The 230,686-nt window shown below is 68.4% G+C and carries 205 protein-coding genes, 3 tRNA genes, 2 pseudogenes and 1 riboswitch (1 of these 211 cut by a window edge); of the genes and pseudogenes, 100 read left to right on the top strand and 110 right to left on the bottom strand.

Annotation, left to right across the window (positions count from 1 at the left end):
• Window positions 1-170 carry the final stretch of a carboxylic acid reductase gene (gene car, locus AWC03_RS05110; protein WP_085239415.1) on the top strand. The gene continues 3,412 nt to the left of window position 1, outside the view, so the window shows 170 of its 3,582 coding nt (coding positions 3,413-3,582); its start codon lies beyond the left edge, outside the window; its stop codon occupies window positions 168-170.
• 68 nt (window positions 171-238) lie between these two features.
• Window positions 239-1,183: an NADP-dependent oxidoreductase gene (locus AWC03_RS05105; RefSeq protein ID WP_085239414.1), complete on the top strand. Its 945-nt coding sequence runs from the start codon at window positions 239-241 to the stop codon at window positions 1,181-1,183.
• Here the strand turns inward: AWC03_RS05105 and AWC03_RS05100 are convergent.
• The gene (locus tag AWC03_RS05100) at window positions 1,175-2,920 is read right to left on the bottom strand and encodes an NRAMP family divalent metal transporter (RefSeq protein ID WP_142278323.1); all 1,746 of its coding nucleotides are present in this window, start codon (window positions 2,918-2,920) and stop codon (window positions 1,175-1,177) included. The two genes, AWC03_RS05105 and AWC03_RS05100, sit on opposite strands and share 9 nt — an antisense overlap.
• Window positions 2,917-3,126 carry a hypothetical protein gene (locus AWC03_RS05095; protein ID WP_085239413.1) on the bottom strand — a complete coding sequence of 70 codons (210 nt, stop codon included), beginning with the start codon at window positions 3,124-3,126 and terminating at the stop codon, window positions 2,917-2,919. The genes AWC03_RS05100 and AWC03_RS05095 overlap by 4 nt, the downstream gene beginning before the upstream one ends.
• 373 nt (window positions 3,127-3,499) lie before the next feature.
• A riboswitch (M-box (ykoK) riboswitch) is annotated at window positions 3,500-3,669 on the bottom strand.
• A gap of 124 nt (window positions 3,670-3,793) precedes the next feature.
• Here AWC03_RS05095 and AWC03_RS05085 point away from each other — a divergent pair.
• Complete coding sequence (locus tag AWC03_RS05085; protein WP_085239411.1) at window positions 3,794-4,453, top strand: O-methyltransferase; 660 nt, start codon at window positions 3,794-3,796, stop codon at window positions 4,451-4,453.
• A 3-nt stretch (window positions 4,454-4,456) separates the two neighbouring features.
• On the opposite strand, the gene AWC03_RS05080 is transcribed toward AWC03_RS05085, so the two are convergent.
• From AWC03_RS05080 to AWC03_RS05045, 7 genes are all read right to left on the bottom strand, one after another.
• On the bottom strand, window positions 4,457-6,460 hold the full coding sequence (locus tag AWC03_RS05080) for an acyltransferase family protein (protein ID WP_085239410.1): 2,004 nt from the start codon (window positions 6,458-6,460) through the stop codon (window positions 4,457-4,459).
• A gap of 234 nt (window positions 6,461-6,694) precedes the next feature.
• A complete protein-coding gene (locus AWC03_RS05070) occupies window positions 6,695-7,894 on the bottom strand; it encodes a CaiB/BaiF CoA transferase family protein (protein ID WP_085239409.1) in 1,200 nt (399 codons plus the stop codon).
• Entirely contained in the window at window positions 7,887-8,816 is a 930-nt protein-coding gene (locus AWC03_RS05065; protein ID WP_085239408.1) for an SDR family NAD(P)-dependent oxidoreductase, read from the bottom strand. Before AWC03_RS05065 ends, AWC03_RS05070 begins: the two co-directional genes overlap by 8 nt.
• A complete protein-coding gene (locus tag AWC03_RS05060) occupies window positions 8,816-10,657 on the bottom strand; it encodes a flavin-containing monooxygenase (RefSeq protein WP_085239407.1) in 1,842 nt (613 codons plus the stop codon). Before AWC03_RS05060 ends, AWC03_RS05065 begins: the two co-directional genes overlap by 1 nt.
• A complete protein-coding gene (locus AWC03_RS05055; RefSeq protein WP_085239406.1) occupies window positions 10,654-11,826 on the bottom strand; it encodes an LLM class flavin-dependent oxidoreductase in 1,173 nt (390 codons plus the stop codon). Before AWC03_RS05055 ends, AWC03_RS05060 begins: the two co-directional genes overlap by 4 nt.
• Complete coding sequence (locus AWC03_RS05050) at window positions 11,823-13,199, bottom strand: aromatic ring-hydroxylating oxygenase subunit alpha (RefSeq protein ID WP_085239405.1); 1,377 nt, start codon at window positions 13,197-13,199, stop codon at window positions 11,823-11,825. Before AWC03_RS05050 ends, AWC03_RS05055 begins: the two co-directional genes overlap by 4 nt.
• Before the next feature lie 14 nt (window positions 13,200-13,213).
• Entirely contained in the window at window positions 13,214-14,074 is an 861-nt protein-coding gene (locus AWC03_RS05045) for an SDR family NAD(P)-dependent oxidoreductase (RefSeq protein WP_085239528.1), read from the bottom strand.
• 147 nt (window positions 14,075-14,221) lie between these two features.
• Between AWC03_RS05045 and AWC03_RS05040 the strand changes: the two genes are divergently transcribed.
• Genes AWC03_RS05040 through AWC03_RS05025 form a run of 4 tightly spaced genes read left to right on the top strand, consistent with a single transcriptional unit; the run spans window position 14,222 to window position 18,968 of the window.
• Window positions 14,222-15,829 (top strand): Vgb family protein, encoded by a 1,608-nt coding sequence (locus AWC03_RS05040; protein WP_085239404.1) that lies wholly within the window; start codon window positions 14,222-14,224, stop codon window positions 15,827-15,829.
• A gap of 9 nt (window positions 15,830-15,838) precedes the next feature.
• A complete protein-coding gene (locus tag AWC03_RS05035; protein ID WP_085239403.1) occupies window positions 15,839-16,585 on the top strand; it encodes a GntR family transcriptional regulator in 747 nt (248 codons plus the stop codon).
• 9 nt (window positions 16,586-16,594) lie between these two features.
• Window positions 16,595-18,193, top strand: a complete 1,599-nt coding sequence (locus AWC03_RS05030) for an AMP-binding protein (RefSeq protein ID WP_085239402.1) — start codon at window positions 16,595-16,597, stop codon at window positions 18,191-18,193.
• Between the two features lies 1 nt (window position 18,194).
• Window positions 18,195-18,968 (top strand): SDR family NAD(P)-dependent oxidoreductase, encoded by a 774-nt coding sequence (locus AWC03_RS05025; protein WP_085239401.1) that lies wholly within the window; start codon window positions 18,195-18,197, stop codon window positions 18,966-18,968.
• On the opposite strand, the gene AWC03_RS05020 is transcribed toward AWC03_RS05025, so the two are convergent.
• Window positions 18,969-19,430 carry an SRPBCC family protein gene (locus tag AWC03_RS05020; RefSeq protein WP_085239400.1) on the bottom strand — a complete coding sequence of 154 codons (462 nt, stop codon included), beginning with the start codon at window positions 19,428-19,430 and terminating at the stop codon, window positions 18,969-18,971. It abuts the gene before it with no gap.
• Window positions 19,427-20,293 carry a rhomboid family intramembrane serine protease gene (locus tag AWC03_RS05015; RefSeq protein ID WP_085239399.1) on the bottom strand — a complete coding sequence of 289 codons (867 nt, stop codon included), beginning with the start codon at window positions 20,291-20,293 and terminating at the stop codon, window positions 19,427-19,429. The genes AWC03_RS05020 and AWC03_RS05015 overlap by 4 nt, the downstream gene beginning before the upstream one ends.
• 87 nt (window positions 20,294-20,380) lie before the next feature.
• On the opposite strand from AWC03_RS05015, the gene AWC03_RS05010 reads away from it, so the two are divergent.
• Window positions 20,381-20,755 carry a nuclear transport factor 2 family protein gene (locus tag AWC03_RS05010; protein ID WP_244275138.1) on the top strand — a complete coding sequence of 125 codons (375 nt, stop codon included), beginning with the start codon at window positions 20,381-20,383 and terminating at the stop codon, window positions 20,753-20,755.
• A 57-nt stretch (window positions 20,756-20,812) separates the two neighbouring features.
• Entirely contained in the window at window positions 20,813-21,037 is a 225-nt protein-coding gene (locus AWC03_RS05005; protein ID WP_085239398.1) for a hypothetical protein, read from the top strand.
• 99 nt (window positions 21,038-21,136) lie between these two features.
• On the opposite strand, the gene AWC03_RS05000 is transcribed toward AWC03_RS05005, so the two are convergent.
• Both AWC03_RS05000 and AWC03_RS04995 read right to left on the bottom strand, forming a co-directional pair.
• Window positions 21,137-21,874 carry a DUF899 domain-containing protein gene (locus tag AWC03_RS05000; protein WP_085239526.1) on the bottom strand — a complete coding sequence of 246 codons (738 nt, stop codon included), beginning with the start codon at window positions 21,872-21,874 and terminating at the stop codon, window positions 21,137-21,139.
• 31 nt (window positions 21,875-21,905) lie between these two features.
• The gene (locus tag AWC03_RS04995; RefSeq protein ID WP_085239397.1) at window positions 21,906-22,670 is read right to left on the bottom strand and encodes an SDR family oxidoreductase; all 765 of its coding nucleotides are present in this window, start codon (window positions 22,668-22,670) and stop codon (window positions 21,906-21,908) included.
• A 144-nt stretch (window positions 22,671-22,814) separates the two neighbouring features.
• Here AWC03_RS04995 and AWC03_RS04990 point away from each other — a divergent pair, with 144 nt between their 5' ends.
• A complete protein-coding gene (locus AWC03_RS04990; RefSeq protein WP_085239396.1) occupies window positions 22,815-23,768 on the top strand; it encodes a sigma-70 family RNA polymerase sigma factor in 954 nt (317 codons plus the stop codon).
• A 156-nt stretch (window positions 23,769-23,924) separates the two neighbouring features.
• The gene (locus AWC03_RS04985) at window positions 23,925-28,748 is read left to right on the top strand and encodes a cation-translocating P-type ATPase (protein ID WP_085239395.1); all 4,824 of its coding nucleotides are present in this window, start codon (window positions 23,925-23,927) and stop codon (window positions 28,746-28,748) included.
• Between the two features lie 15 nt (window positions 28,749-28,763).
• Here the strand turns inward: AWC03_RS04985 and AWC03_RS04980 are convergent, their stop codons facing one another.
• Window positions 28,764-30,329, bottom strand: coding sequence for an AMP-binding protein (locus tag AWC03_RS04980; RefSeq protein ID WP_085239394.1), 1,566 nt, complete (start codon window positions 30,327-30,329; stop codon window positions 28,764-28,766).
• Entirely contained in the window at window positions 30,326-31,234 is a 909-nt protein-coding gene (locus tag AWC03_RS04975; RefSeq protein WP_085239393.1) for an SDR family NAD(P)-dependent oxidoreductase, read from the bottom strand. The genes AWC03_RS04980 and AWC03_RS04975 overlap by 4 nt, the downstream gene beginning before the upstream one ends.
• Before the next feature lie 263 nt (window positions 31,235-31,497).
• On the opposite strand from AWC03_RS04975, the gene AWC03_RS04970 reads away from it, so the two are divergent.
• Entirely contained in the window at window positions 31,498-32,232 is a 735-nt protein-coding gene (locus tag AWC03_RS04970) for a cutinase family protein (protein WP_085239392.1), read from the top strand.
• A 55-nt stretch (window positions 32,233-32,287) separates the two neighbouring features.
• Here AWC03_RS04970 and AWC03_RS04965 read toward each other — a convergent pair whose 3' ends face one another.
• Entirely contained in the window at window positions 32,288-33,658 is a 1,371-nt protein-coding gene (locus AWC03_RS04965) for an aldehyde dehydrogenase family protein (RefSeq protein ID WP_085239525.1), read from the bottom strand.
• A 35-nt stretch (window positions 33,659-33,693) separates the two neighbouring features.
• Window positions 33,694-34,788, bottom strand: coding sequence for an AMP-binding protein (locus AWC03_RS04960; protein WP_085239391.1), 1,095 nt, complete (start codon window positions 34,786-34,788; stop codon window positions 33,694-33,696).
• 82 nt (window positions 34,789-34,870) lie between these two features.
• Between AWC03_RS04960 and AWC03_RS04955 the strand changes: the two genes are divergently transcribed.
• Window positions 34,871-35,452 (top strand): SRPBCC family protein, encoded by a 582-nt coding sequence (locus AWC03_RS04955; RefSeq protein ID WP_244275136.1) that lies wholly within the window; start codon window positions 34,871-34,873, stop codon window positions 35,450-35,452.
• Here AWC03_RS04955 and AWC03_RS04950 read toward each other — a convergent pair.
• The gene (locus tag AWC03_RS04950; protein WP_085239390.1) at window positions 35,449-36,423 is read right to left on the bottom strand and encodes an oxygenase MpaB family protein; all 975 of its coding nucleotides are present in this window, start codon (window positions 36,421-36,423) and stop codon (window positions 35,449-35,451) included. The genes AWC03_RS04955 and AWC03_RS04950 overlap by 4 nt on opposite strands.
• 115 nt (window positions 36,424-36,538) lie before the next feature.
• Between AWC03_RS04950 and AWC03_RS04945 the strand changes: the two genes are divergently transcribed.
• The 3 genes from AWC03_RS04945 (at window position 36,539) to AWC03_RS04935 (ending at window position 39,425) form a co-directional block, all read left to right on the top strand.
• Window positions 36,539-37,132, top strand: a complete 594-nt coding sequence (locus tag AWC03_RS04945; RefSeq protein ID WP_085239389.1) for a TetR/AcrR family transcriptional regulator — start codon at window positions 36,539-36,541, stop codon at window positions 37,130-37,132.
• Window positions 37,133-37,172: 40 nt separating this feature from the next.
• A complete protein-coding gene (locus AWC03_RS04940; RefSeq protein ID WP_085239388.1) occupies window positions 37,173-38,558 on the top strand; it encodes an adenylate/guanylate cyclase domain-containing protein in 1,386 nt (461 codons plus the stop codon).
• A gap of 120 nt (window positions 38,559-38,678) precedes the next feature.
• Window positions 38,679-39,425, top strand: coding sequence for a methyltransferase domain-containing protein (locus AWC03_RS04935; RefSeq protein ID WP_085239387.1), 747 nt, complete (start codon window positions 38,679-38,681; stop codon window positions 39,423-39,425).
• Window positions 39,426-39,437: 12 nt separating this feature from the next.
• Here AWC03_RS04935 and AWC03_RS04930 read toward each other — a convergent pair whose 3' ends face one another.
• Entirely contained in the window at window positions 39,438-39,911 is a 474-nt protein-coding gene (locus tag AWC03_RS04930; protein ID WP_085239386.1) for an SRPBCC family protein, read from the bottom strand.
• 241 nt (window positions 39,912-40,152) lie between these two features.
• Window positions 40,153-40,848: an SDR family oxidoreductase gene (locus AWC03_RS04925; protein ID WP_085239385.1), complete on the bottom strand. Its 696-nt coding sequence runs from the start codon at window positions 40,846-40,848 to the stop codon at window positions 40,153-40,155.
• Between the two features lie 86 nt (window positions 40,849-40,934).
• Here AWC03_RS04925 and AWC03_RS04920 point away from each other — a divergent pair, with 86 nt between their 5' ends.
• Window positions 40,935-41,531 carry a CGNR zinc finger domain-containing protein gene (locus AWC03_RS04920; protein WP_169716507.1) on the top strand — a complete coding sequence of 199 codons (597 nt, stop codon included), beginning with the start codon at window positions 40,935-40,937 and terminating at the stop codon, window positions 41,529-41,531.
• Here AWC03_RS04920 and AWC03_RS04915 read toward each other — a convergent pair.
• The 7 genes from AWC03_RS04915 to AWC03_RS04890 all read right to left on the bottom strand — a co-directional run bounded on the left by AWC03_RS04915 (window position 41,511) and on the right by AWC03_RS04890 (window position 47,442).
• Window positions 41,511-42,116: a class I SAM-dependent methyltransferase gene (locus tag AWC03_RS04915; protein WP_249025827.1), complete on the bottom strand. Its 606-nt coding sequence runs from the start codon at window positions 42,114-42,116 to the stop codon at window positions 41,511-41,513. The two genes, AWC03_RS04920 and AWC03_RS04915, sit on opposite strands and share 21 nt — an antisense overlap.
• Window positions 42,117-42,129: 13 nt before the next feature.
• Window positions 42,130-42,273 (bottom strand): hypothetical protein, encoded by a 144-nt coding sequence (locus AWC03_RS27395; protein ID WP_169716505.1) that lies wholly within the window; start codon window positions 42,271-42,273, stop codon window positions 42,130-42,132.
• A gap of 165 nt (window positions 42,274-42,438) precedes the next feature.
• On the bottom strand, window positions 42,439-43,290 hold the full coding sequence (locus AWC03_RS04910; RefSeq protein ID WP_085239383.1) for an SDR family oxidoreductase: 852 nt from the start codon (window positions 43,288-43,290) through the stop codon (window positions 42,439-42,441).
• A gap of 28 nt (window positions 43,291-43,318) precedes the next feature.
• Window positions 43,319-44,083, bottom strand: coding sequence for a DUF2127 domain-containing protein (locus AWC03_RS04905; RefSeq protein ID WP_085239382.1), 765 nt, complete (start codon window positions 44,081-44,083; stop codon window positions 43,319-43,321).
• Window positions 44,084-44,138: 55 nt separating this feature from the next.
• A complete protein-coding gene (locus AWC03_RS04900) occupies window positions 44,139-45,527 on the bottom strand; it encodes an MmgE/PrpD family protein (RefSeq protein ID WP_085239522.1) in 1,389 nt (462 codons plus the stop codon).
• A 112-nt stretch (window positions 45,528-45,639) separates the two neighbouring features.
• Complete coding sequence (locus AWC03_RS04895; protein WP_085239381.1) at window positions 45,640-46,569, bottom strand: LysR family transcriptional regulator; 930 nt, start codon at window positions 46,567-46,569, stop codon at window positions 45,640-45,642.
• A 9-nt stretch (window positions 46,570-46,578) separates the two neighbouring features.
• Window positions 46,579-47,442, bottom strand: a complete 864-nt coding sequence (locus tag AWC03_RS04890) for a helix-turn-helix domain-containing protein (protein ID WP_085239380.1) — start codon at window positions 47,440-47,442, stop codon at window positions 46,579-46,581.
• Window positions 47,443-47,581: 139 nt separating this feature from the next.
• On the opposite strand from AWC03_RS04890, the gene AWC03_RS04885 reads away from it, so the two are divergent.
• From AWC03_RS04885 to AWC03_RS04865, 5 genes are all read left to right on the top strand, one after another.
• Window positions 47,582-47,998, top strand: coding sequence for a nuclear transport factor 2 family protein (locus AWC03_RS04885; RefSeq protein WP_085239379.1), 417 nt, complete (start codon window positions 47,582-47,584; stop codon window positions 47,996-47,998).
• Window positions 47,995-48,813, top strand: a complete 819-nt coding sequence (locus AWC03_RS04880) for an SDR family NAD(P)-dependent oxidoreductase (protein ID WP_085239378.1) — start codon at window positions 47,995-47,997, stop codon at window positions 48,811-48,813. The genes AWC03_RS04885 and AWC03_RS04880 overlap by 4 nt, the downstream gene beginning before the upstream one ends.
• A 263-nt stretch (window positions 48,814-49,076) precedes the next feature.
• Window positions 49,077-50,366, top strand: a complete 1,290-nt coding sequence (locus tag AWC03_RS04875) for a sodium:proton exchanger (RefSeq protein ID WP_085239377.1) — start codon at window positions 49,077-49,079, stop codon at window positions 50,364-50,366.
• Between the two features lie 34 nt (window positions 50,367-50,400).
• Window positions 50,401-51,237, top strand: coding sequence for an SDR family oxidoreductase (locus AWC03_RS04870; protein ID WP_085239376.1), 837 nt, complete (start codon window positions 50,401-50,403; stop codon window positions 51,235-51,237).
• Window positions 51,238-51,266: 29 nt separating this feature from the next.
• Window positions 51,267-52,427, top strand: a complete 1,161-nt coding sequence (locus AWC03_RS04865) for a Zn-dependent alcohol dehydrogenase (RefSeq protein ID WP_085239375.1) — start codon at window positions 51,267-51,269, stop codon at window positions 52,425-52,427.
• On the opposite strand, the gene AWC03_RS04860 is transcribed toward AWC03_RS04865, so the two are convergent.
• The 3 genes from AWC03_RS04860 to AWC03_RS04850 are packed head-to-tail and all read right to left on the bottom strand — an operon-like array spanning window position 52,308 to window position 56,431.
• Complete coding sequence (locus AWC03_RS04860; RefSeq protein ID WP_085239374.1) at window positions 52,308-53,924, bottom strand: flavin-containing monooxygenase; 1,617 nt, start codon at window positions 53,922-53,924, stop codon at window positions 52,308-52,310. The genes AWC03_RS04865 and AWC03_RS04860 overlap by 120 nt on opposite strands.
• Window positions 53,921-55,720, bottom strand: coding sequence for a flavin-containing monooxygenase (locus AWC03_RS04855; protein ID WP_085239521.1), 1,800 nt, complete (start codon window positions 55,718-55,720; stop codon window positions 53,921-53,923). Before AWC03_RS04855 ends, AWC03_RS04860 begins: the two co-directional genes overlap by 4 nt.
• Window positions 55,721-55,771: 51 nt before the next feature.
• Window positions 55,772-56,431 carry a TetR/AcrR family transcriptional regulator gene (locus AWC03_RS04850; RefSeq protein WP_085239373.1) on the bottom strand — a complete coding sequence of 220 codons (660 nt, stop codon included), beginning with the start codon at window positions 56,429-56,431 and terminating at the stop codon, window positions 55,772-55,774.
• 144 nt (window positions 56,432-56,575) lie between these two features.
• Here AWC03_RS04850 and AWC03_RS04845 point away from each other — a divergent pair, with 144 nt between their 5' ends.
• Window positions 56,576-57,217: a TetR/AcrR family transcriptional regulator gene (locus tag AWC03_RS04845; protein ID WP_085239520.1), complete on the top strand. Its 642-nt coding sequence runs from the start codon at window positions 56,576-56,578 to the stop codon at window positions 57,215-57,217.
• Window positions 57,214-58,191 (top strand): LLM class flavin-dependent oxidoreductase, encoded by a 978-nt coding sequence (locus tag AWC03_RS04840; protein WP_085239372.1) that lies wholly within the window; start codon window positions 57,214-57,216, stop codon window positions 58,189-58,191. Before AWC03_RS04845 ends, AWC03_RS04840 begins: the two co-directional genes overlap by 4 nt.
• A gap of 138 nt (window positions 58,192-58,329) precedes the next feature.
• Here AWC03_RS04840 and AWC03_RS04835 read toward each other — a convergent pair whose 3' ends face one another.
• Window positions 58,330-59,007: a peroxiredoxin-like family protein gene (locus AWC03_RS04835; RefSeq protein ID WP_085239519.1), complete on the bottom strand. Its 678-nt coding sequence runs from the start codon at window positions 59,005-59,007 to the stop codon at window positions 58,330-58,332.
• Between the two features lie 153 nt (window positions 59,008-59,160).
• Between AWC03_RS04835 and AWC03_RS04830 the strand changes: the two genes are divergently transcribed.
• Window positions 59,161-59,778, top strand: a complete 618-nt coding sequence (locus tag AWC03_RS04830; protein WP_085239371.1) for a TetR/AcrR family transcriptional regulator — start codon at window positions 59,161-59,163, stop codon at window positions 59,776-59,778.
• Window positions 59,779-59,792: 14 nt separating this feature from the next.
• On the opposite strand, the gene AWC03_RS04825 is transcribed toward AWC03_RS04830, so the two are convergent.
• A complete protein-coding gene (locus AWC03_RS04825) occupies window positions 59,793-60,263 on the bottom strand; it encodes an SRPBCC family protein (RefSeq protein ID WP_085239518.1) in 471 nt (156 codons plus the stop codon).
• 80 nt (window positions 60,264-60,343) lie between these two features.
• Here AWC03_RS04825 and AWC03_RS04820 point away from each other — a divergent pair, with 80 nt between their 5' ends.
• The 5 genes from AWC03_RS04820 to AWC03_RS04800 all read left to right on the top strand — a co-directional run bounded on the left by AWC03_RS04820 (window position 60,344) and on the right by AWC03_RS04800 (window position 66,317).
• The gene (locus tag AWC03_RS04820; RefSeq protein ID WP_085239370.1) at window positions 60,344-61,165 is read left to right on the top strand and encodes a mycofactocin-coupled SDR family oxidoreductase; all 822 of its coding nucleotides are present in this window, start codon (window positions 60,344-60,346) and stop codon (window positions 61,163-61,165) included.
• A gap of 195 nt (window positions 61,166-61,360) precedes the next feature.
• Complete coding sequence (locus tag AWC03_RS04815) at window positions 61,361-61,573, top strand: heavy-metal-associated domain-containing protein (protein ID WP_085239369.1); 213 nt, start codon at window positions 61,361-61,363, stop codon at window positions 61,571-61,573.
• Complete coding sequence (locus tag AWC03_RS04810; protein WP_085239368.1) at window positions 61,570-63,810, top strand: heavy metal translocating P-type ATPase; 2,241 nt, start codon at window positions 61,570-61,572, stop codon at window positions 63,808-63,810. Before AWC03_RS04815 ends, AWC03_RS04810 begins: the two co-directional genes overlap by 4 nt.
• Window positions 63,811-63,942: 132 nt before the next feature.
• Window positions 63,943-65,331: an alpha/beta hydrolase gene (locus AWC03_RS04805; protein WP_085239367.1), complete on the top strand. Its 1,389-nt coding sequence runs from the start codon at window positions 63,943-63,945 to the stop codon at window positions 65,329-65,331.
• A gap of 176 nt (window positions 65,332-65,507) precedes the next feature.
• Window positions 65,508-66,317: a polysaccharide deacetylase family protein gene (locus AWC03_RS04800; protein ID WP_085239366.1), complete on the top strand. Its 810-nt coding sequence runs from the start codon at window positions 65,508-65,510 to the stop codon at window positions 66,315-66,317.
• Window positions 66,318-66,341: 24 nt separating this feature from the next.
• On the opposite strand, the gene AWC03_RS04795 is transcribed toward AWC03_RS04800, so the two are convergent.
• Window positions 66,342-67,202, bottom strand: a complete 861-nt coding sequence (locus AWC03_RS04795; RefSeq protein ID WP_085239365.1) for a pyridoxamine 5'-phosphate oxidase family protein — start codon at window positions 67,200-67,202, stop codon at window positions 66,342-66,344.
• Between the two features lie 137 nt (window positions 67,203-67,339).
• Between AWC03_RS04795 and AWC03_RS28080 the strand changes: the two genes are divergently transcribed.
• Window positions 67,340-70,249 (top strand): helix-turn-helix transcriptional regulator, encoded by a 2,910-nt coding sequence (locus tag AWC03_RS28080; RefSeq protein WP_085239364.1) that lies wholly within the window; start codon window positions 67,340-67,342, stop codon window positions 70,247-70,249.
• A gap of 7 nt (window positions 70,250-70,256) precedes the next feature.
• Here AWC03_RS28080 and AWC03_RS04785 read toward each other — a convergent pair whose 3' ends face one another.
• On the bottom strand, window positions 70,257-70,526 hold the full coding sequence (locus tag AWC03_RS04785) for a DUF4242 domain-containing protein (RefSeq protein ID WP_085239363.1): 270 nt from the start codon (window positions 70,524-70,526) through the stop codon (window positions 70,257-70,259).
• A gap of 76 nt (window positions 70,527-70,602) precedes the next feature.
• A complete protein-coding gene (locus AWC03_RS04780) occupies window positions 70,603-71,061 on the bottom strand; it encodes a MarR family winged helix-turn-helix transcriptional regulator (protein ID WP_085239362.1) in 459 nt (152 codons plus the stop codon).
• A 76-nt stretch (window positions 71,062-71,137) separates the two neighbouring features.
• On the opposite strand from AWC03_RS04780, the gene AWC03_RS04775 reads away from it, so the two are divergent.
• The 3 genes from AWC03_RS04775 to AWC03_RS04765 all read left to right on the top strand — a co-directional run bounded on the left by AWC03_RS04775 (window position 71,138) and on the right by AWC03_RS04765 (window position 74,087).
• Complete coding sequence (locus tag AWC03_RS04775) at window positions 71,138-72,082, top strand: extracellular catalytic domain type 1 short-chain-length polyhydroxyalkanoate depolymerase (protein WP_085239517.1); 945 nt, start codon at window positions 71,138-71,140, stop codon at window positions 72,080-72,082.
• Between the two features lie 70 nt (window positions 72,083-72,152).
• Window positions 72,153-73,451 (top strand): lipase family protein, encoded by a 1,299-nt coding sequence (locus AWC03_RS04770; protein ID WP_211279208.1) that lies wholly within the window; start codon window positions 72,153-72,155, stop codon window positions 73,449-73,451.
• Between the two features lie 75 nt (window positions 73,452-73,526).
• On the top strand, window positions 73,527-74,087 hold the full coding sequence (locus AWC03_RS04765) for a TetR/AcrR family transcriptional regulator (RefSeq protein ID WP_085239361.1): 561 nt from the start codon (window positions 73,527-73,529) through the stop codon (window positions 74,085-74,087).
• On the opposite strand, the gene AWC03_RS04760 is transcribed toward AWC03_RS04765, so the two are convergent.
• Window positions 74,053-74,745 carry a TetR/AcrR family transcriptional regulator gene (locus AWC03_RS04760; RefSeq protein ID WP_085239360.1) on the bottom strand — a complete coding sequence of 231 codons (693 nt, stop codon included), beginning with the start codon at window positions 74,743-74,745 and terminating at the stop codon, window positions 74,053-74,055. The two genes, AWC03_RS04765 and AWC03_RS04760, sit on opposite strands and share 35 nt — an antisense overlap.
• A 241-nt stretch (window positions 74,746-74,986) precedes the next feature.
• Between AWC03_RS04760 and AWC03_RS04755 the strand changes: the two genes are divergently transcribed.
• Complete coding sequence (locus AWC03_RS04755; RefSeq protein WP_249025828.1) at window positions 74,987-78,019, top strand: MMPL/RND family transporter; 3,033 nt, start codon at window positions 74,987-74,989, stop codon at window positions 78,017-78,019.
• On the opposite strand, the gene AWC03_RS04750 is transcribed toward AWC03_RS04755, so the two are convergent.
• The gene (locus AWC03_RS04750; protein ID WP_085239358.1) at window positions 77,984-78,589 is read right to left on the bottom strand and encodes a TetR/AcrR family transcriptional regulator; all 606 of its coding nucleotides are present in this window, start codon (window positions 78,587-78,589) and stop codon (window positions 77,984-77,986) included. The two genes, AWC03_RS04755 and AWC03_RS04750, sit on opposite strands and share 36 nt — an antisense overlap.
• 66 nt (window positions 78,590-78,655) lie before the next feature.
• Here AWC03_RS04750 and AWC03_RS04745 point away from each other — a divergent pair, with 66 nt between their 5' ends.
• The 4 genes from AWC03_RS04745 (at window position 78,656) to AWC03_RS28075 (ending at window position 81,764) form a co-directional block, all read left to right on the top strand.
• Window positions 78,656-79,486, top strand: a complete 831-nt coding sequence (locus AWC03_RS04745; RefSeq protein WP_085239357.1) for an alpha/beta fold hydrolase — start codon at window positions 78,656-78,658, stop codon at window positions 79,484-79,486.
• 33 nt (window positions 79,487-79,519) lie between these two features.
• On the top strand, window positions 79,520-80,290 hold the full coding sequence (locus AWC03_RS04740) for an SDR family NAD(P)-dependent oxidoreductase (protein WP_085239356.1): 771 nt from the start codon (window positions 79,520-79,522) through the stop codon (window positions 80,288-80,290).
• Window positions 80,291-80,673: 383 nt separating this feature from the next.
• Complete coding sequence (locus AWC03_RS04735; protein ID WP_158089948.1) at window positions 80,674-81,504, top strand: aspartyl/asparaginyl beta-hydroxylase domain-containing protein; 831 nt, start codon at window positions 80,674-80,676, stop codon at window positions 81,502-81,504.
• Between the two features lie 134 nt (window positions 81,505-81,638).
• Complete coding sequence (locus tag AWC03_RS28075) at window positions 81,639-81,764, top strand: hypothetical protein (RefSeq protein WP_276328771.1); 126 nt, start codon at window positions 81,639-81,641, stop codon at window positions 81,762-81,764.
• Window positions 81,765-81,902: 138 nt separating this feature from the next.
• Here the strand turns inward: AWC03_RS28075 and AWC03_RS04730 are convergent, their stop codons facing one another.
• Window positions 81,903-83,210: a hypothetical protein gene (locus AWC03_RS04730; protein WP_338067399.1), complete on the bottom strand. Its 1,308-nt coding sequence runs from the start codon at window positions 83,208-83,210 to the stop codon at window positions 81,903-81,905.
• 732 nt (window positions 83,211-83,942) lie between these two features.
• Here AWC03_RS04730 and fadD1 point away from each other — a divergent pair.
• Window positions 83,943-85,586, top strand: a complete 1,644-nt coding sequence (fadD1, locus tag AWC03_RS04725; RefSeq protein ID WP_085239353.1) for a fatty-acid--CoA ligase FadD1 — start codon at window positions 83,943-83,945, stop codon at window positions 85,584-85,586.
• Here fadD1 and AWC03_RS04720 read toward each other — a convergent pair.
• From AWC03_RS04720 to AWC03_RS04680, 9 genes are all read right to left on the bottom strand, one after another.
• Window positions 85,525-86,178 (bottom strand): PadR family transcriptional regulator, encoded by a 654-nt coding sequence (locus AWC03_RS04720; RefSeq protein WP_085239352.1) that lies wholly within the window; start codon window positions 86,176-86,178, stop codon window positions 85,525-85,527. The two genes, fadD1 and AWC03_RS04720, sit on opposite strands and share 62 nt — an antisense overlap.
• Window positions 86,179-86,185: 7 nt before the next feature.
• Window positions 86,186-86,608, bottom strand: coding sequence for a Zn-ribbon domain-containing OB-fold protein (locus AWC03_RS04715; RefSeq protein WP_085239351.1), 423 nt, complete (start codon window positions 86,606-86,608; stop codon window positions 86,186-86,188).
• Window positions 86,605-87,774 carry a thiolase family protein gene (locus AWC03_RS04710; RefSeq protein ID WP_085239350.1) on the bottom strand — a complete coding sequence of 390 codons (1,170 nt, stop codon included), beginning with the start codon at window positions 87,772-87,774 and terminating at the stop codon, window positions 86,605-86,607. The genes AWC03_RS04715 and AWC03_RS04710 overlap by 4 nt, the downstream gene beginning before the upstream one ends.
• A gap of 21 nt (window positions 87,775-87,795) precedes the next feature.
• Entirely contained in the window at window positions 87,796-88,137 is a 342-nt protein-coding gene (locus AWC03_RS04705) for a hypothetical protein (RefSeq protein ID WP_085239349.1), read from the bottom strand.
• A gap of 1 nt (window position 88,138) precedes the next feature.
• Window positions 88,139-90,466, bottom strand: a complete 2,328-nt coding sequence (locus AWC03_RS04700) for a CaiB/BaiF CoA-transferase family protein (RefSeq protein ID WP_085239348.1) — start codon at window positions 90,464-90,466, stop codon at window positions 88,139-88,141.
• A 2-nt stretch (window positions 90,467-90,468) separates the two neighbouring features.
• Window positions 90,469-91,806: an amidohydrolase family protein gene (locus tag AWC03_RS04695; protein WP_085239347.1), complete on the bottom strand. Its 1,338-nt coding sequence runs from the start codon at window positions 91,804-91,806 to the stop codon at window positions 90,469-90,471.
• Window positions 91,807-92,033: 227 nt separating this feature from the next.
• Entirely contained in the window at window positions 92,034-92,447 is a 414-nt protein-coding gene (locus tag AWC03_RS04690; protein ID WP_085239346.1) for a Zn-ribbon domain-containing OB-fold protein, read from the bottom strand.
• A 7-nt stretch (window positions 92,448-92,454) separates the two neighbouring features.
• On the bottom strand, window positions 92,455-93,663 hold the full coding sequence (locus tag AWC03_RS04685; protein WP_085239345.1) for a thiolase family protein: 1,209 nt from the start codon (window positions 93,661-93,663) through the stop codon (window positions 92,455-92,457).
• 8 nt (window positions 93,664-93,671) lie between these two features.
• Window positions 93,672-95,897, bottom strand: a complete 2,226-nt coding sequence (locus tag AWC03_RS04680; RefSeq protein ID WP_085239344.1) for an acyl-CoA dehydrogenase family protein — start codon at window positions 95,895-95,897, stop codon at window positions 93,672-93,674.
• Between the two features lie 143 nt (window positions 95,898-96,040).
• Here AWC03_RS04680 and AWC03_RS04675 point away from each other — a divergent pair, with 143 nt between their 5' ends.
• Window positions 96,041-96,622, top strand: coding sequence for a TetR/AcrR family transcriptional regulator (locus AWC03_RS04675; protein ID WP_085239343.1), 582 nt, complete (start codon window positions 96,041-96,043; stop codon window positions 96,620-96,622).
• Window positions 96,623-96,633: 11 nt separating this feature from the next.
• Here AWC03_RS04675 and AWC03_RS04670 read toward each other — a convergent pair whose 3' ends face one another.
• Window positions 96,634-97,218 carry a TetR family transcriptional regulator gene (locus tag AWC03_RS04670; RefSeq protein ID WP_085239342.1) on the bottom strand — a complete coding sequence of 195 codons (585 nt, stop codon included), beginning with the start codon at window positions 97,216-97,218 and terminating at the stop codon, window positions 96,634-96,636.
• Window positions 97,219-97,278: 60 nt separating this feature from the next.
• Here AWC03_RS04670 and AWC03_RS04665 point away from each other — a divergent pair, with 60 nt between their 5' ends.
• The 3 genes from AWC03_RS04665 to AWC03_RS04655 all read left to right on the top strand — a co-directional run bounded on the left by AWC03_RS04665 (window position 97,279) and on the right by AWC03_RS04655 (window position 100,772).
• Entirely contained in the window at window positions 97,279-98,376 is a 1,098-nt protein-coding gene (locus AWC03_RS04665) for a DUF1214 domain-containing protein (RefSeq protein ID WP_085239341.1), read from the top strand.
• A complete protein-coding gene (locus tag AWC03_RS04660) occupies window positions 98,373-99,545 on the top strand; it encodes a sulfotransferase family protein (protein ID WP_085239340.1) in 1,173 nt (390 codons plus the stop codon). Before AWC03_RS04665 ends, AWC03_RS04660 begins: the two co-directional genes overlap by 4 nt.
• Before the next feature lie 504 nt (window positions 99,546-100,049).
• Window positions 100,050-100,772, top strand: coding sequence for an LmeA family phospholipid-binding protein (locus tag AWC03_RS04655; RefSeq protein ID WP_085239339.1), 723 nt, complete (start codon window positions 100,050-100,052; stop codon window positions 100,770-100,772).
• Window positions 100,773-100,814: 42 nt separating this feature from the next.
• On the opposite strand, the gene AWC03_RS04650 is transcribed toward AWC03_RS04655, so the two are convergent.
• Window positions 100,815-102,215 (bottom strand): PPE family protein, encoded by a 1,401-nt coding sequence (locus AWC03_RS04650; protein WP_085239338.1) that lies wholly within the window; start codon window positions 102,213-102,215, stop codon window positions 100,815-100,817.
• Between the two features lie 61 nt (window positions 102,216-102,276).
• Complete coding sequence (locus tag AWC03_RS04645) at window positions 102,277-103,509, bottom strand: PPE family protein (protein WP_085239337.1); 1,233 nt, start codon at window positions 103,507-103,509, stop codon at window positions 102,277-102,279.
• Window positions 103,510-104,277: 768 nt separating this feature from the next.
• Between AWC03_RS04645 and AWC03_RS04640 the strand changes: the two genes are divergently transcribed.
• Window positions 104,278-105,357: a DUF190 domain-containing protein gene (locus AWC03_RS04640; protein WP_085239336.1), complete on the top strand. Its 1,080-nt coding sequence runs from the start codon at window positions 104,278-104,280 to the stop codon at window positions 105,355-105,357.
• 5 nt (window positions 105,358-105,362) lie between these two features.
• On the opposite strand, the gene AWC03_RS04635 is transcribed toward AWC03_RS04640, so the two are convergent.
• From AWC03_RS04635 to AWC03_RS04625, 3 genes are all read right to left on the bottom strand, one after another.
• Window positions 105,363-106,256 (bottom strand): fructose bisphosphate aldolase, encoded by an 894-nt coding sequence (locus AWC03_RS04635; RefSeq protein ID WP_085239515.1) that lies wholly within the window; start codon window positions 106,254-106,256, stop codon window positions 105,363-105,365.
• Window positions 106,257-106,373: 117 nt separating this feature from the next.
• Window positions 106,374-106,952, bottom strand: coding sequence for a cytochrome b (locus AWC03_RS04630; RefSeq protein ID WP_085239335.1), 579 nt, complete (start codon window positions 106,950-106,952; stop codon window positions 106,374-106,376).
• On the bottom strand, window positions 106,949-108,076 hold the full coding sequence (locus AWC03_RS04625) for a catalase family peroxidase (protein ID WP_276327156.1): 1,128 nt from the start codon (window positions 108,074-108,076) through the stop codon (window positions 106,949-106,951). The genes AWC03_RS04630 and AWC03_RS04625 overlap by 4 nt, the downstream gene beginning before the upstream one ends.
• Before the next feature lie 288 nt (window positions 108,077-108,364).
• Between AWC03_RS04625 and AWC03_RS04620 the strand changes: the two genes are divergently transcribed.
• From AWC03_RS04620 to AWC03_RS04590, 7 genes are all read left to right on the top strand, one after another.
• A complete protein-coding gene (locus AWC03_RS04620; protein ID WP_085239334.1) occupies window positions 108,365-108,742 on the top strand; it encodes an STAS domain-containing protein in 378 nt (125 codons plus the stop codon).
• A 59-nt stretch (window positions 108,743-108,801) separates the two neighbouring features.
• Complete coding sequence (locus tag AWC03_RS04615; protein WP_085239513.1) at window positions 108,802-109,236, top strand: ATP-binding protein; 435 nt, start codon at window positions 108,802-108,804, stop codon at window positions 109,234-109,236.
• 90 nt (window positions 109,237-109,326) lie between these two features.
• Entirely contained in the window at window positions 109,327-109,947 is a 621-nt protein-coding gene (locus AWC03_RS04610; protein ID WP_085239333.1) for a TetR/AcrR family transcriptional regulator, read from the top strand.
• A 110-nt stretch (window positions 109,948-110,057) separates the two neighbouring features.
• On the top strand, window positions 110,058-111,194 hold the full coding sequence (locus AWC03_RS04605) for a phosphotransferase (protein ID WP_085239332.1): 1,137 nt from the start codon (window positions 110,058-110,060) through the stop codon (window positions 111,192-111,194).
• 117 nt (window positions 111,195-111,311) lie between these two features.
• Window positions 111,312-113,072: an N-acyl-D-amino-acid deacylase family protein gene (locus AWC03_RS04600; protein ID WP_085239331.1), complete on the top strand. Its 1,761-nt coding sequence runs from the start codon at window positions 111,312-111,314 to the stop codon at window positions 113,070-113,072.
• 11 nt (window positions 113,073-113,083) lie between these two features.
• On the top strand, window positions 113,084-114,430 hold the full coding sequence (locus AWC03_RS04595; RefSeq protein WP_085239330.1) for an aromatic ring-hydroxylating oxygenase subunit alpha: 1,347 nt from the start codon (window positions 113,084-113,086) through the stop codon (window positions 114,428-114,430).
• A 148-nt stretch (window positions 114,431-114,578) separates the two neighbouring features.
• Window positions 114,579-114,860, top strand: coding sequence for a hypothetical protein (locus tag AWC03_RS04590; RefSeq protein WP_090419610.1), 282 nt, complete (start codon window positions 114,579-114,581; stop codon window positions 114,858-114,860).
• Between the two features lie 14 nt (window positions 114,861-114,874).
• Here the strand turns inward: AWC03_RS04590 and AWC03_RS04585 are convergent, their stop codons facing one another.
• On the bottom strand, window positions 114,875-115,537 hold the full coding sequence (locus tag AWC03_RS04585; RefSeq protein WP_085239510.1) for a response regulator transcription factor: 663 nt from the start codon (window positions 115,535-115,537) through the stop codon (window positions 114,875-114,877).
• A complete protein-coding gene (locus AWC03_RS04580; protein ID WP_085239511.1) occupies window positions 115,537-116,754 on the bottom strand; it encodes a sensor histidine kinase in 1,218 nt (405 codons plus the stop codon). Before AWC03_RS04580 ends, AWC03_RS04585 begins: the two co-directional genes overlap by 1 nt.
• 134 nt (window positions 116,755-116,888) lie before the next feature.
• On the opposite strand from AWC03_RS04580, the gene AWC03_RS04575 reads away from it, so the two are divergent.
• Both AWC03_RS04575 and AWC03_RS04570 read left to right on the top strand, forming a co-directional pair.
• A complete protein-coding gene (locus tag AWC03_RS04575) occupies window positions 116,889-117,269 on the top strand; it encodes a hypothetical protein (protein ID WP_085239329.1) in 381 nt (126 codons plus the stop codon).
• The gene (locus AWC03_RS04570; protein ID WP_085239328.1) at window positions 117,262-120,120 is read left to right on the top strand and encodes an MMPL/RND family transporter; all 2,859 of its coding nucleotides are present in this window, start codon (window positions 117,262-117,264) and stop codon (window positions 120,118-120,120) included. The genes AWC03_RS04575 and AWC03_RS04570 overlap by 8 nt, the downstream gene beginning before the upstream one ends.
• On the opposite strand, the gene eccCa is transcribed toward AWC03_RS04570, so the two are convergent.
• From eccCa to AWC03_RS04540, 7 genes and pseudogenes are all read right to left on the bottom strand, one after another.
• On the bottom strand, window positions 120,101-124,306 hold the full coding sequence (gene eccCa / locus AWC03_RS04565; protein WP_085239327.1) for a type VII secretion protein EccCa: 4,206 nt from the start codon (window positions 124,304-124,306) through the stop codon (window positions 120,101-120,103). The genes AWC03_RS04570 and eccCa overlap by 20 nt on opposite strands.
• 3 nt (window positions 124,307-124,309) lie before the next feature.
• On the bottom strand, window positions 124,310-125,797 hold the full coding sequence (gene eccB, locus AWC03_RS04560; RefSeq protein WP_085239326.1) for a type VII secretion protein EccB: 1,488 nt from the start codon (window positions 125,795-125,797) through the stop codon (window positions 124,310-124,312).
• A 1-nt stretch (window position 125,798) separates the two neighbouring features.
• Window positions 125,799-126,629 (bottom strand): transglycosylase SLT domain-containing protein, encoded by an 831-nt coding sequence (locus tag AWC03_RS04555; protein WP_085239325.1) that lies wholly within the window; start codon window positions 126,627-126,629, stop codon window positions 125,799-125,801.
• A 195-nt stretch (window positions 126,630-126,824) separates the two neighbouring features.
• Window positions 126,825-127,757: a hypothetical protein gene (locus AWC03_RS04550; protein ID WP_420845644.1), complete on the bottom strand. Its 933-nt coding sequence runs from the start codon at window positions 127,755-127,757 to the stop codon at window positions 126,825-126,827.
• Between the two features lie 137 nt (window positions 127,758-127,894).
• A complete protein-coding gene (locus AWC03_RS28190; RefSeq protein WP_338067398.1) occupies window positions 127,895-128,329 on the bottom strand; it encodes a DUF5631 domain-containing protein in 435 nt (144 codons plus the stop codon).
• 15 nt (window positions 128,330-128,344) lie between these two features.
• Window positions 128,345-128,746, bottom strand: a pseudogene (locus AWC03_RS28185) (DUF5632 domain-containing protein); the annotation flags it as partial.
• A gap of 1,300 nt (window positions 128,747-130,046) precedes the next feature.
• Complete coding sequence (locus tag AWC03_RS04540; protein WP_249025825.1) at window positions 130,047-130,514, bottom strand: hypothetical protein; 468 nt, start codon at window positions 130,512-130,514, stop codon at window positions 130,047-130,049.
• 462 nt (window positions 130,515-130,976) lie between these two features.
• Between AWC03_RS04540 and AWC03_RS04535 the strand changes: the two genes are divergently transcribed.
• On the top strand, window positions 130,977-132,446 hold the full coding sequence (locus tag AWC03_RS04535; protein ID WP_249025824.1) for a serine/threonine-protein kinase: 1,470 nt from the start codon (window positions 130,977-130,979) through the stop codon (window positions 132,444-132,446).
• Between the two features lie 530 nt (window positions 132,447-132,976).
• Here the strand turns inward: AWC03_RS04535 and AWC03_RS04525 are convergent.
• The 3 genes from AWC03_RS04525 to AWC03_RS04515 form a co-directional block, all read right to left on the bottom strand.
• Window positions 132,977-133,306: a DUF2563 family protein gene (locus tag AWC03_RS04525; protein ID WP_085239322.1), complete on the bottom strand. Its 330-nt coding sequence runs from the start codon at window positions 133,304-133,306 to the stop codon at window positions 132,977-132,979.
• A gap of 99 nt (window positions 133,307-133,405) precedes the next feature.
• Window positions 133,406-133,915: a pullulanase gene (locus AWC03_RS04520; RefSeq protein WP_085239321.1), complete on the bottom strand. Its 510-nt coding sequence runs from the start codon at window positions 133,913-133,915 to the stop codon at window positions 133,406-133,408.
• A gap of 24 nt (window positions 133,916-133,939) precedes the next feature.
• On the bottom strand, window positions 133,940-135,376 hold the full coding sequence (locus AWC03_RS04515; RefSeq protein WP_085239320.1) for a CCA tRNA nucleotidyltransferase: 1,437 nt from the start codon (window positions 135,374-135,376) through the stop codon (window positions 133,940-133,942).
• Between the two features lie 112 nt (window positions 135,377-135,488).
• Here AWC03_RS04515 and AWC03_RS04510 point away from each other — a divergent pair, with 112 nt between their 5' ends.
• The 8 genes from AWC03_RS04510 (at window position 135,489) to AWC03_RS04475 (ending at window position 146,434) form a co-directional block, all read left to right on the top strand.
• Window positions 135,489-136,223, top strand: coding sequence for an NUDIX hydrolase (locus AWC03_RS04510; RefSeq protein WP_085239319.1), 735 nt, complete (start codon window positions 135,489-135,491; stop codon window positions 136,221-136,223).
• A complete protein-coding gene (locus AWC03_RS04505; protein WP_211279207.1) occupies window positions 136,220-138,610 on the top strand; it encodes a hypothetical protein in 2,391 nt (796 codons plus the stop codon). Before AWC03_RS04510 ends, AWC03_RS04505 begins: the two co-directional genes overlap by 4 nt.
• A complete protein-coding gene (locus tag AWC03_RS04500) occupies window positions 138,607-142,233 on the top strand; it encodes a lipid II flippase MurJ (RefSeq protein WP_085239318.1) in 3,627 nt (1,208 codons plus the stop codon). The genes AWC03_RS04505 and AWC03_RS04500 overlap by 4 nt, the downstream gene beginning before the upstream one ends.
• A 64-nt stretch (window positions 142,234-142,297) precedes the next feature.
• Entirely contained in the window at window positions 142,298-142,909 is a 612-nt protein-coding gene (gene sigM, locus AWC03_RS04495) for an RNA polymerase sigma factor SigM (RefSeq protein WP_085239317.1), read from the top strand.
• Window positions 142,902-143,630, top strand: coding sequence for a hypothetical protein (locus AWC03_RS04490; protein WP_085239316.1), 729 nt, complete (start codon window positions 142,902-142,904; stop codon window positions 143,628-143,630). The genes sigM and AWC03_RS04490 overlap by 8 nt, the downstream gene beginning before the upstream one ends.
• A gap of 91 nt (window positions 143,631-143,721) precedes the next feature.
• Entirely contained in the window at window positions 143,722-144,729 is a 1,008-nt protein-coding gene (trxB, locus tag AWC03_RS04485; protein WP_085239315.1) for a thioredoxin-disulfide reductase, read from the top strand.
• Complete coding sequence (trxA, locus tag AWC03_RS04480; protein ID WP_085239314.1) at window positions 144,726-145,079, top strand: thioredoxin; 354 nt, start codon at window positions 144,726-144,728, stop codon at window positions 145,077-145,079. The genes trxB and trxA overlap by 4 nt, the downstream gene beginning before the upstream one ends.
• A 134-nt stretch (window positions 145,080-145,213) precedes the next feature.
• The gene (locus tag AWC03_RS04475; RefSeq protein WP_085239313.1) at window positions 145,214-146,434 is read left to right on the top strand and encodes an N-acetylmuramoyl-L-alanine amidase; all 1,221 of its coding nucleotides are present in this window, start codon (window positions 145,214-145,216) and stop codon (window positions 146,432-146,434) included.
• Here AWC03_RS04475 and AWC03_RS04470 read toward each other — a convergent pair.
• The 9 genes from AWC03_RS04470 to rpmH form a co-directional block, all read right to left on the bottom strand.
• Window positions 146,431-147,183, bottom strand: coding sequence for an acetyltransferase (locus tag AWC03_RS04470; protein WP_085239312.1), 753 nt, complete (start codon window positions 147,181-147,183; stop codon window positions 146,431-146,433). The two genes, AWC03_RS04475 and AWC03_RS04470, sit on opposite strands and share 4 nt — an antisense overlap.
• 265 nt (window positions 147,184-147,448) lie before the next feature.
• The gene (locus AWC03_RS04465; RefSeq protein ID WP_085239311.1) at window positions 147,449-148,432 is read right to left on the bottom strand and encodes a ParB/RepB/Spo0J family partition protein; all 984 of its coding nucleotides are present in this window, start codon (window positions 148,430-148,432) and stop codon (window positions 147,449-147,451) included.
• 23 nt (window positions 148,433-148,455) lie between these two features.
• A complete protein-coding gene (locus AWC03_RS04460) occupies window positions 148,456-149,478 on the bottom strand; it encodes a ParA family protein (RefSeq protein WP_085239310.1) in 1,023 nt (340 codons plus the stop codon).
• Window positions 149,475-150,164: a 16S rRNA (guanine(527)-N(7))-methyltransferase RsmG gene (gene rsmG / locus AWC03_RS04455; protein WP_249025823.1), complete on the bottom strand. Its 690-nt coding sequence runs from the start codon at window positions 150,162-150,164 to the stop codon at window positions 149,475-149,477. The genes AWC03_RS04460 and rsmG overlap by 4 nt, the downstream gene beginning before the upstream one ends.
• 102 nt (window positions 150,165-150,266) lie before the next feature.
• Window positions 150,267-150,833 (bottom strand): Jag family protein, encoded by a 567-nt coding sequence (locus AWC03_RS04450; protein WP_085239308.1) that lies wholly within the window; start codon window positions 150,831-150,833, stop codon window positions 150,267-150,269.
• 71 nt (window positions 150,834-150,904) lie between these two features.
• On the bottom strand, window positions 150,905-152,008 hold the full coding sequence (gene yidC, locus AWC03_RS04445) for a membrane protein insertase YidC (protein WP_142278320.1): 1,104 nt from the start codon (window positions 152,006-152,008) through the stop codon (window positions 150,905-150,907).
• Window positions 151,992-152,246, bottom strand: a complete 255-nt coding sequence (gene yidD / locus AWC03_RS04440; protein WP_208859382.1) for a membrane protein insertion efficiency factor YidD — start codon at window positions 152,244-152,246, stop codon at window positions 151,992-151,994. The genes yidC and yidD overlap by 17 nt, the downstream gene beginning before the upstream one ends.
• A 74-nt stretch (window positions 152,247-152,320) precedes the next feature.
• Complete coding sequence (gene rnpA, locus AWC03_RS04435) at window positions 152,321-152,683, bottom strand: ribonuclease P protein component (protein WP_085239305.1); 363 nt, start codon at window positions 152,681-152,683, stop codon at window positions 152,321-152,323.
• A gap of 23 nt (window positions 152,684-152,706) precedes the next feature.
• The gene (gene rpmH / locus AWC03_RS04430; RefSeq protein ID WP_073880743.1) at window positions 152,707-152,850 is read right to left on the bottom strand and encodes a 50S ribosomal protein L34; all 144 of its coding nucleotides are present in this window, start codon (window positions 152,848-152,850) and stop codon (window positions 152,707-152,709) included.
• A gap of 597 nt (window positions 152,851-153,447) precedes the next feature.
• Between rpmH and dnaA the strand changes: the two genes are divergently transcribed.
• The 9 genes from dnaA (at window position 153,448) to AWC03_RS04385 (ending at window position 165,863) form a co-directional block, all read left to right on the top strand.
• Window positions 153,448-154,977: a chromosomal replication initiator protein DnaA gene (gene dnaA, locus AWC03_RS04425; protein WP_085239506.1), complete on the top strand. Its 1,530-nt coding sequence runs from the start codon at window positions 153,448-153,450 to the stop codon at window positions 154,975-154,977.
• Window positions 154,978-155,514: 537 nt separating this feature from the next.
• Window positions 155,515-156,714 carry a DNA polymerase III subunit beta gene (gene dnaN / locus AWC03_RS04420; protein ID WP_085239304.1) on the top strand — a complete coding sequence of 400 codons (1,200 nt, stop codon included), beginning with the start codon at window positions 155,515-155,517 and terminating at the stop codon, window positions 156,712-156,714.
• Window positions 156,715-157,872 (top strand): DNA replication/repair protein RecF, encoded by a 1,158-nt coding sequence (gene recF, locus AWC03_RS04415; protein ID WP_085239303.1) that lies wholly within the window; start codon window positions 156,715-156,717, stop codon window positions 157,870-157,872.
• Between the two features lie 53 nt (window positions 157,873-157,925).
• On the top strand, window positions 157,926-158,426 hold the full coding sequence (locus tag AWC03_RS04410) for a DUF721 family protein (RefSeq protein WP_244275245.1): 501 nt from the start codon (window positions 157,926-157,928) through the stop codon (window positions 158,424-158,426).
• Window positions 158,427-158,682: 256 nt separating this feature from the next.
• On the top strand, window positions 158,683-160,716 hold the full coding sequence (gyrB, locus tag AWC03_RS04405; RefSeq protein ID WP_085239301.1) for a DNA topoisomerase (ATP-hydrolyzing) subunit B: 2,034 nt from the start codon (window positions 158,683-158,685) through the stop codon (window positions 160,714-160,716).
• A gap of 35 nt (window positions 160,717-160,751) precedes the next feature.
• The gene (gene gyrA, locus AWC03_RS04400; protein ID WP_085239300.1) at window positions 160,752-164,528 is read left to right on the top strand and encodes an intein-containing DNA gyrase subunit A; all 3,777 of its coding nucleotides are present in this window, start codon (window positions 160,752-160,754) and stop codon (window positions 164,526-164,528) included.
• Between the two features lie 114 nt (window positions 164,529-164,642).
• Window positions 164,643-165,506 carry a DUF3566 domain-containing protein gene (locus AWC03_RS04395; RefSeq protein WP_085239299.1) on the top strand — a complete coding sequence of 288 codons (864 nt, stop codon included), beginning with the start codon at window positions 164,643-164,645 and terminating at the stop codon, window positions 165,504-165,506.
• A 59-nt stretch (window positions 165,507-165,565) separates the two neighbouring features.
• Window positions 165,566-165,639 (top strand) — tRNA-Ile (locus tag AWC03_RS04390).
• Between the two features lie 151 nt (window positions 165,640-165,790).
• Window positions 165,791-165,863: transfer RNA gene (locus AWC03_RS04385), tRNA-Ala, on the top strand.
• Window positions 165,864-165,867: 4 nt separating this feature from the next.
• Here AWC03_RS04385 and cwsA read toward each other — a convergent pair.
• Window positions 165,868-166,302: a cell wall synthesis protein CwsA gene (gene cwsA, locus AWC03_RS04380; protein WP_085239298.1), complete on the bottom strand. Its 435-nt coding sequence runs from the start codon at window positions 166,300-166,302 to the stop codon at window positions 165,868-165,870.
• 128 nt (window positions 166,303-166,430) lie between these two features.
• Between cwsA and AWC03_RS04375 the strand changes: the two genes are divergently transcribed.
• Complete coding sequence (locus AWC03_RS04375; protein WP_085239297.1) at window positions 166,431-166,979, top strand: peptidylprolyl isomerase; 549 nt, start codon at window positions 166,431-166,433, stop codon at window positions 166,977-166,979.
• Window positions 166,980-166,995: 16 nt separating this feature from the next.
• On the opposite strand, the gene AWC03_RS04370 is transcribed toward AWC03_RS04375, so the two are convergent.
• Complete coding sequence (locus tag AWC03_RS04370; protein ID WP_085239505.1) at window positions 166,996-167,421, bottom strand: PH domain-containing protein; 426 nt, start codon at window positions 167,419-167,421, stop codon at window positions 166,996-166,998.
• 155 nt (window positions 167,422-167,576) lie between these two features.
• Window positions 167,577-167,858: a cell division protein CrgA gene (gene crgA / locus AWC03_RS04365; RefSeq protein ID WP_055404552.1), complete on the bottom strand. Its 282-nt coding sequence runs from the start codon at window positions 167,856-167,858 to the stop codon at window positions 167,577-167,579.
• A gap of 118 nt (window positions 167,859-167,976) precedes the next feature.
• Between crgA and AWC03_RS04360 the strand changes: the two genes are divergently transcribed.
• Together AWC03_RS04360 and AWC03_RS04355 are read left to right on the top strand one after the other, a co-directional pair.
• The gene (locus AWC03_RS04360; RefSeq protein WP_085239296.1) at window positions 167,977-168,720 is read left to right on the top strand and encodes a DUF881 domain-containing protein; all 744 of its coding nucleotides are present in this window, start codon (window positions 167,977-167,979) and stop codon (window positions 168,718-168,720) included.
• Between the two features lie 26 nt (window positions 168,721-168,746).
• The gene (locus AWC03_RS04355; protein WP_085239295.1) at window positions 168,747-169,430 is read left to right on the top strand and encodes an aminodeoxychorismate/anthranilate synthase component II; all 684 of its coding nucleotides are present in this window, start codon (window positions 168,747-168,749) and stop codon (window positions 169,428-169,430) included.
• On the opposite strand, the gene pknB is transcribed toward AWC03_RS04355, so the two are convergent.
• The 7 genes from pknB to AWC03_RS04320 all read right to left on the bottom strand — a co-directional run bounded on the left by pknB (window position 169,408) and on the right by AWC03_RS04320 (window position 179,257).
• Window positions 169,408-171,282, bottom strand: a complete 1,875-nt coding sequence (gene pknB, locus AWC03_RS04350) for a Stk1 family PASTA domain-containing Ser/Thr kinase (RefSeq protein WP_085239294.1) — start codon at window positions 171,280-171,282, stop codon at window positions 169,408-169,410. The two genes, AWC03_RS04355 and pknB, sit on opposite strands and share 23 nt — an antisense overlap.
• Window positions 171,279-172,610 (bottom strand): serine/threonine-protein kinase, encoded by a 1,332-nt coding sequence (locus AWC03_RS04345; protein ID WP_085239293.1) that lies wholly within the window; start codon window positions 172,608-172,610, stop codon window positions 171,279-171,281. Before AWC03_RS04345 ends, pknB begins: the two co-directional genes overlap by 4 nt.
• On the bottom strand, window positions 172,607-174,085 hold the full coding sequence (gene pbpA, locus AWC03_RS04340) for a D,D-transpeptidase PbpA (RefSeq protein WP_085239292.1): 1,479 nt from the start codon (window positions 174,083-174,085) through the stop codon (window positions 172,607-172,609). Before pbpA ends, AWC03_RS04345 begins: the two co-directional genes overlap by 4 nt.
• Window positions 174,082-175,491: an FtsW/RodA/SpoVE family cell cycle protein gene (locus AWC03_RS04335; protein WP_085239291.1), complete on the bottom strand. Its 1,410-nt coding sequence runs from the start codon at window positions 175,489-175,491 to the stop codon at window positions 174,082-174,084. The genes pbpA and AWC03_RS04335 overlap by 4 nt, the downstream gene beginning before the upstream one ends.
• Entirely contained in the window at window positions 175,488-177,005 is a 1,518-nt protein-coding gene (locus tag AWC03_RS04330; protein ID WP_085239290.1) for a protein phosphatase 2C domain-containing protein, read from the bottom strand. Before AWC03_RS04330 ends, AWC03_RS04335 begins: the two co-directional genes overlap by 4 nt.
• Entirely contained in the window at window positions 177,002-177,469 is a 468-nt protein-coding gene (locus tag AWC03_RS04325) for an FHA domain-containing protein FhaB/FipA (protein ID WP_046183038.1), read from the bottom strand. The genes AWC03_RS04330 and AWC03_RS04325 overlap by 4 nt, the downstream gene beginning before the upstream one ends.
• A gap of 123 nt (window positions 177,470-177,592) precedes the next feature.
• Window positions 177,593-179,257 carry a DUF3662 and FHA domain-containing protein gene (locus tag AWC03_RS04320; RefSeq protein WP_085239289.1) on the bottom strand — a complete coding sequence of 555 codons (1,665 nt, stop codon included), beginning with the start codon at window positions 179,255-179,257 and terminating at the stop codon, window positions 177,593-177,595.
• 242 nt (window positions 179,258-179,499) lie between these two features.
• Between AWC03_RS04320 and AWC03_RS04315 the strand changes: the two genes are divergently transcribed.
• The 3 genes from AWC03_RS04315 to AWC03_RS27760 all read left to right on the top strand — a co-directional run bounded on the left by AWC03_RS04315 (window position 179,500) and on the right by AWC03_RS27760 (window position 182,177).
• Window positions 179,500-179,582: transfer RNA gene (locus AWC03_RS04315), tRNA-Leu, on the top strand.
• A 184-nt stretch (window positions 179,583-179,766) separates the two neighbouring features.
• On the top strand, window positions 179,767-181,704 hold the full coding sequence (locus AWC03_RS04310; protein ID WP_085239288.1) for a TNT domain-containing protein: 1,938 nt from the start codon (window positions 179,767-179,769) through the stop codon (window positions 181,702-181,704).
• Window positions 181,704-182,177 carry a hypothetical protein gene (locus tag AWC03_RS27760; RefSeq protein WP_249025822.1) on the top strand — a complete coding sequence of 158 codons (474 nt, stop codon included), beginning with the start codon at window positions 181,704-181,706 and terminating at the stop codon, window positions 182,175-182,177. The genes AWC03_RS04310 and AWC03_RS27760 overlap by 1 nt, the downstream gene beginning before the upstream one ends.
• Window positions 182,178-182,258: 81 nt before the next feature.
• Here the strand turns inward: AWC03_RS27760 and AWC03_RS04300 are convergent, their stop codons facing one another.
• The 4 genes from AWC03_RS04300 to AWC03_RS04285 form a co-directional block, all read right to left on the bottom strand.
• Window positions 182,259-182,588, bottom strand: a complete 330-nt coding sequence (locus AWC03_RS04300; protein ID WP_085239286.1) for a GNAT family N-acetyltransferase — start codon at window positions 182,586-182,588, stop codon at window positions 182,259-182,261.
• Window positions 182,585-183,556 (bottom strand): pirin family protein, encoded by a 972-nt coding sequence (locus AWC03_RS04295; RefSeq protein ID WP_085239504.1) that lies wholly within the window; start codon window positions 183,554-183,556, stop codon window positions 182,585-182,587. The genes AWC03_RS04300 and AWC03_RS04295 overlap by 4 nt, the downstream gene beginning before the upstream one ends.
• Before the next feature lie 26 nt (window positions 183,557-183,582).
• Window positions 183,583-184,965: an acyl-CoA dehydrogenase family protein gene (locus AWC03_RS04290; RefSeq protein ID WP_085239285.1), complete on the bottom strand. Its 1,383-nt coding sequence runs from the start codon at window positions 184,963-184,965 to the stop codon at window positions 183,583-183,585.
• 90 nt (window positions 184,966-185,055) lie between these two features.
• A complete protein-coding gene (locus AWC03_RS04285; RefSeq protein ID WP_085239284.1) occupies window positions 185,056-185,472 on the bottom strand; it encodes a WhiB family transcriptional regulator in 417 nt (138 codons plus the stop codon).
• Window positions 185,473-185,615: 143 nt separating this feature from the next.
• On the opposite strand from AWC03_RS04285, the gene AWC03_RS04280 reads away from it, so the two are divergent.
• From AWC03_RS04280 to AWC03_RS04255, 6 genes are all read left to right on the top strand, one after another.
• Window positions 185,616-186,386: a helix-turn-helix domain-containing protein gene (locus AWC03_RS04280; RefSeq protein ID WP_085239283.1), complete on the top strand. Its 771-nt coding sequence runs from the start codon at window positions 185,616-185,618 to the stop codon at window positions 186,384-186,386.
• The gene (locus AWC03_RS04275; protein ID WP_085239282.1) at window positions 186,383-187,198 is read left to right on the top strand and encodes a C40 family peptidase; all 816 of its coding nucleotides are present in this window, start codon (window positions 186,383-186,385) and stop codon (window positions 187,196-187,198) included. Before AWC03_RS04280 ends, AWC03_RS04275 begins: the two co-directional genes overlap by 4 nt.
• A gap of 16 nt (window positions 187,199-187,214) precedes the next feature.
• Window positions 187,215-187,577 (top strand): DUF4226 domain-containing protein, encoded by a 363-nt coding sequence (locus AWC03_RS04270; RefSeq protein WP_085239281.1) that lies wholly within the window; start codon window positions 187,215-187,217, stop codon window positions 187,575-187,577.
• Window positions 187,578-187,722: 145 nt separating this feature from the next.
• The gene (locus AWC03_RS04265) at window positions 187,723-189,093 is read left to right on the top strand and encodes a DUF4226 domain-containing protein (protein ID WP_085239280.1); all 1,371 of its coding nucleotides are present in this window, start codon (window positions 187,723-187,725) and stop codon (window positions 189,091-189,093) included.
• Between the two features lie 50 nt (window positions 189,094-189,143).
• The gene (locus AWC03_RS04260) at window positions 189,144-189,461 is read left to right on the top strand and encodes an ESX-1 secretion-associated protein (RefSeq protein WP_085239503.1); all 318 of its coding nucleotides are present in this window, start codon (window positions 189,144-189,146) and stop codon (window positions 189,459-189,461) included.
• Complete coding sequence (locus AWC03_RS04255; protein ID WP_085239279.1) at window positions 189,458-189,769, top strand: DUF2694 family protein; 312 nt, start codon at window positions 189,458-189,460, stop codon at window positions 189,767-189,769. The genes AWC03_RS04260 and AWC03_RS04255 overlap by 4 nt, the downstream gene beginning before the upstream one ends.
• Before the next feature lie 13 nt (window positions 189,770-189,782).
• Here AWC03_RS04255 and AWC03_RS27390 read toward each other — a convergent pair whose 3' ends face one another.
• Window positions 189,783-189,926 (bottom strand): hypothetical protein, encoded by a 144-nt coding sequence (locus tag AWC03_RS27390; protein WP_167542651.1) that lies wholly within the window; start codon window positions 189,924-189,926, stop codon window positions 189,783-189,785.
• Window positions 189,927-190,008: 82 nt separating this feature from the next.
• Between AWC03_RS27390 and AWC03_RS04250 the strand changes: the two genes are divergently transcribed.
• A complete protein-coding gene (locus tag AWC03_RS04250; protein WP_249025821.1) occupies window positions 190,009-191,907 on the top strand; it encodes a DUF5631 domain-containing protein in 1,899 nt (632 codons plus the stop codon).
• Window positions 191,908-191,972: 65 nt separating this feature from the next.
• Complete coding sequence (locus AWC03_RS04245) at window positions 191,973-192,296, top strand: DUF2710 family protein (protein WP_211279206.1); 324 nt, start codon at window positions 191,973-191,975, stop codon at window positions 192,294-192,296.
• 128 nt (window positions 192,297-192,424) lie between these two features.
• Here the strand turns inward: AWC03_RS04245 and AWC03_RS04240 are convergent, their stop codons facing one another.
• Together AWC03_RS04240 and AWC03_RS04235 are read right to left on the bottom strand one after the other, a co-directional pair.
• Window positions 192,425-193,198 carry a TIGR03084 family metal-binding protein gene (locus tag AWC03_RS04240; RefSeq protein WP_085239500.1) on the bottom strand — a complete coding sequence of 258 codons (774 nt, stop codon included), beginning with the start codon at window positions 193,196-193,198 and terminating at the stop codon, window positions 192,425-192,427.
• A pseudogene (locus AWC03_RS04235) lies at window positions 193,198-194,546 on the bottom strand (MFS transporter). Before AWC03_RS04235 ends, AWC03_RS04240 begins: the two are co-directional and overlap by 1 nt.
• Before the next feature lie 111 nt (window positions 194,547-194,657).
• Between AWC03_RS04235 and AWC03_RS04230 the strand changes: the two are divergent.
• Window positions 194,658-195,263 (top strand): YqgE/AlgH family protein, encoded by a 606-nt coding sequence (locus AWC03_RS04230; protein ID WP_085239277.1) that lies wholly within the window; start codon window positions 194,658-194,660, stop codon window positions 195,261-195,263.
• Between the two features lie 34 nt (window positions 195,264-195,297).
• Here AWC03_RS04230 and AWC03_RS04225 read toward each other — a convergent pair whose 3' ends face one another.
• Entirely contained in the window at window positions 195,298-195,639 is a 342-nt protein-coding gene (locus tag AWC03_RS04225; protein WP_085239276.1) for a hypothetical protein, read from the bottom strand.
• Between the two features lie 65 nt (window positions 195,640-195,704).
• Window positions 195,705-196,853: an LpqN/LpqT family lipoprotein gene (locus AWC03_RS04220; protein WP_085239275.1), complete on the bottom strand. Its 1,149-nt coding sequence runs from the start codon at window positions 196,851-196,853 to the stop codon at window positions 195,705-195,707.
• A gap of 179 nt (window positions 196,854-197,032) precedes the next feature.
• Between AWC03_RS04220 and leuS the strand changes: the two genes are divergently transcribed.
• Window positions 197,033-199,945, top strand: a complete 2,913-nt coding sequence (gene leuS, locus AWC03_RS04215; protein WP_085239274.1) for a leucine--tRNA ligase — start codon at window positions 197,033-197,035, stop codon at window positions 199,943-199,945.
• 11 nt (window positions 199,946-199,956) lie between these two features.
• Here leuS and AWC03_RS04210 read toward each other — a convergent pair whose 3' ends face one another.
• From AWC03_RS04210 to AWC03_RS04145, 14 genes are all read right to left on the bottom strand, one after another.
• Entirely contained in the window at window positions 199,957-200,628 is a 672-nt protein-coding gene (locus AWC03_RS04210) for an SDR family oxidoreductase (protein WP_085239273.1), read from the bottom strand.
• A gap of 48 nt (window positions 200,629-200,676) precedes the next feature.
• Window positions 200,677-201,180, bottom strand: coding sequence for a MarR family winged helix-turn-helix transcriptional regulator (locus tag AWC03_RS04205; RefSeq protein ID WP_085239272.1), 504 nt, complete (start codon window positions 201,178-201,180; stop codon window positions 200,677-200,679).
• Between the two features lie 71 nt (window positions 201,181-201,251).
• On the bottom strand, window positions 201,252-202,001 hold the full coding sequence (locus AWC03_RS04200) for an amino acid ABC transporter ATP-binding protein (RefSeq protein WP_085239271.1): 750 nt from the start codon (window positions 201,999-202,001) through the stop codon (window positions 201,252-201,254).
• Window positions 201,998-203,815, bottom strand: a complete 1,818-nt coding sequence (locus tag AWC03_RS04195; protein WP_085239270.1) for an ABC transporter substrate-binding protein/permease — start codon at window positions 203,813-203,815, stop codon at window positions 201,998-202,000. The genes AWC03_RS04200 and AWC03_RS04195 overlap by 4 nt, the downstream gene beginning before the upstream one ends.
• A 50-nt stretch (window positions 203,816-203,865) precedes the next feature.
• The gene (locus AWC03_RS04190; RefSeq protein ID WP_085239269.1) at window positions 203,866-204,606 is read right to left on the bottom strand and encodes a GntR family transcriptional regulator; all 741 of its coding nucleotides are present in this window, start codon (window positions 204,604-204,606) and stop codon (window positions 203,866-203,868) included.
• A gap of 108 nt (window positions 204,607-204,714) precedes the next feature.
• A complete protein-coding gene (locus AWC03_RS04185; RefSeq protein WP_085239268.1) occupies window positions 204,715-205,500 on the bottom strand; it encodes an LLM class F420-dependent oxidoreductase in 786 nt (261 codons plus the stop codon).
• A 15-nt stretch (window positions 205,501-205,515) separates the two neighbouring features.
• On the bottom strand, window positions 205,516-206,430 hold the full coding sequence (locus AWC03_RS04180; protein WP_085239267.1) for an alpha/beta fold hydrolase: 915 nt from the start codon (window positions 206,428-206,430) through the stop codon (window positions 205,516-205,518).
• A gap of 79 nt (window positions 206,431-206,509) precedes the next feature.
• Window positions 206,510-207,718, bottom strand: coding sequence for a DUF1214 domain-containing protein (locus tag AWC03_RS04175; RefSeq protein WP_085239266.1), 1,209 nt, complete (start codon window positions 207,716-207,718; stop codon window positions 206,510-206,512).
• A gap of 2 nt (window positions 207,719-207,720) precedes the next feature.
• Entirely contained in the window at window positions 207,721-208,524 is an 804-nt protein-coding gene (locus AWC03_RS04170; protein WP_085239265.1) for a sugar phosphate isomerase/epimerase family protein, read from the bottom strand.
• Between the two features lies 1 nt (window position 208,525).
• Window positions 208,526-209,695, bottom strand: a complete 1,170-nt coding sequence (locus AWC03_RS04165; RefSeq protein WP_085239499.1) for a sulfotransferase family protein — start codon at window positions 209,693-209,695, stop codon at window positions 208,526-208,528.
• Entirely contained in the window at window positions 209,692-210,819 is a 1,128-nt protein-coding gene (locus AWC03_RS04160) for an LLM class flavin-dependent oxidoreductase (protein ID WP_085239264.1), read from the bottom strand. Before AWC03_RS04160 ends, AWC03_RS04165 begins: the two co-directional genes overlap by 4 nt.
• Before the next feature lie 136 nt (window positions 210,820-210,955).
• The gene (locus AWC03_RS04155; protein ID WP_085239263.1) at window positions 210,956-212,053 is read right to left on the bottom strand and encodes an inositol-3-phosphate synthase; all 1,098 of its coding nucleotides are present in this window, start codon (window positions 212,051-212,053) and stop codon (window positions 210,956-210,958) included.
• Window positions 212,054-212,113: 60 nt separating this feature from the next.
• On the bottom strand, window positions 212,114-212,656 hold the full coding sequence (locus AWC03_RS04150; RefSeq protein ID WP_055399552.1) for a PadR family transcriptional regulator: 543 nt from the start codon (window positions 212,654-212,656) through the stop codon (window positions 212,114-212,116).
• 158 nt (window positions 212,657-212,814) lie between these two features.
• Window positions 212,815-213,696, bottom strand: a complete 882-nt coding sequence (locus AWC03_RS04145; protein ID WP_085239262.1) for a DUF1707 SHOCT-like domain-containing protein — start codon at window positions 213,694-213,696, stop codon at window positions 212,815-212,817.
• 122 nt (window positions 213,697-213,818) lie between these two features.
• On the opposite strand from AWC03_RS04145, the gene AWC03_RS04140 reads away from it, so the two are divergent.
• The 9 genes from AWC03_RS04140 (at window position 213,819) to dnaB (ending at window position 223,817) form a co-directional block, all read left to right on the top strand.
• On the top strand, window positions 213,819-214,244 hold the full coding sequence (locus tag AWC03_RS04140; RefSeq protein ID WP_085239261.1) for a DUF5318 family protein: 426 nt from the start codon (window positions 213,819-213,821) through the stop codon (window positions 214,242-214,244).
• Between the two features lie 55 nt (window positions 214,245-214,299).
• Window positions 214,300-216,795, top strand: coding sequence for a transglycosylase domain-containing protein (locus AWC03_RS04135; protein ID WP_085239260.1), 2,496 nt, complete (start codon window positions 214,300-214,302; stop codon window positions 216,793-216,795).
• Window positions 216,792-218,420, top strand: a complete 1,629-nt coding sequence (locus AWC03_RS04130; protein WP_085239259.1) for a glycosyltransferase family 87 protein — start codon at window positions 216,792-216,794, stop codon at window positions 218,418-218,420. The genes AWC03_RS04135 and AWC03_RS04130 overlap by 4 nt, the downstream gene beginning before the upstream one ends.
• Window positions 218,417-219,058 carry a DJ-1/PfpI family protein gene (locus AWC03_RS04125; protein WP_085239498.1) on the top strand — a complete coding sequence of 214 codons (642 nt, stop codon included), beginning with the start codon at window positions 218,417-218,419 and terminating at the stop codon, window positions 219,056-219,058. Before AWC03_RS04130 ends, AWC03_RS04125 begins: the two co-directional genes overlap by 4 nt.
• 144 nt (window positions 219,059-219,202) lie before the next feature.
• On the top strand, window positions 219,203-219,493 hold the full coding sequence (rpsF, locus tag AWC03_RS04120) for a 30S ribosomal protein S6 (protein ID WP_067007424.1): 291 nt from the start codon (window positions 219,203-219,205) through the stop codon (window positions 219,491-219,493).
• 113 nt (window positions 219,494-219,606) lie between these two features.
• The gene (locus tag AWC03_RS04115; RefSeq protein ID WP_085239258.1) at window positions 219,607-220,128 is read left to right on the top strand and encodes a single-stranded DNA-binding protein; all 522 of its coding nucleotides are present in this window, start codon (window positions 219,607-219,609) and stop codon (window positions 220,126-220,128) included.
• A gap of 37 nt (window positions 220,129-220,165) precedes the next feature.
• Window positions 220,166-220,420 (top strand): 30S ribosomal protein S18, encoded by a 255-nt coding sequence (gene rpsR / locus AWC03_RS04110; RefSeq protein WP_085239257.1) that lies wholly within the window; start codon window positions 220,166-220,168, stop codon window positions 220,418-220,420.
• Between the two features lie 30 nt (window positions 220,421-220,450).
• On the top strand, window positions 220,451-220,909 hold the full coding sequence (rplI, locus tag AWC03_RS04105; protein ID WP_007166948.1) for a 50S ribosomal protein L9: 459 nt from the start codon (window positions 220,451-220,453) through the stop codon (window positions 220,907-220,909).
• A 529-nt stretch (window positions 220,910-221,438) separates the two neighbouring features.
• Complete coding sequence (gene dnaB, locus AWC03_RS04095) at window positions 221,439-223,817, top strand: replicative DNA helicase (protein WP_085239256.1); 2,379 nt, start codon at window positions 221,439-221,441, stop codon at window positions 223,815-223,817.
• A gap of 65 nt (window positions 223,818-223,882) precedes the next feature.
• On the opposite strand, the gene AWC03_RS04090 is transcribed toward dnaB, so the two are convergent.
• Window positions 223,883-224,458 carry a PaaI family thioesterase gene (locus tag AWC03_RS04090; protein WP_085239255.1) on the bottom strand — a complete coding sequence of 192 codons (576 nt, stop codon included), beginning with the start codon at window positions 224,456-224,458 and terminating at the stop codon, window positions 223,883-223,885.
• Between the two features lie 304 nt (window positions 224,459-224,762).
• On the opposite strand from AWC03_RS04090, the gene AWC03_RS04085 reads away from it, so the two are divergent.
• Window positions 224,763-225,437 carry a PadR family transcriptional regulator gene (locus AWC03_RS04085; RefSeq protein WP_085239254.1) on the top strand — a complete coding sequence of 225 codons (675 nt, stop codon included), beginning with the start codon at window positions 224,763-224,765 and terminating at the stop codon, window positions 225,435-225,437.
• On the opposite strand, the gene AWC03_RS04080 is transcribed toward AWC03_RS04085, so the two are convergent.
• Window positions 225,434-227,137: a 3-ketosteroid-delta-1-dehydrogenase gene (locus AWC03_RS04080; protein WP_211279205.1), complete on the bottom strand. Its 1,704-nt coding sequence runs from the start codon at window positions 227,135-227,137 to the stop codon at window positions 225,434-225,436. The two genes, AWC03_RS04085 and AWC03_RS04080, sit on opposite strands and share 4 nt — an antisense overlap.
• Window positions 227,138-227,240: 103 nt before the next feature.
• On the opposite strand from AWC03_RS04080, the gene AWC03_RS04075 reads away from it, so the two are divergent.
• Window positions 227,241-228,383 carry a 3-ketosteroid-9-alpha-monooxygenase, oxygenase component gene (locus AWC03_RS04075; RefSeq protein WP_085239252.1) on the top strand — a complete coding sequence of 381 codons (1,143 nt, stop codon included), beginning with the start codon at window positions 227,241-227,243 and terminating at the stop codon, window positions 228,381-228,383.
• 568 nt (window positions 228,384-228,951) lie between these two features.
• On the opposite strand, the gene AWC03_RS04065 is transcribed toward AWC03_RS04075, so the two are convergent.
• Complete coding sequence (locus AWC03_RS04065; RefSeq protein WP_085239251.1) at window positions 228,952-229,860, bottom strand: hypothetical protein; 909 nt, start codon at window positions 229,858-229,860, stop codon at window positions 228,952-228,954.
• 356 nt (window positions 229,861-230,216) lie between these two features.
• Between AWC03_RS04065 and AWC03_RS04060 the strand changes: the two genes are divergently transcribed.
• On the top strand, window positions 230,217-230,686 hold a 470-nt coding region (locus tag AWC03_RS04060; protein ID WP_142278319.1), incomplete at its 3' end, for a TetR/AcrR family transcriptional regulator.

The following is a 230,686-nucleotide window of genomic DNA, read 5'->3' as shown; positions in this document are numbered from 1 at the left end:
ACGCCTACCGGAAACCGGAGCGACCGCTGCGCGGCGCACCGGCCCCGACCGACGCCTTCCGCGGCGCGGTCCGGACCGCCAAACTCGGTGCGGACCACGACATCCCGCACCTGTCGGCGGACTTGATCGCCAAGTACGTTCTCGATCTGCGGTTGCTCGGTCTGTTGTAGCCGGGCACCCATTCGGGATGCCTATGCTGGCGGGGAGACTGCATGGTCGCGACGGGGAGGAGATCGACATGGCGGCTGCGGGGGCACGCGCCGTACGGTTCGACCGGTACGGGGGCCGCGAGGTGTTGTACGTGGCCGACGTCGACATGCCCGTCCCGGGGCCCGGCGAGGTGGTCGTCGAGGTCCGCGCAGCCGGAATCAACCCCGGCGAGGCCGCCATCCGCACCGGCGCCGTGCACGAGATGTTCCCCGCCACCTTTCCGTCCGGCGAGGGCAGCGACCTGGCCGGGATCGTGACCGCGGTGGGCCCCGGTGTGACCGAATTCTCGGTGGGCGACCAGGTTTTGGGGTTCAGCTTCCGCCGGTCCAGTCACGCCAGCCATGCCGCGGTCCCGGTCGGCCAGCTGATTCCCAAACCGGCTCAACTCAGCTGGGAGGTCGCCGGCTCCCTGTACGTCGTCGGTGTGACCGCGTACGCGGCCGTCCGGGCGGTGGCACCGCTACCCGGGGAGACGGTCGCCGTCTCGGCGGCGGCCGGCGGCGTGGGCAGCCTCGTCGTGCAACTCCTGGCGCTGCGGAAGGCACGGGTGCTCGGCATCGCCGGACCCGCCAACGCCGACTGGCTGCGCGCCCACGGCGTCACCCCGGTTCCCTATGGCGACGGGCTGGCCGACCGGCTGCGCGAGGCGGCGCCAACCGGGATCGACGCGTTCATCGACCTTTTCGGGCCCGACTACGTGCAGCTCGCCGTCGACCTGGGCGTCGCGCCCGACCGAATCGACACGATCATCTCGTTCCAGAAGGCCGGCGAAGTCGGCGCCAAGACCGAAGGCAGCGCCGAGGCGTCGACGCCGGAGGTGCTGGCCGAAATGGCCGGGCTCGTCGTCGACGGCACTCTCGATTTCGAGGTCGCGGCCACGTACCCGCTGGATCGGGTCGCCGATGCCTTCGCAGAATTGGAGAAGCGACACACCCGCGGCAAAATCGTTCTGCTGCCGAATGATTCAGAGTGATGAGGCCGGACCCACAACACCGGCCTGCACGATCTTGACGACCACCAGCGCGACCGCCAGCACCAGGTAAGCCCGCAGGGTGAAGAGCCCCGCCCGGCGAATCGGCGACATGGCCGGGCGGGCCAGGCCGTCAAGGCCCGGGGTCTGCCACTCCATCCGGTCCTGGCGGCGGATCGCGCGGCGTTCGGCGCGGGTGAGTGTCGGGGTGTCGTCGAGCTCATCGACCTGGTCGGGGTCCAGGCCGCCTCCGAGCGTCCGCACGACGGCTTCGGCGTCGCGCAGCGCGGAGTACCGGCGTCCGGCGATGATGACGGCGGCACCACCGACGACGCCGATGGCCGCGCCGACGGCCAGGCCCGCCTCGATGGTGGACGTCGGCAGGCCCGGGAAGAACGTCGTCGCCGTCAACGCCAGCGACAGCAGCACCAGCGCCCAGACGATGGTCCACGCAACGATGTTCTGCCGCGCGCTGTTTGCCCACGGGCCCAGCAACGCCCGGTCGTTGCACAGCAGCACGAGGAAGACGGTTGCCGAAGGCAGCAGGACACCGGCCAGCGCCTGCACACCCTGGGTCACCAGGCCCAGGATGTGGTCGGGGCTGAACGCGACCGCGGCCGACACCGCGAGCAGCAGGGCGTAGCCGCCGTAGAACAGCGGAGCCTCGCTGATCTTCCAGTGCAGGGAGTGCCTCCTGCCCATCGCGTCCCCGATGGCGTAGGTGGTGGCCAGCCCGATGGCGTTCGCCCCGATCAGCGAGGCGTCGAGCAGGATGATCGCGAACAGCGTCCCGACCGTGCCGCCGAGGTGCCGGGACAACTCCGCCGCCACCGCGCCCGCGTCGGTGAAGTGGCCCGCGCCGGCCAGACCGAAGGCCGTGACCGCCATCAGCGCCGTCGCGCCGACCATGACCACGACGATCCCGATCACCAGATCCGCTCGGGCGTAAGCCATCCAGCGGGTGGTGATGCGCTTGTCCACCACGTTGGACTGCTGGAAGAAGAGTTGCCAGGGCGCCACCGTGGTGCCCACGATCGCGATGACCAGCAGCAGCACGGTGGAGTTGACCCCGCCCGCGAAGCGCGGAATCAGGCCGCCGGCAATCCCTTTCGCCGTCGGATGCACCAGCAGCACCATCGGGATGACCAGCACGTTCACCGCGATCAGCAGGAACATCAGCCCCTCCCAGCGGCGAAACGACCCGCCGGCCACCACCGCGAACAGCAGCACGGCAGCGGCCGGGATCGCGATCGCCTTGGGACAGCCCAGGAACCCGAGCGCCAATGCGACACCGATGAATTCGGTGACGATCGTCAACGCATTCAGGATCAGCAGATCACCGACGCTGAACGCGCCCCAGAACCTGCCGAAGCGCTCGAAGATGAGCCGCGCGTGCCCGACTCGGGTCACCGCGCCGAGCCTGAGCACCATCTCCTGGTTCACGTACAGCACCGGAATCAGCAGCGCCAGCGTCCACAACAGCGCCATCCCGTAGTTCTGTCCGGCCTGAGCGTAGGTCGCGACGCCGCCGGCGTCGTTGTCCCCCACCATCACGATCAGCCCGGGACCGCTGACGACCAGCAGCGTGCGCAGGCGGCGCCAGCGGCCGCCGGATGCCCCGGCGCCGTCACGCCGGATGCGGCCGAACGCCCCGACGATGTCGCCGGGGTGGGCGACGCCGGCATGCGTTGGCGCGGCGGCGGTGACGACGCCGACGGCCTCGGATGAGACGGGGGTCACCGGTGGGGGCCGGCCGACGGGTGACCACCGAGCGACGCGGTGACCACCGCGATCGGCATGCGCGCCACGTACAGGTTGGCCCGCTCCTGGGGGGACAGGACGGTCCGCGCGTGCACCTTGTTGGCCCACAACCGCGCCGACCGCAGCCACGAACGTCCCCGACCCCCGGTCGAAGCGGTGAGACGGTGTGTGACAACAAAAGCCATGATCTTCTCCTTGCGGGAGGTCCGATCGGCTGAGCCCGTGGCACCCGGACAGGAGCGAACGCGCCGCTAGGGACCGGGGTGTCCGTGAAAGCTCAGGCGGCAGAAGGAAAGCCGGAACCGGATCGGAACAAGACGGATTTCGGATAGGGACTATCGCCCGGACTCATCTCGTCCTCACCCCCTCACGGCCGCGACACACGCGGGTGTCATCACTGGTCACCTGAACAGGAGGGAAACGAATGCCGACGACGTGCCGCCGACCGCACCCCTCTCGTCGGAGCTTCGGCACTGCACGGCGTATCCGGAACCTGACAGACGGTCGCGACCCGCTTCGCCCGGCTTCGCCGCGCTTGCGATCGCTCCCGACCGAGGGTCGCGACCCGCTTCGCCCGGCTTCGCCGCGCTTGCGATCGCTCCCCGTTCCGGAAGCCACTTGGGCTCAACCCTTGGGTCCGGGAAGAGCTGTCCTGACCCGGGGCGTCTCTCGACGTTCGGGGTCAGTGGCCTGTGTCCATGCAGACGCCTCACCTACCGAGGTGCTTGCGAAACCCTTTGTACACCGCGGCCCAGGGCCCGTCAAACTCATTCGCGTAACCGTTGCGGCAGGTGGACGGGGCTAGCGCCTGCCCGGGCCGGTCGCGCGGCGCCGGCGCCTACCCTCGACACCATGGCCAACACTCTGCAAGATCCGAAGGTCTCGACCGTTCTCGACCGGATGTACACCGAGGCGGAGAACCAGATGTCGCTGTTGCGCCAGCGGCACGGCGATTTCGACCGGCCGATGACCGCGCGGGAACGCGCCGACGCGATGAGCGAGTTCTACATCCCGGTCACACCGGAGGCCGGCCGGCTGCTCTACGCGCTGGTGCGGGCGGCCCGGCCGGCGACGGTCGTCGAGTTCGGAATGTCGTTCGGCATCTCCGCCGTGCATCTGGCATCGGCGGTGCGCGACAACGGCTCCGGCCGGGTGGTGACGACCGAGCTCAACGAGACGAAGATCGCCGCCGCGCGGCAGACCTTCGCGCTAACCGGTCTGGACGACGTGATCACCGTCCTCGAAGGAGATGCGCTGACCACGCTGGCCGGGCTGGACGGGCCCGTCGACTTCGTCTTGCTGGACGGCTGGAAGGACCTGTATCTGCCGGTGATCGAGCTGCTCGAACCCCGGCTTTCGACGGGGGCGTTGGTGGTAGCCGACAACACCAGCGCCGCCGACACGCAGCCGTACCTGGATCGGGTGCGCAATCCCGGCAACGGCTATGTGAGCTTCAACTTCGGAGTCCGGGAGGGCGACAGCATGGAGATCAGCTGCCGCACCGGCGATTAGGACCTAGCGCAGCGATTCCTCGAGCCACGGCGTCAACCATTTCACCCCTTCGGGCGTGAGGTGGACGCCGTCACTGCGGACCTTGATGCCGTCGACCTTGGCGGTGTAGACGCCGTCCGGACAGAGCTTTTTGTTGAGGTCGAGGATTTGCACGCCCGGGTGGTGGGCGACCGTCTTGCGCAGCATGGTGTTCCACAGGTTGACCCGGTCGGGCTGGTCTTCGGGATACAGGCGGCCGTCCGGCTTCTCACCGCCCCTGCTGTATGGCACCGTCGCGACCACCACTCGAACGCCGTTGGCGCTCACGATGTTCAGCGCACGCTCTAGCTCGCCGTTGAGGTACGCATCGAAGGTCGGGTCGCCGATGTGGGTCCACTGGCCCTCGTTCACGCGGTCGACGGTTTCCCAGCGGCCGATGATCAGCAGCGCGACGTCCGGCTGGTCCTGGCTGACCTGGGTCGACCAGCGGATCGGCCAGCCGTCGCACGCCGGTCGCTGCTCCAGGGTTTGACCGATGTACCGGTACGGCGTGCCGCGGACCAGGCTGCAGCCGATCACGGTGTGGTCGAGGAACGCGAATCCCGGCGTCGGCGGCAGGTAGTGCATCCACGTCCACCCGATCGAATCGCCGAACACCGAGACGGTGAAGGGCCGGTTGGGGTCGCGGGGGCCCGCCGGGCGGCTGCCGCCCGGCGGCGACGGCGACACCGCGGCGACCGCCGAGACCCCCGGCGGCAGACCGACCTCGCGCAGGCCGGGCCCGGCGCCTACCGGGACGACCATCAGTGTCACCGCGGCGGCGCTGGCCACCGTGGCGGCCGCCAGCGGCAATAGCGGCACCCGCGCCGGCCGCCAGCGCCGGATGGGTTGTTCGATCAGCCACCACGACGCGGCGGCCAGCGCCACCGTCGCGCCGCACCGGGCGGCGAACAGCGGCAGCCCCGTCCACCCGGTGCGCTCGCCGTTGAGCACCAGAAAGATTGGCCAGTGCCACAGATAGACGCCGTAGGAGATAGTGCCCAGCCACACCAGGGGCGGGGCCGCCAGGATGCGGGCGGCCGCGCCCCGCTGTTCCAAGGCCACGGGCGCCACCACCAGAACGGACGCGATCGCGACCCCGATGAACAGGCCGTGGCGGAACTCGCCGCTACTGCCGGTGGCGTAATGGGTCGCCGTCGCGAGACCCGCCAGGCCGGCGAGTGGCAGCACGCGGGCGACGCGCCGGGCCCAGCGGGTCCGGATCATGCACCAGCCCCGGTTCAGCGACGGCCAGTCGCGAACCAGCAGGGCCGCCGCCGCGGCGCCGGTCAGCAGCGCCTGGGCGCGGGTATCGGTCCCGAAGTAGACGCGGTCGCGGGTGTGGTCGGTCACCATCACCATCGCGAGCACGGCCGACGCCAGGGCCCCCACGGTGGCGATCACGAACGTCGCGAACCGGACGCCCCCCACCGTGGCCTGGGTGCGGCGGCGCCGCGCACGGGCGGCCAACAGCAGCGTCACCGCGATCAGCAGCACCGGCCACACGAAGTAGTACTGCTCTTCCACCCCGAGCGACCAGGTGTGCTGCAGCGGCGAGGGCGGGGCACCCTGCGTGAAATAGTCGGTCTTCTGGGCGACGAACCGCCAGTTCGCCATCCACACGAACGCCGCGATGGCGTCGTCGCGCAGCCCGGTCAGGGACCGCTCGGGCAGGAGCTGGCGGGCCGCCGCCACCGTGAGCACCATCAGCACCAGGGCCGGCAACAGCCGGCGCGCACGGCGAATCCAAAAGCCGGCCAGCTCGATACGGCCGGTGCGCCCCAGCTCGTCCAGGAGCAGCGAGGTGATCAGGAAGCCGCTGAGTACGAAGAAGACGTCGACGCCGATGAACCCGCCGCCCACGCCGGGGATGCCGCCGTGGCCGACCAGCACCAGCGCGACCGCTATCGCGCGTAACCCGTCGAGCGCGGGAATCCCGCTGCGCCGCTCCGGTTTATCCCAGATCGCCAGGCGGCCGACGCGCCGCACCGGCGCGACCCAGCGGGGCCGCCGAGCCCGACGAGCCGGTGCGGGATGAGTCCCGCCCGGCTCGGTGCTTGCTGTCAGCGCGCCGTAACTACCATCTCGCCCGGCGCCATGGTTGATGCCGATACGTCGCTGCCCCTCCTGTTGAGTTCAGCAAGCCAGCCTAGAGGCGAGGCGGCCGGATCGACCGGAGAGACACGCGAAGACCCGCTTCGCTTTTGGACGGCGCCGCGCGTGCTATACGGGCCCGGCCGGTTCCGCATCGGCGTTCGCCTCGGCGAGGGCCAGGCCGAGTTCCTCGAGCACGTCGGCGGTGTCGGCACCGAGCTCCGGGGCCGGACCGGCGACGCGTCCCGGTGTGCGGGAGAACCAGGTCGGCACGCCGGGGAACCGCACCGGGCCGTGCGGCGTGGGCACCGTCTCGAAGAACCCGAGGGCGTCGAGATGCTCGTCGTCGAAGAGTGTCGCCGGACTGGACAGCGCCGCGGCCGGTATCTGAAGTTCCCGGAACAGATCCAGCCACTCCTGCGTCGTCCGCTGCGCCATCGTCTCGGCCAGCAGCGCGTACACGGTGTCGATCTGCCGCGCGCGCCGCTCGAGAGTCGCGTACAGCTCGCTCTGCCACGGGGGCCGCACCGCCTCCATGAAGGCGGCCCAGTGCTTGTCGTTGTAGATCAGCGCGGCGATGTAGCCGTCACGGGTGCGGTACGGCCTCCGGTTCGGCGCCACCGTCCGCGGATACACCGCGGGCCCCAGGGGCGGGTCGAACATGGCGCCGTTGGCGTGTTCGACGAGCATGAACGACGCCATCGTCTCGAACATGCCGATTTCCACCTCTTGTCCCTCGCCGGTGCGCTCGCGGTGGAACAACGCCATCATGGTGGCGTAGAGCGCGGTCAGTCCGGCGACCTTGTCCGCCATGATGGTGCCGACGTAGCTGGGTTCGCCCGTTAACTGCTCCTGGACGTACGGCAACCCGCAGGCCGCCTGGATGGTGTCGTCGTAGGCGGGCAGGTCCCCGTTCGGGCCGCGCCGGCTGTAGCCGTAGCAGTTGGTGTAGACGATGCCCGGATTGATCGCCGCCACCTCGTCGTAGCTGAACCCCAGCCGGGCAACGGCTTTGGAGCGCATCGAGTGGATGAAGACGTCGGCCCGTTCGATCAGCGCCCGCACGACGGCCTTGCCCGACTCCGACCGCAGGTCGACCGTGATGCCGCGCTTGCCGCGGTTGACGTTGACGAAGACGCCGCCCATGCCCCGGACCGGCCCCACCGACACGTAGCGCGTGTCGTCGCCCTGCGGCGGCTCGACCTTGATCACGTCGGCGCCCATGTCGGCCATGATCTGCGTGCAGTAGGGACCCATCACCATGGCGGTGAGGTCGACGACGCGCACACCGGTCAGCGGGCCGCCGCGCCCGGCTGCGCGACTAGCCATGGCGCACGCCTTCCTTGCGGGCCGCGGTCTCGAAGCTGTAGCGGATGTGGTCGCCGTGGCCGTCCGGCACGACGGGAAAAACCAGCGGCGCGGCCAGGTAGCGGACCGCATCGATCTGCTCGGCCACGTCCTCGAGCGACCACGACGGGCGGTGCACGCCGGGGGTTTCGGCGATCACGGCGCGGGCCACCCGACCGGCGATGGCAATCAGCATTTCGCCGTTCACCGGGCACCTCTCGTGTGCCAGCAAGCCCACCACGGGCGCCACCAGGTCGGGGCCCATCGGCGGATAAGCCGAGATATCAAGACCCTCGGCCATTCTCGTCACCGCCGACGGCACGATCACGTTGCACAGCACCCCTTCCGCGGCGCCCTCGAGCGCGACGACGTTGGACAGGCCGAGCAGGCCCGCCTTGGCGGCGGCATAGTTGGCGACGCCGTGGTTGCCGTAGAGGCCGCCGATCGACGAGGTCAACACGACACGACCGTATCCGGCGTCGCACATGAGCGGGAACGCCGGCCGCACCACGTGGAAAGCGCCCCGCAGGTGGACGTCGATGACGGCGTCGAAGTCCTCGTAGCTCATCTCCTTCAAGGACCCCCGCCGGACATTGCCGGCGTTGTGGATCAGGATGTCGATGCGCCCGTAGTTGTCCAGTGCCGCTTGCACGATCGCCTGGCCGCCCCGCGGCGTCGCGACCGACTCGGTGCAGGCGACGGCATCGCCGCCCGCCGCCCTGATCTCGCGGACCACCTGATGGGCGGGACCGGCGTCGGCGCCGGCGCCGGTCAACGCGCCGCCGGTGTCGTTGACCACGACCTTGGCGCCCCGGGCGGCCAGGAGCAGCGCGTACTCCCGGCCCAGCCCCCTGCCGGCGCCGGTCACCACCGCCACCCGGTCGTCGAATCTCAGTTGCGCCATCACGATCCCAGTTCTAGACCGTCCAGGTCGCCCTTGTCGCGCCATTCGGTCAGCAGGTCGCTGAAGGCGTAGAACCCCGGCCCGTACGGCTCCCCCAGATGGGACCGGATGCCCTCGCCCCCGCCACCGCCTTCGTTGTTGTAATAGCCCGGCGTGCATTCGGAATCGAACGCGCTGTTGTCGATCGCGGTCTCCCGGATGGTTTGGCACCACCGGGACTGGGCGGCCTCGGTGGGCTCGACGGTGGTCGCGCCACGGGCCAGCGCCTCGGAGATGATGTAGGCGATGTGCTCGCCCTGCAGTTCGTAGTTGGCCGCGATGTTCGCCGAGATGCCGACCTGGGTGAAGCCGGTGAAGAACTGGTTGGGGAAACCCCGGCTGGTCATCCCGTGCAGCGTCTGGTAGCCGTCGCGCCAGTGGTCGAAGAGCGACACCCGATCGCGGCCGGTTATCGCGTCGATGGAATACCGCCGGCTGATCTCCGTGGTGATCTCGAAGCCGCTGGCGTAGATGATGCAGTCGACCTCGTACTCGATGCCGTTGGCTACCAGACCCTTTTCGGTCGCCCGCTCGACGCCCTTGCTCGCCGACACGTCGACCAGGGTCACGTTGGGACGGTTGAAGGTCTGCAGGTACTCGTCATTGGTGGTCGGCCTCTTGCACAGGAACCGGTAGTAGGGCTTGAGCGCCTCGGCGGTCTCCGGGTCCTCGACCAGGCTCTCGACCCTGCGCCGCAGCCGCTCCATCACCTTGAAGTCTTCCTCGTCGCGGATGGCCATGAACTGCTCCGGCGTCATGGCGGCCGGCTCCTCGAGCGCGAGCACCCGCGCGGCGGTGTTGCGGCCCAGCTCGGTCCAGAAGTCACAGACCAGGTCCGGTTGGCCCAGCGCCATCCCCTCGAAGGTCCAGGCATGGAAGTTGCGCTGCCGCTCCTTCTGCCAGCCCGGCTGGAGCGTCTTCACCCACTCCGGATCGGTCGGCGCGTTGTTGCGCGCGCCGACCGACGACGGCGTGCGCTGAAAGACGTACAGATGCTTGGCATGCCGGCCCAGGAACGGCACGATCTGGATGCCGGTCGCGCCGGTGCCCACCACCGCGACCCGTTTGTCGGCGAGCTTGTCCAGTCCGCCCGAGGTGTCGCCGCCGGTGTATTCGTAGTCCCAGCGCGACGAATGAAAGCTGTGCCCCTTGAAGTCCTTGATCCCCGGGATACCCGGCAGCTTGGGCCGGTGGAACGGGCCCGACGCCATCACCACGAAACGGGCCCGGATGTCGTCACCCCGGTCGGTGGCGATCCGCCAGCGTTTGCCGGGCTCGTCCCAGTGCAGCTCGCGAACCTGGGTGGAGAAGATCGCCGAGTCGTAGAGCCCGTAGTGTTTCCCGATGCGCCGGCAGTGGTCGTAGATTTCGGCGCCGTCGGCGAACTTCTTCGACGGAATGAAGTTCAGCTCTTCGAGAAGCGGCACATAGCAATAGGATTCGTTGTCGCACTGGATGCCCGGGTAGCGGTTCCAGTACCAGACCCCGCCGAAGTCGCCGCCCAGTTCGATGATCCGGACGTCCTCGACGCCCGCCTTCTTCAGGTGGGCGCCGCACAGCAGGCCGCCGAACCCGCCGCCGATCACGGCGACGTCGATGTCCGCCGAGATCGGATCGCGCACCAACGGCGGTGAGTGCGGGTCGGTTTCGTAGTACCCCGCGAAGTCGTCGACCAGTTCGACGTACTGTTTGGACCCCTCCGGGCGCAGCCGCTTCTCGCGTTCCCGGCGGTACTTGTCGCGCAGCGCCTCGACGTCGATGTCGTCCGGGGTCTGCGACGGGGGGCAATCCGGGTTGGTCATGCCAGGGCGTTCTCCGGTAGCGCCGCGGCGTGCAGGGGCGCCGCCATCTTCTGGACCGCGGGCAGCACCTCCCGGGCGAACAGCTCGGTGCTGGCCATCGCCCGGTCGTAGGGCATCGTGCCGAATTGCGGGACGATGGTCAGCTCGCAGAAGGAGCAGGCTTCCTGCGCGGCCTTGATGCGCGCGTAGATCTCCTCCGGCGTGCCGATCAGCAGGTTGGAGGCGTGGTAGCCCGGCGTCTTGGACGGGGCTTTGGCGTCACCGGTGACCGACGACGCGAGGACCGCGGTCGCGGTGGCCTCGCGGGCCGCGTAGGCCTCATAGCCCTTGACCCCCTTGAAGTTCGAGGCGTCGGCGAACCCGTAGTGCACGGTGACGTCGCGGTTGGCCGTCCAGATCCACTCCTCGGACTCGGCGGGGTCGCCGGTGGTGCAGTACATGAACATCACGTTCTTCGGCTGGCAGGGCGGCAGGCCCTCCTCCTTGCGGAACGTGTTGACCTTCTGCACCTCCCGCCCGGCGTCCTCGATCGGCTTGTTGCCGACGAACAGCGGGACCATGCCGCGGCGGGCCAGGATCTCCAGCGACTCGGCCGTCGACGACGAGCTGTAGATGCGCGAGAAGAGGTCTGCGCTGCGCGGTTCGGGGCGCAGCGACATCTCGGGGACGGTGAAGATCTCCCCCTCGTAGGAGAACCGCTCCCCGGACAGCGCCAGCTGGAGGATGTCGAGGGTTTCGTTGAACCGTTGCCGGCTCTCCTCGCGGGGGACGCCGACGGCGTCGAACTCTCCCTTCGAGACCCCGCGGCCGATCCCGATCGTCGTGTAGCGGCCGTTGGAGAGGATGTCGAGATAGGCGATCTGGTGCGCCAGCCGGACGGGGTGCCACCACGGCGCGACGACGACGAAGGTGCCCAGGCCGACGCGCTCGGTGCGCCCGGCGAAGTAGCTCAGCGTCTGAATCGGGTTGGGCGTCATGCCATATGGCGTCCCGCAGTGTTCCGGCATCCAGATGCCGTCGAACCCGAGCGGCTCGGCCAGGTCGGCGATGGCGAGCGTCGCCTGCACGCACTCCCAGTCCGGCGTCGCGGGCGGCCGGCTGAAATCCTGGGCGAGCACGCGGTCCCAGTCGTGGGAATTGTGGGCGCCGAAGCCAAGATTGACCTTCATCGTTGCATCTCCGTTGTTAATCTCTGCGGGGCACCGGTGCCCAGGTATCGGGCGAGATTGCGGTGCAGGTTGGCGGTGCTGCGTTCCATGTACGGGTTGGGCTTGGGGCCGCGGAAGCCGTACGACTTCATGCCCTGCTGGACGGCGGCCATGTTGGAGAAGTCCTGCGGCAGCACGCTGCGCCAGCTCGGGTCGTCCGGCGGTGCGTACACCCATTCGGTCTGCGGCTCTTCGCCTTTGGGGTAGAGCTCGTAGCACGAGGCCTCGAAGATGCAGCTGTCGGGGTTGTAGCCGTGCGGCCTGGCGCTGTAGCACAACGCGGTGGTCAGGCCCTGCCCGATCTGGAAGTTCGGGAAGATCTGCCACGCGGTGCCGCTCTTGGCCAGGTGTTCGGGATCGATGGTCGGCCACACCACGCCGCGCGCGGCGTCGTCGCGCCGCGCCGAGGACAGCCAGTGCTCGAGCACCCGTCCGGCCGGGGTGTCCGCGGGTAGCTCGTCGACCAACCGGCGCGCCGCCTCCACCAGGGTCGTGGTGGTGGTGGCATTGGTCTCCTCCAGCGTGTAGCTCTGCATCTCGGCCGTCGAAATGCGGGGATCCGCACCGGTTCCCAGCCGGATCTTCGACTTGGTCTCTTCCAGTCCGTCGGGCGCGTCGTAGCCGATGTTGCTGTGTTTGCCCTGCGCCATCGCCCAGCCACGGAAGTTGCCGAACTTGTTGAACTGCGGATGCGTGGTGGCGACGTGGTAGGTCTCGTTGAAGGCCTCCATGGCGACCTTCCAGTTGCAGTCGAAGTGCAGCCATTTGCGCCATTTGCAGCGCATGTCCTGCAGGCGGAACGGATCGAGCATGGTGGCGGCGGGTTCGAGGTAGTCCCGCAGCGGCTCGCACGCCGGGTCCATGTTGATCCAGATCCAGCCGCCCCACGTGTCGACGTTGACCGGCGCCAGGTGGGTGTTCTCCGGCGTCAGCGCGTCCCGCCAGTCTGGTCTTTCGGGCACGTGGGTGCAGGCGCCGTCGCGGTCATAGGTCCAGCCGTGAAACCCGCACACGAACGACTTCTTGTGGCCGCAAGCGTTTCTGGCGCCGGCCGGGGTGTCGACCAGCCGGCGGCCGCGGTGCATGCACACGTTGTGGTGGGCCTTCAGCGTGTCGGCCGCCGTGCGGATCACGACGACGGAGTCGTCGAGGATGTCGTAGGTCAGATAGCTGCCGACGCCGGGCAGCTCTTCCACGCGTCCGACTTGCTGCCACACCTTGCGCCACAACTTGTCGCGCTCGGCACGCACGTACTCCTCGGAGAGATACGCCTCCACCGGGATGATGACCGGCTCGGTCAGTTCCTCGGGCGCGGCCGCGCCGTTCTGTGTCATCGGCCCCTCGCTTTCTACCCGTCCCAGCGCGTGATCGCCGCGCGGAATGATTCGTCTTTGAGGAACAAGGAGGTGTTGTCGGCGCCCAGGTGCCCCCACCTCAGGTTCAATCCGCCGTCCACCAGCAGCGTCTGGCCGGTGATGTAGCTCGACAGGTCCGACAGCAGGAAGAGGACCGCGCCGGCCACCTCCGCGGGCCGCCCGCGGCGACCCATCGCGATGGCGCGGCGGTCGCGCTCGGCGTCGGAGTCGACGTAGGCGCCGGACGCCGGCGTCTCGGTCACCCCCGGCGCGACGGCGTTCACCCGGATCGGGGCCGGCCCGTCCGCCAGTTCGAGCGCCATCGTGCGGGTCGCCGCGACGATCGCGGCCTTGGCCGTGCCGTAGGCGATGTGGAAGGGCGCCGTGTTCATCCCGCTGATCGACGAGATCGACACGATCGAGCCGGGGCGGCCGCGGTGCTTCAGCTCGGCGGCCACGGCCTGGCTCATGAAGAACATCGTCTCCAGGTTGCGGGTGAACAGGTCTCGCCAGTCGCCGCGCGTGACCCGGGTCGACGGCATCCAGGTCGAGGGATCCGCACCGCCGGCGACGTTGACCAGTCCGTGCAGTTCGCCGTCCGCGCGCCGCACGGCGTCGATCGTGGTTCGCACGCCGTCGTCGGTGGCGGCGTCGGCCGCGACGGGCACCACCGAGAGGCCCGCCGCGCGCAGCGGCCCGAGGTGCCGGTCGAGGTTGTCGCGCCCGCGACTCACCGCGACCACCGTCGCCCCGGCCTCGGCGACCATCCGCGTGACTGTGGTGCCGATGCCGCCCCCGGCCGCGCCGGAGACCACGACGATGCGCCCGTCCAGGCTCAGTAGGTCCTCAGGCATCGTGTCGACGAATTGTCCGGAGAAGATAATGATGTGCACCCATTGGAGAGCATGATTCTCCGCGGTGTAGCGGTGCGTCAAGGGGTGCGGCGGATTTGTGGGCGGCTATTGTCTGGACCACGGTCGGATTGCTAACGTGCGAGCGTGATGGCCGGATTGTCGCCGCCGCAGTGCCGCTATACCGCCGAACGGGCCCCGAGCGTCGCCGACGGCTGGCGCCTCACCCACCTGACCCCCCCGAGCCGGCTGTTCGGCGCGAACGGCCTACGCACCGGCCCGGACGGCCGGATCTACATCGCCCAGGTGACCGGCAGCCAGATCAGCGCGCTCGACCCGGCGACCGGCCGGCTCGACGTCGTCAGCGCCAAGGGTGGCGACATCATCGCCCCCGACGACGTCGCGTTCGACCCGAACGGCAACCTGTTCGCCACCGAGGTCATGGACGGCCGGGTGAGCGTGCGCGATCCGGCGGGCCGCAGCCGGGTGCTACGCGACGACGTGCCATCGGCCAACGGCATCACCTTTCACGGGCACCGGCTGTTCGTCGGCGAATGCCGCGAGGGCGGCCGCCTGCTGGAGCTCGACCCGGCGCGCGGCGCGGCGCGCGTGCTGCTGGAGAACGCGCCGTCGCCCAACGCCATGGAGGTCGGCCCCGACGGCATGTTGTATTTCCCGCTGATGGGCGCCAACGAGATCTGGCGCATCGATCCCGACGGCGGGGAGCCGGAATGCGTCGCCGGTGACCTCGGCATCCCCGACGCGGTGAAGTTCGATTCCCACGGCCGCATCGTGTCGACCCAGGTGCACAGCGGCCAGGTGCTGCGCATCGATCCCCGCACCGGCGAACGCACCGTGCTGGCAGCGTTGAATCCCGGCCTGGACAACCTCGCCTTTGTCGGTGAGCGGCTGTTCGTCTCGAACTTCACCGGCGAGATCACCGAAATCCTCGACGGCGGCCGGACCCGGACCGTGCTGCCGGGCGGGCTGAATTGGCCGCTGGACCTGGCGGTCGGCGCCGACGGCAACCTGTATATCGCCGACGGGACGTACTTCTATGTGCTGGGCATCAAATCCGGCTCTGTACGCACCGCCGGGATGTTGTTCAGCCCGGGCTACCCGGGATTCCTGCGCGGGCTGGCCGCCGTCGCCGACGGCGAGTTCGTCGTCACCACCTCCAACGGCCAGGTGGCACGCTACCGGCCGGGCGACCACGAAAGCGTGGTGCTGGCAGGAGGTTTCGACCAGCTCTACGGGGTCGCGGTCGCGCCGGGGGGTGCGGTGATCGCCGCGGAGCTGGGAGCGGGCCGGGTGCTGTCCGTCGGCCCGGGCCGCGTCGAGGTGATCGCCGGCGGCCTCAGCGAACCGGTCGGCGTGGCCGTCGCCCCCGACGGGTCCTGCCTGGTCTCCGAGGCGGGCGCGGGACGGGTGAGCCGGCTCGGCGGCACCGGCAACGCCGTGTGGGACGGCCTGCAACGCCCCCAGGGCATCCTGGTGCGCGACGGTCAGCTGTATGTCGTCGACGCGGGCGCCAAAGAGGTGGTCGCCTTCGATCTGGACACCGGGGTCCGGCGGACCATCGCGTCGGGCCTGCCGGTAGGAGCGCCGCCGGGCGTGACGCCCAAGCCGCTGCGCGGCATGCCGCCCTTCTCCGGGCCGCAGGGGCCGTTCGCCGGCATCGCCGCCGGGCCCGACGGCACGCTGTACGTCTCGGCGGACGCCGACGGCAGCGTGCTGGCATTGCGGCGGGAAGCTTGAGGGGACGAGATGTCAGAAACCAGAGTCGCCGACCACCGGTACCTGCAGGTGGCCCGCACGTTGCGCAAGGAGATCGTGGAGGGCGTCTATCCGGTGGGGTCCCAGTTGCCGACCGAACACGAGCTGTGTGAGCGGTTTGCGGTCAGCCGGTACACCATTCGGGAGGCGCTGCGGCGCCTGCGCGAGGACAACCTGGTCTCGTCGCGCCCCCGAACCGGAACCCTCGTCGTGCCACGGCCGTCGTCGGACTCCTACGTCCAGCACGTCATGTCGATCAACGACCTGCTGGCGTTCGCGACGGACACCCGGTTCGCCATCGAGTCGGTCGCCATAATCACCATCGACGACGAGCTGGCCGCCCGCACCGGGCTGGCGGCCGGCGAGCAATGGTTGACCGTGCGCGGTTTCCGGCGCGCCACCGACGCGGCGCCGGGGGCCGCGCTCTGCCGCACCGAGTACTACATCAACCGCGCGTTCGCTGGGGTCGGCCGGTTGTTGCAGCGCCACGAAGGCCCCATCTTCCCGCTGATCGAGGACCTGTTCGGGCTGAGCATCGTCGAGGTCCAGCAGGAGATCGCCGCGGTGCTCATTGACCCCGGCCTGGCCCGCGGACTCGAGATCGATCCCGGGGCACCGGCATTGGAGGTGCGCCGGACCTACACGACCTCCGACGGGCAGGTCGCCCAGGTCACCATCAACACCCATCCCGCATCGCGCTTCCGGCACTCGATGACGATGCGCCGGGTCCGTGGCTAAGCTGCCGCAATGGCGCCCAGCCGGAAGCTGATCGGCGGGCGGTGGGTTCGGTGGGACGACGAACGCGCCGCCGAAGCCTACGCGCGCGGCTGGTGGGTCCGAACGACGCTGGCCGACGCGCTGCGCGAGGCCGCCGAGCGCACGCCGCGGCGGGTGGTGCTGGTCGACGGCGACCGACGGCTGGACTGCCTGACCCTGCACCGGCAGGCGACGACGCTGGCGCACGCGCTGCACGCCCGCATCCCCCCGGGCAGCGTGGTGTCCTTCATGCTGCCCAACTGGCACGAGGCGGCGGTGATCTATCTGGCCACCACCATGGCGGGGATGGTGGCCAACCCCATCCTGCCGTCGATGCGGGACCGGGAACTCCGGTTCGTCCTGGAAGACGCCGACAGCCGAATGATTTTCGCCCCGGCTCAGTTCGGCCGCCACGACTATGCGGCCATGCTGTCCCGGGTGACCGCGCAACTGGAGTCTCCGCCCGGGGTCGTGATCGTGCGCGGGGACACCGACGCGGGGCAGCTGACTTTCGGCTCGCTGCTCGAAGAAAGCACGCCGGCCCGGGCGCTGCCCGCGCTCGATCCCGACGCCGTGCGCATGATCCTCTATACGTCCGGCACCACCGGGCGTCCGAAAGGCGTTCTGCACAGCCATAACTCGATCCACGCCCTGATCCGCCAGCTCGGTCAGCACTGGCTCGTCGAGCCCGGCGACACGTTCCTGGTCGCGTCGCCGATCGCGCACATCGGCGGCTCCATCTACGCGTTCGAATGCCCGCTGCTGCTGGGCGCCACCGCGGTCCTGATGGACCGGTGGAGCGGCGACGACGCGGTGGCGCTGATGCAAGCCGAGCGGTGCACGCACATGGCCGGGGCCACCCCGTTCCTCGAGCACATCCTGGCCGCCGCCGAGCGCGCGGGCACCCGCCTGCCGGACCTGAAGGTGTTCATCTGCGGCGGCGCGTCGGTGTCGCCCGCGCTGATCCGCCGGGCCGCAGCCTTTTTCGAGTCCGCCACCGTCACCCGCGTCTACGGGTCGACGGAGGTCCCCGTCACCACGGTCGGGTCGCTGCGGAACGCCGCGCGCGCCGCCGACACCGACGGCCGCGTCGGCCTGGCGGAGGTGAAGCTGGTCGGCGGGGAGATCCACGCGCGCGGGCCGCAGATGTTGATCGGCTACCAGCACCCCGAAGACGAGGAAGACGCCTTCGACGACCAGGGCTACTTCCGCACCGGGGACCTGGCGCGCTGGCTCGACGACGACTATCTCGTCGTCACCGGCCGCGCCAAGGACATCATCATCCGCAACGGCGAGAACATCTCGCCGAAGGAGGTCGAGGACATCCTCGCCGGCCACCCCGGCATCGCCGAGATCGCCATCGTCGGACTGCCCGACGCCCGCACCGGGGAACGCGCCTGCGCCGTCGTGGTCCCCGCGGGCGGGCCCGACCTCGACGTGGCCGGCCTGCGCAGCTTCCTCGAAGACTCGGGCGTCGCACGGTTCAAAGCGCCCGAGCAGCTGGAACTTTGGGACGTGCTGCCCAAGAACGACGCGGGAAAGATATTGAAGCACCGGATCAAGGCGGCGCTGATGAAGGCGGAGCAGTGACATGCAGGTAGCGGTGGTGACGGGGGCCAGCGGCGGGATCGGCTTCGGCTGCGCGACCAAGCTCGCCGACGCGGGCATGGCGATCCTGGCGACCGGACGAAACGACGAGCGACTCGCCGAGCTGGCGCACCGCATCGGCGACCCCGACCGGGTGACCACGGTGGCCGTCGATCTCACCGACGACGATGCCCCGCAGCGGATTACCGATGCCGCGGTGCACAGGTGGGGACACATCGACTTCCTGGTCAACATCGCCGGCATCGGCAGCCCCCGGCCCGTTCACGAGACGGACGACGAATCGCTGGACCACTTCCTCGGTTTGATGCTGCGGGCCCCGTTCCGCCTCATCCGGCAGGTGCTGCCGCACATGCCGCCCGGGTCGGCGATCATCAACGTCACGTCGACCTTCGCCGTGGTCGGAGGCCTGCGCGGCGGGGCGTACTCGGCGGCCAAGGGCGGCCTCGCGGCGCTGACCACCCACATCGCCTGCCAATACGGGGCGCAGGGCATTCGCTGTAACGCGGTGGCCCCCGGCGTGATTCAGACGCCGATGACAGAGCAGCGCCTGCACGACGAGCGGTTCCGGCGCATCAACACCGAGATGACACCGCATCAGCGGCTGGGCACGGTCGACGACGTGGCGAGCACGGTGGCGTTCCTGTGCTCGCCCGGCGGCGCCTTCATCAACGGCCAGACGATCGTGGTCGACGGCGGGTGGAGTTCGACGAAATACCTGTCGGAGACGGCGCTCACGTCGGAGTGGAAGCCGCGCTGATCATCGGGTCTCGAAGTGGCGGCGGATGCCGGCCAGCATCGCGATGTGCGCCTTGACGGCTTCGCGCGCCGTGAACGGCGCGAGCGGCCGGGGCGCGGCGATCCGGATCCGTTCGGTCATCCGCGTGCCCGCCGGGACCGGCTCGAAGCTGACGGTTCCGCGCAGGTGTACCCCCGGCGACTGGTCGGCCTCGGTCAGCACGTCACCGGCCGCGGGCACCCGCAACGTCGCCCGGTAGGTGTTGGCTATGGTGAACGGCCCCAACGGGATCCGGTCCCGCACCCGGTAGCTGTGGACGACGCCGTCCGGGGTCTCGCTGCGCGACACCGTCTGCACCGACACGATCAGCGGGTGGACGATCTTGATGTTGTCCAGGTCGACGTAGAAGTCGCGGACCTCGCCGGGGGGTGCGGGCACGTCCTGCGTCAGCGTGTGCTCCGAGTGAGCGACCCACCAGCTCATGCGGAGAACTCCGCGAGCAGCTGCGCCGTGCGCCACCAGACCAACGCGGCGAACGCCACCAAAACGACGATCGTCACCGCGGCCTGGATCACGTTCCGGAGCTCCCTGGGCGGATACACGTAGGCGGCGGCGACCAGCGCACCGCTGACCAGCCCGCCCAGGTGCGCCTGCCAGCTGATGCGCTGCGAACTGATCAGCGGCACAAGGAAAGTGAAGACCAGGTTGAACGCGACCACCGCCACCACCCAGCGGACGTCGACGGCCAGCCGCTTGCCCACCACGAAGGTGGCACCGAACAGTCCGAAGATGGCCCCCGACGCGCCCGCGGTCGCCGTGTCCAGCGGCGAGACCAGGTAGACCAGCACCGAACCGCCCAACCCGCTCAGCGCGTACAGCGCACCGAAACGCATTCGGCCCAGCCATATCTCGAGGGGCGGGCCCACCACATACAGCGCCCACATGTTGAGCAGCAGGTGCGTCGCCCCGTAGTGCAGAAACGCCGAGGTCACCAACCGGTAGACCTGGCCGTCGGCGACCGCCGGCGGCCACAGCGCAAGATCCTTTTCCATGGTCCCCGACGCCATCTGCAGCACGAACGCCAGGACGTTGACCGCGATCAGGACGTAGGTGACCACCGGCGTGTCCGACCGCAGGCGTCCGCCGAAGCGGGTCCGCGGCTGCCGGATGGTCCGGGCGCCCGCCCGGACGCACTCCACGCACTGTTGGCCGACGGCAGCGCTGCGCATGCAGTCGCCGCAGATGTAGCGCTCGCATCGGTTGCAACGGACGTACGTCGGGCGGCCGGGATGCCGGTAGCAACTCGGGGCCGCGGACGGCGAGTCCGCTGGGCTGGGTGCGCTCATCGCCCCATTCTCCCCCGCGCCGGCGGGCCGGGCGGACGGCTTCAGCAAACCTGTTTTCCGGCCCGCCGGTCGCTTACTGTGGTGTGCGTGGGGGTGGACGTGAGCGAGCCGGGAACGGTCGAGCGCTACCTGGAGTGCCTGGCCGCACACGATTGGGACGGCCTCGCCGCGACGATCGCCGACGAAGGCCTGGTGCGCGAGGGTCCGTTCTGCGATGTGGTCGAGGGCAAGCAGCACTACGTCGCCTACCTGCGCAAGGTCCTGACCAACTTGGACGGGCATCGGCTGGAGGTGCAGCGGGTCTCCCACGTGAACGCTCGCCTGTCCTACGTCGAGTTGACCGAGGCGTTCGAGATCGACGGGGTCACCAGGCGATGGCCCGAATGCATCCTGTTCGAGCAAAGCGACGACGGGCGGATCCGCCACGTCAGCGTGTTCTTCAAGCAGCCCGGGACGCAGTGACCCCGGGTGCTCGGGAAAGTATTCCCTGACCCACGGAATTGACCTACCGTGTGATGGGTGGAATCAAACGGAAGCCCGGAATTGGTGCCCGTCGAAACATTGCACTCAGGTGATCCCATCATGGATTGCGGCCAGCGGTACATAGTGCTCGAGTCCAAGACCGTCGGCGACGGCTGCGTAGTGCTCGAACTCGAGTCCCGGGTGGACCACCAGCTGCAGGTCATCGAGAAGTCGTTCCCGGCCGGCTACCACGTCAACAGGGCGAACCACCGGATTTTATAACCCGAATTCACTCGGCCGAATATTGCGCGCGTAGCCGTTGAACGGCTACCGCGCATTCGTGTTATTCGGACCGGAAACGCCGAATGCGGATGGGCCGATTCATCGATTGATCGCCGGGCGCGGGTCATTGGGGTCGCCGGGATCGGGCTCACCGAACCACCGCGACGGCGCGCGCTCGCCGTAGGCGTCGTGCCAGTCCCACCACTCGTACGGCGCGGTTTGCGGATAGCCGTCCGGCGAGTCCTCCCAGCTCTCCTGGCGCCCGAGCGCGGTCATGTCGAGGTAACTCCAGGTGTTGCCCAGCGCTTCGTCGCCGCGGTTGTTGATGAAGTAGGTCCGGTACGCGCGGCCGCCGTCGCGAATGAATGCGTTGGTGCCGTGCCACTGGTCCACATTGAAGTCGGCATCGAACTCGTCGGTGATGGTGTACCAGGGCATCTGCCAACCCATTCGCGCCTTCAGCCGCGCGATGTCGGGTTGCGCCGCCCGCGAGGCGAACACCAGCGTGGTGTCGCGGGCGTTCAGGTGCGCGAGGTGCCCCACGTGGTCGGCGATCATCGAGCAGCCGCGACAGGCGTGGTCGGGCCAGCCGTCCACGCCCGGCTCGTAGAAGGCGCGGTACACGATCAGCTGACGCCGGCCCGCGAACAGCTGCGGCAGGTTGAGCCTGCCCTCGGGTCCCTCGAACGCGTACTCCTTGTCGACGGCCAGCCAGGGCATCCGGCGGCGCGCCGCCGCCAGCGCGTCGTGGGCGCGCATCACCTCCTTCTCCTTGATCAGCAGCTGTTCGCGCGCGGCCGCCCAGTCCCGCGCCGACACGATCGGGGGTGTGTTCATGGTGTTGTCCTCCTCGTGGTTTCGCCGGTCTTCAGGCAACCGCCGACAGGCCCGTCGACGTGAGCAGATACGCGTCCCCTTCGCCGGGCTCGCCGAGGGCGAGCGCCAGGACCGACCGGCCCACCTGCTGGGGACTGAGCGCGGGCCCCGCGGCGCGCACGAACGCCTCGACGTCGACCCCTTGGCGTTCGGCATACGCCGCGACGGCCTTGGCGCCGAGGTCGGTGGCCGGTGTCAGCCGCGGCAGGACGGACACGAAGCGGATCCCCAGCCCGGCCCGCTGCGATTCCCCGGCGGCGTAGCCGGCGATGAACCTGACCGTCGCCTTGGCCCCCGCGTAGCCGCCACTCAGCGGCGATCCGGCCACGGCGGCGCCGCTGGACATGACGATCACCGAGCTGCCCGGCGCCAGCGGACGCCGCAGCGCGTGGCGGGTCCAGTGAAAGGCCTGGGCGACATCGACATTCCAGTTCTGGCTGAAGCTGTGCCAGCTCTGATCCTGGATGGGGCTCATCTGTGGCGCCGCGCCGGCGCCCAACACGAGCGTCTGCGGCCGGTACGCGTCGATCAGCCGCTGCGCGGTCGCGGGGTCGGCGACGTCGGCGACCACCGGCAGGAAGGCGTCGCCCATTTCGTCGCGCGCTTCGTCGAGACCGGATCGGGTGCGCGCGACGCCGACCACCTCGGCGCCGGCCGCCGCCAGCGCGGCGGCGATCGCCCGGCCGAATCCACGGCTCGCCCCGGTCACGATTGCCGTGGTGCCGGCCAGGCCGGCGGTCCGCAGGGGCTCTGTCATGTTCGTCCTCGCTCTCACTAGGTGCGTTCACCAATTGAGAGCCGGCGCGGCGCGCGAATTCATCGCCCGCGCAGCGATGAATCTCGGCGGCCCACTGTCTCTGTACTTCAGTAGCGTTAGGTCGCGGCCCAGACAGGAGATGCCATGCCGGCGAGGGAGGATTTCATCGCGCAGGCGGCGCCGTTTCGCGCGGAGCTGATCGCGCACTGCTACCGCATGCTCGGGTCGGTGCACGACGCCGAGGACCTGGTGCAGGAGACCTACCTCAACGGCTGGCGCGGCTACCCGGCGTTCGAGGAACGCGCGGCGCTGCGAACGTGGCTGTATCGGATCGCGACGACCGCGTGCCTGCGGGCCCTGCAGAATCGCGCCCGCCGGGTGCTGCCGGCCGGGCTGGGCGACGGATCGATCGACCCCGACGCCAGCCTCGACGCGACCGGCGGCGCCCACGAGTGGCTCGAGCCGATCCCCGACTCGCTGATGCTCACACCGGAGGACAACGTCACCGCGCGGCAAAGCCTGCGGCTGGCCGTGATGACGGCCCTGCAGGAGCTGCCCGCCCGCCAGCGAGCGGTGCTCATCCTGCGCGACGTCGTGCAGTTCACCGCCGCCGAGGTCGCCGAGCTGCTCGAGACCACGCCGGCCGCGGTCAACAGCTCGCTGCAGCGGGCGCGGGCCCACCTCGCCGAGCTCTCGCCCACCGAGGACGACCTGGCCGAGCCCGACGATGCCGCGCGCCGCGAACTCATCGACCGCTACTGCGCCGCGTTCGAGAACGCCGACATGGCCGCGCTGACCGCGCTGCTGCAAGCGGATGTGAAACTCGAAATGCCGCCTCTGCCCGTGTGGTTCACCGGCCGCGACCCGGTGCTGCGGTTCCTCGCCGCGCGCGCTTTCGCCGAGCCCGGGGACATCGCGATGATGCCGACGGCCGCGAACGCGCAACCCGCGGTCGCCGAGTACCGGCGCGACGCCGGCGGGGCGATGCGGGCCCATTCCATCCACGTCCTCACCGCGGGCGCCGACGGGATCGCCACCATCACGGTCTTCCTGGACCCGGGCCTCTTCAGCACGTTTGGTTTCCCATCGAGCCGGTAACCTGTCCGCAGGGAAGCGACCCACCTCCGGTCACCGAAGGAAGGCCCGACCCACCGGAGTCATCGGTGCCGCCGCAAGGTCCACGTTGCATATGTGGACAGGCCCCATGCCCCCCAGGATCATTAGGCGCGGTAGACGTAATCGAAGGGTGACTGAGTGAGGATTCCCGGCGTTGCCAGCGTCGTCGCCGGCATGACCGACGGGGCCGCGCAGGTGGTGCGAGCCGGCATGTCCACCGCGGCCGGTGCCGCCGACGCCCTGCAGAATCTGGCCAGCCCGGTCGCCGAATTGGCGGTCCCGGTCGTGCAGTCGATGGCGCAGACGACCGGCCGCGCCATCGGAGTGATCGGTCCCAGCAACGGTTCCGGGCGCAGCGTCACCCCGCCGATCCGGTGGCAGAGCGGGCGGCGAGTGCATCTGGACCTGGATCCGTTGCTGCCGTTCCCCGGTTGGCACGATCACGCGCCCGTGGTGGAGGAGCCGGTCCGCCGAATTCCGGGTGTGGCCGCCGCCCACGTCGAGGGCGCCCTGGGCCGCTTGGTGGTCGAATTCGACAACGACGGCGACAACGACGTTGTGCTGGACCGGGTCCGGGACACGGTCTGCAGCGTCGCGGCGGACCTGACCCTGGTCGTCGGCAAGGATTCGACGCGCACGGCGCCGTTCGCCGACCCCGGAAACCCGTTGGCGATCCTGGTGCCGGCCACCGCCGCGGCGATGGACGTGGCGGCCATCGGTGCCGCGGTGACCGGCTGGCTGGGCCGGTTGCCCGTCGCACCGCGCAGCGCCCGCGCGGCCGCCGCCCTGCTGAACCATCAGCCGCGGGTGGTCGCCGTGCTGGAATCGCGGCTGGGCCGCGTCGGCACCGACATCGCCCTGAGCGCGTCGACCGCGCTGGCCAACGGGCTGACACAGGCGGTCGGCACGCCGCTGCTGGATCTGGCCCAACGAAGCTTGCAGGTCTCCGAGGCCGCGGCGCACCGGCAGCGCTGGCGCGACCGCGAGCCGGAGCTGGCCTCGCCCAACCGGCCGCAGGCGCCGGTGGTTCCGGTGATTTCCTCGGCCGGCCCCAAATCCCAAGCGCCGCGCCACAATTCGGCCGCCGCCGCCGCAGGGGAGGCGTCGCACGTGGTGGTGGGCGGGGCCATCGACGCCGCCATCGACACCGCCAAGGGATCGATGGCCGGGCCGGTCGAGGAGTACGCCGACCAGGCCGCCAACGCGTCGCTGGTGGCGGCGGCCGGTGCGCTGCTGGCCGGTGGGGGCACCGAGGATGCGGCCGGCGCGCTGCTCGCCGGCGTGCCCCGGGCGGCGCACACGGGCCGGCAGGCATTCGCGGCCGTGCTGGGCCGCGGACTGGCCAACGCCGGGCAGCTGTTCCTGGACCCGGGGGCGCTGCGGCGGCTGGACCGCGTCAAGGTGGTCGTCGTCGACGGGGCCGCGCTGCGGGGCGACAACCGCGCCGTGCTGAAGGCCCGGGGCGACGTACCCGGGTGGGACGAGGACCGCGTGTACGAGGTCGCCGACGCGTTGCTGCACGGCGAGGAGGCGCCCGAACCCGACCCCGACGAGCTGCCGGCCACCGGCGCCCGCCTGCGGTGGGTCCGCGCGCAGGGATCGTCCGCGACGCCGGCGCAGGGGCTCGAACATGCCGATCTGGTGGTCGACGGCGAGCGGGTGGGCAGCGTCGACGTCGGCTGGGAGGTCGACCCGTTCGCCATCCCGCTGCTGCAGATCGCGCACCGGACCGGCGCCCGGGTGGTGCTGCGCCACGTCGCCGGCACCGAGGACCTGACCGCCAGCGTCGCGGTGAGCCACCCGCCAGGCTCGCCGCTGCTGCAGTTGGTGCGCGACCTGCGCACGGACCGCGGGCCGGTGTTGCTCATCACCGCGCTGCACCGCGACTTCGCGTCGACCGACACGCTGGCCGCGCTGGCCATCGCCGACGTCGGGGTGGCGCTCGACGACCCCCAGGCCGCGACGCCCTGGACGGCGGACATCATCACGGGCACCGACCTGGCCGCGGCGGTGCGCATCCTCTCGGCGCTCCCGGTCGCCCGGGCGGCGACGGAGTCGGCGGTGCGCCTGGCCAAGGGCGGCAGCACGCTGGCCGGGCTGTTGCTGGTCACCGGCGATCCGCGGACCCTCAGCCCGTTCGCCGTGCAGCGCTGGCTCAACCCGGTCAACGCCGCCGCCGCGGCCGCCCTCATGCAGGGCACCTTCGCGGCGTCCCGGGTGCTCCGGCTGGCCGACCCCACACCGCAGCCGCTGACCGCCTGGCACGCCCTGGATCCGGAGATCGTCTATGCCCGGCTGGCCAGCCGCACGCGGCCGTTGGCCGTCGAGCCCGGCGTGGCGCCCTGGCGGCAGCTGCTCGACGACCTGTCCTACAACCCGATGGTCGCGCCGCTGCGCGGTCCGGCGAGCCAGGTGGGGCGGCTGCTGACCGCGACGCGGGCCGAGCTCGCCGATCCGCTGACCCCCATCCTGGCCGTCGGGGCGGCGGCCTCGGCGATCGTCGGCAGCAGCGTCGACGCGCTGTTGGTGGCGGGCGTGATGACGGCCAACGCGATCGCGGGCGGGGTGCAGCGGCTGCGCGCCGAGGCCGCGGTCGCCGAGTTGTTCGCCGAGCAGGACCAGCACGCGCGCCGCGTCGTCGTCCCCGCGGTCGCCACGGCGCACCGCCGGCTGGAGGCGGCCCGCACCGCCGAGCGGACGGTGTCGGTCAACGCCAAATCCTTGCGGCCCGGCGACATCATCGACCTGGCCGCGCCGGAAGTGGTCCCGGCCGACGCGCGCCTGCTGGTGGCCGAGGACCTCGAAGTCGACGAGTCCTTCCTCACCGGCGAATCGCTGCCGGTGGACAAGCAGGTCGAACCCGTGGCCGTCGCCGACTCCGACCGCGCCAGCATGCTGTTCGAGGGCAGCACCATCGTCGCCGGGCGGGCCCGCGCGATCGTCGTCGCGACCGGGGCGGGTACCGCCGCGCAGCGCGCGATCTCGGCCATCGCCGACGTCGAGTCGGCAGCCGGGGTGCAGGCCCGGTTGCGCGAGCTGACCAGCAAGGTCCTGCCGCTGACCCTGGCCGGCGGCGCCGCGGTGACCGCCTTGGCGCTGCTGCATCAGGGATCGTTGCGCCAAGCCGTCGCCGACGGGGTCGCCATCGCCGTGGCGGCCGTCCCCGAGGGCCTGCCGCTGGTGGCCACCCTGGCCCAACTCGCCGCCGCGCAGCGCTTGTCGCGGCGGGGGGTCCTGGTCCGGACGCCGCGTGCGGTCGAAGCCCTGGGCCGGGTCGAGACGATCTGTTTCGACAAGACCGGCACGCTCACCGAGAACCATCTGCGCGTCGTGCGCGGCGTCCCGCACGGAACCGACGCGCGCGGTGCGTTCCCCGACCTGGGCGACCCCGCGTCCGCCGCCGTATTGCGGGCCGCCGCGCGCAGCAGCACACAGCCGCACAACGGCGGCGGCCACGCGCACGCCACCGACGAGGCGATCCTCACCGCGGCCAATTCCGTTGATGCCCAATGGGCCTCGGATTGGACCGTGCTCGCGGAGGTGCCGTTCGAGTCCAGTCGCGGATACTCCGCCGCGATCGGCATCACGGGCGGCAACGGCGGCCCGATGCTGATGGTCAAGGGCGCGCCCGAAGAGGTGCTGCCGCGCTGCCGGTTCGCCGACTCCGACGCCGAGCAGGACCGCGCGGAGTCGCTGGTGTTGCGCCTGGCCGAGCAGGGCCTGCGGGTGCTGGCGGTGGCGCAGCGCCATTGGGAGGGTACGACCGGCGAGGAGGAGACCGACGCCGACGCCGTCGACGCCGCCGCCCACGACCTCGAGCTGCTGGGTTACGTCGGTCTGGCCGACACCGCGCGCCCGTCTGCGCGCCCACTCATCGAGGCGCTGGTGGAGGCCGGCCGGCGGGTGGTGCTGATCACCGGCGACCACCCGGTGACCGCGCGGGCGATCGCCCGGCAGTTGGGGCTGCCGCCGGACGCGCGCGAGATCACCGGCGCGGAGCTGGCGGACCTCGGCGAGGAGGACCGCGCCAAGGTCGCGGCCGACGTGCAGGTTTTCGCCCGCGTCAGCCCGGAGCAGAAGGTGCAGATCGTCGCGGCGCTGCAGGCCAGCGGGCAGGCGGTCGCGATGGTCGGCGACGGGGCCAACGACGCGGCGGCCATCCGGATGGCCGACGTGGGCATCGGCGTGAGCGGCCGCGGCTCGTCGGCCGCGCGCGGGGCCGCCGACATCGTGCTGACCGACAGCGATCTGGGTGTGCTGCTCGACGCGCTGGTCGAGGGCCGCGGGATGTGGGGCGGCGTCCGGGACGCGGTCAGCATCCTGGTCGGCGGCAACGTCGGCGAGGTGCTGTTCACCCTCATCGGCACCGCCCTGGGCACCGGCCGCGCCCCGGTGGGCACCCGTCAGCTGCTGCTGGTGAACCTGCTGACCGACATGTTCCCCGCGCTGGCGGTCGCCGTCACCCCGCAGTACCCCGAGCCCGAGGAGGCCGAGGACGGCGTTGACCGCGACGCCGAGGAGCTGCACCGCGCCTTCCAGCTGGCGACGCTGTCCGGGCCGTCGCCGTCCCTCGACGCGCCGCTGATGCGGCAGATCGTCACCCGCGGCGCCGTGACGGCGGCGGGCGCGACGGCGGCGTGGGCCATCGGGCGGTGGACACCGGGGACCGAGCGTCGCACGTCGACCATGGGACTGACCGCGCTGGTGACCACGCAGCTGGCGCAGACCCTGCTGACCCGCCGCCACAGCCCGCTCGTGCTGGGCACGGCGCTGGGCAGCGCGGGCGTGCTGGTGGCCATCGTCCAAACCCCCGGCGTCAGCCACTTCTTCGGCTGCACCCCGCTGGGCCCGGTCGCCTGGAGCGGCGTCATCAGCGCCACCGCGGGCGCGACCGTCGTCTCGGTGCTGGCGCCCAACTGGCTGACCAAGCAGGTCACCGCGCTGGAACCCAAGCACGACTGAGGCCGCACCCCGCGTCTAGCGGGACAGCTCCTTGCGCAGGACCTTGCCGGCCGGGTTGCGCGGGATGCTGGCGACGACGTTGATGTCGCGGGGCTGTTCGAACCGGGAGACCCTGTCCTTGAGGTATTCGCGCAGCGCTTCCGGGTCGGTGTCGCTGCCCGGCTGCAGGACCACGAACGCGGCCAGTCGGTGACCGAAGCGTTCGTCGGGAACGCCGATCACCGCGTTGTCGGCGACGGCCGGGTGCTCGGCGAGTGCGTTCTCGACCGCGCGGGGGTAGACGTTCTCGCCGCCGGAGATGATCATGTCGTCCTCGCGGCCGACGATGTACAGCCGGCCCGCGTTGTCGAGGTAGCCCATGTCGCCGGTGCTGGTCATGCCGTCGATCACGGTCTTCGCGCCCCCGCCGGTATAGCCCTCGCTCGCCAGTTCGCCGCCCACGAAGATGCGGCCGGTGACGCGCGGGCCGACGGTCCTGCCGTTGCGGTCCAGGATGCGCACCGGGCAGCCGGCGACCGGTTTGCCGACGGTTTCCGGTGCCTCGCGCAGGTCCGCCGGTGTGGCCAGGGCCCCGATCCCGACCTCGGTGGAACCGTAGCCGTTGTAGAGGATGTCGCCGTAGGCATCCATGAACCGCTGCCCGAGGGCGGGATCGAGCCGGTCCCCGCTCGACATCACGACCCGCAGGTAGGGCACCGGGTTGCGGGCCCGCACGCGCTCGGGCAGGTCGAGGATGCGCGCGAGCACGATCGGCACGGCGGTGAACGCGTCGGCGCGATGCAGCGACGCCTGCGCCAGCGCGGCCTCGGCGTCGAAGTGGCGATGCGTGAGCACGGTGCCGCCGAGGGCCACGGTCAGCATCAGCATGCCCAGCCCGAGCCCGTGGAACATGGGCATGGCCACCGAGATTCGCGACCCGGTGCGCAGGCCGGTCCGGTCCAGGATGGTCACCCACACGCCCACCGCGGAGCGCAGTTGCGGTGAGCGCGGCACCCCCTTGGGTGTGCCGGTGGTGCCCGACGTCAGCAGAACGATCCGGCCCGGGGCGGCCACGCCGGGCCGCGGATCACCCGCCCGGGCGGTGTCCGTCGCCGGGTCGATGAGGGCGACCGATCGGTCGGCCGCGCGCACGCGTTCGCCGAATTCGTCGTCGGCGATCATCGTGCCGATTCGGTGCGCGCTCATCGCCGACGCCAGGGCGTCGGTGCGGAAGTCCGTGTTGACCAGGACCACGTCGGCGCCCACCAGCGCGGCGGCGAAGAAGCCGGCGACGAAACCGCGCCCGTTGCGGCACATCACGCCCACCGCGTCGCCGGGCCCCACACCGTCGAGGGACAGCCGGTGCGCCAGCGCTTCGGCGGTCGATCGCAGCTCGCGGTAGTCGCAGACGCCGTCGTCGGCGGCGATCGCGGCCCGGTCGGGCCAGCGAGCCGCGGTCACCGCCAGCAGCGTGTAGGGGTTGGTGCCGCCGCGGCGCACCTCGAGGAGCAGCCGCAGGGTGGCGAGCGGCGACGGCGGGGCGAGCAGTCGCGAGCGCAGCAGCGCCCGGGCCGCGGTGCCGACCACCCCCTCGGTGGTCATCGGCGGGCCTCGCGGGCGCCGGACCCCGAGAAGAACCGCCGGTACCACAGCCGGGCCGCGCGTTCGGCCGGGCCGGCCAGCAGCACCGAGGCCAACTCGGCCGGCAACACCCACGGCGGTTCGCTGCTGCGGGGCCGATCGATGACGGCCTTGGCGATGGCGTCGGCGGCCTGGTCCGCCGACAGGCCGGGGAGCCGGCCCAGGATGGGGGTGGGCTCGATCATCCGGGTGCGGACCAGCGCGAAGTAGACGGTGCTGACGTCCACACCGTCGGCGTGCAGTTCCGGCGCCACGCTGCGCAGCCACCGGTCGAAGGCCCCCTTCGACGCCTGGTAGGCGCCCCATTGCGGCCCCGGCACCACCCGCACGCCGACACTGGACACGTTGACAATGTGTCCGCGCCCGTTCTCCCGCATGGCCGGCAGGAGCCCCAGCAGCAGCCAGATCGGCCCCAGATAGTTGATGTCGATGGTGCGCTGGAAGTCGTGGGGACGGTCGTACTGGTCGTGCAGCGAGCGGCGCAACGACTTGCCGGCGTTGCTGACCACGATGTCGAGCGCGCCGTGCCGCTCGGTGATCTCCTTGGTCAGCGCGGCGACGGCCGCCTCGTCGGTGAGGTCGGTCGGGTACGCGATCGCACGGCCGCCGGCGGCGTTGACGGACGCCGCCAGGTCGCCCAGCCGCTCCTGCGACCGGGCGACCGCCAGCACCGTGGCGCCCCCGGCGGCCAACCTGCGCGCGGTCGCCTCGCCGATTCCGTACGAGGCGCCGGTGATCAGGACCGTCTTACCGCTGACGGCGCGGCGCAGCCTGTCGGGATCCGACACCCGCGCCGGATTGGCCAAGTGGTCCGTGACCGTGTTGAGGACCTGCACTACTGGATTCAACTCTGCCGCTGCATTCATTCGCACCGCTTGTCGAGCATCGGCGGATGGCTTCACCGAGCGCTCGACTCGTCTAGTTAGCAGACCACATCGCGACCGGGCCGCGCGCCCCGCCCCGCCCCGTCGGCGGGACGCGCCGAACCCGCGGGCGCGCCGCGGCGACGGATCAGGCCCGCGCGCAAGCCATCTCAGCCGCATACCCCGCGGCGACCCCCGGCGTGAATTCGCAGTAATTTCCCCGGTTCGCTTGTTTAGGCGGTCTGCTCACTGGGCACCATTGCGGCATGATCGCACGTCAAATAGCCCGTTTTGTTGCTCCAGCAGTCGCCGCCGCGTCCGGCCTCGGCGCGTCGGCCCTCGTCGGCTCCGCCCTGCCCACCGCCGCCGCCCAATGCCCGGACGTCCAGGTGGTCTTCGCCCGCGGCACCGGCGAAGCCCCCGGCGTCGGCCCCACCGGCCAAGCCTTCGTCGACGCCCTGCACGCACGCATGGGAACCAAGTCCTTCGACGTCTACCCCGTCAACTACCCCGCCAGCGACCAATGGGACACCGGCATCGACGGCATCAGAGACGCCGCCGCCCATGTCAATTCGATGGCCCGCGACTGCCCCAACACCAAGATGGTGCTCGGCGGCTACTCCCAGGGCGCGGCCGTGATGGGCTTTGTCACCTCACCCGCGATCCCCGACGGCGTCGACCCCAACACCGTGCCCAAGCCCCTGGACCCCTCGGTCGCCAACCACGTCTCCTCGGTCGTGCTGTTCGGCACGCCCAACGTGCGCGCCATGAACTTCCTCGGCGAACCGCCGGTGGTCATCGGCCCGGCGTATCAGGACAAGACCATCAAGGTCTGCGCCACCGAAGACCCGGTGTGCTCCGACGGAATGAACTTCGCCGCCCACAACACCTACGCCGACGACGGCGCCATGATCGACAAAGGCGTCGCCTTCGCCTCCAGCCACCTGGGCACCGGCGGCGCCACGACGCTCGCGAGCGGCGGCGGCGGCTTCGGAAGCTGAGCCGGAACGGCTCGTTGGCTCCTCGTCATCAACGACGCCGGCCTGACTCCTCGGGTCAGCCGCTGTCGCGGATGAAGCCCTTGTTGCGCATCAGGGCATCGGCCAGGAACCCGTCGTGCGGAATGGCCGGTGCCGCGTACCAGGTCGGGTGCGGCCCGAAGTACACGTTGGCGATCGTCGGCTCGGCAAGCAGGGCGTCGATCAGCCGCTCGTCCTCGGTGAGCGCGGTGAGCACCAACGAATGCCGCAGCGGCTCGACGGCGGCGTCGACCGACCAGGGCGACACCCAGACGCACGGGAAGGGCAGCTCGATGTTGAGCCTGTCGGCGTCGGGAGCGGGCAACAGATGCACGGCGGGGCGCAGCGCCGCGTAGCCGTCACCGAGGTCGGCGACCACCTGCTCGGCGCCGAGCAGCGGCGTCGATCCGGCGGCCTTGGCCGCCAGGTAATCCGCCACGGCCCGGGCGTTTTCGACGGGCTGGGTGGGCAGGGTCGCGCGCTCGTCGTCCGTGGGCAGCGGCTCGATCTCCGCCAACCGCTGAGCGATCGCCCGCGCCAGCGGGACGGGGTCGCCCTCGTACAGCACGGCGGTGGTGTTGACGCAAGCCATGCCGCCGAGGTTGGCGATCGAATCGACGATGAGGTCGACGTGGTCGCGCCAATCCTGCTCGGCCGTGATCAGGATCTTGCTGCGCCCCGGCCCGTTGACGATCACCGCCGGGTCGTCGGCGTACTTGTCGACGACCTGCTGCCCGCCGTACACCATGGCGAGGTCGGCCGACCGGATGATCTCGTCGGCGCCGGCATGGTCGGTCGGCAGGTACACGGCGTCCTCGGGGCGAAATCCGCCCTGCCGCAGGGCATGCACCAGCCGGTGGGCCGTCAACGGCTCGCGGCGCGACGGCCGCACCGCAACCCGGTAGCCGAGCGCCAGGGCCTGCGGCCACAAGCCGTGCACGCCCGGACCGTTTCCCGCCGCGTGCACCGCGAACACCTCCCCGCGCCGCGCCCATACCGCACCTCCCCGGCGGGTGGCTTCCGCACGCCAATCCAGCGTCGCGCCCACCGGGCGGGCCGGCCGGATCGCGTCGAAGGCGCCGCCGACGGCGTCCGCCACCCCGCGCGCCCCGGCGCGGGTGACCGCGATCGGCAGCCCCGAAATCCGGCTGGCCAGCCGCACGTAGCCCTCGAAGTCCAATCCGGCGATGACGCCCTCGGTGAAGATCCCCGCGGCCGCCGACAGCGCCGCCGCGCGCTGCCCGACGGGCAGTGGCGCCGCCTTGCGTTGCGCGGCCAGGGCGCGCGAGACATACAGCGGCGGCACGATGCTCAGCTCGGCGACCGCGGCGCCGGCGGTGCTGAGCAGGACCTCGCGGCGGCGGGTCCGATATTGCTCGGCAGGGCCGAGCGCGTCGATCGGCACCAAATCGGCCGCGGCGCCGACGGATTCGCCCGCCATGATCAGTACACACCCTCGATGACGGCCTCGCCCTCGAACGTGGAGACCGGGCGGACCGCACTGACCGAGTCGCTGAGCTCGCCCGCCGGCCCCGGCACCCTGACCGCCAGGTCGCGCTCCAGATTGTTCGGGATGAACATGCCCTTGCTGACGTGGTGCATCACCACCTGACCGGTCTGGCCGTACGGCACCCGATCGCCGGTGTCGGGATCGACCACCCAGAACACCACGTACGGTGTCCGCGGGTCGAACACGAACGCGTCGCCGTCGTCCGTTCGCGTGACCGCCTGGGACAGCACCATGGTGCTGCCGAAGGCCATGGTGATCGTCGTCGCCGGGAAGAGGTCGCGGAGCAGGTCGAGGGTGTCGGCGTCCACGTGCGCGCCGCTGAGCAACAGGTAGCGGACCTTGTCGTTCATCAACTCGACCACCCGGTCGTCCCGGGCCATGGCCTCCAGCAGCGGCGGGGTGGTGTGCAGGTTCGCGACGCTCTGCGTCCGCAGCACGAAGACGGCCTGCTCGACGACGTGGTCGACGTAGGCGGCGACTTCGGCGGCGGCGTCGCGGGCGGCGAGCTTCTTCACCCAACGGGGATCGATGTCGATGGCGTGGAAAGTCGCGCCCAGCCGCTCGGAGACCAGCCGCGAGAAAAAGCCCACCCCGTGCGGTCCGCTGGGCATCAGGCACAGGAAGCCCTCGCCGCGGCGAAACCCGCCGCCGGCGAAGTCCTCGGTCTGCCAGCGCACCACCTGCGCGACCCAATCCGGTAGCTGCGCAGTCCGTTTCGGCGCGCCGGTGGTGCCGCCGGACTCGAATACCTGGGGCACCGGGCGCGGTTCGCCGTAGCCGCGCGGGATGAGGTCCTCCACCGGCACATCGCGCAGTTCGTTGACCAGGTTGGGGAAGAGGCGCAGATCGGCGAACGTCTGCACGTCGGTCAACGGATCGAAGTCCAGCGTCGCGGCGGTCCGGAGCCAGAACGCGGAGCCGGTGTCCTCGCCGAAGTGCCACGCGATCGCCGCGCGCAGATAGGCCTCGGGGTCCTCGACCGGGTCCGATCGCGGAACATCCAACAACGAGAAGTCGACATCGGCCATATCAACAGATACTGGCCCATCCCCATCCGCTCGCCAAGCGCCCGTCACCGTATTGGCTTACTTCGCATGGAATTTCGCCGCCATGAACCCGCTGTTCACTTCGGAGCGGGCGTGCCGCGGCACCCCGGCGAAACGCCGTTTCGGCTATGTTCTCTCTCAGCGAGAGGGGACGAACCATGACGGTGCACAACTGGATACCGGCGGCGCGTATCGGCAGGATGGGTTGCAGATGATCGAGTTCACCCTGACCCGAACCGCCGCGGCGCCGATCGAGACCGTGTTCGACGTCATGACCGACCACCGCCGGATCGCGGACTACATGTGGGCGATCCGGCGCAGCACGCTCGATCGCGAGGGGACCCCCGCACCGAATGGTGTCGGCGCGATCAGACGTCTGGCGGCGATCGGACCCCCATTCGTCGAGGAGATCATCGAATATGAGCGCCCCACCCGCTACGCGTACAAGATGCTCTCCGGCGCACCGACCCGGGATCACATCGGCACGGTACGGCTGCGCGCAACAGACACGGGGACCGAGGTCAGCTGGCACCTGCGGTCAACGCTGAAGATTCCCGGTGTGGACCGGCTGATGCTGCCGGTGTTCAAGAAGGTCATCGACGAGCTGCTCAAAGGCGGCATCGCCGCCGCCGAACGGAGCAGCTAAGCCGAGCGGTTGTGCAGCCGGCGCGGGTCGACGCCCGAGCGCCGCCACGCCCTGGCCGCCCACGGCGTGTAGATCGCCCCGACGGGCAGCCGGTTGATCAGCGGGTTCAGCGCCCGCATGGCGGCGGCGAACCGCTGGAATCGCTTCTCCCGCTTGGCGTCCCACTCCAGCCGGCAGACCGCGCGCATCTGCGGCGGCATGGTTCCGACCAGGACCAGGCGGGTGTAGGCGTTGAGGGGCGCCGACAGCACCTTCCACACCGGCCCGGGGACCCGGCGGGGGCCGGGAATTCCCTTCCGGATGTAGCCGGTGCCGTACAGGACGGTCTTGTGCGGGACGAACCGCTCGAGCATCTCGTCCCAGTAGGCGAGGAACTCGTCGTAGGTCTGCGGCTGGCCGCGGTCGCTGACCCCGTACAGGCGATACCACACCTTGCCCTCGTCGAAGATCTGCGCCTTCTCCGCGTGCGAGAGCCGGCGGATGAACGTGTCGGTGGTGTAGATGACCTGGTCGACGAAGGTGGCGTGCGCCCAGTAGAACAGTTCCGGGTTCAGCGCGTGATACCTCGAGCCGTCGCTGATCGTCCCCTTGATCGTCTTGTGGAAGTCCCGCACCTTGCGGCCCCACTCGCGGGGTTCGTCGGAGTACACGGTCTTCATCAGCGGCGGCGCGGTCCGCTTGGCCCGGCCCAACATGTCGCTGAAGATGACCGAGTGGTCGAGCACACCCTGGGCCAGCTGTTCGATGCAGTTCTCGACGCCGGCGGTGCGCTGGAAACCAAAGAACTGGGTGCGGTTGTCCCCGTAGAACTTCCAGATCAACGACTCGGGTCCCAACCGCGCGAGGTCGTCGGCCTCGCCGGCCGGCCCGTCGACCGGCATCGGCACCGCCTCCCGAACGCCGGTGTCGAATCGTGCGCCCGCCGTGGAACGGGCGGGGGCGCCGGTCACAACGTCTTCCTGGGCCGTCATGCTCCCCTCCTGCGGTTCGGACCTGCGATGCGCTTGCGAAGCGATGAAACAAAACCGTATCTTTGTGTCGCAGCTTAGCATTCTGCGGCGAGATTGCAGAAAGGGGTCGTGAGCCATGCCGAACCACAGCCCTGGTGGCAACCTCGTCGAGATCAGCGACCTCGACCGCACCATCCTGGACACCGCGCGCGCCGTATTCGAGACGTACGGCGTGCGCCGGGCCAACATCGAAGACGTCGCCGCCCGCGCGGGCGTCAGCCGCAGCACCATCTACCGGCGGTTTCCGACCAAGGACGACCTGTTCGGGCACGTGGTGCGGCGCGAGGCCGAACAGTTCTTCACCACGCTGGACCGGGCCACCACCGGCTGCGACCCGCAACAGGCCGTGATCGAGGCGTTCGCCCTCGGGGTGCGCCTGGTCCACGATTCCCCGCTGTACTCCCGGATCGCCGACAGCGAACCCGAGCTCCTGGGCATGTTCTCCCGATCGCAGGCCTTCCCCATCGGCCAGTTCGCCGACGGCATCGCCCACACCCTGCGCCGGTGCGGGGCCGACATCCCCGACCGCGACCTGACCAACATCGCCGACATCCTGCTTCGCGTCGCCCTGGGCATCATCGTCTTCCCCACCGACCGGCTCGACACCTCGGACCCCGCGGCCGTCCGCGAGTACGCCGCCCGCTACCTGGTCCCGATCATCCGCCGGTGACGCGCTATGGCATGTCGGTGACCTGCACTAGCCTGAAGACGTGGCTGGGGGTTTTGCGGCTCCACGGACCCGGTACGCCAGTTGCGGCGAGATCGACATCGCCTACCAGGTCTTCGGCGATGGCCCGATCGACCTGCTCGTGCTGCCGGGCCCGTTAATCCCGATCGACTGCGTCGACCTCGAGCCGTCGATGTACCGGTTCCACCGGCGGCTCGCGTCGTTCTGCCGGGTGATCCGCTTCGACCAGCGCGGGATCGGCCTGTCGTCACGGGTCGCGTCGCTGGACATGCTCGGCCCGGAATCCTGGGCCCAGGACGCGATCGCGGTCATGAACGCGGCGGGATGCGAGCGCGCAACGATCTTCGCCCCGGGTTTCACGTCGCTGGCCGGTGTGGTTCTCGCATCCGAGCATTCCGACCGGGTGAACAGCCTGGTGATTGCGAACGGCGCGGCGCGAACGCTGCGCAGTCCGGATTACCCCATCGGCACCGACCTCGACGACGCCGATCGCTTCACGACGGTCGGGATGGAACCGGACGCCGTCGAGCAGGGATTCGACATGCTCGGCATCATCGCCCCCTCCGTGGCGCGCGACGCCGCATTCCGCTCGTGGTGGGACATGGCCGGCAACCGGGCCGCATCACCGAGCATGGCCCGCGCCTTCATCAACAAGATCCGGGAGGGCGATGTCCGCGACCGACTCCCCCTCGTCGCCGTCCCGACGCTGATCCTGCACCGCGACAACCCCGACTTCAGCCCAGTCGGGCACGCACACTATCTGGCGGAACACATCCCCGGGTCGCGCCTCGTCGAACTGCCCGGCCGGGACGCCCTGTACTGGGTCGGCGACACCGCCCCCGTCCTCGACGAGATCGAGGAATTCATCACCGGCGTGCGTGGCGTCTCCGACGCCGAACGCCTGCTCACCACGATCGTGTTCACCGACATCGTCGGTTCCACCGAGCGGGCCGCGGTGCTCGGCGATCATCGCTGGCGCGACCTGCTCGACAACCACGACACCCTCGTGCGCCGCGAGCTCCAGCGGTTCGGCGGGCGTGAAGTCAACACCGCCGGCGACGGATTCGTCGCCACGTTCAGCAGCCCGAGCGCCGCCCTCGCCTGCGCCGACGCCATCGTCGACGTGGTCCGCGTGCTGGGCATCGAGGTGCGGGTGGGCATCCACGCTGGCGAGGTGGAGGTGCGCGGCGCCTCGAAAAGTGACGTCGCCGGGATGGCCGTGCACATCGGCGCGCGGGTGGCGGCACTGGCCGGGCCCAGCGAAGTGGTGGTGTCGTCGACGGTGCGCGACATCGTCACCGGCTCGCGGTACCGGTTCGGCGACCGCGGCGAGGCCGCCCTCAAGGGCGTGCCGGGCCAGTGGCGGCTGTACTCGCTGCAGCGCGAGCGCGCGATCGTCCCGCGATAGCCGCGCGCTTCTCGGCTAGCCTGTTTAATGGCTGCCACCGGGGCTCAACGGACTCGGGGCTCCCGTGCTTGCCGGCCGAGTTCCGCCGCGCAACTTGGTTTTTCACGCGAAGGAGTACGCATGACCGACGTGCACGTTTCGTTGCCTCCGGCGCTGCGCCGAGCGCTGGACCTGCTCGCTGATCCGCCGGCCGATCCCGATGTGAGCAAGGGTTACCTCGATCTGCTGGGCGACGGATCCGCCGACGGCGACGAGGTCGAGAAGAACACCGGGCCCATCCAGGCGGCGTGGGCATCACCGATCGGGTCGATGCTCTACGACAACGCGCAGGCCCTGTCGCGACGGTTGATCAGCGCGTGGCAGACCCCTCTCGAGTGGCTGAACATCCCGCCGGGCGGCGTCGCGCTGGACGTCGGCTCGGGCCCCGGCAACGTCACCGCATCGCTGGCGCGCGCGGCCGGCCCGGACGGGCTGGCCCTGGGGGTCGACATCTCCGAGGCCATGCTCGCGCGCGCCGTCCGCAACGAAGCGGGGCCGCAGGTGGGCTTCATCAAGGCCGACGCGCAGCGACTTCCGCTGCGCGACGACACGGTCGACGCCGTCATCTCGACGGCCGTACTGCAGCTGGTTCCCAACCCGGCGGCGGCCCTGGGCGAGATGGCGCGGGTGCTGCGGCCGGGCGGGCGGCTGGCCGTCATGGTGCCCACCGTCGGGCCGGCCGCCCGGTTCTTTCAGCGGCTGCCGCACGTGGGGGCGCACGTCTTCGGCGACGACGAGATCGGCGACACTCTGGAGGACCACGGGTTCGTCAGCGTGCGGGTGAAGAACTTCGGCACCGTGCAGTGGGTGCGCGCCAAGAACGGCTGAGTCAGCCGCTGTTCAGCCTTGCCCGCCCGAATCGGGCGCCTGGGCGGCCGTGGCGAGCCGGTCCATGGATTCGCGCAACATGTCCGGCGTCGTCGCACGGGCGCGCGGGAGGCGGGTTGGGTCGCTCAGCGCCGTCCAATCGTAGGTGTGGGTCACCGTGGTGAGTTCGGCGTTCACCGGGCTGAGCTCCCAGCGCCACAGGTGACCGGGCGGCTGCTTCCTGGGTTCGGCCGGGCACCAGGCGATCTTGCTGCCCTCGACGAATTCCACGACGTGGTTCTCCCGCACCACACCGGTGGTCAGCGTCGTCTTGAACACGTCACCGACCGCGCGGACGCGTTGCCCCGGAGCCGACGACGCGAGGTTGTTGTTGCCGTCCCAGCTCGGCTGGCGCGCGGGATCGGCGATCAGTTCGAAGATTCGTGCGGCGTTGGCCGCGATGACGCGCGTGGCGCTCACGATGCGTTCGGCTTCCGTGTCGGTCATGTCGCCTATCCAAACACGTCGACCGCCGGCCCCGCCCCGCCGCCGATGTGACCTTCGGCCGACGCATTGGGGACCTTCGGCCGTCGAGGCCGGCGCCGTGCGGTGCGACCGTAGGGATGCCGGGGCAACCCGGTGGTCTGCCCGAAGTGCAACAAGCCCATTCTTGGGCGAGGCCATCCGCAAGGGCCTGATTGACCCACCGTCTTAAGACGGGGACCTGCCTTCGGGCAGACCTTCATGCTCACGGCATCCGGGGCAGGGCTTCGACCGGTCCGGACAGCGCCGCCTTGACGTAGCGGGTGTCGTCGTCGGCCAGCACCTCGGCGTCGTCGCGCTCGATGCCGTCGACGATCGCGCGCGCCACCTCCCGCGGGTCGTTCTTGGGCGCGTCGAAGCCAGCCGCCATCGCGGTGTCGGTGAAGCTGAGGTGCGCGGCGACCACCAGGGTGCCCTGCTTCTCGAGTTCGATGCGCAGCGAATTGGTCGCCGACCACAGCGCCGCCTTGGAGGCTCCGTACCCACCCGAGCCGGGCATCCAGGACAGGATCGAGGCGATGTCGACCAGGGCTCCGCCGCCGTTGCCGGCCAGGATCGGCGCGAACGCCTTCGCCACCCGCAGGGCCCCGAAATAGTTCGTCTCGAACACCGCCCGCACCTCCTCGATGTCGCTGTCGAGCAGCGTCCGCGCCCCCAGCACCCCGGCGTTGTTGATCACGATGTCGGCATCCGGAGCCGAACGGGCCAGGGCCGCTACGGATTCCGGCTCGGTGACATCCAGTTCGACGCTGACCACGCGCGGGTCCGTGCTGGGCCGGGGCGCCCGCGCCGTGGCATACACCTTGGCCGCGCCGCGCGCCAGCAGCTCGTCCACGATCGCCTTGCCGAGTCCGCGCTGTCCGCCGGTGACCACCACCGTCGACCCTTTGATGTTGACCATGTTGCACAACTCCTTGACATAGGTAATTGCCGATTACTTCTGTCACGGTAGTTGTCGGCGCCGACATAGTCAAGTATGGTTTAGGTATGTCTGCTGCATGGTCTGCATCACAGCGGTACGGCCTCACCCCGGCCCCGGGCGGTCTGGGATTGGTGCAGGACTTCCTCAACACCAGGGGGATCGCGGGATACGGCCCGGACCTGCTTGCCGACATCTCCCTGGCGCACGACTGGGTGGCGGGCGCGGTGCTGGCCTGGTCGGCCGCCCGGGGCGTGGACCTGCCGCCGCCGACCTTCGACGACGCGGACCTGGTCAAGCTGCGCGCGTTGCGGTCCAAGCTCGATTCGCTGGTGAACGGCGAGGCGCCCGGCGGACCGAGCGCCGTTCCCGCATCCCTGGTGCTGTCCGACGACGGTGCGGTGCGGTTGGAGCCCACCGGCTCCGGCTGGCGCTGGCTCGCCTCGGCCCTGTGGGCCGAGATCCTGCTCAGCCAGCAGGCCGGCACCTGGCGACGCATCAAGCAGTGCCATAACCACCACTGCGGGTCGACGTTCTACGACCGCTCCAAGAACAACAGCGGGGTGTGGCACGACGTCAAGACATGCGGCAACGCCGCCAACCTGCGCGCGTCCCGGGCCCGCCGGCGCGAACGCGAAGCGGGCTCAACGGTTTCGCCACAGTAGGCGGTATCGGTAATAGAGGCCGCGACGGATGACCGCCCCCGGTATGACCTCCGCGGACACCCGGCAGATCTCGCGCAGGCTCTCCCGGGGCTCGGCGACCGCCACGCCGATATCGCGGGTCTCGCGATGCAGTAGCGACCCGGCGCGCACCGCCGGCACACACGCGGCGGCCCACGCCCAGTCGGCGACGGCCTTGTTGGCAGACAGCCCAACGACGGCGAGTTCGCCTGCAGGCCTGAGCATTTCACGAACTTCGAGTAGTGTCTCGCGCAGCGGCAGGTGATGCAGGCTCGCCACGAAGGTGATCAGGTCGAACGAACGCGGATCCGCCTCGAACGCTTCGAACCGCGCGACTCGCACCGACACGTTGCCGGCGGTCCGCAATCGATCGGAGGCCCGCGCGATCGCGGACGGGTCGGCATCGATGCCGACAACGCTGCGCGACACCGCGGCCAACCGCTCGGCCAACAGCCCCTCACCGCAGCCCACATCCAGGACATCGCCGCCGTGCCGGGCGGCGATCTCGACCAGCCAGCTGTGATACGCGGTGTTGTGGTTCCAGTAGTCGGCCACGACGCGGGTCACCGGCCCGGCAGGGTCAGCAGCGCTCCACGCCCGGCTGCATGAGCGTCACGGTGGGGCGGGAACGGCGTGAGCCGCCGCGCAGCACGGCCTGCAACGCGTCACAGGCGCGCGCCTTCAGCGGCGTCATCACATCGATGTTGGTAGGGCTCTGGCTCATCCAGGACGGCAGTGTTGCCACGGTTTCGACCCTTCTCTGTTCGGCCTGTGCGCCGACTCATTGAATTGCACCGGGCCCGCTTTACGGATGCGCCGCGCCGGGGTTAACGCGGCGAAAAGCCCCATTGTGGTGCGACGCACATTCCCCCGGCGCGCCGGCCGCGCGTCACAGGCTCCTCGAGCCCCTGAAACGTCGCAGGTAGCCCGGCAAGCCGCGCGCGGGCGGCGGTTTCGGCCAATCGTCGGCGCGGAAATAGGCGTCGGTCCCGCCATCGACGAAGATCACGCTGCCGCAGAGGAATTCGGCCGACTCGGACAGCATGAAACACATCCAGTCGGCCATGTGCCGCGGCTGACCGAAGCCACCGACCGGAACCGGGAACGACCGGACCGCCTTGGCCTGACGGGGCGTCGCCAGCTGTTCTTCCAACAACGGCGTCATGACGGCTCCGGGCGCCAGGGCGTTCAAGCGCACCCCCGCGCCCGCCCATTCCGGCAGCACCGCCTGGCGCCGCACCCAACGACCGACGGCGATCTTGGACGCCGCATACATCATCGTCGGTGCCGCCGGACCGAACGGTCGCACCGATCGCAGCGCCTTGTCGCCGTCGTGGGCGAGGAAGGCCTTGACCGCTCGGCCCGGGACGAGCGGCACGGTCGTCGCCGAGTTGCTCGCCACGACCACGACTTTCGCGCGTTCGGCGGCGGCCAGCGCGGGCCGCCAGGCGACCAGCGGCTCGACGACGCCGAAGAAGTTGACCTGACCGATCTGGCGTAGCCGTTCACGGCCCGGGCTGGGCCCGAGGCCGGCGGCCAGGACCGCGCCGTCGAGCTTGCCGCCGGCCGCCGCCAGCACCCCGTCGGCGGCACGCTTGCGCCCGTCCGGCGTCGACAGGTCCGCGACGATGTCGGCGTCTTTGATGTCGACGCCGATCACGATGTGCCCGTCGGCCTTGAGCCGCTGCGCGGTCTCCCGGCCCATCCCGGAAGCCGACCCGGTGACCGCATAAGTGCCCATTGCTTCGTTCTTACCAGTCGGTCCCGCGTCAGGTTCCGGCGGCGGCCTTCTCGACGTCGAGCAGCTGCTCGCCGCGCCGTTCCTCGTCGTAGGCTGCACGGCCGCCCCGCAAGCCGAACAGACGCTTGGAGAACAGCAGGTAGACGACGGCGGCCAGGTTGATGGCGAAGGTGACCGCCCGGGTCATCGTGACGCCCTTCAACAGGTCGTGAACCTCCAACGGCAGGAACACCGAGGTGGCGATCACCGCGAAGTACTCGCCCCAGCGCTTCAGCAACCACAGGCCGACGCCTTCGACGACCTCCAGCAGCGCATAGGCGGCCAGCATCAAGGTCAGCAGGGCCAGCGTGGATGGCTTGGCGGCCAATGCCTTTTCGAGTTCGTGCACGATCGTCATCTGATCGACCTTGAATCCGGCGGCGCGGAAGATCGGCAGGTCGCGTTCGAGGGTGGCCTGGATGGACCCGCGCGCGCCGCGAAACTTCCACACCGCGTACGCGGCAAGCGCGATCACCACCGCCCGGAACAGGCGTTCCACCGCGAGGGTTCGGATGATGATGGCCTGGCGTAAAGCCTTGCCGCGCATGATCATCGGCGCGTCTTCGGCGCGTCCCCGGCCATGCGGCCGGCCCACGGTGAACTCACCGCAGCGCAGGCAGCGCCATACTTCGCCCAATCCGGTGGTGCCGCTCAGCCGGGCGGCGAGGTCCCGCTCGTCGGGCGCGTAGGTGGCGTGGCCCGCGACCGCGCAGGTGACCAACTCCCAGCGATTGCCGCCCTGGTGTTTGCGCATGGCCGATCATCGACTGCGGGCGGCGGGCCACGCAAGGGGGCGCGCACGGCATGCGTCAGAACCGCGGGCCGGTGCGCGGCCGTTGCGCGGTGGGGCTCACGGCGCCGAGCAGGCCGGCGAGGTGGCCGACGGGGATCTCGTCGAGGCGATCGACCGCCGTGACGATCTCGGCGCGCAGCGCCTCGTCGCAGAAGGGTTCGGCCAGCCACGCGAACTTGTCCGCGACGCGTTCCCACGACATGGGCCGGGTCGGGGAGCCCTCGTAATCGGCTTGCTCGCGGGACAATTCCCGTCCGTCCCGGGTCACCAGGTGCACCCGGGCCGCCGTGCGGTGCGGATAGCCCGCGGTCAGGTCGGCGGCGGGTTTGACGTCGACACGCCTCAGCAGCTCTTGAACGTCGTCGCGCAGGACCCGGTGGGTTTCCAGCTGTTCTGGGCCCACCCCGCCGTCGAGCAGCGCCACCGCACTGAGGTATTTGAGGTTGTAGTCGGCCTGCTCCTTGGTGCGCGGGTCATCCTTGCCGCCGTAGGCTCCCCCGCCGGCGAAGTCGTACGCCCCCTGGAAGACCTCGAGAGTCACCCGCGCGATGTCCGCACCACGCAGGTCGTTTTCGGTGCGCAGGGCCAAGACCGCATCGATGACCACCTGCCCGTGGATGAGGGAGCAGTACTGCTTGAGGTAGGTCTGTTCCACGCAGGTGAGCCGCCGGTCGTGGGTCGCCAGGTCGATGGGCTGGTCGAACAACTGCACCAGGCCGTGGGGACCCTCGAACAACGACTTGGGCCCGGTAACGCCGCGGGCGGCCAGCATGGCCGCATAGACGGCGCGCATCCCGGTGACGGCCGGCGAGATGCCCTTCCAGTTCGAGACCGGTTCGGCGTGCACCGCCGCCAGCGATACGTTGTCGGTCGCGGCGGCCGCAATGGCGTTGGCGGTTTCCTCCACGCTCAGCCCGAGCAGTTTCGCCGTGCCGGCCGCCACCGACATCGACAGCTGCAGCGCGTGATTGAGCCCCCGCGCCATCACGGGAACCTGGGAACTGAACCGGCATTGCACCTCGTAGGCGACCGCCAGCGCCAACAGGAAGTCGGCTCCGCCGGCGCCCGTGTGCTCGGCCACGGCCAACACCGCGCCGAAGTTGTCGGCGGGATGGCACAGGCCGCCGACCGTCAGATAGGTGTCGAGCAGATCGGGGTAGCGCACCAGCACCGCGTTGAAGAACGCGGCCTGGTCCACCGACGCCCGGCCGCCGCCCACCAGCGTGGCGGTGGGGGCGCCGCTGAACTGGCGGGTGTGGTCGCGGATCGTCGCGACGAGGTCCCCGTCGAGGGAGCCGACCGCGCAGGCGATGCTGTCGAGGACGTTGCGCTTCATCAGCGCGCGCGGCAGGCCGGTCAGATCGGCCGGTTGGGCGCCGACGACGAAATCGGCCAGCTCGTCCACGGCGTGGTTGTGTGCCATCACTTTTCGCCTCCCCGGCTGCGTTACCTTCACCCAAGCGCAGCGCCGGCCCGCCGTCCAGGACCGCTGTCTAACCAGTGGTCGATGCGACTTCTCACCGCAGGTGCGGGTCGTCAGCCGGCGCCCACCACGGCCCGGCGGGAGGTGCCGGCCAGTCGCGGGCACGCGCGACCGCGAGCAGCGCGTCCACGGCGCCGCGCACGCCGGCGCGGTCGTCGTCCCGGCGGTGCAGCAGCGACCACGTCCACAGCGGCACCGGTTCGGCGACGGGCCGCTCGCCCAGGCTGGGCGGGAGGGCCGCGGTGTGGCGCTTCGGCGACGCGAGCACGGCCGCTCCGATCCTGCGCACATGCGCGTGGAACGCGTCGCCGGTGATGCCGCCGTCGTCGATGGCGATCACGCGGGCGCCGGTGTCGGCGGCGAATTCCCTGGCGTATCGATTCCACGACGACCAGGCCGACTCGTCCGCGTCGACGAGTACGCTGATACGTTGCGCGGCAACGGGTTCCGTCGAGCTGACGCCGGGACTGACCGCGTGCAGCGGCTCGGCTCGCAGCAGATGCGCGCTCAGGCCGCGCTCCTCGACCTGACCGGCCGTGACCCACGCCAGCGCGATGTCGAGGGTGCCCTCGGCCACCCGGTCGGCCTGGGTGTGCGAGGGCAGCACCCAGTCGTCGACCCGCAGGTCCGCCGCGCGCCCCACCAGGGTGGTGATGTCGTCGGGCAGCCAGCTGACGTAGCCGAGCCGCACCGGGGTGCTGCGCGCGGCCGCCCGCTGCAGCCGGGCCGTGGCGTCGTCGGCCAGCGACAGGATCCGGCGGGCGTCCGCAAGGAGGGTGCGTCCGGCCTCGGTCAACCGGACGCTGCGCCGGTCCCGCACGAACAAGTCGGCGCCCAGCTCGCGTTCCATCGCGATGATCTGTTGCGACAGGGCCGGTCCGGAGATGTGCACGCGTTGGGCGGCGCGGCCGAAGTGCAGCTCCTCTGCGACGGCCACGAAGTAGCGCAACTGCCGCAGTTCCATAGGCGGAGCCTAGACGGCGCGACCGACCGTATCCGGTCGCGGCGGGGCCAGGCTGATCCCCGCCGTTTCGTCGGTCAACTGCTTGCCGATGAGCCGGATCTGCCGCGCCGACAGCGGGCACAGCGGGTGCACGGCCACCATCAGGGCGACGCGGCGTTCATCGAAAACGGGTGCGGCGATGGTCACCACGGGCTGCTTGCGGCGACCGGGGTTGTCGTCGGAGAGGAACCCGATGGTGGTGAACTCGTCGAGCAACTGATCCACGATGTGCCGCACCGGCGTGGGCATCTGATCGCTGTCCAAGGTGCCGACCACTTGCACGGCCTGGGCCAGCGCGGGCGTGGTCCAGTCGACGTCGAAACCCCGCTCACGCGTGTGTTCCAACACCCGTTCCAGCCGCCGGGTGCGATCCGCGTTGGTGCCGGCACCGCGGCGGATCCACGCGCGCTGTTCCTCCTCGTCGTCCCAGGCGGCGAGCGCCACCCCGAACGGCGGGGCGTACGGGATGCGATCACCGGGAATGCCGGACGGTGGGGTGGCGGGCCGGCCCTCGAATGCGGTGACCACCAACGAATCCCCGAATCGCTCGACCACGGAGCAGCCGTAGCCGACCTCGCGCGACAGTCGCAGGGCCGCCGAACGGGCCGCATGCGCAAGCGGCCGGGCGGTGTCGGTCCGCGCCGCAACGACCGCCAGCGCGGGCCCGAGGGTGAACGTCTTGGCGACGGGATCGCGGCTCGCCCATCCCCGGTCGCACAGCGTCTTGAGGATGGCGTGTGCCGTCGCCTGCGTGAGGTCGAGCTCGCGCACGATGTCGGAGAACCGCAGCCGCGCATTCCCGGACCGGGCCAGGAGCTCGACCACGTCGAGCACCCGGGCGGTCGGCGCCGACGTCGATCCCCGAATGGCTTGACTCCCCTGCGGCACGCTTTAGAGTGAGACGAACATTCGAGAGTCTATATCGACTATTCGAGAGAGCTGAACGCTTTGTGCGCTGCGGTGAAGACCTGCCATGACCGAACGTGACGACCGCCAGGACATCTGCGAACTGCTGGTGCGCTACGCCACCGGGATCGACCGGCGCGACTGGCCGCTGTTTCGCACCGTGTTCACCGCTGACTGCGAGCTCGACTATGGCGTGATCGGGTCGTGGACCGGCGTCGACGCCGTCACGGACTTCATGGCGCAGGTGCACGGCCGGGCGGGGCACACCCTGCACCGCCTGACCAACCACGCGATCACGGTCGACGGCGACAAGGCGACGGCGCGAACCTACATCGACGGACTCATCATGGCCGCCGACAACGACTCCGGCGTCAACGCGATCGGCTTCTACGACGACGAGATCGTGCGCACGTCCGACGGGTGGCGCATCGCCCGCCGCCGCTACACCCAGGTGCGCCTGACGACGGTCGGGGGCCCCGAATGACGTTCGCGACCAAGTACGGGCCGTGGGCGCTGGTGGCCGGGGCCTCGGACGGGGTGGGCGCGGCGTTCGCCCGGGGGCTCGCCGAGCGGGGCGTCAACGTCGTGCTCGTCGCCCGCCGGCAAGCGGTCCTCGACGACGTCGCGGCCGGGATCCGCAGCGACACGTCGGCGTCCACGCGGACCCTCGCCATCGATCTCGCCGAACCGGGCGCGGCGGCGGCGATCGCCGCGGCGACCGGCGATCTCGACGTCGGCTTCCTCGCGTACTGCGCGGGTGCCGACCCGAACTTCGAGCCGTTCCTCGCCAATCCGGTCGAAGTCGCCGAGGCGATGGTGCAACGCAACTGCACGGTGCCGATGCAGCTGTGCCACCACTTCGCCGCCGCCATGGTCGAGCGGGGCCACGGCGGAATCGTGCTGTTCGGGTCGGGCGCCGGCCTGGCCGGTGGGCCCAACATGGTGGCCTACGGCGCGACGAAGGCGTTCGACATGGTCTTCGCCGAGGCGCTGTGGGCCGAACTGCACGACAAGGGCGTCGACGTCCTGGGCCTCATCCTGGGCAAGACCGATACGCCCGCCCTGCGGCAACTCGAGCACAGCCGCGGACAGATCGCCTCGCTCGACGAGTTACCGCCCGGCGCGGCGGCCGTGGCGGATGTCATCGCGGAGGCGTTCGAGAACCTGGGGAACGGACCGACCCTGATGGTCGGCGACACGATGCGCGCCGCCGAACGGATGTTGGCCTCGCTAACCCGCAACCAAGCCGTCGAACTGTTCGCCCAGGCCGCGGCCGCGGCCATGGGGCCCGACAAATAGCGGAACCTTCCCGGCCCGCGGCCCGTCGTACTGCATAGGGGTCCGGTTTTGCCCAGGAAGGTTTGCCAAACTTCGGAATCGGGGGAGCCAAACTTTTCTGCAGCGCCCCTCTGGCCAGCAAAGATGATTACCGGCGCCGGGCCGGCCCCAGCCGTCGAACACGTTGCTGGGGGCGGGCTGCGCGGGTAACTTTGGTAGGCGGTTCGGCATGGCAAACCTAACCTCACTACGCCGCTACAGTCGCCACCCCTCCGTATCGAAGGATGACGATGCTCGCCCCAGACAGGCCCGCCAGGATTTCCACGGCAGAACACGGCCGGCGTCGCACCCTGACGCGTTCGGGGCTGATCACCACGGCGTTCGTCGCACCGGCGCTGGTGGTCCGCATCGCGGGGCTGCACCCCGACCCGGTCGTCGCCCTCCTCATCTTCGGTGCCGCGGTGGTGTCGGCCAGCTTCCTGCTGGCGTGGGCGGCCGAAGCCGCGCAGATCGATGTCTCCGGCGGGATGGCGACGGCGGTGCTGGCGCTGATCGCGGTGCTGCCCGAGTACGCCGTCGACCTCTATTACGCGTACGTGTCCGGCCACAACGGGGACTACACGCAATACGCCGCCGCGAACATGACCGGGTCCAACCGGCTGCTGATGGGTCTAGGTTGGCCCGTCGTCGTGCTGGTCAGCATCGTGGTGGCACGCAAGGCCGGTGACAGGACGGCCACCGGCCTGGCGCTTCAACCGACCAATCGGGTCGAACTCGGATTCCTGCTGATCGCCGGCCTCATCGCGTTCGCGGCACCGGCGAGCGGCCAGATCCACTTCGGCCTGGGCTTGGCGTTGTTGGCCTGGTTCGGGTTCTACCTCTACAAAGTCAGCCACGGCGATGTGGCGGAGCCCGACCTGATCGGGACCGCCGCCGCCCTGGGGGAGCTGCCCGACCGCGGGCGGCGCATCGTCGTCGTCGGCCTCTTCCTGGCCTCCGGCGCCGTGATCCTGCTGTGCGCCAAGCCGTTCGCCGACAACCTCGTGGCCGCGGGCGCCGAGCTCAGCATCGACCGCTTCCTGCTCGTTCAATGGCTCGCCCCGCTCGCTTCGGAGGCCCCGGAGTTCATCGTCGCCACCATCTTCGCCGCCCGGGGCAAGGGCACGGCGGCCATCGCCACCCTGATCTCGTCCAAGGTCAACCAGTGGACGCTGCTGATCGGGTCGCTGCCGGTCGCCCACCTGCTCGGCGGCGGCGGTTTCTCCCTGGAGCTCGACCAGCGTCAGGTGGAGGAAGTGTTGCTCACGGCCACCCAGACCATGATGGGGGTGGCGCTGCTGTTGGCGCTGCGGTTCCACCGCGCCGCGGCGGGCACGCTGCTGGGGCTGTTCGTCGTGCAGTTCCCCATCGCTTCGACCCATGGCCGGCTGCTGCTCTGCGGCGTCTACACCGCCGTGGCCGTCGTCGCGCTGATCCGCTACCGCCGCCACCTGGCCGCCACCCTCAGGGCGCCGTTCTTCGGGACGGCGATTCGCCACAGCGGTCACCCCCACCATCCGGTGCCGGACCCCTAGCCGCGGGCCGCCGGCGGCCGTATACGGTCCAGATATGAATCGAGTGTCGGTGATCACGGGCGGCGCGGGCGGCATGGGTCTGGCCACGGCCAAAGTGGTCGGCCGCGACCACACCGTGGTGCTCTGCGACGTCAGGCGGGACCGGCTCGCGGCCGCGGCCGCGGCCCTCGACGAACTCGGAATGACTCCCACGGCCGTCCACTGTGACGTCACCGATCGACAGGCGGTCGCGGACCTGTTCGACACCGCGGGCAGTCTCGGGACGCTCGCCTCGGTCATCCATACCGCGGGCGTGAGCCCGAGCATGGGCGCGGCCGACTACGTCATGCGGACCAACGCGCTCGGCACCCTCAACGTCGACGAGGCGTTCTACGCGGTGGCCGGCGAGGGCGCGGCGATCGTCAACGTGGCGTCGATGGCCGCCCACCTGCTCCCGGCGGAAATGGTTCCGGTGGACCAGTTTCCGCTGGCGCTGCGCGACGCCGGCGAGTTCCTGGAGGCCATGATGACGACCTGCGCCATCGTGCCCGAGGAGGCGCAGTCCGGCTTCGCCTACGCCGTCAGCAAGAGCTTCGTGAAGTGGTACAGCCAGTCGCAGGCGGAAAGATTCAACGCGCGCGCACTGCGCATCGTGTCGGTGTCCCCGGGCTCCATCGATACCGAGATGGGCCGGCTCGAGGAACAGGCCGGCGCCGGCGCGATGGTCACCAACGCCGCGGTCCCGCGGTGGGGCAGGCCCGAGGAGATGGCCGACCTGCTCGCGTTCTGCGCCAGCGACAAAGCGGGTTACCTCACCGGCACCGACATCCTCAACGACGGTGGGGTGATCGCCTCGATGACCGAGCGGGCCAGGGCGGCCGCCGCGGGCTGATCGCGACGGCAGAAAGGCGGCGGGGGTCGATGCGAAGCCGTGCGGCCATCCTCTACGAGTACGGCCACCCGTGGTCGGTCGAAGAGTTCGAGCTGGATCCGCCGAAGGCGGGCGAGGTCATGGTGCGGCTGGCCGCCACCGGACTCTGCCACTCCGACGAGCACATCCGGCAGGGAAAGCTGGCCGCGCCGCCGGAAACGTTGCGCGCCCTGGGATTACCCGCCATGTCACCGACGATCGGTGGGCACGAGGGCTCCGGCGTGGTGGTCGACATCGGGCCGGGCGTCGCCGGGTTCACGCCGGGCGACCATGTGGTGACCTCCTTCGTGGCGGTCTGCGGCCAGTGCCGGTGGTGTGCCTCGGGGATGGAATACCTCTGCGACACGGGGTCGGGGACGTTGGCGCCGGGCATGCCGACGGACGGCACGTTTCGCCATCACACCGTCGACGGGCGAAGCCTCGGCCACGTGTCCAAGATCGGTGCGTTCGCCGAACACACTGTGGTGGCGGCTAATTCGCTGGTGAAGATCGACCCGGACTTTCCGCTGGTTCCGGCCGCCCTGCTGGCCTGCGCGGCACCGACCGGGTATGGGTCCGCCGCCCGGCGCGCCGGCGTGCGCGGCGGTGACACCGTGGTGGTGATCGGCACCGGCGGAATCGGCACCGCGGCCGTCCAGGGCGCACGCATCAACGGGGCGGCCCGGATCGTGGCGGTGGACGTCAGCGACTTCAAGCGAACCTCGGCCGTCGCGTTCGGCGCCACCCACACCGCGGCGACGGCCTCGGACGCGCTCGAGCTGGTCCGCGACCTGACCCGCGGAGTGATGGCGGACGCGGTCGTGGTCTCCCCCGCCATGATCGGCGAGGCCGACGTCGGGGCCGCGCTGGCACTCACCCGCAAGGGCGGAACCTGCGTGCTGACCGGGCTGCCGTCGCCCGGGTTGGGTTCCGTCGCCGTCGCGCTGCAGGACTTCATCCTGATGAACAAGACGCTGTGCGGCACGGTCTTCGGGTCGTGCAACCCCAAGAGCGACATCGCGCTGCTGGCCACGTTGTACGAGTCGGGTCAGCTACTCCTGGACGAGATGATCACCAAGCGCTACCGGCTCGACGACATCAACGACGCCTACGCCGACCTGGCCGCCGGCCGCCTGATCCGCGGCGTCATCGACTTCGGGCTCGGCCAGTAGCCAATCCCGCGGCCGCAGCCGCCAGGTACGTCGGGCGTACTCCAGCTCGGTGTACGGCCACTGGGTGACGATGCGGCCGGAGGGCGAGCGGAAGTAGCTGTCGCACCGGGTCCAGATGGTGCGCTCCAGGTCGGCGGAAAGCCGGTCGTTGTAGCGCTTTTCGGCCTCCGGGCGGACGTCGAGGTGGCCACCCCTGCGGGCCACCCGGCTGACCGCGCTGGCGACGAGCCGCGCACCCGCCTCCAGGATGTAGACGATCGAGTTCCCGCCCTGGTTGGTGTTGGGGCCATACAGCATGAAGAAATTCGGGAACCCACTGACCGCGACGCCCAGGTACGCGCTCGGGTCCTCGCCCCACCGCTCGTGCAGCCGGCGTCCCCCGAGGCCGATGACCTCGATGCCCGACAGATAGCGCGACGTCTCGAACCCGGTGGCCAGCACGATCGCGTCGACGTCGACCGCGCGTCCGGCCGAGGTGAGCACCGACGATCCGGCGATCCGCTCGACGGGGTCGGTGACCAGCTCGACGTTGTCGCGCTGCAACGCTCGGTAGAACTCGTCGCCCAGCAACACCCGCTTGCAGCGGAACGGGTAATCGGGCGTCAACGCCCGCCGCAGCCGCTCGTCGGCCACGGTGCGGTCCAGAAACGACGTCGCAACGTGCGTGCGCGCGTTGATGACGGGGTCGTCGGCGAAGGTTGCGGTGTTGTCGTGCTGGAATTTCCAGATCTGCCAGCGGGTGCGCCGCACGGCCAGCGGGTCGCGCCGGAACCGCGCCAGTTCGCTCGCGCTGTAGGGACGGTCATCCTTGGGCACCATCCACGGCGGCGTGCGCTGGAAGACGCTCACCCGACCGGCGACCTTGGCCAGTTCGGGCACGACCTGCACGCCGCTGGCACCGGTGCCGATGACGGCAACCCGCTTGCCCGCCAGGTCGACCCGGTGATCCCACTGTGCGGTGTGCATGAGCGTGCCCGTGAAGTCGGTCAGGCCCGGAATGTCGGGAAGCCTTGGGGAGCCGAACAATCCGACGGCGCACACGACGACGTCGACGGTCAGGGTGGATTCGCTGCCCGCCCGGTCCAGCCGGCAGTCCCACGCCGCGCCGTTCCACCCGACCGAACGCACCCGGGTGCCCAGCACGAGGTGCCGGCGCAGGTCGAACTCGTCGGCGACCGACTCCAGATAGGCCAGGATCTCGGGCTGCCGCGCATAGGTGCGGCTCCAGGATTTGTTGGGCGCGAACGAGAACGAGTAGAGATGGCTCTGGATGTCGCACGCCGCACCGGGATAGGTGTTGCGCCGCCAGGTGCCGCCGACCCCGTCGCCGGCCTCGATGATCACCAGGTCGTCGATGCCGGCCCGGCGTAGCGCCACGGCGGCGGCCAGCCCACCGAAACCCGCCCCGACGATCACCACCTTGGGTGGGTGCCCGCGGCGGGTCGCGGCCCGCAGTCGGCCGACACCGTAGCGCCACCGGGCGTGCCGGCTGGTCATGGCCCGGCCTCGCCGCCGCGGATCAGGTAGCCTTCCAGGCCACCGTCGGCCCGCCATCCGCGCAGCAGGTCGGCGTACTCCGTGGGTGCGCCGAAGAAGAAGCTGCCCTGCCGGGTCTTGTTGTCCGCCTTCCCCTCCCGGTTGTAGTAGCCGGGGGTGCACGTCTCGGCGCGTTCGGCGCTGGCGGCCGAGCGCGCGATCACCGTGTCGACCCAGGCCGATTCGGCGGCGGGGGCGGCCTCGACTTCGCTGACGCCGTGCTCGAGCGCCCAGGCGATGATCCACGCGGTGTGGGTCGCCTGCACGTCGAGCAGGTAGGGAAAGTTCACCGTCAGGCCCGCCTGGGCGATGCTCTCGATGAAGCAGTTCGGGAACTTCGTCGTGCACAGCCCCTGAAACGTGCGCACCCCGTCGCGCCAGTGTTCGGTCAGTGACACCCCGTCGCGGCCGATCAGCTCGAAACCGGTGCGACGGCAGTAGTCGGTGCCGACCTCGAAACCCGTTGCGAAGATGAGGCAGTCGAGTTCGTAAGGTACGCCGTCGACCATCACACCCGACTCGGTGATGCGCTGCACGCCGCGACCGCGGGTGTCGACCAGGGTGACGTTGCCGCGGTTGAACGTCTGCAGGTAGTCGTCGTGGAAGCAGGGGCGTTTGCAGAAGTACCCGTACCACGGCTTGAGGGCCTCCGCGGTGGCCGGATCGGTGACGATGCCCGCGACGCGCGCCCGGATCTCCTCCATCTTGGCGAAGTCCGCGATCTCGATGTCTCGGCCGCGTTGCGCCGGGTCCACGGCGCCGTCACCGTCGTGGCGCATCACCGGAAGCTTGCGTGTGATGCTCGTCCAGGCGTCGTCGACCAGGTCTTCGTCGGCCTGGCCGCCGGCGGTCAGGATCTGGAAGTTCTCGATGCGCCTGCGCTGCCAGCCCGGCCGTAACGCGCTGGCCCAGTGGGGATCGGTGGCCCGGTTGGCCCGCACGTCCACCGATGACGGCGTGCGCTGGAAGACGTAGAGCCGCCGCGTCGCCCGGGCGAGGTGCGGGACGCACTGGATCGCGGTGGCCCCGGTACCGATGATGCCGACGCGCTTGTCGGCCAGGTTCTCCAGGTTCGCCCCGGTGTAGGCGTAGTCCCACCGGCTGGTATGGAAGGCGTGGCCGCGAAACGTGCCGAGGCCCTCGATCCCGGGCAGCTTGGGTTTGGCCTGATAGCCGTTGGCCATGGACACGAACCGGGCCCGCATCTCGTCGCCGCGGTTGGTGCGGATGATCCAGCGCGATTCTTCCGCCTGCCAACGTATCTCGTGCACTTCGGTGCACAGGCAGGCGTCGCGGTAGAGGTCGTAGTGCCGGGCGATGCGCTGGCAATGGGCGAAGATCTCCGCCCCCTTGGCGTACTTCTCGGTCGGGATGTAGCCCAGTTCCTCCAGCAGCGGCATGTAGACGTAGGACTCGACGTCGCAGGCGATCCCCGGGTACCGGTTCCAGTACCACGTGCCCCCCACATCGGCCGCCCGGTCGATCAGCCGCACGCTGCCGACACCGAGCTGACGCAGGCGCACCCCCGTCAGCAGCCCGCCGAAGCCGGCGCCGATGATCGCGACGTCGACCTCGTCGGTCAGCGGCTCACGGTCGAAAGTTCCGTCGGTCCAAGGGTCTTCGGCGAAGTGGGCGAAGGCGCCCGTCATCTCCACGTACTGCGCGATGCCGTCCGGGCGCAGACGGCGCGCGCGCTCTTCGGCGTACTTGCGTCGCAGTGCGTCGACGTCGAACGTCACGCCAACGGTTTCAGTCACGGACACCGGTCCTCTCGTGCGCCCGACTATATAATCAATCGCTTGATCACATCAAGGGCCCGGCGGAGTACCGCGGCGCCTGCCCGTGGCTACCGCCGGCGCCGGGCCGAGCAGCGTTCCCCGGATCAATTTCTTGGCCGCGTCCAGCGCGGCGTGATAGTCGCGCGGCGGCGACGTGGCCGCCAGTTCCGTCAACCCGTAGATGAGCGCGTAGACGGCCTCGACGATGCCGTTCCGGTCGGCCCGGTGCGCGAGTTCGCCCCGGCGGTAGGCATCGTCGACGACGCCCTCGATGAGCTCGCGGAACACCTGAAAGTCGGCCGCGAGCCGCGAGTCGCGGGCGACGGCGCCTTCGGCGCGGATCACCCACTCGAAGGCGGCGAGGTCGGGATACTCGCGCATCAGCCGGCCGGATTCGTCGAGCACCGCCTCGATCCGGTCGACGGCGGGCCCCGGGCGCGCGGCGGCCGCGCGCAACCGCGGCAGCGCGACGTCCGTGCGGGCGGCGATCGCGGCGTCGATCAGCTCCGCCTTGTTCGGAAAGTAGTTGTAGAGGCTGGCGCTGGTGACGTTCGCGGTGCGGGCGATCTCACGGATGGTGGCGCGCGCGTACCCCACCTCGGCCACACAGCGCATGGTGGCCGCGACGATCCGCTGTCGCGTCTCCTCGCCGCTGGCGCCGACCGGGCGCCCCCGTGGCGCCCGCGTCACCGTGCTGTGCCCACTCGCGCGTCCCCGTCCGCCGGTTCCCGGTGCCCGACACGGTCGAATATAATCGAGTGATCGATTAATTCCGGCTTCGCCGCGGAGGTGTGCAGTGCGTGATGGACGGAGTTGCGGCGGGCCGCCCGCCGCATGAGCGTCACGCCACCGCAATTGGGTCGGCCGGTGGGTGCCGACGGCGAACAGACGCGGGCCCGCATCATCACCGCTGCGATGCGATGCGTGGCCGAGAAGGGCTACTCGCGCACCACGATTCGCGAGATCGCCCGGGCCGCCGAGATGACCAGCGGCAGCTTGTACCACTACTTTCCGAACAAGTCCGAATTGCTGGACGCCGCCGTCGAAGACATCGAGCGGATAGCGGCGCCGCGGCTGCGGGCCGCCGCCGCGGGGTCCGGCGACGTCGTCGATCGCCTGGCGGCGGTGCTGGACGAGGCGAGCCGGCTGATGCGCGAGCATCCCCACCTGGCCGCCTTCGATCGCGCGGTCCGTGCGGAGAGCAACCAGCACCCCGGCCGCGGCCGGCCGATGTATCCCGGGCCGAAAGCCTTGCGCGACACCGTGGCCGAGGTCCTGGCCGACGCCAAGGCCCGCGGCGCCCTGCCCGCCGACACGGACGCGCGCGCCGCGGCCGACGCGATCTACGCGCTGACTCGCGGGCTGACGGAGCGGGCGGCGAGCCTGGGCCCGCAGGCTTACACGGCCACACTCGCCTCGGCCAAGGACTTGATCAGGGGGACGATTTTCGGGCACGCGGCCGGTGTCCGGCGATGAGCCTGCTCACCGCGCTGCGGCTGAACATGACCAACATCGCCGATCCGACGGCGCGCCAGGCCGACCGCTACCGGGCGGCGCTGGACATGGCCCAGTTCGCCGACGAACGCGGACTCACCGCGATCAGCGCGGAAGAACATCACCTGGCGGCCACAAGTTGGCTTCCGTCGCCGCTGGTTTTGGCGGCCGCCATCGCCGGACGCACCCGCACCGTGCGCATCAGCATCAACGCCCTGATCATCCCGCTCTATGAACCGATCCGGTTGGCCGAGGACATCGCCGTGCTGGACAACATCAGCCAGGGCCGTTTCAGTTTCGTGGCCGGCATGGGTTACCGGCCCGAGGAATATCACGCCGCGGGCAAGGAGTGGGCGCGACGGGCGGAGTTGATGGACCGCTGCTTGACGGTCTTGCTCAAGGCGTGGGGCGATCAACCCTTCCGTCATGGCGGGGTGCTGATCGACGTCACACCGAAGCCGCACACCCGTCCCCATCCGGTGTTCTTTGTCGGCGGCATGAGTGCAGCGGCGGCTCGGCGTGCGGCCCGCTTCGGGCTTCCCTTCTCACCACCGATGGCCATGCCCGAGGTGGAAGCGGTCTATGAGCGGGAGTTGCGCAACCACGGTAAGACGGGTTTCGTCTATCGCCCCGAGAGCGGCAGCAGGGTGACGCTGCTACACGCGGACCCCGACGAAGCCTGGTCGTGTCACGGCCCTTTCATCATGAACGAAGCCGCCGAGTACAGCGGCTGGAAGCGCGCCGGGGTTCCGCGGCCCAACGAAGCCGCCGCCACGTCGATCGAGGACCTGCGCCGGCTCAACCATGTCGAGATCCTCACCCCCGGCCAGCTGGTCGATCAAATCCGCGCCGGGAGAAAGGAGGTCGTGATGAACCCACTCATCGGTGGCCTGCCGATCGACGCGGGGTGGGCAAGCCTGCAGTTGCTGACGGACGAGGTTCTTCCCCACCTGTGACCTTCACCGCCGCAAGGGAATCGCGCGGAGCCCACAATGGTGAGCCCGATCGGCGCCGGGTCCGTGAGCGGGAATCGACCGGGCTTCGCCGAGAGCGCGGGAAGGCGGCGAAGTTGGGCGGCGGCCGCATCCCCGAGTTCACTCGAGGCGGTTCAGGGCCTCGATGATGTCGGCGACCTCGGTGCGGGTGGTGTAGTCGGGATGAACGTCGATCCACCGGACGGTCCCGGCGCTGTCGACGATCGTCACGGTCGGCATCGGCAACCCGTGCGTCCCGTCGGCATTGGCTTCCCGGAGCTCCAGGCCAAGGCTGCGCTGAGCGGCCCGGGCGTCGTCCGACGGTGCGGTGAGGACGCCCAGCCCCGCCGCGACGTGATTGCCCGGGTCGGACAGCACGGTGAAGCTCAACGCGTTCATCTCCTGCGACGACAACGAGCCGTCAGGCTTTTGCGGGCTGATGGCCACCAGAGCGACATCGCGCTGCGCCAGCACCGGCACCAATTGCTCCTGGTAGGCGCGCAGCGCCAGGTTGCAGTACGGGCACCATGCGCCGCGGTAAAGCACAACGACCGCACTGCGTCCACCGACGCTTCGGGCCAGGGTGGTGGGTTCGCCGTGCACGTCAAGGAGCTGCCCGTCAGGCATCGGGGTACCGGGCGCGGCGACGCCGGACGGCACGCCACCGTCCCGTAGCCGCGCCTGCTCGGCACCGAAGGCGTCGGCTACGTCTTTCGGCAGCTGGCCCGCCATCTCCTGCTGGAATCGCGCGACCCGCTCGGCGATCGTCACGTGATTGGTGTCGGCGGTACTGGTCATGAGGTCCTCACCCTTCGCATGTGTGCCGGCCTGCCGCACAACGACTTCCGGCACCGATTAGTAGACGCTTGCGGTCAGCATGCTGAATGCAAAATGGAGTGTCAACTCCAAAACCAGTAGATTGGGTGGAATCACTCCACGGAAAGGGGCTCCATGGCGCCGGTCCCGCACGACAAACTGACGGCGAAGGGCCGCGCAACCCGCGCGCGGATCGTCGCCGCCGCGTCGGAGTTGATGCTGCAGCGCGGTGTCGCGCGCACGACCATCGAGGACATCCAGGAAGCCGCGGCCGTCAGCACCTCGCAGATGTACCACTACTTCGCCGACAAGAGCGACCTGGTGGCCGCCGTCATCGACTTCCAGACCGACCGCGTGCTCGGCGTGCAGCACCTGGGTCTCGACCGCATCGAAAGCATCGAGGACCTGCGCCGGTGGCGCGACATCATGGTGAACCTGGTGCAGAGCTTGGGCTGCGCGGGCGGCTGCCCGATCGGCTCGATGGCCAACGAGCTCTCCGAAGCGGATCCCGTCGCACGTGCCCAGCTCGCCCGGTCATTCGCCCAGTGGGAGAACATGATTCACGACGGCCTGGCCGCAATCGCCGCGCGCGGCGAGTTGGCCGACGGAACCGACATCGAGCGCGTCGCATTGGCCATGCTCGCCGGCATTCAGGGTGGTTTGCTGCTCAGCCAGGTGCGTCGCGACACCGCGCCACTGGAAGCCGCGGTCGACACGATGATCGAACACCTCAGACGCCTCGGCATGCGGTGAGGCGCCTCGCGGCTTCAGCCGGCGTAACGATCGCGAAGTTTGGCCAGCGTCGCCTCGATGCCCGCGGCGTTGGCCTTCGTGGCGCCCATCAGGGCGTAGTAATTCAGCGCGTTCTTGATCGCACCGGCGTCGCGATAGTCGAACGTCTCGGTGACCCGCGTCCGGGTCGGTGACAGCGACTCGAACTCCCATCGCCACCGGTGACCCACCGGATGACGCCATTCGACCAGTTCGTTCGGTTTCAGGGCGGTCACCGTGCTGGTGATGCGGTACGGCAGGCCATACATCTTCATGTTCGTCGAAAACTTGGATCCGACAACCAATTCCGGTGGCGCCTTGATGTTGTCACGCACCGTCCCCGAACCGTCGAGTTCGCTGTGCCGCCGCGGATCGGCGGCCATCGCATACAGCTCGGCGACCGGCGCGGCCACTTCGACCGACCGGCATACCTGCCGCGGCCCCGCGTCGACAACGGTGACATCCACGATGGTTCCCTCCGATGGGCTGGCAAAGCGCATTCGACGCTACGCTTCGCCGGGGTGATCAGAAAGGACGTCAACAGCCGATGGCCCAGTCTTTATCGGGAAAGGTGGCGCTGATCACCGGCGCGGCGCGGGGGCAGGGTCGGGCGCACGCCGTACGCCTGGCCGCCGAGGGCGCCGACATCATCGCGGTCGACATCGCCGGGCCGTTGCCGCCGAGCGTCCCCTACGATTCGCCCACCCCCGACGATCTGGCCGAGACGGCGCGGCTGGTCGGCGCCGAAGGCAAGCGGGTCGTCACCGCGGCCGTCGACATCCGCGATCTGGACGCGCTCAAAGGCGCCGTCGCTCGGGCGGTCGGCGACCTGGGCCGCCTCGACATCATCGTGGCCAACGCGGGAATCTGCAGCCCCGCGCCCTGGGACCAGATCACGGCCGAGGCGTTTCGCGACACCATCGACACCAACGTGACCGGCACCTGGAACACGGTGATGGCGGGCGCCCCGCACATCATCGACGGCGGCCGCGGCGGATCGATCATCCTGATCGGGTCGGCCGCCGGCATCAACATGCAGTCGTTCATGGTCCACTACACGGCCAGCAAGCACGCCGTCGTCGGGATGGCGCGCGCGTTCGCCGCCGAGCTGGGCCGGCACAACATCCGCGTCAACAGTCTCAACCCCGGAGCGGTCGCGACGCCGATGGGCACCGGCCGGATGCGCGAGGCGCTGCAGGCGGCGGCCGACACGTACCCGCATCTGCGCGGCCTGCACAAGCCGCTGCTGCCCGAGGGGATTGCGCAGCCGGAGGACATCGCCGACGCCGTCGCCTGGCTCGCCTCCGACCAGTCCCGGTTGGTCACGGCCAGCCAGGTTTCGGTCGACATCGGCGTGGGCTACGTCTGATCCCGGGCCGGACCGATCCCGGCCGCGCGTTCGACACGGTCGACCAGGCACAATGGTGGTGCCCTCGTCGCCTGGGTCGGGCCCGGATCTTTTCCCTGACGCCTGCGTGCCCCGACGGCTCTGCGGGGGAATACCGCGGGGGGATGCGCACGTTGCATCGACGTATACCCCACCCGGGTATGAGGAAGGAAGACGATGGTCACCAGCGAATACCGCGTGGACGGGATGACCTGCGCCCACTGCGAGGCGGCGGTCAAGGACGAGGTCGGTCGCATCCCGGGGGTGGAGCACGTGGACGTCAGCGCCGACACGGGCAGGCTGGTGGTGACGAGTTCCGTCCCCATCGACGCGACGGCGATCCTCGGCGCCGTCGACGAGGCGGGCTACGAGGCCGTGTCGGTGGCATGAGCGCGGCGCCGGTGAACCATCTCGAGCTCGAGATCGCGGGAATGACGTGCGCATCGTGCGCCGCCCGGATCGAGAAGAAGCTGAACAGGCTCGACGGTGTCGCCGCGACCGTCAACTACGCCACCGAGAAGGCCGCGCTCACCGTCCCGTCGGGGTATGACCCGCAGCTGTTGATCTCCGCCGTCGAACAAGCCGGTTACACCGCGGCCCTGCCGCAACGGCGGGACGAACCCGCCCCCGGCAAGGCCGCGGACCCCGAACTGGGCGCGCTGCGCACCCGCCTGATCACCGTGACAGTGCTCGCCGGCCCGGTGATCGCCATGGCGATGATCCCGGGCCTGCAGTTCCGCTATTGGCAATGGGCGTCGCTGGCTTTGGCCGCACCGGTCGTCGTGTGGGGCGGCCGCCCCTTCCACGCCGCGGCCTGGGCCAACCTCCGACACGGCGCCGCCACCATGGACACGCTCGTCTCGATCGGGACGCTTTCGGCGTTCCTGTGGTCGCTGTATGCGCTGTTCCTGGGCACGGCGGGAGAGCCGGGCATGCGCGACGGCTTTGAGCTCACCGCCCGGGCCGCCGATGGCGGGCACAACATCTACCTGGAAGTCGCCGCGGGCGTGACCCTGTTCGTGCTGGCCGGGCGGTATTTCGAGCAGCGCTCCAAGCGGACGGCGGGCGCCGCGCTGCGCGCCCTGCTGGAGCTGGGAGCCAAGGACGTGGCGGTGCTGCGCGACGGCGCCGAGACCCGCATCCCCGTGGACCGTCTCGCGGTCGGGGACCAGTTCGTGGTGCGGCCTGGGGAGAAGATCGCCACCGACGGAATCGTGCTCTCGGGTTCCTCGGCGGTGGACGCCTCCATGCTCACCGGCGAATCCGTCCCCGTCGAGGTCGGCGCGGGCGACGCCGTCACGGGCGCCACCGTCAACGCCCACGGGCGCCTCGTCGTGCGGGCCACCCGGGTCGGCGACGACACCCAGCTCGCGCACATGGCCAAGCTGGTCGAGGAGGCCCAGTCGGGCAAGGCCGAGGTGCAGCGGCTGGCTGACCGCATCTCCGGCGTGTTCGTTCCCGTGGTCATCGGTATCGCGCTGGCGACGCTCGGCGCCTGGCTCGCGTTGGGCTCACCCGCCACGGCGGCCCTGACCGCGGCCGTCGCGGTGCTCATCATCGCCTGCCCCTGCGCGCTGGGCCTGGCCACCCCGACCGCCCTGCTCGTCGGCACGGGCCGCGCCGCTCAGCTCGGCGTGCTGATCAAAGGGCCCGAGGTGCTGGAGTCCACCCGCAAGGTCGACACCATCGTGCTCGACAAGACCGGCACGGTCACCACCGGCAAGATGACCCTGGTCGACGTGATCAGCGGGCCGGGCACCGACCGCGAGACGCTCCTTCGTTACGCCGGGGCGCTCGAGGACGCCTCCGAACATCCCATCGCACAGGCCATCGCCCGGGCCGCCAAAGCCGAGCTGCGCGCCCTGCCCGCGCCCGAAGGGTTTGCCAGCGTGGAGGGCAGCGGGGTGCGGGGCGTCGTCGACGGCCACAGCGTCGTGGTGGGGCGCGCCGGCCTGCTGGCCGATTGGGGTCAGCCCCTGGACGCCGCGTTGTCGGCGGGCAAGGCGCGAGCCGAGGACGAGGGCAAGACGGCGGTCGCCGTCGGCTGGGACGGCCACGCCCGCGGGGTCCTGGTCGTCGCCGACACCGTCAAGCCCACCAGCGCCGAAGCGGTTCGGCAGTTCAAGCGGCTTGGCCTCACCCCGATCCTGCTGACCGGCGATAACGGCACCGTCGCCAACCGGATCGCCGACCAGGTCGGCATCGGACAGGTCATCTCCGACACGATGCCCGCCGACAAGGTCGCCGCCGTCAAGCGGCTGCAGTCCCAGGGCAAGGTCGTGGCGATGGTCGGCGACGGCGTCAACGACGCCGCGGCGCTGGCGACCGCAGACCTCGGGGTGGCCATGGGCACCGGCACCGACGTCGCGATCCAGGCCGCCGACCTCACGGTCGCGCGCGGCGACCTGCGCGCCGCCGTGGACGCCATCCGGTTGTCCCGGCGGACACTGACCACCATCAAGGCCAACCTGTTCTGGGCCTTCGGCTACAACATCGCCGCGATCCCGCTCGCCGCGCTCGGCCTGCTGAACCCGATGCTCGCGGGCGCGGCCATGGCGTTTTCCAGCGTCTTCGTCGTCGCCAACAGCCTGCGGCTGCGCTCGTTCACCAGCGTGACGAACGCCTAGAACGCCACGCCCACCGCCGCGACGGCGGCCGGACGGGTGGGGCCGGTGTGGGATAGTTGTCTGCGACCCACCGCGTTCGAAAAGACCAGGGGTCGCCCCGCGCAGCGATCGACTCAGCAAAGGCAACGACCGTTGGACCAATTCTTCGGACGACTGTCCTTGCTGCACGGCTGGCTCCCACTGGCCGTGCAGGCCCTGACTTTGCTGCTGCTGATCATCGCGATCCAGTGGCGTGCGCGGCCCTGGCTCAAGCGGGTGCTGCCGGTGGCCCTGATCGCCGCCGTCGCGGTGACCGCGCTCGCCTATTGGTACATCACATCGCTCGGCGTGGCCGGCGACCCGGCGCCGACGGCGCTGTGGGTCTGGATCGCGCTGACCGGCCTGGCCGCCGCGGTCGTGTTGGTGGGCTGGCCGGGCGCGCGCTGGTGGCGCCGGGCGCTGGCGGTGCTGTCCGTACCCCTGTGCGTGCTGTGCGCGGGGCTGGCCCTGAACGGGTGGGTGGGCTACTTCCCCACCGTCTTGGCCGCGTGGAATCAGCTCACATCGGGCCCGTTGCCCAACGAGGTCGACCGGCTGCGGGTGACCGAGATGCAGGTCGCCGGCACCAGGCCCAGCAAGGGCGTGGTGGTGCCGGTGAACATCGACGACAACGCCTCGCACTTCCCCCACCGCCGGGAATTGGTCTATCTGCCTCCCGCGTGGTTCAACAGCAATCCGCCGCCTCGGCTGCCCGCGGTCATGATGATCGGCTCCGCTTTCAACACCCCCGGCGACTGGCTGGGCCCCGGCGGGGCCTTCACCGCGATCGACAACTTCGCCGCCGCCCACCACGGGTTCTCCCCGGTGCTGGTGTTCGTCGATCCCACCGGCTCGTTCGACAACGACACCGAGTGCGTCAACGGCAGCCGGGGTAATGCCGCCGACCACCTGACCAAGGATGTCGTGCCATTCGTCGTGTCGAACTTCGGCGTCAGGGCCGACCGTGCCAGCTGGGGCGTCGCGGGATGGTCGATGGGCGGGACCTGCGCGGTTGACCTGGCCGTCATGCATCCGGAGCTGTTCAGCGCGTTCGTCGACATCGCCGGTGACCGCAGCCCCAACGTCGGCCCCAAGGACCAGACGGTCGCCAAGCTGTTCGGCGGCAACCACACCGCCTGGGCCGCGTTCGATCCGCTCACGGTGATCGCGCGGCATGGTCGCTACACCGGGCTGTCGGGCTGGTTCGACGTCCCGGGGTCGTCGGAGCCGCGCAATGTGGCGCAGGAAGCCAACAGCACCGCCGGCGCTCCCGCGACCGACCCCGCGGCCAACCCGGAGGGCCAGGACGCCGCCGCCCACGCGCTGTGCGCCGCCGCCAGCGCCAACGGCGTCACCTGCGCCGTGGTCAGCCAGCCGGGCAGACACGACTGGCCGTTCGCCGCGCAGGCGTTCGCCGCGGCGCTGCCCTGGCTGGCCTCGACGCTGGGAACACCCGAAGCCGAGCCGGTGCAGCTACCCCTGCGCGGCGGAGAATCACGCTAGTTAACAAAATTCACAGCTGCCCCACCGGTCACGCCTCCGACATATCGCCCCTGGTAGTGGTACGGTTCGCTGCTGATGGCTGCGATGTTGCGCACGACGGGCGACCCCTCCGCGGGTCGGCTCGGTGCCCACCGCGCCGCGAATCACCTCGAGCCCGCCCCGCCCCGCGCCCCGAGATGAACCGCCGTCAGTTCCTGGGTTCGCTCGCCGCGTCGGTGGTCGCCGGCGTGGGCGCCGCCCGCCTGGTGGTCGACCCGCAGCCGCGGACGTTCGCCCAGGTACCGCCCGCTTCCGTCGCGGTATCCGGCCCCGCCGCCCCGACGGCGCTCCTGCCGCCCCCACCGCCCGACGCCCGCATCCCGCTGCCCGGCGGCGGCGCATTGATCAAGATCCCCGGCGAGGGCGATCTGCTGGCGCTGACCGTCGACGACGGCGTCAACAGCGAGGTGGTGCGCGCGTACACGCAGTTCGCCAAGGACACCGGCGTGCGGCTGACCTACTTCGTCAACGGCACCTATGACTCCTGGACCGAGAACAAGGAGATGCTGCGGCCCCTGGTCGAAAGCGGGCAGATCCAGCTCGGCAACCACACCTGGTCCCACCCGGACCTGACGACGCTGCCGAAAGACCAAATCGCCCAACAGCTTTCCCGCAACGACGAATTCCTCAAGAAGACCTACGGGGTCGGCGCCAAGCCGTACTGGCGGCCGCCGTACGCGAAGCGCAACGCCGCCGTCGACGCCGTCGCGGCCGACCTCGGCTACACGGTGCCGACGTTATGGTCGGGATCGCTGTCGGATTCGACGTTGATCACCGAGGACTACATCGTGCAGATGGCCGACCAGTACTTCACGCCGCAGGCCATCGTCATCGGGCACCTCAACCACCTCCCGGTCACGCACGTCTATCCCCAACTGGTCGACGTCATCCGCGAGCGAAACCTGCGCACCGTCACGCTCAACGACGTGTTCTTGAAGACGCCGTAGAGCGTCGCGAACCCGGAGAGGTGGCTACGGGACCCGGCATTCGGTTGCCGCTTCCGGTGTGATCACCACGTACGCCGGACTCGACTGGCGGTAATACCGCATCCGCCGCGGCCACAGCCGGAGGTGACTCACCTCTACGACCGCGAACCGTGGTTGCAGGTAGTAGCGCCAGGCAATTCGGGCAAGCACCGCAGGCGGCGGTACGCCCCGCACGGCCGTTGCCCGTCCCCGCACCACGAGCCGGTCGGAGCGTGACCCGCCCTCGCCGCCCAGCAGCATGGCGACCTGCGGGCAGGCTTGCACGTTGCGTACCGTCCAGGACGACGCCGAGGTGGTGGCATACCAGCGGCCGCGGTGCGCAACGAACCATAGCGGGACCGCGAACGGCGTGCCCTTGGGCGAGCGGGTGGCGAGCAGCATGACCCACGAATTGTGCACGGCCGCTTCAACGTTCAAAGACGGGACGGGATGAACATCGTCGTGCCCGTCGGCAACCGAGGCGGATACCCGCGGCGGTGCCGGTGTCGCCGGCCGTGTCGGCACCTCACGGAGGGAGCCGTAGTCCCAGGCCACGATCCGCCTAGGGACGACCCGATAGGTGCGATCTCCCATGGCCTCGGCCGTCCCCCGGACGGTCAGCGAACGCAGCCGAAACCACTGTGGACCGTCGTCGGCGACCACGACGACCTTGCGATCGGTGAGCTCCGGGCCGCCGGCCGGGACACGAACGACGCGCGGCGACAACGCGGGATCGGCACGTTGGTCCAGCCTGACGGCGGCCGGCAGGACAACGATCTCGTCGTCGACGGTGGCAGCCAGCGCCGCCCGCGGCGGAGAAAGCGCCAAGTCGGCCACCGCGCTCGCCTCGACGTCTCGAGTGATCACGAAGTGCCCTCCCGACAACAGCGCCCCAGAAGCACAGTATGCGCGTCACGGCCGGAACAACGCCGGCGCCGGGGTCGGCTGTCGATAGTCAGAACTGACTATCGACCCGCCCCGATCCCCGCGATTACCTTGAGACCATGGCGCAGTGGGTGCCGCCCCCGCTCCCGGCCGAATTGATCGCTCGTCGCCGCGGCGCGCTCGTGGGTCGCGGCGCGGAACTCGCGGTGTTCGAACAGGCCTGGGAGCGCGTCGAGCGGGGCAATCGCCAGGCCATCTTCATCGGCGGCGAGCCCGGGGCCGGCAAGACGCGGCTGGCCGCGGAGGTCGCCGGAACGCTGCACGAGCACGGCGTCGCGGTGCTGGTGGGCAGTTCGACGGCCGACGAGGATCTGCCCTATGCGCCCTTCGCCGAAGCGCTCGATCGGCTGTTGATCACCGGTCCGCCGGGCGCGCTGGCCGAACCGCTGGGCGACGCGGGGCCGCAGCTGCGGCGGCTGTCGCCGCAGGTGGTTCGGCATTTGCCCGACACAGGCCCGGCCCCGGACCACGGTTCGCCGCGGCATGCCCTCTTCCACGCGATGACCGGCTTCCTGCGGCGGCTGGCGGTCGATCGCCCGATCGCGTTGATCCTCGACGACCTGCACTGGGCCCAGCTTCCGACGCTGGCGTTACTCGAGCACGTGCTGATCGGCTGCGCCGATGTCCGTGTGCTGGTCGTGGTCACCTTCCGCACCACCGAGCCCGACCGGTCCGACGACCTGGCTACGCGGCTGGCCGAGCTGCACCGGTTCGACGGCGTGCGGCGCCTGGACCTCGCCGGCCTGGACACCGAGGCGATCGCCGAATTCGTAGCGCGCACACAGCAACTCGCCCCGGCGTCGGCGCGTACGGCCGCCGCCTTGCTGCGCGAGCGAACCGGCGGCAATCCGTTCTTCCTCACCGAACTCGTCAACGAGCTTGAACTCCGCGGCGGCCTTGCCACGCTGGGCACGCAGCACACGGTCCCCGCGTCGATCGGCGACGCCATCGCCCGCCGCCTGGCCGGGCTGGGCAGCGGCGTGCGCGCGGTCATCGAACAGGCCGCGGTGCTGGGCCAGACGTTCGACCTGCCAGCGTTGATCTCGACGAGCGGGACGGAGGCCGGCGCGACGCTGGCGGCCATCGATTCGGCCGAGGCCGTCGGGTTGGTGCGCGCCGTTCACGACTCCGACGGTGAATTCGCCTTCGTGCACGCGTTGACCCGAGAAGCGGTGCTGACCGGGATGGCCGCCTCGCGGCTGCGGGTCATGCATGCGCGCGCCGGGGAGGCCCTCGAGGGGCGCGGCGACCCGGCGCTCGTCCCGCGCCTGGCCAACCACTACCTGCGCGCGCACGTGCTCGGCTACCACGAGCAGGCGTTGCGGTACGCGCGTCGGGCGGCCCGCATGGCCGAGCAGAGCCTGGCCTACGAGGACGCGGCGACGTGGTTCGAGCGGGCGGCGTCGCTGCCGGAGCTCACCCTGGCGGACCGGGCCAGGCTGCAGCTCGACGCGGCCGCCAACCACGTGCGCGGTGGCTCGTTCGCACGGGCGCGGTCCATCTACGAGCGCATCGGCGCGACCGACGATCCGCTCATGCGCCTGGAGGCGGCCGTCGGCTACGAAGAGGCCAATTGGCGTCCCGGGCAATCGAATTCGAAGGCCGCGGACTTGTTGGCGTCGGCTCTGGAAGCGTGCGGGCTGCGCGCCGAGGACCCACGCTATGTGCAGGCGCTCGGCAGCCTCGGTCGGGCGCTGTCCTTCGCCGGCGAAGCGGCGCGGGCCCGCGAGGTCGGCGCCGACGCGATCGAGCGCGCGCGGTCCGTCGGCGACGCGGCGGTACTGCTGCACACGCTGAAAACCAGCCTGTGGCAAGGCCTCACCCCGGAGATGAGCGAGATCCAAACCGAGCGCGCGGCCGAGGTATCCCGCATGGCGCTATCGCGCCGCGACTACGAGTCGTTGGGCGCGGCATCGCATTTCCACGCCCAGGTCAGCTACCTGGCGGGCCGGCCCGACGGCCTCGCCGCCGCGACCGCCGATATGCGGCGAGCGGCGCAGAGCTGCGGTCAATCCGCCTTCGGCTTCGTCGGCGCGTGCATCGAGCAGGCGCTGGCCTATCTGGGCGGCGACTTCCCCGGTGCCGAACGATGGGCCGACATCGCCTTGCGCACAGGCGGTTTGTTCGGCGCCGACGACACCGAGGGCTCCAACGGGGTCCAGATGTTCATGATTCGCCGCGAGACCGGCGATTTGAAGCGGTTCGGGGGGTTTGTCGACGGCAGTGAGGCGTTCACCGGCCGCTGGGTGCCGGGTCTGCTCGCCCTGTACACCGAGCTGCGGTGCGAGCGCGGCATGACCCGTGCGCTCAGCCAACTGCTCAACCGCAACCTCGGCGACCGCCTGGAGGATGCGCAGTGGCCGATGGAACTGGTGTTCATGGTCGAGGCGGCGCTGCAGCTCGGCGATCTCGACGCGGTCCGGGCGCTGCACCCGTTCGTCGCGCGTTACGCCGGAAAGAACTTGGTGGCCGGGCAGTTCGTGGCGCTGTTCGGCAGCGCGGACCGGTACCTGGCCCGCATGGCCGCGCTCTGCGGGGACCGCGCGGCGGCCGACCGGCACTTCGCCGCGGCGATCGAGATGGACCGCCGGATGGGCTCGGTGGTTCACATCAGTGAGACCCTGGCCCGGCACGCGGTGTTCGCCGCGTCCTGCGGACGCACCGACGATGCCCGCCGCCTGGCCGGCGAGGCACGCGCCATCGCCGGTGCGGTCGGCCAGACGCGGGTCGCCGACCTCGCGGATTCGGTGCTCGCCGCGCCTGCCGTGGGCCCGGACGGCCTGACCGAGCGGGAGGTCGAGGTGCTGCGGCTGCTCGCTGAGGGGTTGAGCAACCGGGCGATCGGCGAACGCCTTTTCATCAGCACCAACACCGCGGCGAACCACGTGCGCAACATCCTCATCAAGACCGGGGCGGCCAACCGCACCCAGGCGGCGATGTACGCCGCCGATCACGAGCTGCTCGGGTAGTGCCGCGTCAGATGTCGGACAGGGCCCCGTCCGGCATCACGCGGTCTTTCACCTCGACGACGGCGTCGGCGGGCAGGCCCGCCCGGGCGGCCGCGGACCTGATGGCCTCCGGGGACGGCGCCTCGTAGAGGCAGTACGTCTTGCGTTTGTCCGCCGACAGGAAGGAATACATCCAGCGAACGCCCTCCAGGTCGTTGATCCGGTTGATACCGTCGGCAACTTCGAGGCTGGGTTCCAATTCCTCGGCGAAGTTGCGCTCGACCATGAAGATGGGCACGGCGGACTCCTGTCACTGTCTTGGGTCGAGCCTAGGCCGTCGACGACGGTGAGGACACGGATATTTTCGGCGGACGTCACTCCCCCGCCGGCTCGGTCTGACCGGCGAGCAACGTCTGTAGGATCTCCCGCAACTCGGCCAGTCGCCGCCGTCCCAGCAGCTGCTCCCAGCGCGTCTCCAAATCGACTGCGTTCGAACGCATCACACTCAGTGCCCGCCGGCCGCGCGGCGTCAGCTCGATGATCCGGGTCCGCGCGTCCAGGGGGTTGGGTGCCCGGGTGACGTAGCCGTGCCGCTCCAGGCCGGTGATCGCCTGGGCCACCGCCTGCCGGCTCACCTGCAGTCGGTCGGCCAGATCCGACGCGTGCAGCCCGCCGGCCGCCAACGGGACGAGGGCGACCGCTTGCGCCGGGCGGATCCCATCGAGCCCCGCTTCGGCAAACGCCGCCCGCAAGCGCGGCGCACCCGAGGCGGCCACCAGGTTCACCAGCGCCGGCACGGTCGGCTGCCAGTCGGCATCCGCAGGACGTCGCATGGGAAAGAGTGTGCCACCTCCCCCACGATTGACAAGTACCTTGTCAACACCGCGGGCGGCTGCCACGATGGCGGTCATGCGATCGCGTTGCGCTCGGGTCATCAGCTTGTGCCTCGTCGCGGCCCTGGCCGCCGCGCTCGGCGGGTGCCTGGGCGGCGGACATGCGCGGGGAACGCCGGGCGCACAATCGATTCCCGTCGGTCAGTCCACCCAGAGCATCGAGGTGGGCGGCGGCAGCCGGACCTTTCACCTGTATCGGCCCGCGGGTTTGACCGAGGCGGCGCCGCTGGTGGTGATGCTGCACGGCGGCTTCGGCACCGGTGAGCAGGCCGAGCGGGCCTACCACTGGGACGCCGAGGCGGATTCCGGGCGATTCCTGGTGGCCTACCCCGACGGCCTCAACCGCGCCTGGAACGCCGGCACCTGCTGCGGTGAACCGCAGCGCGTGAACGCCGACGACGTCGGTTTCATTGCGACCATGGTCGGTGCCATCGAACAACAGATGCCCATCGATCGCGCCCGCGTCTACGTCACCGGTATGTCGAACGGCGCCATGATGGCGCTCCGCCTGGGCTGCCAGTCCGACCTGTTCGCCGCGATCGCCCCGGTGGCCGGCACGCTGCTGACGGACTGCTCCCGGGCGCGGCGCGCATCGCTGCTACAGATCCACGGCACGGCCGACGACCGGGTGCCCTACGACGGCGGCCCGGGGAAGGCGTTCTCGCTCAACGGGACTGCGCGGGTGGACGGGCCGTCGGCGCAGTCCGTCAACGCCACCTGGCGCGCCATCGACGGGTGCGCCCCGCCGAGTACGAGCACCTCCGGCGACGTGACGACACAGACCGCCGGATGCGCGGACGGGCGCACGGTCGAGTTGATCTCGGTGGCCGGCGCGGGCCATCAGTGGCCGGGCGGCGAGCCCAGCCCGCTTGCCGAGCGGGTCGCGGGCATCCCCGCACCCTCGACGGCCCTGGACGCCACCGACACCATCTGGCGGTTCTTCGCGCAGAACCATCGTTAGGGCGCGGCGGATCTCTAAAATTTTAGAGAACGCCCTTCCACCGGCGGCCCCCGGTTGTTACCGTTCCGTAATGCGCCGGGTTGGGGGAGCCTTCGCCGTCCTACTGGTCATCGCCTCGGCGCTGGCCGGCCTGTCGAACGCGGGCAGCGCCCGCGCCGACGGCGGGGACGAACCGCAATACGCGGAGTTCTACACGCCCCCCGACCCGTTACCGCCCAGCCGGCCTGGAGACCTGATCCGCACCGAGCCGTCCCGACTGGTGCTGGAGCCGTCGGGCCAGCTGGGCGCGATCATGGCCACCGGGACACGAATCATGTACCGCAGCACCGATACCCGGGGGAACCCGATCGCGGTCACCGGCACCTACTTCGAGCCCTACAACGACTGGCCGGGCCGCGGGCCGCGCCCCTTGATCAGTTACGCGCCGGGCACCCAAGGCCAGGGCAATCAGTGCGCCCCGTCGCGAATGTTCAACCAGGGGATCCACTATTCGGGTGGCTGGGACATCATGTTCAACTACGAGGAGCTGTTCGTAGCGACCATGGTCGCCCGCGGTTTCGCCATCGTGATGACCGACTACGAGGGCCTCGGCACCACCTCCATGCACACCTACGTGGGCCGGGTGGCGGAGGGACAGGCCGTGCTCGATGCCGCCCGGGCCGCCATGAAGCTGCCGGGCACGTCGCTGGATCCCCATGGGCCGGTGGCGTTTTGGGGCTACTCGCAGGGCGGGGGCGCGACGGCGTCGGCGGCCGAGCTGGCGTCGGGCTATGCCCCCGATCTCCACATCGTGGGCACCTACGCCGGGGCGCCGCCGGCCAACCTCAAGGAGCTCCTTCCGTACGCGGACGGCAGTGCCCTGGTCGGTGTCGTCGGGTACGCGCTCAACAGCGTCATGGCCGCCTATCCCGAGTTCGCCGACGTCATCCGTTCCAAGATGACCCCCCGCGGGCTGGCAATGCTCGAATCCGTCTCGCGTCAGTGCGTCGGACAAACCCTGCTGGACTTCATGTTTCGCCATATCCAGCCGTACTTCACCGAAGACATCAATCAACTGGTCAACGAGGAGCCGTTCAACACCATGTTCGAAGACCAGCGGATCGGGCGCTATCGGCCCAACGCCCCGGTGCTGATCAACAGCAATCGCTACGACCCGCTGGTGCCCTGGACGGCGGCCAACCAACTCGGTCGGGACTGGTGCGCCCAGGGCGCCGACGTGGAGTTCCGCACCAACGAGGAGCCGCCGTTCCTCAACAAGCTCGTGATCAACCATGCCCTGCCGATGCTCGTCGACGGGGAGCCGGCCATGCAGTGGATCGCCGCCCGCTTCAACGGAGAACCGACCGCGCCCAACTGCGGTCAGTTTTAGACTGGACCGATCGCAGCACGCAGAAAGCACAATGCGCCCGAGCGGCGCCGCCAGCTCGCCGACGCCGCGATCGATCTGCTGGGCACCAACGGAGTCCACGGCGTCAGCCACCCCCGGGTCGACGATCGCGCCGGCGTGCCGGCCGGCACCGCGTCGTTCTACTTCCGGACCCGCAAGGCGCTGCTACACGCGGCCGCGGCGCGGGTGGCCGAGCTCGACGTGGCCGACTTTTCCCGGATGGCCGAGCTCGCCGGCGATCCAGCAATGCAATTCACCGGCACGGCGGGGCTGGCCCGCATCGTCATGTACGTCAACAGCGAGCCCTGGCTGACCCGCGCCAGGGCACGCTACGAGCTCGCGTTGCTCGCCGGCCGGGACGCCGAACTGGCGACCACCCTGGACGAGTCCGCGGAGCGGCTCTACACCCTGGCCCGCGACGTCGTCGCCCAATGGCATCCCGACGGCAGCGCGCCCGAGCCGGCGCTGGTCGAAGACCAGGCGATCGCCACGCTGGCCTTCATCAACGGGATCATGCTGACGTTCGTCGCGGGGCAGCCGGCCGTCGACAACGCCGACCACCTCGACCGGCTCCTCCAGGGCGTCATCGCGGGCGTCGCCGCGGTCCGGCCCGACTGACGGTCCCGGGGGCGCCGCCGGTCTCCGGTGGTGTGAGCTGACGTTCAAGCGCTCCGGTGATGTCGGTGGTGGTCACCGCGAGGGCGGTCATGAAGTCGACGAGCCGCGGTCGACTCACATCGATCCGGCCCCGATACCACTGGGTGGTCAGCTCGAGCAGACCGCCGACGACCGTCAGCGCGGTCAGCTTGACGCTTGCCTCACTCCCGGCGGCGTCCCCGAGCAGCGCGCCCATCTGCCCCACCATGACCTCGGTGAGCACGTCGATCACTTCATCTCGACGGCCGGCGAGCGCTTCGGCCGATTGCAGCTCGATCAGAAGCCGTGCGCGGCGCGGGTCCTCGTCGATGAAGGCGAAGGCGAATTCGATCACCGCCCGAGCGCGGGGTGCGATCTCGGGTGGCGACTCCGCGACCGTTGCCATGATCCCGGTCAACGCACGATTGAACTGGTCCTCGAAAGTTGCGATCAGCAACTCATGGCAATCGCGAAAGCTCTCGTAAAAATAGCGGTCGTTGAGTCGGGCGCGGGCGCTGACCGCCCGCACGCGGAGGTTGCCCACCCCCTGCTCGGCAATGGTGTCGAACGCGGCCTCGATGAGTTGCCCACGGCGCTGATCGCGGCGTTGATCGGCGGTTAGGCCGCGGTGCACTGCCATGCAAGCCGGCTCCTCTCACCTGACTCGCGGACTTGCGCCCGCGAGCTCTTTGGTGAAGTATCTCACCAAAGCAGTTTGGTGAACCACTTCACCAAACAACCGTAGGGGGACCGGTGAGACGGGGGAGCTTTTCGGCGATCGATGTGCGCTGCTTCGGGCAGGACCATGTCGAGAGCCCGTGCGGGGGATCGTCGTCGCCGAGGGGACTGCGGTGACCGCGTCCGTCGATGCCCCGCGACGGATCTCGCGCCGCGGCGGCCCGCCGCCCGAACACGCCAGCGAATACAGCACGCGTCTTGCCGCATTGGGCGGATTCGCGGTCCGGCGCAAAGGTTTCGTGATCGGCGCGTGGGTCGGCGTGGCGGTGATCCTCGCGATCGCCTTCCCGCAGCTGGAGACCGTCGTGCGCCGGCAATCGGTCCAGCTGCTGCCCACTGACGTGGCGTCGTTTCAAGCGCTCGACCGCATGGCGGCGGCGTTCGACGAACGGGGCGCGAAGACCTCGATCGTCGTCGCGATGGAAGACCCTGCGGGACTGGCCCCACCGGCGCGGCACCGCTACAACGCGCTCGTTGCCGCGCTGCGCGCCGACAAAGCGCACGTTCTGCTGGTGCAGGATCTGATCGCCGACCCGAGCACCCGAGCGCACGCGGTGAGCAAAGACGGCAAAGCGTGGTTCCTGCCGGTCGGAATCGCAGGCACGCTTGGGGATCCAACGTCCGCCGAATCCGTCGACGCCGTCCGCGCGCACGTGTCCTCCGCGTTCGCCGGATCCTGTACCGTCGCCCACGTCACCGGCCCGGCGGCGACATTCCGCGATCAGATCGCATCGGGCGAGCACGAATTGCTCTTCATCTCGATTGCGACCGCCGCCCTCATCGCGCTCATCCTGTTGTTGGTCTATCGGTCGGTGGCCACCGCCCTGTTGCCACTGTTGGTGATCGGCGCCAGCGTGGGCGTCGGCCGAGGCGTGCTTTCGGCACTCGGTGAATTCGGCGTCCCGGTCTCGCAATTCACCATCGCATTCATGACCGCGGTGCTCCTGGGTGCCGGCACCGACTACAGCGTGTTCCTGATCAGCCGCTATCACGAGCAGCGACGCCGCGGCCATGCCGCGGAGGAGGCCATCGTCCACGCCTGCGGCAGCATCGGCCGCGTCATCCTGGCCTCGGCGGCAACCGTCGCTTTGGCGTTGGCGTCCATGGTGTTCGCCCACCTGAGCGTCTTCCAGGGGGTCGGGCCCGCCTGCGCCATCGCCGTGCTGATCGGGTTCCTGGCCACGGTTACCTTGCTCCCCCCGCTGTTGGCACTCGCAGCCAAACGCGGCATCGCCGAGCCCCGCGCCGACCTGTCGCGCCGGTACTGGAACCGGATCGCCGTGTTGGTCGTACGACGGCCCGTACCGCTGCTGGCCGCGAGCCTCGTGGCATTGCTTGCCCTCGGGCTGGTCGCGGTCACCATGACGATCAGCTACGACGACCGCCGCGGACAACCCGCCGGCACCGCCAGCAATGAGGGTTACCAGCTGCTGGATCGGCACTTCCCCAAAGACACCGTCATCAACGAATTCCTGCTCGTGCAGTCGGGCACCGACATGCGCACCGCCCGAAGCCTCGCCGATCTCGACGCGCTGGCCTCGCGGATCGCGCAACTCCCCGGGGTCACTCGGGTCGCCGGTGTCACCCGCCCCACCGGGAATCGCCTCGACCAGGCGCAATTGTCTTGGCAGAACGGGCAAATCGGCGACAAGATGGCCAACGCTGTTGCCGACGGGCAGGCACACCGTGACGACCTGGACAAACTCACCAACGGAGCCGATCAGCTCGCGGCCGGCCTGGGCCGGCTGGACACCACCTTGCGTCGTGCACTGGCGCCGCTGACCGATCTCTTGAGCCGGACCGGAGAGCAGAATCTGCAGGGCGCCCGCGCCCTGCTGCAACAGCTCGACGCGACCGCACCCGCCGTGGATCAGGCCGCGCGGACCGGCGCGGGACTGCGCCCGCTCGCCCAACAAGCCGCCACCGCGATCGCGGCGATCGCACCCCTTGTCGACAACCTCGACACCTCGCCCTGGTGTGCCACCACGCCGCAGTGCGCGCAACTGCGCGATGAGACTCACGTGCTCGTCACACTGCGCAACGGTGGATTCTTCGACCAAGTCGGCAATCTCGGTGACCAGCTCGGCCAAACCACCACCCTCTCGGCCGCACTCACCGGCATCCAGAGCGCCGCCACCACGATGCAGCAGGCGGCCGGTTCCAGTGGTGAACCCGCGGACCTGATCGGCACCATCCACCGCCTGCAAGACGGCATCGCCCGACTCGCATCGGGAGCCCAGGCGCTCGCCGGCGGGGTACATACCCTTGCCGACAGCAACATTCGACTACTCGGCGGCATGAGCCAAATCGCGGCACAGCTGCAGAATTCCGCACGCGCCACGTCGGGATCAGACTCCGCGTCCGGTTTCTATCTACCCCAGGCCGCGTTCGAGAACCACCAATTCAGCGACATGGCAAGGCATTTCATCTCCACTGACGGACGCACCGCCCGCTTCGCCATCACATCGTCATACGATCCCTACTCCGCGGAAGCGATGGCCCTGAATCGCCGGATCATCGATACGGCCAACGCCGCCCGGCCAAATACCTCGCTGGACAACGCCACGGTCTCCATGGCCGGTTTCACCGCGGTCAATTCCGACCTGCAGCACCTGCTGTCCGCCGACTTCGGCCGCCTGGCCACCGCCACCCTGCTGATCGTCGGCGTCGTCTTGATGCTGCTGCTGCGCGCCGTGGTTGCCCCGCTCTACCTGCTGGGCACCGTGGTGCTGAACTATTTCGCCGCACTGGGCCTGGGAGTGCTGGTATTCCAGCACGGCTTCGGCCACGCCATCGCGTGGCCCGTCCCGCTTTTGGCGTTCATCCTGCTGATCGCGGTCGGCGCGGACTACAACATGCTGGTGATCTCCCGGTTGCGCGAAGAGTCCGCTCGCAACATGCGGGTCGGCGTCCTGCGCACGGTGGCCAGCACCGGGTCCGTGATCACCTCGGCGGGCCTGATCTTCGCCGCCAGCATGTTCGGGCTGATGATCGGATCGCTCGACATGATGGTCCAGGCCGGATTCGTCATCGGTTGTGGGCTCCTGTTGGACACCTTCGTGGTGCGAACCCTCACGGTCCCCGCTATCGCCACCCTCTTGCGGGAGCGGAGCTGGTGGCCGCAGCGAGCACGCCCCGGGTCATCCGTTCAGCATCCCGTCGATCAGCCGGTGTAGCACCTGACGCGTCTCCCGGCGCATGCGCTTCGGATCGTCGGCAGTGGCGATCAGCATGGCGGCCTCGTCGAGCGCGCCGATCAGCACGTGCGCCAGCGGCCGCACCGGCTGCTTGGCCAACTGGCCGGCCCGGATGGCCTCGGTGAGCAACTGTTCGGTCATGCCCAGGCTGTATCGCTGGGCAACATCGCGAAAGCCGGCCCAGCCCAGCACACTCGGGGCGTCCAGCAACATCAGCTGGCGCACCTCGGGATCGCCGGAGACCTCCAGCCACGCGTCGACGGCGGCCCGGATCGCGTCCGCCGGTGTGGTCGCTCCCGATTCGGCCACCAGCGTGCCCATCCGGGCCATCACATCCTGCTCCACGGCTTCGACGACCTCACGGAAAAGCGCTGCCTTGTCGGCGAATTGGTGGTACATCGCCCCGCGCGTCACCCCCGCGGTGGTCGCGATCTCCGGCGTCCCCACCTCCGCGTAGCCCCGCATTCCCCAGAGCCTGCGGGCAGCGGCGATCAGCGCAACGCGGGTCGCCGCGGAACGCTCTTCCTGAGTCCGTCTCTTGCTTTCCATACAACCTGTTGGTAACTTACGAACAGACAGTCTGTTTGTAAATGCGCCTCGAAGTAGGAGTCTTCTATGCCGACGATCGACATTAGCGCCGGAACCATCCATTACGAAGCAACCGGACCCGACAACGGCAGGCCGGTGGTCTTCGTGCACGGGTACATGATGGGGGGCGAGCTGTGGCGCCGGGTCGGCGAACGCCTCGCCGACCTCGGGCTGCGCTGCATCGCCCCGACTTGGCCGCTGGGCGCCCATCCGGAACCGTTGCGCCGCGGCGCCGATCGCACCATCACCGGGGTCGCGGGCATGGTCGCCGAGGTGCTGGCCGCTCTCGACCTCGAGGACGTGGTGCTCGTCGGCAACGACACCGGCGGGGTCATCACCCAGTTGGTCGCCGTCCACCACCCCGAGCGGCTCGGCGCGCTGGTGCTCACGAGTTGCGATGCGTTCGAACACTTTCCACCGCCTATCCTCAAGCCGGTGATCCTGGCGGCCAAGTCGAAGGCGACCTTCCGGGCCGTGGCGCAGGCCATGCGATTGCGGGCCGCACGCAAGCGCGCGTTCGACGGGCTGGCCCACCGCAACATCGATGAGCTCACCGAGGCCTGGGTGCGCCCGGGCCTGTCCGACCCCCGCATCGCCGAAGACCTGCGCCGGTTCACGTTGTCGATGCGCACCGAGGTGACGACGGGCGTGGCGGCCCGGCTGCCCGAGTTCGGCAAGCCCACTCTGATCGCGTGGTCGGCCGACGACGTGTTCTTCGAGCAGGAGGATGGCGTCCGGCTGGCCGCCACCATCCCGCACGCGCGCCTGGAGGTCATCGAGGGGGCCAGGACGTTCTCGATGATCGACCAGCCGGACCGGCTGGCCGACCTGTTGTCGACGATCGCGGTGCGCACGTAACCACCCGCACCGCGCGGCGGTAGCGTCTTGCCCATGTCAGATGCGACACCACCGCTACGCGGCCGGCGAATCCTGGTCACCGGCGGAGCGACCGGAATCGGCGCGGCCGCCGTGGGAGCCCTCACCGAGGCCGGGGCCGAGGTCGCCGCCACCTATCACCGGACCCCGCCACCGGACGGTCTCGCGGCCACCTGGCTGCAGTGCGACGTGCGCGACGCGGACGCGGTCTCGGCGATGGTGCGAGCGGCCGCCGACCACCTCGGCGGGCTCGACGTGCTGGTGAACGCCGCAGGACTGTGGCAGGCCGGGATCCCCGGCTACATCGGCGTCGACGAGATCTCGTTCCTGTTGGACACCAACGTCAAGGCGACCATCCTGACCAACCAGGCCGCCTACGCCGTCATGAAGGACCAGGACCCCACGGGCGGGCGGATCATCAACTTCGGCTCGTCGGAAGCCGTTATGGGCAGCCCGATCTCGGCCGTCTACGCCGCGACCAAGGGCGCCGTGCAGGCGTGGACCCGGTCGGCCGCCAAGGCCTGGGCCGCAGACAAGATCACGGTCAACGCGCTGGCGCCGGCGGTGCAGACGGCCGGCGCCGACCGGCTGCGCGAGTTCCTCGGCCCCGACGCGAGCGCGTTGATCGACCAGCAGATGCAGATGATGATCCCGTTGGGCGGGACACTCGGCGACCCCACCCGCGATCTCGGCCCCATGCTGGTCTTCCTCGCCGGCCCGGGTTCCGGGTTCATCACCGGACAACTGCTGGCCGTCGATGGCGGCCTGATGATGGTGGGCGGCTAGCGGCGGGCAGCGCGGTCAGTGGTCGCCTCGCCGGCTCCGGCAGTGGGCCGAGTCTGGACAGTCTCCGGACGGCCGCCCGCGGAAACCGGCTATAGAGCAGCTGGCGGATTTAGCACCAGACGGACGGGATGATTGAGCTACGTCGTACCGGCTGCCGACGCCATTGACGCCGATATCCACCAATAGCGCCGAAAACCCCGCGCGGGCCACATAGACTCGCGAAGCGGTGATTCGTGCTAGCTCGCCGAAGAACGCACCAGAGCCGCTGTCCCCGGGAGACGGCGGCTCGTTGAAGGGGCGCCACTGACGTCTCGCTTTAGATGCTCCGCGCACAACATCATCACGAGGTACACCAAAAGCCCAGTGATCGGAGACCCCATTACATGGCTACCATCGACGCACCGGCAGCAACCGGCGACACAGCGGCCAAGCCGGTTGATCAACAATGGCTAGGCCGCAACGCTAGTAAAGCGGTTACGGCGCTCCAATATCTCTGGTTTATGACCGTCACATTGGGGTTGAAGGCGATCAACTTGACTGTTCCCAGGAGATTCTCACTGGTAGAGACAACACCGTTCATCGATCCCACCCAGTTCGAATGGCACGAGCACATCACATCCGAAATTAGCAAGGTTCAAGCCGAACTCAAGACTCTGCTATCTGCGCCAGAGATCATTCCGAACCATCAAGACATCATCGAGACGATAGCGTCGATTTCAAACGACGACAAGTGGCTTAGCTATTTCTTCTACATCTACGGCCAGCGTTTCGATAAGCAGTGCAATGAATGCCCCGACACGGCTCGATTGCTGCAGAACATCCCGGGAATGAAGACCGCATTTTTCTCCATTCTGTCGCCCGGAAAGACGATTCCCCCGCATCGAGGGCCTTACCAGGGGGTCATGCGCTATCACCTGCCACTCTTGGTGCCCCAGCACGGTGAATGTGGAATCCGGGTCGGCGACCAGACCGCCTCTTTTCACGAGGGCATGGCGCTGATGTTCGATGACACCTACGAGCACGAGGTGTGGAACCAGACCGAGGAGACCCGCGTCGTGCTGTTTCTTGACATCATGCGACCGATGAAGTTCCCGTTCAACAAGTTCAACTCCGCAATGATGGCGCTGATGGGCAAGTCGCCCGTTGTGCGACGAATGCAGAAGAGGCAATCTGCGTTTGATCGAACTCTCGCAGACCGACGCGTATATCCGTAGGGCGAGGAAGTCTGGTGCAGGGTGCAGTCCCAATTGCTCACCGCAACGCTTCCGGGCACATCCATGACGGCGCTCGTAGCGGTCAGCACCGGCGGTTGCCAGGCCGCACCACTTCCCCGCGCAGAATTCGAGCCATGTCGCGCAAGCCGATGATCGTTGTCGGCGATAGCCCAGTGGGCCTGGCCGCTGCTGTGGACTTCGCCCGGTTCAATGTTGCCAGCGCTGTGTTGAACAGCGCGATCGATGTTGTGGCGTCCTGAAGGCCCCTTCGGTAGGCGAACTACGGCGATCACCCGCTGCGCCCTAATACATTGGCAGACAACGTATTCACGTATGCGTATAGGAACGGATCGACCGGTGACCGCCCGATCGCCGTCAGCGTCAGCGTCAGTCGTGAACTATCGCATCGAATCCAACGGGATCGGCGGGCTGACAAACTGGAACCCCGATTTGCTGCGCTCCATGAACCGACGTTCGAATGTGCCCTTGATCTGCCTACCGTCCAACTCGCCCGTCAGTACCAGCAGGTCCTTGTCCGGTTGGGTCGCGCGTAGCACTACCTGTGGCGAATCAGACTCGCGCTTGCGCAGTTCGAGCCGATTGCCGTTGACGTTGAGCAGCCACATGGTGATGTAGCCCGCTGGCACCTGGCTAACAAATCTGACCACACCAAGTCCAGGGTCCTTGTTGCGGTCGGCGATCGCCACATTGACCCACGGCTGCGGGCGCGCCTGACTCAGCGTTGCTTCGCGACCGTCGACGGTGAATGAGGTTGCGCGCCAGACTCCGTCCAGAGTTGAGGTCGGGGTGTGAAAGACGATGTACGCCATCGAGTTCTGGATGGCGACGAAAGACAGCAACAACCCGGCGATGCCGAACTTGGCGATCACACCGGCTCGCCGCAACCAGCGTTTGCCTGCCCCCAGTGGAAGCCAGTGCTCAACCGGGCGAGCCTCACCGCGATTGAGCACCACGCGCATCAGGTTCGACCAATACGGCGACGTGATACCGATGGCCACCAGGAGCAATTCGCCGACGGCCAGCTTAACCGGCACGTCGTAGGTCATGTTCAGCGCGAATACCTGTGCCATCGCCACTACCGCCCCGAGCGCCCCGAGCAGTTGCGTACGGTTCCACAGCAATAGCAACCCCGACATCAGTTCAACCAGCCCTGTCACCACCGAATACGGCTCAGAAGCCCCCATGAAGCCCCAAAGTGTCTCGAACAGACTGGTATCGCCCACCAACTGTAGTTGGTGATCCGGCCGTGCCATGAATGCCATTTGAACGGGGATCGCCTTGCCCAGCCCGTAGAGGATCATCACCAGCGCCAGTCCGAAGCGCGCGAATACATTCAGCGAGGCGGCCAAACGCCGGTAGTCGGAACGCCGCCGATCCATGACTGTCCACACCGCGGTGATCAACAGTGCCAACGCGATCCAACCGAGGTGCAAACACCAGAACCACAACGTGTCCGAGCCAGCCGACTTCGTGATCTCGACACCGCGAAGTTGAGTCGGGTAGCTGCCGACTTGTGCGAGTAGCCAGATCACCGGTTCCAGTGGGTGTCGGCCTGCATAGTCTTTCACCACACTCCCGCCGATAACGGCGACCAACAGCAACCCACCACCAACGGTGAAAAGCAGTCGGAAACCGAACTTTTGGAGCGGCGTCCACTCCGGGATGAACTCCCCGGAACCACGTATTCCCGCGGCCGGTACCGGGTGCGGGGCAGTAGTCACGGCAGTTATATTAGGCTGCTGGCCTCTCGAATGCCGTGATAAGCGAGGGCAACTTGACTCGCCGTACTTGTCGGAGGCGGCCGTCAGGTCAGACACAGGAATCGCGGCTCTACGCCAATCAGCTCGGCGTCTTCCCGACTGAGATGACAGCTACTGCAACCAGCATTACACGTTCTCTGCGACGACGGAACGCGAGCCAGGCTCGTCGCTTCACCTATTCAGCGCCCGCTTCTGCCTCCACTCGGCAAGTTGCCTGATGCAACGTGGCGGGTGATCAGGTGATGGGCTCCATCCAATGGCACCAGCGGAGTCAGCGTTCCTGGTCGTCTTTCGGCGCGGTCAGCCGGCCACCGTGACGCCGCCGGCCGTAGAGATCCATCGATCGGGGTTGTGAGACCTGGCGGCGAAATTGTCGCGCTCGATTCCTGAGCAGAATCAGCGACCTGTGCAACTCGAACAGCATGAGCCAATCTTCGCCCTTGAAGATGGACGGAGCCGATATACACGCACTGTTCGAGAGCGAAACCTGGGAAAATCCGGCGTGAAGACTTCCACAACGCGAGGTGGTCATGGGCTGGGATCGGGGTGCGGACGGCAGCCACCTGCCGCGGTCTCCCGGTCTTCGGTCCCCCGCTACCATAAGACGGACCGTCTCGTCTCGCAGCGACCAGGCATAGTGAAGGTGATTTGAGACCGATGACCGAGGACACGATTCAAGCGCTGCTGCAGAAACGCGTGTCCGACCCCGGTGTCGCGGTCAAACACCGTGCCCTGCAGTGGAGTTGGAGTCAGTACCTGGCGGGAGCGGCGCAGCGCGCGGCGGCCCTGATCTCCGCCGCCGACCCGAACCGGCCGATGCACGTGGGCGTCCTGCTGGGGAACAACCCCGAGATGCTGGCCCAGATGGCGGCCGCCGGTCTCGGCGGCTACGTCCTGTGCGGCCTGAACAACACGCGGCGCGGTGAGGCGCTCGCCGCCGACGTCCGGCGCGCGCATTGCCAGTTCCTGGTGACCGATGCCGAACACCGGCCGCTGCTGGACGGCCTGGATTTGGAGGGAACCCAGATCCTCGACACCTCGAGCCAGGAGTGGACCGAGTTCGTCGGGGGTGCAGGCGAACTGGTGCCGCACCGACAGGTGACCGCGACCGACCCGTTCATGATGATCTTCACCTCGGGAACCAGCGGAAACCCCAAGGCGGTACAGGTGTCACACCTGATGGCGACGTTCGCCGGCATCAACCTGGTCCAGCGCTTCGCCCTGTCCGAGCAGGACACCTGCTACGTGTCCATGCCGCTGTTCCACTCCAACGCGGTGGTCGCCGGCTGGGCGCCCGCGGTGGTCTCCGGCGCCGCGATCGTGCCGGCGAAGTTCTCGGCGAGCAGCTTCCTCGACGACGTCCGCCACTACGGCGCGACGTACATGAACTACGTGGGCAAGCCGCTGGCCTACATCCTGGCCACGCCCGAGCGCGACGATGACGCCGACAACCCCCTGCGGGTGGCGTTCGGCAACGAGGCCAACGACAAGGACATCGAGGAGTTCGCGCGCCGCTTCGGTGTGCAGGTCGAGGACGGCTTCGGCTCCACCGAGAACGCGGTCATCGTGATCCGCGAGCCCGGAACGCCGAGGGGTTCGATCGGCAAAGGGGTCGACGGGGTGGCGATCTACAACAGCGAGACCGTGACCGAGTGCGCGGTCGCCCGGTTCGACGCCGACGGCGCCCTGGTCAATGCGGACGAAGCCGTGGGCGAGTTGGTCAACACGGCGGGATCGGGTTTCTTCACCGGGTACTACAACGATCCGGAGGCCAACGCCGAACGCATGCGCCACGGCATGTACTGGTCGGGCGACCTCGCCTACCGCGACGCCGAGGGTTGGATATACCTGGCCGGCCGCACCGCCGACTGGATGAGGGTCGACGGGGAGAACCTCGCCGCCGCGCCGATCGAGCGAATCCTGTTGCGGCACCCTGCGATCAACCGCGTGGCGGTGTACGCCGTCCCGGACGGGCGCGTCGGGGACCAGGTGATGGCGGCGATCGTCCTCAACGAGGGGCGCACCCTGGACCCCGCCGAGTTAGAGGCATTCCTCGACGCTCAGCCCGACCTGTCCCCGAAGGCGCGCCCGCGCTACGTCCGCATCGCCATCGACCTGCCCAGCACCGCCACCCACAAGGTGCTCAAGCGTCAACTCATCGCCGAGGCGACCGATGTCGGCGCGGGGGAAACACTGTGGGAGCGCGACCCACGGGGCACCGCCTATGCCATCGCCACGCCTAGCCCTGGCTCGGAGGCACGCGACGGCGGATCTGACCCTTCGACCGTCTCACCCGCTTGACCGGGTCCCGCGCTGTGCCGCAGGCGATCTCGTCGCGCAGCTGCGCGATGTTGGACAACTCCGCGTACAGGCCGCGGATCGCGTAGTCCAGGACGGCGAACGAGAAGCGCTGGTCGGGATCGGCGCTGATGCCGAGGTCGCGCGACCGCTGCCGCGACCACAACGCCTCGTCCAGCCGCGCCCGGGTCGCCTCGAGATGGCGATCCAACGTGTCGACGATGTGTTCGGGATCCCCGCCACGGGCGAGCCAGGTCTTGAGGATCACGGGGTGCTTGATGACGACCTGGTCGTCACCCGGGAAGTGTCGCACCCACCGGCGCAGTGCGTCGAGCCCGGCATCGGTGGTCTCGTACAGCGTGATCGGCCGCTTTCCCGACCGGGCGCCGATCTCGCCGACCATTCCGCGGGCCAACAACCGATTCAGTTCGCGGCGTACATGACTGACCGACGGCGACCAATAGAAGTGGCCGACCGACAGCTCGGCGCGCATCTTGATCTCGCCCGCGGTGAGCTGCTCGTCGTTGGCGGCGAGCACGCCCAGCACCAGGTAGGCCGTCACCGGCAGGCCGTTGCTGGTGCGCCGGGGGCTCACGGCCGGCCTACTTCTCGCCGGTGAAGTAGGGCAGCGTGACGTCGGGGCCGACCGCATGGAATTGCACCCGCACCCGCATGCCCATCCGCAATTGCTCCGGCGCGACGCCGACGACGTTGGTCAGCATCTGGTAGCCCTCGTCCAGCGTGACGATGGCCGGCGCGTAGGGCGGGGAGAACTCCGCCGTCACCGGCCGGTGAACCACGGTCCAGCTGTAGATCTCGCCCAGGCCGTCGCCGCGTTCCCAGCGCACCTGCGCCGAAAGGCATTGGCGGCAGTGCTCGGTCGGCGGGAAGTTGGCACACCCGCAGGCGTCGCAGCGTTGGTAGCGCAGTTCCCCCGATCGACAGCCCTGCCAAAAGGGCAGGCTGAGGTGACTACTGGCATGGGGCAGCGGGCCGGTTTGCGGGCGCAGGGCGTCGGAGGTCACCGCGGTTCGTCCCCCAGCAGCAGCAGGGTGGTGAACAAGGCGCCCGCTCCCCCGTTGCTGCACAACGCGATGTGCGCATCGGGGACCTGGAGCTCGCCGGCCTGACCGCGCAGCTGCTGGACGGCACGGACGGCCCGCTGCATCATCTGCGGGTTGGAACCCGCATGGCTGAACGACATGGTTCCTCCGTCGGTGGTGATGGGATGGCTGCCGTCGATGGCGATGTGGCCGTCGGCGACGAACGGGCCGCCCTCGCCCTCGCCGCAGAACCCGAACGCTTCGAGCTGGCGGATGATTTCGAAGGAGAACGGGTCGTAGAGCTCGAGCACGTCGACGTCGTCGGGCCGCAGCCCGGCGTGGGCGAACGCGCGCTCGGCGGCGCGCCGGCCGACCACGCCGTTGACGTATCCGCCGTGCCGGTCCCGCCGCCCGGCGAGGTCCCACGCCGGCGGGTGCTGGTAGGACGGGCCGTGGAAGTCGGCGCCGCTGCCCAGCACGTAGATGGGCTGGCTTGCGCCGCCCGTCTTTTCGACGTCGGCCACGACCAGGGCGCAGCCGCCCTCGGAGGTGGTGGCGCAGTCCAGCAGGTGAAAGGGGTCGGCGATGGGCCGCGACGCGGTGATGTCGTCGGGGGTGAAGGGTCCGCGTTGGTAGTAGACGGCTTCGGGGTTGCGCGATCCGTTGTTGCGGATGGTCGCGGCGACGATAGAGAGTTGTTCGCGCGTCGTGCCGTAGGTGTGCATGTGGCGGCGCGCGATGAGGGCGAACTCTGCGGTGGTGAACATGCCCCACGGGGCGACGAATTCGTTTTCCGGCCGCGTCCACGGCGCCGTCGCCTCGTGATCGCGGTACTCGCCGGCCTGGGCGGCGACGAGCACCACCACGTCGGCCATGCCGTGCTCGATCGCGGTAACCGCCTCGGTGATCATGCCGACACCGAAGGCGAGCCCCTGCCAGGCCGGCCCGAGGCGCAGGTCGTAGATGAGCGCGGTGGACAGCGGCCCGGCGCTGATCCCGTCGACGTCGTCCAGGCGCAGGCCCGCGTCGTCGAGCGCGCCGCGGATGGCGCTCAGGGCCAGGCTCCGTGAGGTCTCGCCGTCCAGGCGCCGGCCCTGCCGGGTGTTGTGCACGCCGACGATCGCCGCGGTGCGTTTGGTGGCTGCCACTGAATGATCCTTTGCGTTGCTCTAGTTTTCGTCTGCCACGACGCCGAGGTAGGTGCCGACGACGGCGTACCGCCGCCCGTCGCGGGTGATGGTGCCGATCGTCGTGGCGCGGGCACCGATGGGCGGCCCGCCGGCCCCCGCGCCCCGTTCCACCACATCGATCCGTACGTCGACGGGCCGCGCGGTCTCGGGGTCGGTGATTTCGACGACCATCGCGACGGCATGCTCGCGCTCGTCCCATTCCACGCTGGTGATGCGGTGCCGTGCGGTCAACTCCATCACCACCGACTCGTGGCGGACCAAAAACCGCACCGGGGCACACAATTCGCCGGCGCGCGGGGGCACACAGAGCGTGACCGCCATGTCACAGGCCCGCCGGCCTGGCGCTGATGGTTCCCGACTCCCGCAGCGCGGACAGATCCTGTTGGCTGCGTCCCAGCAGGCCGGTGAGGACCTCCTCGGTGTGCTGGCCGTACAGCGGCGGTACCCGGCGGATCCAGCGCCGCGGCCGGCCCAGGAACGTGAACGGCATGCCGGTGCACAGGAAGGAGCCGGCGACCGGATGGTCGACTTGCTCCCAGAAGGCCCGCGCGTGCAGGTGCGGATCGCGCAGCAGTTCCGGGGCCGGCGTGACACGCGCCGCCGCCACCCCCGCCGCGCGCAACGCGTCGACCGCTTCGGTCACCGCCCGCCGTGCGGTCCAGTCGGAGATCAGCTTGTCGATTTCGTCCGGTTGCTCACGCCAGTCGTCGGCCCCGAGGTCCGGCCGGCCGAGCAGCCGGGCCAGCGCCGCGCGGGCGTCGTCGTCCACCGCGGCCAGTGCCACCCAGTCGTCCTCTCCGCGGCAGCGGTAGACGCCCTGCGGGTTGGCGCCGGGGCCGCGGTTGCCGTTGCGGCGCATCTTGATTCCGTTGCGTGAGTATTCGACCAGCATCTCGGCGGCCACGTTCAGCGCCGCCTCCACCATGGTGGATTCGACGTGCATCCCGCGCCCGTCGCGGTCGCGGAGCACCAGTGCGGCCACCGCGGCGAACGCCGCGTGCAGGCCCGCGATCGGGTCGCACACGCCACGGGGAATCACCGGGGGGCCGTCGCGGTGTCCGGTCATCCACGCCATGCCGGTCGCCTGCTCCATCGTCTGGGCGAAGCCCACGCGGTCACGCCAGGGACCGTCGAGTCCGAAGGCGGGCATCCGCACCATGACGGCGCGCGGGTTGGCCGCTCGCACGGCATCCCAGCCCAGGCCGAAGTTGGTCATCACCCGTGGCGAGAAGTTCTCGAGAACGAGATCGCTTGCGGCGACGAGCTCCAGCGCGATGGCCCGCCCCGCCTCGGTACTGAGTTCGACGCTGACGGCGCGCTTGTTGTTGTTGCTGCACAGAAAGACCGGGCCCCACTCCCACCACTGATCCCAGCTGGGTGGGCGCCCGGCGGAGAACCGCATGCCGTCGGGCCGCCGGACGCCCTCGACCTTGATCACGTCGGCGCCCAGGGCGCCCAGCAGTTGGGTGGCGACCGGCCCCGCCCAGAAGGCGGTGAAGTCGGTGATCCGCGTGTCCGCCAGCGGCAGAGTGTCCGCCCCGCGCCGTGGGTTGTTCCGCGGTGGCCAGTCGACGCGGCCATTGTCGGCGCCGAGCCGCGGCGGGGGCCCCGGCGGCCTGGTCGTCATCTCATCGCTGCGATACGGCACCCTCGGCTGCAACCCGCCCGCCCCGGATTCGACGAACACCTCGCGCTCCACGAAATGGTCGATCTCCGGCAGCATTTCGGGTGTTCCAATCGGCGCCACCGGGATTCGGAAGGCGACCGCGAGGTCGACGATCTCCTGGGTGGTGCGCGACCGGGTCCACTGCGTGACCATCTCGAGGAATTCGTCGCGGCGGGCGACGCGCCCGTCGAACGAGGCCAGTTCGGCATCGTCGAGGAGATCGGCACGCTCGATCAGCACCAGGAAGTCCTGGAACTGCTGCGCGGTGATGGTGCAGAAGCCCACCAGGCCGTCGGCGGTGGGGACGATCGAGGGCAGTTCCAGGCTGCGCCGCCCCAACAGGGAGTCCGCGCCCAAGACGCTGGCCGACATGGCGGACAGGCCGCCCATCGCGATGACCATCGCCTCGTACGTCGAGACGTCGATGACCTCGCCGCGCCCGCTGCGCGCGGCGTGCCGGGCGGTCGCCGCGGTGACCGCGGCCGCGAAGGTGCCCGCCAGCCACTCGCCGAGCTGCCCGCCCGCCTGCACCGGTTCGTCCTCCGGCCAGCCGCGGCCGGCGGTCGATCCGCACAACGCCTGCAGGATGAACTCGTTGGCGATCACCCGATCGTCGACGTAGGGTCCCGTCGTGCCGAACGGTGTCACGGCGACCACCACGGCCGAAGCGCCGGTGTGGGCGGTGATCTCGTCGAGCGTCCATCCGTCGGTCAAGTCGGTGAGCACGATGTCGGCACCGGCGAACAGCGCGGCGATCTCCGCCTGGCCGCTGTCGATCACCGATCTCTTGGCCGCGGCCAGGTAGGCGAACAACGCCCCGGCCGGTCCGCCGGCCGACCGCTCGCGCATCGAATCGCCCTGCGGCGATTCGATCTTGACCACCTCGGCGCCCGCATCGGCGAACATCTTGCCGCAGTAGGACACGGCGACCCCGTTGGACAGCTCCAGCACACGCCAGTCCGCGAACGGCGCTCCTGCTGTCACGTTCAATTGCCCAGGGTGGTGGCGCGCCCCGAAATTCCGGCGGCTTCGGCCGTCACCTGCGACTGCAGGGCGAATTGGGTCATCCGGGTCCACGCGTCCCGATCGCGCTGGCTGGCCCGGCGGCCCACATGCGTCACCACGTCGACGTCGGCGGCCTGCGCGCGCAGGTAACCGGCGCGGGCATGTTCCCTCGGAATGTGCCGGAACGGGTCGAACGAGTAGGCGGCCATGGCGTTTTCGTGCGTGATCTTGTCGATGACCCGGTCATCGAGATGCCCCATGGTCTCCATCACATCCTCGGGCGCGAACGGCCAGTTGCTGTCCGAGTGGGGAAAGTCGGACTCCCAGCACAGCATGTCCGCGTTGAACCAATCCATGTTGCGCACGCCGACCTTGTCGCTGATGAAGCACGTGTAGAAGTGCCGCTTGAACACGTCGGCCGGCCCGCTGTAACCGGGCGGGAACTTGGCCTGCGTCCACCCCGAATGGCGGTTGTAGACATGTTCGGCGCGCCACAGGAAGTACGGTATCCAGCCGACGTCGCCCTCGGTGAGCGAGAACTTCAGCTGGGGGAAGTCCGCCCAGAACTCGGCCCAGATCAGCTCGGTGAAGGTGAACATGCTCATCATCGACGACGCCGTCATCTGCACACTGGGCGGGGCGTCCGTCGACACCTGCGGCGAGCGCGACGCGGAGCCGACATGCGTGCACAGCACCGTGTTGTTCTCGCAGACCGCCTCGAACAGCGGGTACCAGTACTTGGTGTGAATGCTGGGCATTTGCAACGCCTCTGGATTCTCCGAGAACGTCACTGCATGGCAGCCCTTGTCGGCGAGGCGCTTGACCTCCGTGGCCGCCTCGGCCACGTCGAACAGGGGCAGGATGCCGCAGGGGATGAATCGGCCCGGGTAGGCCGCGCACCACTCGTCGACGTGCCAGTCGTTGTAGGCCTTGATCATCACCAGGTTGACCGCACGGTCGGGGCCCTGGTTGAGGACCTGACCGGAGAAGCCGGTGAAGTTCGGGAAGTTCAGGCCGGCCAGCTGCCCGCCGGCGTTCATGTCACGGACCCGTTCGTCGACGTTGAAGCAGCCGGGGCGCATCTCGTCGTAGCGGGAGGCGTCGATGTTGTACATCTCGCGGGGCTTGCCCGCCACGGCGTTCAGGCCCATGTTCCGGCCGCGGACGTCGCCGTAGTACCACTGCTGGACGCCGTCGGGTTCGACGACCACCCGGGGCGCGCGGTCTTTGTACTTGGCGGGGACGTGCGCGTCGAACATGTCGGCGGGCTCCGCGATGTGATCGTCCACGCTGATCAGGATCAAGTCGTCCTTGTTCATGCCGCGCTCCTCGATGATCTGCGACTAGTAGATAATGGCGCCGATCACAGTGTCAACCGCCAGCTCGGCGCCAGCATCGCTGTGTTCGATTGCCGTGCAATGCGGCCTGCCCACATAGGTGGTCCGGCGATTCCGGCGCCGGCTACGGACTAATAGTCGCTGTGGCGAGGGTGCGGCTCGCCGCACTTTCGGGCTCGCGTGTGCGGCTGGCCGCACCCTCGGCGAGATCAGTCGGCCGGCTCGTAGCGCAACATCGTGACGTCGTGCTCGGGGTAGTCGAAGAACACCGGTTTCACCCGCATCCCCACCCTGAGGTCGGCGGGGTCGACGTTGACCATTTCGGTGGAAAACCTTGGCCCCTCGTCCCATTCGACGATCGCCAGCAGCTGCGGAACCGCGTCTGCGAAGTGCGGGCTGACCGGGCGCCGCGCCACCGTGTAGGAATACAACGTCCCCATGCCGGAGATCTCTCGCCACTCCAGGTCATCGGCGAGCGTGCGCGGCGCGCGCACCCGCGGGTAGAACACGTAGCTTCCCAGCGAGGGCGAATACTGGATCACGATGCGGTGCTGCGCCAGTGCGTCCCAAAACGGGGCGGTGGTAGGCGTTTTGACCGGCATCGGGCGCTCAAAGGTGGTCATGTCGGAATCAATCCCCCTCGAGTATCAGCGTGGTTTGCTCCGACAGGATGCCGCCGTTGCCGGACACGAAGGCGCGGTGACAGTCGGCGACCTGCGCCGCACCCGCGCGACCCATGATCTGGCGGGTGGCGTCGCAGACATGGTGCATGCCGCCGGCGAGTCCGGCCTGACCGAAACCCAATTGCCCGCCTGCGGTGTTGAGCGGGAAGTCGCCGCGGAAGGTCAGGTCATGGCCGGCGACGAATTCCATGCCTTTGCCCTTCTCGCAGAAGCCCGCGTCCTCCAGCGACAGCAGCACGGTGATGGTGTAGCAGTCGTAGATGGACACCATGTCCATCTGCTCGCGGGTCAGCCCGGTCATCGCGAACGCGGTGTCGGCTGCCTCGACGATGGGGGTGTGCAGCAGATCCTTGGCGTAGGTCGGGGTCTTGAACGGGACGTGTTCGCCGAATCCCTTGATCCACACGGGCCGATGGCGCGCGCGCCTGGCCAGGTCGGCGTTGGCGACGACCACCGCGGCACCACCGACGCAGGGCATCACGATCTCCAGCATGTGCAGCGGGTCGGCGATCACGGGGCTGGCCAGGACGTCGTCGACCGTCAGCGGTTTGTCCTTCCAGATCGCGCCCTCGGTGTGGTTGGCGTTGACCCGCTGGTCGACGACGATCTTGGCCATCGCCCGCTCGTCGTAGCCGTACACGGCCGCGTAGCGTTGGGCCACCTGCCCGTAGGGCCCGTTCTGCCCGAGATTGCCGTAGGGGATCTCGAATTCGGCCTGGGGAGAACCGTATTGGTTGCTCGACGACCCGAAGAACATCGCGTCCACCATCGGCCTGGGCTTCTTCTTCGAAGACGGCGTGATGTATCGGGCCGGCAGCGCGCACAAGACCGCGTCACAGATGCCCAGCTCGATCGCCGCGGCGGCGCGCCAGACCATGGCCGCCGCGCTGGCGCCGCCGAGGTCGACGTGCTCGGCGAATCGCGCGCCGACGCCCAGGTATTCGGCGATGGTGGACGGCACGAAGATCTCGGACTCCGCCAGGTGCGACGCCACGATGCCGTTGACCGCGTCGCCGGGCAATCCGGCGTCTTCGAGGGCGGCCGCGGACAGCTCCGCCCATTGCTCGATCGCGAACGGGGCGAGCGAGGCCTTGTTGAGCCGCTCGGGCGGCAGCTCGACGTAGCCGACGATCGCGGCCTCTCCACGTAATCCCATGCGCGGTCCTACTTCCGGGGTAGTCCGAGGATCATCTGCGCGATGATGTTCAGCTGAATTTCGCGGGTACCCCCGCCGATCAACTCGGCGGGCAGGTGCAGGTAGCGCTCGACGATGTCGGGGTCGGCGTCGGCGACCATCGCCGCCCGACCGGTCAAGCGCAGTGTGGCCTCGAAGGTCTTGCGCAACAGCACGTTCATCGCGACCTTGGCGATGCTGGACGCCGGGCCCGACACCTGGCCGTCGAGCAACCGGATGGTCTCCCGCACGCCCAGCGCCTTGATGGCGTTGGTGTACGCGTCCAGTTCGCCGAGCGCGCGCAGCGCGTCGTCGCGGTCGGGTCCCGGTTCGGCTGCCAGCCGGCGCAACGCCGCCGCGCGGTCGAACTTGACGTATCCGCTGATGGCGGAGCGCTCTTCGGCCATTGTCGCGATCGCCAGGTTCCAGCCGTCGCTGGGGGCGCCCAGCAACATGTCGTCGGGGACGAAGACGTCGTTGAGGAACACCTCGTTGAAGTGCTCCTGCCCGGTGGCCGTTTTGATCGGCTGGATCTCAATGCCGGGCGACCGCATATCCAGGATGAAGTAACCGATGCCACGGTGCTTGCTGGCTTCGGGGTCGGTGCGCGCCAGCAGCGCGCCAAGGTCGGCGTACTGCGCCAACGACGTCCAGATCTTGTGGCCGTTGATCCGCCAACCGCCGTCGACCTTGGTTGCCCGGGTGGCCAGCGACGCGAGGTCGGAGCCGGCGCCCGACTCGCTGAACAGCTGGCACCAATGAATCTCGCCGCGTTGGGTCGGCGGAATCAGCTTTTCTTGCAGGTCCTTTGGCGCGGCGGCCAGCACCGAGGGCAGGATCCACTCGGCGATGTTGAGCGACGTCCGGACCAGCCCGGGCCGCTTGGCGAACTCTTCGTCGATGATGAGCTGCTTGAGGGGACCCGCATCGACGCCCCACGGCGCCGGCCAGTGCGGCGCGATCAGGCCGGCGTCGGCCATCAACGTGCGCTGGGGCCCGGAGGCCTGGTCCGGGTAGTCGCCGTGCGGCGCCGGCGTGTCGTTGCGCAACTGCATTGCGGCGTCAAGGGTCTCGGCCACCCACGCCCGGAACTCCGCTTCCGCGGCCCCGAGGTCGACCGACATGTCGCGTTGCCGGGTGCAGGTCAGCTCCCCCAGCCGCCTGGCCCAACGATTCGCCGGGCCGATCGAGGCCGCGAGGCTGATCGCCCGCCGCCAGTACAGGTGCAGGTCGTGCTCCCAGGTGAAGCCGATCGCGCCGAACATGGTCAACGCGTCCAGGACGAGGTCGGGCACCGGCGATATCGCGATCACCGCCGCACCCGCGGCCGCCATCTGGTGCTGCTCGATCGGTTCGTCGGCGGCCCGCACCGCATCCCAGGCCGCGGCGGTGGCCAGTTCGCTGCTGACCAACAGCATCGCGGCGTTGTGCTGCAGGGCCTGGAACGTGCCGATCACCTTGCCGAACTGTTCGCGGATCCGCAGGTGCGCGGTCACCGCTTCGACGCACCACTGGACGATGCCGGACATCGCGCTGGCCAGTAAGCCCAGCGTGACGCACCGCGCGCGGTCGTGGTCTATTCCGGTCAGCACCTCCGAGCCCGCGGCCCGGTAGGCGTCCAGTCGCAAGACCCCGGCGTCGGCGACGAGGTCGGTGCCGTTCACGGGTTCGGCTGTCACGCCGGTCTTTTCGGTGTCGACCGGCACCCAGACCAGGCCGTCGCCGTCGGTGTGGGCCCCGACCAGCACGGTCCGCGCCGCGCACACGCCCGCGGTCACCTCCGACGCGCCGGTGACCAGCCACCCCCCGTCGTGGGAGCGCGCGCTGAAGGCGCCTTCGTCGGGAAGCACGACCGCCGCGGTGGCGCCGGCGGCCAGGTCGCGCAGTAGCGCCTCGGCCGCGGGCGTCGCGTCGGCCAGCAACGCAACGGCCCCGGCGGCGACGGTCGGCAACAGCGGCCCCGGCAACAGCGCCTTGCCCACCGCCTCGAGAACGCACGCGGCGTCGATCAGCCGGCCGCCCTGCCCGCCAACGCTTTCGGGCAGGTGCACCGCATGAAACCCGTTGCCGACCAGCGCCTTCCACCACGCCGGCCGCCGCCCCGCCGCGAGGTCGTCGAAGCTGTCGCGGGTGGCGGCGATGGGCGCGTGCCGGGCGGCGAACTGTCCGACGGCAGCGCTGAGCTCCTGCTGCTCAGGGCTCAATCCGAGGGTCACGATGACGGCCGAGAGGTGGCTAAGGTTGGCCGCACCGACTGCTACCCTTCCGACTCACAAGACGGACCGTCTCGTCTTGTGGCAGACTACCGGGGGCAGTCAGGCTATGTAAAGCGGGCCACCGCGGCAGTGAGGATCACCATATGCCAAGCGATCTCAGCCGAGTGAGCCCGCCGCGGCGGCGCAGCGAGAAGTCGCGCACGGCGATCGTCACCGCCACGCGCGAACTGCTTCTGGAGCGGGGGTTCGACGGTCTGACCATCGAGGCGGTCGCCGCTCGGGCCGGGGTCGGCAAGCAGACCATCTATCGCTGGTGGCCCAGCCGACCGGCCCTGGTCGCCGACGTCATGCTCGAGGACGCCGACCAGCTCCTCGCGGCGGTCAATCACACCAACGATCTGGCGGCCGATTTGGTGGGCTGGGTGCGCAAGCTCGCCACGACCCTGACGACGGCCCGCGGTTCGGCCATGCTGCGGATCTTGACCACCGCGGGCATGGAACACGAGGAGACCGCGGCCAAACTGCGCGCCGGATTCAGTGAGCCCCTGCACGAGGGTGTCCGGGCACGGATCCTTGCCGACGGCATCGACGAGCCGACCGCCGAGTCGGCCGCGGACGCGATCGTCGGCGGCGTCGTCTATCCGATCCTGTCCGACCCGCAACGGTATTCACGACACCGAGCCGAGCTCACGACGCGGCTCATCGTCGAGGCACTCAAAGGTTGATACCGGTCGAATCACGCGAGCGTGATCGCCGCAAGCCCCTGACCGACGCGGTCCGGTAGCGATCCCCCGTGACTGAGCCAGTCGTCCAGAGCGATGCGGACGGTGGCCATCGCCAGCGCACCGATCAGGCGGGGCCTGGGGTCCTGCGCGGCCAACCGCTGTAGGCGCGGCGCGATGAGGTCGGCGATGGCCCGTTCATAGCGCACATAGATGTGGAGTGTCCAGGCGTCCAGTGTCTCGGAAGACCTTGTGAGGATGGCCAGTTCGCGGATCTGGTGCTCGATGTCGGCGGATCCGGCGGCGAGCTCGGCGAAGGCGCCGATGACCGCGTCGATGGCGCTCAGGTGCTCCGGCTGGGCCGCCAGGGCAGTGGTGATCCTGTTGAGCCAGTGGGCGGTCATGCCCTCGGCGACGGCGTCTTCCTTGGAGTTGAAGTACCGGAAGAAGGTCGCCCGCCCGATGTCGGCCTCGTCCGCGATGCGCTCCACCGTCGTCGCGGCCAGTCCGCGGTCGGCGACCAGCTGAGCGGCGGCGTCCGCGATGCGCTGACGCATCGCCGTGCGTTTCCGTTCGGCCAACGACGTCGTGGCAGCCATTCCCCCGCCTTTTCCCGCGAATCGCACCTGAATCGTAAGACATAGTCTTAGCATGAGACGATGTCTCAGGTTGTCGATCCGCCCGATCAGCGGGCCCCGCACGCGCGCGCCGCCTGGCAGTTCTTCGCGCAGATGGTCACGGACGTCACGAAGATCGTGACCGAGGACGCCGAATCCGAGCGAGAGTTGCTCGAGGGGCTGCGGCTGATCGCCCGCATCTCGTCCCTGTGCGCGCAAATGACGGTCGAGGCCGACGCGGAGCGGCCCTCGTTCTTCGATATGTGCGCGGACAACCGCATGGTCGGCGGCCCCAATCCCGACGGCAACTACTACCTGGCCATGATTCGTGGGGACCGGAGCTACCGGATCACCGGTTCCCGCGGCACCAGCGCCTACCTCGGGGTGCAGATCCTCGCCGGCACCGGGCTGACGCCGCGCCGGATGGCGGGCTACGTCAGCGACCGCGACTTGGCGCTGCGCTCGGGCGAATTCGCGCTCGTGCTCTCCGCGAACGAGCCCTCGGATCTCGCCGGCGCGCAGTGGGTCAAGATTCCCGACGACGCCTCGTCGGTGGTGGTCCGCGAGTACATCGGTGATCGCGGCCGCGAAGAACTCGCGACGCTGCGGATCGAGGCGTTGGCCCCCGCGCCGCTGACGCCGCTGACGGACGCCGAACTCGCCGATCAGTTCACCGCCATGGCCTGGTCCCTGATGAAGCTCGCGACGCTGCACCGCACCATCAAGCCCGAACTGCTCGGCATGCCCAACACGTTGCTGACTGCGCAGGCCGCCGACCTGGGCGCCGCGGACACCACCCCCGACAACCTGTACATGATCGGGACGTACCGGCTGGACCCCGACGAGGTCCTCATGCTCGACATCGTTGCCCCCGACACCCGGTTCTGGAACGTCACGCTGGAAAGCATCTGGCACGAGTGCCTGGAACCGCGCACTCGGCACAGCTCGGTGACGAATCGCGCGGTGGTGCCCGATGCCGACGGCCGGGTGCGAATCACCGTCTCCGCCAAGGACTTCGGCGTGGGCCACTGGCTCGACACCGGTGGCCGGCACCGCGGATTCGTCGTCCTGCGCTGGCTGGACAATCCGACGCCTCCCGAGGTGACGGTGTCGGTGCACCGCTGTGAGGAGACGGTATGACGCTGCACGACCGGTTCGCGCCGGAACGGCTGATAGACGCGGCCTGCGAGGAGGCCGGCAGCGACGACTTCGGCGCCGAGGGGTGGCGGCCCGGGCTGCACCGCCTCACCGACGGTCTGATCAACGACGCGCGGCTGTCGGACATCGGCGTGGAGATCGCCAACCTCGACATCATGCGGGCGCTGAAGAATCGCCTGGGCGTGATCGCGTGGCGCAAGGAGCATCCCGAGATCGCCACCAAACCGATCGCGGCGCCGATATTCATCGTGGGCCAGCCCCGGACCGGCACCACCATCCTGTACGACCTGCTCGCCCAGGACCCCGCGCTCCGGGCCCCGCTGACATGGGAGGTCGACGAGCCCTGTCCGGTTCCGCAGCCCGAGACCTATCACGACGATCCACGCATCGCGCAGGCGCAGGCCGGCATCGACATGTCCGAGCAGATCATGCCGGGGTTTCTGGCGTTCCATCCGATGGGCGCCCTCGTCGGGCAGGAGTGCGTGCGCATCACCGCCGGGGAGTTCGTCAGCATGATCTTCTCGGTGCAGTACCGGCTGCCCGGTTACTACCGCTGGCTGCTCTACGAGGCCGACCATGCGGGTGCCTACCGTTACCATCGAATCTTTCTGCAGCACTTGCAATCCGGTGTGCCAGGCCAGTGGTTGCTGAAGTCTCCGGCACACCTGTGGCAGCTCGACACGCTGCTGGCCGAATACCCCGACGCACTGATCGTGCAGACCCACCGCGACCCGCTCAACGTCATCTCCTCGATCGCCGCCCTGACCCACCACCTGCGCCGGATGTGCAGCGACGAATCCAGCATCGCCGAGTGCGCGGCCCAGTCCTACGAGGAGATCGCGGTCGGCCTCGAACGCGAGATGGCCCTGCGCGAAAGTGCGGCGGTGCCGACGGACCGCGTGATCGACGTGCAATACCGCGACTTCGTCAACGACCCGTGGACCACGATCAAGGACATCTACCAGCGGCTGGATCGTGAACTGCGCCCCGACGCCGAGCAGAGGATGCGCGAGTTCCTCGCGGTCCACCCCGGCGACGGCGGCCGCGGCCGGTACACCTGGTCGGACACCGGCCTGCAGGAAGGCGAGGTGCGCGAGCGGGTGCGCGGCTACCAGGACCGGTACGGCGTCCCGACCGAACAGCTCCGGTGAAGCGGCAAAGCGTCTGCCGCTCGCTCGAACAGCAGCGCCAACACGCGATCGGATGGATGGCCGCGAGCGCGTTCATGTTGATGGGGCACTATTGCGTTGGTGAACACTCCGCAAGGGCCTTCGGGCGGTAGCTCGCCGGATTGGATTCGCCGCTTCGGGCCGGCTGGCAATAGTAAGGGGCCGTTACCGCCTGGGCCTCCGCCCGTACCCCCGTCGGAATCTCCGACCCGGCAGATTCCTCAGGGTGGGCGGCCGTATCCACCGCCGTCGTCACCGAACCGACGGCAACCCCCTGGTCGGCGACCGAGTCCGCCGCCGTATCCGGCGGCCGGCCGGCCGTCCTCCCCTCCGCATCCGCCCGGTGGGGCCCCGGCCCCGCCGCAGGGGCGGATCGGGCCACCACCACGGCAGCCGGAGCAGGCTATGACTGGGTTGTCCGCTGAGCCGCCTTCCAAGCCGGCGCCCGCGCACAACAGACGTCGCCTGTTCGGAAGCCGCCGGTCGATGGCCGTAGTCCTGGCCATCGTGACCGTGGTCGTCCTGGCGGTGGCAGTCGGTGCTGAGCTTTTCGTCCGCCACCTGATCCAGAACAAGGTGGCCAGCGCAGTGGCGTGTGAGGTCCAGGACAGCGCGAGCGTGTCGTTCGCCTCCATGCCGCCGGTCATCTGGCAGTACTTCAGTAGCCACTATCCCGACATCTCTGTGCAGACGGGCGGCAATCAGGTCCGGGGCGCCAAGGGGATGAAGGTCAACCTCGTTATCAGGGACCTCCGCCTGAGCAACACCAACAACTCCAAGGGCACCATCGGCGCGCTCAACGGCACGATCAACTGGTCATCCGATGGCATCAAGACGTCGATCCAGGACGCCATCCCGGTGCTGGGCAGCTTTGTGACCAGCAAAGTCACCACCAACCCCGGCGACGGCACCATCCAACTGAAGGGCCTCCTCGACAGCGCCACCGTCAAGCCCCAGATCGCCAACAACGGGCTCTCACTGCAGGTGGTCAACTTGACCGCGCTGGGCTCGAAGATGTCGACGGATACGGTGCAAAAGGACCTGGACAGTCTCACCTCCAAGGCGACCCAGAACTACCCGCTGGGCATCCACGCCGACAGCGTGAGAGTCACCGATACCGGCGTGGAGGCGACCTTCTCGACCACCAACGCGACAATCCCGGCGAGCTCGTCGTCACAGACCGGTCAGGACTGCTTCAGCGGAGCCTGATTGATCCTTGCACCGGCATCAGCGCACGAGCTCTCAGCGGCGTCAATTGAACCGGGGCAAGGTGATGTTCGGATCATCGTCGGTCAAGTGCACCGCATGGATGCCGGGCTTCTTCTTCAGCTTGCCGATGAGGCTTTCCAGCCCGGCGGAGTCGGTGTGCCAATGCTGCACGTCGTCTGGCTTGTCCGCCATCTCGGCGACGAGACGCTGAAGGTTTTCCGGAGTCTCCCCGTCGGGAGAGGACCCGTCCTTGAGCGACGTGGACCGCAGTCGGGTGCTGACGCCGCTGAGAGCATTCGGCGCGGCTGCACCCAGCGCACCTCCGGCCATGCCGGCCACCGCCATTCCGCTCAGCAGCGTGCCCTCACTTACCGCGGCCGCCGGTACGGCCCCCTGGATTGCGCCGGATAGCACCGCGGCGACGGTTCTGATCGCCGGCGTGGCCGTGGCCCAAGTGGGTGGAACCGACAGGACTCCGATGACGCCGGCCTGACCCGCGCCGGCGGACACCGCGGGTCCGGCGGCGCCTAAACCCGTCGAATCGACCAGCTGCGTACCCGACGCGAGACCGGCTCCGGCCACGCCGGTCACGGCCTCGCTCGCAGCCGCCAGGGTGGCGCCTCGCGTCCCCATGACCAAGCCCATGATCGTGTTGATCAGGACGCTGTTGGCGGGCAGGATCAGCTTGGGGATGAGCTCGACGTCCGAGGCGACCGAGTTCACGCTCTGCATCCCAGCAAAGTCCTGCAGCGCGGTAAGCAGCCCCGATCCCGGATTCGGACTAGCCGTCATCGTCCCCAGACTCTGCAGCGTTCGGGGTACTGCCCCGAACACTTGCGAGACCTGCGCCTGCGCGCTGGAACCGACCGAGGTATTCAACGCCCGCGCCGCCTGCAACAGCTGACCGGACGCCCCCATGGGATTCGTAGTCGTCGGTGGTTCGGCGAACGGTGTCACCGTTGTGGCGGCGGCCGACCGGCTGGCATAGGTGGACATCGCCACCGCGTCGCGCGCCCACATCCGGGTGTACTGCGCCTCGGTGGCGGCGATCGCCGGCGCGTTCTGCCCGAAGACGTTGGTGGCCACCAACGATGCCAGCTCGCTACGGTTGGCCGCGACCACCGGCGGCGGCACCGTAGCCGCAAATGCGGCTTCATAGGCCATGGCACCCGCCCGGATCTGTGCGGCAGTCTGCTCGGCCTCGGTGGCCGTCGCGCTCATCCAGGTGACGTACGGCCTGGCCGCAGTGGCCATCGCGGCCGAGGAGGGACCCTGCCACGCCGTCATCAGACCCGAGATGACTGAAGAGTAGGCCGCGGCGGTGGCGTGCAGCTGGGCCGCCAACGCATCCCACGCCTCCGCCGCGGCCACCATCGATCCCGAGCCCGGACCGGCATACATCCGGCCGGAGTTGACTTCCGGCGGGAAGATTCCGAAATACATAGCACCGTCTCCTAGGCCGCCGAAGTGAGTTTGCCGGGCCGTCGGTCCGCGCGAACGGCGATCATTTTGGGACCGCCGGCACGATGAAGATGTTGACGGGGCCGCTGGCCTCCCCCGTGGCGGACGCGGCGGCCGTAGCCGTCGAAGGTGCGGCGCTGGTGCTGCTGCTGCCGGCGATCGCCCGTCCGGCCAGGCTCGACAAGGCCATGTTGCCGAACAAGCTGCCCTCGCCCGGCGCCGCGGCCGCCGCAACCGGGGCGCCCGCCACCCCACTTTCGGCGAACACCGCGGCGACCGGTTTCACCGCCGGGGCGGCCATCGCCCAGCCCTGGGGTACCGACAGGCCGCTCACCAAGCCGGCCCGCCCCATGCCCGCCGTCACCGCCGAGCCAAGACCGCTCGTGCCGGAGCTCACCAACCCCGTTGCCGCCGGCGTCGCCGCCGCCAGTTTTCCCGCGGCATCGGTCAGGTTCACCCCGGCCTGGGGCAACAGATACAGCTGCGCGCCCAGCAGTTCGGGGACTCCCCCGATACTGAAGAGCGACAACGGGGATGTCGGCCCACCGACGTAACCGAGAAGCGAATTGAGCGACGACGCGAGCGATGCGGGAGCCGACGACGACGGGGTCGAAGCGGCGGGCGCGGCGAGGATGTGCAGCGACGAGGGTACCGCGGACATGACCTGCGGCAGCGCCTGCGCGTTCGCCCCGGCCGCCCTCGCTGAGTTCGGGGCAAGGGCGGCGGCCTGCCTTACCGCACCGGCCGGATCGGTGGTCTGCGGTGGTGAGCCGAACCGGGTCATCTCCGAGGCGGCCGCCGATGCGCCCGCATATCCGTACATGGCCGCGGCGTCTTGGGCCCACATCTCCAGGTACTCGGCCTGAGTCGCCATGATGGCCGGTGTGTTTTGGCCAAAGAAATTGGTCGCGATCAACGCCGTCAGCCGCGCCCGGTTGGCCGCGACCACCGACGGCGGCACCGTTTCCGCAAACGCGGCTTCGAAGGCGGCGGCCGCCGACCTGGCCTGACTAGCCGCCTGCTCAGCCTGTGCAGCCGTGGCTGTCAGCCAAGCCGTATAAGGCACGGCGGCAGCCAGCATCGCTAAAGATGAGGCGCCTTGCCATCGGGCCGTCAACGCCGAGAGCACCGAGGAATAGCGCGCCGCCGTAGCGTGCAGCTCAGCGGCCAGGCTGTCCCAGCCCGACGCGGCGGCCAGCATCGGACCCGATCCCGGCCCCAAATACATACGCCCGGAGTTGATTTCCGGCGGTAGCGCCCCGTAATCGACGAACAAGTCAATCCCCCCTCCCGGCTGATGGCGTCACAGCGAACAGTCGCCGATACGCCGCGACCTCCGAGTGGAAAACGCCCCCGTGCCTGCGCCGTGGCACATGAAGAGGGCGAGGAATCCGGCGCTGTGGCCGACCACCACCAGCGCTGAGCCCACGAGCGGTCGGGCTATGCGGGCCGGCGCAGGGTCCAGCGCCGGCAAAGTGAATCGGCCTGGATCGTGCAGACGTCTGTTCGCAGACTTCCATGAGAAGCCGCAAGCCATGCCTCGCCCTCCGCATCACACCACTGCCGACCGAACGGTCAGCTTCGTACCGGGTATTGCGCAGGGACCGTTGGCTGTCGAAGGACGACACGCAGTTGTGGCGAGCCCCACCGCCGTTCTGCGTCGGTCGGGGCCGACGCAGCTTGACTGTTTGTTCGCCAGTCAACGCGAGTCACTGCGCGACTCACAACGGGAGCGATCCGATGCACAGGAGATTGCCAGGAGCTTCCATCAGAACCGCCAGCCGGTCGCCCGCGGAGGTTCGGTTGCGCACGAGGCGATTTCGAGAAGCCGATTGTATTCGGCAACGTCCGGCCAACAGGTCAGCGCTTCGGCGATCGAACCGGCCTTGACGCGCGCTGCTGTCGCCGCACGCCCAGGCCGTCAGAACGGCGCGTCGTCGTCACACGGTGGGTAAAGTTCGGGCGAAGCGGCACCGGCCTATCAAACGCCTTCCGGTCGTTGACGATTTTGACGCCGGTGCCCAGCAAGGCCTGAGGAGCGGCCGTGGACGAGGACTGCCTGAAGCTCACCACCTATCTGGCCGAGCGCCGGCGAACCGACGACGGGTTTGTCTCCGATGTGTTGCTCGACCTCTATGCGCGGCATCGGATCGCCTGTGGCGTGGTGCTGCGCGGCATCGGCGGCTTCGGGAGCGGGCGCCACCTGCGAACCGACGAGTCGCTGTCGTTGTCCGAGGATCCGCCCGTCGCGATCATCGCCGTGGACACCCGCACGAACATCGAGGCCTTGCTCGGCCCGGTCCTTGCCGTCAAACAGCGCGGCCTGGTCACCCTGGAGCGGGCGCGGCTGCTGCGCGACGGAATGGAACCACTGGAACTCCCCGACGAATTGCGCGAAGCCGTCAAGCTGACCGTGTACGTGGGCCGCAAGGAACGGGCCAACGGCGCCCCGGCCTACGTCGCCGTCTGTGACCTCCTGCACCGGCGCCGGATAGCCGGCGCCTCGGTGCTGTTGGGGGTGGACGGCGTCACCCACGGGCAGCGGCACCGGGCGCGCTTCTTCGGCCGGAACGCCAACGTGCCGATGATGATCCTGGCCGTCGGCTCCGGCGATCAGATGGCGGGGGTGGTGCCCGAATTGGCCCAGTTGCTCCGCCGACCCATGTTCACGCTCGAGCGGGTCCGCATCTGCAAACGCGACGGCGAGTTATTCGAGCGGCCGCACGCGCTCCCGGGGGTCGACGAACGCGGTCTGCCGCTATGGCAGAAGTTGACGATCTACACCTCCGAGTCGGCCCTGCACGACGGGGTACCGATTCACCGCGCCATCGTGCGGCGGCTTCGTCAGCGGGAAGCGCCCGACGGCGCGACGGTCCTGCGGGGGGTCTGGGGATACCACGGGGACCATCGGCCGCACGGCGACACGCTGCTGTCGCTGCACCGTCGCGTTCCCGTGGTGACCACCGTCATCGACACCCCCGCCAACACCGCCGAAACCTTCGACGTGATCGACGAATTGACGCGCGACGACGGGCTGGTGACGAGCGAGATGCTGCCCGGGGTGGTGTCCGACGAACGCGACACCGACGACGGCCCCCCGCGCATGGCCGACCACCGCTATTAACTAAGTCAGCCGGCGACCGACGCGTCGTAGATCGACTGGATCGCCTTGTCCAGCGTGGCGTTGAACTGCTCGTCGGACTGGTCGACGGTGAGACCCTCGGTCAGGGCGCGGCTGAAGCTGGCGATCAGCCCCGCGTTCTTCGCCAGCAGCTCGTTGGCCTCCTCGCGCGAATAGCCGCCGGAGAGGGCGACCACCCGCATCACCTTCGGGTGCTCGATCAGGGGGCGGTAGAAGTTGACCTCGCTGGGCAGGCTCAGCTTGAGCATCACGCGCTGCCCGTCGGGCACGTTCTCGAGTTGCTTGGTGATCTCGTCGCGCAGGATCGACTCCGCGTCGGCTTTGTCGGAGATCGAGATGGTGACCTCGGGCTCGATGATCGGCACCAGACCGTGTGAGAGCACCTGATGGCCCAGCTCGAACTGCTGGGCGACCACGGCGGCGATGCCCTTGGGGTTGGCGCCGCCGATGACCGACCGTTCCTTGGTGCCGAAGACGCCGAGGCCGACGGCGCGCTCGAGCAGCTCGTCCAGCCCGGGGATCGGCTTCATCAGCTGCACGTCGTCGGACGCCTCGGCCAGGCCCTTGTCGATCTTGAGGATGGGCACCACACCCTTGGTCTCCCACAGGTAGGTGGTCGACGGCTTGCCCGCGATCTGACGATCCATGGTCTGCTCGAACAGGATCGCGGCCAGCACGCGGTCACCGGTGAAGACCGGGGAGGTGATGATCCGCGACCGCATCTGGTGAATGAGGTCGAACATCTCCTCCTCGGAGGAGTACGCGTCGTCCTGGATGCCGTAGAGGCGCAGCGCCTTGGGAGTCGAACCGCCGCTCTGGTCGAGCGCCGCGATGAATCCCTTGCCCGACGTCATCCGCTCCGCTTGCTTCTCGTTCGGCATGGAAGTCCTCCACTCCCTCGTGGTCGGCGTCAAGGTCACGTCGCGTGCGGTGCCGCGCATCCTTGAGATGATCGTGCCGATCATATTCGGCCGATCAACGGCCGGGGAGGCAGGTCGTCAGAGGTCGGCTTGGCCCGGTTGCGGGGCGGCGGGTCTGCCGCGCCACAGCGCCATGCGATCCAGGAGCCGGTCGCGCAGGACGAGCGTGTGGAAGAGCACGGCGCACACGTGGGCGGTGAACGTCGCGAACAGCAGGACCGCGAAGGCGCCGTGGCACTCGCGCAGCACCGCGAAGACGTCGATGCTGTGCGGCGCGATACCGGGCAGTTTCACCGGCCCCACCAGCGTGACCGGCACGCGCGCCGCCGACAGCGTCGCCCATCCGGTGAGGGGCTGCACCAGCAGCAGGGCGTAGAGCAGGTATTCCGACCACGTCGCGAGGCGCCGTTCGGCGCCGCTCATGGTGGACAGAAACGGCGGCGGCCGGTGCATGAGCCGATTTCCCAGCCGCACGACGGCGAACGCCAGGATCAGCACACCCAGCGGCCGATGGAAGGCCAGCAGCCGCGGGTAGTAGCTCAGGGAGGCGACCATGGTGACGCCGATGAGCAGTTGTGCGATGACCATCGGCGCCATCAGCCAGTGCAGCAGGCGGGCCGGGAGCGCGAAACGCGTCGCGGCGTTGCCTTGCTTCATCCGAGCACCCGCGACACGTCGACTGCGCTGGGCGTCTTGGGTTCCTCCGCGCGGCGGGTGAACGAGCGGGCGTAGACGGCCGATCTCGCGGCGAGCAGCGGGTCGTCGGATGCGGTGATGCCGTCCGGCAGCACCAGCGGGTCGTAGTTGACGTCGCGGGCGTTGCCGGGCGCCTCGGTCTGCACGGCGGTGACGGTGATGGTGCCGGCCTCGATGGTGCGCCGCGAGCGCGGCCAGGGCTTCGTGGCGTCGTGGGTCGGATCGCCGGGCTCCCCGACCGTGAGCACCAGCCGCCAGCTCAGCGGTCCCTGCGCCAGCGTGCGGACGAGGTCGTCGAACAGGTAGTCCTTGCCGGCCGGCGCCGCCCGCGGGTTCGCCGCCTCCTGCGGAATGACGGCCCAGCGCACCGGAACGGTCGCTCCGGCGCGGTTGGTGAACCGGAAGGCGTTGAGGCCGTAAAAGGCGCTGTCGGCGAATCCCGCACCGAGTGCGCCCTGTTTGATGACCTTCATCGCGGCGACGGTCTCGGGGTGGCGGGCGAGGAAGGCGGCCATCTTCTGCGGGTCGGGCCTGCCCGTCTCGGGCACCGGCGCGGACGCGAGGAGCCGCTCGTAGAAGCCCTGCGGCGTGCTGTCCGGGAAGACGGGGATGTTGATCATCGCGGTGCGCCATTGCTGGCCGTCGGGGCCCTGGAAGAGCAGCCCCAGTCCCCGGACCGTGGCGGACGCGTCCGCCTGGTCCGGCAGGCCCCCCGACAGGGAGAACCGCCCGATCAGCGGCACGCTGCCCTCCCGGAAGACCGCGGCCCGGCAGATCGCCGCCGCCGCGCCCGTGCTCGCGAAGGTCCCCACCGCGCCGAGGCCCTTGGCGTGATTGCGGCGAAAGCCGTCGTGGCGTCCGTAGACGCGTTCGAAGCGGTCGGTGAATCGGGACGGGGTCAGCGCCCCGGGCCGCAGCCAACCGCCGGCATACGCGAAGCCGCCCGCATCGGCCGCGGCGATGCCGGCGACCGCCCCCATCCCCAGCAATGCGCGCCGGCGCGACAGCGCGTCGGCAAGGGAACGGGGTTGCTTCGCGTCGACGGTCGGGCCGTCCTGCTCGCCGCCGCGGTCACCGGTCTCCATGCCCACCGTCCTCGGATACTTGCGCAGGCCACCGGGCCCGTCGGACACACTCACAGGACGGTGCCGGCCGGCGATTCGTTCACTCGTTTTGAGAGTGGTCGGCCGAGTGACATACCATCGGGTAAACAACTTGCGGCTGCATCTGTGGCTAGCTGCGCAGATCGACGGAGTGTGTCTCCTCCGACGGCAAGCGCCTTCCGTGGGGTTGAACAAGCAGCCCCCGGGCTTGGCAGCCTGATTTGAGAGCTAACGGTGTCCCGCCAAGGGACCGAATGTGAGTGATAGACCATGGGCGAATTAACCGGCGATCCAATCGATCCGACGGCATTCTCGGTAGGAAAACAGCAGGTCGACCAGGCGGTCGTGCTCACTGTCTCGGGTGAGGTGGACATGCTCAGCTCGCCGCACCTGTCCGAGGCGATCCAGACCGCGCTGGCGACAAAACCCGCCGCGCTCATCGTCGACCTGTCGAAGGTGGACTTCCTGGCGTCGGCCGGAATGACGGTGCTGGTCACGGCGCAGGCGGAGACCCCGCCGCCAACCCAGTTCGCGGTCGTCGCGAACGGCTCGGCGACGAGCCGGCCGATCAAGCTGATGGGAATCGACAGCGTGCTCGCGCTCTACAGTTCGCTCGACGACGCGCTGAGCGGCACCACTGGTGGGTGAACCTGGGGATGGGGGCACAGCTGGAAACGATGGGGCGATCTGATCATCAGCCGTACAACGTGCCGGACCTGGACGACCGGTCCCACTTCGTGCGGAACCGCGTCGGCGCGGACCCGCGCAGCGCAGCCCTGGCCCGAGCCGACTTCAGGGCCTGGCTCGAGACGAACTTCGCCTTGGACCGCGCCCGGTTGAGCGACGTCGTGCTGGCGGTGAACGAAGCCATCGCCAACGCCGCGGAGTTCGCCTATTGGGACGCCTCGCAGCGCGGGACGCTGGACGTCAGCGCGTCCTATGACCGTCAGACCGACACGCTGGCCGTCACCGTCGACGATCGCGGCCGGTGGCGCCAGAAGGTTCCCGCCCAGTACCACCGGCAACTCCGCGGACGCGGTATCCCGCTGATGGAGGCACTCGCCGACGAAGTGGCCATCGACCGCACGCCGCACGGAACCCGCGTCGCAATGACCTGGACCGGCCTGGCGCAGCGCCCCTAGCGTCGACGCGCCGACGCGCCGCATCGGCGAACCGCTTGATTCACAATCGATTTCGTCACTCCGCGCCATCGATCCCGTAACATCTGCGCCGTGGAACCGAGCCGCCGATGGGGCGACGACCGCGCGATCCTCGACGACGAGGAGGCACGCCGGCGCATCCTGGACGCCGCCGGCCGCTGCATCGTGCACCGCGGCAACACCCAGTTCCGGATGGGCGAGGTGGCCGACGAGGCGGGGGTGTCGCGCTCCACGGTGTACCGCTATTTCCCCGGCCGCGACGACGTGCTGCTGGGCCTGATCCTGGCGCGGGTCGACCGCGCGCTCGGTGAGTTGGTGCGCTCGCTGGCCGCTCCGGATGATCCGGAGCGATCGGTGCCCGAGATGGTGCTGGCCCGCGTCGACTCGGTGGACGGCGATCCGCTCAACGAGGCGCTGTTCGCCGCCGAGAGCACCGCCGTGGCGACGGCCCTCGAGAAGGGCTCGGAACCGATTGTCGAGACCTTGTTACGGCACTACGCGCCGCTGCTGGAGCGGTGGAAGACGGCGGGCCGCATCCATCCCGACCTCGATCCGCGGTCGGTGGTCCAGTGGCTGCACGCGACCACGTTGTTCCTCCTGGCGCCGTCCTGGCGATATCGCCCGGCCGTCGACAAGCGCGAGTTCGTCGAGCAGTTCGTGGTGCGGGCCCTCGTGCCAGAGATCAGACAATAATGGCGTATTGTCTGATGTTCACGCGTTCACGTACTTTGCCTAACCCACTGCCCCGACGCCTCGACGGCTCGCCGCCCCGGTGACATCCCGCACCCACGAATCGAGCGGATATGAACAGCCCTGTGTCGCAGGCGCTTTCGGCCGCCGGCCTGGCCGCTCACCTGGGCGGCGGCGTGCGCCGGGTGGCCACCGACGCGGTGGTCGGCGGCCGGTTCGGGTTGCCCCGCCGGGTGCGGGACATCGACGCGGCAGTGCTCACCAAGGTGATGGGAACCACCGTCCGCTCGGTCCGCGTACTCGGCAGCGACGCCGGGACATCGGCACGGGCGCGGCTGGTACTGACCGGAAAGAATGTCCCCGACTCCGTGTTCGTCAAGCTCGCCGCGGAGACGGCGGCCACCCGTCTGATGGGTGAGCTGGGCCGGCTCGGGCACACAGAGGTGCGGTTCTACCGTCAGCTCGCCCCGCAGATCGTCGGCGCCCCCTATGCATACGGTGCGGTGTTCGACCCATGGACCGGCCGCTACCTCGTGGTGCTGGAAGACCTCCCCGCCGAATCGTGCGAGTTCCCCGACACCCTGCACCCGCTTTCACCCGACCAGGCGAGCCTGATCGTCGAACTGCTGGCCGACCTGCACGCCACCTTCTGGGAACGGCTCCCCCGCGACGGCCGCGGCCCGCTGGGCTGGCTTTACACGGCGTCCGGTGATGTCACCTCCCTACTGACCGGCTCGCTGATGCACGCCTCGATCAAGCGCCTTGCCGAACGCACCGAAATCCCTTTGGAAAAGGGCCGATTCATCGCCGACAACTATCGTGCGGTCGCCGCCCTCATCGACACTGCCCCGCACACCGTGATGCACGGCGACGCCCACCCGGGCAACATGTACTTCCACGGCGGCAAGGCGGGGCTGCTGGACTGGCAGGCGGTGCGGCGCGGGCACCCGTCCCGGGAACTGGCCTACACGCTGATCACCAGCCTCACACCCGAAGATCGCCGGGCGACCCAGCGCGAGTTGCTCGACGACTACCGCCGCGCGCTCGCCGCGGCCGGAGGGCCCGAACTCGATCGCGACGAGCTGTGGCTGCGGTTCCGCCAGGCCGCGCTGTACGCCTACGTCGCCCCGCTGATCACGGCGGGAATGGGCGGCATGCAGGTCGAAGACATCGCCATGGAAGGGCTGCGCCGCGGTGTCGCGGCGCTCGACGACCTGGACACGGTCGCCGCGCTGCAGAGTTCGCTCTGAGGCGAACAAGTTTCCGCCGAACCTGTTGCGACGGCCCGGCACGAGTTACGCTACTTCCCGTAGCGTAATCCTGACGCGTCCCGTGCGTCGTCGGCCCATGGCGGCAAGGAGAGTCTCGTGTTCGACCTGAAGATCGTTGGTGGCACCGTCGTCGACGGCACCGGCGCAGCGCGCTTTCGCGCCGACATCGGCATCAAGGACGGCAAGATCGTCGACGTCGTCCGCCGCGGCGCCGACGACCCGGCGATGCCAGGGGAGGCCGCCGAAACCATCGACGCCACAGGGCGTGTGGTCGCCCCGGGCTTCGTCGACATCCACACCCATTACGACGGTCAGGTGAGCTGGGACAGCCTCCTCGAACCGTCGAGCGGGCACGGGGTCACCACCGTGGTCACCGGCAACTGCGGTGTCGGGTTCGCGCCGGTTCGCCCCGGCACGGAGCAGTGGCTGATCGAGTTGATGGAAGGCGTCGAAGACATTCCCGGCACCGCGCTCACCGAGGGCATCACCTGGGGATGGGAGAGCTACCCCGAGTACCTCGACGCCGTCGGCGAGCACAAGTTCGCGATCGACGTGGGCAGCCAAGTCGCCCACGGCGCCATCCGCGCCTATGCGATGGGCGAGCGCGGCGCCCGCAACGAGCCGGCCACCCCCGACGACATCGCCGCGATGGGCCGGCTGGTTCGGGAGGCGATCGAGGCGGGCGCACTCGGCTTCTCGACGTCGCGCACGATGGGCCACCGCGCGATGGACGGCGAACCCGTCCCCGGCACCTTCGCCGCCGAGGAAGAGCTGTTCGGCCTCGGCCGCGCCATGGCGGCCGGCGGGCAGGCCGTGTTCGAGCTCGCCCCGCAGGGCGCCGCGGGTGAGGACATCGTCGCGCCCAAGAAGGAGCTGGAGTGGATGCGGCGGCTGGGCGCCGAGATCGACCGGCCCGTGTCGTTCGCGCTGATCCAGGTCGACGCCGATCCGAAACTGTGGCGCGAGATGCTGGACCTGTCCGCGGACGCGCACGCGGCGGGCGCTCGGCTATACCCGCAGATCGCCGCGCGCCCGTTCGGAATGATGATCGGGTTCCAGGGCCACCACGGCTTCAGCCACCGGCCCACCTACCGCCGGCTGAAGGCCGAACTCGGCCGGGAGGAACTCGCGCAGCGCCTCGCCGATCCCGCGGTGAAGGCCGCGATCCTGTCCGAGGACGACCTGCCCCCCGACCCGACGCTGTTGTTCGACGGCATGTTCGCCCTGGTTCAGCACTCGCTGCACCGCCTCTACGCCCTGGGTGATCCGCCCGACTACGAGCCCACCCCGGACCGGACCGTCGCCGCCATCGCGCAGGCCCGCGGCGAGGACCCGCTGTCCACCCTCTACGACCTCATGCTCGAGTCGGACGCCACCTCCATGCTGATGCTGCCGCTGTTCAACTACGCCGACGGCAACTGCGACGCGATCCGGGAGATGCTGTTGCACCCGGCCGGCGTGCTCGGGCTTTCCGACGGCGGCGCCCACTGCGGGATGATCTGCGACGCTTCGTACCCCACCTTCCTGCTGACGCACTGGGCGCGCGACCGGCACCGGGGCGAGAAGCTCTCGCTGGAGTACGTGATCCGCAAGCAATCCCGCGACACCGCACACCTTTTCGGCCTCACCGACCGCGGGACCATCGAGCCGGGCAAGAAGGCCGACATCAACGTCATCGACGTGGACGCCCTGAGGCTGCATCCCGCGGCGATGGCCTTCGACCTGCCCGCCGGCGGGAACCGGATCCTGCAGGGAGCCAGCGGCTACGCGGCCACCATCGTCAGCGGAACGGTCACCCGGCGCGACGACGTCGACACCGGGGCCCGTCCCGGGCGGTTGGTACGCGGGGCGCGCTAAGGCTCCCCCGCATGAACGCGCCCGCCCGCAATCCGGCCCGCGTCCGGGACGAGGACGCGATCGGCGCCCCGCCGGAGACGCCCGCCCTGGTGCCGGCCGAGCGGTATTACGCACCGGCGTTCGCCGCGCTCGAGGTCGAGCGGATGTGGCCGAAGGTCTGGCAGCTGGCGTGCATGGTCGACCACGTCGCCGAGCCGGGCGACTACTTCGAGTACCGGTGCGGACCGTACGGGGTGTTGATCGTGCGGGGCGACGACGGGGTGCTGCGAGCCTTCCAGAACGTCTGCCGCCACCGCGGCAATTCGGTGTGCGTGGGGTCGGGCTCGGGGCTGCGCGAGCTCAAGTGCGGCTACCACGGGTGGACGTGGGACCTGGCCGGCACCCTCAGGCGGGTCCCCGACCGCAAGGGATTCGGGACGCTCAACCTGTCCGACTTCCCCCTGGTGCCGGTCCGGGTGGACACCTGGGAGGGGCTCGTCTTCGTCAATCTCGACCTCGAGGCGGTGCCGCTGCTCGAGTACCTGGAGGCGGTGCCCGACGACATCGCCTGGTGCCGGCTGAGCGACTTTCGCTGCTACGCCACGCTGACCGTCGAGGTCGACGCCAATTGGAAGACCATCGCCGACGGCTTCAGCGAGACCTATCACATCCAGACGCTGCACCCGGAATTGCTGCGCTGTGTCGATGATGTGCATGCGCCTCAACGGATCTGGGGACACACCGGCAAATCCGACCAGCCCTACGGGGTGCAGAGCCCGCGCTTCGACGGTGCGCTGAGCGACGAAGAGGTCTGGGACGCTTACGTTTACACGCAGGGCGTGCTGATGGGCGCCGCCGAAGGCACCCCCTTCCCCGCCGACGAACGCCGCGACGGGCAGACGGTCCGGGATCTGATCGCCGCTCACACCCGGGCGTTCGCCGCCTCTCGCGGGGTGGACCTGGACTGGGCGGACACCGACCGCATCACCCGGTTGCACCAGTACAACGTCTTCCCCAACATGACGCTGCTGGCCAACGCCGACCACCTCACCGTCATGTGTTCGCGGCCGGGCGCCACCCCCGATCAAGGCGAGCTGGTCATGTTCTTGATGACGCGGATGCCGCCGGGCGCCGCGCGCGCCAAGCCGACCGATGTCCGGATGAGCGCCGGTGAGGCCGACCCGGGCGTGGTGCTCACCCAGGACATCCAGATACTGGCGGGACTGCAGCGCGGCATGCATCAACCGGGTTTCACCCACTTGGTGCTGTCCAGCGAGGAGCGGCGGGTGATCAACCTGCACCGCAACCTCGAGCGGTATTTGGACCTGCCCCGGTCCCAGCGAGTGAGCGGCGGCGTGGCTCGGCCGCCGGCAAGATAATTCGTCCAGACACGCCGTAATCGGTCCGATGCGTTTTAGAATCCGTTTCGTGATAACCCCGTCAAACCCGTGGGGGGAAGACCGAGGGCGACTCGCGCATCAGCTACAGATGCGATATCAACCACTCGCGCGAAGACGCGCGCGGCGAATGTGCCAGAGCTTCGAGCGGGTCGGCGTCCGGACGGCGCCGGACCGCCTGCAGGAGATGCTGGCGGGCGCGCCCCTTGCGGCTCACGAAGCGATGGACGTCAGGTTCGCGTTGATCGCGCTGCGGATCGACCGCGAAACCCGCGCCGCCCGGTACAAGCGGCTGAAGCGCCAAGGCACCCGCTCACTGATGTTCGCCGGGCTGGTCCTGGTGGTGTTGAACTTCCTCATGTGCATGGCGTACTTCCTGCTGAACCTCGCCGAGCAGGGCGCGCCTCTGTGACCCGCTGACACCCCTCAGCGCGGGACGACGATGCCGTTGTCGTAGGCGTAGACGATCGCCGCCGCGCGGTCCCGCAGGTCGAGTTTTCCGAAGATCCGGCCGATGTGACTCTTGACGGTGACGCCGGAAATGCAGAGCTCGTCGGCGATCTCGGAGTTCGAGAGACCCCGGCCCATCAACGTCAGCACGTCGAGCTCGCGGGTGGTCAGTTCGGCGATCGCGGTGCCGCGGGGCCCGGGCGCGGCTTTGCGGTAGGTGGTCAACACCCGCGCGGTGACGGCGGGATCGAGGTAGCTGTCGCCCCGCGCGACCGCCCGCACGGCGCGGATCAGCTCCTCGGCGGAGGAGTCCTTGAGCACGAACCCGGCCGCGCCGGCGCGCAGCGCCTCGGACAGCAGCTCGTCCTCGTTGAATGTGGTCAGCGCCAACACCGGCGGCGTGCCGCCGAGCCTGCGCGTCGCTTCGATGCCGTCGATTCGCCGCATCCGCAGGTCCATCACGACGACGTCGGGCCGGTGCTCGGCCACCGCGGCGGGCACCTCGTCGCCGTCGGAGCATTCGGCGACGATGCCGAACCCGTCCTTGCGCCGCAGGATCCGGCGCAGCCCCGACCGCACCAGGTCCTGGTCGTCGACCAGGAGGACGGTGACCTCGGGTGGCTCCGGGGCATGCGGGATCACGCCTTGCACCACCACGGCCGCCAGCCGGTGTCACCTTCGTGCAGCGGTATGTCGGCGCGCACCGACCATCCGTCCGGGGTGGGGCCGGCGTCGATGGCCCCGCCCAGCAGTTCGACGCGCTGGCGCATGCCGCGCAACCCGCGCCCCTCGGCGGACAGCGGGGCGGCGATCGCCACCGGTAACCGGTTCTCGACCGTGAGGCTCGCCGAGGCGGCTGAGACGTGAAGGGTCACGGTCGATTTCGAGTCGGGCGCGTGTTTGGCGATATTCGCCAGCGATTCCTGGGTGATGCGATACAGCGCCAGCCCAACGGCCGGCGAGACGCGGTCGGTGGGTCCCTCGACGCGCAGCGTGAGGTTCAGTCCGGCGCGCTGAAAGTCCGCGACGAGGGCGCCGACGTCGTCAATGCCGGGTTCGGGCGTCGTCTGCGCGGCTTTGGTCGGTGAGCCGTCCAGTAGTCCGACCGTCCGCCGGATGTCGGCCATCGCCTGCCGGCCCAGGCGTTCGGCCTGTTCGAGCGCCTCGACCGCGTCATCGATGTCGCGGTCCTGCTGCAGCCCTCGACGCGCGCCCGTCACGTGCAGCAGGGTGATGCTCAGCGAATGGGCAATCACGTCGTGCACTTCGCGGGCGATGCGCCGCCGCTCGTCGGCGGCGGCGTGCTCGGACAACATCTTCTGCGCTTCGATCTGTTCGGCCAGCAGCAACCGCTGACTGCGCATGACATAGCCGAGCAGCCAACCCGCCCCCACGAAGCACAGGTACAGCAGCACCGCGTCCAGGCGGTGCAGTGCCGACGCGGCGAGCAGCAGCGCGGCCGCTGACGCGGCGGCGAGCAGGCCTCCCGCGACCGAGGTCAGCGTCGTAACCGACAACACCATCAGCACCATCAGCGCCGGGGCGAAATCTGCGTGAATGGGGGTCGACGTGCCGAAGAGCATCATGGCGGTCGCCGTCGACCACGTCGCCCACATGAGCACCGGGCTGAGCTTCATGTTCAGCGCGAAGAACAAGAGCGTGGGTGAGATGCACACCGCAAAGGCGGCCAGCGCGACGGGCAGATCGGCGGCGGGCCGCTGCAGGATCGCGATCACCCCACCGGCGAGCTCGGTGGCATCGACGGCGACGAACGACGCCCAGGTGATACCGACCGGTATCAGCCCGCTCCGCCGGTGCAACTGTTCGCGCACGTATCTCGTTGCGGCACGCAACATCGTCCAATCGTAGAAGAGCGCGCCACCAGCGCACATCATGCCGTGGGTGGCAATCGCCTCCTACCGTGGTAGGGGATAAAGACTGCACTTCGGCACGACGCGCATTACCCGGTCGCCTTTCTAGCGTTCCAGTCATGACATGGACACTGCTGCACGACCGGATGGCCTTCATGGCCGAAGTGATCAAGGCCGCCGAGACCGATCCCGATGCGGCTCTCGCGTCGGTCGCCGCGTCACCCGAGGTTTCCAGGCTGTTCGGTGACGAGGAGGGCCTGCTGCTTTCGCTGGGACAGCGCTGGATCACCATGCTGGTGGCCAAGCTGGACCAGGCCGCACACGAGGGTTTGGCGGCCGAGCAGGTGCGGGCCGACCTCGAGGCCGCCGAGCCCGGCCTGCACGCCCTGGTGCGGATCGGCTCGCGGCAATCGCTGCGGCTGCGTTCCCTGTCCCGCGGCGAACACGTCGCCGTGGGCCTGTTCGGCGGGCCGTCCGGCGATCGGCAGACCGTTGCATGACCGAATGGGCATGCTGACGCGGCCCACCGGCCGCTACGCGGTTCTGATCGTCGGCCTGTGGGTTCTGGTAGCGGCAGCCGCCAACGTGGTTGTCCCGCAACTGGAACGAGTCGTCGACTCGCACGCCCGATCCTTCATGCCCACCGACGCACCCAGCGCGGTCGCCGCCTCGCGGGCGGCCCAATTGTTCGGTCAGACCCCGAGCAACAACTTCGTCTACGTTGTGCTGGAACGCAATCGGACGCTGACGGCCGACGATCACCGGTTCTACGACGCGATGACGACGGCCCTGGGTGCCGACCGGCGGCACGTGTACGCGGTGACCGACCTGTGGTCGCAGCCCGCCACGGCCGCCGGCGCGCAGAGTCCGGACGGGCGGGCCGTCAGCGTCATGGTGCGGCTGGCCGGGATGCTCGGCACGGCCCAGGCGCGCGACTCGGTCGACGCCGTCCGCGACACCGTCCGGAATTTCTCGCCGCCGGCCGGCCTGCAGGTCCATGTCACCGGGCCCGGCGCGACGATCGTCGACGAATTCTCCGCGATCGACCGACAGATGCTCGGCATCACCGCCGCCACCATCGGCCTCATCCTGCTTCTGCTGCTGGTGGTGTACCGCTCGCCGATCGCGGCCGCGATTCCGCTGATCTCCGTCGGGCTCGCGCTGGCGCTGGCCCGTGCCGTCGTCGCCGCGCTCGGACAGTCGAATGTGGTTGAGGTGTCCTTGTTTTCGGTTGCACTGATGGCGGCCATGACGCTCGGCGCCGGGACGGACTACGCGATCTTCCTGGTCGGCCGCTACCAGGAGGGCCGCCGCCGCGGCGTCCCGCCGGCCCGCGCGCTGGCCGAGGCCTACCGTTCCATCGCGCCCGTCGTGATCGGGTCGGCGCTGACCGTGTCGGTGGCGCTGGCCTGCCTGGTGTTCGCCCAGGTCGGTTCGTTCCGCAGCGCCGGGCTGCCCTGCGCCATCGGCATTCTGGCGACCATGCTCGCCGCGCTGACCCTGACGCCCGCGCTGATGAGCCTGGCGATACGCCGCGGCTATCTCGAACCGCGCCCGTCCGGGACGGCGCGGCGCTGGCGTCGCGTCGGCACGGCCGTCGCCCGCTGGCCCGGCCCGATCCTGGTCACCGCCGGTGCGCTGACGCTGCTGGCCGCGTTGCCGCTGGCCGGCATGCGGATCGGCTTCGACGAACCCGCCGCCACGCCGTCGGCCACCGACTCCAATCGCGGATATGTCAGCGCGGACCGTCATTTCCCGGCCAACGCGCTGCTGCCCGACGTCGTCGCGATCCAGGCCGACCACGACCTGCGCAACCCGGCCGGCCTGATCGCCATCGAGCGAATCAACCGTCGCATCATGGCCGTACCCGGTGTGCGCGCGGTGCAGTCCGCCAGCCGTCCCGACGGCAAGGTGCCCGAGCAGGCCACTCTGAGCTATCAGGCCGGTGTGCTCGGCCGCCAGTTCGGCGACACCATGGACTCGCTGACCCGGCGCCTCGCGCGGGTCTCCGAACTGGACGGCGCGCTCTCCCAGACTCAGCGTGCGGTGGACGGCCTCGCCGGCGGATTGCGCGGCGGCGGTACGGGTCTGGCCGAGGTGTCCGGCGCCGCACAAGACATGCGCGCCGGCATGGACGGATTGCAGCGCAATGTCACGACGGTGTCGGGTTACCTCGACCCGCTCCGGGATTTCGTCGGGCGAACCCCCGACTGCCCCGCCAACCCGATCTGCTCGACCGTGGACCGCGTGCTCGAGCCGGTCGACGGGCTGGTACAGACCTCGACCCGCCTCAGCGCCGGCGCCGCGGAACTGACCAGCGGTTCGAGCACGGCCGCCACCGCGATGTCCGGTCTGCCCCAGAGCGTCGCATCGATGAAAGACGCTTTGGCGCAAGCACGTTCGGCCACCCGCGACCTGCTCGGCCTGACCGACACGCTCGGGCCCCAGATGCGGCAGTTGACCGACTACCTCGACGAGATCGCAACGCAATTCCGGGGCAGTGCGGCGGCCGACTTCTATCTGCCGCAGCGGGCGCTGACCGATCCGCGCTACGCGACCGCACTGGGTCACCTGATCTCCGAGAACGGCCGGGCCGCGTACCTGCTCGTGTACGGCGACGGCTCGGAGTGGGGTGCCGACGGAGCCAAGCGGGCCGACCAGGTGCGGGCCGCCATCAAGGAGGCCACCAAGGAAGGCACCCTGACGCCGGTAGAGGTCGACCTTGCCGGCGTCGGCCCGGTGACCGCCGACCTCCAGCGCTTCGTCGCCGGGGACGTCAAGCTGCTCGTCGGCGCCGCGTTGGTCCTGATCTTTTCGATCGTCACGGCCATGCTGGGCAGCCCGGTCGCGGGATTGGTCGTCGTCGGGACCGTCGTCACCTCGTACGCGTCGGCCGTCGGTGCCAGCGTGCTGATCTGGCAGCACCTCCTGCACCACGATCTGCACTGGGCCGTCGCCCCGATCGCATTCATCGCGCTGATCGCCGTCGGGGCGGACTACAACCTGCTGTTGGCGTTGCGCATCAAACAGGAAGCGGCAGCGGGCCTGAGGACCGGCATCATTCGCGCCTTCGGCGGCACGGGCGGTGTGGTGACGGTCGCCGGGATCGTCTTCGGGCTCACCATGCTGGCGTTGGTGAGCAGCAGCGTGCTCAGCATCGCCCAGATCGGCACCACCATCGCGGTGGGTCTGTTGTTGGACACCCTGGTCGTGCGGGCGTTCATCGTGCCGTCCATCGTGGCGCTGCTGGGCCGTTGGTTCTGGTGGCCCCGCGCGCTGCCACGTCGGGCCGCCGCCGTGGAAACCGTTCCCGCGCGGACCCTTTCGGCCGCTACTGCTGTGGGATCGTGACGGTCGACGGCAGCCCGACCAGCACCCCTTCCACGTCGCCGTCGGCACTGACCATCAGACCGCGTCCCGGCGGCAGCGCTTGAGCGCGCACCGCGCGGTTGATCCGGTTCTGCGGGTCGTTGTCCATATAGAGCTGCGCGACTTTCGCCGAGTTCTGGAACCTCATCCACGGATCCATCTGCAGCGTCGCCCAGTTCGCACTGTTGCGGGTGGTGAACACGTGCAGCCCGATCTGCCGCGCACGCTCCATCAGCTTCCACAACGCCGCACCCACCGGCGGTTTGGGCGGGTAGCTCTGATCGGGCCGCAGGTCCTGGACATCATCGATCAGCACGAAGTGCCGGGCACCTTCCCACGGTTTGAGCGCACGCAGCTCCTCCTGGCTCAAGCCCTTGGGAGGCAGCCGGGGCAGCAAGATCTGTTGCGCGAGTTGGGTTATCACCTCGTCAATCTCGTCCTGGTCATAAGCGTACGCGCGGACATAGCCGGGCCCGCTCAGATCCCGCAGCCCGTGCGGTGCGGTCTTGGGATCGATGAGCGTCAGCTGCGCCTCCTCGGGGCTGAACCGGCTCATGATCGCCTCGCCGATGGACACCAGCGACAGCGTCTTGCCGCAGCCCTGGCGGCCCAGGATCATCAGGCCCGGGCTCTCCCGAAGCTTGAGCGGAACCGGCCCGAGTTCGTGGCGCTCCCCGATGGCAAACGCGATCGACAGGTCGTCGCCGCTGGGATGTGTGGCCTCGTATTCGAGAATCGCCCGCAACTCGACGCGTTGCGGAAGCCGCTGCAACGTCGCGTGTTTGGTCACACCCGCGACGTCGGCGATGCGGCCGCCGACGTTGACGATGCTGATCAGCGTGCCGGTCGCCGGTTCGGTCAGGGCCGGGATGCCGACGCGCAGCTCGTGCAGGCTGTCCGTCAGACCGAAGCCCGGGCGGTTCAGCGTCCGGCGCGCGGCGTCACGCGACTCGAGCGACGAGTGGCCCATCTGGCTTTCGCTGGGGTCGGCCAGTCGCAATTGGATTCGCGCCGTGGCGTTTTGCAACAGGCTCTGCCGCTGCCCGTGAATCCACCCGCCGGCGCTGCACATCACGTGGACCCCATACTCGGGGCCGCGGCTGCTGAGCGAGATGATGCGATCGCCCAGGACGGTGTCTTTCGAGTAGACGTCGTCGTAGTCATCCACCACCACGAACACGTCGCCGAAGGGGTCGTTGGCGTCCGTGCCGCCCAGCCCGTCGCTGCCCGGCGCGAACCGGCGCTCGCGGAAGCCGTCGAGGTCGATCTTCAGGCGCCGGAACGAATTCTCGCGCGCGTCGATCAACGCGTCCATGCTGCTCAAGATGCGCTCGATGCCCTCGGCGTCCTTGGGTGACACGATGTCGGTGACGTGCGGCAGCGACGCCGCCTGCGCCAGGGTCGCCCCGCCGATGCAGAAGAACGTCACGCGCGCGGGACTGTACATCGCAGCGGCCGAGCATATCAGCGTCATCAGCGTGGTCGTCTTGCCCCGCTGCTTGGCGCCCACCACGATCACGTTGCTGCGCAGCGCGTCGACCGCGTGCACGACCTGCTTGGACTCCTCCGGGATGTCCATCACGCCCACCGGGAACATCAGGCCCGCGTTCTGGCCGTAGTCCACATGCCAGGGCTTGCCGCGGTAGGCCGACACCAGGACGTCGACGGGCTCGGGCTCCTCCAGCGGCTCGAGCCACGGCCGCCGCGGCGACCGGTGCGGAACTTGATGCAACGACTCGCGCAGCACGTCGACGATCTTCTTCCGCTTGAAACCATCGTCGTGGTAGAGGAATTCGTCGGGCTCGGTGTCGACGGCGGCCGCGGCTTCCAGCGCTGCGGCGTCGGACGCGTCGAGCGGCTGGTACTGCCAGTTGTAGAGGCGCGGCTTGGTCAGCGTCATGTCGACGGTGGTCGCGACCTCCTTGCCCTTCGGCACGACGAACGGAGCCGACAGGTAGAAGCAGCGGAACGGTTCGAGGTCGCGTGGCCCCACCTTCAGCAGGGCGAAGCCGTTCTCTTTCGACGGCAGGTGGTAGGCGGCGTCCGAACCGATCACCTCGCGGCTGTCGTCACCGGATTCGGCGCGCAGCGCGATCCGGAACGCGATGTTGGACTTCACCTTCTGCAGCGACGACAGATCCAGCCGCTGCCCGCCCAGCATGAAGAACACGTTCGCGCCGCGGCCTTCCTGGCCGATGTGGATGATCAGGTTGATCCACTTCTCGTGGTTGGCAAACAGTTCCAGGTACTCGTCGACAATGACGAGCAGGACGGGCACCGGGGGCAAGTCGCGCCCGGCCAGCCGGATCTCCTCGTAGTCGTTGGCGTCGCGCGCGCCCACCGAAGTGAACAGCTCGTAGCGCTGCTTGATCTCACCGTCGATGACCCTGCGCATCCGCTCGGCCAGATGCCGCTCGTCCTTGCCCAGGTTCGACAGGGCCGCCACCACGTGCGGGATGCCCAGGATGTCCTGGGCCGCCGATTCGAACTTCATGTCGACGAAGATGACGTTGAACGTCTCCGGTGAGTGCGTCAGGGCGATGCCGTAGACCAGCGACAGGAAGAACTCCGACTTTCCCGAACCACTGGTGCCGATGACTACCGAGTGAAAGCCGAAGCCGCCGAAGTCTTTCGCGCGGATGATGATGTTCTGCAGCTCGCCGGTGGGCTTGGCGCCGACCGGGATCTCACACCACCGCTCGTCGCCGCGGCCGCGCCGCTCGGCCCATAGCCGGTCGACGTCCAATTCACGGGGATCGACGATGCCCAGCGCGCGCAACAGTTCGGCGGCGCCGCCGGTCGAGTCGGCGATCTCGCTGCGGCTGGTCGGTGACCACCGCGCCATCGCCCGGGCGTACCGGTAGGCCCGGTGGATCGACAACTGATCGGCGTGCGCGAAGAACTTGCCGCGCACCCGCAACAGCGGCGCCGGACGCCAGTCTTCGCCGTCGGCGTCGGAGCCGTTGCGGCCGAATCTGACGCTGCCGTTGACCGGCGTGCTGTGCCGCTCGCCCATCTCGAAGACCTGGTCCTGGGCGAAGCCCACGCCGGTGCCGACGCGAGATGCGAGACGCAGGAGGGTGATTCCCGCCTTGCCGACCTGCCCGACCACGCTTTCCCATGCGTCGGGGCTGCCGGTGTTGTCGTCGACGATCACCAGGTGCGGTCCCAGATCCACGGCGTCGGCGCCGGTCTCCAGCGCCGAGCCCATCGCGGTCGGGCTGGCCGCCGCCAGCGGTGTCCACGCGCCGCGCTTGCCCTTCATGTGCAGCTCGGCGCCGAGCGACTCCTCGAGCTCCTCCGGGGTGGCGAAGACCAGGCGTCGCCAGCCGCAGGCGTCGAACAGCTCGTCGTGCAGGTTGTGCGGCAACCACACCATCCACGACCACACTTCGGGGTTGCGGGTGACGACCATCAATTTCACGTCGCGCGGATTGTGAAACACCGCCAGCGAGCACAACACCGACCGCATCAGCGAGCGCAGCCGGTCCAGGTCGTCGCCGACGAAGCTGAAGCCCGGCGCCGACCGCAGGTTGACCACCTTGGCGATGTCGCGAATCTTGCGCTGCTCCAAGATGAAATCGCGCAGCGCCTGCCCGGTGACGGGTTCGAGCTCCTCGTCGGAGGCGATGTCCGGCCACGTCACCGACAAGACGGAGTCCGGGGCGTGCTGCACGCCGGTGCCCAGCCGCACCTCCAGGAAATCCGGGTCGCCTCGCCCACGCTCCCACATCCGCGGGCCGCCGATGATCGCCCCCAGGCCGCGCGGATCCGAATGCACCGCGTGCTGCCATTCGCGCTGGGCGCACACCGCGTTCTGGATCTCGTCGCGGTTGGAGTCGAGGTCGCGCAGGTAGCGGCGGCGACCCTTTTCCATTTCGCCCCAAGTGATCTTGCGGGCGCGCCCGAAGCGTCCCGAGAACGCCAGCATGCTGAACGCGCCGATGCCCATCAGGGGGAAGAATCCCGTCGACAGGCTGCGCACCCCGGACACGTAGAGCATGACGATGGTGCCGATCAGCGCCACGATCAGCGCCGGCACCCCGATCATCACCCAGATGTTGCGGGGTTCGCGCTCCGGCAGGGCGATCGGCGCACTCGGTGCCACCCGAACGGGTTTCGGCGGTTCGATTTTGACCCGGTTGATGGGAAACGCTTTCTTGGACATCCCCTAGCCTCCCGCCTTCGCCGATGTCGTCACCACGGCCGCCTTGCCGAGCGCGGGCACGGTGTCACGCGCCACGAGCGCCGCCTCCCGCGACAACGCCGGGCCGGCCGCGAACGTGCGCAGTAAAGGCCACGGCGCCTGGACCGCCGAGGCCGGGTCGAGTCCCAGGGCGCGCATCGTGTCGTCGTTGGCGGCGATGCCGAACCGCACGCCGTTGTCGGACACCCAGAACAGCGATTCGCGGGAATCGGACGTGATCACCCCGCTGGTCGAGGCGACGAAGTTGGCCGCCCCCGGCAGCACCAGCACCTGGTCAGCGACCACCGAGGCCGGGTCCCGGTCGTCGCGCACCAGGTGCACGATCCGGTCGTCGAGGTAGGAGTACACCGGAAGGCCCCGCCCGTTGTAGACGACGACCCGGGCCTGCGGGTCCGTTGAGCCCTTCTCCCAGGCGACACAGGTGGTCGGATTCGCGGCCGTGTCAATGAAATTCAGCCGCTTCGTCGGGTAGTAGTCCACGTCCAGCGAGTTCACCTGGGGGATGTTGACCAACACGTCGGGGGTCACCACCCGCGGCGCTGTCGAGCCGTAGGAGTTGGCGCTGCGGAGCAGGTCCGCGACGAAGCTGGTGATCTTCTGGACGCCGTCGGGCAGCAGAACGTAGAACTGCTTGCCGCCGCCGGCGGTCTGGGCCTGCAGCACCGCGCCCACCTGCGACCCCGAGACCCAGGTCGAGGGCGCGCCCGCTTGCGGAACGTTCGGGACGCGCAGCGGCTCAGTCGCCGGCATCCCGTCGTACAGCGCGCGTGAAATCTCAACCGGCGACGTCACTCCGGGGTCCAGCCCCAGGCTCAGGGTGATCGCCCTGCTGGCCGGATCGACCTGCGAGCGTTTGCCGCCCCAGATCACGTATGTGTTGCCCTCGAAGGTCACCAGCACGCCGGCATCATCGGCCAGGGGGGCAGCGCGGTCACCGCCGTTGAGCGTGCCCGCGATTGACGTGACGACCGGCTTCTCCCCGCTGCGCGGGCGGCCCGCCGTATCGCAGACGGCCCACGCCGAGATCGCACCCCGGTTCACCGGCATCGCCGCCGGCGCCCCCGGGATACCGATCAGCGGCCCGGTCGGATACTTCGCGATCTCGCTGCGCTTCACCCACGTCGGTGGGTTCGCCGTCCCGGTGGCCAGCCGGGCGGACGTCAGATTGAGGGCCGGATAGAGCCGGCCGTCGATGCGGGCGTAGATCGCGCCGGAGTCGCGGTCCCCGATGATCGCCGATTCACCTACTGCGCCAGTCGGTTTCAGCACGTTGAGCAGCATCATCCACCCGGCGGCAATCGCCACCAGCAGGATCGACAACACCAATGCGGCCGTCTGCTTGCGGTCGTCATGTTTCATTCGCACCGAGAACCGGGTGGTCGCCGCGCGCAGCCGCCGGTTGTAGAACAGGTGACCGGAATTCTGGTCGCGGTTCGACAGACTCAGCGGCATCTCAGTACCCCTTCGGTGATCGGCGAGGATCGGCCTGCTGAATCAGGTCAGCGAGATTCGACGCGTCCGCGGCGACGTGATATCGGCCCGTCGCATAGTTGATGAACGCGCACGCCTGCGCCACCAAGTTGTGGATGTCGCGTGACGTGCCCGGCTCGTGATAGGTCGCGAAGGTCGGTGCGATGAATTGCCAGGCGCCCTTGCTCGGCGTGCCCCGCGCCGCGTTGGAGTCCCAGCCGTTGACCGCGTTGGCGTTGTAATTGGACTCGCGGCGAGCGACCAGATCCATGCCGCGTTCCCAGCGGGCACGCGCGGCGGGGTCGTGAATACCCTTGATGTCCAATGCTTTACGGATGGCCGCCACGACCGCACCGCGCCCGCTGCCCTGGTCGCTTCGCATCGCGGCCCGCCTCTGTCGGTAACGCAGCCGACGCAGCCGCAGGGTGAGGAGCCGTGCCCGCCGGCGCGAGTTGAGGATGTGCCGGTGCTGGGCGCGTAGCCTCGCCGCCATCCGGACCATGGCTTCGCGCCGCGCCATGGGGGTATCGGGCGTCGACGCGGCGTCGGCCATGGCGTTGTCCAAGATCGCTCGGGTCGCCACCCTCGCCTGCGCGTGGCCGGCGCGCGCCGCGGCCATGATTCGTGCCAGCGCGCGGTCGGTGGTGCTCGCCTGGCGCAGTTCGTTCAGCGCTTCCGTCGACCTTTTGACGGCGGCGCGGGGGAGGCCCTCGGATCTGAGCTCGGTATGTTCCTGCGTGTTGCCGACCCGCGGGGCGGCGGCCTCACCGGCGAACAGACCGTGGCCGCGGGCCAGGACCGCCACCGCGTGCATCGTCAGCGGATCAGTCAATGACTGCCCCACCCTGGTCCCCTTTTTCCCACACCCGCGCCGCAAGAATTCGTACTCAATAGCATGCACGAATAGGCAGTTCCGCTGTCAATAACTAGCGATTACGTAGCGACCCTACTGCCGGGGCTGCGGCGCGACCACTCACCTTCCGGCGGAGTGGGAATGGGCCGCGGCGGGCTATTCCTTCGCCTCGTCCTCGGTCGGCATGATGACGATCCGGCGATTCGGCCGGTTGGTGACCACGGTCGGCTTGTCCTCGCCCGGCTTGGGCCCCGGCGGGCTCGGCGGCATCGTCAGGCGGCCCTTGACGGGTTGGCCATTGGGCACGCCGGGCGCCGAGATCCGCTTCTCCGGCGGCTTCTCTTTGTTGCCGCCTTCACCGTGGCCGCCCATCGCTCCGGGCGGCATCATTCCCATACCGCCCATACCGGTCTGGCCCCCGGCGGTCGGCGCGCCGCTGACCGGCGGCATCATGGCGGCCTTCGCCGCGCCGGCGGGTGTCGTCGGCGGCGATGACGTCGGCACCGGAGGCGGACCCAACGAGCTGGCCGGGGTGGTGCCGCCGCCGCCCAGGCCCGCGCCGCCACCGCCCGAGCCCAAGCCGCTGCCGGCTCCGGAGCCCGGGCCGACGCTGTCGACGAGATGCGCGTCGCTCGCCAGTCCGGCGCCGTGGGCGCCCTGGACGGCGCTCATCAGCGGCTGGATCGCGCTCTGACCCGCCTGCATCGCCTGCTGCGGCAGCTGCGTCAGCGGTTGCATGACGCCGCCGACCGCACCGCCGAGCGCGCCCGTGATGCTTTGCAGCATCTGCTGCATCATCTGCGGCGCTTCTTGACCGACGTTTTGCATCTGCTGTTGAGATTCGGCCTCGTTGGCGGGGAATTTGGCCGCGGCGTCCGCGGCGTGGGCCCGACGGTCCGCGTCCGCGGCGGCGGCGTCTGCTGCGTCTTTGGGAACGCCTGCGTTTGCAGCGGCGATCGCTGCTTGAGTGGCCGGACCGCCGGCGGGCGAGGTGTCGGGTGGGGCGCCTTGCGGCGGCGAAACCGGCGGCAGATCCGCCGGCGCGTTGGCGAGATACCCGTACACCGCTGGATTTGCATGAATCGTCACACTTCCACCCCGCTCTCACTCCTCGCGGCTACGGCATCAACCTCCGACGTTGATTTTCCCATAAGACGCCCTAAGCGGTAGTCACCTTGATCCCGGCAGTCACGTAGACCCGTAATGACCGGTGTCAATGCGGGCCTTCAGGAGCCGCTGTGCCTCGAAATCGACGCAAACCAGGCCAGGTGGTAATTCGCCAGGTGCTCGTGATCGTCGATTAGCGCGTCGATCGCCGCCAAAAGCATCCAGTCCCCAACCGCGGCGGGGTCGTGGTCGGGGTACGCGTTGAGAACCGCGTGCTGCACATCTGCGATGCATTCACGCAACAGGTGGGCCTCGTTTTCGAGGACCCCGGTCTTCCGTACCGCTGGCGCGGCAACCGCCTGCGCGATTCGTGGTAGACCATCGCGGCGCCGTACAGCGTCCACAAGAGTCGGCCCAAGTTCCTCCACGTGTGGCGCAGCGGAGCGCGCGAGCCGGTCCCCTGTTAGCAGCGGCTCTTCCGAACCCGGCTCAGTGACATAGGTGTTCGCATGGTGGGCCGCCGCGACCATGATGGCGCCCAGCAAATCAACCACGTTGGCATCACGACGTCGTGCCGAGGGTTCAAGCAGAGTGACGTGGGCAGGTAGTCGGACGTGAGGCGGAATCCAGCCGCCGGCAAGGTCGGTGACCAGCAGGGTGGTGGTGCCGTCGTCACGTAGCCCAGCCGCCCAGGACAGTCGTGGCTCTTGGCGGGCAACCGCGTCGACAAGCCGTTGCAGCCGCTGTTGTTCGGCTGATCTGCTGGACGCAGCGCCAGCCGCTGCACCGGTTGCTGCGGACGCCGCCGAGGCACCGGCAATCGTCGGGGAGCCGGTTCCGGCCTGTCCGCTCGCAGCCCCCTGTGCGGCCCGCTCTACCGGGGAAACCAGCGGTCCGCCCGCCGCTGGGGATGAGCCAGGCGAGGGCGCGACCGGTGCACCCGAGACCGGGCCCGCGGGAGCTGCGGGCATGGTCGTCGACGCCACCGCGGGTGGCCGCAGGTCGGAACCGTAGGCGGGCAATGGACCGGCAGGACCGCTGGCAACAGGCGCCGCTGGCCCCGACCACGAGCCGCCAGTCATCACGGCGGGCGCTGCAGGAGTGATGCCAGCGCCCGTAGGCGCGGGAGGGGCGTCTCCAGCGGGCGGAGGCATGTCGGGCGATGCAGGCGCAGGAATGAATGCTCCACCCGCCGGGACGCTAGGCGCTGCCGGCGGCGGGGCCGGCGCTCCCGTCTCTCCGGTCGGGGGCGTCCCCCCTTCAAACGCAGGCATCGCACCAGCCGACAGCGATTGCGGACCGGCCCCCGCCGTTTGCCCCGTCGCCACTCCACTCGCAAAGGATTGGCCAAGGCCCGGCGAAATGCCCTGTCCGGCAGCAGTTGTCGGTAATGGCGCATTCATCGACGGCGCACCGGCAACTGGCCCACCGACGCCAACCGGAGAAGAGGGGGCTTGCATCGGGGGCAGGTGGCCGCCCGGCAACTGACCGGGCCGTTGAACATTTCCAATGCCTGGCCCTCCATGGGACGTCGACGTCGCGCTGCCACCGGGCTGTAGGCCACCCGTCCCCTGAACGCCGCCAGCCGCAGGACTTGTTTGTGATACCGCCTGCACACCGCCGGCGGGCGAACCAGTCGGCGCCTGTGCACCGCCTGGCGCCACTGCTAGAGGCGACTGAGTCGACGAATTTAGGTCGTTCTCGCTGATCGGCTGAGGGCGCGGAACATGGCCGATATCGAAGCCCTTCTCGCCCGCCCACGCCCTAGCGTCACCGTGAATACCTTCGTTGGCAAGCATCGGCTGGGCTGCACCCAGCATGTTGTTGACAGCGGTATCGGATGCGATTTCCGCCCTAGCGTTGTAGCCGACCTGCGCGGCTTGTATTTCCAATAATTTTGCAGGCTCCGGCTCCTTAGATGCGAGTATCCGATCGATTTCCTGGTTCCCCTCAGCTGCGAGCTGAGCCAGCTTGGAACGCAAAGCATCGATCTGATCCGCGCACGAATTTAATGCGGAAGCCTTATCCCGATATTTTTCGGCCAGGTCTAAATGAAACTGCTCACCCCGGTAGTAGCGCGCGCTGAGATCCTCCGCCGTGCGGCCCTGGTTGTTTGCCGTCAGCATGGTTCGCTGATTGCGTAAGTCCTGTGCGTACTGCTGCTGCTCGCCACATGCTTGGTTCCAATATTGCGCAGCGCCCCGCAGAGCCGTTGGCGCTGCTGGCCACCAGGGTCCAATCAGCGGCAGCGTCCACTTGCCCGGCGGCAGATCAAGACCCACCGCAGACCTTTTTCATTGCGGCATCTTTGGCATTGGCGTCATCGACTGCTGGCTGCCACAAAGAATTGTCGTTGAGGCTTGCAACCGCCGCGAGGTTGTTGTACGCCCGAGCCAAGGCCACTGCAGCAGCCCGCTCGTCGGGTGCTATCGCCGGAAATGCCCCCACCACGTCGTCTAACATCATCGCGCCGTTGACCTCAGCGATACCGGCGCGCTCTGGGCTGGTTCCGTTCGTCTCGATCTGCACGGCACGAGCTGCTAGCCGGTACGCCTCGCACAACTTCTGGTGCGCGGTGGAGGCATCTGCGGCCGTATAGCTGGGGACCACCGAGGTGGCTGTAATGGCGCCGCTTGAGCTCTTCATGGGGCGTACGAATGCCGCAACTAGCGCCGCGGCCCCAAGCAAAATGGCAATCGCCGCAAGGGCGATCGCCGGCCATGCACGCTGACGCCTCATCGGTTTGACTGGATAGTGGGGCGGCCACTGACCTGCGCCTGGCGTCCACCCCGCCGAACCTCCACCCGGGTTAGGAGGCAAGTCCCCCGCCATTGCGCCCTCCTCAGCCGCCGCAGTGAGATAGAACCCCTTTAGTTGTTCCCCTTAGCCCTCAATAGTGAGGCAACAAACGGGACGTCATCAAATCACCGCTCCGTGCTTCCGCCGAACCTTCGCACAGGCCCCGGCAATGCTAAGTGACTATCGGCTGGCCCCGAGACTCCCCATACAGCCCAGTCTTCGTGTCTTAGTTCTGGTCACTAAAAGTTAATTCCGCTGTGGAATGTCCCCTTACTCCTCAGCCTCCTTGCCGGGACGTGGGTACAGACCGTACATGCGGGACAGCCACTAGCTGCGGTGGCTACAACATCCAAGCTCCGGATTGAACTTCTTCAGCTTGTTTGTCCACTAGCATCCTGACCGGTGGATGAGCCAGGTCAGCCGTTCGAACCCCTGCCGTTTGGTCGTTACCAGTTGCTTTCCGTGATCGGTGAGGGCGGCATGGGAACCGTGTACAAAGCGCACGACACCATCATCGGACGTGATGTTGCCGTCAAAGTGTTGGCGGCCGCGCTCGGCTCGGAGCCCGGGTATGTGGAGCGGTTCCGCCGCGAGGCCCACACCGTCGCCCTGTTAACCGAGGCCCACATCATTCCCGTCTTTGACACTGGCGAGATCGACGGCCGGCTCTATCTGGTGATGCCCCTGATCGACGGCGTCGACCTAGGCGCTCTCTTGCAACGCGATGGTCCGATGCCGCCGAACCGCGCCGTGCACGTCATTGAACAACTGGCCGCGGCGCTCGACACTGCGCATACCGCGGGGCTGGTTCACCGTGACATCAAACCGTCCAACGCAATTGTGACGCCGCGCGACTTTGTGTACCTCATTGACTTCGGCATCGCCCGCGACGCATCGGCTGCCGCGCTGACCAGCACCGGCATGATCGTCGGCACCATGTTTTACATGGCGCCGGAACGCTTCACATCCGGCGTTGCCGACATGAGCTCCGATATCTACTCGCTCGCGTGTGTTCTGTATGAGTGCCTGACCGGTCGCCGGCCTTATCCCGGCCAAGGAATGGAACAACAGATCGCCGGCCACCTCACACTCGAACCGCCACGGCCAAGTCAGCAGCGGCCTGGCGTGCCCCAGGGCTTCGACGACGTGATCGCAAGAGGCATGGCCAAGAACCCGCATCACCGATACTCAAGCGCGCAGGAACTGGCCGTGGCCGCCCGAAACGCCTTGACGACTGCGCTGCAGCCTGACCCGAGCATCGCCCGAACCATGTTCGGAGGTTCGTATCAGCCGCCTTTCCGACAAGACCATGGCCCACCCCTGCCACTAACGATGCCCGCTCACAGCACCGATTTACACATGCCAGGCGAGTCCGCGGCACGAACGGGCGGCCGGGCCGCCAACGTTGTGCTACTGAGCATGCTGGTGCTCTTGTTTGCAGCCATCACATTCGCAGTGACACAGTTTGTGCGTCCGAGCCCCCAGCCATCGACGGCTCCGCCCGATTGGCAGCCCTACGTGGACGACGCGAAGCAGTTCGCGATTACCATGACGAGTCTTAGCCCCGCGTCCATCGACACCGATCTCCAGAGAGTCCTCGATGGATCGATCGGCGAGTTTCATGACGAGTTCGCGAAAAACGGCGCTGGCTTAAGACAGGCCGTCGTTAACCAGAAGAAGACGACGGTGGGGACTGTCAACGCCGCAGGGTTGGAATCGATACAGGGAACGACCGCGTCTGTCCTGGTCGCTCTGACCTCGAAAGCCAGCACCGACGATGGTGCTTCGGATGCGCCGCGGAACATGCGGATCCGTCTCAGAGTGCAAAAGGTTGGCGACGTCTACAAGGTATCCAGCGCGGAGTTCGTGTGATGCGTGAAATCGGGCGCAGTACACGGTGGATGATGGTCCTAGTCTTGGCCGGCGCGGTGGTGGTCGCCGCTACGCTCGGCGGCTGGCAGATGGCTGTAAAGACTCGCCAATTGCCACCAGTCGCAGATCTTGACAGTGAGCGAGCAGCGGCAACTCAAGCGGCAAGTTCCGGCAGTGTGAAGCTCTTGAGCTACTCCCCCGATACCGTTGAGAAAGATACGAGTGCAGCAGAGGCGCTATTAACTGGTGACTTCCTCAACTATTACAGTCGATTTTGTCGACAAAAGCGTCATCCCGACTGCCCATCAGAACGGTATTACAACCAAGGCCAATGTCGCGCTCGCAGGGGTCGAAGCCCTCACTAGTGAGAAGGCGTCGGTCCTTGTGTTCGTTAATCAAGTCACCACGACTCTCGCGAAGCCGGCGCCCGAAACCACGAACAGCTCGGTGCGCGTGGGGCTACTGAGGATGCGCGGAGCCTGGCTAATCAATAGTTTCGATCCCGTGTAGGGCCCACCCCAACGCGGCGCTCACCCCCGGGGCGTTGGCGCCGCGGCTCCCGGTCGCATCGCCCGCATCTCGCTGGCATTCTGCTGGTCCATGCTGGTGAATCTCTTAGCCGCAACGTGTGCCTTCGCGCCAACGTCGGTCAGCGTCTGCTTATGACCTTGCAAGTTCTGCACGTGCTGCGTGTGAGCTGCGGTGACGGCCTCGTGGAAAGAATCAGCCGCGGCGAAGTCACCGAACATTCCCGACGCCAGCGGGCCCCTCGCGAGCTGGTCGGCGCCTTCTTGCGCGTGCCCGCCCGCGCGGTGTGACTCGTTGCCCCCAGAGTGCAATAGCGCTGTGTCAACGAACATTGCCACCCCTTTCGCCGTGGCTCGGCAACCTACTGACCAGGCTAAATACACGAGGGGCGGCGGTCAATTCACGTTGTGTCGGCTGGCCTGCTGCACGCCTTACAAAGCGCTAGCCCCGTCAGCCAAGCCGTCGCCATCGCTATCACTCAGCCGCACGTTCCACTTGCCGTCGCCGTCGGTGTCGACGTATCCGGTGATGCCATCCTCATCCGTGCAGATCACCCGATCGGCCACCCCGTCGCCGTCGATATCAAAGAGTCGGTCGTTGTCGCCACCGTGGCCGTCGAAGTCGACCAGCGGGCCGCCGGTGTGCTCGACGCCGTCGAGCCCGAACCACCGCAGTTGTCGGCCCTGCTCCGTGGCCACGCCCCACGTCCCGGATCCGTCGTCGGTGAAGTACGCCTCAGGAGTGCCATCGTTATCGAGGTCGACCACCGCGTGATCGGCGATGCCGTCACCGTCGAGGTCCGCGAGCGCGTCGTCATGCAAGCCGTCGCCGTCGAGATCCAGGCCGAAGGCATCGAACCGGCCGTCGCCGTCCAGGTCGAGGTCCAAGTCGTGGTGAAAGATATCCGCCGTGCCATCGTCGGCACCCATGCAATAGTCCACGAAAGATCAGACGGCACAACGCCGTTACTGGTTCCCCCGCGAGTGCCACCAGCTCAGCAGTTCCGCGCTGGCCTCCTCGGACGTCAACGGCCCGCGCTCCAATCGCAACTCTTTGAGGAAGCGCCACGCCTCGCCGACTTGCGGGCCGGCCGGGATGTCGAGCAGCTTCATGATCTGGTTGCCGTCCAGGTCGGGACGCACGCGCGCTAGATCCTCCTGGGCGGCCAGCTCGGCGATCCGCGCCTCCAGCCGGTCATAGCTGGCCTGCAACCGGGCGGCCCGGCGCTTGTTGCGGGTGGTGCAGTCGGCCCGCACCAGCTTGTGCAACCGCGACAGCAGAGGCCCGGCGTCGGTGACGTAGCGACGCACCGCGGAATCGGTCCACTTGCCCTCGCCGTAACCGTGGAACCGCAGATGGAGGTACACCAGCTGCGAGACGTCCTCGACCATCTGCTTGGAATACTTCAACGCCCGCAACCGCTTTCGGGCCATCTTCGCGCCGACCACCTCGTGGTGGTGGAAGCTCACGCCGCCGTTGGCTTCGTGCCGCCGGGTCGAGGGCTTGCCGATGTCATGCAGCAGCGCGGCCCAGCGCAGCACCAGATCCGGACCGTCGTCTTCCAGCGCGATCGCCTGCCGCAGCACCGTCAGCGAATGCTGATACACATCCTTGTGCTGGTGATGTTCGTCGATGGCCATCTGCATGCCGCCGACCTCGGGCAGCACCACCGCGCCCATCCCGGTCTGCACCAGCAGGTCGATGCCGGACACCGGGTCGTCGCCGAGGAGCAGCTTGTCCAATTCGGCGGCCACCCGTTCGGCGCTGATCCGTGCCAGCTCGGGGGCCATCGCCTCGATCGCGTCGCGCACCCGCGGCGCGACGGCGAAGCCGAGCTGCGAGACGAACCGCGCGGCACGCAGCATCCGCAGCGGGTCGTCGCCGAAAGACACCTCCGGTGCGGCCGGGGTGTCGAGCACCCGATCGCGCAGGGCCGCCAAACCGCCGAGCGGATCGAGGAATTCGCCCGGCCCGTCCGGCGTGATACGGACGGCCATCGCGTTCGCGGTGAAATCGCGGCGCACCAGATCGTCCTCGAGGCGCTCGCCGTACTGCACCGCGGGTTTGCGCGACACCTGGTCGTAGGCGTCGGCGCGAAACGTGGTGATCTCCAGGCGGTGTTCGCCCTTGCCGATCCCGACGGTGCCGAACTCAATGCCGGTGTCCCACAAGTGGTCGGCCCAGCGCCGCAAGATCTGTTGCACCTGCTCGGGGCGGGCGTCGGTGGTGAAGTCCAAGTCGGGGCTCAGCCTGCCCAGCACCGCATCTCGCACGGAACCTCCGACGAGGTACAGCTGGTTGCCCGCGGCCTGGAACGCCGAACCCAGCTCGCGCAGCATCGGCGCGTGTTGGTTCAGGGCAACTGCGGCGGCGGCAAGCAGTTCCACATCGGCTTCGGGCACGTTCGATCAGCCTAGTAGGCGGGAACAGGAGACGACGGCCCCGCGCCATCGCAGGCCCGTCAGCGGCGAGTATGTCCTGGGAGACGATGTCGTGCCAGCTACTATCGCTTGGGTGTCGGACGGCGAACAACGCAAGCCACGTCGACGCCGGGGGCGGCGGCGCGGTCGTGGCGCTGCAAGTTCGACCGAGAACCAGACGAACGGCCAAGCGCCCGCCGACTCGACGGCGACGAAATCGCGCCGATCCCGTTCGTCTCGCCGCGGACCGGACCGGCTGCGCACCGTGCACGAAACCTCCGCCGGCGGACTCGTCATCGACGGCCTCGACGGCCCGCGCGACTCCCAGGTCGCCGTGCTGATCGGCCGCGTCGATCGGCGCGGGCGGATGCTGTGGTCGCTGCCCAAGGGGCACATCGAACTGGGCGAGACCGCCGAACAGACCGCTATAAGAGAGGTCGCCGAAGAGACCGGCATCCGGGGCAGCGTGCTGGCAGCGCTGGGACGCATCGACTATTGGTTCGTCACCGACGACCGCCGGGTGCACAAGACCGTGCACCACTATCTGATGCGCTTCTCCGGTGGCGAGTTGTCCGACGAGGACCTCGAGGTGGCCGAGGTGGCCTGGGTGCCGATCCATGAGCTGCCGTCGAAGCTGGCCTACGCCGACGAACGCAGACTGGCCCGCGTGGCCGACGAACTGATCGACAAGCTGCAGAGCGACGGTCCGGCCGCCCTGCCGCCGCTGCCGCCCATGTCTCCGCGGCGCCGCCCGCAAACACACTCGCGCACCCGGCATGCCGACAAGCCGGACACCAGCCGCAAGAACGGCCACGGGCCCGGGCCGTGACGCGATCCCGACTGTGCTTGTTGCGCCTCGCGGCGGTGATCGGCATCGTGGCCGGCTTCGCGATGCTCACCGGGCCCGTCATGCCGCCCGCCGCCGCGGGCGAACCCGGCGTGACCCCGTTCGTCCGGGTCCGCATCGACCAAGTCACCCCGGACGTGGTCACCACCACCAGCCCACCCGTCGTCACCGTCAGCGGCATGGTGACCAACATCGGCGACCGCCCCGTCCGCGACGTGATGGTCCGGCTCGAGCACGCCGGCGCGGTCACCGCGTCGGCCGGCCTGCGGACCACCCTCGACGGCGACACCGACCAATACCAACCGGCGGCCGACTTCCTCACGGTCGCTCCCGAACTCCAGCGCGGGCAGGAAGTCGGCTTCACGCTCTCGGCGCCGCTGCGGTCGCTGACCAAGCAATCGTTGGGGATCGACAAACCCGGCATCTACCCGGTCCTGGTCAACGTCAACGGCACACCCGACTACGGCGCCCCCGCCCGGCTCGACAATGCGCGATTCCTGCTTCCTGCGGTCGGGGTGCCGCCCGACCAGGGCGCCGATCTGGCCTCGGCCGTCGCGCCCGACACCTCCAAACCCGTGTGGCTCACCATGCTGTGGCCGCTGGCCGACCGGCCCCGGCTGGCCCCCGGCGTGCCCGGCGGGACCATCCCGGTGCGCCTGGTCGACGACGACCTTGCCACCTCTCTCGCGGGTGGCGGCCGGCTGGACATCCTGCTGTCCGCGGCCGAGGTCGCCACCAGCCACGACGTCGACCCTGACGGCGCCGTCGACCGGGCGCTGTGCCTGGCCGTCGACCCCGACCTGCTTGTCATGGTCAACGCCATGACCGCCGGCTACGTGGTGTCCGACTCGCCCGAGGGCCCAGCCCAACTGCCGGGCACCCCAACCCATCCAGGCGGCGGGCAAGCGGCCGCGACCGAGTGGCTCAACCGGTTGCGCGCACTGGCCCACCGCACCTGTGTCGTGCCCCTCCCTTACGCCCAGGCCGACCTGGACGCGCTGCAACGGGTCAACGACCGCGGGCTGAGCGCCGCCGCCACCACCGCCGTCAACAGCATCGTCGACCGCATCCTGGACGTGCCCTCCGCGCGCGGCGCCACGCCGCTGCTCGACGGCCCGTTGACCAACCGCGCGGTCAACCTGCTCGGCGCCAACGAAAGCACCGTCGCCATCGCCGCCGCCGACTGGTCCGCCGACGCGCAGGGAACCTCCGACGCCGCCGTCGACACCGCGCCGCGGCGGCTGTCCCCGCAAGTGGTGGTCGCCCCGTTCGACCCCGCGGTGGGCGCCGCGCTGGCCGGCGCGGGAAGCTCCCCCACCGTCCCCACCTACCTGGACCCCTCGCTGACCGTGCGGCTCGCGCACGACTCGGCGACCGCGCGCCGCCAGGACGCCCTGGGCTCCATGTTCTGGCACGCCTTGCGCCACGACGACGCACCGCGCACCCAGCTTCTCGTCCCACCGGCGACGTGGAACCTGCAGGGCGACGACGCCCATATCATCCTGACGGCGCTCACCACCGCCATCCGGTCCGGCCTGGCGGTACCGCGACCGCTGCCGGCGGTCATCGCCGAGGCCAACCTGGCGGGACAAAACCACGCCGATCAGCCCGCAACGGTGGGCGCCTTCACCTCCGCCCGCGGACGGTTCGGCGACGACGTCACGGGCGCCATCGCGGGCCAGGTCGGCCGGCTGTGGGGCCTGACGTCGGCGCTGAGCACCGACGAGCGCACCGGGCTGACCGGCATCCAGTACACCGCCCCGCTGCGCGAAGACATGCTGCGCGCGCTGAGCCAATCCGAGCCGCCCGATACCCGCAACGGGATGGCCCAGCAACGCCTTGGCGTCGTCGGCAAGACCATCAACGACCTCTTCGGCGCGGTGACCATCGTCAACCCGGGCGGCTCCTACACCCTGGCCACCGAGCACAGCCCCCTGCCGCTGGCGCTGCACAACGGTCTGGCCGTTCCCATCCGCGTGCGCCTGCAGGTCGACGCCCCGCCCGGGATGACCGTCACCGACGTCGGCCAGATCGAGCTGCCGCCGGGGTACCTACCGCTGCGGGTGCCGATCGAGGTGAACTTCACCCAGCGGGTCGCCATCGACGTGACGCTGCGAACACCCGACGGCATGCGGCTGGGCGAACCGGTGCGCCTGTCGGTGCATTCCAACGCCTACGGCAAGGTGCTGTTCGCGATCACCATGACGGCCGCGGCGGTGCTGGTGCTGCTGGCCGGGCGCCGCCTGTGGCACCGCTTCCGCGGCCAGCCCGACCGGGCCGACCTGGACCGGCCCGACCCCCCCGGCGCCGGCTCAGCGGGCCCGCACGCCGAGGCCGGCGATCGGGTCGAACACGAGCACCGAGTATGAAGCCCGCCCACCGGCAGGCCGCACCACCACACCAACGCCTGCCCCAGCCGCAGCGCCGGCCGCGGGTCCCGGGCTCGCCGCCGACGGGTCCCCTGCCGCCCGTCCCCGCGGGCGTCGATCGCCGGCGGCCCGAACTGTCCGACGCCGCGCTGGTGTCGCGGTCGTGGGCGATGGCCTTCGCCACGCTGGTCAGCCGGCTCACCGGGTTCGCCCGGGTCGTGCTCCTGGCGGCGATCCTCGGCGCCGCGCTGTCCAGCGCGTTCTCGGTGGCCAACCAGTTGCCCAATCTGGTGGCCGCGCTGGTGCTGGAGGCGACCTTCACCGCCATCTTCGTGCCCGTGCTGGCCCGCGCCGAGCAGAGCGACCCCGACGGCGGCGCGGCATTCGTGCGTCGCCTGGTCACGCTGACGACCGCGCTGCTGCTGGTGGCCACCGTGTTGTCGGTGGTCGCCGCGCCGCTGCTGGTGCGGCTCATGCTCGGCCGCGACCCGCAGGTCAACGAGCCGCTGACCACCGCCTTCGCCTATCTGCTGCTCCCCCAGGTGCTCGCCTACGGACTCACGTCGGTGTTCATGGCGATCCTGAACACCCGCAACGTCTTCGGGCCGACGGCCTGGGCGCCGGTGGTCAACAACGTCGTCGCCCTCGCGACCCTGGCGGTGTACGCGGCCGTCCCCGGGGAGCTGTCCGTCGACCCCGTCCGGATGGGCAACACCAAGCTGCTGGTCCTCAGTATCGGCACCACGCTGGGCGTCTTCGCGCAAACCGCCGTCCTGCTGGTGGCGCTGCGCCGACAACGCGTCGACCTGCGCCCCCTGTGGGGAATCGACGACCGCCTCAAGCGCTTCGGCACCATGGCCGCCGCGATGGTGCTCTACGTGTTGATCAGCCAGCTCGGTCTGGTGGTCGGCAACCAGATCGCCAGCACGGCGGCCGCCTCAGGCCCGGCGATCTACAACTACACCTGGCTGGTCCTCATGCTGCCGTTCGGGATGATCGGCGTCACCGTGCTGACCGTGGTCATGCCGCGGTTGAGCCGCAACGCCGCCGCCGACGACACTGCGGCCGTGCTCGCCGATTTGTCGCTGGCCACCCGACTGACGCTCATCACGTTGATCCCGATCGTCGCCTTCATGACCGTCGGCGGTCCGGCGATCGGCAGCGCGTTGTTCGCCTATGGCCACTTCGGCGGGGTCGACGCCGGGTACCTGGGCGCCGCAATCGCCCTGTCGGCCTTCACGCTGATCCCCTACGGCCTGGTGCTGCTCCAGCTGCGCGTCTTCTACGCGCGCGAGCAGCCCTGGACGCCGATCGTGATCATCCTCGTCATCACGGCCGTCAAGATCGTCGGATCCGTGCTGGCACCTCACGTCACCCACGACCCCAAGCTGGTGGCCGGTTATCTCGGGCTGGCGAACGGCCTCGGCTTTCTGGCGGGCGCGGTCATCGGGTACCTCCTCTTGCGGCACACCCTGCTGCCAACCGGCGGCCACCTGATCGGCAGCGGTGAGCTGCGCACCATCCTGGTGACGATCACCGCCTCGATGCTGGCCGGATTGCTGGCCCACGTGGCCGACCGGCTGCTGCGGCTCGGCCTGCTGACCGCGCACGGCGGCGGCGCCGGCTCGCTGCTGCGCCTGCTCATCCTCGCGGTGATCATGCTGCCGATCATGGCCACGGTCATGCTCCGCGCACACGTCCCCGAGGCCCACGCGGCGCTGGAAGCCCTCAGCCGCCGCTTCGGCGCCCGGCTGCCGGTTCCCCGCAAACCGGTGACATCGGATCGATCGTCTCGCCGGCCCCCGGTCACGTACCCTGAGCAGAGGAATTCGTCCCCGCCTGGGGTAAATGCGGTCCAGGAGCCGATCCGGCGCAGACCTCCGGAGCGGGCAACCCCAGCCCGGATAGCGAAAGGACCGGAGGTGAGCGACCGCCCTGTCGAGAGCGCCGCGTCGGGTGCTGAGCTGCCACGACCGGTCGCCGACGACTTCCAGCCCGACATCCCCGCCGGCCGCGAGTCCGAGCCGTCGACGTCGCGCCCGTCCGACCAGCGCAATGGCGACGTTTCCCCCGCGTCGCGGCGCGGCCCCGCCCCGTTCGATGCGCCCCGCGACCGCGGGGCGGACCCGGGAGGGGACGACGTCCATCTGGTCCCCGGGGCCCGCATCGCGGGCGGCCGCTACCGACTGTTGGTCTTCCACGGCGGCGCCCCGCCCTTGCAGTTCTGGCAGGCGCTGGACACCGCGCTGGACCGGCAGGTCGCGCTGACCTTCGTCGACCCCGACGGGGCGTTGCCCGACGACGTGCTGCAGGAGATCCTGTCCCGCACGCTGCGGCTCAGCCGGATCGACAAGCCGGGCATCGCCCGGGTGCTCGACGTGGTCCACACCGGCCACGGCGGCCTGGTGGTTTCCGAGTGGGTGCGGGGCGGTTCGCTGCAGGAGGTGGCCGACACCGCGCCGTCGCCGGTCGGTGCCGTGCGGGCCATGCAGTCGTTGGCGGCGGCGGCCGACGCGGCCCACCGGGCCGGCGTCGCGCTGTCGATCGACCACCCGAGCCGGGTGCGCGTCAGCATCGAGGGCGACGTCGTGCTCGCTTACCCGGCGACCATGCCCGACGCCAACCCGCAGGGCGACATCCGCGGCATCGGTGCCGCGCTGTATGCCCTGCTGGTCAATCGCTGGCCGCTCGCGGAGTCGAGCGTGCGCAGCGGCCTCGCCCCGGCCGAGCGCGATTCGGCGGGTCAGCCGGTGGAACCGATGGCCATCGACCGCGAGATTCCCTTCCAGATTTCCGCCGTCGCGGTGCGCGCGGTTCAGGAGGATGGCGGGATACGCAGCGCCTCAACACTTTTGAACTTGCTGCAGCAAGCGACCGCGGTCGCCGACCGGACCGAGGTGCTGGGCCCCATCGACGATTCGCCCGCGCCGGCCACCGCCCGCGTCGCCGCGGATCAAGACGACGACGCGATCCTGGCGCGCCGGCGCCGCAACGTGCTGATCGGCGTCGGCGCGGCCGTCGTGGTGATCGTGGTGGCACTGTTGGTCCTGGCGTCGGTGGTGAGCAAGATCTTCGGCAACGTCGGCGGCGGCCTCAACAAGGACGAGCTGGGGCTGAACGGCCCCTCGTCGTCCACCTCGTCATCGTCCGCGCCGAGTTCCGCGGCCGCCGGCAGCATCGTCAAACCGACCAAGGCGACGGTCTACGCCCCCGACGGCGATGCCGACAACGCGGGCACGGCCGGCCAGGCCATCGACGGCGACCCGTCCACCGCCTGGGCGACCGAGGTCTACACCGACGCCGTGCCGTTCCCCAGCTTCAAGCAGGGCGAGGGGCTCATGCTGCAGCTGCCGAACCCCACGGTGGTCGGGCAGGTCTCCATCGACACGCCCAGCACCGGAACCAAGGTCGAGATCCGCTCGTCGACCACGGCGTCACCGGCCTCGCTGAACGACACCACCGTGCTGGCGCCGGCGTTCACGCTCAAGCCCGGCCACAACGTCATCCCGGTCCGGGCGGGCTCGCCCACATCCAACCTGCTGGTGTGGATCTCCACGCTGGGGACGACGAACGGCAAGAGCCAGGCCGGCTTCTTCGAGATCACGGTCCACGCCGCATCCTGACGCCGCTCACACGGCCACGCCGCGGTGAAGTGCCGGCCCGCGGCCGATTGGATACTGTCCGGCCGTGGGCTCCCGCGGAGACGATCAGCGCGAACGCAGCGACGCCGAGCTGCTGGCAGCCCACGTCGCCGGCGACCGCCACGCCTTCCGGGAGCTGTTCCTTCGCCACCACCGACAGCTGCACCGGCTGGCCCGGCTCACGACGCGCACCGCCGAAGACGCCGAGGACGCACTGCAGGATGCGATGCTCTCGGCGCATCGCGGCGCGGGCGCGTTCCGGCATGACGCGGCCGTCGGCAGCTGGCTGCATCGCATCGTCGTGAACGCCTGTCTGGACCGGTTGCGGCGCACCAAGGCCCACCCCACCGTCCCCCTCGAGGATGTCTTCCCCGTGCCCGACCGGACGGCCCAGGTAGAAACCGCGCTGGTGGTGCAGCGCGCCTTGATGCGGCTTCCGGTCGAGCAGCGGGCGGCCGTCGTGGCCGTCGACATGCAGGGGTACTCGGTCGCTGACACCGCCGCGCTGCTGGGCGTTGCCGAGGGCACGGTCAAAAGCCGGTGCGCGCGGGCCCGGGTGCGCCTCGCCGAGCTCCTCGGCTACCTCGAAGCCACCCCCGAGCCGGCCCCTCCCATGGCCGTCAAGCAGCGCATGACGGACACTGGGGCGGATGGATGAAGCCGACCACCCAGCCGACGAACCGCCCCTGACGGTCGAGCTTCTTGCCGACCTGCAGGCCGGCCTGCTGGACGACCAATCGGCGGCCCGTCTGCGTCAACGGGTCCGCAACGACCCGGAGGCGCAACGGATGCTGCAGGCTCTCAATCGGGTGCGCTGCGACGTCGCCACGCTTGGCGCCGACCCGCCGCCCGACGTCCCGACCGATATCACCGCCAGGATTTCGGCGGCGCTGGAATCCGCGGAGGCGGCCCCACCCGCCGGGCACTCGGCCCGGCCGCGGGCGCGGCCCGCGCGGATGGTCGCCGCGGTCGCCGGCGTCGCCGCGATCCTCGCGGCGGTCGGGGTGGGAACCGCCGCGCTGATCACCGCGCCCGAACCCGCCCCCAGCACTCAAGTCACCGCCGAGCACATCACGGTGTCCACCCCGCCCATGGTGATCCCGCTGTCGCAGGACGAGATCCGCGGCCTGCTTGGCCAAAGCCCGGATTACGGCCCGCTCGGCGACCCGGCCCGGCGGGCCTCGTGCCTCACCGGTCTCGGCTATCCGGCGGCCACGCAGGTGCTGGGCGCGCGCCAGGTCGAGATCAACGCCCGTCCTGGCGTCGTGTTGGTGCTGGCCGGTGACAGTCCCCACAGCCTGGCGGTCTACGCCGTCGCGCTCAACTGCAACGCCGCCGATACCGGATTGTTGGCCAACACCGAGATCCCCCGCCCTTAGTCTGGTGCATGGGTGTCTGACGCGCCGGGGAACAGCCGTGCCTACGCTGGCGTTGGTAGGGATCCAGGGACGATCAGTTTGGAAGGGTTCTATGACCACCGACACTGTGCACGACGTGATCATCATCGGTTCGGGGCCTGCCGGGTACACCGCCGCGTTGTACACGGCCCGGGCCCAGTTGGCACCGGTGGTGTTCGAGGGGATGTCGTTTGGTGGGGCCCTGATGACCACGACCGAGGTGGAGAACTTCCCCGGTTTCCGCGACGGCATCACCGGTCCGGAGTTGATGGATCAGATGCGCGAGCAGGCGCTGCGGTTCGGCGCCGACCTGCGGATGGAAGACGTCGAATCGGTATCGCTGGACGGGCCGGTGAAGTCGGTCACCACGGCCGAGGGCGAGACCGTCCGCGCCCGCTCGGTGATCTTGGCCATGGGCGCAGCGGCCCGCTATCTCGGCGTGCCCGGCGAGCAGGAGCTGCTGGGCCGCGGCGTGAGCTCGTGTGCGACCTGTGACGGATTCTTCTTCAAGGACCAAGACATCGCGGTCATCGGTGGCGGCGACTCGGCGATGGAGGAAGCCACCTTCCTGACCCGGTTCGCCCGCAGCGTCACCCTGGTGCACCGCCGCGACGAATTCCGCGCCTCGCGGATCATGCTCGAACGTGCCCGCGCGAACGAGAAGATCACGATCCTGACCAACAAGGCGGTGCTGGGGGTCGACGGCGATGAGACGGTGACGGGTTTGCGGATGCGCGACACCATCACCGGAGAGGAATCCACCCTGCCCGTCACAGGTGTCTTCGTGGCGATCGGGCACGACCCGCGCTCGGAGCTGGTGCGCGACGTCCTCGACACCGACCCCGACGGCTACGTCCTGGTCCAAGATCGCACCACCGCCACCTCGATCGAGGGCGTGTTCGCCGCCGGCGACCTGGTGGACCGCACCTACCGCCAGGCCATCACCGCCGCCGGCAGTGGCTGCTCGGCGGCCATCGACGCCGAACGCTGGCTGGCCGACCACGTCGAATCAAGTTCACCCGCCCAAAGCGACGCCACCGAATTTCCTGACAATACCGAGATGATTGGAGCACCTCAATGACCGACGCCCAAAAAGCCGGGGCCACAATCGAAGTCTCTGACGCATCCTTCTCCGCGGAGGTGCTGTCCAGCAACAAGCCTGTGCTGGTTGACTTTTGGGCGACGTGGTGCGGTCCGTGCAAGATGGTGGCACCGGTTCTCGAGGAGATCGCCAGCGAGCGGGCCGCGCAACTCACCGTCGCCAAGCTCGACGTGGACGCCAATCCGGTGACCGCACGCGACTTCCAGGTCGTGTCGATCCCGACGATGATCCTGTTCAAGGACGGCCAACCGGTCAAGCGGATCGTCGGCGCCAAAGGCAAGGCAGCCCTGCTGCGTGAGCTCTCGGACGCGGTTCCCAACCTCGGCTGATCGCGGGTTGAATTCGCCGCACCAGACCCCGCGTTCGGCCTGGGGTTTTCCCGAATCCCCGATGCGTCTGCGACAATAACGGTTAGCTATTGCCCAGATGCGAGCCTGTCAGTGTGTCCCGGAGGGCCTTTGGTATGTCGAGTCCGCGCCGTGAATACGGCGATGCGCTGCGCTGCGGGGACCGCAGCGCAGCTGTGACCGAAGTCCGGGCAACACTGGTGGCACTGGGGCTGCTGGAGGGCCCCGAGGACGCCCTCGCAACCGGCCGGCAGGTGCCCGCGGAGCTCTTCGACACCGAACTGGACCAAGCGGTGCGCGCCTTCCAGCAACACCGCGGCCTCCTGGTCGACGGCATCGTCGGCGAGGCCACGTACCGGGCGTTGAAGGAGGCGTCGTACCGGCTCGGGGCGCGCACCCTGTATCACCAATTCGGCGCCCCGCTCTACGGCGACGACGTCGCGACCTTGCAGGCCCGCCTGCAAGACCTCGGCTTCTACACCGGACTGGTCGACGGGCACTTCGGTTTGCAGACCCACAACGCGCTGATGTCATACCAGCGTGAGTACGGACTCGCCGCGGACGGAATCTGTGGACCAGAAACGTTGCGCTCCTTGTACTTTCTGAGCTCGCGCGTCACGGGCGGCTCACCACACGCGATTCGCGAGGAAGAACTAGTCCGCAGATCGGGCCCCAAGCTCTCGGGTAAGCGGATCATCATCGATCCCGGTCGCGGCGGCACCGACCGCGGTGAGCTCATGCACGGTCCCGCGGGGCCGATCAGCGAAGCGGATGTGTTGTGGGACTTGGCAAGCCGGCTCGAGGGGCGGATGACGGCGATCGGCATGGAAACCTTCCTGTCGCGGCCGGTCAACCGCAGCCCCTCCGACGCCGAACGCGCCGCCACCGCCAACAACGTCGGCGCGGACCTGATGATCAGCCTGCGCTGTGAGAACCAGCCCAGCCCCGCGGCCAACGGCGTCGCTTCCTTCCACTTCGGCAACTCGCACGGCTCGGTGTCCACGATCGGACGCAACCTGGCCGACTTCATTCAACGAGAAGTGGTGGCGCGCACCGGGTTACGGGATTGCCGCACGCACGGCCGGACGTGGGACCTGTTGCGGCTGACCCGCATGCCGACCGTGCAGGTTGACGTCGGCTACATCACCAACCCGCAGGACCGCGCGATGTTGATCTCGACGCAAACCCGCGACGCGATCGCCGAAGGCATCCTCGCCGCGGTCAAGCGGCTCTACCTCCTGGGCAAGAACGACCGCCCGACGGGCACATTCACCTTCGCCGAATTGCTGGCGCACGAACTGTCCGTGGAGCGGACCAGCCGGCTCGGCGGCTCCTAGCCGATTTCGGCGCCGCGCAACGTATTTCCCGCCACTGATCCGGCGCCGACCGGCTCTTGCAACTGCGCGTTCTCCAGCAGGCGTTCCAAAGCCGCTTCGACTTCGGCCTTCCAGCCCAAGCCTTTGTCCAACTCGAGCCGCAGCCGCGGGAAGTACGGGTGTGGCGCCACCACAACGAAACCCGCGTCCTGCAAGAACTCCGCGTCGATGACGCAGTGGTCCACCGAGCAGTCTCCGACGGCCTCCAACACCGGCCGCACATCCGGGCTCGCCGCCAGCGGGTCTTGCAATTCCGAAGCCGCCGGCGTGCGACCGAACGCTTCCAGCGCCCGGACTCCGCGCCGGACCAGCTCGTCGATCACCCGGGCGAGCAGACCGTGCGGCAGGTCGTCGGTGGCCTGCCCGGGCTCGATGCCCATCGACGTCAGCAGCACCGCATCCGCGGATACCGGCGCGGTGGGAAATCGCTGCGCCCGGGGCACCGCCCGCGGCGGCGCGTAGAAGACATAGCCCAGGCAGGGCGGCTCGCTCTGGCTCCGCTCGTCCACCGGCGCGGTCGCGACCTGGCCGCACGAGCCCCACTCCAGCATGACCATCGACAGCCAGGCTTCCTTTTCGAATTCCGGGTCGGCAAGGTGGTCCTGGTTACCGAGGGTTGCCGGATCGACCTCCCAATACACGCAGCGGCGGGCATGCTTGGGAAGCTGTTCGAAGGCCTCGAGGCGCAACGGGATGATTCGGGCGGACACTAGCCTCCTGGCTCCTGTGCGGTACTGCAGCCAATGGCACCGGCAACCCCTCCAGGATAAGAGAGCGGGTCGCAATCGGGCCAGCTTTGCCGCCGAGGCGCCGATCACCGCACCGGACAATCGGCGCGTTACGCTCCCCGCCGGTTCGTTACCGAAAATCCTTAGAACGCATGCGCTTTCGTGATTCCAGGGCGGGCGGATGCCGGTCGTTGCGCTCCCGTAACCGCTCCGGTGTCACAGTGACGTAATTACACGGTATGGCGGTTCAGGCCTGCGTCGCCGTCATCATGTCGATAATTCGCTGCAAATCGTCCACGGAGCCGAACTCCACCACGATCTTCCCTTTGCGCTTGCCCAAGCTCACCGTCACCCGCGTGTCGAAGGCGTTGGACAGCCGCTCGGCGACCTCCTGCAGCCCCGGCATCTGGATCGGCTTGCGCCGCTGGGGCGCCGGGGCGGCTGTGCCGGCACGGTTGGCCAGCGTCACCGCCTCCTCGGTCGCCCGCACCGACAGTCCCTCGGCGACGATCCGGCCGGCGAGTTCCTCTTGCGCTTCGGGCCCGGCTTCCAGCGACAGGAGGGCGCGGGCATGGCCGGCCGACAGCACGCCTGCCGCCACCCGCCGCTGCACGGGGATCGGCAGCTTGAGCAACCGGATCATGTTGGTGATCAACGGCCGCGAGCGGCCGATGCGCGACGCGAGTTCATCGTGGGTGACGCCGAATTCGTCGAGCAACTGCTGGTATGCCGCCGCCTCTTCCAAAGGGTTCAGCTGCACCCGGTGGATGTTCTCCAGGAGGGCGTCGCGTAAGAGGTTGTCGTCACCGGTCTCGCGCACGATCGTGGGGATGGTGGCGAGCCCCGCTTCTTGAGCCGCGCGCCAGCGCCGCTCCCCCATCACGATCTGATACCGCGGCCCGGTCTTGGCCCCGGGAACCGCGCGCACCACGATCGGCTGCAGCAGTCCGAATTCGCGGATGGAGTGCACCAACTCGGACAGCGCCTCGTCGTCGAACACCTGCCGCGGCTGGCGCGGATTGGGCTCGATGTCGGCCGGTGCGATTTCGCGATACACCGCCCCTGCCGGGGCCAGATCCGGTCCCGGTCCCCCGATCAAGACATCCGCTGCAGCGTCACCCATCCGCGGGCCGAGCGTCGCGGGACCCGAGTCTCCCTCGGCGGGACCGGTCGGGATCAGCGAGGCCAGGCCCCGGCCGAGGCCGCCCTTCTTGCGTAATGGCTGCGTCATGGTCGTCCCTTCACGGATGGTGGTCAATCACGCTCGGCGAGTTCGCGACTCGCGTCGAGGTAGCTCATCGCCCCGCGCGAACCGGGGTCGTAATCGATGATGGTCATGCTGTAGCCGGGGGCCTCGGAGACCTTGACGCTGCGCGGGATCACCGTCCGCAGCACCTTTGTTCCGAAGTACCGGCGAACCTCTTCGGCGACCTGATCGGCGAGCTTGGTCCGGCCGTCGTACATGGTGAGGATGACGGTGGTCACGTCAAGTTGCGGATTGAGGTGGGCCTTCACCATCTCGATGTTGCGCATCAGCTGCGACACGCCCTCGAGCGCGTAGTACTCACACTGGATCGGGATCATCACCTCAGGTGCGGCGACGAGCGCGTTGATGGTCAGCAGCCCCAACGACGGTGGGCAGTCGATGAAGACGTAATCGAAGTCGAGGTCGTCGAGGTCGGCCAGGGCCGTCCGTAGCCGGTTCTCGCGGGCCACCATGCTCACCAATTCGATCTCGGCGCCCGCCAAGTCGATGGTGGCCGGGATGCAGAACAACCGCTCGTTGTGCGGGCTGCGCCGGAGCGCATCCTGCACCGAGACCTCGCCGATGAGCACCTCGTACGACGAGGGCGTGCCCGAGTGTCGCTCGGTGATACCGAGCGCCGTACTCGCGTTGCCCTGTGGGTCGAGGTCGATGACCAATGTCTTGAGCCCTTGCAGCGCGAGGGCAGCGGCGATGTTCACCGCGGTGGTGGTCTTGCCGACGCCCCCCTTCTGATTGGCCACCGTCAGCACCCGGCGGTGCCTCGGCCGGCGCAGGGGCGGATAGGTGGTGTGCAAGACCCGCATCGCCCGTTCGGCGGCCGCGCCGATCGGTGTATCGAATTCGGCGGCTGTTTCACGTGAAACATTCGCCGCCGGGTCGTCCGTCGGTACCGGGGCCGGGGCGGCCTCCGCCGCGACGGGCCGCGGGGCTTCGGCTGCGGCTGCCGTCGGGGCGGCGGCGGCCGTCGGCACCGATCCCGGCGCGGTCGGCAGATCTCCCGGACTGCTCATCGATTCCCGGCCTTCCCGGTCCGTGCCGGCCGGCGACGGGGCTGCGTTCCACGCCGCGCTATAACTACGGTTGCGGGGGGACGCAAATAGGTCGCGCCACATGTCACCACCCTGGCATCAACGGCGCCCGATGCTGCCATCACACGCCGGTACTGTTCAACTTCCTCGCCGCCCCGTTCGCCCTTGATCGCGAGCATGCGCCCGCCCGGCCGAAGCAACGGCATGCTCCACTTGGCCAACTTGTCCAACGACGCAACCGCTCGTGACACCGCCGCATCCCTTTCCCCGAACTGGTGGCGTACCCACAGTTCCTCGGCACGGCCGCGGACCACTTCGACGGCTAACCCTAGTTGGTCGACGACCTGGCTGAGAAATTCGCTGCGTCGCAGCAACGGTTCGAGAAGCACCATCTCGATGTCGGGGCGCGCGAGCGCCATCGGGATGCCCGGCAACCCCGCGCCGCTGCCGATGTCGATGACCCGCTCCCCTTCATCCAGCAGCTCAGCCACCGCCGCGCTGTTGAGGAGATGGCGCTCCCAGATACGGCCCACTTCCCGCGGGCCGAGGAGTCCTCGTTCCACGCCCGGCCCGGCGAGCAGCTCCGCGTAACGACGTGCGCCGTCGAGCCTTGGGCCGAAGATCGCCTCGGCGGCGTCGGGCGTGACGGGTTCCGCGGGATCGGGCATGTTCTCCCCCATCTCCCCGGGCCCGCCATGTTTCACGTGAAACATCCTTCGCTCGCCCGACGCACGCTGCCCTCCGCGCGGGAACTACACCTATGTAACTCGTCAGTCGTGCAGCACGACGACGCGCCGCGCGGGCTCCACGCCCTCGCTTTCGCTGTGCACGCCGGGCACCGCCGCGACGGCGTCGTGGACGATCTTGCGCTCGAACGGCGTCATCGGCGCCAGCTCTTCACGCTGACCGGACTCCAGCACCCGCCGGGCCACCTTGTCGCCCAGGGCCGCCAGCTCCTCGCGACGCCGCCGCCGCCAGCTCGCGATGTCGAGCATCAGGCGGCTGCGGACGCCCGTCTTCTGGTGGACGGCCAGCCGGGTGAGCTCCTGCAGCGCGTCGAGCACCTCGCCGCCGCGTCCCACCAACTTGTTCAAGTCGTCGCTGCCGTCGATGCTCACCACCGCGCGGTTGCCCTCGACGTCCAAGTCGATGTCGCCGTCGAAGTCCAACAGGTCCAGCAGCTCCTCCAGGTAGTCGCCGGCAATTTCGCCTTCGGCCACCAACCGCTCTTCCTGGTCGTCGAACTCGTCGGCCTCCGCCTCCGCGCCATTCTCGGACGGCCGCTCCGCGTCCAGCTCGCTGTCCACGTCGCGTTCGGTCGTGTCTGCGTCGGTCATGTCTTTCTCTCCCTCATCCGCGGGTCCCTGCCAACCGGGTCGCACCGCCCGGTCCGGCCATGTCTCCGTTGTCAGCGTTTACGTTTCTTGGGGCGCGCGCCCGGCCGAGGTGTCCGATTGACGGCCCCTCCGCTTTCGCCACCCGCATTCGGTTTGGCCGGCTCGGTCTTGGCTGCCGGCGCCTCCCCGTCGGGCGCATCCGACTCCGCCTCCCCTTCCGCGGTCGCCCCGTTGCCGTCGGGCTGTCCCGCCCTGGGATTGCGCTTCGGTTTGGCCCCTGGCGCCGGTGCGTTCGCCGCCCGCCGTTCCAGCGCTTCCTGCTTCTTGGCCTCGTCCTCTTTTTCGATCATGCCGAACACGTAGTGCTGCTGGCCGAACGTCCAAATGTTGTTGGCGAACCAGTACAGGATGATCGCCAGCGGAAGGAACGGCCCACCGACCACGACACCCAGCGGAAACACGTACAGCGCAAGCTTGTTCATCATCGCGGTCTGGGGATTGGCCGCGGCTTCCGGGCTCTGCCGCGCCACCGACGCCCGGCTGTTGAAGTAGGTCGCTATCCCGGCCAGGATCATCACCGGCGCCCCGACCGCGATGACCGCCGGCCGACTGAAGTGGGTGAACGCGTCCAACCCGGTCCGCTGCGTCATGAATGCGCCGATCGGCGCACCGAACAGGTTGGCGTCCAGAAAGTGCGCGACGTCGGTCGGGCTGAAGACGTAGTTTCCGGTGAGGCGATTCTGGGCGACCGAGAGGTGGGGTTGCCCGAAGCCGCCGGTGGTTCGGTTGAACGACCGCAACACGTGATACAGCCCGAGGAACACCGGGATCTGCGCCAGCATCGGCAAGCACCCGAGGATCGGGTTGAAGCCGTGTTCGCGCTGTAGCTTCTGCATCTCCAGCGCCATCCGCTGGCGGTCCTTGCCGTATTTCTTTTGCAGCGCCTTGATTTGCGGTTGCAGTTCCTGCATCTGGCGGGTGGTCCGGATCTGGCGCACAAACGGCTTGTACAACAACGCCCGCAGGCTGAACACCAAGAACATCACCGCCAGCGCCCACGCGAAGAAGTTCGACGGCCCTAGCATCGACGCGAACAGCTTGTACCAGGCCCACATGATCCAGGACACCGGGTAATAAACGAAGTCCAGGCTAAAGAAATCAAACAAGAGTTCCACTCTCCCCTCGCGCCGCCGGGCCGGCCCACGCGTCGCTGGCATCTTCGAAGTTCACTTGGCATCCCGGGCGTTCGGGTATCGGATCCCATCCGCCCCGGTGCCAGGGTCCGCACTTGGCGAGCCTGACCACAGCCAGCCAACTCCCCCGCAACAAGCCGTACTCGGTCAGCGCCTCGACCGCATACTGGCTGCACGTCGGAACGAAACGACATGTTGCCGGCCGCAGTGGCGAGACCATGTGCCGGTACAGCTGGATTACGGAAACCACACCGCGCACGGTGATCGCGCCCACCGTCTGGACGACCCGCGCGCTCACCGCTCCCGTCCCGCCGACTCGAACGCGCGTCGCAAACCGCGGCGCAGTTCCTGCTCCAGCCGCGCCGATGATGCGGTCCGGCTCCCGGGCAACGCCCGGATCACCACCTGGTCGGAATCGTGGAGCTCACCCAAAACGGTTCGTGCCACGTGCCGCAGCCGACGGGACACCCGGTGGCGTTCCACGGCCGAACCCACGGACTTCGCGACGATCAGTCCGACGTGCGGAGCGGTTGCGCCGTCGTCCTCGCCGGCACGTCGGAGGTGTACGACCACGTCCGGCTGCGCCGCGCGGATTCCGTGCTTCACCGTCGCGTCAAACTCGGTTGACCGCCTCATGCGGTTGCGTGCCGAAAGCACCGCCGAAAGACCCGACGTTGCGATCAGGCAGATAGCGCGCGGCGACCCTTACGGCGCCGGCTCGACACAATCGAGCGTCCGGCGCGGGTGCGCATGCGCAACCGGAAGCCGTGCACGCGGGCTCGGCGCCGGTTGTTCGGCTGGAAGGTCCGCTTGCCCTTGGCCACGACGTTCTCCTCGTTGTGTCTCGCATTTCCATCCGGCCGGCCAGACGTTCACTCGTCTGCGGGTCGGTCGGAGGTAATCTTGCTGCTGGCCGGCGCGGTCCCCAGGCAGACCTGGGTCGCAGCCGCATCGCCGACTTTCGGGCGACTGTTTGAGGGTACTGACCGCGCTTCGCCTGGTCAAACCTGGCCTGCCCCAACGCACCCGCTCCATCCGGGGCAGAACACCGTCGCTACCGCACGTTCCGCACCCGGCACCGCGGCGGCGGCGAGTGACAGTAGGCCCGTTGGAGCCTAGACAGCCAGATTGGAATGCAGCAGAACGGTTGGCAGCCGCACGGAAAACTGTTAGCTTCTGCCAGTGTCGTTTTAGACTGCAACGACGCCTCGACAACGAAGCGAGGATGGTGGATCGACTAGCTGCCTAGACAGCCTTCATGGTTTTCTTCCAGCACGGAGATCGCGAGCCGTCGCCGGTAGGTTGTGGTTCGCATACGCTCATCCTGTCCACACCTGTGTATAACTATGTGGACAGTTGCTTTGTCGCCAAGCGTGGTTGTACTTCGACCCGGGATGCTCGAGAACCAGGGGGATGCGTCGTTGACCGATGACCCCGGTTCAAGTTTCACCACCGTGTGGAACGCGGTCGTGTCCGAGCTCAACGGAGAATCCACCCCGGACGCAGCAGCCGGCAGCCGCACCACCCTCATCGCCCCCCTGACCCCCCAGCAGCGAGCTTGGCTGAACCTCGTCCAGCCGCTGACCATCGTTGAGGGTTTCGCACTCTTGTCGGTGCCCAGCAGCTTCGTCCAAAACGAGATCGAACGTCATCTGCGCGCCCCCATCACCGACGCACTCAGCCGCCGGCTCGGACAACAGATCCAGCTCGGGGTGCGTATCGCGCCACCCGACGACGACGCCGGCGACGTGGTGCCGCCCCACGCCGACCCGTTCCTGCAAACCGACGGGCCGTTCACCGACGAGGACACCGGCGAAACGGACGACGCCGACGAGGGCGTTGAACCCGCCGGCGGTACGCAGAGCTGGCCGAACTACTTCACCGAGCGGCCGCTCCCCGCGGACCCGGCCGTCGCGGGCGGCACCAGCCTCAACCGCCGCTACACCTTCGACACGTTCGTCATCGGGGCGTCCAACCGCTTCGCGCACGCCGCGGCCCTCGCCATCGCCGAAGCGCCGGCGCGCGCCTACAACCCGCTGTTCATCTGGGGAGAATCCGGTCTGGGCAAGACCCACCTGCTGCACGCCGCGGGCAATTACGCCCAACGACTGTTTCCCGGCATGCGCGTCAAGTACGTGTCCACCGAGGAATTCACCAACGACTTCATCAACTCGCTACGCGACGACCGCAAGGTCGCCTTCAAGCGAAGCTACCGCGACGTCGACGTGTTGCTCGTTGATGACATTCAGTTCATCGAGGGCAAGGAAGGTATTCAGGAGGAGTTCTTCCATACCTTCAACACGCTGCACAACGCCAACAAGCAGATCGTCATCTCCTCTGACCGGCCCCCCAAGCAGCTCGCCACGCTCGAAGACCGCCTGCGCACCCGGTTCGAATGGGGGTTGATCACCGACGTCCAGCCGCCCGAGCTCGAGACCCGGATTGCCATCTTGCGCAAGAAGGCACAAATGGAACGGCTCGCGGTCCCCGATGACGTACTGGAACTCATCGCCAGCAGCATCGAACGCAACATCCGCGAACTCGAGGGCGCGCTCATCCGGGTCACCGCGTTCGCCTCGTTGAACAAGACCCCCATTGACAAGGCCCTTGCCGAGATCGTGCTGCGCGACCTCATCGCCGACGCGAGCACGATGCAAATCAGCGCGGCGACGATCATGGCCGCCACGGCCGAGTACTTCGATACCACGGTGGAAGAACTGCGCGGGCCCGGCAAGACGCGGGCGCTGGCCCAGTCGCGCCAGATCGCCATGTACCTGTGTCGCGAGCTCACCGACCTGTCGTTGCCCAAGATCGGGCAGGCGTTCGGGCGTGACCACACCACCGTCATGTACGCACAGCGCAAGATTTTGTCCGAGATGGCCGAGCGGCGTGAGGTCTTCGATCACGTCAAAGAGCTCACCACTCGCATCCGCCAGCGCTCCAAGCGCTGACACCGCGCTTCTGTGGGCCGCGGCGCGGTCATTAATTTCAAAAAACTTCTCACCCGCCTGTCACACACGCCACACTCAGAGCTTGTGTGCAGTGCTGTGCACAACGCAATCAAACAGCCGTGTAGTAACCGCCGCTGCGTGCACAGCCACTCTTCCTCCCCAGCGACCCAACACCCAGCACACAGTTGTCGACCCTGTCATCCACAGCCCGATCTCGGCTCTAGCTGGGTCGAACCACCGCTGTCCCCAGAATGCACAGCGCTTATTACTAGTACTGAGATCTCTTCGTCGTTTCTTCTTTGAAATACAGCTCTGGGGACGTTGGGTTCGGCGCCCGTCTCTGATCCGCCGGTACCCCGCCTTGTCGGGCTTCGCGATTAGCTTTCAAGTTGGCCGCCGACGATCTACGGTTGTTCTTCGACTGCCGTTGCGGTCGCTGTTGGTATCACGTGTCAGTGGCGTTCGCGGCGGAGCCCCGTGCTAGCGGGGAGAGGCTAGCCACTGGACTTTGAAACGCTCGGTAGGTGAAGGGACGCTATGGACGCGGCGACGACAAGAGCTGGTCTCAGCGACTTGAAGTTTCGTTTGGTGCGGGAGTCCTTCGCCGATGCGGTGTCGTGGGTGGCGAAGAATCTGCCGACCCGGCCGGCGGTACCCGTGCTGTCGGGAGTGCTGTTATCCGGCACCGACGAGGGTCTGACGATCTCCGGATTCGACTACGAGGTTTCCGCCGAAGCGCAGGTTGCGGCCGAAGTAGCTTCTCCCGGAAGCGTTTTGGTGTCGGGTCGGTTGTTGTCCGACATCACCCGGGCGTTGCCGAACAAGCCCGTCGACTTCTACGTCGACGGGAACCGCGTCGCCTTGAACTGCGGAAGCGCCAGATTCTCACTGCCGACCATGGCGGTCGAGGATTACCCGACGCTGCCGTCGCTGCCCGAGGAGACCGGGACGCTGCCCGCCGATCTGTTCGCCGAGGCGATCGGTCAGGTGGCCGTGGCGGCCGGCCGGGACGACACGTTGCCCATGCTGACCGGGATTCGGGTGGAGATCTCCGGCAACACGGTCGTTTTGGCGGCCACCGACCGGTTCCGGCTGGCGGTGCGTGAGCTGACCTGGTCGGCGTCGTCGCCCGACATCGAAGCGGCGGTATTGGTGCCCGCGAAAACGTTGGCCGAGGCCGCCAGGGCGGGCGCCGACGGCTCCGAAGTCCGGTTGTCGTTGGGCGCCGGCAGCGGGGTCGGCAAGGACGGGCTGCTCGGGATCAGCGGCAATGGCAAACGGAGCACGACACGGCTTCTCGATGCGGAGTTCCCGAAGTTTCGTCAGCTGTTGCCCGCCGAACACACGGCGGTGGCCACCATCAACGTCGCCGAGCTGACCGAGGCGATCAAGCTGGTGGCGTTGGTGGCGGACCGTGGCGCCCAGGTGCGGATGGAATTCTCCGAAGGCTCGCTGCGCCTGTCCGCGGGGGCCGACGATGTCGGCCGGGCTGAGGAAGACCTTGCCGTCGATTTCGTCGGGGAGCCGTTGACGATCGCGTTCAACCCGACTTACCTCACCGACGGGCTGGCGGCGGTGCATTCGGAGCGGGTGTCGTTCGGTTTCACCACGCCAGGCAAGCCGGCGCTGCTGCGGCCCGCTTCGGGCGACGACAGTCCTCCCAGCGGAAACGGTCCCTTCGCGGCCCTGCCGACGGATTACGTCTACCTGTTGATGCCAGTTCGGTTGCCCGGATAGGTGTACGTCCGGCATTTGGGACTGCGCGATTTCCGGTCCTGGGCGCACGCCGACCTCGAATTGGAGCCGGGCCGGACGGTGTTCGTCGGTTCCAATGGGTTCGGCAAAACCAATCTGATTGAGGCGCTGTGGTTTTCGACGACCTTGGGCTCGCATCGGGTGGGCACCGACACGCCACTGATCCGGGTGGGCGCCGAGCGCGCGGTGGTATCGACCATCGTGGTCAACGAGGGCAGGGAATGCGCGATCGATCTGGAGATCGCCGCCGGGCGAGCGAACAAGGCACGGTTGAACCGGTCACCGGTGCGCAGCACGCGTGAGGTGATCGGTGTTTTGCGGGCGGTGCTTTTCGCGCCGGAAGACTTGGCGTTGGTGCGCGGTGACCCCGCGGAACGTCGCCGTTATCTCGATGACCTGGCGACGGTGCGGCGCCCCGCGGTGGCGGGGGTGCGCGCTGATTACGAAAAAGTTCTGCGGCAGCGCACGGCGTTGTTGAAGTCCGCCTCGGGGATACGGCACCGCGGTGATCGCAGCGCCCTGGACACCCTCGATGTGTGGGACAGCCGATTGGCCGAATACGGCGCCGAATTGATGGCCGCCCGCATCGACCTGGTCAACCAGTTGGCGCCGGAGGTGGAGAAGGCCTATCAGCTGCTGGCACCGGCGTCGCGGCCGGCGTCGATCGCCTATCGCACCAGCCTCGGCGCAGCCGTGGCCGCGGATGCGGGCGGCGACCGTCGCGACTTTCTCGAGGCTGCGATGCTGGCCGGGCTGGCCGAACGCCGCGACGCCGAGTTGGAACGCGGAATGTGTCTGGTGGGCCCGCATCGTGACGATCTCGAGCTGTGGTTGGGTGAGCAACCCGCGAAAGGCTTTGCCAGCCATGGGGAATCGTGGTCGTTCGCGGTGGCGTTGCGGCTGGCGTCGTACGAGCTGTTACGCGCCGACGGGAGCGAACCGGTGTTGTTGCTCGATGACGTGTTCGCCGAACTCGACGCGGCCCGCCGCCAGGCGCTGGCGACGGTGGCGGAATCGGCGGAACAGGTTTTGGTGACCGCGGCGGTGGCGGATGACATCCCGGCGGGCTGGTCTGCCAGACAGGTGGACATCGAACTGCGCGACGACGATCTCGGCCGGGTTTCGGTGGTGCGGCCGTGACGGGCGACGAGCAAGAAGGCGGCGATGTAGTGGACCCGGGTCTGGCGCGGGGGATGGACCTGGTCCGGCGCACCCTGGAGGAGGCTCGCGCCGCGGCGCGAGCACAGGGAAAGGACGCGGGCCGTGGGCGCTCGATGCCACCGCCGGCGCGCCGGGTGGCGGGTCAGCGGCGCAGCTGGTCGGGCCCCGGGCCCGATGTGCGCGACCCCCAGCCGCTGGGCAGGCTGGCGCGGGACCTGGCGAAAAAGCGTGGGTGGTCGGCGCAGGTCGCCGAAGGCACGGTGCTGGGCAACTGGACCTCGGTGGTGGGTGCGCAGATCGCCGATCACGCGACACCCACGGCGTTGAGCGACGGTGTGCTCAGTGTGGCGGCCGAATCGACGGCGTGGGCCACCCAGCTGCGGATGATCCAGGCACAACTGCTGGCCAAGATCGCCGCGGCGGTCGGCAACGGGGTGGTGACGTCGCTGAAAATCACCGGTCCGACCGCGCCGTCGTGGCGCAAGGGGCCCCGGCACATTCCCGGGAGGGGTCCGCGCGACACCTACGGCTAGGCCGCCGACCGGCCGGGACCATCCCCAGAGCCGCCTCTCTCAACAGGGCGCTCAAAGCCGCTAGGACGAAACGAACGGTGTGGACGCACGTCGGGACGCGGCGGGAATACAGAAATCGTCCGCACGGCGCGGTTAGCTAGGTAGAAACGCGCCCAGAGAATCGGTACGGACGGCCCATCACGGTAGACTGGCGCAATGCGACTGATGCGGTGACGAGGTACCGCCCGCATGAAACCCCAAGGAGAGCATTCCGACCGTGGCTGCCCAGAAGAAGAAGGCGCAAGACGAATACGGCGCTTCAGCGATCACCGTGCTGGAAGGGCTGGAAGCGGTCCGCAAACGCCCCGGTATGTACATCGGGTCCACCGGTGAGCGCGGTCTGCACCACCTCATCTGGGAGGTGGTCGACAACTCGGTGGACGAGGCGATGGCCGGCTACGCCACCCGGGTCGACGTTCGACTCCTCGACGACGGCAGTGTGGAGGTCGCCGACGACGGGCGCGGCATCCCGGTGGCGATGCACGCCACCGGCGCCCCCACCGTCGACGTGGTGATGACCCAGCTGCACGCTGGCGGCAAGTTCGGCGGCGAGAACAGCGGCTACACCGTCAGCGGCGGCCTGCACGGGGTCGGCGTATCGGTGGTCAACGCGCTGTCCACTCGGCTGGAAGTCACCATCAGACGCGACGGGCATGAGTGGTTCCAGTACTACGACCGGGCCGTTCCCGGCACCCTCAAGCAGGGCGAGGCCACCAAGAAGACCGGGACCACCATCCGGTTCTGGGCCGACTCCGAGATCTTCGAGACCACCCAGTACGACTTCGAGACCGTGGCGCGCCGTCTGCAGGAGATGGCGTTCCTGAACAAGGGCCTCACCATCAACCTCACCGACGAACGGGTGGAGCAGGACGAGGTCGTCGACGAGGTGGTCAGCGACACGGCCGAGGCGCCCAAGTCCGCAGAGGAGAAGGCGGCCGAATCGACTGCGCCGCACAAGGTCAAGCACCGCACGTTCCACTACCCGGGTGGTCTGGTGGACTTCGTCAAGCACATCAACCGGACCAAGAGCCCGATCCAGCAGAGCGTCATCGACTTCGACGGGAAGGGACCCGGCCACGAGGTCGAGATCGCCATGCAGTGGAACGGCGGCTACTCGGAGTCGGTGCACACCTTCGCCAACACCATCAACACGCACGAGGGCGGAACCCACGAAGAGGGCTTCCGCAGCGCGCTGACCTCGGTGGTGAACAAGTACGCCAAAGACAAGAAGCTGCTGAAGGACAAGGACCCCAACCTCACCGGTGACGACATCCGGGAAGGCTTGGCGGCCGTCATCTCGGTCAAGGTCGCCGAGCCGCAGTTCGAGGGCCAGACCAAGACCAAGCTGGGCAACACCGAGGTCAAGTCGTTCGTGCAGAGGGTCTGCAATGAGCAACTCACGCACTGGTTCGAGGCCAACCCGTCCGAGGCGAAAACCGTTGTGAACAAAGCGGTGTCGTCGGCACAGGCGCGGATCGCGGCCCGTAAGGCGCGGGAACTGGTACGCCGCAAGAGCGCCACCGACCTGGGCGGGCTGCCCGGCAAGCTGGCCGACTGCCGCTCCACCGATCCGCGCAAGTCGGAACTGTATGTGGTGGAGGGCGATTCGGCCGGAGGCTCGGCGAAGAGCGGTCGCGACTCGATGTTCCAGGCGATTCTGCCGTTGCGCGGCAAGATCATCAACGTCGAGAAGGCCCGCATCGACCGGGTGCTGAAGAACACCGAAGTCCAGGCGATCATCACCGCGCTGGGCACCGGGATTCACGACGAGTTCGACATCACCAAGCTGCGCTACCACAAGATCGTGCTGATGGCCGACGCCGATGTGGACGGCCAGCACATCTCGACGCTGCTGCTGACCCTGTTGTTCCGGTTCATGCGGCCACTGATCGAGAACGGGCACGTGTTCCTGGCGCAGCCGCCGCTGTACAAGTTGAAGTGGCAGCGCACCGATCCCGAGTTCGCCTACTCCGACCGTGAGCGGGACGGCCTGCTGGAGGCGGGGCTGAAGGCCGGCAAGAAGATCAACAAAGAGGACGGCATCCAGCGTTACAAGGGTCTCGGTGAGATGGACGCCAAAGAGTTGTGGGAGACCACGATGGACCCGTCGGTGCGGGTGCTGCGCCAAGTCACGCTCGACGACGCCGCGGCGGCCGACGAGTTGTTCTCCATCTTGATGGGCGAAGACGTCGACGCGCGCCGTAGCTTTATCACCCGCAACGCCAAGGACGTTCGCTTCCTGGATGTCTGACGCAGTCAGGCACGCCAACCCACAAAGGGGACTAGATGACTGACACCACGCTGCCACCGGGCGACGAGGCCGGCGACCGCATCGAACCGGTTGACATTCAGCAGGAGATGCAGCGTAGCTACATCGACTATGCGATGAGCGTGATCGTCGGGCGCGCACTGCCCGAGGTCCGCGACGGCCTCAAGCCGGTGCACCGCCGCGTGCTATATGCGATGTACGACTCGGGATTTCGCCCGGATCGCAGCCATGCCAAGTCGGCGCGATCGGTCGCCGAGACCATGGGCAACTACCACCCCCACGGTGACGCGTCGATCTACGACACCTTGGTGCGCATGGCCCAGCCGTGGTCGTTGCGGTATCCCTTGGTCGACGGTCAGGGCAACTTCGGCTCGCCGGGCAACGACCCGCCAGCCGCCATGCGCTACTGCGTGACCGGAGATGCGCTGGTGAGGCTGCCCTTTGGGCAATCGGTGCGGATCGGCGATGTTGTTCCGAATGCATCGGCCAACTCCGACAACGAGGTCGAGCTCAAGGTCCTCGATCGCCACGGCAACCCCGTCGTTGCCGATCGTCTGTTCCATTCGGGTGAGCACCAGACCTACAAGGTGCGAACGGCGGAGGGTTATGAGGTCGCCGGCACCGCGAACCACCCCTTGCTGTGCCTGGTCGACGTTGCCGGCGTGCCGACACTTTTGTGGAAGCTAGTCGAGGAGATTCGACCGGACGACTACGTCGTCTTGCAGAGGACCGCCCCGGTGGAGTTGGGACCGGCCGAATGGCATGACGTCATGGAGGCACTGGTCCTGGGCGCGTTCGTAAGCGAGGGATTTGTTTCGGAGACGCGCGCAGGATTCAACAACCTGGACCGGGACTACTTCGACATGGTTGTCGGCGCGTACGACGCCGTGGTCGGCGGGCGGCGCTACTTGTCCTCTCGGGTGATTGCCTCCGGTTCGGTGTTGCACGAGCTCGACATCCAGAATCTTGGGGAACTGAAGAACAGCCGGCTCGGACAACTCTGTGGGCAACGGTCGGCGGACAAGGCGGTTCCCGAGTGGCTATGGAACTCCCCCGCGGCAGTCAAACGGGCTTTCCTGCAGGCGCTTTTCGAAGGCGACGGATCGTGTTCTGCCCTGCCGCGCAACACCATTCAGGTGTCATATTCGACGCGCAGCCATCGGTTGGCCGCGGATGTGCAGCAGATGCTGCTCGAGTTCGGGGTCGTGTCGAAACGGTATCGGATGGTGGTCGGTGAGCATAAAGTCGTCCTCACCAACCGTGCCCAAGCCGAATTGTTCGCCGCCCGAGTCGGATTCGGTGGTGCGAAGCAGGCGAAGCTGCTGCAGATCTTGGCCGCGATGCCGACATGTGCCGGCCGAGATGAGGACCACGTTCCTGGGCTTGCCAAATTCATCCGCAAGCACGCCGGCGGGTCGTGGGTAGATCGCGACTGGCTCAATCGGCACAATGTCGACCGCGTTCAGCGCTGGCGGACCCGCGGCCCGGAGATCCTGGCACGCATCGCCGACCCCGATGTCCGGGCCATCGCCACCGACCTCACCGACGGCCGGTTCTACTACGCGCGGGTTGCATCGGTGACCGAGGCCGGGGTGCAACCCGTTTACAGCCTGCGCGTCGACACCGACGACCACGCCTTCCTGACAAACGGCTTCGTCAGCCACAACACCGAAGCCCGGCTGACCCCGCTGGCCATGGAGATGCTGCGTGAAATCGACGAGGAGACAGTCGATTTCATCCCGAACTACGACGGCCGGGTGCAGGAACCGACGGTGTTGCCCAGCCGGTTCCCGAACCTGCTGGCCAACGGTTCCGGTGGCATCGCGGTCGGCATGGCGACCAACATCCCGCCGCACAACCTGCGCGAGCTGGCCGAGGCCGTGTTCTGGTGCCTGGTGAACCACGAGGCCGACGAGGAGGCCACCCTGGCGGCGGTCTGCGAACGCGTGAAGGGCCCCGACTTCCCCACCGCCGGACTCATCGTCGGAACCACCGGCATCGCCGACGCCTACAAGACCGGCCGCGGGTCGATCCGGATGCGCGGCGTCGTGGAGGTCGAAGAGGCCAGGGGCAGAACGTCTTTGGTGATCACCGAGTTGCCGTACCAGGTCAACCACGACAACTTCATCACGTCGATCGCCGAGCAGGTGCGCGACGGCCGGCTCGCCGGCATCTCCAACGTCGAGGACCAGGGCAGCGACCGCGTCGGCGTGCGCATCGTCGTCGAAATCAAGCGCGACGCGGTGGCCAAGGTGGTGCTCAACAACCTCTACAAGCACACCCAGCTGCAGACCAGCTTCGGCGCCAACATGTTGGCCATCGTCGACGGCGTGCCGCGCACGTTGCGGCTCGACCAGATGATCCGCCACTACGTCGCGCACCAACTCGACGTCATCGTCCGGCGCACCACCTACCGGCTGCGCAAGGCGAATGAACGCGCCCACATTCTGCGCGGTCTGGTCAAGGCGCTCGACGCCCTCGATGAGGTCATCGCGTTGATCCGAGCCTCGGAAACCGTCGACATCGCCCGGGCCGGGCTGATCGAGCTGCTCGACATCGACGAGATCCAGGCCCAGGCGATTCTGGACATGCAGTTGCGTCGCCTTGCGGCCTTGGAGCGCCAGCGCATCATCGACGACCTGGCCAAGATCGAGGCCGAAATCGCCGATCTCGAAGACATTTTGGCCAAGCCGGAGCGTCAGCGCGGCATCGTGCGCGACGAGCTCGCCGAGATCGTCGAGAAGCACGGCGACGACCGTCGCACCCGGATCGTGGCGGCCGACGGCGAGGTCAGCGACGAAGACCTGATCGCCCGCGAGGACGTCGTCGTCACCATCACCGAGACCGGCTACGCCAAGCGGACCAAGACCGATCTGTACCGCAGCCAGAAACGCGGCGGCAAGGGTGTGCAGGGCGCCGGCCTCAAGCAGGACGACATCGTCAAGCACTTCTTCGTCAGCTCCACCCACGACTGGATCCTGTTCTTCACCACGCAGGGCCGGGTGTATCGCGCCAAGGCGTACGAACTGCCCGAGGCGTCCCGGACGGCGCGTGGTCAGCACGTCGCCAACCTGCTGGCCTTCCAGCCCGAGGAGCGCATCGCGCAGGTCATCCAGATCCGCGGCTACGAGGACGCCCCGTATCTGGTGCTGGCGACCCGCAACGGGCTGGTGAAGAAGACCAAGCTGACCGACTTCGACTCCAACCGCTCGGGCGGGATCGTGGCGATCAACCTGCGGGACAACGACGAACTGGTCGGCGCGGTGCTGTGCTCGTCGGACGACGACCTGCTGCTGGTGTCGGCCAACGGGCAATCCATCCGGTTCTCGGCTACCGATGAGGCGCTGCGGCCGATGGGACGGGCCACCTCGGGCGTGCAGGGCATGCGGTTCAACACCGACGATTACCTGTTGTCGCTCAACGTGGTTCGCGAGGGCACCTACCTGTTGGTGGCGACGTCGGGCGGGTACGCCAAGCGCACCGCGATCGAGGAGTATCCGGTGCAGGGCCGCGGCGGCAAGGGCGTGCTGACCGTGATGTACGACCGTCGGCGCGGCAGGCTGGTGGGCGCGCTGATCGTCGACGACGACAGCGAGCTCTACGCCATCACCTCCGGAGGCGGCGTGATTCGCACCGCCGCGCGCCAGGTGCGCAAGGCGGGACGGCAGACCAAGGGCGTGCGCCTGATGAACCTGGGCGAGGACAACACGCTGCTGGCCATCGCGCGCAACGCCGAGGAAAACGCGGACGAGGTCGTCGAGGAAGCGGGAGGCGCCGCGGAGTCCGACGACTGATCGGTGACAATCCGGGCGGCCCGCGGAAGAGTCGGGCAATTAGACTCGGCCCGACCAGACAAAATGCGACTGCCATCGCCCGTGAGGGCGTGGCAGGAGATGTAAGGAGTCGGGGTGAGCTCACCGAACGAGCCGGGCGCCCCCAAAAAGGGCGACGGCCTCAATGGGGATGGTTCGGCCGAGCGCGCCGGCATACACCGCGCGACACCGCCCGCACAGGCCGGCCGCGCACCGGATGCCGGGGACTCACCGCCGCGGCAGCAGCGTGGCGGGGCCAGGCCGCCGCAAGCACCCCAGCGCCAGCCCGAGCCTCCGACCGGTGTCGAGGCCCGGCTCAACCGGTTCGTCTCCGGCACCGCGGCCCCGGGCAGCGGTGCTCCCCCGCAGGGCAAGAACCCGCCGCACGACACCGACGCTCCGCCGGGGCGCGGTGACGGGCCGCCCGCGGAGGCCTACGCCAGTGAGTTGCCGGACCTGTCCGGGCCGATGCCGCGGGGTCCGCAGCGGAAGACGCCCGCCGACCGTCCCGCCGAGCCGTCGAGCCCCGGCCGTTCCTCGACGCCGGAAGGTCGGGAGGGACGCGACAGCCGCACCCAGGTCTCCCGCCGACCGCGCGGGCCGGTGCGGGCGAGCATGCAGATCCGGCGGGTCGATCCCTGGAGCACGCTGAAGGTGTCGTTGCTGCTCTCGGTCGCGCTGTTCTTCGTCTGGATGATCGCCGTCGCGTTCCTTTACCTCGTGCTCGGGGGCATGGGCGTGTGGTCGAAGCTGAACAGCAACGTCGGCGATCTGTTGAACAACACCAGCGGCAGCAGCGGCGAGCTCGTGTCCAGCGGCACCATCTTCGGTGGCGCCGTGCTGATCGGTTTGGTCAACATCGTGCTGTTGACCGCGATGGCCACCATCGGCGCCCTCGTCTACAACGTGACCACCGACTTGATCGGCGGGATCGAAGTGACGTTGGCCGACCGCGACTAGCATTTTTGGGGGTGGGGCGGCCAGTGCGGTAATCTCGTCGCTCGGCCGTACGCGTGTACGGGCCTATAGCTCAGGCGGTTAGAGCGCTTCGCTGATAACGAAGAGGTCGGAGGTTCGAGTCCTCCTAGGCCCACAACCATGTGCCCGTCACGACGTTGCGTAAGACTCGCCCTGCCAATCACACTGATCGCTGTGATGGCGGCGGCGGCGCGCTACCGACGCGGGGTCGAGGTCTGGCACGTGGCGGTGGACGACGCATCCGGTCAGCCACCCGATCACGTCGAGGGGCCTTAGCTCAGTTGGTAGAGCACCGCCTTTGCAAGGCGGGTGTCAGGGGTTCGATTCCCCTAGGCTCCACAAATCAGGGGCGCGGCTGCACGTCGACGCTGGGGGGCCGAGACTGGGGTTCCTGCGGCTTCTCCCGCACCTGGCGCCGCACAATGCTGAAGGCGACCGCGCCACCGGCGAGAACCACGACGGCGGCCCCCGCGAAGATCAACGGCCGCCTCGTCCTGCGCTGTGCACGCCGCGCGTCCTGCAGCGCCTGAGGCAGCCCCGCCACCACCTCCTGGGCGGCGGCCAACTCCTGGGCCAGGGTTTCCTGCGCCGCCGCGAGTTCCTTGGCCAGGCGCCCCTCTTGGTATTTACGACGAACCTGCGAAGCGGTCGCCTGCGCCGACTGGACACCTAGGCCGACGACTCCGCGGGTCACGTCGACCGGTCCCAGGGTCGAGTAGGTCAGCCCGCGGGCCAGTCGCTCCCGCGGGGTCAGCCGGGATTCCGCCTTCGCGCTCATGTGCCGCCTTTCTGTGCCTGCTGAACAGACTGCCAGCATAGGGACACCGGCGGAACCGTTGTGTGCGTGCCGCGATTCGGGTGGCGGCTCGGCTTGAGCGACACCGGGTGCGGGCAGGCCCGCGCGTAATGGCAGACTCTCATGTCGTGACCAATAGCCCCTTTCAGACCGCTACCGCCACACTCCACACCAACCGCGGCGACATCAAGGTCGCCCTCTTCGGAAACCACGCGCCCAAGACCGTCGCCAACTTCGTCGGCCTGGCGCAGGGCACCAAGGAGTACTCGACCCAGAACGCATCGGGCGGGTCGTCCGGTCCGTTCTACGATGGCGCGGTCTTTCACCGGGTGATTCAGGGCTTCATGATCCAGGGCGGCGACCCGACCGGAACGGGCCGCGGCGGACCGGGCTACAAGTTCGCCGACGAGTTCCACCCCGAACTGCAATTCGACAAGCCGTACCTGCTGGCGATGGCGAATGCGGGCCCGGGCACCAACGGCTCCCAGTTCTTCATCACGGTGGGTAAGACGCCGCACCTGAACCGCCGCCACACGATCTTCGGTGAAGTGACGGATCCGGAGTCACAGCAGGTTGTGGACGCGATCTCTGCGACGCCCACCGACGCCAACGACCGCCCCGCCGAGCCGGTCGTCATCGAGTCGATCACGATCTCGTAGGCGTACGCCGGTCCGGTCAGCGCGGGTGGGGGCCCGCGTAGCCGGCCGCCGTCAGTGCATCGAGCACCTCGAGCGGATCCGCCCCGAGGTCCCATCGGGAGAACAGCACCAGGCCGTCGTCGGCGTCTTCGACCTCGAGGAGCCGGACTTTGCGTCCGTAGCGGCGGAACTCCGTGATCCGGATGATCTTGATGTCGGAGCGGCGTAATACCTGCGTCCGGAACCATCCGCGGAGCACCAACCCGTCGGGGGTCATTGCCAGCTTCGGCCGCGCGCGCCACGTCGCGCCCGCAAACAAGATCAGACCCGCCGCGGCAATCCCCGCTAAAATCCGCCCCGGCACGTCTGTGACTACGGTCACACTGGCGATAGCCATTAGAACGCCGGCGGCCCCGCAACCAGCGATTCCCGCAGCCGACGGCTCCCATTGGGTTTGCTGCACGCGCTCCTCAGCCCCTCCCACCACGGGCAATGGAGTTATCCACAGACGCTATCAACAGTGGGGATAAATCACACGCGTGTGATTGGGTGCTCGGTACGTTGCTGACGCAGTAACGAAGCAACTCAAAAATGAATTCATTCCGGCGCGGTCCGTCTTCAGTGCCAGCGCATCGTCAGCAACAACCCGGTGATCATGAAAGCGAACGCGATCGCGTAGTTCCACGGCCCCAGTTGCGCCATCCAGTTCAGGGCGGTCGGCGCCTGGCTGCCGACGGCCGCTAGCTGGAACACCATCAGCCAGACCAGGCCGATCAGCATGAGCCCGACGAACAGCGCCACAAACCACACACTCGACGGCCCGACCTTCACCTTGACCGGCGTGCGACTGACCGAGCTGACGGTGAAGTCGTTCTTCTTGCGGACCTTGGACTTGGGCATGATTACCTCAACAACACGGTGAGCGGGACGGGGTGCAACGATGAAGACCGCAGCTGCGCGCACAGCTTGGCTACGAGACTAACCCACCTGGCGCGGTGACCAGGAAATTGGAGACCCGATGAGCGACGGAAGCCGCTCTCCGTGGCGCTTCGGCGTCCCGGTGGTGTGCCTGCTGGCCGGGCTGCTGCTGGCCGCCACCCACGGGGTGTCCGGCGGCGCCGAGATCCGCCGCAGTGACGCCCCCCGGCTGGTGGACCTGGTCCGGGGGGCCCAGTCATCGGTGAACCACCTCAACGCCGAGCGCGACGGGCTGTCGGCCGAGATCGATGCCGCGCACGGACGGTCCTCGGATCGCGCGCTGGCGGCCATGCTGCGACGCTCGGCCGAGCTGGCCGCCGAGGCGGGGATGAACCCGGTGCACGGGCCCGGTCTGGTGGTCACCCTGGAGGACGCACCACGGGACGCCAATGGGCGGTTCCCGCGGGATGCGTCCCCCGACGATCTGGTGGTGCACCAGCAAGACATCGAGGCCGTCCTCAATGCGATGTGGAGCACCGGCGCCGAGGCGATCCAGATGCAGGACCAGCGCATCATCGCCACTTCGGTGCCGCGCTGCGTCGGCAACACGCTGCTGCTCAACGGCCGCACCTACAGCCCGCCCTACACGATCACCGCGATCGGCAACGCGGCTGCCATGCAAGCAGCCCTGGCCGCCGCGCCCCTGGTCGTGCTGTACCGCCAGTACGTGGTCCGGTTCGGTCTCGGCTACCGCGAAGAGGTCAAGTCCGACGTGCAGGTTGTCGGCCACACCGAGCCGGACCGGCTGCATTTCGCGCAACCCATGGGAACCATCGGCTACTGACTTCCCGCGGACGGTAACCTGGCACGGTGCGGATCCTGGTCGTCGACAACTACGACAGCTTCGTGTTCAACCTGGTGCAGTATCTGGGCCAGCTGGGCGTCGGGGCCGAGGTGTGGCGCAACGACGATCCCAGGCTCGCCGACGAGTCGGCCGTCGCCAGGGAGTTCGACGGTGTGCTGCTCAGCCCCGGGCCGGGCACGCCGGAACGCGCGGGCGCTTCCATCGCCCTGGTGGGGGCATGCGCCACCGAGCGCACCCCGCTGCTCGGGGTCTGCCTCGGGCACCAGGCCATCGGTGTCGCCTTCGGGGCGACCGTAGACCGCGCGCCCGAGCTGCTGCACGGCAAGACCAGCAGCGTGTTCCACACCAATACCGGTGTGCTGCAAGGGCTTCCGGATCCTTTCACGGCGACCCGGTACCACTCGCTGACCATACTGCCCGAGTCACTGCCCGCAGTGCTCGAAGTGACCGCCCGCACGCGCGGCGGCGTAATCATGGGCGTGCGGCACCGCGAGTTGCCGATTCACGGTGTCCAGTTCCACCCGGAGTCGATCCTGACCGAGGGCGGGCACCGAATGCTGGCGAACTGGCTGGCCTACTGCGGGTGGGCCCGCAACGACACGTTGGTCCGCCGGCTCGAGAACGAGGTCCGGGCCGCGGTGCAGCCCTACTTCCCGGCCGACCCCGCTACTGGCCGAACTTCAGCGTGATGATCCCGTCCCGGTTGCAACCGGCGCCGGCCGGCGGGTTCTGATAGACCACCCGGTGCGACTGGGAGCCACCCGCGTCCACGTCGGGGCCCTTGTCCAGCACCCCGGTCCAGCCCAGCGCCCTTAACCGCGGCTCGGCGTCCGTCCAGAACATTCCGCTCAGGTCGGGCATCACGAACTGGTTGCCCTTGGACACCTGCAACTCGATCACCGAATCCACCGGAACCATCTGGCCCTTGGGCGGATTGGTGCCGATGACCTCGCCGGCCGGCCGCGGGCTGTCCACCTGCGCCTGGGTGATCTTGGTGAAGCCGTAGACCGTGAGGTTCTTCTGCGCGACGTCGACGGTCTGGCCCGCGACGTCGGGCACCTGTTTGGTCTCCGGGCCGGAGCCGACGATGACGGTGATCACGTTGGTGATCGCCGACGTCTGGTTGGCCGGCGGATTGGTGCCGATCACCTTGCCGAGCAGCTCGGGGCTCGACGGCGAATTCGCCTGCTTGAACTTGCTGAACCCCGCCGCTTTGAGCTTGCTGACCGCGTCGGAGTAGCTCAGCGAGGAGACATCGGGCACCTCGCGCTGTTCGGGACCCGTCGACACGTTGATGGTGATCTCGTCGCCCGCGCTCACCGACGCGTTGGCGCCCGGATCGGTGCTGATGACGTGGTCGGGCGGGATCGTCGAGTCGGGCTTCTGCAGGGTGCGCGTCTTGAAGCCGCGATTCTGCAGGGCCGCAATGGCATCGGCGGACACCTGGCCCCGCATGTCGGGCACCTGGACGTCGCGGGTGGTGCCGCCGAAGGTGTTGAAGGCGATAACGACGACGATCGTCAGCACCGCCAGTGCCGCGACCGCGACGATCCAGCGACCGACCGACCCGCCGTTGCTGTCCTCGATGCGGCGGAGGGGCTGCCGCGGCAGCGGATCGGTGCGGGGGCCGGGGTGATTTCCGCCGCTGGCGAGCAGCGATGTGCGGTCCGCGTCGGTGAGCACCTTGGGCGCTTCGGGGGTTTCGCCGTTGTGCACCCGCACCAGATCGGTACGCATCTCGGCGGCCGTCTGATAACGGTTGTCCGGGTTCTTGGCCAGCGCCTTGAGCACGACGGCGTCCAGGTCGGCGGAGATGCCCTCGTGCCGCTGCGACGGTGGAATCGGGTCCTCGCGCACGTGCTGGTATGCGACCGCGACCGGGGAATCGCCGGTGAAAGGCGGCTCGCCCGTGAGGATTTCGTAGAGGACACAACCCAGCGAATAGACGTCGGACCGGGCGTCGACGGTGTCGCCCCGCGCCTGCTCGGGCGACAGGTACTGGGCCGTCCCGATCACCGCCGCGGTCTGCGTGACGCTGTTGCCGCTGTCGGCGATCGCGCGGGCGATGCCGAAGTCCATCACCTTGACCGCATTGGTGTTGCTGATCATGATGTTCGCCGGCTTGACGTCGCGGTGGATGATGCCGTTCTGGTGACTGAAATTCAGCGCCTGGCAGGCGTCGGCGATGATCTCGATGGCCCGCCGCGGCGGCAGCGGCCCGTCGGTGTGCACGATGTCGCGCAGCGTGACGCCGTCGACGTACTCCATGACGATGTAGGGCAGCGGACCCGTCGGCGTCTCGGCCTCGCCCGTGTCGTACACCGCCACGATCGAGGGGTGATTGAGCGCGGCCGCGTTTTGCGCCTCGCGGCGAAACCGCAGATAGAAGCTGGGGTCGCGGGCCAGGTCGGCGCGCAGCACTTTCACCGCGACATCGCGGTGGAGCCGGACGTCGCGGGCCAGGTGAACCTCGGACATACCCCCGAATCCGAGGATTTCGCCCAGTTCATAGCGGTCAGACAGGTGCTGAGGGGTGGTCATCGTGGTATCTCGTGTCGGGCCGGTGAGACGCTGGGCGTCAGTCGTTCACCCCACCCGTGCTCGGCCGGCCCTCGTTGGAGTCCAGAATTACCTATCGCCGCGCGATCCGTCCAATTAAGCCGCAGCGCGGGGCCGGGCGCGGAACCGCTCGGCGTCTTGCTGGCCGGGGGCGGCGGCGGACCCCCGGTGTCGGTGACCGTCGGGGCTGGCGATTGCTGCTGGGTGTCGGCGCGGGAATTGATGACGATGAGCACCGCGATGATGATCGCCAGCGCTCCCAGCACCCCGGCGGCCCACAGCAGCGCGCGCTGACCCGACGAGAAGCTGCGCCGCGCCGGGGGCGGGCGGTGACCGCCGGTGGCCGGCCGGGATCGGCGCGGGGCGGCGGCCGCCCGTGTGCTGGTGACGGCGGCCGCCCTGGTCGTCGGGCTGGACGGGATCGCCGCCGGCGACGCCCGTCCAGGGGGCGGCGACTGGCTGGGCCGCGGCGGGCGGCGGCCGGCCCGTACCGCAGCCACGGCGTCGGCGAAGGGGCCGCCGCTGCGGTAGCGCATCGCGGGGTTCTTGACCAGCGTGATCTCGATGAGCTCCCGCACGTTGGGCGGCAGCTCGGCGGGCAGCGGGGGCGGCGGCTCCTTGATGTGCTTCATGGCCACCGTAAGGGCGCCGTCACCGGTGAACGGCCGCTTGCCCGACACCACCTCGTAGCCGACGACACCCAGCGAGTACACGTCGCTGGAGGGGGTCGCGTCGTGGCCGAGGGCCTGTTCGGGGGCGATGTATTGGGCGGTGCCCATGACCATCCCGGTCTGGGTGACCGGCGCGGCGTCGACGGCCTTTGCGATACCGAAGTCGGTGATCTTGACCTGGCCCGTCGGGGTGATCAGGATGTTGCCCGGTTTGACGTCGCGGTGCACCAAGCCCGCGGCATGCGCGACCTGCAGGGCCCGGCCGGTCTGCTCGAGCATGTCGAGCGCGTGCCGCAACGACAGCCGGCCCGTGCGCTTGAGCACCGAGTTCAGCGGCTCGCCGTTGACCAGCTCCATCACCAGGTAGGCGGTCCGGCCCTCCCCGTCCAGCTGGCTCTCGCCGTAGTCGTGGACCTGGGCGATGCCGGGGTGGTTCAGCATGGCGGTGGTGCGCGCCTCGGCGCGGAACCGCTCGATGAATTCCGGGTCCTGGGAGAACTCCTGCTTGAGCACCTTGACCGCGACGCGCCGACCCAACCGGCTGTCCACGGCCTCCCAGACTTGGCCCATGCCACCGGTGGCGATCAGGCGCTGCAGGCGGTATCTGCCAGACAGCGTCACACCGACTCGCGGGCTCATGGTCCTCCCTGTAGCGCGGCTTGGATCACAGCCCGTCCGATCGGCGCGGCAAGTGCACCTCCCGTCGCGGACAGGCGGTCGCCGCCATTCTCCACCAACACTGCCACGGCGACTTTGGGCGTCTGCGCGGGCGCGAAGGCGATGTACCACGCGTGCGGCGGCGTATTTCGCGGATCGGTGCCGTGCTCTGCGGTACCGGTCTTGGATGCGATCTGCACGCCGGGAATGGCCCCTTTCTGCTGCGCGACCTTCTCGGCGCCGACCATCAGCTCTGTTAGCTTAGCGGCGACCTGGGGAGACACCGCGCGGCGCTGCTGATAGGGAATGGTGGTGCTGATGCTGGCCAGGTCGGGGCCCTTGAGGCTGTCGATCAGGTAGGGCTGCATCGTGATGCCGTCGTTCGCGATGGTCGCGGCGATCTGAGCGTTCTCCAGCGGTGTCAGCGCGACGTCCTTCTGGCCGATGCTGGACATGCCCAGCGCGGCGGCGTCCGGGATGATCCCCACCGTCGACTCCGCGACCTGCAGCGGGATGACGCTCGGGGTGCTGTCCAGGCCGAACGAGTGCGCCATACTGCGCAGCGCATCGGACCCGGTGTGGATGCCGAGCTGGACGAACGCGGTGTTGCACGACAGGGCGAACGCCTGCTTGAGCGACACCGTGAGCTGGTTGCCGCACGGCTGCCCGCCGTAGTTCTCCAGCGTTGCGGTGCTGTCCGGAAGCTGAATCGACGGCGCCGCGGTCAGCTGCTCGGCATCGGTCGCGCCGGCCTCCAGGGCCGCTGCGGTCGTGACGACCTTGAACGTGGACCCGGGCGGGTAGGTCTCCGAGATGGCGCGGTTGGTCATGGGGTTGGCGGGATCGTCGCGCAGCCGCTGCCACGCCTGCGCCTGGACCTGTGGATCGTGCGACGCGAGCAGGTTGGGGTCATAGGACGGCGATGACACCATGGCCAAGATCTTGCCGGTGGACGGCTCGAGGGCGACGACGGCGCCCTTGCACGGCGGCCCGCCGCAGCCCTGCTGCATCGCGTCCCAGCCGGCCTGCTGGACGCGCGGTCGGATGGTGGTGTCGACGTTGCCGCCGCGGGGGTCGCGACCGGTGAAGAAATCGGCGAGCCGACGCCCGAACAGCCGCTCGTCGGACCCGTTCAGCAGCGGGTCCTCGGCACGCTCCAGACCGGTGCTGGAGTAGCGCAGCGAGTAGAAGCCGGTGATCGGCGCGTAGACCGCGGGGTTGGGGTAGACCCGCAGGAAACGGAAGCGGCTGTCGGTGGCCACCGAGTAGGCCAGGAGTTGGCCGCCCGCCACGATCTGGCCGCGCTGGCGCGAATACTCGTCGAGCAGGACGCGCTGATTGCGCGGGTCCGCGCGCAACGAGTCGGCCGCGAACACCTGCGTCATGGTGGCGTTGATCAGCAGCAGCACGATCAAGGCCATGACCGTGAGCGAGATGCGGCGCAGAGAGGTGTTCATACCTTCTCGATTACCTCGGTCTTGGCCGCCGCGAGCGGGGCGTCCTTGCGCTCCCGGCCGCGCAAGGGGTGCCGCGCGCTGTTGGAGATGCGAGCGATGATCGCCAGCAGTATGTAGTTGGCGAGCAGCGACGATCCGCCGTAGGACATCCACGGTGTGGTCAGCCCGGTCAACGGGATGAGTTGCGTGACACCGCCGACGACGATGAACAACTGGATGGCCAGGGTGGAGGCCAGACCCGCGGCCAGCAGCTTGCCGAAGCTGTCCCGCGTAGCGATCGCGGTGCGCATGCCCCGGATGATGACGATGGTGTAGAGCATCAAGATGCTGGCGAGCCCGACGAGACCGAGTTCTTCACCGAAGGCGGCGATGATGAAGTCGGTCGACGCGGCTGGCACGGTATCGGGCTGGCCGTTGCCGAGTCCGGTGCCGAAGATGCCGCCCGTGGCGAAACTGAACAGCGACTGCACGATCTGGTAGCCGCTGCCGTCGGGGTCGGAGAACGGGTCCCACCACATCTGCACGCGGACCCGCACGTGCGCGAAGATGAAATACGCGATGACGCTGCCCACCGCGAACAGCAGCAGGCCGATCACAACCCAGCTGAATCGTTGTGTCGCAAGGTAAACCACGACCAAGAACGACGCGTAGAGCAGCAGCGAGGTGCCGAGGTCCTTCTCGAAGGCCATCACGCCCACCGAGATCACCCACGCGGCCAGCAGCGGCGCGAGATCGCGCGGGCGCGGCAAGGTCAGGCCCATGAAATGCTTTCCGACGCTGTTGAATAGGCCCCGCTTGGCGATCAAGACGGCGGAGAAGAAGATCAGCAGCAGGATCTTGGAGAACTCGGCGGGCTGAAATGAGAAGCCGGGGAACCGAATCCAGATCTTCGCGCCGTTCTGTTCGGACAGCGACGCCGGCAGCAGGGCGGGAATCACCAGCAGCACCAGGCCGGTGATCCCGCATATGTAGCCATACCGCGCGAGCTGTCGATGGTCTTTGAGAAACGTGACCACGAGCGCGAACGCGACGACCCCGACCACCGTCCACATCATCTGCTGGGTGGCGCTGGGGTGATTGCGGCCGCTCATCTGGTTGTCGACCAGGTCGAGCCGATGGATCATCACCAGCCCAAGCCCGTTGAGCAGCGCCACAATTGGCAACAGCAGCGGGTCGGTATAGGGGGCGAAGCGCCTGATGGCCAGGTGCGCCGAACCGAATACGAGCAGGAACATCAGTCCGTAGGTGACGACATTCCAGCGCACTTCGCGGTCCTGGTTGGCCTCGACGATCAGCAGCGCGGCGACGGTGATGGCTGCGGCGAAGCACAGCAGCAGCAGCTCGGCGTTGCGGCGGGTGGGCAGCGGAGGCGTGACCGCGACGGGCGGCTGCAGTTGTGTGGTCATGCAACCGTCCGGCAGTCAATGCCCGGTTGAAGTGGAGGCGCTGGAAGCGCGGTGACCGTCTGGGAAGTGGTCGTGGGGCCCACCGGCGAAGAGGTCGCGGGGCCGCCTGCGGCGCTCGTGGTGGCCGGGGCGCTGGGGCTGGAGGAAGCGGTGGTCGGCGGAGTGGTTGATGCTGGCGATGCCGCGACACTTGACTCGGGGGTGCCGCTCCCGGGGGCCGGGGACCCCGGCGGCGACGTGGCGCGGGGCGACGGACAGGTCGGCAGCAGGTATTCGGCCAGCAATTGCCGGAGCTGTGACTCGGCCTGGTCCAGGCTGCCGCCGGGCAGCCCGGTCTGCACCTGGACCTGCCCGGGACGGCGCAAGTCCCGCACCGTCATCAGCTGGCAGTTCGAGTGACCGGATTGGCCATAACTGATCAGCGAGAGCTCGTTGCGCGCGCTCAGGCAGCCGACCAGGTAGGGCTCCTGCAGGGGCACACCCAACAACGACCCCTGAATTCCGCGGACGATCGAGACCTTGCCGTCGTATTCGGTGACGTAATAGTTGCGCTCGATCACCCACCACGCGATGGCCAGGCCCGAGAGAACGAACAACACCGCCAACGTCACGACGAAGAACATTCGCCGCCGCGGCCAGCGGGGCCGATTCGGGGTTTCCGGTTGTGGCGCAACGCGTTTGGCGGCTTCCTCGCGGGGCCTGATCGCCGAGGCGCGGCCCGCGGAGGTGTTGGGCAACGTCATCTGGTCGTCGTCACCGGACACCGCGCCGGCGAGGATCGGTTGGGTCTGGCCGTAGTCGTAGTCGACGACGTCGGCGACCACCACGGTCACGTTGTCCGGGCCGCCGCCGCGCAGCGCCAATTCGATGAGGCGGTAGGCGGCCTCGGCCACGTCCGGAATCTGCAGCGCTTCGAGGATCGTCTCGTCGCTGACGGGGTCGCTGAGCCCGTCAGAGCAGAGCAGGTAGCGGTCGCCGGCGCGCGCCTCGCGCATGGTCAGCGTCGGTTCCACCTCGTGACCGGTCAGCGCGCGCATGATCAGCGACCGCTGCGGATGGCTGTGTGCCTCTTCGCGGGTGATACGGCCCTCGTCGACCAGGGTCTGGACGAAGGTGTCGTCCTTGGTGATCTGCGTCAGCTCACCGTCACGCAGCAGATAGCCGCGCGAGTCGCCGATGTGCACCAAGCCGATCCGGTCGCCCGCGAACAGGATCGCGGTGAGCGTGGTGCCCATCCCTTCGAGCTCGGGCTCCGCCTCCACCTGCGCCGCGATGGCCGCATTGCCCGCGCGCACGGCGGCGTCGAGCTGGGCCAGCAGGTCGCCGCCGGGATCGTCGTCGTCGAGGTGGGCCAGTGCGGCGATCACCAGCTGGGACGCGACCTCGCCCGCGGCGTGGCCGCCCATGCCGTCGGCAAGGGCGAGCAGCCGCGCACCGGCGTATACGGAATCTTCGTTGTTGGCACGTACCAGGCCGCGATCGCTGCGCGCGGCGTAACGCAGGACCAGGGTCACGGGCGCAGCTCGATCGCCGTCTTGCCGATCCGAATCGGCGTCCCTATGGGAACTCGTACCGCAGTCGTCACCTTTGCCCTGTCAAGGTAAGTGCCGTTGGTCGATCCTAGATCCTCGACATACCATTCCGAACCGCGCTGGGACAGCCGGGCGTGCCGCGTCGAGGCGTAGTCGTCGGTGAGCACCAGGGTCGAGTCGTCGGCCCGCCCGATCAACACCGGCTGCCCGCTGAGTGTGATGCGCGCCCCGGCCAACGCCCCCTCGGTCACCACCAGATAGCGCGCGGCGTGCCGGCGTTGCCGCGACGGCAGCAGGGTGCTGCGCAACGCCAAACCCCGGCGCACCATGACGGCACCGGTGGGGGCATAGATATCGGTCCGCAAGATCCGCAACACGGACCAGATGAATACCCACAACAACATCAAAAATCCGGCGCGCGTCAGCTGCAGTACGAGTCCCTGCATCTGGCGTCCTTTCCGTCCTGGCGTCATCCCCCTGGCGCCCGTGACCCCGAGCACATCGGCAACGTCACGATACTTGGACGGTGGTCGAGGCGGGGAGAAGCAGGGCAGCGTTGAGCCAGCGGGTCAGTGGATCCGGACGATGATCTCCGAGTGGCCCAGGCGGATCACGTCACCATCGGCCAACTGCCACTCCTGTACGGGCGCGTTGTTCACGGTGGTGCCGTTGGTCGAGTTGAGGTCCGAAAGGAGCGCCACCTGCCCGTCCCACCGGATCTCGAGGTGACGCCGTGACACGCCGGTGTCGGGCAACCGGAATTGGGCGTCTTGTCCGCGCCCCACGATGTTGGAGCCCTCCCGCAGCTGATAGGTGCGGCCGCTGCCGTCGTCGAGCTGCAGGGTGACCGTCGTCCCGGCCGCCCCGTAGCCGCCGTAAGCGCCGTAGCCGCCGGCCTGCTGGCCGTAGTCGGCGGCCTGGCCATAGTCCGCCTGCTGGCCGTACTCGTAGTCGCGCTGCGGAGCCTCGGCGTACCCGCCGCCCTGGCCGGGGTATCCCCCGCCCGGGACGTTCTCGGCGTACTGCGTGTAGTCGCCGGCGTAGTCCTGCCGGCCGTAGCCGCCGCCCTGCGGGTAGCCCTGCTCGTAGCCGCCGGGCTGCTCATAACCGCCGCCCTGCTCGTACCCGCCGCCCTGCTCGTACCCGCCGCCCTGCTCGTACCCGCCGGCGCCCTGCTCGGGGTAGGCCGGCCGCTGCTCGGGCGGCGCGTAGCCACCCTCCTCCGGGCGCGCCGGTCCGCGGCCGTATTCGCCGTACCCGCCGTAGCCCTGCGGGCCACCGCCGGGCTGACCGCCGGCGGGTGGCCCGTACCCGCCGCCCTGGCGGTAACCCTGGTCGTAGCCTTGGCCCCCGTACCCGCCGGGGGCGGGAGGGCGCTGCTCGTATTGCGGCGCGTAACCGCTTTGGCCCTGCTCGGGGTATCCCCCGCCTTGGCCCTGATAGCCGCGCTGCTCGGGGTATCCCCCCGGGCCTTGGTACCCGCGCTGGTCGGGGTAGCCGCCCGGGGCTTGATAGCCGCCCTGTTCCGGGTAGCCGCCTTGGCCCTGCTCGGGGTAGCCGCCTTGGCCCTGCTCGGGCTGCCGCGGTGGGGGGTAGCCCTGCTGCGGCGGGTAGCCGCTCTGCTCGGGCGGCGGATACCCACCGCGCGGGTCAGGTCCCCCCTGCGGTTCTGCGCTACCCTCTTGCGGACGCCCGTAGCGGTCGTCGTAATACTCGTCGCTGGGCCGCCCCGGCCCCTGAGCCCCGCGGTAGCTCGAATCGTCAGTCATTGGTGCTACTCCTCGTTCTGCGCCGAACGCATTACTTGATTGTGGCCGGACGGGCTCATTGCCTGTCGGGCGGGGCTGCACATCGGGGTTGACAGCACCACGGGCGCGGTACTGGCCGGTACGCAGGTTCGACGACTGCTCGAACCGGACGACCACATCACCATACGTTTGCCACTCCTGTTCACGGATGTAGTCGGCCAAGTACCTAGCGAAAGCGCCCGACGTGAGATCGGGGTCGGCGCCCACCTTCTCGAAGTCGTGCCTTCCGAGGGTAATGATGTATTCGTTGGGGGCCAAAAACCGATTTCCGTGCAGTCGCTGGACGCCGTCGCGGGCCTCGCGGCGCAGCAGGGCCTCCACCTCCTGCGGGACGATCGATCCGCCGAAGACTCGGGCGAACGCATTGTCGACGGTCGCCTCGAGCTTGCGCTCGATGCGCGCCGCGAGCCCCCGTTGGCTACTCATGCCCCGGCGTTCGTCCGCACCTGCCGACGCGTATCGCCACCGGGCGGCAAACGATGCGCGGGATGACGTCTCACTCCAGCATGGTATCGGGAGCGCATGGCGTCGCGGCACCGTCGAAACTCTGAGAACTGCGTCCGCCCTGATCAGAGGCGTTGCCCCGCAGCGCCGCCCGGCTTCCGGGCCCGACCAGGCAGTTGGGGAATGCGGCTATTAGAGTGGTATGGTCCATCGGTTGTTTTTGCGGGCGAGTGGCGGAATGGCAGACGCGCTGGCTTCAGGTGCCAGTGTCCTTCGGGACGTGGGGGTTCAAGTCCCCCTTCGCCCACATTTGAATATTGGCGTCACCAGGGCGCCGTTCGTCGGCCTGCTGTGTCAGGCCATCTTGATCTGACGGCGGCGCGGCGACACACATCCATGTGAATTGACGCCCGCGTTCGCGCCGCTAGCGTCATTGCCAGCTCAGGAGGGGTGGCAATGTTCGTCGCGGTGGGACGCCCGGGTGCGGTGTTGTGGGCCTGCCCTACATAGACATTGATGCGCTGATCGCTGAGGCCGGTGGCGACCCCTGGGCGATCAACCGCAGTCTGCAGGCCGGTGAGCCGTTGCACATCTCCCGTCTGGCCGAGGCTTTCCGGGAAGCCGGGCGCTGCACGGCGGAGGCCGACCACGCGTTCGAGCAAGCGCGCAGCCGCTTCGACGCGGCCTGGAACCATCAGAGTGGCGACCACCCCATCAACGACTCGGCAGAAGTGCAACGGGTGGCGAAGTCTCTGGGCGTTGAGTCCCTTCGGTTACCCAAGATCGGTGTCGACCTGGAGAACATCGCAGCCGCCTTGGCCGAAGCGCAACGCACCGCCGCCAGCCAGATCGCCAACCTGGACTCCCAACTGGCGGAGATTTCCGGCTTGATCCGCCAGGCCGTCGCCATGCTGCAAGACAAGAGCCTCAGCGCGGCGGACGTCGACGCACTCCATGGGCTCATCAACACCTGTGAAAGCGATGCCCTGCGGGACACCAAAGCCGCTTTGGCCCAACTGCATTCGATACGCGACGGCTACGCCGGCTGTCTGCAGAAATCGCTGGACAGTTTGCATACCGACGGCTACGACGGCGCCCCGCTACACGGGATCGACAGCGACGGCGTCGCACCGCCATCCGATGACCAGCAGAAAGCGCTGGCCAACATCCGGCGGATCACCGACCAGGCTGTGGTGGATCAAATGGGCAAAGTGCGCGCCGCACAGGCGGCTCTGGATAAAGCCATCGCGGACCTTTATGCCCACGGGCCCGGATCACCGGAGGGCGAGGCGGCCAGCGCCAGGCTGCCCAAGCTCAAGGCAGACCTCGCGAAGGCGCTCGACGACCTCGGAAAGATCCCCAACTACAACAACATCGACCCCGCGTCGGTGAGTACCACTCCCGACGGCCATTTCACCTTCACCTACAGGGTCGACGGGCAGCCCGTCCAGGTCTTCGGGCAGCTGAAGGACGGTACGGGCGAATTCTTTGATCAGGCCACCGGCACGTCCTACACCTTCAACAGCGGCAAGTTGACCGGCATGCGAACGCCGGATCCCGGGAAGGTGGAAGCCACGCCGGAACCGTTGTGGAGTGCGATTACGACGGCAGTGGGCGGCTACGGACTCAAAGCAGGCGGCGAGGTGGCCTGGCAAGGGCTGAAGACGCTGTTCAGTCGCGAAGCGCTGCAGGGTCTTTCGGCAGACAACGTCCTCCCCCGCGCGCTGAGCGCGGCCGAGATGCGTGCGGCGACAGCCGAAGCCGACCTGTCCCCGCATGGCTCACCACTTCCGGACGTCAGCGGACAACCCGTGCCCGGCGCCCACCCCGGCCCTCCGCCCGTCGTCGAGCACGCGCCGCACGGGCCCACAGGCGGTGGAGAGATTCCCCCCGAACATGTCCCCGCGGGCCCGCATATGCCTGTGGCGCCGGACGGCCATCCGCCGCCGGTACCGCCGGGTTCACCACCGCCGCCGCCCCTGCCCCCTGAGCACGAGTTGTTCCATGGGTACCGCCCGGTCGACCCGGGTCCGGAGTTCACCAATCCGGACGGCAGCCTGATTTATCCAGATGACACGCTGTCGACGAAACCGTACGCGGTTCCGGGAACGATAATTCCCGACGCAGACTTGCCGCGAGGCGCTGTGTTGAGCCGGTTCGGCTACCCGGGCGGCGGCTACCTTGCTCCCGATGGAACACCCTTCGCGCAGGTAGCACTTCCGCCAGAGAGCGCCCTCAAACCATACTTTCAATACGTAGTCCAGGACCCAACGGCCCTGCCACCAGGCTGGCATATTGAGCAATCACAAGTAGCGTCTTGGTTTCATCAACCCGGCGGCGGTCAACAATACCGAATCATAGACGAGTTCGGGAATACTGGCACGGTTGAAGAATTGGTCAGATCGGGATTTCTTAGAAGGATTGGGTAATGGAAGATTTTTCTCGTTTATCAACCAACTGGTATCGCTGGGCGCCTGGCATGGGAGGCGGTAATCCATCCGTCTCAACGGATTGTGCGGACTGTGCAATAGTTTTCAGCACCGACGACTATTCCGTCCATCTTCGCCATGAAGGTGGTTGGTGGGTGGTGGATACCGTCAACGACCGCGGGCAGCGGCGCAATGGCGTTGCTCGACTTTCGAATTTCGATATGGCAGAAAAATACCTCATATGGGACTGGGCGACCACTGCACGTTCAGAACTCGCATCGGGGCCCTTGGGAGCCGATCTTGCCAGGCAAGGATATGCGGCCGGGGTGGAAGTATCCAAAGCCGAGACCGGCTACGAGATATGTCTGAACAAAGAATGCGCCGTGCTATCGTCGGTCAACGCCACAATATTCAGTCATCTAATGTCGAAGTCAGTGGATGAGATTGAGCGGATGGTTACCAGCGGGATCTAGCGTCGACAGCCGCCACCGGCTAATCCAAGGCAAGGGCATAGCCTGATCGGCTTGCAGGCCGCTAGCCGACCATTCATCCGGTTACGACCGCAACCACCGGTGCACCTCCGGCGTCACGGCGTCGGTGATGTCGTCGTATTCGGGGTGCTTCCTCAGCACGGTGTCGATCATCGAGCACACCGGCACGATGCGCTTGCCTTCGCGGCGGGCCTCGTCGAGGGCCTGCTCGACGAGGATGGTTGCCAGCCCGCGGCCGCCGTAAGCCGGATCGACTTCGGTGTGATGGAAGATCCGCTGGTCGCCACGGTCGACGAAGTCGGCGAGACCGACCCGCTTGCCTTCCACGGCGATGGTGTAGCGGCCGTCCTGCAGGCTGATGGTCGTTTCGGCCCCAGTTTTGTCGGCGGTCATGTGTCTCTCTTTCTGTGCGGTAGGGGTCGGGGCCGCAGCCGGGTGGTCGGCAGTGGCGGGGCGGGCAGCCGGGCGAGCGAACCGCGGTAACCGCGGACGACGCCGAAGCGTTCGTCGCCGTCCTCCCACAGTTGGCGGTACCCGACGATGTCCTCGTGGCTTCGTCCCACGAAGTTCCACCACATCACCAGCTCCTCGCTGAACGGTGTCCCACCCAGTAGCAGTACCCGCGCCGGTCCCTCCCCCACGTTCTGCAAGCGCAGCGCTGATCGGCCAGGGCCCAGGTAGGCCAGCTCGGCGGCCGTCAGAGCGGTCTCCTCCGCCCGGACCAAGCCCGCATCGCCGAGCACTCCATGCTCGAATGTCGGGTCGATGTCGAGATCCAGCCCGGCTCCGACGTTGAGATCGATTTGGGCGCCGAGCAGCGCGGTGAAGCTGTGCACGGGGGAACGGCTGCCGGCCAGCTCGCCGAGGAACACCCGCACCGTCGCGCGCGGGAGCGCGACCGGCTCCGGAGCGTAATGCGTGAAGCCGCGGCCCGTGTCGCGGTCCGCTCCGGGCAGGGCCACCCACAGCTGCACACCGTGCAAGGGGGTCGGCGACTCAACCGACACTTCGGAGTGACAGATACCGGCGCCCGCGGTCATCAGGTTCAGCTCGCCGGGCCGTATCACCGCGTGCACGCCGGCGCTGTCGTTGTGCTGCACTTCCCCACCGAACAACCAACTCACCGTCTGTAGTCCGGTGTGCGGATGCGGCGGGACGTCCACGCGCGTCGACGCCGGCCCGTAGTGGTCGATGAAGCACCACGCCCCGATCAGCGAGCGCTGGCGTTGCGGAAGCGTGCGACGCACTCGCATGGCGCGGGGCCCGCCTAACGGAACCTCTCGGGGACGCAGCATTTCGGCGCCCGCGCTCGGCGACGCCGCGCAGGCGACTTCGACCGGTGCCGGCTCGAGGTTGCTCATCGTCACCCGACGGTACCCAGCCGCCGCTACTTGCGGGGCGGGCGGAGCACCTTCATGGCCAGCCGCATGACGGGCTCGGGCACTCGGTCCTGCATCGACAGCGCGGCGTCGGCGGCGCGGGATCGCAGCGGGGCGCCGCGGCCGAACACCCGGTTCAGCGGTCCGCCTGACGGCTCGAGCACGACATGCAGTGGCGGCGTCCCGACGGTCGCTCCCAGCGCGTTGGCGATCACCATCCGCTGGATTTCACTGGTGCCCTCAAAGATGGTGTACAGCTTGGCATCCCGATACCACTTCTCCACCGGGTGATCGGTGATGTAACCCCACCCGCCCATGGTTTGAATGGCGCGTTCGGTGGCCTTCACGGCCACCTCGCTGGCGGCCATCTTCGACATCGAGCCTTCTCCGCGTTCGAAGGGAACGTTGTTGGCGGCCATCCACGAGGCTCGCCACGTCAACAGGCGGGCGGCGTCGATCTGGGTGGCCAGCTCCGCCAGCGGGAAGGCGATGCCCTGGTTGTCGATGATCGGACCGCCGAAGGCCTCACGCTCGGTGGCGTACGCCGTCGCGTACTCGAGCGCGGCGCGCGCGATTCCGATGGCCTGCGCGGCGACCATGGGCCGGGTCTGCTCGAACGTGCCCAAGGTCGCCGACCCCGAACGCTTCCCGCCCGCCACGACCTCGCGCGCTTTGGCGAGCTTGTGCTCCAGCTTGTCCTGTCCGCCAAGCAGATTCGCGGCCGGCACCCGGACGCCCTCGAACAGCAACTCGGCGGTGTGGGAGGCGCGGCAGCCCAGCTTGTCCAGCTTGCGCACCAGCTTCAGCCCGGGTGTGCCACCGGGCACCACGAACAGCGCCTGACCGCGGTGACCGAGTTCCTCGTCGACGACCGCGTTGACCACGTGCACGTTGGCGATGCCGCCGTTGCCGATCCACATCTTGTGACCGTCGATGATCCAGTCGTCACCGTCGCGGCGCGCGCGGGTGCGCAGGTTGCGTACATCACTGCCGCCTTCCGGTTCGGAGATGGCCAGCGCGGCGAGCTTGAGATCGCCTGGCGTACCGAAGCATTCGGGCGCCCACTCCAGCGTCTGCTCGGGAGACGCGGCCTGCCCGATCGCCGACAGCGCCAGCGCGGGCATCACGATCGCCAAGCCGATCCCGGCGCAGCCCCAAAACATCTCCTCCATGAACATCGGCAGGGAAAGGCCGGTCCGATCGCCGATCAGGTCGCGGTAGAACAGGGGGCTGTAGAAGCCGCGCTGGGCCGCCTCCTCCAACACCGGCCACGGGAACTCCTGGCGTTGGTCGTAGTGGAGCGCCACGGGGCGGATCACTTCTTCGGCGAACTCGTGGGTTCGTCGGGCCAGGTCGTGCTGCGCTGCGGTCGGGGTCAGGTCGAACGTCATGGATCCCGCCTTTGGGTCGGCAGACTCGGTCGTGCCGCCCGTCTACCCCGTCGACCCGGCCAGCAAACTGCCTCTACGCGCGATGGAGCGTCAGGCGGCCGAGCGCGGCCCCACTTGCGCGAGGGGCAGATGCAGCACCACCGCGGGCACTGGAACGACGTCATGTTCGTGGTTGGCGAGCAGGGCCGCATTCTCGGGCAGCTGGCGCGAGTTGATCTCGCCGGACGCGATGCGCCGCAGCACCTCGTGGGCCCGCGCGAGCTGTTCGCGCTTGCGGTATTGGCCCCCGGGCAGCTTGACGCCCGCCCACACGCCGTACTCCTCGCGGTGCGCGATGGCGTGCTGAGCGCACTGGCGCTGCTGCGCCAGCGGGCAGCGGCGTAGGCACTGGATCCGCGCCTCGACGGACGACCGCTCGTACGCACGGGCCTTCGCGGCGCCGTCACCACCGTCGTCGTCGGGGTAGCCGAACCAAAGTTCCGGGTTGGCAGCGCAGGGGTGTCCCATGTCGGTCTCCTTGTCGAGCGTGAAACGTAGGCAAAAGCGTATACAGATGCGACCGCCCAGCGCAAGAGAAACGTGACAAAAACGTATATCCGCAGCGATACGACCCCAGCTGTGTAATATCCGGCCTATGGCCGGAGCGTGCGGTGAGCCGTGAATCGGCCGGCGCGGCGATCCGCGCCCTCCGCGAGTCACGCGACTGGTCGTTGGCCGACCTCGCCGCCGCAACCGGCGTCAGCATCATGGGCCTGAGCTTCCTCGAGCGAGGAGCCCGCAAGCCCCACAAAAGCACAGTTCAGAAGGTCGAGAACGGGCTCGGGCTGCCGCCCGGCACCTACTCACGTCTGCTGGTGGCGGCCGATCCGGAGGCGGAACTGGCCCGGCTGATGGCCGCCCAGCCGCCCGCCCCGATGCCCGCCAGACGCACCGGGCCAGTGGTCGTGGACCGTCACAGCGACACGGAAGTGCTGGAAGGCTATGCCGAAGCTCAGCTCGAAGCCCTCAAATCCGTCATCGATCGCTTGCCGGCGACAACATCAAACGAATATGAGACGTATATTCTGTCTGTGATCGCTCAGTGCGTGAAGGCAGAGATGCTCGCCGCCGGTTCCTGGCGGGTCGCGGTGAATGCCGGCGCGGACTCCACCGACCGCCTCATGGAACACCTCCGGGCCCTCGAGGCGACTCGAACCGCCCTGCTCAAGCGGATGCCGACCAGCTTGAGCGCGCGCTTCGACCGGGCGTGCACGCGGTCGTCGCTGCCGGAGACGATCATCGCCGCGCTGGTCGGTGTCGACGTCGGGGAAATCTGGGACATTCGCAACCGGGGGGTCATTCCACCCGGAGCGCTCCCCCGCGTCCGCGCCTTCACCGCCGCCGTCGAATCGGAAGGCGAGCAAGGCGAGGAGGCGCAGTGACTGCCAGCGAACTCGAGGTGTTGAGCCGCGCTCACGACATGTTCGCCGGTGGCGCGCGGCCCCCGTCACTGGACGCGGGCACGGGGCACTACCGCAAGCTGTTGCGGGCAGCGGGCGGGCTGAACGACACGGTGGCGCGCGGCGGCTACCGGCTCGCCGTGGAGCACAGCCGGCACCGGTTGGCGGCGGCGGCCGCCACCGATACCGCCGCAGCGAACATCATCGCCGGCGCTTTGCGGGATCAGGCCCAGGCGCGTGATCTGACTCGAGGGGTCCTCGACGAAGCCCGGGCCGACGCCGCCGTCCCGCTGACGCCGTTGGCCCAGCGGGAGGCCATGCGGCGCCGCGCGGCGCGACTGCGGACCCAACGCTTACACGTCATGTCGGCCCGGCTTCGGGCGCGACGACACCTTGCGGAACTGCGTGCGCTGCGCTACCAACTGCTGCGCCAGCGCGCCGCGGGATCGGGGTTGACCGGGCGCGCGGCGATCGCGGTCCGCGCCGCGCTGTCGCGCCTTGGCCGACCCTACGTCTGGGGCGCGACGGGCCCCGACCAGTTCGATTGTTCGGGGCTCGTGCAGTGGAGCTACGCGCAAGCGGGAATTCACTTGGACCGCACCACGTATCAGCAGATCAACGACGGGATCCCGGTGCCGCGGTCGCAAGTGCGCCCCGGTGATCTCGTCTTCCCGCACGCGGGACACGTCCAGCTGGCCATCGGCAACAACCTGGTGGTCGAAGCACCTTATCCGGGAGCCTCGGTCCGGATCAGCCGGCTGGGCGCCAACGTCGTTATTCGCCGACCGCTATGACGAACAGGGTGAACCGATGACGGAACAAGCCGGACCCTCGGTAGCCGCCATGCAGGCGCGGCAATCAGACCTGGCCGGCCAGCACGGCACGGCCGTCGACGCCGACCGCGTGCTGGCCGAGGTGCTCGCCAGCGCGCATGCCGCCACGCGCGAGGGCGCCAGGCGACTGGATGCCATCGCCGAGCAGATCGACCATGCCACCGTGCATCAAGGGCGCCTTGCCCTGGACACACCCATGGGCGCACGGGAATTTCAGCGGTTCCTGCTGGACAAGCAGCGCGAGATCACGGCGGTCATCGAGGAGGCGCGGGAACTCAGTCGCGCGAAAAAGGCTGTACTGGAAGGTCTTCGGGACCAGTACAGCCCGGCCAATGGCTAGCAAGGCGGCCTCGCCGTGTCATCCACAATCGCCGGGTGCAGTGAATTGTCGGCAGGACGGTGCCTGGGTACTGTCGCCGGGCATGGAGGGGCCGCGACGCATCCCGCAAAGATGTGCGGTGACCGCAGCGCCGGTCGTGTAGCTGATGTCGGCGTACGAAGAGCTGCTTGCCGCGGTGAAATATGCCCGCGACCGCACCGGTGACCCGAACGCGTGGCAGGCGGGCCTGTCGCGCAGTGAGCTGGCCGCCGTGATCACCCCGACGACCCGGCCCGAGCAGCTCCAGACGATCGTGGGCAAGATCCGTCAACATGCCGCCGCGCCCGAGGGAGAGAGGGGCGAGGCGGCGGAAGCCATCGCACGCGCCGAAGCCGCACTGTCGCACCAGAATTCGGCTAGTTCACAGCTGGACATGCAAGTGATCACGGCCATCTTGAACGCCCACCTCAACGCCGTCGACGGCGGACAGGCACTGGCGAAGTTGCAGCAGGACACCGAAGCCGCGGTGCGAACACGCTCGGATCTGGACACTCCCGCCGGGGCACGGGATTTTCAGCGCTTTCTGATCGGCAAGCTTCGTGACATTCGCGCGGTGGTGCTCAACGCGAGACTCGATGACACGTCGAAATCGGCGCTGATGGCGGCGTGGACGTCGCTCTACGACGCGTCCAAGAGTCAAACGAGCAATCCCGACGAACACCCGCCGGCCGGGGAGCCCGGCGCCGATGCCGCCGCCGCTCCGGCTACGGGGGATTCTGACTGGGATCCGCTGCTGGATTCGTTGTTGGCCGACGACCCGGGCCTGGCGACCGATGATCTGTCGGGAACGGTTGCGCCGGAGGGCGCGACGGCTCCCCTGGCGCCCTTGGCGCCCGTGCCGCCGACGATGCCCAGCCTCACGCCGGGGCTGCCGAGTTTGGGTACACCGCCGGGCGGGTTTTCGATTCCCGGGCTGCAGGGTGACGACAGAACCGATCCCACTCTGCAGGGCCTCGACGACGAAGGCCTGCTGGACCCGACGGACCCGGGCGATGCGAAGGCGGACCCTTCGTCAGACGAACCGGGCGACCAGGATGAGGACTCCGCCCAGGACGCGTCGGCTGCGGGGGGTGATGCCCCCCCGGCCGGTCCCACCACTGTGACGTTGCCCGACGGCGAGACGGTGACGGCCGCCAGCCCCCAGTTGGCAGCTGCGATCAAGGCCGCGGTCGGTGGAGTGGCGATACCAGATGCCTTCCAACAGCAAGGAATAACAATTCCACCGCCAGGCACCGCGGTCGCCGAACCGGTCGACGCTGCGCGCGTGGTTCCGGCGGACATCGGAATGTTCGTCGACCGGCACGCGCTTGCGCTCGGGCCGGGCAAGGCCCTTCTCGATGGCCAAATCCAAGACATCGCCACCGTGAGCGGGCCAAGCTTTCTAGGCTGGGAGCATCCGCCGGTGACGGCCGCGACCGCACCGGCGAAGCCCGACACACCGACACCCACGCGGCCGGCGAGTTCGCCGACCATCTGACAATAGTGATCCCGCCGGTCTGGCCGGCGGCCGGGAACAGGAGACAGCGGATGGCAGATTCGATCCATGTGGTGCCCGAGCACTTGCGTCAAGCCGCCGCGCGCCACCAGGAGACCTCTGAGTACTTGCGTACGGTCCCGTCCTCGCACGAGGCCATACAGGAAAGCCTGGACTCGCTGGGCCCCATCTTCGGTGAACTCCGTGACGCCGGGCGCGAATTGCTCGAGCTCAGACGCCAGTGCTACGAGCAACAGGCAGCCGACCACGCCGACCTGGCGGACAAACTCACGGCTTCGGCAACGATGTGGGAACAACACGAGCAGGATGCGGCACGCAACCTCGGCGGCATTGCTGACCGCGGTCGATGACGGACGCGAATCCCGCTTTTGACACCGTTCACCCGAGTGGGCACATCCTCGTCCGCTCCTGCCGCGGCGGGTACATGCACAGCGTTGCGCTGAGCGAAGAGGCGATGGAGACCGACGCCGACACGCTGGCGCGAGGCATCTTGCTGACCGCCGACGTGTCTTGCCTGAAGGCATTGCTGGAAATCCGCGCTGAAATCCTGGCGGCCGGACACACCCCCTCGGCCGAGGTACCGACCCCGCGAGACCTCGATGCGGCGATCGAGAAGCTGCTGGCCCACAAATTGCGCCGGCGCGGCAGCGTGATCTAACCGGCTCCCGCGCCTACAGCACCCAGGTCTTGGCCGCCCCGGGATCAGGAACGATATCGGTGGGCGGCTCTACGGGGTTGGGGCCGAACAACTCTCGTGCGCGAGCGAGCAGGGCACGCACTTCGTCGAGTTGCTGCTGCAGGGCAGATTCAGCCATATCTCCACGCTACCCAGGCCGTCACAGCTGCACAATTCACTGACCGAATAGGCGATTCATCAGCTCCCGGTACGCTTAGCCGGTGGCGATCTTCGGTCGGATGACGGCGCGTCAGCGCCTCCGGAGAGCTACCCGGGAATCACTGGCGATGCCCGCCTTCAGCTCTCCCATCGATTGCACCCCGTGGGTGATCGGTGGTCTTTGGCCTGCCGAACTTTCGCCGGTCACCTCCGAAAACGCCGCGCTCGCAGAATATCTGAGGACCGACCTGCAGCGAATCGCCGACAGCGCCAACGAGCAGCTGAAGATGATCAAGCGTGCGGGTCTGGCCGATCTGCCCCGCCAGGCGGAGGAGACTCGGGTCATCGACGAAGCGCGTGCCAGGGCTGTGCGCCGCGTCGAATCGACGATTCGCCAGCTGCGCGCGGTGAACGCCGGGGTGACCGTCGGACATCCCCGACCGCAGGTCGGCGGACCACCGTCATCGGGCATGGATCAGACCCGGGTCATTCCTGCCGTGACGGGCGCGGAACCTCCCGATGCGGCCCCCGCGACTGTGCATAAGCCCCGCTGGCGAATCGCCCGCAAGCCGGCTCCGGTCGTGCCGCAAGGCGGTGGCGATGAGCCCGGGCCACCTCCGGATGAAATCGCCGCCGAGGCGAACACCGCGGACACCGCCGAACCGGGCATGGAGGAGACCCAGGTCATACCGAGCGTCACGGATGCGGAGGCCGCCGTCGGCGCGACGGACGGGAGCGTGCAGCCGGGTCGGGAGCCCGCCGCCGACGGCCGTCGCCTAGACGTGGCCGAGCCGGTGCCGGTCCCCGACGAGGCGCAGCCGGCCGAGCAGGAGCCGCCCGACGACGACGACGGGGCGGCGGCTGCTCTGGAGCAGACGCAGGTAATCCCGGTCATCACCGAGCCCGGGCCGGTGATGGACCGGCCGACCGAGAGCTCGGAGCCCGTCGCCGACGGTCGCCGCCACGTGGAAGCACAAGAGGCGGCAACGTGCCGGCCCGAACCCGAGCGGGCTGCAGAACCGGTGGACGACACCACGGCGGAGTCGACCGAGGAGACGCAGGTGATTCCGGCGATCACCGACGCCGGCCCGGTCAACGAACTGCCGGTCGAGGCGCAGCCGGCCCCGCAGGCGCCGCCCGCCGACGGCGCGGCGGCTTCTCTGCAGGACACGCAGGTCATCCCCGCGATCACCGAAGCCGAGCCCGTCGTCGGCGAGCCGGCGGGCAGCGGCCGCCATCATGCGGTCGTCGGCGAGCCCGTCGTGGGGCGCGATGTACCGCAGGCTCCCCCGAAGAAGCCCGCCCCACCGCGCGACAAGGCTGCCGCTGCAACGGGTTTCGAGGTCGACAGACTCAACCGGCTGCTCGAGTACGTGGTCCGCCAGGAACCGCGGCTGAACTGGGCCGTCGGTGATCGCGCGGACGGTACGACGGTTTTGGTTACCGACCTCGCCCACGGATGGATACCGGCGGGTATTACCCTGCCGGCCGGCGTGCGGTTGTTGGAACCCGACCAACGCAGCGGCAGGGTCTCTGCCTTGATCGGCGACGCGGTGCGGGTCGTGACCTACGCTCCCGGTGATTCGCTGCACCGCTCGGTCGACTTCGCCGCGACCAAATCATCGCTGGAACCGCGCGAGCTGCCGGCCATCGAGGATCTGGGCACAGTGCTGAGCCAGACCACGCGCCGCTTTGATGGGCTCCCCCGGATCGTGCAGAGGCTGGCGGACGCGGCGGCCGCGGGTGCCGTGATCATCGACCAGGAGGTCGACGTGCTGCGGGTGCACCTCGATACGGCGCGCTACCAGCTTCTGGTCCAGTACCCGGCGGTGAATCCGGCACTTCTGCTCAAGTGTCTATTGATGGCCGCCACCGAAGGCATCGCGAGCGGAGACGCGGTGTCGGCGAACTATCACCTCGCCTGGTTTCAGAAACTCGCCGGTCGGCCGCCGGGCACGTAGGCCGCGAGGGGTTGCGCGCAACGGGGGATTTTTGAATTGACGCTGGTGGGAGGGGTCGACATACTGTGACCGTGTCGGGTTCGGGCAGTCGCGCGAATCTCAGCGACAAGGATCTCGTCGAATCAGTCCTTCGCGAACTGAGCGAGGCGGCCGACAAATGGGAAGCCCTCGTTGCCCAGGCCGAGGCCGTCACCTACAGCGTCGACCTCGGCGACGTCTATGCCGTGGCGAATTCCGACGGACGGTTGCTCAAGCTGACCCTGCACCCCGGGGTGATGACCGGATATGCCCACGGCGAGCTGGCCGACAGGTTGAATCTGGCGATCGCGGCGCTCCGCGAAGAGGCCGAGGCCGAGAACCGGGCCAGTTACGGCGGACCGCTGCGCTAACGCGCGCGTCGCGCGCTCATCGACCGTCGCGGGGTTGGATGGGCGCCGGCTCTCTTCGCGCGCGTCGCGCGCTCATCGACCGTCGCGGGATCGGATGGGCGCCGGCTCTCTTCGCGCGCGTCGCGCGCTCATCGACCGTCGCCCGGCGGTCCCGCGAAGGCTTGCGCGATCTCCAGCCAGCGCTGGGCCTCGGCCCCGTGCGCCGTGATGTCCAGAGCGCTGAGCGGGCGGCGCTGCGTGACCAGAAAGCAGAAGTCTTCGGCCGCACCGGTGACCCGCTGCGCCGCGTCGGGGGGTCCCCAGCTCCAGGTGTCGCCGCCCGGTCCGCGCAGCTCGACCAGGAACGGTGCGGCCGGAGCAGGCAAATTGTTGACGAAGAAGGCGTAGTCGCGGGTGCGTACCCCCAGGTGGGCGATCGATCTCAGCCGGTCGGTGGCCGCGCGTTTGACGCCCAGCGCGTCGGCGACATCCAGGCCGTGGGCCCAGGTCTCCATCAACCGCGCGGTTGCCATCGACGCCGCGCTCATCGGCGGCCCGAACCAGGGCAGCTTGCGCCCCGCGGGAACCTTCAGCAGCTCGTCGTGCAGGCGGCGACGGGTGGCCCGCCAATCGGCGAGCAATTCGGCCGGCGCCAGGGCCGCCAACTCTTCGGCGCCCGCGTCGACGAAGCCGGTCGGGTCGGCCGCGGCGGCCTTGAGCTGTTCGGCGAACCCGGCCTCGTCGGTGACCGAGGTCAGCGCGACCCGGTCGGTCCACAACAGGTGGCCGATCTGATGCGCGATGGTCCAGCCGGGCGCCGGCGTCGGATCGGCCCAGCGTTCGGCCGGCAGCGGCGCCACCAGGCCGTCGAGTTCATCGCTTTCCGCACGTAGGTCAGCCACGATCGATTCGGGACCCGCCATCATTGCCTCCGCTCGTCCGTCGCCCCCGCCGGGTAGCGATTATTCGCCTGCTCGCCGCGCCGGCCCAGGAAGCTGTGCATGGCCAGACCGGCCAGGTACAGACCCGAGCCGAACAGCGCGAATGCCGGTGCGTGCCCGTCGGCGGGAATCAACGCCGCGGCCACCGTGATCGCGACGATGAACGATACCCAGAACAGCGCGTCCTGTACGGCGAAGACGTGGCCGCGAAGGGCGTCGTCGACGTCCATCTGCATGGCCGAGTCGGCGCACAGCTTGACCATCTGTCCGCTCACTCCCAGGAAGAAGCCGCACGCCACCATGATCGGCAGCAGCAGCCCCGCGCCCGCGACCTCGATGATCGCCGACGTCGCCAAGGCGCCGTTCACCGTCGTGTAGCGCCCCCAGCGACGGACCGCGGGCGGCGTCAGCACGTTGGCCAGGAACGCGCCCAGGCCCGCGGCGCCGAAGAACAGCAGTGCGGTACCCAATCCCCCGGCCTCGGGATGGGTCATGTGGTGGACCAGCAACAAAACCAGCAAGGAATTGATGCCGATCACCATGCGGTGGACCGCCAGGCCGGACAAGGTGGCGGAGACCGTCGGCCGCTGCGCCACCGTCCGCGCGCCGTGCAGCCAACCGGTGACCACGGCGTAGACGACCGGCCCGTGGATCGCCCGCTTGGTGTCGTCCGGGCCCAGTACATGGGAGCCGAACCGCCAGGACAGCAGCAGCGCGATCAGTATGGGGATCGCGGTCAGGAAGATGATCGCCGAGGCTCCCTTGTCGTCGGCGCCGAACACGAACCGGGGAACGAGCATGAAGTTGGCGCCGATGAAGGCGGCGACGGCCCCGACCGCGTTGGCCGCGGCGTTCATCGTGACAACCTGTTCCCGCGGCACGACGTGCGGCAGTGACGCCGACAGCCCGGACGCGACGAACCGGGCCAGCCCGTTGGCGAACAGCGCGCCCAGTAACAGCGGCAGGTCGCCGGCCCGGACGGCCAGGATGGTGCCGATGGCGGCGATCAGGACGAGGCGGCCGGCGTTGGCGCCGACGAGCACCAGCCGCCGGTCCCAGCGGTCCATCAGCGCTCCCGCGAACGGCCCCAACAGCGAGTAAGGCAGGAACAACACGGTGAACGCCCGCGCGATCGCCATCGGATCGGCAGCGCGGTCCGGATTGAACAGCAACGCCCCCGCAAGCCCCGCCTGAAACAGCCCGTCACCGAATTGGCTCGCCATGCGCACCTGCAGCAGCCGCCAGAAGTCTGGCAAACTGCGCACCGACCGCCACATTTCGGCGGGTGCGCTCGAGTGCATCCGGGATGGGATCACGAACCGACTTCCACGAGGGGGCTAGCAAGCTCGCCACGATCCGAGCCGCCTTACCAACAGTACAAATCTTCACGCCCCACGCTCGATTCCCCCGGGCGGCAAGCACCGGATGCGATGATGGTGGGGTGCCGCCGCCCGAGGATCCAGAGGACTATGTCGCGCCGGCCGCGCAGCGGGTGCGCGCGGGTACCTTGCTGCTGGCCAACACCGACCTCTTCGAACCGACGTTCCGGCGCAGCGTGATCTACATCGTCGAGCACAACGATGGCGGGACGTTGGGGGTCGTGCTCAACCGCGCCAGCGAGACCGCGGTGTACAACGTGCTGCCGCAGTGGACGAAATTGGCGGCCAAGCCGAAGACGATGTTCATCGGCGGACCGGTGAAGCGTGACGCGGCCCTGTGCCTGGCGGCGTTGCGGGTTGGCGCCGATCCGCAGGGTGTCGCTGGCCTGCGGCATGTGGCCGGCCGGGTGGTGATGGTCGATCTCGACGCGGACCCCGACACGATCGCCCCCCTGGTCGAGGGGGTGCGAATTTTCGCGGGCTACTCCGGCTGGACCATCGGCCAGCTGGAAGGCGAAATCGAGCGCGACGACTGGATCGTCTTGTCCGCCTTGCCATCTGACGTTCTCGCAGGGGCGCGGTCCGACCTGTGGGGACAGGTGCTGCGTCGCCAGCCGCTGCCCCTGTCGCTCCTGGCCACCCATCCGATCGACCTCAGCCGCAACTAGCTCCACTCCCCCGCGTTGGGGTGGCGGCCGGATTTCAGTGGCAGGACTGCGTGCAGCCGGCGCAGGTCCCCGCGCATACGGGCGCGGCCGACTCTTCTCGCAGTGCGAAGCGCGCGCTCTGCCAGGATCCGGCCGCGACCGTCCCGATAGCGCCGGCGACGCAGACGATCAGCACCACCAGCGCGGTGTGCGGGGGCGCGGCCAGCGCCACCACGCCGCCGGCCGCCAGCATGATCGCCGCTGCCAGTTGCGCAGGAGCCATGGACCGCAGCGCCAACGCGGTGGGCTCGACATTCTGAGGATGCGCCAGCGACCACGTTCCGAATCCGGCGGAGGCCACCGCCGCACACATGCACAGCACGCCCGCAATCAGCATGGGCTCACAATACGAGCACGGCCGCCGGTCCGCTCAGCGGGCTCCGAGGGTGCCGGGGTGCGCGCCTAGTGCTGCAGAAATGAAAAGTTGGGCAGCGGGGGCAGGCCGGGAACCAGGGCCAGCAGGTTCGGCGTCGGCTGCCGGCTGGGCACGGGCGCCTGCACTGGCAGGCGCGCCGGAGCCATGGCCGAGGTCTGCGTCAGCGGAGCCACCGTTGGCGCCTGTGCGATCGGGGGTGTGAGCGGCGTCTGCCCGACCGGGGCGGTGACGGGCGGCTGTGCGATCGGGGGCGTGGCCGGCGTCTGCCCGGCCGGGGGTGCGGCCGGCGTCTGCCCGGGCAGTCCGGCCGGTGAGGCCGCCGGCGTCTGAGCCGGAGCGGGGGTGTGGGCCCCGGGAACCGTCACGCGAAAGCCGTTGACGATGGCGTCCGTGGCCGGTGCGTCGGCGACGGCCACCGCGCGATCGGTGGTCACGGCGAGCGACACCAGGTATTTGTCCGGCCCTGAGGTGGCGATGACGTGGCGCCGCGAGGTGTTGAGCGTCATGTCGCCGTCACGGTAGGTGCCTTCGACGATCGACGACGGGAAGCCGCCGAAATCGGCCATCGAGGCGTTCGTGGGCTGCCAGGCGAGAAGTCGCTGGCTGTCCACGTAGCCGTGGGAGATGGCCTCCCTGGGGTCGAAATTGCCAACCAGCTTGTAGACCACTACCTGGGCATTTGAGCTGTAGATGCTGCTGCCCTGCCGGTCGGCGATCACCGCGAAGGCGTCGGGCACGTTGGGGTCGGGGACCTGAGTCCACCGCGCCGGCACCGGCAAGGTGATGTCGAGCGCCTTGAGCCCTTGCGGTTTCTGCGCTTCGAGCTTGACCCCCTTCGACTCGAGGTATTCGCGGATGGTCCCGGAGGTGGCGGGGGTGACCGCGGGGGCCACCGGCGCGGCGGGAGCGACCGCGCTCGGCGCCGCGGCGGCCGGGGCCGCCGGCGCCGCGACCGGATTCGCGGCCGGCGGTGCGGCGAGCAGCCGGTTGGTCGGCGCCTGCGCGGGCGCGGCGGCGGCGTTCTGCGGCGCTGGTGCCGGGATCGCGGGAACGGGTGCCGGCGCGGGAAGCGAGGGGTCTGCCGATGCCTGCGCGCTCGTGACAACCGCCATGCCGATCAGGCCGGCGACCAGACCCCCGACGAGCGCACGGTGGGCGGGGACGATCTCGATCATCTGCGTCGGTCCTTCCAATGGCGCACTGCCAGCAGTTAGAGGCCGACTGTAACTACAGGTCAAAGGCGGTGGATAGGCCCGAGACAGAGCTGGGATGAACCCCTGATCCGTGTGCAACGGAACCGAGATCATCCTGTGGCCGGGCGTTTCGGTCGAGGCCACCCTTATACCCTGTTCAGGTGACCGACTCCCCGACCACCGCCGCCGAGAGCAGCCCCGGTGCCGTTCAGACGGACGCCGATGCGCCGACGTATCGCTACACCGCGGCGCTGGCGGGCCGTATCGAAAGCACCTGGCAGGAGAACTGGGCGAGGCTCGGGACGTTCAACGTGCCCAATCCGGTCGGTTCGCTGGCCCCGGCGGACGGCACCCCGGTCCCCACCGACAAGTTGTTCGTGCAGGACATGTTTCCCTATCCCTCGGGGGAGGGACTGCACGTCGGCCACCCGCTGGGCTACATCGCCACCGACGTCTACGCCCGCTACTACCGGATGACGGGACATAACGTCCTGCACGCGTTGGGCTTCGACGCCTTCGGGCTGCCCGCCGAGCAATACGCCGTGCAGACCGGCACCCATCCGCGCACCCGGACCGAGGCCAACGTCGTGAACTTCCGGCGTCAACTTGGCCGGCTGGGGCTTGGTCACGACAGCCGGCGCAGCTTTTCGACCACCGACGTCGAGTTCTACAAGTGGACGCAGTGGATCTTCCTGCAAATCTACAACGCCTGGTTCGACACCGCGGCCCGCAAGGCCCGCCCGATCGCCGAGCTGATCGCCGAATTCGATTCCGGCACAAGGCGCCTCGAGGATGGACGGGATTGGGCCACGCTGCCGGCGGGGGACCGGGCCGACGTGATCGACAGCCACCGACTGGTGTATCGCGCCGACTCGATGGTGAATTGGTGTCCCGGCCTCGGCACGGTGCTGGCCAACGAGGAGGTCACCTCGGACGGCCGCAGCGACCGCGGCAACTTCCCGGTGTTCCGGAAGCGGTTGCGGCAGTGGATGATGCGCATCACCGCCTACGCCGACCGGTTGCTCGACGACCTGGACGTGCTGGACTGGCCGGAGCCGGTCAAGTCCATGCAGCGCAACTGGATCGGTCGCTCCACCGGCACGCGGGCGCTGTTCTCGGCGCACGACGGCGGCGGCGAGACGGTCGACATCGAGGTGTTCACCACCCGGCCCGACACCATGTTCGGCGCCACCTACCTGGTGCTGGCTCCCGAGCACGACCTGGTCGACGGGCTGATCGCCGGCGCTTGGCCGGAGGGGACCGACGTGCGGTGGACGTATGGGTCCGCGACACCGGGGGAGGCGGTGGCCGCATACCGGCGGGCGATCGCGGCGAAGTCCGACCTCGAGCGTCAGGAGAGCAGGGACAAGACCGGCGTCTTTCTGGGCAGCTACGCGACCAATCCCGCCAACGGCAAACCGGTGCCGATCTTCATCGCCGACTACGTGCTGGCCGGCTACGGCACCGGCGCGATCATGGCGGTTCCCGGCCACGACCAGCGCGACTGGGACTTCGCCAAGGAGTTCGGCCTGCCGATCGTGGAAGTCATTGCCGGAGGCGACATCTCGGAGGCCGCATACGCCGGCGACGGCGTGCTGGTCAACTCCGGCTACCTCGATGGGTTGGACGTGCCGGCGGCGAAGGAAGCGATCACCGCCCGACTGGAGGCGGACGGCCGCGGCTGGGCCCGGATCGAATTCAAGTTGCGGGACTGGCTTTTCGCCCGGCAGCGCTACTGGGGTGAACCGTTTCCGATCGTCTACGACAGCGACGGACGCGCGCACGCGCTCGACGAGGCCGCACTGCCGGTCGAGTTGCCCGACGTGCCCGACTATTCCCCGGTGCTGTTCGACCCCGACGACGCCGACAGCGAGCCGTCGCCACCACTGGCCAAGGCGACCGACTGGGTGCACGTCGAACTCGACCTGGGCGACGGCCTGCGGCCCTACACCCGCGACACCAACGTGATGCCGCAGTGGGCCGGCAGCTCCTGGTACGAACTGCGCTACACCGATCCGCACAACTCGGAGCAGTTGTGCGCCAAGGAAAATGAGGCTTATTGGATGGGCCCGCGGCCCGCCGAGCACGGCCCGCAGGATCCCGGCGGTGTCGACCTCTACGTCGGAGGCGCCGAGCATGCGGTGCTGCACCTGTTGTACGCCCGGTTCTGGCACAAGGTGTTGTACGACCTGGGCCACGTGAGTTCCCGCGAACCGTACCGCCGCCTGGTCAACCAGGGCTACATCCAAGCGTTCGCCTATACCGACTCGCGCGGCTCATACGTTCCGGCCGACGAGGTGGTCGAGCACGACGGCCACTTCTTCTACGGGGGACCGGACGGCGAGATCGAGGTCTTCCAGGAATTCGGCAAAATCGGCAAGAGCCTGAAGAATTCGATCTCGCCCGATGAGATCTGCGACGAGTACGGCGCGGACACGCTCCGGGTCTACGAGATGTCGATGGGCCCGCTGGAAGCCTCCCGCCCATGGGCCACCAAGGACGTCGTCGGGGCGCACCGCTTCCTGCAGCGGGTGTGGCGCCTGGTGGTCGACGAGCAGACCGGCAAGACCCGGGTGCTCGACACCGACGGGCCGCAAGAGCTCGACGGCGACACCCTTCGAGCGCTACACCGCACCATCGCGGGAGTCTCGGAAGACTATGCCGCACTGCGCAATAACACCGCGGCCGCCAAGCTGATCGAGTACACCAACCACCTGACCAAAGAGCACCGCGACGCGGTGCCGCGGGCCGCGGTCGAGCCGCTGGTGCTGATGCTGGCGCCGCTGGCCCCGCACATGGCAGAGGAGTTGTGGCTGCGGCTGGGCCACACCACCTCGCTGGCGCATGGCCCGTTCCCGGAGGCGGACCCGACGTACCTGGTCGACGACAGCGTCGAATACCCCGTCCAGGTCAACGGCAAGGTGCGCGGGCGAGTGGTGGTAGCCGCCGACGCCGACCAGGAGACCCTGAAGGCCGCGGCGTTGTCGGACGAGAAGGTCCGGGCCTTCCTGGCGGGCGCCAACCCCCGCAAGGTGATCGTGGTCCCCGGTCGGCTGGTCAACCTGGTCATCTGACCATCGCCGCGTCAGCGCCCCGTCGGCCGCAGCACCACCTCGTGAACGTGGCCGTCCGGTGGCGTGGCCACGACGTTGGCGACGGCGGCGGCGACGGTTTCCGGCTTGAGGAATTTGGTGGGGTCGTAGGTGCCGCCCTCGAATGCGACGAGCTCGCGCTGCATCTCGCTGTCGGTGCGGCCGGGGTAGACCGTCGTCACCCGCAGCTCCGGCTCGTCGGCGCGCAGTGAGTCGGCGAAGGCCCGCAACGCGAACTTGCTGGCCGAGTAGGAGGCCATGCCGGGAGAGACGTTGCGCCCCGCGCCGGAGTTGATGAACACCACCTGACCGCGCGCACGCCGCAGCGCCGGCAGCAGGGCGAGTGTAAGTTCCACCGGCCCAAAGACATTGACGGCGAAGGTGGCACGCCACTCATCGACGTCTGACTCCGCGACATGACCGGGGATGGATACCCCGGCGTTGTGCACCAGCACGTCGAGTTCGTCCACGATCTCGCAGGCGGCCTCGATGTCGTCGGAGTCGGTCAGGTCCAGTGGAAACGTCGTCGAGCCGAGTCGCTCCGCGACGGCGTCGAGCCGGTCAGAAGGCCGGCCGGCCAGGAGCAAGGTGTGGGTGGGGGCCAGCGCGGCGGCGATTGCGGAGCCGATACCGCCACCGGCGCCGGTAATGAGTGCAGTGGGCATGTAAGGGAGTCTACGGACGCAGCCAAAATGGTTGACTGGTAGGTAATTTCACGCCTCTTTGCACGCCGGCGGCTCACCCGCGGGGCCGGATGTCGGTTCGCCGCAGGCCAGCCGCTCCAGCGGCGCCAGCGCCTGCATCAGGGTGCCGAGGTCGGATGCGGGGAGCTGGCTGAGCATGGCGGCCAGGGAAGCGCGCCGGTTGGCCAGGGACTCGCCATGGACGGCACGTCCACGCGGCGTGATGTCGACCAGCACTGCCCGCAGGTCGGACGGGTCCCGCGAGCGTTTCACCAGTCCCAGCTTCTCCAGCCGGCGGATCGCCACGGTGGTGGTGGGAGTCCGCACCCGTTCGTGGGCTGCCAGGTCCGTCATTCGGATCGGCCCCTGATCCAGCAAGGTGACCAGGATCGACAATTGCGCCAACGTCAGTTCGCCCGCGGCCGCGCCGCTCGGGTCCCCGCGACGCAGAATTGAAAACAATTTGGACAGCGCGCGGTGCAAACCTTCCGCAAGCTCGGTCACGTCGGCCGAGGTGGGTTCGCTGTCCGCCATAACCGGGGAGTCTAACGCGATATCAGGCACGTACAAGGTAGCTATGCCGACTAATTAGTGGCAATGGGCGGTCAAAGTACCTGGGACAAGAATCGCTGGAGGCGTTCGGTCTGCGGGGCTTCGAAAATCTGCTCCGGTGGCCCGGATTCCACGACCTTGCCACGATCCATGAAGACAATGGTGTCGGATGCCGAGCGGGCGAAGCCCATTTCGTGGGTGACCACGATCATCGTCATCCCGTCTGCGCCGAGGTCGGCGATGAGTTGGAGAATCCCTTTCACCATTTCGGGATCCAGCGCCGACGTCGCCTCGTCAAAGAACATCACTTGCGGGGCCATGGCCAGCGCGCGGGCGATGGCGACTCGTTGTTGTTGGCCACCGGAGAGCATTCCGGGCCGGGCATCGGCTTTGTGCTTCAGGCCAACTCGTTCCAATTGGGCCAGCGCCAGCTGGCGCGCCTCCTCGGCGGGCAGGCGCCGCAATTTGCGGGGCGCCATCGTCACATTCTTCAGCACGCTCAGATGCGGAAAGAGATTGAAATGCTGGAACACCATGCCTATGCGCTGCCGCAGTTCGTCGGGATCGTCGCGGAGCACCGATCGGCCGTCGAGCAGGATGTCGCCGCTATCAGGTTCGTGCAACCGGTTCAAGGTGCGCAGCAGCGTCGACTTGCCGGAGCCGGAGGGTCCGATCACGGCGACGGTGCTGCCGGCGGGAGCCTCGAAATCGACCCCGCGCAGGACCTTGTTCCCGCCGAGGGTTTGGTAAATGTCCTTGGCGGTCAAAGATACTGATGTCCGCCCGGAGGCGACGACGCTCATGTGATCTCCTGGCCGAACGTCGTCGTGAGCATGTCCGAATTGTCGTCGGCGTCGGGGGCGCCCCGGCCGCGGCGCAGGCGAGCGTCGATGTAATTGACCAGATGCGTCAGCGGAATGGTCAATATCAGGTAGAAGAGTCCGGCCGCGACCAGCGGCGACAGGCTTCCGGTCTGTGCGTTCAAGTCCCGGCCCACTTGGAAAAGCTCCCGCTGATCGGCAATCAGGCCAAGGAAGTAGACCAAAGCGGAGGCCTTCAACAACCCGATGAACTGGTTGACCAGCGCCGGCAGCACCCGGCGTATCCCCTGCGGCACCACCACCAACCGCATCGCGGTCGGATAGCTGAATCCCAGAGCGCGGGCGGCCTCCAGCTGACCCGGGTCCACACTTTGTATTCCGGAGCGCAGGATTTCACCGATGTAGGCCGCGGCCATCAAGCCCAGTGCGGCGATTCCCAGCGGGTAGGGGTTCTTGTTGGTCAGTCCGCCGACCAGCGGCCCGATGCCCATTCCGATGAGCAGGATGATCACCACTTCCGGAAGGCCGCGGAAGATGTCGGTGTATACCCGGGCCGGCCAGCGCAACCAGCGCCGATGCGAAATGCCCGCCATGGCCAACACCATGCCGAGCGCCAGACCGATCGCGATGGCGCTGTTGGTCAGGATCAACGTGTTCGGCAGGCCCGTCGTGAGCAGCGCCGGGATGGCCCGCCGGTACATGTCCCAGTCGAAGAACGAGTCACGTAGCTGGGCGAGCGTCGACTTCGGCGCGGCGGCGTCCGGGACCGCGCGATGCCGGCTCGCGGCGATCGCGGCGAAATCCGGCAGGCTGGGCGCGGGGCCGGCTTTCGACCCGGGCTTCCATCCCGGCGGCAGGCTGCGCGGCACCCATTCGCAGTACAGCTTGGCCCAGGTGCCGTCGGCGATCACCGCGTCCAGCCCGGAGTTCAGCGCGTCGATCAGCGGCTTGTTCTCCCTGGCGACCGCGTATGCCACGAAATTGCCTGGGCTGAAAGTGTTGGCGACGGTCAACGCGGGATCACCCGGCCGAATCAGGGTCGCGGCGAGGGTTCCCGGCGCCACCCACGCGTCGATCTGCCGGGTCTTGAGGCTGGCGTACAGGGTGGCGAAGCCGGGGTACTTCACCGGTTGCAGGTGCAGGGTGTCGACGACGTAGGACTCCTCGACGGTGCCCTGGACGACGCCGATGCGCTGGCCGGCCGCCAGCTCGCTGAACTTGTGGATCGGTGAGCCGGGCGGCACCACCAGGGAGTAGAAGCCGAAGTCGTAGCCGTTGGTGAACGCGACGGTGCGTCGACGCTGGGCGGTGGCCTTCACCGATGCCGACCCCACGTCGAAACGCCGGGAAGCCACTTGCGCGAGCAGCGCGGAAAAGTCTGTGCTGACAAAGCGGAGCTGGAGATGGAGCTTGTCGGCGATGGCGCGCAGCAGCAGGTTGTCGAAGCCGCTGAATTCACCGGTGGGATTGATGCAGATGTTGGGCGGGGCGTCCGACAGGGTCCCCACCGTCAGCACGCCCGGCACGCCAAGGCCCAGCGTGCCGATGTCGACCGCGCTCAAGGGTTCGACCGAATTGGTCGTGTCGCGGTCCTCCTCCTGCGCCGGCCGCGCCTGGGTGAGATCTTTGGGTAAGGCCGTGGCGCTGTCCAAACCGGAAGGCGCGCATTGGTTCCAGTCGGCGGCGGCGGGCGCCGCGAGCCCGCCTGACGCCATCCCGCACACCAACACAATGGTCGCGGTGAGTCCGAACAGCCTTCCGCGGCGCAGGGTGCGCCGGCCCGCGCGCGCATTCATCCCTGCCACCGTATCGACCGGCGGACGGGTTCGTCGGGTGAGTGCCCCCGCTAGAGCGCCAGTGACGGCTCGACGCCCACGGGTTCGGCGTCGGCGAGTACCTCGAGCTGTCCGGGTACGACGGGGCTCACGTCGTCGGGCGGTGTGAACACCCTGCGCCTGGACAGCTCGGCCAGCATGGTCTGGGCCGCCAGGTAGGACCGACTCACGCAGGCGGCCCGCGCGGCCTCGGGATCGCGCCGGTTGATCGCGGCGGTCTCCTCTTCGTAGAACGGCAGCATCTCCTCGCGGCCGCCCTGGTAGGTCAGCCAGAACACCCGGGGGATGAGGTCCTGCGAGGCGCGGATCGTGGCGTGCAGCCGCGGTCCGGCGTATTCGTCGTTGATGGTGCGCCGGTACTCCGCGGCGATGTCGCAGAAGGCCCGCGAATCCTTGGCGCTGCGCAGGGACCGCATGAAGGCGTCGAGTTGGCCGAGGATGCGCGGGGTCGGGCTGGTGGCGGCGCGCGCGGACGCGATCCCGTTCAGCAGACCGTCGAGCTCGTGATGTTCGAGGACGGTGGCCTCGTCGAACCGTTCGACGAACGCGCCCCGGTGATAGCGGGTGGAGACAATGCCGTCGTGTTCGAGCTGGACCAGCGCCTCTTGAATGGGAACCCGGCTGACACCCAGCCCCAGGGCAATCTCATTGCGATCGACGCGGTCGCCGGTGCGCAACTTTCCCGTCAGCAAGAGGTGCAGGATGTGCGAAACAACCAGGTCTTTTTCTTTGACCCCGTATTTCTTCGGCATTCGTTGTTGAGTCTCTTTCAAACCCCGTTTTGACCAGCTGGCGCAAGAAGTTTCTCACGAGTGGGCTCGTACTTTCCGGTGTTTGACCGATAAATGGTTGTGACCGGTCTACCGATTATCGCGCCAGCGGCACAGCGTTTCTGCGGCGCTGAGGTCGTAATTCGGGCCGTCACACGCCACGGTCAGCAGCGTGACACCGAGGCCGGCCAGTGTTTCGGCGTTGTCGACAAGTCCGCCGCGGTCCTGCACGGCGGCCGACCGTTCGATGCTCGTGGCGTCGCGGCCGACGTCGGTGCAGTGCCGGGCCAGAACCTCTGACTTCGCGGGAAACTCGTCGGCCGACGTGAAACTGTGCCACACGTCGGCGTACTCGGCGACCAGTCGCAGCGTCTTGCGCTCGCCGCCGCCGCCGATCAGGACCGGAATGTCGCGGGTCGGTGGCGGGTTGAGTTTGGCCAGGCGCGCCTTGATCCGGGGCAGGGCGGCCGCGAGGTCATCGAGGCGGCTGCCCGCCGTGCCGAATTCGTAGCCGTACTCGTCGTAGTCCTTTTGCTTCCATCCCGAGCCGATGCCCAGAACCAGCCGACCACTACTGATGTGGTCGACGGTGCGGGCCATGTCGGCCAGCAGTTCGGGATTCCGGTAGGAGTTGCACGTGACCAGCGCGCCGATCTGGATGCGCGATGTCTGCTCGGCCCACGCCCCGAGCATGGTCCAGCATTCGAAATGCGCGCCGTCGGGATCGCCGTAGAGGGGAAAGAAGTGGTCCCAGTTGAATGCGATGTCGACGCCGATGTCCTCGCAGCGGCGCACGGCGTCACGAATTTGTCCGTACTGCGGCGCATGCTGAGGCTGCAATTGCACGCCGATCCGGATGGGCAGGGCAGATGTCATAAGCCCACCGTAGGCTCACCGCCGGTCGAGCACCGAGCGCAGCAGGTCGATCAGGGCGAGCGGTTGGTCGCTTTGCACCGAGTGGCCGGCGTTCTCGACGACGTGCGTCGTGCGGAAATGTTGTGTGCGACGGCTCAGTTCGGCCGCGTCGTCGTCGCTGACGAATCCCGACTTGCCGCCGCGGATGAGCGTGATGGGCGCGGACAGCCTGTCCACGTCGTCCCAGAGGACGTCGAAATCCGGGAACTTGCGAATGGCGTCGTAGCGCCACGTCCAGTTGCCGTTGTCCAGCCGGCGCGAGTTGTGAAACACGCCGCGGCGCAGCGCCTTCACCTCGCGGTGCGGTGCCGCGGCGATCGTCAGGTCCAGCATGGCCTGGAAACTGGGGAATTCACGCTCGCCGTGCATCAGCGCCACCGTGCCCTGCTGTTCCTTGGTCATCTCCGAGTGCCGTTGCAGCGCCGACGGGGTGACGTCGATCAAGACGAGTTCCTTCACGAGTTCGGGTGCCACGGCGGCCAGCCGTATCGCGGTCAACCCGCCCAGCGACATGCCGACGACCAGGGCGGCGCTGGGCGCGTGCGCGCGCAGCGCCGGCATCAGGGCGTCGGCGTTGATCTGCGGCGAGTAGTCGCCGTCCTCGCGCCACGCCGAGTGGCCGTGTCCGGGGAGGTCCACGGCCAGTGCGGGCTCGCCGAGGCCGACGATGACGGTGTCCCAGGTGTGCGCGTTCTGCCCACCGCCGTGCAGGAAGACGATCCGCGGGGGCGTGCCGCCCCAGCGCAGCGCGCTGATCTTGCTCTCGCCCGCGCCTGCCTCGACGCGCTGCACCTCAGGCAGCGGAGCAGTGACGCCGGCCTGTTCGGCGTTCTCGGACAACAGCGAGAATTCGGACAGCCCGTCCAGTTCGTCTTCGGAGATTTCGGCCACGATCTACAGACACTAGTGCGGGTGTCTAGTGGCGATCGCAACGTGGCGTAGCCGCCCGCTGCGGGTCGCCACCAGCGGACTAGAGGACGTAACGACGGCGAATGCCGTGGAATCGCTCCCACATCGCGGCGGTGCGTTCCGCGGGGCTCACCGTGGCGGTGTCCGCCGGCAGAGTGGGCAGCACGTCGTCGTGCTTGACGACCCGGGTGCTCAGCACGGCGGGTTGACCCTCGAGCATGTGCCGGTAGGTCAGGTTCCCGCACCGAAAGCCCTGGGTGTCGAGCCAGTTGTGCACGCCCGGATCGCGATGAGCCATCACGAGGCGAATGCGACCGTCGGCGTCGGACTTCGTGCGGCTCGGCGTATAGCTCACCGGCCGGTACAGGAAGTCCATGCTGTTGAAGAAGACACCCATATTGGTCAGCATCCACAGCCCGTCGTGGGCATCGAATTCGACGATCAGCGCCTCGTCGTCGCCAAGCTCCCAGTACATGTTGGTAGCCGCCCGGCCACGCTTGTTGTCGGCGTCCGTCGCGCCGACGTGCGGGAACGCGTTGGGGCGATTGGCGTCGACACCGCCGTAGGTGAAGGGAAACTCGGGCCAGTCGGCCATCAGGCCGGTGACGAAGTCACCGGCCCAGCGCATCGCCCCGACCATCTGGTCGGGCGAGGGCAGCGGCTTGGGTGAGTCCATGTCCACCCGCTCGATGCGAAGCTGCGCCGGCCGCTCGTCCCAGCGGTCGAACCCTTGGCGGATGAACAGCTTTCGTGAGCCGGGCGTGGTGGGCAGCCAGTTCGGCCCGCGCTCGGTCCCGCCGATGTAGAGCTCGAATTCTCCGTCGTCGCCGATCTGGAGCTGATGGCCGAGCAGATTGGCTTCCGGCGTGTCGCCGAAGGGCTCGTGCAGCACGCCCGGACCGGGTGTGCGGGGCCCCTGGACCGTGACATTGAAGAACCGTGCGGTGCCGCGGGTGCCGGTGAGCAGGTAGGTCGATTGCCCGTCGATCCACGCCTGCTGGTAGGTGAAGTCGGCGCAGTCGCCGCCGAGCTTGCGGGTCGGGCCGCAGAAGGTGTGCAGCACCGGGTAGCGGGTGTCGTGGGTTTCCAGCGCCAAATCGAAGGCCTGGCCCAGATTTTGGGTGAGAAACCGATATGCATCGACGCGATGCGCGCCCGACGCCGGGTTGGCCTGCTTGAACACTTGCTCGCCCGCCAACTGCAGCCGCGCGCAGAACTCGTTCCAGGCCGACTGCAGCGTCGCGTCGTCGGGACCGTCACCGAAAGCCATACTCACGCACCCAGTCTGTCCAGCATTGCGCCGACTACATCACATGCGCGCCGGGCGGATTGCAGGCGGCCCTCCCGCTCGATGCGGGGACCGATCAGTTCCAGGTCGAAACCATGTGCATAACCGCCGGCGAGCGCTTGCGCGACGAGGGGTTCGATCGGAATCGTGCCGTCGCCGGGAATCGCCCTGCCCGGCAGCGCCCGGTCGCCGAGGACATAGTCGCTCAATTGGATGAGCGCCGTCCGCGGTAGCGCTCGCCGCACCATCGCGTCGAAATCCCCTTCGGCCCAGCAGTGGAACACGTCGATGCACACGCTCAGGTCGCCCATCTCGGCCAGCGCGACGGTGTCTCGCAGCGTGTGCGCGAGGTGCATGTCGGCGTACAGGCTGGATGCATTCTCGATCGCCAGCGCCACGCCGGCCGCCTTGGCGTGCGTTACGCACGGGGTCACCATGGCGCAGAACCGTTCGGCGGCCTGTCCCCAGGTGAGGTCACCGCGCCCGCCGGTGAGCAGGTAGACGGTGCGCGCGCCGACGGCGGCGGCGGCGTCAATCACGGAGGACAGCGCGGCGCGGGCCGCCTGCGGGTCGCTGGACAACGCGCCGCCGGCGAACAGATGGTAGACGGCCTCCACGGCGTAGTCATTGCGCTGCAACACTATTGGAAACTCGGGGTCCAGCAGCTGGCTGTCCAGGATGCTGAGCCGGGACACGCCGAGCGCCGCCCAGTGCGCTTGCATCTCGGCGAGCGAGTCGCCATAAAAGGTGACGTTGTGCACGGACAGACGTTTGTGCGCGCCCGTCATGTCACACCCGGTTCTCGATGGCGACGCCGAATCGTTCTCGGAACGGCCAGAATTCCGCGTGCAGCGCATCGAGGTCTTCGCCGATGTCGATCAGCAGTTGGGTGGAGTACTCGAACTTGCCGTAGCGGTCGCCGCGATTATCGGCCAGGTAGGCGCGCATCGCCGATTCGGCCTCGTCCGTGAGTTCGCGGCCGCAGAACGCGTAGTAGCGGCGTACCGTGCCGATGTGGTCGGCGACGAAGTCGGCGTAGCGGACGTGCAGGATGCGCGGGTCGTCGACCAAGGGATTGCTCATCGTGTTGGCGACGCTGGCGCGGGTCATCTCGAGGTGTTTCTTCGCTTCCGCGTGCAGGTCGATCGGACCGACGATGCCTTCGGCGATGTCGGCCATCATCATGGTGCGCGACGCGGCGACCTGTACGGGGTCGCGGTGCAGCCAGACCATGCGCGCGTCGGGGTAGGCGTCGAAGAGCTCCTTGAGCCGGAAACCGTGAAAGCCCTTCAGTACCCAGTACTTACGCGGTCGATGATATTGCAGCTGTTGCAGCATGGCCTTATGCAGCCGATACTGCGCCGCCGCATCGGTGGCCAGGCCGCCGACCAGCGACTGCATCGGCACGCGCCACCATGCGGTGGGCGTCATCACCCGGAAATCGAACGCCCAGGTGCGCTCGTCTTCGGGCAGGCCATCGCCCAGCATGTCGTTGTAGGGGTGGCTGTGCAGCCACTTGGGCATCTTGGCATTGATCTCGCGCCAGTCGGCGTCGGCCCGCTGCCGGCGGTCGTCGCCGGGACCGGCCAGACCCGGTGGCGGTGACGGATACATCACTTCCCAGAAGCGCAGCGCCCGCGCCAGCGGATCGACGGACATCAGGGCGTGCATAAGCGTTGTCCCCGAACGGGGTTCGCCCGTGACAAACATCGGTCCATCGATTACCTCGGCGGCGATCGGGTAGCGGTTGCGGTCTTCGATGAATTCCAGCCGCGACGTCAACAGCCACCGACACACCTGCGCCGCCTGCCGGTTGCCGTCGGAGTCCATGCCGAGGCCGTTCAGATGGTCGACGGCGACGGTGAAGCGTTGCGGCAACGTGGGATCGCCGTAGTCGCGCAGCCCCGTTTCACTCTCCGCGGAGGCGAGCAGCTGGGCGGCGTCCAGACGTGTTGTCACGCGGGACCCCCGCACAGCCGCATCAGTTCGTCTTCGGCGGCGCGCACGTTGGCCGCCGAAGCCTCGGCGTATCTCAGGCCGGCCATGGCGCCGTAATCCAGGATCTTGGGCACGCGCAGGCCCGCGTCCACGTACGTCTTGACGATCTTGGCGACCGCCGCCGGTGTCCCGTGCGGCACGGCGGCCAGCACCATCTCGGGCCGCGCTTTGTCGAGGAACGCGAGGATACGCTCGCGAGTGAGTACCGCCGGGTCGATGTCCTGAAATCCGCGCCATCCATCGCCCATGGGGTGCTCGAAACCGAAGCCGCGCAACGTCTCCGCCGACACCTGCAGCAGGAACGCCTTCACCAGGGGTGCCTGCAGGATCTCGGCCAGAGCGTCCTCGTCCTCGCCGATCAGGCACACCTGGATGAAGCAGGGTGTGATGGCCAGCGGATCACGCCCTGCGTGTTCCGCGGATGCCCTTACCGAGGAGAGCATTTCGGCATAGTGTTCCGGCGTCCATGCGCCGGCCGGCCACCATCCGTCGGCATGCCGGCCTGCGATGTCCAGCATCCGCGGGCCGCTGGCGCCGATCCAGATCTGCGGCGCCCGGCCTGCGTAGGGTTCGGTGTCCAGTCGGGCGTGGCGCAGCGAGTAGAACTGTCCGTCGAAATCGACCGGGCCGTCGCTCTCCCAGAGCAGCCGGATCACCGTCAGCGCTTCCTCGAAACGGCTGACCGGTCTTGAGAAGTCGAAGCCGTAGGGCAGGGTGTTCTCGCTCTCGCCGCTGCCCAGGCCCAGGATGAAACGGCCCTTGGCGAGGTGGTCGATGGTCAGCGCCGTCTGGGCCAGCATGCTGGGGTGGCGACGCACGGTGTCGACGACGGCGCTGACGATCGGAACGTTCTCGGTCAGGACGGCCGCCGCGGCGGCGACCGCCAGGCCGTCCAGGTGGCGGTGCGGCGAAGGGGATGCGGTGGCCAGGTCGGTGAACTCGGGCGTCCAGATCGAGTCGGGCCAGAAGCTGACAATGTGGTCGGGCAACCAGATCGAGTGATACCTGCCGCTGTCCAACTCCTCGAGCCGGGACAGGTCCAGGGGGAGCGTCGTGCGTAGGAAGGCGGCGGGTTGAACGGTCATCGAGAGATGATGCTAAGCACTCGCACAGCGCCGTGTCGACGAATTGGCCCAACGGCCGCGAACGTAACGCTGCGGCGAATTCCAGCAGTGAAAATCGCCGTGACGTTACGCTCGCGGCTCTGGTGGCCGAAGGGGCTCAGCCCCCGATGATGAACTCCTCGAGCTGCGTGCGCGCGACGTCGTCGGGCAGCTGCTGCGGCGGGCTCTTCATCAGGTACGCCGACGCCGGGATCACCGGGCCGCCGATGCCACGGTCCTTGGCGATCTTGGCCGCGCGCACCGCGTCGATGATGACCCCCGCCGAGTTCGGCGAGTCCCACACCTCGAGCTTGTACTCCAGGTTCAACGGCACGTCGCCGAACGCACGACCCTCGAGGCGCACGTAGGCCCACTTGCGGTCATCCAGCCAGCCGACGTGGTCGGACGGACCGATGTGCACGTCTTTGGTCTTGAACTCGCGCTGCAGGTTGGAGGTGACGGCCTGGGTCTTGGAGATCTTCTTGGACTCCAGCCGCTCACGCTCGAGCATGTTGAGGAAGTCCATGTTGCCGCCCACGTTGAGCTGCATGGTGCGGTCCAGTTGCACACCGCGGTCCTCGAACAGCTTGGCCATCACGCGGTGGGTGATGGTGGCGCCGACCTGGCTCTTGATGTCGTCGCCGACGATCGGCACACCCGCGTCGGCGAACTTCTTGGCCCACACCGGGTCCGAGGCGATGAACACCGGCAGCGCGTTGACGAACGCCACGCCGGCGTCGATGGCGCACTGCGCGTAGAACTTGTCGGCCTCTTCCGAGCCCACGGGCAGGTAGGAGACCAGCACGTCGACGTTGTTCTCCTTGAGCACCTTGACCACGTCGACCGGCTCGGCGTCGGACAGCTCGATGGTGTCGGCGTAGTACTTGCCGATGCCGTCCAAGGTTGGGCCGCGCTGCACCGTCACGTTGGTGGGCGGCACGTCGGCGATCTTGATCGTGTTGTTCTCCGAGGCGAAGATCGCGTCGGACAGGTCGAAGCCGACCTTCTTGGCGTCCACGTCGAAGGCGGCGACGAACTTGACGTCGCGCACGTGGTACTGGCCGAACTTGACGTGCATCAGACCGGGCACGGTGCTGTTCTCGTCGGCGTTCTGGTAGTACTCGACGCCCTGTACCAGCGAAGACGCGCAGTTACCGACGCCGACAATGGCGACTCGTACCTCCGTCGACGCGTTCGGCGCGTTCTGGTCACTCATAGGGCGTTCTCCTAACTCCATAACTCTGTGTCGCAGCTGATGAATTTCGTGCAAGGGGTTTCACGTCTGCTCGGAGAGGCCGGGCATCGCCCGCTCCGCAGCAATGAGCTCGTTGAGCCACTTCACTTCGCGTTCGCTGGACTCGAGCCCCAGTTGGTGAAGTTGGCGGGTGTAACGGTCGAACGAGTTACTGGCCCGCGCCACGGCTTCACGCAGGCCCTCCCGTCGCTCCTCAACCTGCCGGCGCCGGCCTTCCAGGATGCGCATGCGCGCTTCCGCCGGAGTCCGGTTGAAGAACGCCAGGTGGACCCCGAAGCCGTCGTCGGTGTAGTTGTGCGGACCGGTGTCGGCCACCAGCTCACCGAAGCGCCGACGGCCTTCGTCGGTTAGCTGGTAGACGCGCCGGGCACGCCGAACCGGCGTTCCGGCCGGCGCGGCATCCTCGGCGATCAACCCTTCGGCCTGCATCCGCCGGAGGGCCGGGTAGAGCGAACCGTACGAGAACGCGCGGAACGCACCGAGGAGGCCGGTCAGCCGTTTGCGCAACTCGTAGCCATGCATCGGCGATTCGATCAGGAGGCCCAGGATGGCGAGCTCAAGCATCGAATCACCCCCTCTGCGCGGTTGGTTACGACAGTTCGACGCCTCGCGTCATAGTATCGCCCCGATATATTCGCCACAACACCACCGGATGTTCGTCAGCTGTTAGTCAAGACGCGCGGAAGCGAATCGCGATGGTGGGCGGCCGGCTCACCCGGCCGTCAAGAAGGTAAGTTCAGTTGCTTGACGGTGCCGTCACCTGCGAAGACGATGTAGCCACTACCGTAGTCGCTCGAGACATACAGCGACAGCGACAGGGCGCCCGGGGTGGTCGGGTCCGTCGCCGGTTCGATGTTCAGGTACTCGGTCTTGACGTCCGCCGGGTTCATGTGCAGGGTCCGGGGGGCACCACGCATGATGCCGACCGTCGACGTCACGTCGAACTTACTCAGGTCCACCGGCACGGGACCGTCCACGGAGCTCTTGGCCGAGCTGGTCGGGTCGCCCCAGCCACCGCGGTAGGTGTAGGCCAGCACGCGACGATCGTCGGAGGGATCCGGCCGGTCGAGCACGGCGTACGTCGGGTAGATCACCAGCCGGTACCCCGTGGCGTCGCCGAACCGTTTGCGAGTTTGCTCGAGTAGCCCGGTAAGCCCGCCCACCGAATGCAGTTGGGTGGGCGGGGTCAGCACGACGGGGCCCACTCCGTCGGGCTTGGCTCCGGGGTCGCTGGTTAAGTCCAGTGGCGACCGGGTGTTGCCGTACAGGCCCCACCCGATACCGACGCCCAGCAGCACCGACACGACGAAGGCGACGGCGAGCGAGCCCCAGCCGCCCAGCTTCGGCGGCACCCGTGGGCCTTTGACAGCCGGCGTCGGCAGCGCGGAGCTGTCGGTCTGCAGGTCGGTCACCAGGGCCTGCAGGTCGCCGAGGGTGACCGCATTGGTGGCCGCGCTGACCCGTTCCCCGTGTTCCGCCATGGAGAGCTGGCCGTCGTTCAACGCGGTGTCGAGAATGCTGCAGGCGTCTTGCCGGTTGGTGTCCGTCGCGCGGGTGTTCGGTGTCGGCCGCTCGCCGAGCGATGTCCCGAGCCATTTCGCCACGGGGATGATCGTAAAGTCCGGTCCCGGTTCAGGCGGGGAAAGCGGCGGCCCCGTCAACGGCGCGGTCCGCCACGGTTTGGTTGCGTATCGGCGTTCGCCGATCGCGACGTACGCTGGGGGGCGTGCGACTGCAGCGACAAGTGGTGGACTACGCGCTCCGGCGGCGGGCCCTGCTGGCCGAGGTGTACTCGGGCCGCACCGGCGTGTCCGAAGTGTGTGACGCGAACCCTTATCTGCTGCGCGCCGCCAAGTTTCACGGGAAACCGAGCCAGGTCATGTGCCCGATCTGCCGCAAGGAGCAGCTGACGCTGGTGTCATGGGTGTTCGGCGAACATCTGGGCCCGGTCTCGGGCTCGGCGCGCACGGCCGAAGAGTTGGTCCTGCTGGCCACCCGGTTCGAGGAGTTCGCCGTCCACGTGGTGGAGGTATGCCGAACCTGCGAGTGGAATCACCTGGTCAAGTCGTACGTGCTCGGCGCGGCGCGCCCACCCAAGGGCACCAGGAGTACGCGTACGGCGCGTAACGGCGCGCGAACGGCCATTGAATAACGACGGACCCCACCACCAGTCATCCGGCGACGCGGACGGGCCGGCGACTGAGCGTGTGGGCAGACACGGAACCGGCGACCGCCCGCGTGACGCGCAGGCGACGCCCGGTCACCGCCGTGGCGTTCCTCCCGACGACCGGCTGACGACGATCCTGCCGCCGGTCGTCGACGACCGGTCACCCCGGCGGCCCGATCCCAGCATCGACCAGGTCAGGGCCGCAATGGACAGTCCTTCGCCGGCGCCCCCGCAACGGGATGCGCTGGAGGAGGTCAAGGCCGCACTGGACAGCCGGACGCCGCCGCGTCGCGACCGGCCGACCGGGGGAGGGCGCCCGCCGGAAGGCCCACCGCCGCCACCCGGGCGGCGGGGACGACCCGGCGGCCCGGACGGCTTCGGCCCCCGGCGGCGGGGCGACGTGCACTGGACCCAGCAGATCAACTGGTTGTGGGTGCGGCGGGCGGCCTACCTGTCGGCGGCGGTGCTGGTGCTTTTGCCGATCATCACGTTCGCGATGGCGTACTTCATCGTCGACATCCCCAAGCCGGGTGACCTGCGCACCAACCAGGTCTCCACCATCCTGGCCAGCGACGGGTCCGAGATCGCCAAAATCATTCCGCCCGAAGGCAATCGGGTCGACGTCAACATCAACCAGGTTCCGGTGCACGTGCGCCAGGCGGTGATCGCCGCCGAGGACCGCAACTTCTATTCGAACCCGGGTTTCGACTTCAGCGGCTTCGCGCGGGCGGTGGACAACAACCTGTTCGGCAACGGTGACCTGCAGGGCGGCTCGACGATCACCCAGCAATACGTGAAGAACGCGCTGGTGGGGTCTGCTCAGCACGGCCTCAGCGGTCTGATGCGCAAGGCCAAGGAACTCGTCATCGCCACCAAGATGTCGGGGGAGTGGTCGAAAGACGATGTGCTGCAGGCCTACCTGAACATCATCTACTTCGGCCGCGGCGCCTACGGCATCTCCGCCGCCGCCAAGGCGTACTTCAACAAGCCTGTCGAGCAGCTCACCGTCTCGGAGGGGGCGCTGCTGGCGGCGCTGATCCGGCGGCCGTCCGCGCTGGACCCCGCCATCGATCCGCAGGGCGCCCGGGCCCGGTGGAACTGGGTGCTCGACGGCATGGTGGAGACCAAGGCCCTCTCACCCGGCGACCGTGCCGCGCAGGAGTTCCCAGAGACCGTGCCGCCCGACCAGGCGCGGGCCGAGAACCAGACGACGGGGCCCAACGGGCTGATCGAGCGCCAGGTGACCAAAGAATTGATGGAGCTGTTCAACATCGACGAGCGGACCCTGAACACCCAGGGCCTGCAGGTCACCACGACCATCGACCCCAAGGCCCAGCAGGCGGCCGAAAAGGCGGTATCGAAATACCTTGACGGGCAAGACCCCGACATGCGGTCGGCCGTGGTGTCCATCGACCCGCACGACGGGGCGATCCGCGCCTACTACGGCGGCGCGGACGCCAACGGTTTCGACTTCGCGCAGGCCGGGCTGCAGACCGGTTCGTCGTTCAAGGTTTTCGCGCTGGTCGCCGCGCTCGAGCAGGGGATCGGTCTGGGTTACCAGGTCGACAGTTCGCCGCTGACGGTCGACGGCATCAAGATCACCAACGTCGACGGCGAGAGCTGCGGGACATGCAACATCGCCCAAGCGCTCAAGCAATCGTTGAACACCTCCTATTACCGGCTGATGCTCAAGCTCAAGGGCGGACCGCAGGCCGTCGCGGACGCCGCGCACCAGGCCGGCGTCGCGACCAGTTTCCCCGGCGTGGACCACACGTTGTCCGAAGACGGCAAGGGCGGACCGCCCAACAACGGAATCGTGTTGGGGCAGTATCAGACCCGGGTGATCGACATGGCCTCCGCGTACGCCACGCTGGCCGCCTCCGGCGTCTACCACCGGCCGCACTTCGTGCAGAAGGTCGTCAATTCCGACGGCCAGGTGCTTTTCGACGCGAGCAAATCCGAGAACAACGGCGAGCAGCGCATCCCGAAGGCTGTGGCCGACAATGTGACCGCGGCCATGGAGCCGATCGCCAGCTATTCGCGGGGCCACGCCCTGGCCGGCGGCCGGCCATCCGCGGCCAAGACGGGCACCACGCAGCTGGGTGACACCACCGCCGACAAGGATGCCTGGATGGTCGGATACACACCGTCGTTGGCGACGGCGGTGTGGGTGGGCACCGCGAAGGGAGACGCCCCCCTGGTAACCGCTTCGGGCGCACCGGTTTACGGCTCTGGCCTGCCGTCGGACATTTGGAAGTCGACCATGGACGGCGCCCTGAAGGGCACCCCCCAAGAATCCTTCCCCAAGCCGACCGAGATCGGCGGCTACGCGGGCGTCCCGGCGCCGCCGCCCCCGCCGCCGCAGCCATCGGTGACCGTCATTCAGCCCACCGTCGAAGTGGCGCCCGGAATCACCATCCCGATCGGCCCGCCCACGACGGTCACTGTCGGCCCGCCGCCACCCGGTGGGGGCCCCGAGCCGGGCGTCCCGCCGGGCGGGCCGCAAGCCCCGCCCCCCGGCCAGCCGCCACCGTGACCGAGGCTCAGCGGCAGACCGCCACCATTTCCCCGCAGCCGCTGGCCGCCGATCTGCGCAGCGTCGGCAACCGCGACTGTCCTAGCCGCACCGACTCGTTGGGTGCCGCGCTGGCGGAGGTCATCGGGGGGCCGGTGGGCAGGCACGCACTGATCGGCCGCACCCGGGTGATGACGCCGTTGCGGGTCATGTTCCTGGTCGGCCTGGTGTTCCTGGCGCTGGGCTGGTCGACGAAGGCGGCCTGCCTGCAGAGCACCGGCACCGGCACGGGTGACCAGCGGGTGGCGAACTGGGAGAATCAACGCGCCTACTACGAGTTGTGTTATTCCGATACCGTCCCGCTCTACGGCGCGGAGTTGTTGAGCCAGGGCAAGTTTCCGTACAAGTCCAGCTGGATCGAGACCGACGGCAGCGGCACGCCGCAGACGCGCTACGACGGTCGTCCCGCGGTGCGATACATGGAGTATCCGGTGCTGACCGGGATGTACCAGTACGTGTCGATGGCGCTGGCCAAGACCTACACCGCGCTGAGCAAGCTGGCCCCGCTTCCCGTGGTCGCCGAGGTGGTGATGTTCTTCGACGTCGCGGCGTTCGGCCTGGCGCTGGCGTGGCTGGCCACCATCTGGGCCACCGCCGGTCTGGCGGGCCGCCGGATCTGGGATGCGGCCCTGGTGGCCGCCTCGCCGCTGGTGATCTTCCAGATCTTCACCAATTTCGACGCGCTGGCCACGGGATTCGCCATGGCGGGGCTGCTGGCGTGGGCACGGCGCAAACCGGTGCTGGCCGGTGTGCTGATCGGGTTGGGCGCCGCGGCCAAGCTGTATCCGCTCTTGTTCCTGGGCCCGATGGTGATCCTGGCGCTCCGCACCGGTCGCGTTCGCGCGCTGAGCCGCACCGCGGTGGCGGCCGCGGCGACGTGGTTGTTGGTGAATCTGCCCGTCCTGGTGCTGTTTCCGCGGGGGTGGTCGGAATTCTTCCGGCTCAACACCCGCCGCGGCGACGACATGGATTCGGTGTACAACGTGGTGAAGTCGTTCACCGGTTGGCGCGGATTCGATTCCGGGCTCGGGTTCTGGCAGCCGCCCACCGTGCTCAACGCGGTGGTCACGGTGCTGTTTGTAACCGGTTGTGCGGCAATCGCATACATGGCGCTGACCGCCCCGAAGCGGCCGCGGCTGGCGCAGCTCGTGTTCTTGGTGGTGGCGGTTTTCCTGTTGACCAACAAGGTATGGAGCCCGCAGTTCTCCCTGTGGCTGGTGCCCCTGGCGGTGCTGGCTTTGCCGCATCGCCGGATCCTGCTGGCGTGGATGACCATCGACGCGGTGGTGTGGGTGCCGCGGATGTACTACCTGTACGGGAACCCGAACCGGTCGCTGCCGGAGCAGTTCTTCACCACGACCGTGTTGCTGCGCGACGTCGCCGTCATCGCGCTGTGCGCGCTGGTGATCCGCCAGATCTACCGGCCCGACGAGGATTTGGTGCGCTGGGGCGGCCGGGCGGACGACCCGCCGGGCGGCCCCTTCGATCGGGCTGCCGACGCGCCGCCCGGTTGGCTGCCGGACTGGCTGCGACCGTCCGGCGCGCGCCGGACGCCGATCCCCGAAGCCGAGCCCGCCGCGCCATGACGCTCGTGGCCGTCCCGTTGTTTCCCCGGGTGACCGCCCTCGACGCGGTCGGCCCGTACGAAGTGCTGCAACGCGTCCCCTCGATCGAGGTGGTGTTCGTCGGTCACCGCCAGGGCGAGGTGCGTACGGAAAACGGGATGCTCGGGCTGAGCTGCGACGCCAGGTTCGACGAGATCACCTCGCCGGACGTGGTGCTGGTTCCCGGCGGGATCGGCACGCGGCAGCTGATTCACGACGACACCATCCGGGCCTGGCTGCAAGCCGTGCACCCGACTACGACGTTCACCACGTCGGTGTGCACCGGTGCGCTGCTGTTGGCCGCCGCGGGCCTGCTCGACGGGCTCACCGCCACGACGCACTGGCGGGCCGGGGACCTGCTCAACGGCCTGGGCGCGCATTACGTGCCGGACCGGGTCGTCGAGCATCTGCCGCGGCGGATCATCACCGCCGCGGGCGTCTCCAGCGGCATCGACATGGCGTTGCGGCTGGTCGAGCTCCTCGTCGATCGACAGGCGGCGCAGGCCGCCCAGCTGCTCATCGAATACGACCCGCAGCCACCGTTCGACTCGGGTTCCCTCGCGAAGGCCGATCAGCCGACGGTGGACCGGGCCACCGAATACTTGGACGCCCGGCAGTAGCCGGATTGCTCCAGCGCACCGATCCGCCGCGATTTTGGAGGCCACCCCGCCCGTCGGGTAGCCTGGTGCGGTTGCCGACGCAGGCGACCCTCCTGCCACGGATCGACCGTGGCCGTGCAGACCAGAGGAGGTGGTGAGGTTTCCATGCGTCCATACGAAATCATGGTCATTCTTGACCCCACGCTCGACGAGCGCACTGTCGCTCCGTCGTTGGAGACGTTCCTCAACGTCGTCCGCAAAGACGGCGGAACCGTCGAAAAGGTCGACATCTGGGGTAAGCGCCGGCTGGCCTACGAGATCGCCAAGCACGCCGAAGGCATCTATGTTGTCGTCGACCTGAAGGCGGAGCCGGCGACGGTCTCCGAGCTCGACCGCCAGCTGAGCCTCAACGAGTCGGTCTTGCGGACCAAGGTGATGCGGACCGACAAGCACTAACACCCCGTGGCCGAGTCGTGGGCCCACCGTCGGTGGATTTGCGTAGGCTCAGCGAGGACACGTGCCATTCACCGTCGGAGAAGCGAGCAGCAGGGCGGAACGAGGAGGAAATTGTGGCTGGTGACACCACTATCACCGTTGTCGGAAACCTGACCGCCGACCCCGAACTGCGGTTCACCCCGTCCGGTGCCGCCGTCGCGAATTTCACCGTGGCGTCGACGCCCCGGATCTTTGACCGCCAGAGTTCGGAATGGAAAGACGGCGAGGCACTGTTCCTGCGGTGCAACATCTGGCGCGAGGCCGCCGAGAACGTCGCCGAGAGCCTCACCCGTGGCGCGCGAGTGATCGTCACCGGCCGGCTCAAGCAGCGGTCCTTCGAGACGCGCGAAGGCGAGAAGCGCACCGTGGTCGAGGTCGAGGTCGACGAGATCGGGCCCTCGCTGCGGTACGCCACGGCCAAGGTCAATAAGGCCAGCCGCAGCGGCGGCGGTGGCGGGGGTGGCGGCTTCGGCGGCGGCGGCGGGTCCCGGCAGGGATCGGCACCCCCGGCGAGCAGCGCACCCGCCGACGACCCGTGGGGCAGCGCCCCGGCATCCGGGTCCTTCGGCGGCGGCGACGACGAACCGCCCTTCTAAGAGAACTTCAACAGTAAGAACGAAAAGAAAGACAGTCATGGCCAAGTCCAGCAAGCGACGTCCCGCTCCGGAAAAGCCCGTCAAGACGCGAAAGTGTGTCTTCTGCGCGAAGAAGGGCCAAGCGATCGATTACAAGGACACCGCGCTGCTGCGCACCTACATCAGTGAGCGCGGCAAGATTCGTGCGCGTCGCGTCACCGGGAACTGCGTGCAGCACCAACGCGACGTCGCGATCGCGGTGAAGAATGCCCGCGAGGTGGCGCTGCTGCCCTTCACCTCCTCGGCGCGATAACCGCCGACGCTCGAGCGAAAGTACGAAAAGATGAAGCTGATTCTGACGGCCGACGTCGACCATCTCGGTACCGTCGGCGACACGGTCGAGGTCAAGGACGGCTATGGCCGCAACTTCCTGCTCCCGCGCGGTCTGGCGATCGTCGCCTCGCGCGGTGCGCAGAAGCAGGCCGACGAGATCCGCCGCTCCCGCGAGAACAAGGCGGTGCGCGACCTCGGGCACGCCAACGAACTCAAGACGGCGATCGAGGCGCTGGGCCCCGTCCAGCTGCCGGTGCGGACGGCGGCCGACTCCGGAAAGCTGTTCGGCTCGGTGACCTCCGGGGACGTCGTCGCGGCCATCAAGAAGGCCGGCGGGCCGAACCTCGACAAACGAATCGTCCGGCTGCCCAAGTCGCACATCAAGGCCGTCGGCACCCACCCGGTGTCGGTGCACCTGCATCCCGAGGTCGACGTCGAGGTCGCCCTCGAGGTTGTCGCGGAGAGCTAAGCCTCCCACGTTTGCTCTGACCCGGCGGCGGCCGTCATCGGCCGCCGCCGGGTTCAGTTGCGCTGCGCGCATGTTTTCGGGTCCCAGCGCGGGCGGTCGCGGACGCGCGCGCTAGCGAACTATCGCCGCGGGGTGTCCCGGGGACCTCATTTACCCTGCCGTAACGCTACGAAAATATGGCTGAAAGCCAACACGCCCGGCGCAGTAACCTGCGACGACACGCCGTAGAGATTCTTGTCCACACGAAATTCATGCCGTTACATGGCCCTTAACAGCAGCGATGTCAGAGCCCCTTGAATTCATGCACAGGTTCTCCACACCCCACTCAACACGGGTGTTGAAGGATATGCACACACCATGCACAAGTTCATGAACAGCACCCCTTTCACCTCCTAGCCAGCAACGTCTAACGTCGTCCCGTCGCGAGGCGTACGAAGGCTGCGCGGTGAAGGTGTCGGCTCCTTGACTTACGCTGACGAGAGCGGTTTTCGAATGTACGTTCGGGTGCGTGGTAAGGGAGGAGGGATCCATGGCGGTCGTCGATGACCTCGCGTCGGGCATGGATTCGCCGCCGCCGAGTGAGGACTTCGGACGTCAGCCACCGCAGGACCTCGCGGCCGAGCAGGCGGTGCTGGGCGGCATGCTGCTGAGCAAGGACGCCATCGCCGACGTGCTGGAACGGCTGCGGCCCGGTGACTTCTATCGCCCCGCGCACCAGAACGTCTACGACGCGATCCTGGACCTCTATGGCCGCGGCGAGCCGGCCGACGCGGTGACGGTGGCCGCGGAACTGGACCGCCGCGGGATGCTGCGCCGCATCGGCGGTGCGCCCTATCTGCACACGCTGATCTCGACCGTGCCCACCGCCGCCAACGCGGGCTACTACGCCGGCATCGTCGCCGAGAAGGCGCTGCTGCGCCGGCTGGTGGAGGCCGGGACGCGGGTCGTGCAGTACGGCTACGCGGGTGCCGAGGGCGCCGACGTGGCCGAGGTGGTCGATCGCGCGCAGGCGGAGATCTACGACGTGGCCGAGCGGCGGCTGTCGGAGGACTTCGTTCCGCTCGAGGACCTGCTACAGCCGACAATGGACGAGATCGACGCGATTGCCTCGAACGGCGGCATCTCGCGCGGCGTGCCGACCGGATTCACCGAGCTCGACGAGGTGACCAACGGTCTGCACCCCGGACAGATGATCATTGTGGCTGCGAGGCCTGGAGTGGGGAAGGCGCTCGCCTTGGATACGCCGCTGCCCACCCCAACCGGCTGGACGACGATGGGTGACATCGCCGTCGGTGACGAGTTGATCGGCGCCGACGGCCGGCCGACGCGGGTGGTGGCCACCACCGATGTGATGCTGGGCCGGCCCTGCTACGAAGTGGAATTTTCGGACGGGACGGTGATCGTCGCCGATGCCGAGCATCGGTGGCTGACCGAAACACGTGCGTCGCGGAAGTCGGCGCAGGCTGCGGCGGTGGGTTACAACCGCTCCCAGAATCAGCGCACCTTTGCGGCGGTGCGAACGACGGCTGAGATCGCAGGGACCCTGCGCTGTGACACGCTAGACCGGCGACTGAACCACAGCGTGGTGAACGCGCGCGCGCTTGACCTACCCGAGCACGAATTGTTGATCCCGCCATACACTCTCGGTGCCTGGCTCGGGGACGGCACCAGTGCCGCAGCCCAGATCACCACGGCCGATCCTGAACTCATCATGCGGATCGAAGCGGATGGCGTGGTGGGGACACTGCAGGCGCGGCTGCGCACCCTCGGCGTGCTCGGGAACAAGCACATTCCGTTGGAGTACCTGCGGGGTTCCGAGGCACAACGACGGGCGCTGCTCGCCGGGTTGCTTGACACCGACGGAACGGTGACGGCGGGCGGGGCGGTCCAGTTCTCGGTCACCAACCATCGGCTGGCATCCGATGCCGCCGAACTCATCGTCAGCCTCGGCTACCGCTGCCAAACCTCGACCAAGCGCGTCCGTGGCCGTCGGGAGTCGTCCAGCATCGCCTACACCTTGACCTTCTCTACGGACGACGAAGTGTTCGCTTTGCAGCGAAAAGCTATCCTGCACAAGGAGCGTCGAGCCGCCACTGGCACCGTGCGCTCTGGCTCACGCTTCATCGTCGATGTCCGCCGGGTCGAGACAGTTCCGGTGCGGTGCGTCGAAGTGGACAACGACAGCCACCTCTACCTGGCCAGTAGGGCGATGATCCCGACGCACAATTCCACCCTCGGTCTCGATTTCATGCGGTCGTGCTCGATCAAGCACCGGATGGCCAGCGTCATCTTCTCGCTGGAAATGAGCAAGTCCGAGATCGTGATGCGGCTGCTCTCGGCCGAGGCGAAGATCAAGCTCGCCGACATGCGCTCGGGCCGGATGAGCGACGACGACTGGACCCGGCTGGCGCGGCGGATGAGCGAAATCAGCGAGGCGCCCCTGTATATCGACGACTCGCCCAATTTGACGATGATGGAGATCCGCGCCAAGGCGCGCCGGCTCAAGCAGAAAGCCGACTTGAAGCTGGTGGTGGTCGACTACCTGCAGCTGATGACGTCGGGCAAGAAGCATGAGTCGAGGCAGGTGGAGGTGTCCGAATTCTCAAGGCATCTCAAGCTTTTGGCCAAGGAGATCGAGGTCCCCGTGGTCGCGATCAGCCAGCTCAACCGCGGTCCCGAGCAGCGCACCGACAAGAAGCCAATGCTGTCGGACCTTCGGGAATCGGGATCATTGGAGCAAGATGCCGACATGGTGATCCTGCTGAACCGGCCGGACGCCTTCGAGCGCGACGACCCGCGCGGGGGAGAGGCGGATTTCATTCTGGCCAAACACCGCAACGGCCCGACCAAGACCGTCACCGTCGCGCACCAGCTGCACCTATCGCGTTTTGCCAACATGGCGCGGTGATTCGGTGGCGTTTGGGTTGAGTGCTGTGCGAGAAGCGTCGGAGGCGCCTATCGCCAGCGTTCTGCTCACTTTCGCGGATGAATGAAAACCCCTTCTGCTGAAACGGTTACGCCACCGCTGTCGCTGAGTTGTCCAACGGCAAAGGTCTTGACTCCTTCGACGCGGTCGACCCAGGCCTCGGCGCGGAGAGCCTTTCGTAGCGGGGTTCCTCGGTGGTAGCGCAGGGTCAGCGTCCCGGTGTAGGCGGGCCGCCCCGGCTTGTGGGCGGTGGCGCCCAGTACATGGTCCAACACCATCGCGCAGACACCGCCGTGCACGTAACCCGCCGGTCCTTCATAGGCTGCACCGAGGATAAGTTCCGACCAGACGGCTCCGTTTCCCTCATGAATCACGAGTGGGGGAGCCAACGGATTGCGGACTCCAATTACTGCGTTACCCGAAGCTGGGCTCTGCCCGTCGATGCTGACACGTTCGCCGAACGAGCCAGGCATCTGTTCGGTGCTCAGTCGGCCTGTAATAGCGTCGATCTGGGTTGCAATGGAGGCAATCGCGTTGGGCTCCAACTCTGTTCGGATCGTCGCATCGATCAGGTTGCGCACGGAGATGGCCAGTAGCTCGTATGTCGACGATGGGTCAGTCATCGTTAGGCTCAGATCGCCGGTGTCCGCGATGCCGCTGGCAAGGTCTTCGCCCTCACTGACAGCGAACCGCGAGCCGGGACCCCGTCATCACTTAGGCGTGGCACGCCGATCGTTGGCGTTGCGGCGGGCGTGGTGCGCGCCGCGTGCTGTAGAACGGCAGGGACGCTGCGCATGGGATCGACGCCTGCGACTTCGGTGGTCATCGACTAACAGCGTGAGATGATGAGGTAGCGGCCCGGAAGGTGGCGTCCCGTCCAGCGGGCATATCACAGAGGCATCTCGGCTGTGCTGTTAATCTGGCAAAATGGCCGAGCCCAGTGATAAGCAGGTGAAGTCGGTACTTGCCGCCACCAGTTGGGCGTTGCTGGGCATGCTGTCATACGAAGAGGAAGTATCCGGCTACGACCTGAAAAAGTGGATCGACTGGAGCGTTGACCTCTACTACTGGAGCCCGTCGAATAGCCAGATTTATACCGAGCTGAAGAAGCTCCAAAGCTTGGGGCTTGTGACATCACGAATTGAGCGTGACGAGGGCACGCGCAGCCGCCGGCTGTACAAGATCACCGCGGCCGGGTTGGACGCGGTCACCGACTGGACCAACAATGCCCCCGTGGATCCGCCGGTGCTCAAACACAGTGTGCTGATGCGGGTGACGTTCGGCCATCTGACCACTCCCGCTCGGCTCAAGGAGATGTTGCAGGACCACGTCGCCTACGCCGAGGCCAGGCATCGCAAAGCGGTTGAGGACGCCGAAGGCGCCGAGGACGAACCCGCTTGGGCCTACTCGGTGCTGGCGCTGCGGTGGGCCGCCAAGTACTACGCCGCCGAGCGCGAGTTCGCACTGGAATTGATCAAAGACATCGATGCCGCCGACTCGATCATCCAAAAGGCCAAACCCGGTTCCGGAAAGGTCCGCCCCACACCCGGCTACTGGCGCGAGGTGGAAAAGCAGGTCCAATCCAAGCGTCGAGCCGACTAACCGCCGCCGGCGGCGTCGCGAGCGGCGATGTAGCCGTATACCAATCCCTGCGCGATTGTCGCACCCGCGCCGGGATATGTGGCGCCGAACGCGTTGGCGGCGGTGTTACCGATCGCATACAACCCGGTGATGACAGTGCCGTCTTCGCGCAGCACCCGTGCCCGCTCGTCGGCCTTGAGCCCACCGCAGGTACCCAGGTCGCTGAGCACCATTTTCACAGCGTAGAACGGGCCCTTGGTCAGCGGTCGGAGGTTGGGATTCGGTGTTATCGTCGGGTCACCGTAGTAGCGGTCGTAGGCGCTGCGGCCGCGACCGAAATCGGGATCCTCACCGACAGCGGCGTTTTCGTTGAAGCGCGTCATCGTCTGATTGAACTCTGACATCGGAGCGCCGATCCGTGCGCCGAGTTCGCGCAGGCTGTCGGCGCGCACCGCGATGCCCGCGTCATACCAGGTCTGTGGAATGGGCATCCGCGGAAACAGTTCGGCGCCAAAGACATAGCTGTTGCGGTATTGCCGATCGAAGATGATCCACATCGCTTCTACCGGTTGCCCGGACTGCTCGAGTTCGAGCAATCGCTGACCGAACGACATGTAGTCGGCCGACTCGTTGGCGAATCGATGCCCGTTTTGATTGACGATCAGGCAGCCCGGAAGTGATCGCTCGGCGAGCATGACCGCGGGCGCCTTGCCCGGCAGCGGGGCGATCGCGGGAAACCACCAAGCCTGGTCCATCAGATCGATGTCTGCACCCAGTTCTTGGGCGACGCGGATCCCCTCGCCGGTATTGGAGTCGGCGCCCAGGCTGACGTTGGGGTCGAGTGCCTCGGACTGAAATTTCCAGCGCATCTCCATGCAGTGGTCAAAGCCGCCGGTGGCCAGCACCACCCCGTGCCGGGCCGTGATGGTCACTTTGCGGCGACCGTGGCCGACAACCGCCCCGCTGACGCGGTCGTCGTCGCCGACCAGGCGCAGCAAGGTGGTGTCGGTCCACACCGGGATCTGAGCCCGCAACACACCGGCGAAGAGGGCTGCGGCCAGGGCTTGCCCGCCCGCGGCATAGTGCCGGCCAAGCAGGCGACCACCCAGACCCTGGGCCACTCGCTTCGCCAGAGTCGGAATTCCCTTGCGCGGCACCCGCGCCACCAGATTGAGCCAACGGTAGTCCGCGCCCGTTGTCGGGATGGATAAGCCGGACTCCATGACCCCGGGCCGGAGCCGGCTGCGGTATTCGCCCAGGACGGCAGTGTCTAGGGGCCGGCACTCGCAGGTACGCCCGGCTGCGCTGCCACCGGGCTCTTCGGGGTGGTAGTCGGAGTAGTCCCGGGCCCAGAACAGCCGCATCGGAGTCGTTCGCTCTAGCAGCTCGACGGTCGCGGAGAGATGTGTCAAAAATCCCGCGAAACGCGGAGGTGGGGCTGAGCCCGCAACCACGGAGTCAAGATAGGTGGCGGCGCGCTCGGCGGTGTCGTTGGCACCGGCCCGCTGCAGCACCGGGCCCGCGGGCAGCCACAGCGCGCCACCGGAACGTGCGGTCGAACCACCCACGTGCGAGGACTTTTCGACAATCAGCACGGAGAGCCCCCGGTCGTGGGCGGCGAGTGCTGCGGCCATGCCGGTTCCCGAACCGATCACGAGTAGGTCCACCGTCGTGTCGGACACGGGAAGTCCAGCAGGAATCGTCGTGCTGTGCGTTGTCACGCCTGGGAACGGTAAGCGGCCGGGCTGCTTAGCGGGAAGAGGCGTCCTGATCAGTGGAACACGTGCCCTCCACCTGCCGGTCAGTCGGGGTTGAATGGCGCCCATGAATTCGCAGTCCGAAGCCGGCGAAGTTCGGCTGATCGAGGCAGATGCTGCGCCAACTCGATTCGCCCGCGGCTGGCATTGCCTGGGTCTGATCAAAGACTTCAGTGACGGCAAGCCGCACGCGATCAATGCTTTCGGCCAGAAGCTGGTGGTGTTTCGCGGCGGTGATGGGCAGGTCAATGTCCTCGACGGCTACTGCCGCCACATGGGCGGCGACCTGTCGCAGGGTGAGGTCAAGGGCAACGAGGTGGCGTGCCCGTTCCATGACTGGCGCTGGGGTGGTGACGGACGCTGCAAGCTGGTGCCCTACAGCAAGCGGACACCCAAGCTGGCCCGCACGCAAGCGTGGACCACCCTGCAGCAGGACGGCATGTTGTTTGTGTGGAACGATCCCGAGCGCAAACCGCCCCCACCTGAGGTCAGGATCCCACGCATCGAAGGCGCTACCAGCGACGAGTGGACCGAGTGGCACTGGTACACCACCGTCGTGAACACCAACTGCCGTGAGATCATCGACAACGTCGTGGACATGGCCCACTTCTTCTATATTCACGGGTCCCTGCCGACTCATTTCAAGAACATCTTCGAAGGGCACGTGGCTACCCAGTACATGAACAGTGCGGGCAGGCCCGACCTGGGCGCCGCGGAAGGTCCTCAGTTGCTTGGCACGACATCGGTGGCGTCATACTATGGACCGTCTTTTATGGTCGACGACCTGACTTATCACTACGAGGATGGTGACCACCACACCGTCTTGATCAATTGCCACTACCCGGTTGACGCGAATTCCTTTGTGTTGCAGTACGGCATCATCGTCAAGAAATCGGAGGCGCTGCCCGATGACGCCGCGGTGCAGATTGCGGTCGCCCTGGGGGACTTCGTCAAACTCGGTTTCGAACAAGATGTGCAGATCTGGCGGCACAAGGCGCGCATCGACAACCCGCTCTTGGTCGAAGAAGACGGCCCGGTTTACCAACTGCGACGCTGGTATGAGCAGTTCTACGTCGATATTGCCGATGTTCAACCGGATATGGTGGACCGCTTCGAGTTTGAGCTCGACACCACCCGCCCGTACGAGGCCTGGATGAAAGAGGTCGAGGCCAATATCGCTGCGCAGGCGACCGCCAAAGACCCGGTGTGATGACGTTGGGTTCGCTTGTGAGAGAGGATGAGCGCCTCGCCGACATGCCCATGATGGCCGTGGCATGCCGGCGCTGCGGAGCGCGAGTGCAGGTTCGTAAAAGCAGCTGGAGTCAGACGAGCGTGCAGTGGACCGCCCCGGCCTTGGCCCGTTGTCAGGAGCGTTCCGCCGCTGCCCAACTAGCGCCATATGGACGGTGTGATCTCTTCCTGTCATGCTCGGCTCTTACCGAGTCGATCACGGATGCCGTGCGTACCGGGACGCTTCGGATCGTCGATCCAAGCGGCGGAACTCCGGCATGACGGCCAAAAAGGTTGGAACTTAAGTGGCCGGCAGCGCGTGGGTGGATACGCGGTCAATCCACTGAGCTGCATCGTCGTCGATTGCGCGACACCGTGGACTTGTTAGGTGATGAGCCCCTGCGAGCCGATCGCTGTCGAGCGAGTGTTGTGTGTGTCGAGTTGGTTTGGAGCGGATTGAGTCTCCGGTCGTGTCACACGGACCGTTCGTGGTCGGGCTTGGCCGGGCCCCGCAGCTCTCGGCCAGGGATCCGCGGCCACGCCACTTCCTAGGTCGATGACACCGGCATGATGGGGATCTTCTTCATCGCGCTGGCCCGCGGATCAGGGGCGGCCGCGGCGGCCTTATGGTTCGCTTCACCGCGCGTGTACGTCCACACGCAGAAGGGTTCTCCTTGGGCAAACTTGAAATCCTTTGGCGGCAAGTTGATGTCGAGTTTGCACCCAGGAAAGAACGGAGCTGAGATCCGCTGCTCGAAAGTGCAGTTCATCCAGGCCCTTGCCGGCGGGTAGAGGCCTTCGTCGGTGTACTTCTGTAGCACTTCGCACCGACGCATGTTGAGCACCACGTGATCGGGGTTGTACACGATGTACTCACCGCCGTACCCGAGCGTGCCATCGATGCTCAGGCAGGCCAACTTGAGAAAGTCCACGACGTGCACCGGCTCGATCTTGAACACTCTGGCCAGCTTCGGGTATTGGTAATCGATGATGAGTTGGTACATGTCGGGAAGCCCGAGCCAGACCTCCTCCTCAGGGATGATCTTGGTCCACTGGTCGATGAAATAGTTGTGCCCTTTGAGGTACTGGTCCCAATAGGTTTTGATCAGACGTATCAGGGCCGGCTTGGTCAGGTCCTCAGTCTGCACATCAAAAGGAATCGCTTGGTATTGCGCATTTTTCCAGTCCCAACCCGGCGGGGCGATGTAGCGCCCCATCGGCATCACTTGGCGCATCCCCGCCCGCGACAGCTCCGCGGCGACGTCCATGGCGGCGCTAACGCCAACCTTCTCCGAATAGATCTTGACATGGGCGTAGGGCATGAAGTTCAAGACGTCTTCGAACACTCGCGCGAGGCCCAGGAGGAAATCGCGCGAAAAGTCTTGAACGTTGCCGACCTTCCCCATGAAGTCATGGGTGTAGTCGTCATAGTTGAGTTCGTCGGTTTCAGCGGTCATGGGGGCTTCTCCTCAGTGGGCTCGGCTGGTGTCGAGACATCGTTGGCTGCGTGGTTCGGTCCTCTTGGGGACAGGTCAACGCATACCGGTCAACGGGCCACTGCTTGTGCAGCACGTCATCACGGCGTCGTGGCAGATCACGACATAAATGGCAGAATCTGACATTCCTCAGGCTAGTCCGCAGAGGCGTGCGTCACCGTCGCGATCCCGCTCAGCGGGATGCCGTCGCAGGTGGAGTACATGAGTCGGGGATTTTCGCGGTTAGGATCGACGTGCCGCTCGTGTGGCGAGGAAGTGAGGTAAGGCTGGTGAGCAGTCCGGCGGCGCACGCGGAGCGTCGCGCCGACGACCTTCGAATGCACATCGCGCTGGCTGCCCGCGACACGTTTCTCGCCGACGGGTCGACCTCGGCGACCGTCGAGCGGATCTGCGAAGCGGTGGGCATTGCGCCGCGGACGTTTCACCGTTACTTCCCGGTCAAAGAAGACGTCGTTATGCCGCTATTCCGGGAATTCGGCAGGCTCAGCATCCAGATTTTAAGTGACGCAGCACCGGACAGCGACGCCGTCGAGGTCCTCGTTGCGGCATTTAGCACCGAAGTTCCCCGGCGGGGCCGGATGGAGATCGATCGCAGGTTCATGGCGATGATGATCAGCGATCCCCAATATCGATTACGGTGGCTGGACTGGGGACAAGACCTTGTCGGTGCCATCACCGAGTTCCTTGCCGTCCGGTTCGATCTAAGCGATGTGAAACGCCCTGACTCTGTCGGAGGCTCGGGTTATTGGATTCCGACCAGGGGTTGGTCGGTCCGTTGTGCATCGTA

The sequence above is a fragment of the Mycobacterium europaeum genome, assembly GCF_002102155.1.
Taxonomy (GTDB): domain Bacteria; phylum Actinomycetota; class Actinomycetes; order Mycobacteriales; family Mycobacteriaceae; genus Mycobacterium; species Mycobacterium europaeum.
Note: the sequence above shows the minus strand (reverse complement) of the source record. Positions and strands in the feature narration are given on the sequence as shown.

Bases quoted from the DNA above. Each gene is read 5' to 3' on its own strand.
- AWC03_RS05105 (WP_085239414.1), top strand. From the start codon at position 239: ATGGCGGCTGCGGGGGCACGCGCCGTACGGTTCGACCGGTACGGGGGC.
- AWC03_RS05095 (WP_085239413.1), bottom strand. From the start codon at position 3,126: ATGGCTTTTGTTGTCACACACCGTCTCACCGCTTCGACCGGGGGTCGG.
- AWC03_RS05085 (WP_085239411.1), top strand. From the start codon at position 3,794: ATGGCCAACACTCTGCAAGATCCGAAGGTCTCGACCGTTCTCGACCGG.
- AWC03_RS05070 (WP_085239409.1), bottom strand. From the start codon at position 7,894: ATGGCTAGTCGCGCAGCCGGGCGCGGCGGCCCGCTGACCGGTGTGCGC.
- AWC03_RS05065 (WP_085239408.1), bottom strand. From the start codon at position 8,816: ATGGCGCAACTGAGATTCGACGACCGGGTGGCGGTGGTGACCGGCGCC.
- AWC03_RS05060 (WP_085239407.1), bottom strand. From the start codon at position 10,657: ATGACCAACCCGGATTGCCCCCCGTCGCAGACCCCGGACGACATCGAC.
- AWC03_RS05055 (WP_085239406.1), bottom strand. From the start codon at position 11,826: ATGAAGGTCAATCTTGGCTTCGGCGCCCACAATTCCCACGACTGGGAC.
- AWC03_RS05050 (WP_085239405.1), bottom strand. From the start codon at position 13,199: ATGACACAGAACGGCGCGGCCGCGCCCGAGGAACTGACCGAGCCGGTC.
- AWC03_RS05045 (WP_085239528.1), bottom strand. From the start codon at position 14,074: ATGCCTGAGGACCTACTGAGCCTGGACGGGCGCATCGTCGTGGTCTCC.
- AWC03_RS05040 (WP_085239404.1), top strand. From the start codon at position 14,222: ATGGCCGGATTGTCGCCGCCGCAGTGCCGCTATACCGCCGAACGGGCC.
- AWC03_RS05035 (WP_085239403.1), top strand. From the start codon at position 15,839: ATGTCAGAAACCAGAGTCGCCGACCACCGGTACCTGCAGGTGGCCCGC.
- AWC03_RS05030 (WP_085239402.1), top strand. From the start codon at position 16,595: ATGGCGCCCAGCCGGAAGCTGATCGGCGGGCGGTGGGTTCGGTGGGAC.
- AWC03_RS05025 (WP_085239401.1), top strand. From the start codon at position 18,195: ATGCAGGTAGCGGTGGTGACGGGGGCCAGCGGCGGGATCGGCTTCGGC.
- AWC03_RS05020 (WP_085239400.1), bottom strand. From the start codon at position 19,430: ATGAGCTGGTGGGTCGCTCACTCGGAGCACACGCTGACGCAGGACGTG.
- AWC03_RS05015 (WP_085239399.1), bottom strand. From the start codon at position 20,293: ATGAGCGCACCCAGCCCAGCGGACTCGCCGTCCGCGGCCCCGAGTTGC.
- AWC03_RS05000 (WP_085239526.1), bottom strand. From the start codon at position 21,874: ATGAACACACCCCCGATCGTGTCGGCGCGGGACTGGGCGGCCGCGCGC.
- AWC03_RS04995 (WP_085239397.1), bottom strand. From the start codon at position 22,670: ATGACAGAGCCCCTGCGGACCGCCGGCCTGGCCGGCACCACGGCAATC.
- AWC03_RS04990 (WP_085239396.1), top strand. From the start codon at position 22,815: ATGCCGGCGAGGGAGGATTTCATCGCGCAGGCGGCGCCGTTTCGCGCG.
- AWC03_RS04980 (WP_085239394.1), bottom strand. From the start codon at position 30,329: ATGACCACCGAGGGGGTGGTCGGCACCGCGGCCCGGGCGCTGCTGCGC.
- AWC03_RS04975 (WP_085239393.1), bottom strand. From the start codon at position 31,234: ATGAATGCAGCGGCAGAGTTGAATCCAGTAGTGCAGGTCCTCAACACG.
- AWC03_RS04970 (WP_085239392.1), top strand. From the start codon at position 31,498: ATGATCGCACGTCAAATAGCCCGTTTTGTTGCTCCAGCAGTCGCCGCC.
- AWC03_RS04960 (WP_085239391.1), bottom strand. From the start codon at position 34,788: ATGGCCGATGTCGACTTCTCGTTGTTGGATGTTCCGCGATCGGACCCG.
- AWC03_RS04955 (WP_244275136.1), top strand. From the start codon at position 34,871: ATGAACCCGCTGTTCACTTCGGAGCGGGCGTGCCGCGGCACCCCGGCG.
- AWC03_RS04950 (WP_085239390.1), bottom strand. From the start codon at position 36,423: ATGACGGCCCAGGAAGACGTTGTGACCGGCGCCCCCGCCCGTTCCACG.
- AWC03_RS04945 (WP_085239389.1), top strand. From the start codon at position 36,539: ATGCCGAACCACAGCCCTGGTGGCAACCTCGTCGAGATCAGCGACCTC.
- AWC03_RS04935 (WP_085239387.1), top strand. From the start codon at position 38,679: ATGACCGACGTGCACGTTTCGTTGCCTCCGGCGCTGCGCCGAGCGCTG.
- AWC03_RS04930 (WP_085239386.1), bottom strand. From the start codon at position 39,911: ATGACCGACACGGAAGCCGAACGCATCGTGAGCGCCACGCGCGTCATC.
- AWC03_RS04925 (WP_085239385.1), bottom strand. From the start codon at position 40,848: ATGGTCAACATCAAAGGGTCGACGGTGGTGGTCACCGGCGGACAGCGC.
- AWC03_RS04920 (WP_169716507.1), top strand. From the start codon at position 40,935: ATGTCTGCTGCATGGTCTGCATCACAGCGGTACGGCCTCACCCCGGCC.
- AWC03_RS27395 (WP_169716505.1), bottom strand. From the start codon at position 42,273: ATGAGCCAGAGCCCTACCAACATCGATGTGATGACGCCGCTGAAGGCG.
- AWC03_RS04910 (WP_085239383.1), bottom strand. From the start codon at position 43,290: ATGGGCACTTATGCGGTCACCGGGTCGGCTTCCGGGATGGGCCGGGAG.
- AWC03_RS04905 (WP_085239382.1), bottom strand. From the start codon at position 44,083: ATGCGCAAACACCAGGGCGGCAATCGCTGGGAGTTGGTCACCTGCGCG.
- AWC03_RS04895 (WP_085239381.1), bottom strand. From the start codon at position 46,569: ATGGAACTGCGGCAGTTGCGCTACTTCGTGGCCGTCGCAGAGGAGCTG.
- AWC03_RS04885 (WP_085239379.1), top strand. From the start codon at position 47,582: ATGACCGAACGTGACGACCGCCAGGACATCTGCGAACTGCTGGTGCGC.
- AWC03_RS04880 (WP_085239378.1), top strand. From the start codon at position 47,995: ATGACGTTCGCGACCAAGTACGGGCCGTGGGCGCTGGTGGCCGGGGCC.
- AWC03_RS04875 (WP_085239377.1), top strand. From the start codon at position 49,077: ATGACGATGCTCGCCCCAGACAGGCCCGCCAGGATTTCCACGGCAGAA.
- AWC03_RS04870 (WP_085239376.1), top strand. From the start codon at position 50,401: ATGAATCGAGTGTCGGTGATCACGGGCGGCGCGGGCGGCATGGGTCTG.
- AWC03_RS04865 (WP_085239375.1), top strand. From the start codon at position 51,267: ATGCGAAGCCGTGCGGCCATCCTCTACGAGTACGGCCACCCGTGGTCG.
- AWC03_RS04860 (WP_085239374.1), bottom strand. From the start codon at position 53,924: ATGACCAGCCGGCACGCCCGGTGGCGCTACGGTGTCGGCCGACTGCGG.
- AWC03_RS04845 (WP_085239520.1), top strand. From the start codon at position 56,576: ATGAGCGTCACGCCACCGCAATTGGGTCGGCCGGTGGGTGCCGACGGC.
- AWC03_RS04840 (WP_085239372.1), top strand. From the start codon at position 57,214: ATGAGCCTGCTCACCGCGCTGCGGCTGAACATGACCAACATCGCCGAT.
- AWC03_RS04835 (WP_085239519.1), bottom strand. From the start codon at position 59,007: ATGACCAGTACCGCCGACACCAATCACGTGACGATCGCCGAGCGGGTC.
- AWC03_RS04830 (WP_085239371.1), top strand. From the start codon at position 59,161: ATGGCGCCGGTCCCGCACGACAAACTGACGGCGAAGGGCCGCGCAACC.
- AWC03_RS04820 (WP_085239370.1), top strand. From the start codon at position 60,344: ATGGCCCAGTCTTTATCGGGAAAGGTGGCGCTGATCACCGGCGCGGCG.
- AWC03_RS04815 (WP_085239369.1), top strand. From the start codon at position 61,361: ATGGTCACCAGCGAATACCGCGTGGACGGGATGACCTGCGCCCACTGC.
- AWC03_RS04810 (WP_085239368.1), top strand. From the start codon at position 61,570: ATGAGCGCGGCGCCGGTGAACCATCTCGAGCTCGAGATCGCGGGAATG.
- AWC03_RS04800 (WP_085239366.1), top strand. From the start codon at position 65,508: ATGAACCGCCGTCAGTTCCTGGGTTCGCTCGCCGCGTCGGTGGTCGCC.
- AWC03_RS28080 (WP_085239364.1), top strand. From the start codon at position 67,340: ATGGCGCAGTGGGTGCCGCCCCCGCTCCCGGCCGAATTGATCGCTCGT.
- AWC03_RS04780 (WP_085239362.1), bottom strand. From the start codon at position 71,061: ATGCGACGTCCTGCGGATGCCGACTGGCAGCCGACCGTGCCGGCGCTG.
- AWC03_RS04775 (WP_085239517.1), top strand. From the start codon at position 71,138: ATGCGATCGCGTTGCGCTCGGGTCATCAGCTTGTGCCTCGTCGCGGCC.
- AWC03_RS04770 (WP_211279208.1), top strand. From the start codon at position 72,153: ATGCGCCGGGTTGGGGGAGCCTTCGCCGTCCTACTGGTCATCGCCTCG.
- AWC03_RS04760 (WP_085239360.1), bottom strand. From the start codon at position 74,745: ATGGCAGTGCACCGCGGCCTAACCGCCGATCAACGCCGCGATCAGCGC.
- AWC03_RS04750 (WP_085239358.1), bottom strand. From the start codon at position 78,589: ATGGAAAGCAAGAGACGGACTCAGGAAGAGCGTTCCGCGGCGACCCGC.
- AWC03_RS04745 (WP_085239357.1), top strand. From the start codon at position 78,656: ATGCCGACGATCGACATTAGCGCCGGAACCATCCATTACGAAGCAACC.
- AWC03_RS04740 (WP_085239356.1), top strand. From the start codon at position 79,520: ATGTCAGATGCGACACCACCGCTACGCGGCCGGCGAATCCTGGTCACC.
- AWC03_RS04735 (WP_158089948.1), top strand. From the start codon at position 80,674: ATGGCTACCATCGACGCACCGGCAGCAACCGGCGACACAGCGGCCAAG.
- AWC03_RS28075 (WP_276328771.1), top strand. From the start codon at position 81,639: ATGTCGCGCAAGCCGATGATCGTTGTCGGCGATAGCCCAGTGGGCCTG.
- fadD1 (WP_085239353.1), top strand. From the start codon at position 83,943: ATGACCGAGGACACGATTCAAGCGCTGCTGCAGAAACGCGTGTCCGAC.
- AWC03_RS04705 (WP_085239349.1), bottom strand. From the start codon at position 88,137: ATGGCGGTCACGCTCTGTGTGCCCCCGCGCGCCGGCGAATTGTGTGCC.
- AWC03_RS04695 (WP_085239347.1), bottom strand. From the start codon at position 91,806: ATGAACAAGGACGACTTGATCCTGATCAGCGTGGACGATCACATCGCG.
- AWC03_RS04690 (WP_085239346.1), bottom strand. From the start codon at position 92,447: ATGACCACCTTTGAGCGCCCGATGCCGGTCAAAACGCCTACCACCGCC.
- AWC03_RS04685 (WP_085239345.1), bottom strand. From the start codon at position 93,663: ATGGGATTACGTGGAGAGGCCGCGATCGTCGGCTACGTCGAGCTGCCG.
- AWC03_RS04675 (WP_085239343.1), top strand. From the start codon at position 96,041: ATGCCAAGCGATCTCAGCCGAGTGAGCCCGCCGCGGCGGCGCAGCGAG.
- AWC03_RS04670 (WP_085239342.1), bottom strand. From the start codon at position 97,218: ATGGCTGCCACGACGTCGTTGGCCGAACGGAAACGCACGGCGATGCGT.
- AWC03_RS04665 (WP_085239341.1), top strand. From the start codon at position 97,279: ATGTCTCAGGTTGTCGATCCGCCCGATCAGCGGGCCCCGCACGCGCGC.
- AWC03_RS04660 (WP_085239340.1), top strand. From the start codon at position 98,373: ATGACGCTGCACGACCGGTTCGCGCCGGAACGGCTGATAGACGCGGCC.
- AWC03_RS04655 (WP_085239339.1), top strand. From the start codon at position 100,050: ATGGCCGTAGTCCTGGCCATCGTGACCGTGGTCGTCCTGGCGGTGGCA.
- AWC03_RS04650 (WP_085239338.1), bottom strand. From the start codon at position 102,215: ATGTATTTCGGAATCTTCCCGCCGGAAGTCAACTCCGGCCGGATGTAT.
- AWC03_RS04635 (WP_085239515.1), bottom strand. From the start codon at position 106,256: ATGCCGAACGAGAAGCAAGCGGAGCGGATGACGTCGGGCAAGGGATTC.
- AWC03_RS04630 (WP_085239335.1), bottom strand. From the start codon at position 106,952: ATGAAGCAAGGCAACGCCGCGACGCGTTTCGCGCTCCCGGCCCGCCTG.
- AWC03_RS04625 (WP_276327156.1), bottom strand. From the start codon at position 108,076: ATGGAGACCGGTGACCGCGGCGGCGAGCAGGACGGCCCGACCGTCGAC.
- AWC03_RS04620 (WP_085239334.1), top strand. From the start codon at position 108,365: ATGGGCGAATTAACCGGCGATCCAATCGATCCGACGGCATTCTCGGTA.
- AWC03_RS04605 (WP_085239332.1), top strand. From the start codon at position 110,058: ATGAACAGCCCTGTGTCGCAGGCGCTTTCGGCCGCCGGCCTGGCCGCT.
- AWC03_RS04595 (WP_085239330.1), top strand. From the start codon at position 113,084: ATGAACGCGCCCGCCCGCAATCCGGCCCGCGTCCGGGACGAGGACGCG.
- AWC03_RS04590 (WP_090419610.1), top strand. From the start codon at position 114,579: ATGTGCCAGAGCTTCGAGCGGGTCGGCGTCCGGACGGCGCCGGACCGC.
- AWC03_RS04580 (WP_085239511.1), bottom strand. From the start codon at position 116,754: ATGTTGCGTGCCGCAACGAGATACGTGCGCGAACAGTTGCACCGGCGG.
- AWC03_RS04575 (WP_085239329.1), top strand. From the start codon at position 116,889: ATGACATGGACACTGCTGCACGACCGGATGGCCTTCATGGCCGAAGTG.
- eccCa (WP_085239327.1), bottom strand. From the start codon at position 124,306: ATGTCCAAGAAAGCGTTTCCCATCAACCGGGTCAAAATCGAACCGCCG.
- eccB (WP_085239326.1), bottom strand. From the start codon at position 125,797: ATGCCGCTGAGTCTGTCGAACCGCGACCAGAATTCCGGTCACCTGTTC.
- AWC03_RS04555 (WP_085239325.1), bottom strand. From the start codon at position 126,629: ATGCACGCGGTGGCGGTCCTGGCCCGCGGCCACGGTCTGTTCGCCGGT.
- AWC03_RS04540 (WP_249025825.1), bottom strand. From the start codon at position 130,514: ATGAGGCGTCAGCGTGCATGGCCGGCGATCGCCCTTGCGGCGATTGCC.
- AWC03_RS04525 (WP_085239322.1), bottom strand. From the start codon at position 133,306: ATGTTCGTTGACACAGCGCTATTGCACTCTGGGGGCAACGAGTCACAC.
- AWC03_RS04500 (WP_085239318.1), top strand. From the start codon at position 138,607: ATGAAGCCCGCCCACCGGCAGGCCGCACCACCACACCAACGCCTGCCC.
- AWC03_RS04490 (WP_085239316.1), top strand. From the start codon at position 142,902: ATGGATGAAGCCGACCACCCAGCCGACGAACCGCCCCTGACGGTCGAG.
- trxB (WP_085239315.1), top strand. From the start codon at position 143,722: ATGACCACCGACACTGTGCACGACGTGATCATCATCGGTTCGGGGCCT.
- trxA (WP_085239314.1), top strand. From the start codon at position 144,726: ATGACCGACGCCCAAAAAGCCGGGGCCACAATCGAAGTCTCTGACGCA.
- AWC03_RS04475 (WP_085239313.1), top strand. From the start codon at position 145,214: ATGTCGAGTCCGCGCCGTGAATACGGCGATGCGCTGCGCTGCGGGGAC.
- AWC03_RS04465 (WP_085239311.1), bottom strand. From the start codon at position 148,432: ATGACGCAGCCATTACGCAAGAAGGGCGGCCTCGGCCGGGGCCTGGCC.
- AWC03_RS04460 (WP_085239310.1), bottom strand. From the start codon at position 149,478: ATGAGCAGTCCGGGAGATCTGCCGACCGCGCCGGGATCGGTGCCGACG.
- rsmG (WP_249025823.1), bottom strand. From the start codon at position 150,164: ATGCCCGATCCCGCGGAACCCGTCACGCCCGACGCCGCCGAGGCGATC.
- AWC03_RS04450 (WP_085239308.1), bottom strand. From the start codon at position 150,833: ATGACCGACGCAGACACGACCGAACGCGACGTGGACAGCGAGCTGGAC.
- yidD (WP_208859382.1), bottom strand. From the start codon at position 152,246: ATGGTCTCGCCACTGCGGCCGGCAACATGTCGTTTCGTTCCGACGTGC.
- dnaN (WP_085239304.1), top strand. From the start codon at position 155,515: ATGGACGCGGCGACGACAAGAGCTGGTCTCAGCGACTTGAAGTTTCGT.
- AWC03_RS04410 (WP_244275245.1), top strand. From the start codon at position 157,926: ATGGACCTGGTCCGGCGCACCCTGGAGGAGGCTCGCGCCGCGGCGCGA.
- gyrA (WP_085239300.1), top strand. From the start codon at position 160,752: ATGACTGACACCACGCTGCCACCGGGCGACGAGGCCGGCGACCGCATC.
- cwsA (WP_085239298.1), bottom strand. From the start codon at position 166,302: ATGAGCGCGAAGGCGGAATCCCGGCTGACCCCGCGGGAGCGACTGGCC.
- AWC03_RS04375 (WP_085239297.1), top strand. From the start codon at position 166,431: ATGGCAGACTCTCATGTCGTGACCAATAGCCCCTTTCAGACCGCTACC.
- crgA (WP_055404552.1), bottom strand. From the start codon at position 167,858: ATGCCCAAGTCCAAGGTCCGCAAGAAGAACGACTTCACCGTCAGCTCG.
- AWC03_RS04360 (WP_085239296.1), top strand. From the start codon at position 167,977: ATGAGCGACGGAAGCCGCTCTCCGTGGCGCTTCGGCGTCCCGGTGGTG.
- pknB (WP_085239294.1), bottom strand. From the start codon at position 171,282: ATGACCACCCCTCAGCACCTGTCTGACCGCTATGAACTGGGCGAAATC.
- AWC03_RS04345 (WP_085239293.1), bottom strand. From the start codon at position 172,610: ATGAGCCCGCGAGTCGGTGTGACGCTGTCTGGCAGATACCGCCTGCAG.
- pbpA (WP_085239292.1), bottom strand. From the start codon at position 174,085: ATGAACACCTCTCTGCGCCGCATCTCGCTCACGGTCATGGCCTTGATC.
- AWC03_RS04335 (WP_085239291.1), bottom strand. From the start codon at position 175,491: ATGACCACACAACTGCAGCCGCCCGTCGCGGTCACGCCTCCGCTGCCC.
- AWC03_RS04325 (WP_046183038.1), bottom strand. From the start codon at position 177,469: ATGCAGGGACTCGTACTGCAGCTGACGCGCGCCGGATTTTTGATGTTG.
- AWC03_RS04320 (WP_085239289.1), bottom strand. From the start codon at position 179,257: ATGAGTAGCCAACGGGGGCTCGCGGCGCGCATCGAGCGCAAGCTCGAG.
- AWC03_RS27760 (WP_249025822.1), top strand. From the start codon at position 181,704: ATGGAAGATTTTTCTCGTTTATCAACCAACTGGTATCGCTGGGCGCCT.
- AWC03_RS04300 (WP_085239286.1), bottom strand. From the start codon at position 182,588: ATGACCGCCGACAAAACTGGGGCCGAAACGACCATCAGCCTGCAGGAC.
- AWC03_RS04295 (WP_085239504.1), bottom strand. From the start codon at position 183,556: ATGAGCAACCTCGAGCCGGCACCGGTCGAAGTCGCCTGCGCGGCGTCG.
- AWC03_RS04290 (WP_085239285.1), bottom strand. From the start codon at position 184,965: ATGACGTTCGACCTGACCCCGACCGCAGCGCAGCACGACCTGGCCCGA.
- AWC03_RS04285 (WP_085239284.1), bottom strand. From the start codon at position 185,472: ATGGGACACCCCTGCGCTGCCAACCCGGAACTTTGGTTCGGCTACCCC.
- AWC03_RS04270 (WP_085239281.1), top strand. From the start codon at position 187,215: ATGACGGAACAAGCCGGACCCTCGGTAGCCGCCATGCAGGCGCGGCAA.
- AWC03_RS04265 (WP_085239280.1), top strand. From the start codon at position 187,723: ATGTCGGCGTACGAAGAGCTGCTTGCCGCGGTGAAATATGCCCGCGAC.
- AWC03_RS04260 (WP_085239503.1), top strand. From the start codon at position 189,144: ATGGCAGATTCGATCCATGTGGTGCCCGAGCACTTGCGTCAAGCCGCC.
- AWC03_RS04255 (WP_085239279.1), top strand. From the start codon at position 189,458: ATGACGGACGCGAATCCCGCTTTTGACACCGTTCACCCGAGTGGGCAC.
- AWC03_RS27390 (WP_167542651.1), bottom strand. From the start codon at position 189,926: ATGGCTGAATCTGCCCTGCAGCAGCAACTCGACGAAGTGCGTGCCCTG.
- AWC03_RS04240 (WP_085239500.1), bottom strand. From the start codon at position 193,198: ATGGCGGGTCCCGAATCGATCGTGGCTGACCTACGTGCGGAAAGCGAT.
- AWC03_RS04225 (WP_085239276.1), bottom strand. From the start codon at position 195,639: ATGCTGATTGCGGGCGTGCTGTGCATGTGTGCGGCGGTGGCCTCCGCC.
- AWC03_RS04220 (WP_085239275.1), bottom strand. From the start codon at position 196,853: ATGATCGAGATCGTCCCCGCCCACCGTGCGCTCGTCGGGGGTCTGGTC.
- AWC03_RS04210 (WP_085239273.1), bottom strand. From the start codon at position 200,628: ATGCCCACTGCACTCATTACCGGCGCCGGTGGCGGTATCGGCTCCGCA.
- AWC03_RS04205 (WP_085239272.1), bottom strand. From the start codon at position 201,180: ATGGCGGACAGCGAACCCACCTCGGCCGACGTGACCGAGCTTGCGGAA.
- AWC03_RS04200 (WP_085239271.1), bottom strand. From the start codon at position 202,001: ATGAGCGTCGTCGCCTCCGGGCGGACATCAGTATCTTTGACCGCCAAG.
- AWC03_RS04195 (WP_085239270.1), bottom strand. From the start codon at position 203,815: ATGAATGCGCGCGCGGGCCGGCGCACCCTGCGCCGCGGAAGGCTGTTC.
- AWC03_RS04190 (WP_085239269.1), bottom strand. From the start codon at position 204,606: ATGCCGAAGAAATACGGGGTCAAAGAAAAAGACCTGGTTGTTTCGCAC.
- AWC03_RS04185 (WP_085239268.1), bottom strand. From the start codon at position 205,500: ATGACATCTGCCCTGCCCATCCGGATCGGCGTGCAATTGCAGCCTCAG.
- AWC03_RS04175 (WP_085239266.1), bottom strand. From the start codon at position 207,718: ATGGCTTTCGGTGACGGTCCCGACGACGCGACGCTGCAGTCGGCCTGG.
- AWC03_RS04170 (WP_085239265.1), bottom strand. From the start codon at position 208,524: ATGACGGGCGCGCACAAACGTCTGTCCGTGCACAACGTCACCTTTTAT.
- AWC03_RS04160 (WP_085239264.1), bottom strand. From the start codon at position 210,819: ATGACCGTTCAACCCGCCGCCTTCCTACGCACGACGCTCCCCCTGGAC.
- AWC03_RS04155 (WP_085239263.1), bottom strand. From the start codon at position 212,053: ATGAGTGACCAGAACGCGCCGAACGCGTCGACGGAGGTACGAGTCGCC.
- AWC03_RS04150 (WP_055399552.1), bottom strand. From the start codon at position 212,656: ATGCTTGAGCTCGCCATCCTGGGCCTCCTGATCGAATCGCCGATGCAT.
- AWC03_RS04125 (WP_085239498.1), top strand. From the start codon at position 218,417: ATGACGCTCGTGGCCGTCCCGTTGTTTCCCCGGGTGACCGCCCTCGAC.
- rpsF (WP_067007424.1), top strand. From the start codon at position 219,203: ATGCGTCCATACGAAATCATGGTCATTCTTGACCCCACGCTCGACGAG.
- rpsR (WP_085239257.1), top strand. From the start codon at position 220,166: ATGGCCAAGTCCAGCAAGCGACGTCCCGCTCCGGAAAAGCCCGTCAAG.
- rplI (WP_007166948.1), top strand. From the start codon at position 220,451: ATGAAGCTGATTCTGACGGCCGACGTCGACCATCTCGGTACCGTCGGC.
- dnaB (WP_085239256.1), top strand. From the start codon at position 221,439: ATGGCGGTCGTCGATGACCTCGCGTCGGGCATGGATTCGCCGCCGCCG.
- AWC03_RS04090 (WP_085239255.1), bottom strand. From the start codon at position 224,458: ATGACTGACCCATCGTCGACATACGAGCTACTGGCCATCTCCGTGCGC.
- AWC03_RS04085 (WP_085239254.1), top strand. From the start codon at position 224,763: ATGGCCGAGCCCAGTGATAAGCAGGTGAAGTCGGTACTTGCCGCCACC.
- AWC03_RS04075 (WP_085239252.1), top strand. From the start codon at position 227,241: ATGAATTCGCAGTCCGAAGCCGGCGAAGTTCGGCTGATCGAGGCAGAT.
- AWC03_RS04065 (WP_085239251.1), bottom strand. From the start codon at position 229,860: ATGACCGCTGAAACCGACGAACTCAACTATGACGACTACACCCATGAC.